At 61.9% G+C, this 230,686-nt stretch carries 193 protein-coding genes, 1 tRNA gene, 9 pseudogenes and 2 riboswitches (2 of these 205 cut by a window edge); of the genes and pseudogenes, 97 read left to right on the top strand and 106 right to left on the bottom strand.

Translation table 11 applies throughout. From position 1 onward, the window contains the following. From FO488_RS03765 to FO488_RS03785, 5 genes are all read right to left on the bottom strand, one after another. Positions 1 to 90, bottom strand: partial view of a peptidylprolyl isomerase gene (locus FO488_RS03765; protein WP_149212068.1) — the beginning only. It extends 891 nt beyond the left edge of the window; 90 of the gene's 981 nt are visible here — the first part of the coding sequence; its start codon is at positions 88 to 90; the stop codon falls past the left edge of the window. A 109-nt stretch (positions 91 to 199) separates the two neighbouring features. Then, positions 200 to 1,141, bottom strand: coding sequence for a peptidylprolyl isomerase (locus FO488_RS03770; RefSeq protein ID WP_149209324.1), 942 nt, complete (start codon positions 1,139 to 1,141; stop codon positions 200 to 202). A 106-nt stretch (positions 1,142 to 1,247) separates the two neighbouring features. Continuing rightward, positions 1,248 to 3,824, bottom strand: a complete 2,577-nt coding sequence (locus FO488_RS03775; RefSeq protein ID WP_149209325.1) for a bifunctional diguanylate cyclase/phosphodiesterase — start codon at positions 3,822 to 3,824, stop codon at positions 1,248 to 1,250. 107 nt (positions 3,825 to 3,931) lie between these two features. Then, positions 3,932 to 7,450 (bottom strand): transcription-repair coupling factor, encoded by a 3,519-nt coding sequence (gene mfd, locus FO488_RS03780; RefSeq protein ID WP_240732168.1) that lies wholly within the window; start codon positions 7,448 to 7,450, stop codon positions 3,932 to 3,934. Positions 7,451 to 7,562: 112 nt separating this feature from the next. Next, a complete protein-coding gene (locus FO488_RS03785) occupies positions 7,563 to 8,129 on the bottom strand; it encodes an MXAN_5187 C-terminal domain-containing protein (protein WP_149209326.1) in 567 nt (188 codons plus the stop codon). Between the two features lie 241 nt (positions 8,130 to 8,370). Between FO488_RS03785 and FO488_RS03790 the strand changes: the two genes are divergently transcribed. The 8 genes from FO488_RS03790 to FO488_RS03825 all read left to right on the top strand — a co-directional run bounded on the left by FO488_RS03790 (position 8,371) and on the right by FO488_RS03825 (position 16,891). After that, positions 8,371 to 9,180, top strand: a complete 810-nt coding sequence (locus tag FO488_RS03790) for a pyruvate, water dikinase regulatory protein (RefSeq protein ID WP_149209327.1) — start codon at positions 8,371 to 8,373, stop codon at positions 9,178 to 9,180. 64 nt (positions 9,181 to 9,244) lie between these two features. Further along, positions 9,245 to 9,916: a response regulator transcription factor gene (locus FO488_RS03795; protein WP_149209328.1), complete on the top strand. Its 672-nt coding sequence runs from the start codon at positions 9,245 to 9,247 to the stop codon at positions 9,914 to 9,916. A gap of 129 nt (positions 9,917 to 10,045) precedes the next feature. Beyond that, a complete protein-coding gene (locus FO488_RS03800; RefSeq protein WP_149209329.1) occupies positions 10,046 to 11,464 on the top strand; it encodes a DegQ family serine endoprotease in 1,419 nt (472 codons plus the stop codon). A gap of 61 nt (positions 11,465 to 11,525) precedes the next feature. After that, positions 11,526 to 12,500: a 4Fe-4S binding protein gene (locus FO488_RS03805; protein WP_149209330.1), complete on the top strand. Its 975-nt coding sequence runs from the start codon at positions 11,526 to 11,528 to the stop codon at positions 12,498 to 12,500. A 159-nt stretch (positions 12,501 to 12,659) separates the two neighbouring features. Further along, positions 12,660 to 13,829 carry a recombination-associated protein RdgC gene (gene rdgC, locus FO488_RS03810; RefSeq protein ID WP_149209331.1) on the top strand — a complete coding sequence of 390 codons (1,170 nt, stop codon included), beginning with the start codon at positions 12,660 to 12,662 and terminating at the stop codon, positions 13,827 to 13,829. Positions 13,830 to 13,832: 3 nt separating this feature from the next. After that, positions 13,833 to 14,840 carry a GTPase ObgE gene (gene obgE / locus FO488_RS03815; RefSeq protein WP_149209332.1) on the top strand — a complete coding sequence of 336 codons (1,008 nt, stop codon included), beginning with the start codon at positions 13,833 to 13,835 and terminating at the stop codon, positions 14,838 to 14,840. A gap of 288 nt (positions 14,841 to 15,128) precedes the next feature. Continuing rightward, positions 15,129 to 16,250, top strand: a complete 1,122-nt coding sequence (gene proB, locus FO488_RS03820; RefSeq protein ID WP_149212070.1) for a glutamate 5-kinase — start codon at positions 15,129 to 15,131, stop codon at positions 16,248 to 16,250. 53 nt (positions 16,251 to 16,303) lie between these two features. Then, complete coding sequence (locus FO488_RS03825) at positions 16,304 to 16,891, top strand: hypothetical protein (protein ID WP_205743346.1); 588 nt, start codon at positions 16,304 to 16,306, stop codon at positions 16,889 to 16,891. 83 nt (positions 16,892 to 16,974) lie between these two features. Here FO488_RS03825 and bamD read toward each other — a convergent pair whose 3' ends face one another. The 13 genes and pseudogenes from bamD to glyQ form a co-directional block, all read right to left on the bottom strand. Then, entirely contained in the window at positions 16,975 to 18,273 is a 1,299-nt protein-coding gene (gene bamD / locus FO488_RS03830) for an outer membrane protein assembly factor BamD (RefSeq protein ID WP_149209333.1), read from the bottom strand. 6 nt (positions 18,274 to 18,279) lie between these two features. Beyond that, on the bottom strand, positions 18,280 to 20,028 hold the full coding sequence (rpoD, locus tag FO488_RS03835) for an RNA polymerase sigma factor RpoD (protein ID WP_149209334.1): 1,749 nt from the start codon (positions 20,026 to 20,028) through the stop codon (positions 18,280 to 18,282). Positions 20,029 to 20,054: 26 nt separating this feature from the next. After that, a complete protein-coding gene (gene dnaG / locus FO488_RS03840; RefSeq protein WP_149209335.1) occupies positions 20,055 to 21,806 on the bottom strand; it encodes a DNA primase in 1,752 nt (583 codons plus the stop codon). Further along, the gene (locus FO488_RS03845) at positions 21,803 to 22,294 is read right to left on the bottom strand and encodes a CvpA family protein (protein ID WP_149209336.1); all 492 of its coding nucleotides are present in this window, start codon (positions 22,292 to 22,294) and stop codon (positions 21,803 to 21,805) included. Before FO488_RS03845 ends, dnaG begins: the two co-directional genes overlap by 4 nt. 211 nt (positions 22,295 to 22,505) lie before the next feature. After that, positions 22,506 to 22,949 carry a GatB/YqeY domain-containing protein gene (locus FO488_RS03850; RefSeq protein ID WP_149209337.1) on the bottom strand — a complete coding sequence of 148 codons (444 nt, stop codon included), beginning with the start codon at positions 22,947 to 22,949 and terminating at the stop codon, positions 22,506 to 22,508. 14 nt (positions 22,950 to 22,963) lie between these two features. Further along, positions 22,964 to 23,161, bottom strand: a complete 198-nt coding sequence (gene rpsU, locus FO488_RS03855) for a 30S ribosomal protein S21 (RefSeq protein WP_149209338.1) — start codon at positions 23,159 to 23,161, stop codon at positions 22,964 to 22,966. A 274-nt stretch (positions 23,162 to 23,435) separates the two neighbouring features. Beyond that, positions 23,436 to 23,761: pseudogene (locus tag FO488_RS03860) on the bottom strand (phosphoribosyl-ATP diphosphatase). Continuing rightward, positions 23,758 to 24,519 carry an imidazole glycerol phosphate synthase subunit HisF gene (hisF, locus tag FO488_RS03865; RefSeq protein WP_149209339.1) on the bottom strand — a complete coding sequence of 254 codons (762 nt, stop codon included), beginning with the start codon at positions 24,517 to 24,519 and terminating at the stop codon, positions 23,758 to 23,760. Before hisF ends, FO488_RS03860 begins: the two are co-directional and overlap by 4 nt. A gap of 1 nt (position 24,520) precedes the next feature. After that, complete coding sequence (hisA, locus tag FO488_RS03870) at positions 24,521 to 25,252, bottom strand: 1-(5-phosphoribosyl)-5-[(5-phosphoribosylamino)methylideneamino]imidazole-4-carboxamide isomerase (protein WP_149209340.1); 732 nt, start codon at positions 25,250 to 25,252, stop codon at positions 24,521 to 24,523. Positions 25,253 to 25,475: 223 nt separating this feature from the next. Further along, positions 25,476 to 26,102 (bottom strand): imidazole glycerol phosphate synthase subunit HisH, encoded by a 627-nt coding sequence (gene hisH, locus FO488_RS03875; RefSeq protein ID WP_149209341.1) that lies wholly within the window; start codon positions 26,100 to 26,102, stop codon positions 25,476 to 25,478. Continuing rightward, complete coding sequence (locus FO488_RS03880) at positions 26,103 to 27,659, bottom strand: bacteriohemerythrin (protein WP_149209342.1); 1,557 nt, start codon at positions 27,657 to 27,659, stop codon at positions 26,103 to 26,105. It lies immediately after the preceding gene. A gap of 147 nt (positions 27,660 to 27,806) precedes the next feature. Continuing rightward, the gene (gene glyS / locus FO488_RS03885) at positions 27,807 to 29,870 is read right to left on the bottom strand and encodes a glycine--tRNA ligase subunit beta (RefSeq protein WP_149209343.1); all 2,064 of its coding nucleotides are present in this window, start codon (positions 29,868 to 29,870) and stop codon (positions 27,807 to 27,809) included. Next, entirely contained in the window at positions 29,867 to 30,748 is an 882-nt protein-coding gene (glyQ, locus tag FO488_RS03890) for a glycine--tRNA ligase subunit alpha (RefSeq protein ID WP_149209344.1), read from the bottom strand. Before glyQ ends, glyS begins: the two co-directional genes overlap by 4 nt. 706 nt (positions 30,749 to 31,454) lie before the next feature. Here glyQ and rho point away from each other — a divergent pair. The 5 genes from rho to prfA all read left to right on the top strand — a co-directional run bounded on the left by rho (position 31,455) and on the right by prfA (position 36,349). After that, complete coding sequence (gene rho / locus FO488_RS03895; protein ID WP_149209345.1) at positions 31,455 to 32,702, top strand: transcription termination factor Rho; 1,248 nt, start codon at positions 31,455 to 31,457, stop codon at positions 32,700 to 32,702. 261 nt (positions 32,703 to 32,963) lie between these two features. Further along, positions 32,964 to 33,164 carry a 50S ribosomal protein L31 gene (gene rpmE, locus FO488_RS03900; protein ID WP_149209346.1) on the top strand — a complete coding sequence of 67 codons (201 nt, stop codon included), beginning with the start codon at positions 32,964 to 32,966 and terminating at the stop codon, positions 33,162 to 33,164. A gap of 96 nt (positions 33,165 to 33,260) precedes the next feature. Further along, the gene (gene thyX / locus FO488_RS03905) at positions 33,261 to 33,953 is read left to right on the top strand and encodes an FAD-dependent thymidylate synthase (RefSeq protein ID WP_149209347.1); all 693 of its coding nucleotides are present in this window, start codon (positions 33,261 to 33,263) and stop codon (positions 33,951 to 33,953) included. Positions 33,954 to 34,217: 264 nt separating this feature from the next. After that, entirely contained in the window at positions 34,218 to 35,144 is a 927-nt protein-coding gene (locus FO488_RS03910; protein ID WP_149209348.1) for a DUF1385 domain-containing protein, read from the top strand. Positions 35,145 to 35,281: 137 nt separating this feature from the next. Next, positions 35,282 to 36,349, top strand: coding sequence for a peptide chain release factor 1 (gene prfA, locus FO488_RS03915; RefSeq protein WP_149209349.1), 1,068 nt, complete (start codon positions 35,282 to 35,284; stop codon positions 36,347 to 36,349). Between the two features lie 127 nt (positions 36,350 to 36,476). Here prfA and FO488_RS03920 read toward each other — a convergent pair whose 3' ends face one another. From FO488_RS03920 to FO488_RS03930, 3 genes are all read right to left on the bottom strand, one after another. After that, entirely contained in the window at positions 36,477 to 37,091 is a 615-nt protein-coding gene (locus tag FO488_RS03920; protein WP_149209350.1) for a trimeric intracellular cation channel family protein, read from the bottom strand. 279 nt (positions 37,092 to 37,370) lie between these two features. Then, positions 37,371 to 39,509, bottom strand: a complete 2,139-nt coding sequence (ldhH, locus tag FO488_RS03925; protein ID WP_149209351.1) for an L-lactate dehydrogenase (quinone) large subunit LdhH — start codon at positions 39,507 to 39,509, stop codon at positions 37,371 to 37,373. After that, entirely contained in the window at positions 39,506 to 40,057 is a 552-nt protein-coding gene (locus tag FO488_RS03930) for a lactate utilization protein (RefSeq protein WP_149209352.1), read from the bottom strand. Before FO488_RS03930 ends, ldhH begins: the two co-directional genes overlap by 4 nt. 317 nt (positions 40,058 to 40,374) lie before the next feature. Here FO488_RS03930 and FO488_RS03935 point away from each other — a divergent pair. The 4 genes and pseudogenes from FO488_RS03935 (at position 40,375) to FO488_RS03950 (ending at position 46,197) form a co-directional block, all read left to right on the top strand. Beyond that, a pseudogene (locus tag FO488_RS03935) lies at positions 40,375 to 42,323 on the top strand (L-lactate permease). A 154-nt stretch (positions 42,324 to 42,477) separates the two neighbouring features. Continuing rightward, positions 42,478 to 43,848, top strand: coding sequence for an FAD-binding oxidoreductase (locus tag FO488_RS03940; protein ID WP_149209353.1), 1,371 nt, complete (start codon positions 42,478 to 42,480; stop codon positions 43,846 to 43,848). A 137-nt stretch (positions 43,849 to 43,985) separates the two neighbouring features. After that, positions 43,986 to 45,233, top strand: a complete 1,248-nt coding sequence (locus FO488_RS03945; RefSeq protein ID WP_149209354.1) for a (Fe-S)-binding protein — start codon at positions 43,986 to 43,988, stop codon at positions 45,231 to 45,233. 245 nt (positions 45,234 to 45,478) lie between these two features. Continuing rightward, positions 45,479 to 46,197 (top strand): annotated as a pseudogene (locus FO488_RS03950) (FadR/GntR family transcriptional regulator). Here the strand turns inward: FO488_RS03950 and FO488_RS03955 are convergent. The 8 genes from FO488_RS03955 to FO488_RS04005 form a co-directional block, all read right to left on the bottom strand. Next, positions 46,178 to 48,394, bottom strand: a complete 2,217-nt coding sequence (locus tag FO488_RS03955; RefSeq protein ID WP_149209355.1) for a hypothetical protein — start codon at positions 48,392 to 48,394, stop codon at positions 46,178 to 46,180. The pseudogene FO488_RS03950 and the gene FO488_RS03955 overlap by 20 nt on opposite strands. A gap of 286 nt (positions 48,395 to 48,680) precedes the next feature. Next, positions 48,681 to 49,967, bottom strand: a complete 1,287-nt coding sequence (thiC, locus tag FO488_RS03960) for a phosphomethylpyrimidine synthase ThiC (protein ID WP_149209356.1) — start codon at positions 49,965 to 49,967, stop codon at positions 48,681 to 48,683. Between the two features lie 33 nt (positions 49,968 to 50,000). Further along, positions 50,001 to 51,476: a bifunctional hydroxymethylpyrimidine kinase/phosphomethylpyrimidine kinase gene (gene thiD, locus FO488_RS03965; RefSeq protein ID WP_149209357.1), complete on the bottom strand. Its 1,476-nt coding sequence runs from the start codon at positions 51,474 to 51,476 to the stop codon at positions 50,001 to 50,003. Positions 51,477 to 51,548: 72 nt separating this feature from the next. Further along, positions 51,549 to 51,655: riboswitch (TPP riboswitch) on the bottom strand. Positions 51,656 to 51,769: 114 nt separating this feature from the next. Continuing rightward, positions 51,770 to 54,889 carry a fibronectin type III domain-containing protein gene (locus FO488_RS20390; protein WP_168205867.1) on the bottom strand — a complete coding sequence of 1,040 codons (3,120 nt, stop codon included), beginning with the start codon at positions 54,887 to 54,889 and terminating at the stop codon, positions 51,770 to 51,772. 268 nt (positions 54,890 to 55,157) lie between these two features. Further along, entirely contained in the window at positions 55,158 to 57,356 is a 2,199-nt protein-coding gene (locus FO488_RS03990) for a S8 family serine peptidase (protein ID WP_149209358.1), read from the bottom strand. Between the two features lie 259 nt (positions 57,357 to 57,615). Continuing rightward, positions 57,616 to 58,170: a hypothetical protein gene (locus FO488_RS03995; RefSeq protein ID WP_149209359.1), complete on the bottom strand. Its 555-nt coding sequence runs from the start codon at positions 58,168 to 58,170 to the stop codon at positions 57,616 to 57,618. Between the two features lie 34 nt (positions 58,171 to 58,204). Beyond that, positions 58,205 to 61,072, bottom strand: coding sequence for an S-layer family protein (locus FO488_RS04000; RefSeq protein WP_168205868.1), 2,868 nt, complete (start codon positions 61,070 to 61,072; stop codon positions 58,205 to 58,207). 101 nt (positions 61,073 to 61,173) lie between these two features. Next, positions 61,174 to 63,906: a DUF4347 domain-containing protein gene (locus FO488_RS04005; protein WP_149209361.1), complete on the bottom strand. Its 2,733-nt coding sequence runs from the start codon at positions 63,904 to 63,906 to the stop codon at positions 61,174 to 61,176. Between the two features lie 400 nt (positions 63,907 to 64,306). Between FO488_RS04005 and alr the strand changes: the two genes are divergently transcribed. The 14 genes and pseudogenes from alr (at position 64,307) to FO488_RS04070 (ending at position 77,990) form a co-directional block, all read left to right on the top strand. Further along, entirely contained in the window at positions 64,307 to 65,446 is a 1,140-nt protein-coding gene (gene alr / locus FO488_RS04010; RefSeq protein ID WP_149209362.1) for an alanine racemase, read from the top strand. 219 nt (positions 65,447 to 65,665) lie between these two features. Further along, positions 65,666 to 66,694, top strand: coding sequence for a selenide, water dikinase SelD (gene selD / locus FO488_RS04015; RefSeq protein ID WP_149209363.1), 1,029 nt, complete (start codon positions 65,666 to 65,668; stop codon positions 66,692 to 66,694). Next, a complete protein-coding gene (locus FO488_RS04020; RefSeq protein WP_149209364.1) occupies positions 66,694 to 67,935 on the top strand; it encodes an ASKHA domain-containing protein in 1,242 nt (413 codons plus the stop codon). The genes selD and FO488_RS04020 overlap by 1 nt, the downstream gene beginning before the upstream one ends. Positions 67,936 to 68,116: 181 nt before the next feature. Beyond that, entirely contained in the window at positions 68,117 to 69,673 is a 1,557-nt protein-coding gene (gene purH / locus FO488_RS04025) for a bifunctional phosphoribosylaminoimidazolecarboxamide formyltransferase/IMP cyclohydrolase (protein ID WP_149209365.1), read from the top strand. Between the two features lie 187 nt (positions 69,674 to 69,860). Then, a pseudogene (gene purD, locus FO488_RS04030) lies at positions 69,861 to 71,134 on the top strand (phosphoribosylamine--glycine ligase). A gap of 143 nt (positions 71,135 to 71,277) precedes the next feature. Continuing rightward, on the top strand, positions 71,278 to 71,799 hold the full coding sequence (gene purE / locus FO488_RS04035) for a 5-(carboxyamino)imidazole ribonucleotide mutase (RefSeq protein WP_149209366.1): 522 nt from the start codon (positions 71,278 to 71,280) through the stop codon (positions 71,797 to 71,799). Positions 71,800 to 71,883: 84 nt separating this feature from the next. Beyond that, entirely contained in the window at positions 71,884 to 72,147 is a 264-nt protein-coding gene (locus FO488_RS04040) for a cytochrome c3 family protein (protein WP_149209367.1), read from the top strand. A 206-nt stretch (positions 72,148 to 72,353) separates the two neighbouring features. Next, a complete protein-coding gene (locus tag FO488_RS04045) occupies positions 72,354 to 73,718 on the top strand; it encodes a cytochrome c biogenesis protein ResB (RefSeq protein ID WP_149209368.1) in 1,365 nt (454 codons plus the stop codon). A 17-nt stretch (positions 73,719 to 73,735) separates the two neighbouring features. After that, positions 73,736 to 74,590: a c-type cytochrome biogenesis protein CcsB gene (ccsB, locus tag FO488_RS04050; protein WP_149209369.1), complete on the top strand. Its 855-nt coding sequence runs from the start codon at positions 73,736 to 73,738 to the stop codon at positions 74,588 to 74,590. Between the two features lie 90 nt (positions 74,591 to 74,680). Beyond that, entirely contained in the window at positions 74,681 to 75,073 is a 393-nt protein-coding gene (locus tag FO488_RS19825) for a glycosyltransferase family 2 protein (protein WP_240732170.1), read from the top strand. Continuing rightward, complete coding sequence (locus tag FO488_RS19830) at positions 75,034 to 75,663, top strand: hypothetical protein (RefSeq protein ID WP_240732171.1); 630 nt, start codon at positions 75,034 to 75,036, stop codon at positions 75,661 to 75,663. The genes FO488_RS19825 and FO488_RS19830 overlap by 40 nt, the downstream gene beginning before the upstream one ends. 40 nt (positions 75,664 to 75,703) lie before the next feature. Further along, positions 75,704 to 76,648 (top strand): glycosyltransferase family 2 protein, encoded by a 945-nt coding sequence (locus tag FO488_RS04060; protein WP_149209370.1) that lies wholly within the window; start codon positions 75,704 to 75,706, stop codon positions 76,646 to 76,648. Further along, positions 76,641 to 77,828, top strand: a complete 1,188-nt coding sequence (locus tag FO488_RS04065) for a glycosyltransferase (protein ID WP_240732172.1) — start codon at positions 76,641 to 76,643, stop codon at positions 77,826 to 77,828. Before FO488_RS04060 ends, FO488_RS04065 begins: the two co-directional genes overlap by 8 nt. Positions 77,829 to 77,915: 87 nt before the next feature. Further along, a tRNA-Gly gene (locus tag FO488_RS04070) sits at positions 77,916 to 77,990 on the top strand. A gap of 12 nt (positions 77,991 to 78,002) precedes the next feature. On the opposite strand, the gene FO488_RS04075 is transcribed toward FO488_RS04070, so the two are convergent. Both FO488_RS04075 and FO488_RS04080 read right to left on the bottom strand, forming a co-directional pair. Further along, positions 78,003 to 79,505, bottom strand: coding sequence for a tyrosine-type recombinase/integrase (locus FO488_RS04075; protein WP_149209371.1), 1,503 nt, complete (start codon positions 79,503 to 79,505; stop codon positions 78,003 to 78,005). Positions 79,506 to 80,192: 687 nt separating this feature from the next. Beyond that, on the bottom strand, positions 80,193 to 81,158 hold the full coding sequence (locus tag FO488_RS04080) for a phage integrase family protein (protein ID WP_149209372.1): 966 nt from the start codon (positions 81,156 to 81,158) through the stop codon (positions 80,193 to 80,195). 359 nt (positions 81,159 to 81,517) lie between these two features. Here FO488_RS04080 and FO488_RS04085 point away from each other — a divergent pair, with 359 nt between their 5' ends. Further along, positions 81,518 to 81,967 (top strand): hypothetical protein, encoded by a 450-nt coding sequence (locus tag FO488_RS04085; protein WP_149209373.1) that lies wholly within the window; start codon positions 81,518 to 81,520, stop codon positions 81,965 to 81,967. A 687-nt stretch (positions 81,968 to 82,654) separates the two neighbouring features. On the opposite strand, the gene FO488_RS04090 is transcribed toward FO488_RS04085, so the two are convergent. Beyond that, a complete protein-coding gene (locus tag FO488_RS04090; RefSeq protein ID WP_168205869.1) occupies positions 82,655 to 82,999 on the bottom strand; it encodes a helix-turn-helix domain-containing protein in 345 nt (114 codons plus the stop codon). 180 nt (positions 83,000 to 83,179) lie between these two features. On the opposite strand from FO488_RS04090, the gene FO488_RS04095 reads away from it, so the two are divergent. From FO488_RS04095 to FO488_RS04175, 18 genes are all read left to right on the top strand, one after another. Further along, entirely contained in the window at positions 83,180 to 83,584 is a 405-nt protein-coding gene (locus tag FO488_RS04095; RefSeq protein ID WP_149209375.1) for a hypothetical protein, read from the top strand. Positions 83,585 to 83,627: 43 nt separating this feature from the next. Next, positions 83,628 to 84,269: a hypothetical protein gene (locus tag FO488_RS04100; RefSeq protein ID WP_149209376.1), complete on the top strand. Its 642-nt coding sequence runs from the start codon at positions 83,628 to 83,630 to the stop codon at positions 84,267 to 84,269. A gap of 14 nt (positions 84,270 to 84,283) precedes the next feature. After that, entirely contained in the window at positions 84,284 to 84,568 is a 285-nt protein-coding gene (locus tag FO488_RS04105; protein WP_149209377.1) for a hypothetical protein, read from the top strand. A 232-nt stretch (positions 84,569 to 84,800) separates the two neighbouring features. After that, positions 84,801 to 85,412, top strand: a complete 612-nt coding sequence (locus FO488_RS04110; RefSeq protein ID WP_149209378.1) for a hypothetical protein — start codon at positions 84,801 to 84,803, stop codon at positions 85,410 to 85,412. A gap of 533 nt (positions 85,413 to 85,945) precedes the next feature. After that, positions 85,946 to 87,433, top strand: a complete 1,488-nt coding sequence (locus tag FO488_RS04115; protein WP_149209379.1) for a DNA cytosine methyltransferase — start codon at positions 85,946 to 85,948, stop codon at positions 87,431 to 87,433. Next, on the top strand, positions 87,430 to 89,409 hold the full coding sequence (locus FO488_RS04120) for an ATP-binding protein (RefSeq protein WP_205743347.1): 1,980 nt from the start codon (positions 87,430 to 87,432) through the stop codon (positions 89,407 to 89,409). Before FO488_RS04115 ends, FO488_RS04120 begins: the two co-directional genes overlap by 4 nt. A gap of 208 nt (positions 89,410 to 89,617) precedes the next feature. Then, complete coding sequence (locus FO488_RS04125) at positions 89,618 to 91,738, top strand: Z1 domain-containing protein (protein ID WP_205743348.1); 2,121 nt, start codon at positions 89,618 to 89,620, stop codon at positions 91,736 to 91,738. Then, the gene (locus tag FO488_RS04130; RefSeq protein ID WP_168205871.1) at positions 91,731 to 92,690 is read left to right on the top strand and encodes a PD-(D/E)XK motif protein; all 960 of its coding nucleotides are present in this window, start codon (positions 91,731 to 91,733) and stop codon (positions 92,688 to 92,690) included. The genes FO488_RS04125 and FO488_RS04130 overlap by 8 nt, the downstream gene beginning before the upstream one ends. Positions 92,691 to 92,722: 32 nt before the next feature. Next, complete coding sequence (locus FO488_RS04135; protein WP_149209381.1) at positions 92,723 to 93,232, top strand: hypothetical protein; 510 nt, start codon at positions 92,723 to 92,725, stop codon at positions 93,230 to 93,232. After that, positions 93,225 to 93,656, top strand: a complete 432-nt coding sequence (locus FO488_RS04140; protein ID WP_149209382.1) for a very short patch repair endonuclease — start codon at positions 93,225 to 93,227, stop codon at positions 93,654 to 93,656. The genes FO488_RS04135 and FO488_RS04140 overlap by 8 nt, the downstream gene beginning before the upstream one ends. A 940-nt stretch (positions 93,657 to 94,596) precedes the next feature. Further along, complete coding sequence (locus FO488_RS04145) at positions 94,597 to 94,848, top strand: hypothetical protein (protein WP_149209383.1); 252 nt, start codon at positions 94,597 to 94,599, stop codon at positions 94,846 to 94,848. 634 nt (positions 94,849 to 95,482) lie between these two features. Further along, positions 95,483 to 95,779: a hypothetical protein gene (locus FO488_RS19300; protein WP_168205872.1), complete on the top strand. Its 297-nt coding sequence runs from the start codon at positions 95,483 to 95,485 to the stop codon at positions 95,777 to 95,779. Positions 95,780 to 96,039: 260 nt separating this feature from the next. Next, positions 96,040 to 97,728, top strand: a complete 1,689-nt coding sequence (locus FO488_RS19305; protein ID WP_240732246.1) for an IPT/TIG domain-containing protein — start codon at positions 96,040 to 96,042, stop codon at positions 97,726 to 97,728. Continuing rightward, complete coding sequence (locus FO488_RS04155) at positions 97,725 to 98,303, top strand: hypothetical protein (protein WP_240732173.1); 579 nt, start codon at positions 97,725 to 97,727, stop codon at positions 98,301 to 98,303. Before FO488_RS19305 ends, FO488_RS04155 begins: the two co-directional genes overlap by 4 nt. A 508-nt stretch (positions 98,304 to 98,811) precedes the next feature. Continuing rightward, positions 98,812 to 99,549 carry a LytTR family DNA-binding domain-containing protein gene (locus FO488_RS04160; RefSeq protein WP_149209385.1) on the top strand — a complete coding sequence of 246 codons (738 nt, stop codon included), beginning with the start codon at positions 98,812 to 98,814 and terminating at the stop codon, positions 99,547 to 99,549. Next, entirely contained in the window at positions 99,546 to 100,832 is a 1,287-nt protein-coding gene (locus FO488_RS04165) for a sensor histidine kinase (protein WP_149209386.1), read from the top strand. The genes FO488_RS04160 and FO488_RS04165 overlap by 4 nt, the downstream gene beginning before the upstream one ends. Positions 100,833 to 101,014: 182 nt before the next feature. After that, a complete protein-coding gene (locus FO488_RS04170) occupies positions 101,015 to 102,310 on the top strand; it encodes a metallophosphoesterase (protein WP_149212077.1) in 1,296 nt (431 codons plus the stop codon). Between the two features lie 782 nt (positions 102,311 to 103,092). Further along, positions 103,093 to 105,039, top strand: a complete 1,947-nt coding sequence (locus FO488_RS04175; RefSeq protein ID WP_149209387.1) for a carbohydrate-binding domain-containing protein — start codon at positions 103,093 to 103,095, stop codon at positions 105,037 to 105,039. A gap of 203 nt (positions 105,040 to 105,242) precedes the next feature. On the opposite strand, the gene FO488_RS20315 is transcribed toward FO488_RS04175, so the two are convergent. Together FO488_RS20315 and FO488_RS04180 are read right to left on the bottom strand one after the other, a co-directional pair. Next, positions 105,243 to 105,374 (bottom strand): hypothetical protein, encoded by a 132-nt coding sequence (locus tag FO488_RS20315; RefSeq protein WP_255516543.1) that lies wholly within the window; start codon positions 105,372 to 105,374, stop codon positions 105,243 to 105,245. Positions 105,375 to 105,463: 89 nt separating this feature from the next. Beyond that, the gene (locus tag FO488_RS04180) at positions 105,464 to 105,835 is read right to left on the bottom strand and encodes a pyridoxamine 5'-phosphate oxidase family protein (RefSeq protein WP_149209388.1); all 372 of its coding nucleotides are present in this window, start codon (positions 105,833 to 105,835) and stop codon (positions 105,464 to 105,466) included. Between the two features lie 110 nt (positions 105,836 to 105,945). On the opposite strand from FO488_RS04180, the gene FO488_RS04185 reads away from it, so the two are divergent. The 5 genes from FO488_RS04185 to FO488_RS04205 all read left to right on the top strand — a co-directional run bounded on the left by FO488_RS04185 (position 105,946) and on the right by FO488_RS04205 (position 112,479). Next, positions 105,946 to 107,349 (top strand): PLP-dependent aminotransferase family protein, encoded by a 1,404-nt coding sequence (locus FO488_RS04185; RefSeq protein WP_149209389.1) that lies wholly within the window; start codon positions 105,946 to 105,948, stop codon positions 107,347 to 107,349. Between the two features lie 343 nt (positions 107,350 to 107,692). Continuing rightward, on the top strand, positions 107,693 to 108,334 hold the full coding sequence (locus FO488_RS04190) for a B3/4 domain-containing protein (protein ID WP_205743349.1): 642 nt from the start codon (positions 107,693 to 107,695) through the stop codon (positions 108,332 to 108,334). Positions 108,335 to 108,973: 639 nt separating this feature from the next. Then, complete coding sequence (locus tag FO488_RS04195; RefSeq protein WP_149209391.1) at positions 108,974 to 109,306, top strand: GrlR family regulatory protein; 333 nt, start codon at positions 108,974 to 108,976, stop codon at positions 109,304 to 109,306. A 606-nt stretch (positions 109,307 to 109,912) separates the two neighbouring features. Then, a complete protein-coding gene (locus tag FO488_RS04200) occupies positions 109,913 to 111,544 on the top strand; it encodes a sigma-54-dependent Fis family transcriptional regulator (protein WP_149212078.1) in 1,632 nt (543 codons plus the stop codon). Positions 111,545 to 111,741: 197 nt separating this feature from the next. Continuing rightward, entirely contained in the window at positions 111,742 to 112,479 is a 738-nt protein-coding gene (locus FO488_RS04205) for a Crp/Fnr family transcriptional regulator (protein ID WP_149209392.1), read from the top strand. Positions 112,480 to 112,645: 166 nt separating this feature from the next. Here the strand turns inward: FO488_RS04205 and FO488_RS04210 are convergent, their stop codons facing one another. Next, complete coding sequence (locus FO488_RS04210; protein ID WP_149209393.1) at positions 112,646 to 113,530, bottom strand: hypothetical protein; 885 nt, start codon at positions 113,528 to 113,530, stop codon at positions 112,646 to 112,648. A gap of 412 nt (positions 113,531 to 113,942) precedes the next feature. On the opposite strand from FO488_RS04210, the gene FO488_RS04215 reads away from it, so the two are divergent. Further along, positions 113,943 to 114,413, top strand: coding sequence for a DUF2844 domain-containing protein (locus FO488_RS04215; RefSeq protein WP_149209394.1), 471 nt, complete (start codon positions 113,943 to 113,945; stop codon positions 114,411 to 114,413). A 7-nt stretch (positions 114,414 to 114,420) separates the two neighbouring features. Continuing rightward, on the top strand, positions 114,421 to 115,632 hold the full coding sequence (locus FO488_RS04220; RefSeq protein ID WP_240732174.1) for a DUF3443 domain-containing protein: 1,212 nt from the start codon (positions 114,421 to 114,423) through the stop codon (positions 115,630 to 115,632). Between the two features lie 246 nt (positions 115,633 to 115,878). Here FO488_RS04220 and FO488_RS04225 read toward each other — a convergent pair whose 3' ends face one another. Together FO488_RS04225 and FO488_RS04230 are read right to left on the bottom strand one after the other, a co-directional pair. After that, positions 115,879 to 116,550: a response regulator gene (locus FO488_RS04225; RefSeq protein WP_149209396.1), complete on the bottom strand. Its 672-nt coding sequence runs from the start codon at positions 116,548 to 116,550 to the stop codon at positions 115,879 to 115,881. Continuing rightward, positions 116,550 to 117,995 (bottom strand): ATP-binding protein, encoded by a 1,446-nt coding sequence (locus tag FO488_RS04230; RefSeq protein WP_149209397.1) that lies wholly within the window; start codon positions 117,993 to 117,995, stop codon positions 116,550 to 116,552. Before FO488_RS04230 ends, FO488_RS04225 begins: the two co-directional genes overlap by 1 nt. Positions 117,996 to 118,230: 235 nt before the next feature. Here FO488_RS04230 and FO488_RS19310 point away from each other — a divergent pair, with 235 nt between their 5' ends. The 7 genes and pseudogenes from FO488_RS19310 to FO488_RS04260 form a co-directional block, all read left to right on the top strand. Then, entirely contained in the window at positions 118,231 to 118,392 is a 162-nt protein-coding gene (locus tag FO488_RS19310; RefSeq protein WP_168205875.1) for a hypothetical protein, read from the top strand. A 158-nt stretch (positions 118,393 to 118,550) separates the two neighbouring features. After that, positions 118,551 to 119,159: a Spy/CpxP family protein refolding chaperone gene (locus tag FO488_RS04235; protein ID WP_168205876.1), complete on the top strand. Its 609-nt coding sequence runs from the start codon at positions 118,551 to 118,553 to the stop codon at positions 119,157 to 119,159. Between the two features lie 85 nt (positions 119,160 to 119,244). After that, positions 119,245 to 119,619, top strand: coding sequence for a PDZ domain-containing protein (locus tag FO488_RS04240; protein WP_168205877.1), 375 nt, complete (start codon positions 119,245 to 119,247; stop codon positions 119,617 to 119,619). A 201-nt stretch (positions 119,620 to 119,820) separates the two neighbouring features. Next, entirely contained in the window at positions 119,821 to 120,444 is a 624-nt protein-coding gene (locus FO488_RS04245; RefSeq protein WP_149209400.1) for a CerR family C-terminal domain-containing protein, read from the top strand. A gap of 15 nt (positions 120,445 to 120,459) precedes the next feature. Further along, positions 120,460 to 121,683 carry an efflux RND transporter periplasmic adaptor subunit gene (locus FO488_RS04250; RefSeq protein ID WP_149209401.1) on the top strand — a complete coding sequence of 408 codons (1,224 nt, stop codon included), beginning with the start codon at positions 120,460 to 120,462 and terminating at the stop codon, positions 121,681 to 121,683. Positions 121,684 to 121,685: 2 nt separating this feature from the next. After that, positions 121,686 to 123,643, top strand: a pseudogene (locus FO488_RS04255) (MacB family efflux pump subunit). A 5-nt stretch (positions 123,644 to 123,648) separates the two neighbouring features. After that, positions 123,649 to 125,028 (top strand): annotated as a pseudogene (locus FO488_RS04260) (efflux transporter outer membrane subunit); the annotation flags it as partial. Between the two features lie 247 nt (positions 125,029 to 125,275). Here FO488_RS04260 and FO488_RS04265 read toward each other — a convergent pair. The 5 genes and pseudogenes from FO488_RS04265 to FO488_RS20585 form a co-directional block, all read right to left on the bottom strand. After that, entirely contained in the window at positions 125,276 to 126,082 is an 807-nt protein-coding gene (locus tag FO488_RS04265) for a hypothetical protein (protein ID WP_149209402.1), read from the bottom strand. A 95-nt stretch (positions 126,083 to 126,177) separates the two neighbouring features. Beyond that, complete coding sequence (locus FO488_RS04270) at positions 126,178 to 126,987, bottom strand: Sir2 family NAD-dependent protein deacetylase (protein ID WP_149209403.1); 810 nt, start codon at positions 126,985 to 126,987, stop codon at positions 126,178 to 126,180. Between the two features lie 10 nt (positions 126,988 to 126,997). Next, positions 126,998 to 128,239 (bottom strand): DUF1015 domain-containing protein, encoded by a 1,242-nt coding sequence (locus FO488_RS04275; RefSeq protein WP_149209404.1) that lies wholly within the window; start codon positions 128,237 to 128,239, stop codon positions 126,998 to 127,000. A gap of 226 nt (positions 128,240 to 128,465) precedes the next feature. Further along, positions 128,466 to 128,837, bottom strand: coding sequence for a C40 family peptidase (locus FO488_RS20580; protein ID WP_149209405.1), 372 nt, complete (start codon positions 128,835 to 128,837; stop codon positions 128,466 to 128,468). A 247-nt stretch (positions 128,838 to 129,084) separates the two neighbouring features. Continuing rightward, positions 129,085 to 129,393: pseudogene (locus tag FO488_RS20585) on the bottom strand (SPOR domain-containing protein); the annotation flags it as partial. A 246-nt stretch (positions 129,394 to 129,639) separates the two neighbouring features. Between FO488_RS20585 and FO488_RS04290 the strand changes: the two are divergent. Then, entirely contained in the window at positions 129,640 to 130,026 is a 387-nt protein-coding gene (locus tag FO488_RS04290; RefSeq protein WP_149209407.1) for a hypothetical protein, read from the top strand. Between the two features lie 96 nt (positions 130,027 to 130,122). Here FO488_RS04290 and prfB read toward each other — a convergent pair. The 9 genes and pseudogenes from prfB to FO488_RS04335 form a co-directional block, all read right to left on the bottom strand. Beyond that, positions 130,123 to 131,242 (bottom strand): peptide chain release factor 2 gene (gene prfB / locus FO488_RS04295; protein ID WP_149209408.1). Its coding sequence is split into 2 segments (ribosomal slippage): positions 130,123 to 131,172 and positions 131,174 to 131,242, totalling 1,119 coding nucleotides; the frame shifts between segments, so codons are not numbered across the junction. Between the two features lie 177 nt (positions 131,243 to 131,419). Further along, a pseudogene (gene lnt / locus FO488_RS04300) lies at positions 131,420 to 132,990 on the bottom strand (apolipoprotein N-acyltransferase). Continuing rightward, a pseudogene (locus FO488_RS04305) lies at positions 132,987 to 133,843 on the bottom strand (hemolysin family protein). Before FO488_RS04305 ends, lnt begins: the two co-directional pseudogenes overlap by 4 nt. Positions 133,844 to 134,030: 187 nt before the next feature. Next, complete coding sequence (locus FO488_RS04310) at positions 134,031 to 134,774, bottom strand: diacylglycerol kinase (protein WP_149209409.1); 744 nt, start codon at positions 134,772 to 134,774, stop codon at positions 134,031 to 134,033. Beyond that, on the bottom strand, positions 134,735 to 135,109 hold the full coding sequence (gene ybeY / locus FO488_RS04315; protein WP_240732179.1) for an rRNA maturation RNase YbeY: 375 nt from the start codon (positions 135,107 to 135,109) through the stop codon (positions 134,735 to 134,737). Before ybeY ends, FO488_RS04310 begins: the two co-directional genes overlap by 40 nt. Continuing rightward, positions 135,096 to 137,465 carry an HD family phosphohydrolase gene (locus FO488_RS04320; RefSeq protein ID WP_370514314.1) on the bottom strand — a complete coding sequence of 790 codons (2,370 nt, stop codon included), beginning with the start codon at positions 137,463 to 137,465 and terminating at the stop codon, positions 135,096 to 135,098. Before FO488_RS04320 ends, ybeY begins: the two co-directional genes overlap by 14 nt. Positions 137,466 to 137,676: 211 nt before the next feature. After that, positions 137,677 to 137,958 carry a DUF503 domain-containing protein gene (locus FO488_RS04325; protein ID WP_149209411.1) on the bottom strand — a complete coding sequence of 94 codons (282 nt, stop codon included), beginning with the start codon at positions 137,956 to 137,958 and terminating at the stop codon, positions 137,677 to 137,679. Positions 137,959 to 138,000: 42 nt separating this feature from the next. Beyond that, a complete protein-coding gene (locus FO488_RS04330) occupies positions 138,001 to 138,288 on the bottom strand; it encodes a hypothetical protein (protein WP_149209412.1) in 288 nt (95 codons plus the stop codon). A gap of 119 nt (positions 138,289 to 138,407) precedes the next feature. Beyond that, positions 138,408 to 138,806 (bottom strand): hypothetical protein, encoded by a 399-nt coding sequence (locus FO488_RS04335; RefSeq protein ID WP_149209413.1) that lies wholly within the window; start codon positions 138,804 to 138,806, stop codon positions 138,408 to 138,410. Between the two features lie 600 nt (positions 138,807 to 139,406). On the opposite strand from FO488_RS04335, the gene FO488_RS04340 reads away from it, so the two are divergent. Next, the gene (locus tag FO488_RS04340; protein WP_149209414.1) at positions 139,407 to 141,053 is read left to right on the top strand and encodes a methyl-accepting chemotaxis protein; all 1,647 of its coding nucleotides are present in this window, start codon (positions 139,407 to 139,409) and stop codon (positions 141,051 to 141,053) included. Positions 141,054 to 141,196: 143 nt separating this feature from the next. Then, a complete protein-coding gene (gene metH / locus FO488_RS04345; protein ID WP_149209415.1) occupies positions 141,197 to 144,658 on the top strand; it encodes a methionine synthase in 3,462 nt (1,153 codons plus the stop codon). A 176-nt stretch (positions 144,659 to 144,834) separates the two neighbouring features. Here metH and FO488_RS04350 read toward each other — a convergent pair whose 3' ends face one another. Then, positions 144,835 to 145,488: an outer membrane protein gene (locus tag FO488_RS04350; protein WP_168205879.1), complete on the bottom strand. Its 654-nt coding sequence runs from the start codon at positions 145,486 to 145,488 to the stop codon at positions 144,835 to 144,837. A 189-nt stretch (positions 145,489 to 145,677) separates the two neighbouring features. Beyond that, a complete protein-coding gene (locus FO488_RS04355) occupies positions 145,678 to 147,381 on the bottom strand; it encodes an Ig-like domain-containing protein (RefSeq protein WP_149209417.1) in 1,704 nt (567 codons plus the stop codon). A gap of 370 nt (positions 147,382 to 147,751) precedes the next feature. On the opposite strand from FO488_RS04355, the gene FO488_RS04360 reads away from it, so the two are divergent. Beyond that, positions 147,752 to 148,258 (top strand): chemotaxis protein CheX, encoded by a 507-nt coding sequence (locus FO488_RS04360; RefSeq protein WP_149209418.1) that lies wholly within the window; start codon positions 147,752 to 147,754, stop codon positions 148,256 to 148,258. A 92-nt stretch (positions 148,259 to 148,350) separates the two neighbouring features. Here FO488_RS04360 and FO488_RS04365 read toward each other — a convergent pair whose 3' ends face one another. The 11 genes from FO488_RS04365 to FO488_RS04415 form a co-directional block, all read right to left on the bottom strand. Further along, on the bottom strand, positions 148,351 to 149,838 hold the full coding sequence (locus tag FO488_RS04365) for an HDOD domain-containing protein (protein WP_370514337.1): 1,488 nt from the start codon (positions 149,836 to 149,838) through the stop codon (positions 148,351 to 148,353). Positions 149,839 to 149,875: 37 nt separating this feature from the next. Next, a complete protein-coding gene (locus tag FO488_RS04370) occupies positions 149,876 to 150,706 on the bottom strand; it encodes a bacteriohemerythrin (RefSeq protein ID WP_149209420.1) in 831 nt (276 codons plus the stop codon). Positions 150,707 to 150,933: 227 nt separating this feature from the next. Next, positions 150,934 to 151,293: a nitroreductase gene (locus FO488_RS04375; RefSeq protein ID WP_149209421.1), complete on the bottom strand. Its 360-nt coding sequence runs from the start codon at positions 151,291 to 151,293 to the stop codon at positions 150,934 to 150,936. A gap of 231 nt (positions 151,294 to 151,524) precedes the next feature. Beyond that, positions 151,525 to 151,950, bottom strand: a complete 426-nt coding sequence (locus FO488_RS04380) for a molybdopterin-binding protein (protein ID WP_149209422.1) — start codon at positions 151,948 to 151,950, stop codon at positions 151,525 to 151,527. A 293-nt stretch (positions 151,951 to 152,243) separates the two neighbouring features. Continuing rightward, positions 152,244 to 153,077, bottom strand: a complete 834-nt coding sequence (locus tag FO488_RS04385) for a molybdenum storage protein subunit alpha (RefSeq protein ID WP_149209423.1) — start codon at positions 153,075 to 153,077, stop codon at positions 152,244 to 152,246. 10 nt (positions 153,078 to 153,087) lie between these two features. Beyond that, positions 153,088 to 153,900, bottom strand: coding sequence for a uridine kinase (locus FO488_RS04390; RefSeq protein ID WP_149209424.1), 813 nt, complete (start codon positions 153,898 to 153,900; stop codon positions 153,088 to 153,090). 340 nt (positions 153,901 to 154,240) lie between these two features. Beyond that, on the bottom strand, positions 154,241 to 155,107 hold the full coding sequence (locus FO488_RS04395) for an MIP/aquaporin family protein (RefSeq protein WP_149209425.1): 867 nt from the start codon (positions 155,105 to 155,107) through the stop codon (positions 154,241 to 154,243). A gap of 44 nt (positions 155,108 to 155,151) precedes the next feature. Further along, entirely contained in the window at positions 155,152 to 156,210 is a 1,059-nt protein-coding gene (locus FO488_RS04400) for a methyltransferase domain-containing protein (RefSeq protein WP_149209426.1), read from the bottom strand. A 77-nt stretch (positions 156,211 to 156,287) separates the two neighbouring features. Continuing rightward, complete coding sequence (arsS, locus tag FO488_RS04405; RefSeq protein WP_149209427.1) at positions 156,288 to 157,250, bottom strand: arsenosugar biosynthesis radical SAM (seleno)protein ArsS; 963 nt, start codon at positions 157,248 to 157,250, stop codon at positions 156,288 to 156,290. A gap of 392 nt (positions 157,251 to 157,642) precedes the next feature. Then, positions 157,643 to 158,476: a replication initiation protein gene (locus FO488_RS04410; RefSeq protein WP_149209428.1), complete on the bottom strand. Its 834-nt coding sequence runs from the start codon at positions 158,474 to 158,476 to the stop codon at positions 157,643 to 157,645. Between the two features lie 336 nt (positions 158,477 to 158,812). Then, positions 158,813 to 159,277 (bottom strand): bacteriohemerythrin, encoded by a 465-nt coding sequence (locus FO488_RS04415; RefSeq protein ID WP_149209429.1) that lies wholly within the window; start codon positions 159,275 to 159,277, stop codon positions 158,813 to 158,815. Positions 159,278 to 159,572: 295 nt separating this feature from the next. On the opposite strand from FO488_RS04415, the gene FO488_RS04420 reads away from it, so the two are divergent. After that, complete coding sequence (locus FO488_RS04420; RefSeq protein WP_168205881.1) at positions 159,573 to 160,997, top strand: bifunctional diguanylate cyclase/phosphodiesterase; 1,425 nt, start codon at positions 159,573 to 159,575, stop codon at positions 160,995 to 160,997. Between the two features lie 77 nt (positions 160,998 to 161,074). On the opposite strand, the gene FO488_RS04425 is transcribed toward FO488_RS04420, so the two are convergent. The 3 genes from FO488_RS04425 to FO488_RS04435 form a co-directional block, all read right to left on the bottom strand. After that, positions 161,075 to 163,024 (bottom strand): diguanylate cyclase, encoded by a 1,950-nt coding sequence (locus tag FO488_RS04425; protein WP_149209431.1) that lies wholly within the window; start codon positions 163,022 to 163,024, stop codon positions 161,075 to 161,077. 270 nt (positions 163,025 to 163,294) lie between these two features. Then, positions 163,295 to 163,373, bottom strand: a riboswitch (cyclic di-GMP riboswitch). 138 nt (positions 163,374 to 163,511) lie between these two features. After that, positions 163,512 to 165,140, bottom strand: a complete 1,629-nt coding sequence (locus FO488_RS04430) for a methyl-accepting chemotaxis protein (protein ID WP_149209432.1) — start codon at positions 165,138 to 165,140, stop codon at positions 163,512 to 163,514. 576 nt (positions 165,141 to 165,716) lie between these two features. Beyond that, complete coding sequence (locus FO488_RS04435) at positions 165,717 to 166,553, bottom strand: SDR family NAD(P)-dependent oxidoreductase (protein ID WP_149209433.1); 837 nt, start codon at positions 166,551 to 166,553, stop codon at positions 165,717 to 165,719. A 504-nt stretch (positions 166,554 to 167,057) separates the two neighbouring features. Between FO488_RS04435 and FO488_RS04440 the strand changes: the two genes are divergently transcribed. Next, positions 167,058 to 167,432: a hypothetical protein gene (locus tag FO488_RS04440; RefSeq protein WP_149209434.1), complete on the top strand. Its 375-nt coding sequence runs from the start codon at positions 167,058 to 167,060 to the stop codon at positions 167,430 to 167,432. Between the two features lie 115 nt (positions 167,433 to 167,547). Here the strand turns inward: FO488_RS04440 and FO488_RS04445 are convergent, their stop codons facing one another. The 8 genes from FO488_RS04445 to FO488_RS04480 all read right to left on the bottom strand — a co-directional run bounded on the left by FO488_RS04445 (position 167,548) and on the right by FO488_RS04480 (position 173,796). Next, positions 167,548 to 167,862, bottom strand: a complete 315-nt coding sequence (locus tag FO488_RS04445; protein WP_149209435.1) for a hypothetical protein — start codon at positions 167,860 to 167,862, stop codon at positions 167,548 to 167,550. 270 nt (positions 167,863 to 168,132) lie between these two features. After that, on the bottom strand, positions 168,133 to 169,089 hold the full coding sequence (locus tag FO488_RS04450) for a TIM44-like domain-containing protein (RefSeq protein ID WP_149209436.1): 957 nt from the start codon (positions 169,087 to 169,089) through the stop codon (positions 168,133 to 168,135). 33 nt (positions 169,090 to 169,122) lie between these two features. Further along, on the bottom strand, positions 169,123 to 169,356 hold the full coding sequence (locus tag FO488_RS04455) for a ribbon-helix-helix protein, CopG family (RefSeq protein WP_149209437.1): 234 nt from the start codon (positions 169,354 to 169,356) through the stop codon (positions 169,123 to 169,125). Between the two features lie 565 nt (positions 169,357 to 169,921). Beyond that, positions 169,922 to 170,458, bottom strand: a complete 537-nt coding sequence (locus FO488_RS04460) for a cohesin domain-containing protein (protein WP_149209438.1) — start codon at positions 170,456 to 170,458, stop codon at positions 169,922 to 169,924. 300 nt (positions 170,459 to 170,758) lie between these two features. Continuing rightward, complete coding sequence (locus FO488_RS04465) at positions 170,759 to 171,247, bottom strand: cohesin domain-containing protein (protein WP_168205882.1); 489 nt, start codon at positions 171,245 to 171,247, stop codon at positions 170,759 to 170,761. A gap of 252 nt (positions 171,248 to 171,499) precedes the next feature. Further along, the gene (locus FO488_RS04470; protein WP_149209440.1) at positions 171,500 to 173,137 is read right to left on the bottom strand and encodes a sigma-54-dependent Fis family transcriptional regulator; all 1,638 of its coding nucleotides are present in this window, start codon (positions 173,135 to 173,137) and stop codon (positions 171,500 to 171,502) included. Between the two features lie 96 nt (positions 173,138 to 173,233). Further along, the gene (locus FO488_RS04475; protein WP_149209441.1) at positions 173,234 to 173,548 is read right to left on the bottom strand and encodes a CcdB family protein; all 315 of its coding nucleotides are present in this window, start codon (positions 173,546 to 173,548) and stop codon (positions 173,234 to 173,236) included. After that, positions 173,548 to 173,796 carry a type II toxin-antitoxin system CcdA family antitoxin gene (locus FO488_RS04480; protein WP_149209442.1) on the bottom strand — a complete coding sequence of 83 codons (249 nt, stop codon included), beginning with the start codon at positions 173,794 to 173,796 and terminating at the stop codon, positions 173,548 to 173,550. Before FO488_RS04480 ends, FO488_RS04475 begins: the two co-directional genes overlap by 1 nt. Before the next feature lie 517 nt (positions 173,797 to 174,313). Between FO488_RS04480 and FO488_RS04485 the strand changes: the two genes are divergently transcribed. From FO488_RS04485 to FO488_RS04505, 5 genes are all read left to right on the top strand, one after another. Next, a complete protein-coding gene (locus FO488_RS04485) occupies positions 174,314 to 175,720 on the top strand; it encodes a ParA family protein (RefSeq protein ID WP_149209443.1) in 1,407 nt (468 codons plus the stop codon). An 84-nt stretch (positions 175,721 to 175,804) separates the two neighbouring features. Next, positions 175,805 to 176,095 (top strand): helix-turn-helix transcriptional regulator, encoded by a 291-nt coding sequence (locus tag FO488_RS04490; RefSeq protein ID WP_149209444.1) that lies wholly within the window; start codon positions 175,805 to 175,807, stop codon positions 176,093 to 176,095. Between the two features lie 199 nt (positions 176,096 to 176,294). Beyond that, positions 176,295 to 177,155 (top strand): SDR family oxidoreductase, encoded by an 861-nt coding sequence (locus FO488_RS04495; RefSeq protein WP_149209445.1) that lies wholly within the window; start codon positions 176,295 to 176,297, stop codon positions 177,153 to 177,155. 62 nt (positions 177,156 to 177,217) lie between these two features. Further along, positions 177,218 to 177,559 (top strand): hypothetical protein, encoded by a 342-nt coding sequence (locus FO488_RS19620; protein WP_205743350.1) that lies wholly within the window; start codon positions 177,218 to 177,220, stop codon positions 177,557 to 177,559. Between the two features lie 25 nt (positions 177,560 to 177,584). After that, positions 177,585 to 178,250: an epimerase gene (locus FO488_RS04505; protein ID WP_149212081.1), complete on the top strand. Its 666-nt coding sequence runs from the start codon at positions 177,585 to 177,587 to the stop codon at positions 178,248 to 178,250. Here the strand turns inward: FO488_RS04505 and FO488_RS04510 are convergent. The 6 genes from FO488_RS04510 to FO488_RS04535 form a co-directional block, all read right to left on the bottom strand. Continuing rightward, on the bottom strand, positions 178,239 to 179,156 hold the full coding sequence (locus FO488_RS04510) for an NAD(P)-dependent oxidoreductase (protein WP_149209447.1): 918 nt from the start codon (positions 179,154 to 179,156) through the stop codon (positions 178,239 to 178,241). The genes FO488_RS04505 and FO488_RS04510 overlap by 12 nt on opposite strands. Positions 179,157 to 179,256: 100 nt before the next feature. Next, positions 179,257 to 181,584 (bottom strand): tetratricopeptide repeat protein, encoded by a 2,328-nt coding sequence (locus FO488_RS04515; RefSeq protein WP_149209448.1) that lies wholly within the window; start codon positions 181,582 to 181,584, stop codon positions 179,257 to 179,259. After that, positions 181,581 to 183,449, bottom strand: coding sequence for a serine protease (locus FO488_RS04520; protein ID WP_149209449.1), 1,869 nt, complete (start codon positions 183,447 to 183,449; stop codon positions 181,581 to 181,583). Before FO488_RS04520 ends, FO488_RS04515 begins: the two co-directional genes overlap by 4 nt. A gap of 10 nt (positions 183,450 to 183,459) precedes the next feature. Then, positions 183,460 to 183,966 carry a hypothetical protein gene (locus FO488_RS04525; protein WP_149209450.1) on the bottom strand — a complete coding sequence of 169 codons (507 nt, stop codon included), beginning with the start codon at positions 183,964 to 183,966 and terminating at the stop codon, positions 183,460 to 183,462. A gap of 233 nt (positions 183,967 to 184,199) precedes the next feature. Beyond that, a complete protein-coding gene (locus FO488_RS04530; RefSeq protein ID WP_149209451.1) occupies positions 184,200 to 184,391 on the bottom strand; it encodes a hypothetical protein in 192 nt (63 codons plus the stop codon). Between the two features lie 207 nt (positions 184,392 to 184,598). Next, on the bottom strand, positions 184,599 to 185,237 hold the full coding sequence (locus FO488_RS04535) for a LysE family translocator (protein WP_149209452.1): 639 nt from the start codon (positions 185,235 to 185,237) through the stop codon (positions 184,599 to 184,601). Positions 185,238 to 185,504: 267 nt separating this feature from the next. On the opposite strand from FO488_RS04535, the gene FO488_RS04540 reads away from it, so the two are divergent. The 3 genes from FO488_RS04540 to FO488_RS04550 all read left to right on the top strand — a co-directional run bounded on the left by FO488_RS04540 (position 185,505) and on the right by FO488_RS04550 (position 189,645). Beyond that, positions 185,505 to 187,013, top strand: coding sequence for a carboxypeptidase-like regulatory domain-containing protein (locus tag FO488_RS04540; RefSeq protein WP_149209453.1), 1,509 nt, complete (start codon positions 185,505 to 185,507; stop codon positions 187,011 to 187,013). A gap of 249 nt (positions 187,014 to 187,262) precedes the next feature. Next, a complete protein-coding gene (locus tag FO488_RS04545) occupies positions 187,263 to 189,131 on the top strand; it encodes a sensor histidine kinase (RefSeq protein WP_205743351.1) in 1,869 nt (622 codons plus the stop codon). Between the two features lie 82 nt (positions 189,132 to 189,213). Then, a complete protein-coding gene (locus FO488_RS04550) occupies positions 189,214 to 189,645 on the top strand; it encodes an FKBP-type peptidyl-prolyl cis-trans isomerase (RefSeq protein ID WP_149209454.1) in 432 nt (143 codons plus the stop codon). A gap of 66 nt (positions 189,646 to 189,711) precedes the next feature. On the opposite strand, the gene FO488_RS04555 is transcribed toward FO488_RS04550, so the two are convergent. From FO488_RS04555 to FO488_RS04565, 3 genes are all read right to left on the bottom strand, one after another. Continuing rightward, positions 189,712 to 190,464, bottom strand: coding sequence for an SDR family NAD(P)-dependent oxidoreductase (locus FO488_RS04555; protein WP_149209455.1), 753 nt, complete (start codon positions 190,462 to 190,464; stop codon positions 189,712 to 189,714). 124 nt (positions 190,465 to 190,588) lie between these two features. After that, the gene (locus FO488_RS04560) at positions 190,589 to 190,879 is read right to left on the bottom strand and encodes a putative quinol monooxygenase (protein ID WP_149209456.1); all 291 of its coding nucleotides are present in this window, start codon (positions 190,877 to 190,879) and stop codon (positions 190,589 to 190,591) included. 248 nt (positions 190,880 to 191,127) lie between these two features. Next, on the bottom strand, positions 191,128 to 191,403 hold the full coding sequence (locus FO488_RS04565) for a hypothetical protein (RefSeq protein WP_149209457.1): 276 nt from the start codon (positions 191,401 to 191,403) through the stop codon (positions 191,128 to 191,130). A 185-nt stretch (positions 191,404 to 191,588) separates the two neighbouring features. Between FO488_RS04565 and FO488_RS04570 the strand changes: the two genes are divergently transcribed. Further along, on the top strand, positions 191,589 to 193,157 hold the full coding sequence (locus tag FO488_RS04570; RefSeq protein WP_240732180.1) for a sigma 54-interacting transcriptional regulator: 1,569 nt from the start codon (positions 191,589 to 191,591) through the stop codon (positions 193,155 to 193,157). A gap of 32 nt (positions 193,158 to 193,189) precedes the next feature. On the opposite strand, the gene FO488_RS04575 is transcribed toward FO488_RS04570, so the two are convergent. The 9 genes from FO488_RS04575 to FO488_RS04615 form a co-directional block, all read right to left on the bottom strand. After that, a complete protein-coding gene (locus FO488_RS04575; protein ID WP_149209459.1) occupies positions 193,190 to 194,836 on the bottom strand; it encodes an ATP-binding protein in 1,647 nt (548 codons plus the stop codon). Beyond that, a complete protein-coding gene (locus FO488_RS04580) occupies positions 194,829 to 195,671 on the bottom strand; it encodes a substrate-binding domain-containing protein (RefSeq protein WP_168205884.1) in 843 nt (280 codons plus the stop codon). The genes FO488_RS04575 and FO488_RS04580 overlap by 8 nt, the downstream gene beginning before the upstream one ends. Before the next feature lie 154 nt (positions 195,672 to 195,825). Continuing rightward, positions 195,826 to 196,254: a hypothetical protein gene (locus FO488_RS04585; protein ID WP_149209461.1), complete on the bottom strand. Its 429-nt coding sequence runs from the start codon at positions 196,252 to 196,254 to the stop codon at positions 195,826 to 195,828. Positions 196,255 to 196,305: 51 nt separating this feature from the next. Next, positions 196,306 to 196,932, bottom strand: a complete 627-nt coding sequence (locus FO488_RS04590) for a LysE family translocator (RefSeq protein ID WP_149209462.1) — start codon at positions 196,930 to 196,932, stop codon at positions 196,306 to 196,308. Positions 196,933 to 197,026: 94 nt separating this feature from the next. After that, positions 197,027 to 197,845, bottom strand: coding sequence for an AraC family transcriptional regulator (locus FO488_RS04595; RefSeq protein WP_149209463.1), 819 nt, complete (start codon positions 197,843 to 197,845; stop codon positions 197,027 to 197,029). Positions 197,846 to 197,991: 146 nt separating this feature from the next. Then, a complete protein-coding gene (locus tag FO488_RS04600; protein WP_149209464.1) occupies positions 197,992 to 198,486 on the bottom strand; it encodes a cytochrome P460 family protein in 495 nt (164 codons plus the stop codon). After that, on the bottom strand, positions 198,480 to 199,511 hold the full coding sequence (locus FO488_RS04605) for a DUF6268 family outer membrane beta-barrel protein (RefSeq protein ID WP_149209465.1): 1,032 nt from the start codon (positions 199,509 to 199,511) through the stop codon (positions 198,480 to 198,482). Before FO488_RS04605 ends, FO488_RS04600 begins: the two co-directional genes overlap by 7 nt. Before the next feature lie 170 nt (positions 199,512 to 199,681). Next, on the bottom strand, positions 199,682 to 200,167 hold the full coding sequence (locus tag FO488_RS04610; protein ID WP_149209466.1) for a bacteriohemerythrin: 486 nt from the start codon (positions 200,165 to 200,167) through the stop codon (positions 199,682 to 199,684). Further along, positions 200,161 to 200,754, bottom strand: a complete 594-nt coding sequence (locus tag FO488_RS04615) for a nitroreductase family protein (protein ID WP_149209467.1) — start codon at positions 200,752 to 200,754, stop codon at positions 200,161 to 200,163. Before FO488_RS04615 ends, FO488_RS04610 begins: the two co-directional genes overlap by 7 nt. Positions 200,755 to 200,966: 212 nt before the next feature. Between FO488_RS04615 and FO488_RS19315 the strand changes: the two genes are divergently transcribed. After that, positions 200,967 to 201,290: a PilZ domain-containing protein gene (locus FO488_RS19315; RefSeq protein WP_168205887.1), complete on the top strand. Its 324-nt coding sequence runs from the start codon at positions 200,967 to 200,969 to the stop codon at positions 201,288 to 201,290. 81 nt (positions 201,291 to 201,371) lie between these two features. Here FO488_RS19315 and FO488_RS04625 read toward each other — a convergent pair whose 3' ends face one another. From FO488_RS04625 to FO488_RS04640, 4 genes are all read right to left on the bottom strand, one after another. Then, entirely contained in the window at positions 201,372 to 202,631 is a 1,260-nt protein-coding gene (locus tag FO488_RS04625; RefSeq protein WP_149209469.1) for a DUF5677 domain-containing protein, read from the bottom strand. 263 nt (positions 202,632 to 202,894) lie between these two features. Beyond that, positions 202,895 to 203,248, bottom strand: coding sequence for a PilZ domain-containing protein (locus tag FO488_RS04630; RefSeq protein ID WP_168205888.1), 354 nt, complete (start codon positions 203,246 to 203,248; stop codon positions 202,895 to 202,897). A gap of 222 nt (positions 203,249 to 203,470) precedes the next feature. Further along, positions 203,471 to 204,169: a cytochrome c3 family protein gene (locus FO488_RS19625; protein ID WP_205743352.1), complete on the bottom strand. Its 699-nt coding sequence runs from the start codon at positions 204,167 to 204,169 to the stop codon at positions 203,471 to 203,473. 58 nt (positions 204,170 to 204,227) lie between these two features. Then, positions 204,228 to 205,808 (bottom strand): flavocytochrome c, encoded by a 1,581-nt coding sequence (locus tag FO488_RS04640; RefSeq protein ID WP_205743353.1) that lies wholly within the window; start codon positions 205,806 to 205,808, stop codon positions 204,228 to 204,230. A 347-nt stretch (positions 205,809 to 206,155) separates the two neighbouring features. On the opposite strand from FO488_RS04640, the gene FO488_RS04645 reads away from it, so the two are divergent. From FO488_RS04645 to FO488_RS04705, 13 genes are all read left to right on the top strand, one after another. Beyond that, entirely contained in the window at positions 206,156 to 207,388 is a 1,233-nt protein-coding gene (locus FO488_RS04645) for a PAS domain S-box protein (RefSeq protein ID WP_168205889.1), read from the top strand. Positions 207,389 to 207,450: 62 nt separating this feature from the next. After that, entirely contained in the window at positions 207,451 to 208,287 is an 837-nt protein-coding gene (locus tag FO488_RS20320; protein WP_168205890.1) for an FAD-dependent oxidoreductase, read from the top strand. After that, a complete protein-coding gene (locus tag FO488_RS20325) occupies positions 208,248 to 208,865 on the top strand; it encodes an FAD-binding protein (protein WP_149209472.1) in 618 nt (205 codons plus the stop codon). The genes FO488_RS20320 and FO488_RS20325 overlap by 40 nt, the downstream gene beginning before the upstream one ends. A gap of 113 nt (positions 208,866 to 208,978) precedes the next feature. Next, positions 208,979 to 209,287: a hypothetical protein gene (locus FO488_RS04660; protein WP_149209473.1), complete on the top strand. Its 309-nt coding sequence runs from the start codon at positions 208,979 to 208,981 to the stop codon at positions 209,285 to 209,287. A 172-nt stretch (positions 209,288 to 209,459) separates the two neighbouring features. Continuing rightward, on the top strand, positions 209,460 to 209,792 hold the full coding sequence (locus FO488_RS04665) for a DUF3024 domain-containing protein (RefSeq protein WP_149209474.1): 333 nt from the start codon (positions 209,460 to 209,462) through the stop codon (positions 209,790 to 209,792). Positions 209,793 to 209,836: 44 nt separating this feature from the next. Next, complete coding sequence (locus FO488_RS04670; RefSeq protein WP_149209475.1) at positions 209,837 to 210,415, top strand: outer membrane protein; 579 nt, start codon at positions 209,837 to 209,839, stop codon at positions 210,413 to 210,415. 99 nt (positions 210,416 to 210,514) lie between these two features. Continuing rightward, positions 210,515 to 210,778, top strand: a complete 264-nt coding sequence (locus tag FO488_RS04675; protein WP_149209476.1) for a PilZ domain-containing protein — start codon at positions 210,515 to 210,517, stop codon at positions 210,776 to 210,778. A gap of 75 nt (positions 210,779 to 210,853) precedes the next feature. Next, a complete protein-coding gene (locus tag FO488_RS19630) occupies positions 210,854 to 211,054 on the top strand; it encodes a hypothetical protein (protein WP_149209477.1) in 201 nt (66 codons plus the stop codon). A gap of 57 nt (positions 211,055 to 211,111) precedes the next feature. Beyond that, the gene (locus FO488_RS04685) at positions 211,112 to 211,453 is read left to right on the top strand and encodes a PilZ domain-containing protein (RefSeq protein ID WP_149209478.1); all 342 of its coding nucleotides are present in this window, start codon (positions 211,112 to 211,114) and stop codon (positions 211,451 to 211,453) included. Positions 211,454 to 211,853: 400 nt separating this feature from the next. Beyond that, positions 211,854 to 212,609: a hypothetical protein gene (locus tag FO488_RS04690; protein ID WP_149209479.1), complete on the top strand. Its 756-nt coding sequence runs from the start codon at positions 211,854 to 211,856 to the stop codon at positions 212,607 to 212,609. Then, entirely contained in the window at positions 212,606 to 213,235 is a 630-nt protein-coding gene (locus FO488_RS04695; protein ID WP_149209480.1) for a hypothetical protein, read from the top strand. The genes FO488_RS04690 and FO488_RS04695 overlap by 4 nt, the downstream gene beginning before the upstream one ends. 31 nt (positions 213,236 to 213,266) lie before the next feature. After that, the gene (locus FO488_RS04700) at positions 213,267 to 213,962 is read left to right on the top strand and encodes a YafY family protein (protein WP_149209481.1); all 696 of its coding nucleotides are present in this window, start codon (positions 213,267 to 213,269) and stop codon (positions 213,960 to 213,962) included. Positions 213,963 to 214,056: 94 nt separating this feature from the next. Then, positions 214,057 to 214,491, top strand: coding sequence for a VOC family protein (locus tag FO488_RS04705; RefSeq protein ID WP_149209482.1), 435 nt, complete (start codon positions 214,057 to 214,059; stop codon positions 214,489 to 214,491). Positions 214,492 to 214,560: 69 nt separating this feature from the next. Here FO488_RS04705 and FO488_RS04710 read toward each other — a convergent pair whose 3' ends face one another. The 4 genes from FO488_RS04710 to FO488_RS04725 form a co-directional block, all read right to left on the bottom strand. Beyond that, positions 214,561 to 215,745 carry an MFS transporter gene (locus FO488_RS04710; protein WP_149209483.1) on the bottom strand — a complete coding sequence of 395 codons (1,185 nt, stop codon included), beginning with the start codon at positions 215,743 to 215,745 and terminating at the stop codon, positions 214,561 to 214,563. Positions 215,746 to 215,882: 137 nt separating this feature from the next. Further along, complete coding sequence (locus FO488_RS04715; protein WP_149209484.1) at positions 215,883 to 217,109, bottom strand: OprD family outer membrane porin; 1,227 nt, start codon at positions 217,107 to 217,109, stop codon at positions 215,883 to 215,885. An 89-nt stretch (positions 217,110 to 217,198) separates the two neighbouring features. Next, positions 217,199 to 217,585 (bottom strand): cytochrome c3 family protein, encoded by a 387-nt coding sequence (locus FO488_RS04720; RefSeq protein ID WP_149209485.1) that lies wholly within the window; start codon positions 217,583 to 217,585, stop codon positions 217,199 to 217,201. 71 nt (positions 217,586 to 217,656) lie between these two features. Further along, a complete protein-coding gene (locus FO488_RS04725; RefSeq protein WP_149209486.1) occupies positions 217,657 to 219,207 on the bottom strand; it encodes an FAD-dependent oxidoreductase in 1,551 nt (516 codons plus the stop codon). A 381-nt stretch (positions 219,208 to 219,588) separates the two neighbouring features. Between FO488_RS04725 and FO488_RS04730 the strand changes: the two genes are divergently transcribed. After that, entirely contained in the window at positions 219,589 to 220,179 is a 591-nt protein-coding gene (locus FO488_RS04730) for a TetR/AcrR family transcriptional regulator (protein ID WP_149209487.1), read from the top strand. Positions 220,180 to 220,351: 172 nt separating this feature from the next. Next, complete coding sequence (locus FO488_RS04735) at positions 220,352 to 220,558, top strand: hypothetical protein (protein WP_149209488.1); 207 nt, start codon at positions 220,352 to 220,354, stop codon at positions 220,556 to 220,558. Between the two features lie 105 nt (positions 220,559 to 220,663). On the opposite strand, the gene FO488_RS04740 is transcribed toward FO488_RS04735, so the two are convergent. The 4 genes from FO488_RS04740 to FO488_RS04755 form a co-directional block, all read right to left on the bottom strand. Then, positions 220,664 to 221,020: a helix-turn-helix domain-containing protein gene (locus FO488_RS04740; RefSeq protein ID WP_149209489.1), complete on the bottom strand. Its 357-nt coding sequence runs from the start codon at positions 221,018 to 221,020 to the stop codon at positions 220,664 to 220,666. Positions 221,021 to 221,104: 84 nt separating this feature from the next. Continuing rightward, entirely contained in the window at positions 221,105 to 221,305 is a 201-nt protein-coding gene (gene dmpI / locus FO488_RS04745; RefSeq protein WP_149209490.1) for a 4-oxalocrotonate tautomerase DmpI, read from the bottom strand. Between the two features lie 878 nt (positions 221,306 to 222,183). Next, positions 222,184 to 227,475, bottom strand: coding sequence for a DUF4011 domain-containing protein (locus FO488_RS04750; protein ID WP_168205891.1), 5,292 nt, complete (start codon positions 227,473 to 227,475; stop codon positions 222,184 to 222,186). Between the two features lie 468 nt (positions 227,476 to 227,943). Further along, positions 227,944 to 228,540, bottom strand: coding sequence for a TetR/AcrR family transcriptional regulator (locus tag FO488_RS04755; protein WP_149209492.1), 597 nt, complete (start codon positions 228,538 to 228,540; stop codon positions 227,944 to 227,946). A 236-nt stretch (positions 228,541 to 228,776) separates the two neighbouring features. Between FO488_RS04755 and FO488_RS04760 the strand changes: the two genes are divergently transcribed. Next, positions 228,777 to 230,339, top strand: a complete 1,563-nt coding sequence (locus tag FO488_RS04760) for an acetyl-CoA hydrolase/transferase C-terminal domain-containing protein (RefSeq protein ID WP_149209493.1) — start codon at positions 228,777 to 228,779, stop codon at positions 230,337 to 230,339. 129 nt (positions 230,340 to 230,468) lie between these two features. Then, the gene (locus FO488_RS04765) at positions 230,469 to 230,645 is read left to right on the top strand and encodes a ribbon-helix-helix protein, CopG family (RefSeq protein ID WP_149209494.1); all 177 of its coding nucleotides are present in this window, start codon (positions 230,469 to 230,471) and stop codon (positions 230,643 to 230,645) included. A gap of 24 nt (positions 230,646 to 230,669) precedes the next feature. Here the strand turns inward: FO488_RS04765 and FO488_RS04770 are convergent, their stop codons facing one another. Continuing rightward, positions 230,670 to 230,686: the 3' end of a DMT family transporter gene (locus FO488_RS04770; protein WP_149209495.1), read on the bottom strand. It continues 913 nt past the right edge of the window; the window shows 17 of its 930 coding nt (coding positions 914–930); the start codon falls outside the window, past its right edge; its stop codon occupies positions 230,670 to 230,672.

Genomic DNA, 230,686 nt, shown 5'->3' on the forward strand with positions numbered 1-230,686 from the left:
GGCGGCAATGGCGTTGATGACCTTGGCGTGGGCGCCTGCGGGCGCCAGAAACAGAGAGATGAGCAACAGGGCACAGGTGTATCGTCTCATGGGCATGGGTCGTCTTTCGTCAGGGAAAACGAGAAAGGGCGGGCAGAGCCCACCCTTTCCGTTACTGGAATAATGATACGGGGTAATGGTCCGGGCCGGTCACGGGTGGCTATTTGCCGGGGGCGGCCGGGGCAGCGGGGGCAGCCGGAGCAGCGGCGGGTTTGCCGTCGCCCTTGGCGCCGCCGATGGTGTTCAGGACGTCTTCCTTGATGTTGATCTTGGCGCTTTTCTTCAGCTCGTCCTTGATCTTCTGGAAGACCTCCTGCTGTTTGCTCGGCATGATGGCGGCCTTGATCTGGTCCTTGACCTCTTCGAAGGGGCGCACGCCGGCGGCGCGCTTGCCGGTCAGCTTGATGATGTGATAGCCGAAGTCGGATTTGACCACGTCGGAGACCTGGCCTTCTTTCAGCCCGAGGGCGGCCTTCTCGAATACCGGCACCATGGAGCCCTTGCCGAACCACCCCAGATCGCCGCCCTGTGCCGCGGACGAGTCAACGGAGTTTTTCTTGGCCAGTTCTTCAAACTTGCCGCCGGCCTTGATCTGGGCCAGGATGTCCTTGGCTTCCTTTTCGGTCTTGACCAGGATGTGGCTGGCCCTCATCTGGTCGCCGGTCTTGAATTTATCCTTGTTCTGCTCGTAGAATTTTTTCAGGTCTTCGTCGGAAACCTTGGCGTCGGTTTCGACCTTTTTCTTCAGGAACGCCTCCACAATCAGGCGCTTCTTCAGGTCGGCCAGCTTTTCGTCGATCTCCGGGCTCTTGTCCAGGCCGTCTTTGGCAGCCTGCTGCAGGATCAACTCGCGGATCACCATGGTGTCCATCATTTCCTTGCGCCCCTGGGGGGTGTCGGCCATGCTCTTGAGGTACTCGGGGAGGTTCTTCAACTCGCGGGTGAAGTCACCGGTGGTGATGGTGCTGCCGTTGACCTCGGCCACGACCGGCCCTTCCTTCTTGGTTTCCGACGGTGCTCCTGTTGACCCCTTCTGGCAGCCGAACAGGGCTGCCAGACAGAGGGCTGCGGCGATGGTTTTGGTGCTGGCGATAACTTTCACGGAATCTCCTTTATCTATTGGGGGGATGAAGTTAGTGAAAACTTCAAAAAAATACCATACACCAAGCGGGGTGTGCAACTCTTTTTGTGCCGCGCCAGGCGGCTTTTCACCCGATCCGGGGCGGCTCCACAAAGCCGGGCGTCGGCATGCCGGTATGGTACCCCTGGGCGAAGTCGATCCCCATTTCCCGCACCGCCTCGAACAGTTCCGGGTTCTCGATGTATTCCGCAACCGATTGGATGCCGAACTCCTGTGCCAGCACGGCAAGGGTCTTGACGAAGGCCATATCCTTGGGGTCGTGGAGCATGTTGCGCACAAAGACCCCCTCGATCTTGACGAAATCCACCGGCAGCCGTCGGATGTACTGGAATGATGAAAAACCTGACCCGAAGTCGTCGATGGCGAACTTGAAGCCTTCGAGTTTCAGATCCTCCACGAAGCGTTCCAGGAGGGTCATGTTCTTGACGGTTTCCCGTTCCGTCAGCTCGAAGACGATCTTTTCGTGGTCGATGCCGTAGGTGCGGGTCAGCCTGATGATGGTCGGGATGAATTCGTTGAGGATGAGCGACTTGGGGGAGAGGTTGATGAAGAGCATCCCCTCGTACCGTTCCGCCCGGGCCTTCTGAAAGACCTTTTCCATGAGGATGTAGTCCAGCTTGCTGATGATGCCGAGGGCTTCGGCCATCTCGATGAATTCCGCCGCAGGCAGGACCTCGTTCCCGATCTCGATCCTGCAGAGCACCTCGTGGCAGGTGGCGGTGCCATCGGATGTGGCGACGATGGGCTGGAAATAGGGGGTGACCCGTTTTTCGGCCACCGCCTTGATGAGCATCCGGGAGAGTTCGCCGCTCTTCTTGAAAGCCTCGATCACATCGTCTTCCGTCGGGACGATCAGCCGGTTTTTCCCCGCGTTCTTGGCCTTGTAGGTCATGTTGTCGGCGAAGATGAACAGGTCCTTTTCGTTTTTGGCGTGGATCGGAAAGATCGCCATGCCGATGGAGGCGGTGCCGTGGACCGTGGTGCCGTCCGCGGAGACCACGGCCATCTCCTCCAGGGCCTCCCTGATCCGGTTCGCCACCATGTAGACCTGCTCCTTGTCCGCCTCCACGACGGCGACGGTGAATTCGTCGCCGCCATAGCGCGCCAGGATGTCTCCCTTGCGCAGGCATTCGTGGATGGTGGCCCCGACCCTGGTGAGGAACTTGTCGCCGAAGAGGTGGCCGTGGGTGTCGTTGACGTACTTGAAGTTGTCCAGGTCGATCAGCAGCAGGCCGAAGCTGTAGCCGTGCCGCTCGGCGCGTCCCACCTCGTATCCGAGCAGTTCCCAGAAGACGCGCTGGTTGTAGAGGTTGGTCAGGGGATCGCGGGTGGCGTAGTACTCCAGGTCCTTGGTGTATTTGTAGATGGCCTTGATGGAGCCGACCACGTTGAGCATGGTGGTGAGGATGCTGTCGATGACCAGGGAGCGGATCGGGTCGGTGGCCAGTTTGGACTGGAAGCCGATGCCGACCACGCCGCCGATCTGGGGCGCCTTGAGGAGCAGGGATTTGGTTTGCAGTTCGATCTCGACCCGGTCCAGGTGGAGGGGGGAGTCCTGGCTGCCGACGATGTTGTGGACCACCTTGATGGAGGCCGGCATGTCGATCTGGACGCGTTCCTCCCTGATCCTGCCGCGGATGATCTCCTCCATGACGTCCCTGGTTTCGGCGGTGGGGGGATGTTTCCAGAAGATCTCGATATCGAAGATCTCGTCATCCACCTGGAAGATGCAGAACATGGTGTAGACCTGCATGACCTTGCCGACCTCGGTCAGAAGGTAACCGACCCGCTCCTTCCAGTCCTTGATGGACTCGGAGGTGATGATGAACCGTTCCAGGACCTGGATCTCGAACTCCAGCATCTCCTTGCCCACGGCGACGTTCCTGATCCGCTCCACGATCTTGCCGAACTCGCCGAAGATGTTGTCCAGCTCGGCAAAACCGGTGTGCTGGTTCTCCAGTTCCAGGGTGGTGAGGTCGGTGACCCGGTTGACGGTCCGCACCTTGTGGCTGAGCGCCTGGACCGCCGTGCCGATGCGGCGGTTGACATAGCCGGCGATCAGGAAGGACATCACCACGGGGAGGGGGGAGAACAGGGCGAAGATGACGAAGATGTCGTGCATCGCCTTCTGCCGGATGGCGCGGAAGTCCTCGGTGACCTTCACCACCCCCAGAACCTCCCCGGCGCGGGCGGTCAGGTGGCAGGTCCGGCATTTTTCTTCCGCCTTGAAGGGATAGTACTGGCTGACCAGGTCCCCGTCCCGCCGGGAGTGGCGCGCGCCCTCGGCAAATACCTGTTGGGCCTCGCCGTCCGTGATCTCGGTTGAAGCGGTGCCGTACTGGCGGTTGATCGCCTCGCTGCGGAATACCGCGGCCGTGAAGGTTTCGGGAAATGCCTGGCGGAACCGGGCGAGGAATTTTTCTATGTCGGCGCGGGTCCAGCCCTGTTCCATGCCCTGGTGGATGGAGGTGAAGATCTGCTGGGAGATGGAGTTGGAAAGGTGCCCCAGGGAGCTCTCGAGTTGTTTTTTGTAGATGTAGGTGCTGACGGCCAGGACGATCAGGAAGCTGATGCATGATACGGCCAGGCTGGCGATGACGATAAAACGTTTCAGGGTTATGGGGCTGGCTGGATCTTTTTTCATTGGCGGGGTCCTGCAAGGGTGCGGAATATGTGTGCGTTGGAAACGATAAGGGATAATGTATATCCTGTTTGTCCCGAGAATTCAACACGGGACGTCATTATTTTTCATTAAGGAGGCGGGGCGGGTGGCAGCAGGCGTAGCAGCAGCGTGCGGGCCGCGGCCAGGATGTCCTCGAAGGCGCTGCCGGTGATGGCCGCCACCAGGCGATAGTCGGGGGTGAACTGGTACCGCTTCGGTTCGTTTTTCATCATGGCGATGATGGTGTCCGGCGGGGCCGGGGTGCGGGGGTGGAAGGAAACGACGATGTTCTTGCCGTCGTAGTCGATCTGCCGAACCAGCAGGCGCTTCAGGAGGACCCGCAGCTTCATGATCTCGAACAGGTAGGACGTGGCCAGGGGATAGGTGCCGAAGCGGTCGCTGACCTCGTTCTGCACGTCCAGCACGTCTTCCTCGTTCTCGGCCTGGGTCAGCTTCTTGTAGATCACCAGGCGCTGGCCGGTATCCTTGATGTACGCCTCGGGGATGAAGGCCGGCACCTTGAGGTTGATCTCCGGCTCGACCCGTTCGGTCATCTCCTCGCCCCGCAGGCGGCAGATGGTCTCCTCCAGCATCTGGTTGTACAGTTCGAAGCCGATCTCCACCACGGTGCCGGACTGGCGGCTCCCCAGCATGTCGCCCGCCCCGCGGATCTCCATGTCGTGGGTGGCGATGCGGAAGCCGGCCCCCAGTTCGGAGATGTCCTGGAGGATGCGCAGGCGTTCCCGGGCGTCGCCGCTGATGGAGCCCTCGCCCGGTACGAGCAGGTAGGCGTAGCCCCGTTGGGTCGAGCGCCCCACCCGGCCCCGCAACTGGTAGAGCTGGGACAGGCCGAATTTGTCGGCGTGGTCCACGATCAGGGTATTGGCGTTGGGGATGTCCAGGCCCGATTCGATGATGGTGGTGCAGAGGAGCAGGTTGGTCTCCCCATGCATGAAGCCGAGCATGACCTTTTCCAGGTCGTGTTCGTTCATCTGGCCGTGCCCCACGCCGATCCGCGCCTCGGGCACGATGGCCGAGAGCTGTTCCAGGCGCTTGGCGATGGTCTGCACCCGGTTGTGGACGAAAAAGACCTGCCCTCCCCGGCGCAGCTCGCGCATGACCGCCTCCCGGATCAACTCCTCGGAGAAACGGGCTACGAAGGTCTTGACGGCCAGGCGGTCCACCGGCGGGGTGTCGATGATGGACAGGTCGCGGATGCCCATCATGGACATGTAGAGGGTGCGGGGGATCGGGGTGGCGGTCAGGGTCATGACGTCCACCACGGCCCGGAAGGCCTTGAGCCGCTCCTTGTCCTTCACCCCGAAACGCTGCTCCTCGTCGATGATCAGAAGCCCCAGGTCCTTGAAGGCCACATCCTTTTGCAACAGGCGGTGGGTGCCGATGATGATGTCGATGGCCCCTTTCTTGAGGCGCTCCAGGATCTCCTTCTGCTCCTTGGGGGTGCGGAAGCGGGAGATGACTTCCACCGTGACCGGGTACTCCTTGAGCCGCTCGTGAAAGGTCTCGTAGTGTTGTTGGGCCAGGATGGTGGTCGGCACCAGGATGCCCACCTGCTTGCCGTCCAGGGCGGCCTTGAAGGCGCCCCGCAGGGCCACCTCGGTCTTGCCGTACCCCACGTCGCCGCACACCAGCCGGTCCATGGGGCGGGAGTTCTGCATGTCGGCCAGCACGTCCTGGATGGCGGAGAGTTGGTCCGGGGTTTCCTCCCAGGCGAAGGAGGCCTCGAATTCCCGGTACATCCCGTCCGGGGGGGAAAAGGAAAACCCCTCGCAGATCTGGCGCTTGGCATAGATCTCCAGCAGTTCTCCGGCCAACTCCTCGATGTCCTTTTTGGCCTTGCCCTTGGCCTTTTCCCACGAACTCCCCCCCAGCTTGTCCAGGGTGGGCTGGCTCCCCTCGGGCCCTACGTAGCGCTGCACCAGCCCCAGGCGGTCCATGGGGAGGTAGAGCTTGTCGCCGCCGGCGTACTCCAGGAGCAGGAAATCGCCGCCGATGCCGGCGATGTTGACGTGTTGAAGCCCCCGGTACAGGCCGATGCCGTGGTCCACGTGCACCATGTAGTCGCCCGGCTTGAGCTCGGCCAGGGAGGCCAGGATCTGTTTCTTGCGTACCTCGGAGATGCCCCGTCGCTTGACCCGCTTGCCGAACAGCTCCTCCTCGGCCACCAGGGCCAGGCGGGAGGAGGGGAGGCGAAAGCCGCGGGAGATCTCCCCCAGGACCATGGTTACGGCGGCGGGGGCGGCGGCGACGGTCTCGGAAAAGGTCGCCTCGCTGATGATGCAGGGGATGGCGTAGGGGGCCAGCAGTTCCTTGAGCCGCTCCGCCTGGGGGCGCTGGTGGCAGGCGACCAGGACGCGGAAGCCCTGGTCGAGCCAGCCGCGCAGGGTCTGGGAGAGGGGGGCCAGGGCGTGGGTGGTCTCCTTGGAGACGGAGACCCGCAGGCCGGTATTGTCCTCGCAGGGGATGGCGATGGTCGTGGCTTCTCCCCCGTCGTCCAGGGCCAGCCCGGAAAGCTCCAGGCGGCTTTTGCCGGCTATGATGGCGTCCAGTTCCCCGGCGTCCAGGTACAGCTCCTGCGGCGGCGAATGGGGAACCCGGGCGGCGCGGGCCTTGTCCTCGCCCGCGGCGATCTCGTCGGCGAAGCGGGCCGCGGCCTCGCGCAGTGCCTCGGGGTCGAGCAGGACCACCGGAGCGTCCGGCGCATAGTCGAAGATCGTCTCCAGGCCGGGGTGCAGGAGCGGCTGGAGGTACTCGATGCCCTGGAAGTAGACGGCGTTGCGCAGATCCTCGAGGATCAGGCGCCGCCGGTCGGCCGGGATGTCCAGGTCGTCGCAGCATTGCTTCAGCCGGGGCGCGATTGCGTCCAGAACCTCGTCGGTGAGGAGCAGTTCCCGGGACGGCAGCAGCACCAGTTCCTCCACCGGCTGGAGCGAGCGCTGGGTCAGGGGATCGAAGGCGCGCATGGTCTCCACCGTGTCGCCGAAGAACTCGATCCTGACCGGCGTGCTGAAGTTGGGGGGGAAGATGTCCAGGATGCCGCCCCGGACGGCAAAGGTGCCGCGATCGTCCACCAGGGGGACGCTGGAGTAGCCGAGCCTGATCAGGTTGCCCAAAAGCTCGTCCCGCTCGAACTCCTCGCCGGCCACCAGGTAGCAGGCGACCTGGTTGAAGACGGCGCGGGGCAGGACCTTTTGCAGGGCCGCCGCCACCGGCAGCACCACCGCCCTGGCCTGGTTGCCGTGCATGCGGGAGAGGGCGTCGAGCCGCGCGCCCGAGATGTCGGGGTGGGGGGAAGCGGCGGCAAAGGGGGCGCTGTCCCAGGCCGGGAAGGAGAGGGAGGGCGTGTCGCTGCCGAAAAAGGCCAACTCCCGGCTGAACTCGTCGGCGGCCTCCTGGTCGGCGGCGATGACCAGCAGCCCCCGGGGGGATGCGCCGAGCAGGCCGGCAACCACATAGGCCGCTGCGGACCCCTTCAGGCCGGTCAGGACGATGCGGCGGTCGCCCCTGCGCAGGGCGGCCAGACAATCGACCAACTGGGACGGCAGGGAGTTTGTTTGGGGAGAGGTCATGGGGGTACCATCATGCATGGCGGTTTGCTGCGGTCATGCTGGCGTCGGCTCGTTGGAAACGTCGTGCGCGGGAGACGCTTCGCCGTGCCGCCGTGTCAGCATCCGCGTGTCGGCGCGCCTGTCCGCCGGGTCATTTTTTCAGACCGGCCTTGATCTTGGGTTTGCCGTTTTCCACCACCACCCGGAAAACCAGGTCGTCGGTCCCCAGTTTCCCTTTGATGGCCGGCTTCTGTTTCTCGATGGCCGCCCGGATCTGGTCGCGGCTGATGGTGTCCGTCGGCAGGTTGCAGCTTTTGCGGGCTTCGCAGTATTCCCGGTAGACCCGTTCCACCTGGCTGTCCGCCCCGGCCGGCCCCAGCCGGTCGGCCCCGGACCTTGCCGGCGAAGCGGAGCCCCGCTGTCTTTGATGCAGGTCGCTGATGAAGCGGTCGCGGGAATATTTCCCTTCCTCCATGAGCCGGAGGATGCGGTTCCAGTGTTCCCGGTAGGTGTTGAGGCGGGCGACCAGGGTGGCGAACTTGTGCTTGAGCATGGTGTTGCTGATGGGCGTGCCGGTATAGCGGCGCACGGCCTTTTCCACCTCGCCGCGCAGGGGGAGCGGCTCCCGTTTCTCCAGGCCGGAGAAATACTGCTCGTAGCGCAGGACGAGATCGGCCAGCATCTGTTCGAGGGTGGTGAAATCCTCGGCAATCCCCATGCAACACCCCTATCCCGTATCCCCATGGCCGTCCCGGGCCCGCCCGGCAAAAAGCGGGGCACGGACCATCCCTGCGGTCCATATACCGCAACTAGACAAAATATAATCAAACACCCCATATGTAAAGTGTTATTAAGATTATTTTCGTAAACAAAAACTCTTGACATATTACTGTGCTGGCTATATTTAATTAGAAAAATCGTCTTTAAACTAATGAGACTGGCAAGGTTGCGGCGAGATAATGAAAACGATCTACGTCCTTTCCGACTCAACCGGCGAGACGGCCGAACGGGTGATCAAGGCGGCTCTTTCTCAGTTCTACGAAGAGGATGTCAAGGTCAACCGCGTGTTCCAGATCCGTTCCCAGAACGATCTGCAACAGGCCTTGGCCATAGTGGTGCGCGAACCGGGGATGCTGGTCTATACCCTGGTGGACCCGCACCTCTCCGAGGCGGTCGAGCGGGTCGCGGAGGAGCACGGCCTTATCGCCGTGGACCTGCTGAGCAGCCTGATCTACAACCTGTCGCGCTATCTGGGGACCCCTTCTCGGGAGATTCCCGGCCTGTTGCACCGTATCGACACCGACTACCACAAGCGGATCGAGGCGGTGGATTTCACGGTCAAGCACGACGACGGCCAGGAGCCCCGGTACCTGTACAAGGCCGATCTGGTCCTGGTGGGGGTTTCCCGGTCGTCCAAGACCCCTCTTTCCATGTATCTGGCCCACAAGGGGTACAAGGTGGCCAACGTGCCGCTGGTGAAGGGGATCGAGCCGCCGGTGGAGCTGTTCCAGATCGACCAGACCAAGATCGTGGGTTTGATCATCGACGCCAAGCGCCTGGTGGAGATCCGCACCTCCCGCCTGCTCAACATGCGGCAGAGTCCCCGCGGGAGCTATGCCGATTATCAGCAGGTGGAGGACGAGGTGGCGTACTGCAGGAAACTGTACCGGCAGCACCCGGAATGGATGACCATCGATGTGACCAACAAATCGGTGGAGGAGTCGGCGTCCGAGATCATGCGGCGCCGGGATGAGCCGCCCCTCTATTGAAGGGGTCTCCTGCGCGTTTTTCCACGTTATATGTACCGGGTCGATACTATATGGGAGGTGCAACATGAACATTCTCGTGGTTGAAGACGAAAAAAAGGTCGCCAGCTTCATCAAGCGCGGCCTCGAGGACGACAACTACAAGGTTGCGGTGGCCTACGACGGCCTCGATGGCTTCAGGCAGGCCCGGGACGGCGACTACAATCTGGTCATCATGGATATGATGCTGCCCAAGAAGGACGGCATGACGGTGGTCAGGGAGCTGCGGGAGGCGGGAAACCGCGTGCCGGTGCTGATGCTGACCGCCCGGGACAACATGGAGGACATCGTCTCCGGCCTGGACGCCGGGTCCGACGACTACCTCACCAAGCCGTTCGCCTTTGCCGAACTGCTGGCCCGCGTCCGTGCCCTTCTGCGGAGGGGCGAGCAGGACCGGGGCGCCGAGATCCGTTTCGCCGACCTGCGGCTCGACCCGGTCAGCCACAAGGTGTGGCGCGGCAGCAAGGAGATCGACCTGACGTCCAAGGAGTACGGCCTCCTGGAGTACCTGATGCGCAACCCCAACACCGTCCTCTCCCGGGCCATGATCGCCGAGCACGTATGGGACTACGCCTTCGACAGCTTTACCAACATCATCGACGTGTATGTCAACTACCTGCGCAAGAAGATCGACAAGGATTATGCCAACAAGCTGATCCACACCGTGCGCGGGCAGGGATACATCCTGCGGGAGGGGTAGCAGGGGAGACTTGATTTTTGGCGGTCGATGGATTATTTTTCAGGAAAACGGATCAAGGGCGGCGTCGTGGCTGGTAAGACGATCCGCCCTTGTCAGTTGTCAACCCTGCAAAATATCGGAGGTCAGAACATGTCCACACCATTCGTGTCCACTGTCCGTCTTCTGGTCGCCGGCCTGATTGCCGCCCTGGCAATCCCGGCCATGTCCATCGCCAAGCCGATCGGTCCCGATTTTGTCGAGCTGGCGAAACGGCTCAAGCCGACCGTCGTCAACATCCGGACCACCAAGAACATCAAGCCGCGGCAACGCGCACGGCACCCCCAATTCCAGCAGAACCCCTTCAACAATTTCTTCGACGATTTCTTCGGCCGCTATTTCGACGAGACGCCCCAACAGCGGCCGCGCCGTGAACAGGCCCTGGGCACCGGTTTCATCATCAGCGCCGAAGGGTACATCCTGACCAACAACCACGTGGTCAGCGGCGCCGACGAGGTGATGGTCAAGCTTTCCGACGGCCGGGAAATCAAGGGAGAGCTCAAGGGGAGCGACGAAAAGCTCGACCTGGCCCTGATCAAGATCAGCGAGAAGGAGAAGCTGCCGGTTGCCGAACTGGGCAACAGCGACAACCTTGAGGTCGGGGAGTGGGTCATGGCCATCGGCAATCCCTTCGGCCTGGCCCAGACCGTCACGGCCGGGATCGTCAGCGCCAAGGGGCGCGTGATCGGCAGCGGCCCCTATGACGACTATATCCAGACCGACGCCTCCATCAACCCGGGCAACTCCGGCGGGCCGCTCTTCGATGTCAACGGCAAGGTCATCGGCATCAATACCGCCATCATCGCCGGGGGCCAGGGGATCGGCTTTGCCATCCCCATCAACATGGCAAAGGACATCGTGACCCAACTGCGCGACAAGGGGAAGGTCACCAGGGGCTATCTGGGGGTCCGCTTCCAGCCGCTGACCGCAGACCTGGCCAAGTCCTTCGGCCTGGATTCGGACAAGGGGGCCCTGATCGCCAACGTGGAGAAGGACACCCCGGCCGATAAGGCCGGCCTCAAGGCGGGCGACATCATCCTGGAGTACGACGGCAAGCCGATCACCGAAGGGAATGAGCTCCCCCGCTACGTGGCGGTCACCCCCATCGACAAGAAGGTCAAGCTGGTGATCTTCCGTGACGGCAAGAAGCAGGAGGTCGGGGTGACCATCGCCCGTCTGAAGGACGGCGAGGCCCAGGCCGCAGCCCCCGGCACCACCGAGAGCGCCTCCATCGGCATCGTGGTGCAGGAACTGACCAAGGAGTTAGCCTCCCGCCTGGGAATCAGGGACAGCAAGGGGCTGATCGTCAGCGAGGTCAAACCCGGTTCCCCCGCCGAGGAGGCGGGGATCTCCGCCGGCGACATGGTCGTCGAGATCAACGGTCAGCGGCCGGACACCCAGGAGAAATACACCGCCGCGGCGGCCGCCCTGAAAAAGGGCGACGTGGCCCGCCTGCTTCTGAAACGACCCGACGGCGCGATTTACTACGTTGCCGTAAGAATCGACCAATAAATAGCGACGGAGAGGGCGGGCCGAGGGCCCGCCCTTCTCGTTTCATCCCCCGGGAGTCATCATGTCCGCTCGTTACGTCCAGCCGCTCCGTATCCTGGTCCAGTTCTGCTTTCTCGGCTTCATGCTCTGGCTGGGGTTCAGGTTCTACCAGTTCGTCCACTATCTCCGCGTCGGCGGCGCCTCCGCCCCCGTGCCGCGTCCCGACGGCATCGAAGGTTTCCTCCCCATCTCCGGGCTGTTGGGCCTGGCCGGCTGGTTCAAGGGGTTGGGCATCAACCCGATCCACCCGGCAGCGGTGGTGATCTTCCTGACCATACTCGGCGTGTCCCTGCTGCTGCGGCGCTCCTTCTGCTCGTGGATCTGTCCGGTGGCCACCATCTCGGAATGTTCCTGGAAGGGAGGGTTCAAGGGGTTCAAGCGCAACCTCCGGCTGCCCCGCTGGCTGGATGTGACCCTGCGCGGCCTGAAATACCTGCTGATGGCCTTTTTCATCTACTCCATCGCCATCGCCATGCCGGCCGAGGCGTTGCGCGACTTCATCCTCTCCGACTACCACAAGGTTGCCGACGTGCGGCTGTTGGACTTCTTCCTGCACATCTCCTCCACGGCCCTGGTCATCATCCTGGTGCTGGTGGCGGCTTCCATCATCCTGCGCAACCCCTTTTGCCGCTACCTCTGCCCCTACGGCGCGCTCTTGGGGCTTGTGGCCCTGCTCTCACCGGTCAGGGTCACCCGCAACAGCAGCCGCTGCGTCTCCTGCGGGGTCTGCAACCAGGTCTGCCCCGCCGCTATCGACGTCATGCACAAGCAGAGCGTCAACTCCCCCGAGTGCATCGGCTGCTGGCGCTGCGTCAGCCACTGCCGGGTGGAGAGCGCGCTCTCCATGCGCGCCGCAGGACGGTTCGCCATCCCCGGCATCGTCTTTGCCCTGCTGGTGGTACTGCTTTTCTGGGGGGGAACCCTGGCGGGCAAGCTGACCGGCCACTGGCGCACGGTGCTGGATAGCGCCGAGTACGGCAGGCTGCTGGGGAGGTAGGGGGAGCCGTCCTCGGGGATGCGGGGCTTTCGGCCCCGCCGGCGCCTAGCCGCCCGGCGTTCCCGCTGCCCGATTACCCCATGGCATAACCGGCAAAAATATGGCATACTGATCGACCGTTTAAGTTATCGTCCGTCAAGGAAAGGATGCACCTGCACCATGGGAGTCTATGCCAACACCGTCAGCATCACCCAGTACACCATAACCGGCGACCTGCCGAAGAGCGACCAGTTCCAGTGGTTTTCCGAAAAGCTGTCCGCCCGCGGGTTCCAGTCCATCGAAAACTCCGCCGAGGAATCCTCCGAAGGATGGACCCTGGTGGATCATCCCGATAACGCCGCCTTCGAGGCGCCCTCCGATTTCTGGCGGGACAACTACTTGGTATTCTCCCTGCGCCGCGACCAGCGCAAGGTGCCGGCCGCCCTGCTCAAATCCCACACCGGCCGGGAGGAGGGAGCCTTCCTGGCCCAGCACCCCAACCTGCGCCGGGCGCCCAAAAAGAAACGGGAGGAGATCAAGGAACAGGTGCAACTGCACCTGTTGACCAAGTCGCTCCCGGTCCCCTCCAGCGTGGACGTGGTCTGGGACCTGAAAAGCGGCGTGCTGACCCTGTTCAGTCTGGGGACCAAGGTGCTGGAGCGCTTCGAGGATCTCTTCCGCAAGACCTTCGAGGGGTTCAGCCCGGTGATCGTCCACCCCATTGCCCGGGCCCGGATGCTGGTGGAGGGGCAGATGCTGGACAAGCTGGAAGCCGCCAACCTGGCCGGGTCGGATGCGGTGGCGGCCCAGATCCGCGACAACCAGTGGCTGGGGTGGGATTTCCTCCTCTGGCTCCTGCAGCGGGGGGTCAACGGCGAAGGGGATTTCTCCGTCAGCCGTCCGGGGCATTTCGGCACCGGCGAGCGGTTCTCCGCCTGGATCGACGACCGGATCCAGTTTCAGGGGGGAAGCGAGGAGGGGAGCATCCAGAAGGTCACCGTCTCCGGTTCCCAGGACAGCTACCTGGAGGCGATCTCGGCCCTCAAGGGGGGGAAAAGGATCACCAGCGCCACCATCTGCATGGAAAAGGACGAAAACCCCTGGAGATTGACCCTCAAGGGAGAGACCTTCGGTTTCGCCTCCCTCAAGTGCCCCCAGGTGCGCATCGAAAAGGACGCCACCGTGGACCAGATGAGCGAGCGGGAGGCGGTCTTCTACGAACGCATGTTCCTGCTGGAACAGGGCGTTCAGCTCTTCGACAGTCTCCTCAGTGCATTCCTGAACGAGCGCCTGGCCGACGCCTGGGGCGCGCGCCTTGCGGCGGTCCAGGCCTGGCTGGACGGAAAGTAGACCATGAAATTCATTGATGAAGTAACCCTGTTCACCGCCTCCGGGCATGGCGGCGCCGGCTGCGTCGCCTTCCGCCACGAAAAGTTCATCGAGTTCGGCGGCCCCAGCGGCGGCGACGGCGGCAAGGGGGGGGACGTGATCTTCGTGGCCACCTCCGGCCTCTCCACCCTGCTGGAACTACGCCACCGGCCGCATCAGAAGGCGGAAAAGGGGCACAACGGCATGGGCAAGAACCGCCACGGCGCCGGAGGGGAGGATCTGGTCATCCGGGTGCCGGTGGGCACGGTGGTCAAGGATGCCGAGACCGACGAACCGCTGGCGGACCTGACCGAGGACGGGCAACGGGTGGTCCTGCTCAAGGGGGGACGGGGAGGGCAGGGGAACGCCCGCTTTGCCACCGCCACCAACAAAGCGCCCAAATTCGCCCAGCCGGGGGAGGAGGGGGAGGAACGCAAGCTGCGCCTGGAGTTGAAGCTCATGGCCGACGTGGGGCTGTTGGGGCTCCCCAATGCGGGCAAGTCGTCCCTCATCAGCAAGATCTCCGCCGCCCGCCCCAAAATCGCCGATTATCCCTTCACCACCATGGTCCCCAGCCTGGGGGTGGTGGAGTACAAGAACTACCGTTCCTTCGTGGTGGCCGACATCCCGGGCATCATCGAGGGGGCCCACGCCGGCGCCGGCCTGGGGCACCGCTTCCTCAAGCACCTGGAGCGTTCCGGCATCCTCTTGCATCTGGTGGACATCTCCTGGATGCCGGAGCGGGACCCCCTGGCCGAGTACGAGGCGGTCTGCCGCGAACTGGCCCTGTTCAGCCCCGAACTGGCCGCCAAGGAACAGGTGGTGGTGATCACCAAGACCGACCTCCCCCAGACCCGGGAAGAGCTTGCCGGGATCAGGGGGTGGTTCGAGGAGCGGAAGATCAAGGTCTTCCCCATCTCCTCCGCCACCGGCGAGGGGGTCGAGGCGCTGCTGGACGAGATCGCCCGGCGGTTGTGGGCGGATAAGGGATAGATTCTCGACGGCGGTTTTGCCACGGAGCCACTGGGTAAAATCAAAATCCGCCACAGAGACGCAGAGACACAGAGGTTCACGGAGAAAAACAGATTTACATCGGATAAAGGGGATGAACAGGATAAATAACCTTCTATTTTACCCGCAATTGATTTCAGCTTTCATCCTGTTCATCCATGTAAAACAGGTTCTGATTTTGATTTCCTCTGTGTCTCTGTGTCTCTGTGGTAGATGTTGATTTTCTCCGCACCTCTGTGGCAAATTTCCTACTGATTCAGGACATTGATGATGCGTAAAGAGCTTTTGAAAACCGTGAAGCGGGTGGTGATCAAGATCGGCAGCCGGGTGCTGACCGATGCCGACGGCGCCCTGGACCTGGCGGTCATCGGGCGGATCTGCCGCGATCTCGCCACGTTGCACAACCGGCACCTGCAGGTGGTGGTGGTGTCGTCCGGCGCCATCGCCGCCGGCAGGAGCGAGTTGGGGCTGACGGAAAAGCCCCGGACCATCCCCCACAAGCAGGCGGCGGCGGCCATCGGCCAGTCGCTCCTCATGCGGGCCTACGAAGAGGCCCTGGAGCCCCACGGCCTCAAGGCGGCCCAGATCCTCCTGACCAGCGAGGACCTGGTCAACCGGCAGCGCTTCCTCAATGCCCGCGCCACCATGGACGCCCTGTTGGGCTTCGGCATCATCCCGGTGATCAACGAGAACGACACCGTGGTGGTGGACGAGATCAAGTTCGGGGACAACGACAACCTGTCGGCCCTGGTCACCAACGTGGCCGAGGCCCACCTGCTGCTGATCCTGACCGATATCGAGGGGTTCTACAGCGCCGATCCCCATCATGACCCGGAAGCCCGGCTGATACCCCTGGTGAAGGGGATCACCCGCGAGGTGGAACGGGCGGCCGGAGGTTCCGACTCCACCGTCGGCACCGGCGGCATGGCCACCAAGGTGGCGGCCGCCAAGAAGGCGGGCAAGAACGGCGTCCCCACCATCATGGTGGACGGCAAGCGCGACGGGATCATCGCCGCGGCCCTGCGGGGGGACGAGGTGGGCACCCTGTTCCTCCCCGCCGCCGTGGGGCTGAACCGGCGCAAGCACTGGATCGCCTACACCCTCAAACCGTCCGGCAGGGTGGTGGTGGACGAGGGGGCGCGGGAGGTCTTGCTGAAGCGGGGCAAGAGCCTGCTGCCGTCTGGCGTGGTGCGGGTCGAGGGGCGTTTCGAACGGGGGGGGTGCGTGCGGATCTGCGGGCCGGACGGGGTGGAGTTCGCACGGGGGCTGTCGGACTACTCCAGCGCCGAAGCGGCCCGGCTGGCGGGAAAGAAGAGCAGCCAGATCGACGCAATCCTGGGGTATCACTACGGTGATGTGATCATCCACCGGGACAATCTGGTGGTGCTGTAGCGGCATGAGCCCCCGCCACCGTCCCAGTGCCGGCATCGCCCCGTAAGGTTCCCATGGCCGCATTCCCTTTGTCCGCGCAGATCCCGTCCCCATCCGCCATGCTGCCGGTGCTGAAACTGTTCCTCCTCCCCGTGGGGGGCGGCATCCCTGCCGGCGTCATGCTCGCCAGCGCCAAGGGGATGGCCTGGCCCGTCACCGCGCTGCTCTACCTGGTTTCGGATCTGGTCCTGGCCCTTGCTTTCGAACCGCTCCTGCGGTTTCTCACCGCCGTGTGCGGGAAAATTCCCTTCCTGGCCCGGCTCGGCCAAGCACTCAAGGCCGCAACGGCCCGTAGCGTGGCACATTTCAGCGGCAGCGGCCCCATTGCGTTCGTCATGATCGCTTTTGGTGTCGATCCCATGACCGGGCGCGCCTCGGCGCTGGCCGCCGGCTACGGCTTCCTCGCCGGGTGGGCCTGTGCCATCGCCGGCGACCTGCTCTACTTCGCCGTCATCGCGCTCACGACCCTGCGTCTGAATGCGTACTTTCACGACCCGAACACCACCATGCTGATCGTCCTCGGCGCCATGTTCGGCGTGCCCATGCTCGTACGCCGTTTCCGAGCCACACGCTTGCCCCGGCAAAGGGCTGGAGTGGAGTGATTCGGTTCTGTAACGCGAACGGCCTCCGGGGATGCATATCCCGGAGGCCGTTCGCGTTACGTGCTCTTAAGTTTGTTGCGCGGTTAGTTGGCCTGCACCGTCGCGGAACTTGAGGCGAAGGTATCCCTGCGCTGCAACTGGCCGTTGAACACCTCCACCCGGCAGCGCACCTCCTGCCCGATGGCGCTGTCGCCGCGTACCTTGAGATTGAGATAATATTCCGTCATCTTGCCGGTTTCCAGAGGGTCGATCCTGAACGACAGGGTGTCGGCTGCTTCCCGGTGGAACTGGGGGTTCTCTGCATCCGGGAACTCGAACTGGGGCGGCAGGATCAGGCGTCCGGTCAGGTCTTGGGCCGTCCGGGAGCCGATGTTCAGCACCGTCATGCGGTAGCGGACCTGGCCGCCCGGGACGATGGACTGGCTGGCCGGGCGGGCGACCACACGCACCAGCGGCGCGGCGACGGTCACCTGGGTATCCCTGGTGAGGGCCACGTCGCCGAAGCGGGCGGAGACCGCCTTGAGCGCCATGTTTTTCCGTTCGCCGTCCACCCGGTCGGAGGGGACGTGGAACGAGATGACCCCCTTGAAGGATTGCCCCGCCCCGATGGTCACCCGGTCGGTTGCCGCGCCCGGCGCCGCCTCGGCCGACAGGTGCGCGCCGTATTCCGCGGGTGCGCTGGCCTCCAGGAGGTACTCCTCACTGTTTTTGGTGTTGTTGGCGATCTCGAAGGGGAGGGCCCCGTCCTGTCCCGCCAGGGCGATGCGGCTCTTCTCCACGGTGATGGCGGTGGCGGTGCGGATCGCCTCCTTGGCGGCCTTTTCAGCCGCAATCCGTTCCCGCTCGCGGCGCTCCAGTTCGGCCTTCTCCCGGGCGATGCGCTCCTGTTCGGCCCTGAGCCGGGCCAGGCGCTCCTGCTCCTGTTTCTCGGCGATGGCCCGCTCGACGGCGAGCTGCTCGTTGCGCACCTTGACGGCGGCCAGGTGCAGCGTCCTGTTCTCGGCGAGTTTTTCACCCTTGTGCAGGCGCGTTCCCAGGGCGAGCAGATCGTCCTCGATGCTCGACCGCAAGGGGTTGGCCGGAAATTCGCCGATGAACTGGTTGACGGTCCGGGCCGCCAGCGTATTGTCGCCGGATTTCAGGCCGGAACGGGCCAGAAGCAGCAGGGATACGTCCTTGAGCGGGGTGTCGGGGAAGACCTGGGTAAGCTGCTTGACCTTGTCGATGGCCAGGAGGTAATCCTTTTTCTGGTAGGCGGTGAAGGCCTCGACAAAGAGGTTTGAGTCGTCAAGCTCTGCCGCCGGGGCGCAGAACGCCCCGGCGAGCAGAAGGATAAGCGCCAGCGTCGGGATGATGGGGGAGGTGATCGCTGATCGACGCATGGGCAGTTACTCCACGAAGCTCTTGAGTTTTTTGCTGCGGCTGGGGTGGCGCAGCTTGCGCAGCGCCTTGGCCTCGATCTGGCGGATGCGCTCGCGGGTGACCTCGAAATCCTGGCCGACCTCTTCCAGGGTGTGGTCGCTCTTCTCGCCGATGCCGAAGCGCATGCGCAGGACCTTCTCCTCGCGGGGGGTCAGGGTGGAGAGCACCCGGGCCGTCTGCTCGGAAAGGTTGGCCTTGATGACCGCTTCGATGGGCGATATCACGGCCTTGTCCTCGATGAAATCCCCCAGGTGGGAATCCTCTTCCTCGCCGATGGGGGTCTCCAGGGAGATCGGCTCCTTGGCGATCTTGAGCACCTTGCGCACCTTGTCCAGGGGCAGCTGCATCCGTTCGGCGATCTCCTCCGGGGAGGGCTCGCGGCCGTTCTCCTGAACCAGTTGGCGGCTGGTGCGGATCAGCTTGTTGATGGTCTCGATCATGTGGACCGGGATGCGGATGGTGCGGGCCTGGTCCGCGATGGCGCGGGTGATGGCCTGGCGGATCCACCAGGTGGCGTAGGTGGAGAACTTGTAGCCCCGCTGGTACTCGAACTTGTCCACCGCTTTCATCAGGCCGATATTCCCCTCCTGGATCAGGTCCAGGAACTGGAGGCCGCGGTTGGTGTATTTCTTGGCGATGGAGACCACGAGGCGCAGGTTGGCCTCGATCAGCTCGGACTTGGCGATCCGGGCCTTGGCCTCCCCCTCTTCGATGGCCTTCAGGGCGGTGGAAAGGTCGCTGGCCTTGAAACCGGACTCCTGCTCCACCTTCTGCAGTTTGCGGGCCGCGCTGCGCAGGCGTTTTTCCAGTTTCTGGGTCTCTTCGGCCCCCAATTTGAGCTTCTTGAGTTCGGCGACGGCCTTCTCGTCCTCCTGGTGGAGCTTGTCCACCAGGGCTTTCAGCTTGTCCGCCGGGATGAGCGTCTCCAGGTCGGCCAGTTCCGTCCCCAGCCTCTCCACCTTGATGGAGAGTTCCTTGAGGCGTTCGGCGACCTTGTTGATGTGACGGTCCTTCAGGCGCAGGGACTTGAGCAGTTCGGCCTGCCGTTCCTTGGCCTCGCGCCCCTTCTTCTCCATTTCCTTCTTCTTGGCGGCGGACTTGGCCGCCTCCAACTGCTCGGCCAGTTCGGCCAGAAGCTGATCCTGGGCGGCGATCTCATCGATTATCGCCAAGATGCGCGTCTTCTGCACGTCCTCCTCGTCCTCCTCCAGCTCCTCTTCCTCCACCTCCTTGCTGATCTCGGAGGCGTTCATCTGGAATTTGCGCAGCTTGTCCCCCAACTGCAGGACCTCGCGCACGGTGATGGGGGTGTTGAGGATGATGCCGGCCACGTCCCGCTCGCCGTCCTCGATGCGTTTGGCGATCTCCACCTCCCCCTCGCGGGTGAGCAGGGAAACCGAACCCATCTCGCGCAGGTACATGCGCACCGGGTCGCTGGTCCTGCCGATGGAGCCGGGCTCGAACTCGACCTCTTCGGCTTCGCCCTCGATGTCCTCGTCCTCTTCCAGGTCGATCTTCATCTTGGGGATCTTGACCTTCTGGGCGGAATCCACGATCTCGATGTCCATATCCCCGAACATCCCCATGACGTCATCGATCTGCTCGGTGGCGATATCGGGCGGGAGTATGTCATTGACCTCGTCGAAGGTGAGGAACCCCTTTTCCTTGCCGAGATCGATCAGTTGTTTCACATCGTCCATGTTCTTCTTTGCCATTTTTCACCTCAAATGCAGCCCGTGGACTACAGCTTCGATTTTCTGGTACGCAGGGCGTCGGCCTGCTGCAAAAGCGCCCGGTATTCTTCGCTGTCCGGATCCAGAACCGCCAGCCGTGCGGCGATGTCGCGGATGGAGTGGAGCGCGCGCTTTTCTTTGGTGCGCTTGTAGTGAGCAAGGACCGTACGCCAGTCTATATCGGCCAGGTGGTCGTCGCTCACGAGCACCTGGGAGAGAATTCGCCTCTGGTCGGGATCGTCCAGCCGTTCCAGGATGTTCTGCACATCAACCGGATCGTCGCCGGTGTCGAGCGACAGGAGTACCGCTTCGGCCACCTGCCGGTGCGGCCCCTCGAAAAGGTTCTCCACCCCGAATTCCCGGATTTCGCCCCGCGCCTCGGGATATCTGATCACCAGGGCCAGCAGGGTCTCCTGGGAGCGGTCTCGCTGCTGGGCCGGGGGGTGCTGTCCGGCGGGCATGTCCCGCGCCGTGACCGCCATCCCTCCCTGGCGCTTGCGGAAGGCATGCACCGTGATGCCCAGCAGGCGGCAAATCTCCTTCTCGTACAGGTCCCGCTCCACCGGATCGGCGATCTTCCTGAAGCGGGGGATCACCTCGTCGATGACCCGTACCTTGTTGTCCACGCTGTCCGGCGGGATGCGGACCAGCAGGGAGCGGACGAAATAGTCGAATATGGGCCGCGCCTTGTCCCGGCAGGCCGTGAAGGCCTCCGGCGGGTTCCTGGCCAGGAAGCTGTCCGGGTCGTCCCCGCTGGGCAGGGTGATGACGTAGGCCGGCATGCGCTGGTCGAGAAAGAGCTCCATGGAACGAAAGGTCGCCTTGAGGCCGGCGGCGTCGCTGTCGAACAGGGTGTAGACCTTTGCCGCGTGGCGCTTGATCAGCCCCGCATGGGTCGTCGTCAGCGCGGTGCCGCAGGTGGCCACCACGTTGCGTATCCCGGCCCGGTACAGGGCCAGGTGATCGAAATACCCCTCGACAATGATGACGCTGTTCTCGGTTCTGATGGCCGGCAGGGCCATGTCCAGGCCGAACATCACCGCGCTTTTGTGATACAGCGGCGATTCCGGCGAGTTAATGTATTTGGGGAGCGAGGCATCCAGCACCCGCCCGGCAAAAGCGATGACGCGCCCCTTGTGGTCGCGGATCGGAAAGATCAGGCGATTGCGGAACAGGTCGTGCCAGCCGTTGTCCCCTTTACGTAGTATACCCAGCTTTCGGGCATTTTCCAGGTCCGCACCATGGGCCTTGAGATACTTGGCCAGACCGTCCCACCGGTCCGGGGCAAAGCCGAGCCGGTAATCGGCGGCCAGGGCCTCGTCCACGGCCCGTTCCTTCAGGTAATTCCTGGCGACCTGGCCCGCGGGGTCTTTGAGAAGCACCGACCGGAAATACTCTTCGGCAAGCTCGTTGATCCGCTGGAACTGCTGCCGCTCGTCCTGGGCGTGCCGTTCGGCCGGGGTCAACTGCCGCTCCTCGATTTCGACGCCGGCTTTCCGAGCCAGCAGTTTGACCGCTTCCGGGAACCCGATCCCCTCCATTTTCATGATGAAGGAGAAGGCGTTGCCCCCCTCGCCGCAGCCGAAACAGTGAAAGATCTCCCGAGCCGGGTTGACGTTGAACGACGGCGTCTTTTCCCCGTGAAACGGACACAGCCCCACATAATTAGCCCCGGCGCGTCTCAGTTGGACGTAATCCGAGACAACCTCAAGTATGGAGACGCGTTCCGCGACCTCCCGCACCTTTTCTTCGGGGATCATTGTTGTGTGGTGGCTCCACTCCGCCAGTGCGAGAGTATTTTGTCGCCCGTCTGTGCCAGCAGGTTGGCCGCTTCCGTATTCCTGATCCTGGTCTTCAGTTTTTCCGGCATGAAGCCCGCAGTGGCGGTGCTGAACAGCAGACTGAGCAGCAACACCCCTTCGGCCGTCCCGATCAGCAGGCCGCCCACCCGGTTGAGCCCCCCCAGCATGACGAGGCGCAGGGCGGTGGTGACGATGTTGCCGACGACGTGGACGATGATGCCCGTTATCAGCAGGATCAGGATGAAGGCCAGAAAGGAGCAAATCTGTGCCGGCAGATGCGTAACGGCCCGTATCGGCTGGGAAACGGCCGGATAGAAATGATACGCCAGCCAGGCGCCCAGGATCAGCCCGACCAGGGAGGACGCCTCGTTGACGAGTCCGCGAGCCAGTCCCTTGAGGGCAAAAAAGAGGAGAACCGCCAGGATAATGATGTTGAAAGCATTCATCGGGGAACCATGTGCCGGCTGTCGGGCAGAGATATCAGTCGGTGAGCGGCCTTCCGGCGCTTAATGCCTGCGGGGGGGGCGTCACCTTGCTCCTGATTGATACAGACGTCATTGCACAGGCAATTGTTACACGGAAGGGGCGATCAAAAGATAGCCCCTTCCGTGTAACAGAAAACAGAACTTCGATCACCGGAAACCACCGGCAGGCACATCAGGAGAGCAGTCGCCTGACCGTGTCGCTGACGGCCTTGCCGTCGGCCCGGCCCGCCGTCAGGGGGGTAAGGGCCTTCATGACCCTGCCCATGTCCTTCATGCCCTGAGCTGCTGTTTCCCGGATGACCCGCGCCACCAGTTCGGTGATCTCGTCGCCGGTCAGCTGGGCGGGAAGGAAGCCGAGCAGAACCGCCAGCTCCGCTTCCTCCTTCGCCACCAGATCGGGACGGTTGCCCTCGCCGTAGAGCCGGATCGACTCGCGGCGTTGTTTCGTCATGGACGAGATGACCTCGATGACCCCTTGGTCGTCCAACTCGCGCTGTTGTTCGATCTCGCGGTTCTTGATCGTGGAGCGGACCATGCGGACAGCCGAAAGGCGCAGGTCGTCCCGCGCCTTCATGGCCTCTTTCATCGCAGTGTCAAGTTGTTCCTTGAGTGTCATGTTCGTCGCTCGTCCTAATCTACCATCTTACGCTGTTTCTTGAGGGCGCGCTTACGTGCGGCGATCGCCTTTTTCTTCCGCTTGATGCTTGGCTTCTCGTAGTGCTCGCGTTTGCGAACCTCCGAAAGAATCCCCGCCTTTTCGCACTGCTTCTTGAATTTCTTCAGGGCGAGTTCAAATGGCTCGTTTTCCTTGATCTTTACTCCTGGCATCCATAATCCCCCCCCTCATTGTAAAGTGGTAAATCCTGATGCGTACGGCGCCGTTATGGAGAAATTTGCAAGAGTGTTATCTTAACAGCAAATATTCCATTGTCAATATAAAAGTCACTAATGAATCAGCGGCAAAAATCGACATCTGCCACGGAGACGCCGGGACACGGAGAAACGTCAAAGGTGCGACCTCATTTCAGGGAAACCTGCCGACACCTTTGGTTTTCCTCTGCGTCTCCGTAGCATCTGTGGCAGATGTGAGCTTTTATGGATTTCAGGCGGGGCGGGAGTTCTTTTCCGCGATCCCCGACGTGCCGAAGCGCCGGCGCAGTTCGGCGTAGACATCCTCGGGGGGATGTCGCAGTACCCCAGGAGGACCAGGAGATGGAAAACGAGATCGGCGGTTTCGTAGACGATTTCGTCGCGCTTGCCCCCCTTGGCGGCGATGACCACCTCGGTCGCCTCTTCCCCCACCTTCTTGAGGATCTTGTCGATCCCCTTGTGCATCAGGGATGCGGTATAGGAGTCCCCGGTCGGGTTGTTCCTGCGGTCCAGGATGACCTGGTACACCGCCTGGATGATGTCGTCGCGTTCGTTCATAAGCGTACCGCCACTCCTTTGTCGTGCAGATACTGTTTGGCTTCGCCGATGGTGTACTCCCGGTAGTGGAAGATGGAGGCGGCCAGGCAGGCCCCGGCCCCGGCCTTCACGAAGCCGTCGTACAGGTGCTCCAGGTTCCCCACGCCGCCGGAGGCGATGACCGGGATGGATACCGCATCCACGATGGCCCGTGTCAGTTCCAGATCATAGCCGTCCTTGGTGCCGTCCCGGTCCATGCTGGTGAGGAGAATCTCTCCCGAGCCGTACTGCTCCATTTTTACGGCCCATTCCACGGCATCGATGCCGGTGGGTGTGCGGCCGCCATGGGTATAGACCTCCCAGCGCCGCTCTCCCGGCACGCGGCGGGCATCGATGGCCACCACGGTGCATTGGGAGCCGAAGCGCTCGGCCGCCTCCTGGACGAATTCCGGCCGCTGCACGGCGGCGGTGTTGATGGAGGTCTTGTCGGCCCCGGCGTTCAACAGGCGGCGGATGTCGTCCACGGTGCGGATGCCCCCTCCCACGGTGAGCGGCATGAAGACCCGCTCGGCGGTCCGGCGCACCACGTCGATGATGATGGCACGTTCGTCGCTGGAGGCGGTGATGTCCAGAAAGGTCAACTCGTCGGCCCCCTGCTGGTCGTACATCTCGGCGATCTCCACCGGGTCCCCGGCGTCCCGCAGCTCCAGGAACTGCACCCCCTTGACGACCCGGCCCCCCTTGACGTCCAGGCAGGGGATGATGCGTTTGGTCAGCATGTCAGGCCTCTCCCTTGGTGACGGCGATCGCCTCGGCCAGCTTGATGGCGCCGGTGTACACCGCCTTGCCGGTGATGACGCCGGTGACGCCGCTCTTCTCGATGGCCATGAGGTTTCTGATGTCCTCCAGGCGGGAGACCCCGCCCGAAGCGATCACCGGGATGGCGACGGCTTCGGCCAGGGCCCTGGTCGCCTCCAGGTTGGGCCCCTGGAGCATGCCGTCGCGGCTGATGTCGGTATAGATGATGGCCGCGACCCCGAACCCCTCGAACTTCCGGGCCAGGTCGGCGGCGCTTATATCGGTCACTTCGGCCCACCCCTGCACCGCCACCATGCCGTTCTTGGCGTCAATGCCCACCACGATTTGACCGGGGAAGCGGGCGCAGGCCTCCTTCACCAGGTCAGGGTTGCGTTGGGCGGCCGTGCCGATGATTACCCGGGACAGCCCCAGGGCCAGGTAGGCTTCGATGGTGGCCAGGTCGCGGATGCCGCCTCCCAGTTGGGCCGGGATGGTGATCGCCCCGACAATGGCCTCGATGGCGGCCCGGTTTTTGGGCTCGCCGGCAAAGGCGCCGTCCAGGTCCACGATGTGGAGCAGTTCGGCCCCCTGGCGTTGCCAATCCAGGGCCTGGGCGGCCGGGTCGTCGTTGAAGACCGTATCCTTCTCCATCAGCCCCTGTTCGAGGCGGACGCATTTTCCTTCTTTCAGATCAATGGCGGGTATGACGATCATGGGTACCTTTCTCATAAACAAACATCTGCCACGGAGACACAGAGACACAGAGACACAGAGGAAACCGGGAAAAAGCAAACTTACGGGGGTGTACAGGATGAACAGGATAAAAGCTCTAAATTTTTGTCTTATCAGATTTTAGGTTGTTCCTGTAAATCCCTGTAAATTGTCTGTGACTTTGAAGTTCTCGGTGTCTCCGTGTCTCTGTGGCAGATTTTAGGCGTTAATCTTTCATCGCGGCAAAGTTCCGCAGGATCGTGAGCCCCACGTCCTGGGATTTCTCCGGATGGAACTGGGTGGCGACGATGTTGTCCTTCCAGACCGAGGAACAGAATTCCATGCCGTAGTCGGTAGTGGTGGCGATGACGCCGTTATCGTCCGGCTTCACGTAGTAGGAGTGCACGAAGTAGACGTTGGCGTTGTCGGCGATCCCCTCGAAGGCGGGGGGGCGCCGCTTGAACGAGATCTGGTTCCACCCCATCTGGGGCACCTTGAGTTCCTCGCCCCCGTCCCGCATCCCCTCGGGAAAGCGGAGCACGTGGCCGGGGATTACCCCCAGGCCGTTGTAGAGGCCGAATTCGGTGCTGTCGGTGAAGAGCAGTTGCATGCCGACGCAGATCCCCAGGAAGGGGCGCCCCTGGGCGATGACCGCGAGGATCGGCTCCACGAAGCCGGCGGCCTCCAGGTTGCGCATGCAGTCGCGGAAAGCACCCACCCCCGGCAGCACGATCTTTTCCGCCTCCAGCACCACGCGGGGGTCGGCGGTAACCACCGCCTCGAAGCCGACCTTCTCGAAACCCTTCTGGACGGAACGGAGGTTGCCCATGCCGTAGTCGATGATCGCTATCATTTATTTTATCCCGTTCGCCGAAAGGTGGGGACCGTACCGCCGGTCAACACCCTTGATGTGGTTGATCAGCCAGTCCTGGAGGAATTCGATGACGTTCTGGGTCAACAGCGTCTCCCCGGCGTTGAACTTCCGCTGCAGGTCCAGCACCTGGTCCACCAGCTTGGTGTGGTGCTGCTTGTGCTGGGCCTCTTCGGGGTAGCCGGATGTGCGGAACGCCTCTTCCTCGGCACCGAAATGGGAGGCGGTGTATTCGATCAGGCGGCCGAGGATCGAGCCGATGGCCTCCTTGCTCCGTTTCTGCTGCATGGCGTCGTGCAGGTCGTTGACCATGTCGAACAGCTTCTGGTGCTGCTGGTCGAAGAGGCTGATCCCGGTGGCGAAGCTTTGGTCCCACTCCAGGACCTTGGCGAGGCGGAAATGCCCCACCAGGGTGTGCAGTTCCTCCACCTGCTCCGCCAGCTTGCCCGTGGCTGCGGTGGTGCTCCGGGCGTTTTCCACGTTGCGGTTGACCACGTCGGTGATCATCTGGATGTTGTTGGTGATCTCCTGGGTGGTGGCGGTCTGCTCTTCGGCCGCGGTGGCGATCTGGCTGACCTGCATGGTCAGTTCGTTGATCCTGTTGAGGATGTCCTCCAGTGCCTCCCCGGAGCGGGCGGTTTCCGCGGTGCCCCGCTTCACCTCTCCGACCCCTTCCGACATGGAGCCGACGGCGGCCTGGGTTTCTTCCTGGATGGACTTGATCATGGCGCTGATCTCTTTGGTCGCCTTGGTGGTGCGTTCCGCCAGGGCCCGCACTTCGTCGGCCACCACGGCGAAGCCGCGTCCCTGTTCCCCGGCCCGGGCCGCCTCGATGGCGGCGTTCAACGCCAAGAGGTTGGTCTGGTCGGCGATGTCCTGGATGGTGTTGACGATGGCCCCGATCTGGTCGGAGCGCTGGCCCAACCCCTCGACGGTGCCGGACGACTCGTTGACCCGCTGGGCGATGTTGTCCATCAGCCGGGCGCTGTTCTGGACCAATTGGGCGCCGCTGTGGGTCTGATCCGTGGCCTTCTGGGCATTCTCGGCGGCAAACAGGCAGTTGCGGGCGATGTCCCCCGAGGTGGCGGACATCTCTTCGCTGGCGGTGGCAATGGTGCCGGCCTGCAGGGCCACGTCCTCGGCCGCCAGGACCATGGACTGGGTCGTGGAGCTGACCATCTCCACCGAGCCCCGGACCAGGTCCGCCACGGAGAAGAAGTGCCGCATGGCCTTGTTCATATCGGCCATCATACTGTTGAAGGCAACGGCAAGGCGGCCCAGTTCACCGTTGCCTGAGACCTCCACACGCACCGACAGGTCGCCGGCGGCGGCCTTTTCGAGTCCGGCCACCAGACCGGCCAGGGGGCTGAAGGTACGGCTGCTGATGATGCCGAGGAGTATCGACGTGGCGGCCACCATGGCCAGGCCGAAGAGAATGTCGAGCCAGAGCGCGTTCCCGGTATTGAGAGTGACCATGGCCGCTACGCCCAACAGGATGACGATGGTGTTGCCGATGATGACGCGTACAATAAATGACATGGTGCCAGGCTCCTTGAGGAATGGTTGCAGTATTCAAACGCGTTGTCACCGGCGCCGTTGCCAGTGATGCCAGTATGTTACAGGTGGTTGACTGCGATCTCCTTCCCTCCCGTCAAGGGAGGGAAGGTTGTTTGTGGTTGCCGGCAGCTATGCGATGCGGGAAAAGTCGGCGACCTGTCCGAACATGCGGGCGATGGCCGTTAAAAGGGCCAGGCGGTTGGCCCGCACCCGCTCGTCTTCGGCCATGACCATGACCTTGTCGAAAAAGGTATCGACGGGGCCGCGCAGGGTGGCGATCTCGGCCAGGGCCTCCTGCCAGCGGCCGTCGGCAATGCCCGCCGCCACCGAGTTCTTCACGGTCTGGAAGGCCGCGTACAGGCCGTTTTCCGCGCTGTCCTGGAACAGGGCCGGGTCCACCGGCGCATCCACCCCCTCCTTGATGATGTTGCCGACCCGTTTAAAAGCTCCGGTCAGCGGCTCGAAATCGGGATGGGACTTGAATCCCGCCAGGGCCGCGATGCGGTCCCGGACCTGGACCAGATCGTCGAAGCCCGCTGCCACCGCCGCCTCGATGACGTCGGGGGGGTAGTCGCCCGCCAGCAGGTTGACGAAGCGGCCACGGAAGAACTCTCCGACTTCGGCGGCGGCCTGCTCCTTGGGGCGGGTCAGCTTGGCGGCCAACAGGTCCAGCGCCTGGCCGATCAGGGCGGACAGGGAAAGGCGGTACCCCCTGTCCAGGATGGTGGCGATGATGCCGATGGTGGCGCGCCGCAGGGCGTAGGGGTCGGCGGCGCCGGTGGGGATGAGGCCCACGCTGAAGCAGCCGCAGACCGTGTCCAGTTTGTCGGCGATGGAGACGAAGGCGCCGATGTCCGAGGCGGGCAGTTCGCCGCCGGCCTGGATCGGCAGGTAATGCTCGGCAATGGCGCTGGCCACCGCCGGCTCCTCACCCTCCAGCAGGGCGTACTCCCGCCCCATGATCCCCTGCACCTCCGGGAATTCACCCACCATGCCGCTCACCAGGTCGGCCTTGCAGAGCCAGGCGGCCCGCGCCGTCTGCTCCAAGACCTTCGGGTTGAGCTGCTGTGCCAGTCCCTGGGCCAGGCTGCGGAAACGTTCCATCTTCTCGAAGGAGGTGCCGAGCTTCTGCTGGTAGACCACCTTCTTGAGCGCCTCAACCCGGTCGTCCAGCTTGACCTTCTGGTCTTCCTCGAAGAAGAAGCGGGCGTCGGAGAGCCGGGCGCGCAGGACCCGCTCGTTCCCCTTGACCACCACCGACGGGTCGTCGGTCAGGGTGTTGTTGATGGTGATGAAGCCGGGCAGCAGCCTGCCGTTGTCGTCCACGATGGAGAAGTAGCGCTGGTGGCTGCGCATGGAGGTGATCAACACCTCCTTGGGCACCTTGAGGAACTCGGGGGAGAAGGTGCCGTGCACGGCGCTGGGATACTCGGCCAGGTAGACGATCTGGTCCAGGAGCTCCTCGTCCGGCAGGAGGTGGCCGCCGGCGGCCTTGGCCACCCGGTGCGCCTCGCGGCGGATGATCTCCTTGCGCTTTTCCGGGTCAGGGATGACGAAGTGCCGCTCGCACTCCTCCAGGTAGTGGGTAAAGTTCTTCACCGGAAAGGTGGCGTTGGCCATGAAACGGTGACCGCGGGACAGGGTGCCGCTCTCCACGGTGCCGAAGGAAAACGGCACGACGATGCCGTCGAACAGGGCCACGATCCAGTGGATCGGCCGGGCGAAACGCACGTCCAGGTCGGCCCAGCGCATGGATTTCTTGAAGGGGATGTCGGCGATCAGCTTGGGCAGGATTTCGGCCAGAAGCTCATGGGTCGGCCGGCCGGTCACCTTTTTCGTCACCGCCAGGTATTCCCCTTTTTCGGTGACCACGGTGGCAAGCTCCGAGACATCCACCCCCTGTCCCCTGGCAAAGCCTTCGGCCGCCTTGGTCGGTGTGCCGGCGGCGTCGTAGGCCGCCTTTACGGAGGGGCCGGTGGCGGTGATCTCGGCGTCGGGCTGCAGGGAGGGAATCCCCTTGACCACCAGCGCCAGGCGGCGCGGCGTGGCCAGGGTCTGCACCATGTCGAAGGTAAGGCGGGCATTGGTCAACTCCCGGCTGATCATGGCCTCCATTTCGGCCAGGGCGCGGGGGATGAAGCCGGCCGGGATCTCCTCGGTGCCGATTTCGAGAAACAGTTCTTTGGCGCTCATCGTGCGGCACCTCCTTTCAGGAGCGGGAAGCCGAGACGCTCGCGCATCCGCAGGTATTCTTCCGCACAGGTGCGGGCCACGTTGCGTACCCGGCCGATGTAGGAGGCGCGCTCGGTGACCGAGATGGCACCGCGGGCATCCAGCAGGTTGAAGGTGTGGGAACATTTCATGACGAAGTCGTAGGCCGGCAGCACCAGTCCTTTTTCCGCCAGGCGGATGCACTCCTGCTCATACTTGGTGAACTGTTCCAGCAAAAGCGGCACATCGGCCTCCTCGAAGTTGTAGCGGGAGAACTCCACCTCGCTCTCATGGTGGATGTCGCCGTACTTCACCCCCTGGGTCCACTCCAGGTCGTAGACGTTGTCCACCCCCTGCAGATACATGGCGATCCGCTCGCAACCGTAGGTGATCTCGCCCGAAACCGGTTTGAGGTCGATGCCGCCCGCCTGCTGGAAGTAGGTGAACTGGGTGATCTCCATACCGTCCAGCCATACCTCCCATCCCAGGCCCCAGGCCCCCAGGGTCGGCGACTCCCAGTCGTCCTCCACGAAGCGGATGTCGTGCTTGGCGGGATCGAGGCCGATGGCCCGCAGGGAGTCCAGGTACAGGTCCAGGATGTTGATGGGGGAGGGCTTCTGGATCACCTGAAACTGGTAATAGTGTTGCAGGCGGTTGGGGTTTTCGCCGTAGCGGCCGTCGGTGGGCCGGCGGGAGGGTTCCACGTAGGCCGCTTTCCACGGCTCGGGTCCCAGCACCCGCAGGAAGGTGGCCGGGTTGAAGGTTCCGGCCCCTTTTTCCGTGTCGTAGGGCTGCTGGATGATGCACCCCTGCTTGGCCCAGTAACCTTGCAGGGAGAGGATAAGATCCTGGAATGTCACGATTATGCCTCCAAAAGGGGAAAAAATTAAAAAGAATCGTTAAAATAGCAGGTCTGGGGGCGCGGGTCAAGGATGAGCATCGGGGCACCGCAGGTAATTCACAGGGATAGACCCTGTGGCAGGGGGCAGTGGAGATATGGATAAGGACGGGGTGGCGATCGGCGCCACGGAGAATGTTCCGGCTCCACCAGGCCGGTGACGGTCCGGATCGAGGGCCACCGGAGGAACGGGGCCGGTTCAAGGGAGCTTTGTTGCAGGCACCAGTCTTTGCACAGGGGGCTTCTGTATGAATGGCTCTACTGTTGTTATGGTGCCTCCCCCGCGCCGGGGTCAAGACAATTAACGGAGAAATAAGCAGGTTTGCCGTTTATTTTCTTGTTGACAAGGCCGAGATTTTAAGGCTAACGTTTTTAAAACCTGCTAACATCGTTTCTTCGAGAAGAAAAGACTCGACCCCATATAAAAGCAAAATCCCGTTTACGTAACATTTTGTATGAATCTCCGAGTGAATCCTTAACCAATTTAGCTATTTTTCAATTTATGTAGGAAGTTTCCTGCCCCGGCACGTTCCTTCCAGAGCCGCATTTGAGGTCAATTTTTTCCGAATTGGCGCCAGTGTGATGATAGTGATAATCCCCGAGATCCCATTGCACCCCATTTTACCCCACAGCCGCACGCACGTGCCGCGTTGCACGCAGGAGAACCGATGAATTTACAAGAACTTAAAGGCAAAAAGATCAACGAGCTCAACACCATCGCCCGTGATCTCAACATTGAGGGCGCGTCCAGCCTGCGCAAGCAGGATCTGATCTTCGCCATCCTCAACGCCCAGACCGAGCAGAACGGCATGATCTTTGGCGAGGGGGTCCTGGAAACCCTGCAGGACGGTTTCGGCTTCCTGCGCGCCACGGACTACAACTACCTGCCGGGGCCGGACGACATCTACGTCTCTCCCAGTCAGATCCGGCGCTTCAACCTGCGCACCGGCGACACGGTCTCCGGCCAGATCCGCCCCCCCAAGGAGGGGGAACGCTATTTCGCCCTGCTCAAGGTGGAGTCGGTCAACTTCGAACCCCCCGAGGTCGCCCGGGACAAGATCCTGTTCGATAACCTGACCCCGCTCTATCCCCAGGAAAAACTCAAGCTGGAAACCGCCGGCGACAACCTCCCCATGCGGGTGGTGGAACTGGTGGCCCCCATCGGCAAGGGACAGCGCGGCCTGATCGTGGCCCCGCCCCGCACCGGCAAGACCATGCTGATCCAGAACATCGCCAACTCCATCGCCACCAACCACCCCGAGGTGTACCTGATCGTCCTGCTCATCGACGAGCGCCCGGAGGAGGTGACCGACATGCAGCGCTCGGTCAAGGGCGAGGTGGTTTCCTCCACCTTCGACGAGCCGGCCACGCGCCACGTCCAGGTGGCCGAGATGGTCATCGAGAAGGCCAAGCGCCTGGTGGAGCACAAACGCGACGTGGTGATCCTGCTGGATTCCATCACCCGTCTGGCCCGCGCCTACAACACCGTCATCCCCCCCTCGGGCAAGATCCTGTCCGGCGGCGTGGACTCCAACGCCCTGCACAAGCCCAAGCGCTTCTTCGGCGCGGCCCGCAACATCGAGGAGGGCGGCTCCCTGACCATCATCGCCACGGCCCTGGTGGATACCGGCAGCAAGATGGACGAGGTCATCTTCGAAGAGTTCAAGGGCACCGGCAACATGGAGCTGCACCTGGACCGCAAGCTGGTGGAGAAGCGCACCTTCCCGGCCATCGACATCAACAAGTCCGGCACCCGCAAGGAGGAGCTCCTCATCGAGAAGAGCGCGCTCCACCGCACCTGGATCCTGCGCAAGGTCCTGCATCCCATGAACGTGGTGGACAGCATGGAGTTCCTGCTGGACAAGCTCTCGGAAACCAAGAGCAATCAGGACTTCCTGGACTCCATGAGCAAATAGTTTCCGCCCGGAAAGGGCTTTTTTCCGCCCATGGGGCGTCAATCTTCGCGTGTGCCTTGTGACTTCGGCCGCTGGCCTCGCCAGGCGGTGCGCGGCCCGAGGGCGCGTCGGAAAAGCCTCCTTTCCTGAATCGGAATGGGGGTTGAAAAAAGTGTTGCAAAAATGAATTCGAATCATTACGATTATAATTTGCGACCGTGCCCGCCGACGACATCCATTTTTATACAGAGACTGAGAAGCATCCCCGAGGAGGAAGAGAAGATGAAAGAAGGTATCCACCCAATGTATTCCGAGGTGACCGTGAAATGCCTGTGCGGCAACACGTTCCTGACCCGCTCCACCAACAAGGAGATCAATACCGAGATCTGCTCCGCTTGCCACCCCTTCTTCACCGGCAAGCAGAAACTGGTGGACACTGCAGGTCGTGTCGAACGGTTCAAGAAGCGTTACGGCCAGCTTTAGTACACCATCGGTTCAATGCATTGAGGGGATCTTGTCGTCAGGCAAATCCCCTTTTTTGTATCCTGGCGACGTTACTCTCCAATCCGGCGGTACACTATGAACGTAACCCTGATCGAACATACCCCCAATCCCGAATTGACGGTGGCCCTGGCGGCCCGGCTCTGCTATTCGCCCACGTCCATCGGCGAACTGCGCAACAAGCTGGAATCGGCGGACATCGAGAAGTTCCTGAACAAGATCATGTCCCTGGGGCACTACTCGGTGTTGGAGCACATCTCCTTCACCTTCGGCATGGAGGGAATCTCCCGGGTGACCACCCATCAACTGGTGCGCCACCGGATCGCCTCCTTCTCCCAGCAATCCCAGCGCTACGTGTCCCACAAGGATGAGTTCACCTCCATCATGCCGGACAGCATCGCGGAGAATGCCGATGCGCGGCAGATCTTCGCCTTCATGTCCGAAACGGTGCACAAGGCGTACGCCCAACTGGTGGACCTGGGCATCCCTCCCGAGGATGCCCGCTACATCCTGCCCAACGCCACCGAGACTAAGATCATCATGACCATGAACGCCCGGGAGCTTTTGCACTTCTTCGCCCTGCGCTGCTGCCAGCGGGCCCAGTGGGAGATCCGGGAGATGAGCATCGAGATGCTCAGGCTGGTGAGAAAGGCCGCGCCGATCATCTTCCGCGACGCGGGACCGGGCTGCGTGGGAGGCCCCTGTCCGGAGGGGCAGTTCTGCTGCGGCCAGACCGCCGAGGTTCGGGAGTTCTTCGCTACACTTGAATAGAATTAACATCCGCCACAGAGACACGGAGACACAGAGAAAAGCAGGGGGCACAAACAAAGCTGTTCTTTACATCGGATGAACAGGATAAACAGGATAAAAATCTTTACGTTTTTACCCGTAACCGTTTTTTAAGGTTTTACCCCTTTCATCCTGTTCATCCGATGTAAAATTTGTTTTGCCTTTGATGTTCTCTGTGTCTCCGTGTCTCTGTGGCAGATTTTAAGATTTTCCCCATTGAGATTGGATCGTACAAAGAAAGGTACTATGGAAAAGATCAATGTAGGCGGCCAGGCGGTTATCGAAGGCGTCATGATGCGCGCGCCCCGCTCCATGGCCATCGCCGTACGCCGTCCCGACGGCGAGATCGTGGTCAAGCGTGAACTGGTGGTGCCGCTCTCCGAACGGTACCCGGTGGTCAAACTCCCCATCGTGCGCGGTGCGGTGGCCCTGTTCACCTCGCTGATCATCGGCATCAAGGCGCTCAACTTTTCGGCCAACGAGGCCATGACCGAAGAGGAGAAAGAGGGGGACAAGGACAAGGGGAAGGGGGAACTCTCCTCCTGGGCCATGGCCGGCACCATGACCGTGGCCTTCGGCTTCGGCATCTGCCTGTTCTTCCTGTTCCCGCTCTACCTGACCAAGCTGCTGACGCCGGTCATCGGCACCAACAACATCGTCTTCAACCTGGTGGACGGCGTGATCCGGGTGATCGTGTTTTTGCTCTACATCTGGGGCATCTCCCGCATGAACGACATCCAGCGGGTCTTCCAGTACCACGGGGCCGAGCACAAATCGATCTTCACCTTCGAGGCGGGCGAGGAACTGACGGTGGAAAACGTGCGCCGCTACAGCCGCCTCCACCCCCGCTGCGGCACCAGCTTCCTCCTCATCGTCATGCTGGTGAGCATCGCCGTGTTCTCCCTGATCCCCAAGCTCTGGCCCTTCTATCTCAAGGCCGGTTCGCGCATCGTGCTGCTGCCGCTCATCGCCGGCATCTCCTACGAGTTCCTCAAGTGGAGCGCCAAGAACGACAGCCACCCCCTGGTGCGGCTGGTCATCGCCCCCGGACTGGCCCTGCAGCGCCTCACCACCCGCGAGCCGGACGACCGGCAACTGGAAGTGGCCATCCGCTCCATCAACGAGGCGCTGGAAGTGAACGCCGGATACTCGGACGACCGTTTGGTCGTGTAGTTTAAAAATAATCCGCCACGGAGCCACAGAGGCCCAGAGAACGTCAAAGACACGGCATTAGGTTCATTTGTTTTTTCTTCTCCCGCTTTTCTCCGCATCTCTGCGGCTCCGTGGCACACCCGATTGAGGTTTTAAAAATGTTCGACAAGATAGAAGAACTTGAACGGCGCTACCAGGAAGTGGAGGCGCTGCTGTCCGACCCTGCGGTCATATCCAACCAGCCGGAATTCCGCAAGCTCTCCCGCGAGCACGCCGACCTGAGCGAACTGGTGGCGGCCTACCGTCGCTGGCGCAAGGTGCTGGCCGAAATCGAGGAGAACCGGGAGCTGTTGTCCGATGCGGACATGAAGGAGATGGCCGAGGAGGAGCTGAAGAACCTGGAGACGGAAAAGGAAACGCTGGAGGCCGATATCCAGTTGCTTCTGCTCCCCAAGGACCCCAACGACAACAAGAGCGTCATCCTGGAGATCCGGGCCGGCACCGGCGGCGATGAATCGGCCCTGTTCGCCGGGGATCTGTTCCGCATGTATTCCCGCTTTGCCGACACCAACCGCTGGAAGGTGGAGACCATCTCGGCCTCCGAGTCGGAGCGGGGCGGCTTCAAGGAGATCATCGCCTCCGTGGAGGGGGAGGGGGTCTTTGCCAAGCTCAAGTACGAATCCGGCACTCACCGGGTGCAGCGCGTGCCCGAGACCGAGGCCCAGGGGCGCATCCACACCAGCGCCTGCACCGTGGCGATCATGCCCGAGGCCGAGGACGTGGACATCGACATCAACCCGGCCGACCTGAAGATCGACGTCTACCGTTCCTCCGGCGCCGGCGGCCAGCACGTCAACACCACCGACTCGGCGGTGCGCATCACCCACCTTCCCACCGGCACGGTGGTGGCCTGCCAGGAGGAGCGCAGCCAGATCAAGAACCGGGCCAAGGCCATGAAGGTTTTGAAGACCCGTATCCTGGACACCATCCTCCAGGAACAGAACGCCAAGCTGGCCGCCGACCGCAAGCAGCAGGTCGGTTCCGGCGACCGTAGCGAGCGCATCCGCACCTACAACTTCCCCCAGGGGCGCATGACCGACCACCGCATCGGCCTGACCCTCTACCGCCTGGATTCCATTATGGCGGGGGATATGGCCGAGATCGCCGACGCCCTGCGCGCCCATTACCAGATGGAGGCGCTGAAAGCGCAGAGCGAAGGGAACTGACCGGGGTTTTGGTCCGGATGATTGAAAAGGGGCGCTGCCGGCAGGCAGCGCCCCTTTGTTGTCTGCGGAGTAACTCGGTTTTTAGGCCGACGTTTGAGAGCACGCCGGTGTTGCCCGTTGTGTGCATTCAGTGCGTCCTGTCTGCCGCCCGCGGCAGCGCCCAGTTGTATCTGACCGCCAGCAGGCGCAGGATAATCACGGTCGAGGCCGAAAAAAGCGCGGCCCCGTCCGGCGGCACTGCGCTCCGTTGCAGCACGTAAAGCAAGGCTCCCCCCGCCAGGCAGGCAGAGGCGTAGACCTCCTTATGCAGAATCATCGGCACTTTGGCGGAAAGCAGGTCGCGGAGCATGCCCCCGGCCGTGGCCGTCATCACCCCCATCATGACGGCACCGAAAAATCCCAGCCTGAATTCAATGGCCTTGTGGGTGCCGATCACTACAAACGTGCCCAGGCCGACGGCATCGAAGTAGGTCAGCGGGTGGGTGAGAAACGTGAGCCGGCGGTGAAAGAGAAATACCAACAGGGAAACCGCGACCGAAAGGTAGAGGTAGGTCTCGTCCTTGAAGATGAAAGGCGGGGTATCGCCCAGCAGCACGTCGCGTAGCGTACCGCCGCCGATGGCGGTGACAAGTCCCAGAACCAGCACGCCGAAGACATCCATATCCCGACGAATCCCGGCCAGCGCTCCCGAGGCGGCAAAAGCGGCGGTGCCCAGCAGGTCGAAGGTGTACAGCAGATTCATGTAAACGCGCTCCGTGGGCCTGTAAAAGATTTTGTGCGGCGGAAATCAGACTGATTCCTGCTGTCTGAAGAGTGCCGGCAGGCGCTGTGGCGCCTCGATCCGGAGCTGCCCGTTGCCTCGTGCCCTTGTGATGGAGAAGATGCTATCGATATATACGCAAATTTTGCGAAACTGCAAACTGAAATCCACCGGGAAAGGCCGTAATTGCAGAAGGCCCGCTTTCGTCACCAAACGAAAGCGGGCCTCTTGTTACCTGCGCAATATCCTGATAACTCCGCGCTAGCTTTCCACTACCTCCGCCAACAACTCCACCGTATGTTTCACCCGCACATCGGCCCGGTCCTGGTCGAACCCGCCCCTGATCTGCATGACGCAGCCGGGGCAGTCCATGGCTACGATCGGCGCGCCGGTCTCCCTGATGTTGTGCAGCTTGCGTTGCAGGATCGGCGCCGATATCTCCGGCAGCTTCATGGAGTAGGAACCGCCCATGCCGCAGCACATGTCGCACTCGAACATCTCCTTCAGCTCGTAGCCCGCTTTTTGCAACAGCTCCCGCGGCTGTTCCGTGGCCCGCAGGGTCCGTTTCAGGTGGCAGGAGTCGTGGTAGGTGATGGCACCGAGCCGTTGCCCCTCCTTCAAGGTGAGCCGCCCCGCGTCCACCAGCCGTTTCACCAGGGTGGAGAAATCCACGGTCCTCTCAGCCAGCTCTTTCGTCCGTGGTAGCCATTCTTTCCGGCCCAGGCTCTCCAGGGTGTCGCCGAACTCGTGGGCCAGGGCCACGGTGCAGGTGGGGCAGGCGGAGACCACGTAGTCCGCTTTGTTCGCCAGCAGGGCCTCGATGTTGTCCACGGCGTTGTCGGCCGCCACCTCGTAGGCCCCGCTGTACCGTGCCGGGGCGCCGCAGCAGGTCTGCCCTTCCGGGAACACGACCCGGATGCCGGCCTTGTTGAGGATTTTCACCAGCGCCTCTCCCATCTCCGGGTAGGCGAAGTCGATCAGGCAGCCGGCAAAAAAGACGGCCGTTTCCCGGCAGCCGTCGGGCTGCTCGATCTTGGGAAAACGGTCCCGGAACGGCTCCGCGGCGATGGCGGGGAGGCTGCGGCCATCGGTCAGATCCGACAGGAACAGGGGGAGGTGGCGGATGAAGCCGCCCGAGGTGAACGGCTTGCCGGCGATGGCGGCGGCCCGCAGCATGCCGTGGAAGAGCGAGCGGTTGTTGACGATGCCGAAGATCGCCTTCTGGGTAAAGGGCTGCCCTTTCTCCACCACCAGGCGCCGCCTGATTTCCATGATCATCTCCGGGATGTCCAGCTTGCCGGGGCAGATCTCCTTGCAGTTGCCGCACTGGATGCACAGCCCCTGGATATCCTCGGAGTTCTGCAACTCCTCGAACCAGGCGGTGAGGATGGTGCCGATGCCGCCGGTGTAGATGCTGCCGAACACGTGCCCCCCCACCAGGCGGAAGATGGGGCAGACGTTGAGACACGAGCCGCAGCGGATGCACTGGAGCGCCTGTTTGAACTTGGGGTCGCCGGCCATCTCGCTGCGGCGGTTGTCCATGAGGACGATGTGCAACTCCTTGGGGGAATCGTCGGTGGTGGGCGCGGGGCCACTGATGATGGAGACGTAGCTTGTCAGCAGCTGGGCCGTGGCGCTGCGGGGGAGCGCCGTCAGGATCGGCACGATGTCGTCGAACTTCTCCACCAGTTTTTCGATCCCCACCAGGGCCACGTGGACCCGGGGCAGGGTGGTGACCAGCCGGGCGTTCCCCTCGTTGGTGACCAGGACGATGCTGCCGGTCTCGGCCACGGCGATGTTGGCGCCCGAGATCCCCATGTCGGCGGCGAGGAACTTGGCGCGCAGCTCCTTGCGGGCCACCTTGACCAGCCGGGGGATGTCGCTCTCCAGCCGTTCGTCAACCTCCTTGCTGAAGAGGTCGGCCACCTCCTCCTTGGTCATGTGGATGGCGGGCATGACCATGTGGGACGGCTTCTGGCCGGCAAGCTGGATGATCCACTCCCCCAGGTCGGTCTCGCCCACCGCGATGCCCGCCTGTTCCAGGCAGGCGTTGAGGTGGATCTCCTCGGTGGCCATGGACTTGGACTTGACCACGCTTTTCACGCCGTTTGCGTGCGCCACCTTCAGGATGTATTTCTTCACCTTTTCCGGGTCAGTGGTCCGGAAGACCTTGGCGCCCAGGGCCTCGGCGTTTTTGGCGAAGGTCGCCGCCAATAGTTCCAGGTTGGCGGCAGCATGGGACTTGCGCTCGGCGATGGCGCCCCGCAGCGCCTCGAAATCGATCCCTTCGTAGGCCTTGGCCCGGTTGACCTTGTAGGCCTCGGAAAACTTCCCCAACGCGCCGGTGAGGGTGGCGTTCCCCACGGCCCTGCCGATGGATTCCCTGAATTCCTTGTTCATCGGGCCGCTCCTTCCATGTCATCCACGCAGACGATCACGAGCCGTTCCGGGCCATGGACGCCGATGGTCAGCACCCGCTCGATGTCGGCGGTCCGGCTCGGGCCGGTGATAAAGGCGATATAGCGGCTGGTCCTGGGATTGATCCTGGTTAGCAGGGCGGTTTTGTCGGGAAGGATATTGCCGGTGGGGACCAGGGCGATGTGGATGTCGGTCAGGGAGGATGCCAGCCGCTGTTCCACGGCGGTCTGGTCCTGTACCAGGGAGCCGGTATCGGCCAGGGCCCACTCGGCCTGGGTGATGCCGATGCGGGCGTCGGCCGCCGTTTCGCGGCCGAACTCGAACCTGATGCCGGCCACCTCCCGGAGCGGCTCCCGGTCCAGTCCTTCCAGGAACGGGCTCTCGGCCCAGACGGCGCAGGGGTGCGGGACGCCGGCGCATCCCTCCTTGTGCAGGAACGGCAGGATGAACTCCAGAGCCCCATCCCGGTCCTTGAAACGGTAGACCTCCGCACCAACCCCTTCGGCCCTGGCCTTGAATTGTTCGTACATGGTTACGGTCTCCTTATGTGCGGCCGTCCCTGGCGCCGTTGCCGTCGGGAAAACGCTCTGTGTCCCGGGATTAAAAATTTGTAAAACCAAATTATATCTAAAGCTAATTCATCTTAACCTCGCTTGTCAACAGGCTTTGTGCGCTGATACAAAAAACCGTTGACAGGAAGTTTCAAAAAATATAATTGGTAATACAAGTTTACAAAACCTGATTTTATTTTTGTTCGCTCCCGTCAAACATCCAGGACAGGCGGACAGATGATGCCATTCAGAGAACGTTTGCATACCATACTCGCGCAAGGAAGGAGTCGTTTGCCATGCCCTGGATTCAGACCTACACCCCCGTAGCAGGCAGCCTGGGGATGTCGGCCCTGGTGGCCGCCGTCCCGCTCGTCGTCATCTTCATCTGTCTGGCCGTGCTCAAGATGAAGGCCCACATCGCCGGCCCCTGGCCGTGGTCTCGGCCCTGGCCATCGCCGTCGTCGTCTGGGGGATGCCGGCCAAGCTGGCCGGGCTGGCCTTCGGCCAGGGCGTCGCCTTCGGCCTGTTCCCGGTGTTCTACATCGTCATCACCACCCTGTTTCTCTACAACCTCACCGTCAAGGGGGGGCAGTTCGAGATCATCCGGGCCTCCCTGGCCGGGGTGACCGCGGACCGCCGGCTCCAGGCGCTCCTGATCGCCTTCTGCTTCGGCGCGTTCATCGAAGGGGCGGCCGGTTTCGGCACGCCGGTGGCCATTGCCGGCGCCACCCTGGTGGGGCTCGGCTTCCGTCCGCTCTATGCCGCCGGCGTCTGCCTGGTGGCCAATACCGCGCCGGTGGCCTTCGGCGCCATCGGCATCCCGGTAGTGGCCCTGGCCGGGGTCATGGGGTACGACGATGCCGGCCTCATGAAACTCTCCACCATGGTCGGCCGCCAGTTGCCGTTCATCTCCCTGTTCATCCCCTTTTATGTGATCGTGATCATGGTCGGCCTGAAGAAGAGCCTGGAGGTCCTGCCGGCCATCATCGTCTGCGGCGCGACCTTCGCCCTGGCCCAGTGGGGCACCGCCAGCTACCTGGGACCGTACCTCCCGGACATCACCGCCTCCCTCCTCTCCATGGTGGCCCTGGTGCTCCTGCTGCAGGTCTGGCACCCCAAGGAGGTCTGGACCTTCGACCACGAGACCGGGGACGCCACCAGGGAACAGCACAACTACACCGCGGGCCAGGTCTTCCGGGCCTGGGCGCCGTATCTGGCGCTGACCGTCATGGTGCTTTTGTGGGGCATCCCCTCCATCAAGGCCGTGCTGGACAAGAGCGCCGTCCTGATCACGGTGGATGGGCTCCACAACCAGATCGTCAAGAAGGTCTCCAAACCGGAAGACGGGCTGAAGAAGATCGCCAAGGTCAATGAGGAGATTGACAAACAGGTGGCCCAGCTCTCCCCCGCCGACCCGAAGCAGATGGAACTGGCGGCCAAACTGAAGGAATTGAAGGGGCTTGAGGATGCCTTTGTGCCGGTGGAGCAGGGGTTGGCGGGGAAGGGGGCGGTCCTGAGCGACGAGCGGCTGAAGAGCTGCGACCTGGTTGCCAAGAAGATGACCGAGACCCAGAAACTGTGCAAGGAACTGGTGAAGGTCAACGCGGTGCCCAAAGACCGCTTCAAGCCGCTGGACAAGGCCGTGGCCGACCAGTTGCCCATCAAGCTGGCCGCCAAGTATAATTTCAATTTCCTGTCGGCCGCCGGCACCGCCATCCTGATCGCGGCGTTCCTCTCGGCCCTGATCTGCGGCGTGGGCATCGGCGATACCTTCCGCATCCTCGGCAAAACCCTCTACGACATGCGCTATCCGGCGGTTACCGTGGCGTCGGTGCTCGGCCTGGCCTATGTCATGAACACCTCGGGCATGACCAACTGCCTGGGCCTGGTGTTCACCAAGACCGGCCACTGGTTCCCCTTCATCGCCCCGCTCCTCGGCTGGCTGGGGGTTTTCCTGACCGGTTCCGACACCTCCAGCAACGTCCTGTTCGGAGGCCTGCAGAAGGCAACGGCCGAACAACTCGGTTTGAGCCCGATCCTGACCGGGGCGGCCAACACCAGCGGCGGGGTCATGGGCAAGATGATCTCCCCCCAATCCCTGGCCGTGGCTACGGCGGCCACCGGCATGGTGGGGGAAGAGGGGACCCTGTTCCGCTTTACCCTCAAGCACTCCCTGTTCCTGACGGTGGTGGTGGGGGTGATTGTGTACTTGCAAGCCTATGTGTTTTCGTGGATGATACCGTAGTGTCTATTGCTCTGTAGTTTTTGTAACGAGTAGCAATCCCCCTCATCCGCCCCTTTGGGGCACCTTCTCCCCTTGGGAGAAGGTAATCAGCCCTCTCCCTCCGGGAGAGGGTGGCCGAAGGCCGGGTGAGGGGATTGCTTCAAGAGAGGAACCAATGGAACAATCATTTATCAACGAACTCAAGGCCGTGGTCGGCGAGCAGTATGCCCTGACCGACCGCGAATCCCTGGCGGTGTACGGCTACGATTCCACGCCCGAACTGGAGAGCAGGCCGGGGGTGGTCCTGTTGCCCGGCACATCCGAAGAGGTGGCCCGCATTATGGCCCTCTGCCATGGGGCCGGGATCAGCGTGACCCCGCGCGGCTCCGGCACCAACCTGTCGGGCGGCTCCCTCTCGGGGGGCGGGGTGGTGGTGCAGACCAGCCGCATGAACCGCATCGTGGAGGTGGACGAAGAGAACCTGACCGCCACGGTGGAGCCGGGGGTGATCACCAGCACCCTGCACCGGGAGGTGGAGGGGCGCGGCCTCTTCTATCCCCCCGACCCGGGGAGCATGAACATCTCAACCATGGGAGGCAACGTGGCCGAGAACTCGGGCGGGCTGCGCGGCCTGAAATACGGGGTGACGGCGGATTACGTCATGGGGCTCACCACGGTCCTGGCGGACGGGGAGCTGCTGCGTACCGGGGGCAAGACGGTGAAGGACGTGGCCGGCTACAGCCTGAATCCGCTGTTGGTCTCCTCCGAAGGCACCCTGGGGTTCTTCACCGCCATCACGGTCAAGCTGATACCCAAGCCCCGGGCCAAGACCACCATGCTGGCCCACTTCCCCGAACTGCACCAGGCCGCCCTGGCGGTGTCGGCCATCATCGCCGCCAAGGTCATCCCGGCCACCCTGGAGTTCCTGGACAAGGTGACCATCAAGTGCGTGGAGGATTATTCCCACGTGGGGCTCCCTCTGGACGTGGATGCGGTCCTGCTGATCGAGGTGGACGGCCACCCGGCGGTGGTGGCCGAGGAGGCCGCCAGTGTGGAGGAGATCTGCAGGCGCCACGGCTGCTCCTTCTTCCAGACCGCTCGGGACGCCGACGAGGCGCTCAAGCTGGCCACGGCGCGGCGCACCGCCCTGTCGGCCCTGGCGCGGGTCAAGCCGACCACCATCCTGGAGGACGCCACCGTGCCGCGCAGCTGCGTCGCGCCCATGCTTGAGGTCATCCAGGCGGCGGCCCGCAAGCACCATCTCACCATCGGCACCTTCGGCCATGCCGGGGACGGCAACCTGCACCCCACCTGTCTGACCGACGAGCGGGACCAGGACGAGATTGCCCGGGCCCATGCCGCTTTCGACGAGATCTTCGACGCCGCCATCGCCATGGGTGGCACCATCACCGGCGAGCACGGGGTGGGGCTGGCCAAGAAGCGCTACCTGCCGCGGCTGGTGGGTGAATCGGGGATTCGTGTCATGCGGGGGATCAAGCAGGCATTCGACCCGAAGGGGATACTCAATCCGGGGAAGGTGTTTTAACATCGTAACGTCTGCCACAGAGACACGGAGACACAGAGGTTCACAGAGAAAACCGGAAGAAAATTGTTTTTTGTTTTGACGTTCTCTGAGTCTCTGTGTCTCTGTGGCAGGTGTAAAAGGTTTAAAGGTTCTTATCAATGGACTACGTAAAACTGATAAATTGTATGCGCTGCGGCATGTGCCTCCCCTCTTGTCCCACCTACAAGGAGACCTTCCTGGAGACCGCCTCCCCCCGGGGGAGGGTGGCGCTGATACGCAAGCTTCAGGAAGGGGAACTGGACCAGTCCGAGCGCCTTCTGGAATACCTCTCCCTCTGCCTGGACTGCCAGGCGTGCGCCTCGGCCTGCCCCTGCGGGGTCAATGCCGGCGAGCTGGTGGCGGAATTCACCTGCGAGCGCAAGGGAGGGGAGGGGCTCTCCTTCATGGAAGAGCTGATCCTGCGCCGGCTGGTCCCCCACCCCGACCGTCTGGAGGCGTCTCTGGTCCCCATGCGCCTCTACCAGCGCACCGGCCTGCAAAAACTGGTGCGCAAGCTGGGGGTCATGAAGCTGTTCCCGGAGCAGCTTGAGCGCATGGAGGGGCTGTTGCCGAACCTGCCCGCCCGGCCGTTGCGCCAAGTCATCGACGAGGTCACGCCGGCCCGGGGGGAGGAGCGTGGTACCGTCGCCTTCTTCCTGGGATGCGTCATGAGCCTGATCTTCAGCGAGGCGAGCCGGGCGACCGTCCGGCTGCTTTCCGAGCTCGGCTACCGGGTCGTCACCCCCCGCAACCAGGTCTGCTGCGGCGCGCCCAACATGCTGTCCGGGGACCTGGCGGGCCTCAAGGAGGCGGTGCGCAGCAATGTGGCCATCTTCGGCGGGATCGAGGCGGATTTCATTGTCACCGACTGCGGCGGCTGCGGGGCCGAACTGAAGCACTACGGCCATCACCTGGAGGGGGACCCGGAGGCGGCGGCCTTCAGCGCCAAGGTGCGGGATATTTCACAGGTCCTGGCGCTGCACCGGGAGGAGTTGCGCGCCAAGCTCAAGCCGCTCCCGTTGACGGTCACCTACCACGACCCGTGCCACATCGCCCACTGCCAGGGTATCCGCCGGGAACCGCGGGACCTGCTCCGGCTGATCCCGGGGCTGGACTATCGCGAGTTGGAAGCGGCCGACGCCTGCTGCGGCAGCGCCGGCACCTACAACATCGCCAAGCCGGAGATGGCCGACCGCATCCTCACGCGCAAGATCGACACCATCCGGGCCACCGGCGCGGAGCTGCTGGTGACCGGCAATCCGGGCTGTCTGCTGCAATTGAAGAAGGGGCTGGCGGAACATCTGCCCCAGGTGGGGATCGTGCATGTGACGGAGCTTCTGGCGCGCAGTCTGGACGGGGCTGTCTGAACCGGCAGGGTTGCAAAGCTGTGTCATCTGTAGTAGATAGAAGGGGGGCCGTATACGGCACCCCTTTTTACAAACGGAAAGAATCTCAACTTCACACCTGCCACAGAGACACGGAGACACAGAGGAAAACCAGAAGCAGAGGGATAAACAGTTCATGCTCATCCCTGCAAAATAGGCTGTGGCTTTGACGTTCTCCGTGTCTCCGTGTCTCTGTGGCGGATTTTGGTTTTTGTGATCGGACCCCCATGAAATTCCAGCCTATCAAACCCAAGAAGGTCTCGGCCCAGATCGCCGAGCAGATCCGCGCCTCGATCCTGGCGGGGGAATTCTCCCCCGGCGACAAGCTCCCCCCGAGCGCGAACTGGCCGAGATGTTCGGCGTATCCCGCCCGTCGGTGCGCGAGGCGCTCAATATTCTGGCTGCGGCCGGCCTGGTCATGTCCTATCAGGGAGGGGGGACGGTCGTGCTGTCCCTGGTGGAGATGCCGGGGGGAAATCCGCTCTCGGATCTGATCCGGTCGGAGCAGGAGCGGGCGCTGGACGTGATCGAGGTGCGCAAGGGGATGGAATCCTGGACCGCCTACTATGCGGCCCAGCGGGCGCTGCCCGAGGATATCCGGCGCATGGAGGAGATCATCGGCGGCATGGAGCGCAACCTGGACGGCCTGAAGCCCTCCGAGGACCTGGATGCCAACCTGCACATCGTGATCGCCCGCGCCACTCACAACATCGTCTGGCTCCACCTCATGCAGAGCCTGTTCGACGCCATGAAGGAGTTCCAGCAGACCGTCTGGCGTGCGGTCTACCTGACCAGCGACGACCATCACCTGCTCTTCGGCCACCACCGCCGCATCTTCGAGGCCATCAAGGCCAGGGACGCGGAAACCGCCCGGGAGGCGATGATCGCCCACCTCACCTTTGCCGAGCAGCGCAGCAGCGCCTACGTCACGCGGCAGCAGGTATAGCCCCCCCGTCCCCGTTTTCTTTTCCCGCGCCCTGTTCTCCGGCAACCGGTTCGTCCATCCTGCAGATGCCGATCTTCTCCAGCGCCCTGATCTGGCGGTGGGAATTGCGCGACAGCTCGAACCGGTCCATCATGAACCCCACGCTTTCGAAGTAAAAGATGGCGTCCTGGAGGGCGCGGGCGTAGTTTGCCGCACCTTCCGGCTGCTCTTCCGGCAGGCAGATCAGCACCTCGCCGCTGTCGATCAGGTGCCAGGCGAGGTTGATGGTCGTCTTCCCTTCCCGCTCCACCACGCAGACATAGGCGCCGCAGAGCTGGGAGCGCCTCCCCTCCGGGGCGGCCTGGACCACGTTGGCCGAACCGTAGAGTTCGACGATGTCGTCGGCCACATGGTAGGAAATGACCGTCACGTCCGGGGCATAGCGAAAGGTGGCCCCACCCCCTCCGACTGACGGGCCGCCGAAGCCGCCGAACCCGGAAAAACCGGGGCCGGCATCCACCAGTCCCAGGGCCGCAAATGGCGATTCCACGTGACGCTCCATGGCTATGGGCGCCTGGGACGCGGGGAGGGGGTACACGGACGGAGCCGGTGGCGGGGGAGGGGATACGGCAAGAGAAGGGGGGGCGTGCTCCAGTTCCTTCAGCTTTTCTTCCAGGGCCTGTTTCTCCCGCTTGAGGCGTTCCACCGCCTTGTGGGCCTTTTTCTTGAAATTGCCGGCAAGGGTGTCCCACACTTTCTTCTCGCCGGTCAACTGTTCCAGCTTGGCCGCAAGGGAGTTCAACTCGGCCTGGGTGCCCTTCAGTTCGAGCTCTTTGTCGGCCAGAAGCGTTTCGGAGCGCTGCCGTTCCTCCCGTTGGCCCTCTTCCAGGCGTTTGACGCTGGCATGCAACCCTGTCCGTTCCTGCTCCAGGGCCTCCCGCTCCTGCCGCCATGCAATCCCCGCGCTCTCCTTGATGACCGCCAGTTCGGCCTTGAGCGCCTCGCGCTCGTTGATCAGTACCTGCTGTTCCTTCATGACGTTCTTCAGGGTGCCCTGCATGACCCCGTTTTCGGTGCGGGCGGCCGCCAGTTCGTCCCGCAGGGCCTGCTCCCGCTCCGTTGCCGCAAGTTCCTCCGCGGCCCGGCCCGCAATCTCCCTGGAGAGCTGCTGTTCGGCGCTCGAGCGTTCGGCCGCCACGTCCTGATGGAGCCGGTCCAATTCCCGGCGCAGCTCGGCCGACTCCGTTTCGGCCTGTTCCAGGCGCCGGTCCAGTTCCTCCGCCCGGGCCTCCGCCTCCCGGCGTTGGGCGCTCTCCCGGGCAAGAATCCCCTCGAGGGCGCGCAGCGCCTCGGCCTTGCCCTGCAGCTCGTCACGAAGCCCGGCAACAGCGTCGTTCTCCGGCGACGCCCCCGTGTTCTTTTCGGCCAATTCCTCCCGAAGTGCCTCCTCCTGTTCCCGGTGCGAGGCGGTGGTCCGTTCCAACTCCAGCTTGATGGCCGTTATGGCCTGTTCGGCCATGCGTTCGGCTTCGGCCTTGGCCGCCTCCATGCCCGCCAACGCCTCCTTCAGGCCGGCAACCTCTGCGGCAAGGGCGGCAGCCTCAGGTGATGGGACCTTCCCGGTTTCAGCCTCGGCCGGTTCCTTATCCGCCAGGGCTTTCCTGAGATCGGCAATCTCGGCGGTCAGCGCGGCAACCGCCGGGGACGGGACATTGGGCACGGATGGTATGGCTGGGGTATGGTCGTGGGGGGCAGGGGCCGGGATCAGCTGGACGGCCGGTTGGGGCGCCATGGACGGTGCGGCGCCCCTGGCTTGCTGTCTGCCGGGGCGGGGCGGGGCGGGGGGACGCATGACGCTGATGCCGCGTATGATGACCTGGCGCATGGCGGCACTGTAGTCGAGCTTTACCTGCTCCATGTCGAAGCCCATGGATTTGGTGAACTTCAGGGCCTCGTTGACGAGACGTTTCTGGTCGGCGGGCTTGCGGGTATCGCTGGCGGCGGAAAAGACGACGGGGCGCTGGGTGACGGTATCGAAGAAGGCCACGTAGGCGGTGAAAGCATCCTCCTCCCGCGCGGTGCAGACATAGGCTTCGCACAGATGCCCCTGGCACTGCTCCTCGGAAGGGACGACGTTGTTGGAGGAACGATAGATCTCGGCGACATGGGGCTCTTTGACCTCGATGTGGCTCAAGGATTGATTCAGGGAAAACCCCATGCAGCACCCCCATTAGTGCCGTTTCCCCTGGGGAGAGAACGGCCGGAACCGACTTTGACCCCCCTTGACCACCACACTATATACGGGTGCCCAGGATCTGATCTTTCGGCACCCGGCTGTCTCCGTGAGACCCGTAGGCTATCCGTCCCGTCATCGCTGGCGGTTTAGTAGTATCGCTTATCAGATGGTCAGTAAATTGCTAATATATGTAGGAATTAATTCTAAGCGCGGCCGCCTGTTTGTCAAGTCATATTTGGCGGTTCAGTGAATACGGCATGCCGGGGAATCACCGCTTCATGGCATCGTCCATGACCTTGTAGGCGCAGAACTCGCCGCACATGGTGCAGGCCCCGTGGTCGGCAACCGGCGAGTTGGCGCGGAACTCCCGCGCCTTGTCTTCATCCAGCGCCAGGGCGAATTGCCCTTCCCAGTCCAGTTTTTTCCGGCATCTGGCCATCTGGATGTCCTTGTCCATGGCCCCCTTGACCCCCTTGGCGATGTCGGCCGCATGGGCGGCGATACGGGAGGCGATCACGCCGTCGCGCACGTCCTGCACGTCCGGCAGGCGCAGATGTTCGCTGGGGGTGACGTAGCAGAGGAAGTCGGCCCCGGCGGCCGCGGCGATGGCGCCGCCGATGGCGCAGGTGATGTGGTCGTAGCCCGGTGCGATATCGGTGACCAGGGGACCCAGGACGTAGAAGGGGGCGCCGTGGCACAGCCGCTTCTGCAACTGGATGTTGGCCTGGATCTGGTTCAGGGGCACGTGCCCCGGTCCTTCGATCATGACCTGCACCCCGGCGTCCTGGGCGCGCTGGGTCAACTCCCCCAGGATGATCAACTCGTGGATCTGGGCCCGGTCCGTGGCGTCGGCTAGGCAGCCGGGGCGGAAGCCGTCGCCCAGGGACAGGGTCATGTCGTATTCCCTGGTGATCTCCAGGAGTTTGTCGAAGTGCTCGAAGAGCGGGTTCTCCTGGCGGTTGTAGGCCATCCACTCGATGGTGAAGGCCCCCCCGCGGGAGACCACGTCCATGACGCGCCCCTCGTTCTTCATCCGCTCCACCGTGGAACGGGTCACGCCGCAGTGCACGGTGATGAAGTCCACCCCGTCCTCGGCATGCTTGACGATGCCGGCGAAGATATCGTCCACCGTCATGTCCACGATGGCCTTCTTCTTGACCCGTACGGCGTCTAGGGCGGCCTGGTAGAGCGGCACGCTGCCGATGCAGGCGGTGGTTTCCGCCACCACGGCCCGTCTGATTTCGTCCACCGGTCCGCCGGTGGAGAGGTCCATGATGGCGTCGGCCCCGTATTTCACGGCAATGCGGGCCTTTTCCAGTTCCTTCTGCATGTCCGTATCGTCGGAGGACGAGCCGATGTTGGCGTTGATCTTGGTGCGCAGGCCGGTCCCCACCGGCAGGGGGGTGCCATTGGCGTGCTTGACGTTGTGGCAGATGACGATGGTGCCGGCGGCCAGTCCGTCGCGGATGAACTCGGGCTCCACCCCTTCCGCTGCGGCTGCGATCCGCATCTGTTCGGTAATGAGGCCCCGACGGGCGTATTCAAGCTGGGTCATTGCGTGCTCCGTATCAATGGGTAATGGTAAGGTTCAGCGGTCGCTCTGCCGGGCGGCGGCAAAATGATTCACCGGGCTGTGCCCCCTGCCCAGGGGGTGGGCCAGGCGGATGGCGGCGGAGATGAACTCCTTGGCCTTTTCCACGGCGCATTTGAGCGGTTCCCCCTGGGCGAGGAAGGCGGCGATGGCTGAGGCGTAGGTGCAGCCGGTGCCGTGGGTGTTGCTGGTGAAGGCCCGCTCCGCCGCATATTCCCGGCATTCGTAGCCATCGAAGAGGATATCCGTGGATTGCCGGCCGGCGAGGTGCCCCCCCTTGAGCAGCACGTTGGCCGGGCCGAGGGCGTGCAGGTCGCGGGCCGCCTGCTCCATGTCCGCCTCGCAGCGGATGGCCCGTCCCAAGAGACGCTCGGCCTCGGGGATGTTGGGGGTCAAGAGGTAGGCCTGGGGCAGCAGATGCTCCTGCATGGCGCGGATCGCGTCCCGGTCCAGCAGGGCCGTGCCCCCCTTGGAGATCATGACCGGGTCGATGACCAGCGGGATGTAGGCGGAGCGCTCCGCCAGCAGTTCGGCCAGGGCCGAAACGATGGCCGCGGTGTGCAGCATGCCGGTCTTGATGACGTCCACCGGGATATCGGCCAGCACGGTCGTGATCTGGTCCATCACAAAGGAGGGGGGGAGGCCGTGGATGGCCGAAACCTCCTTGGTATTCTGGGCGGTCAGGGCGGTCAGGGCGCTGGCGGCGTAACTCCCCAGCAGGGTAATGGTCTTGATGTCGGCCTGGATGCCCGCCCCGCCGCCCGAGTCGCTACCGGCCACGGTCAGGACCGAGCCGCGGGGGTGGGGGCAGGTGCGGTTGAAGAGGAGTTTCAACTCGGCGGCCGCGATGTCCGGGCGGGGGCTCGACAGCACCGACGAGATCACCGCCACGGCGTCGGCGCCGGCATCGATCACCCGGCAGGCGTTGCTGGTGGTGATGCCGCCGATGGCCACCACCGGGAGCTTGATGCGGTCGCGGATGGCGCACAGGCCGCTGGTGCCCGGCATGTGGGTGATGACCTTGCTGTCCGTGGGGTACATGGCGCCGAAGCCGATGTAGTCGGCCCCTTCCTGCTCGGCCTGGAGGGCTTCCTCCAGGTTGTGGGTCGATTTGCCCACGATCTTGCCGGGGCCGAGCAGCATCCGCGCCTCGGCGATGGCACCGTCGTCCTGCCCCAGGTGAACGCCGTCCGCATCCAGTTCCTTGGCCAGGCGGGTATCGTCATTGACGATGAAGATCACGCCGAAGCGCCTGCAGAGCTGTTTCAGCTCGCTTCCTTCCGCCAGCAGGGTTTCGCGGCTTTTCTCCTTGGCGCGGTACTGCAGCACCGCCACGCCGCCCCGCAGGGCGGTCCGCACCCGCTCCACCAGGTTGTCTCCCTGGTCGGTGATCAGGTACACCCCCTCCACCGGCGGGAATACGTGCGTCGTATTGTTGATGACGAGCCGGAACCGTCTGCTGCAATCGCCCATGGCATATCCCTCGTGATAATAGAAAAGCCGCGCTGTTGTGATACAGGCGGCCGGGTTCATGGATTGGATGAACAGTCGTGCAAGCCGCTTTCCTACGCCGGGATTAACCGGATCAGGTTCAAAGGGTCTGATTCCAAAAGGAATCATCTCAGCTCTTTCGAACTCCCCCAGGGCCTTGTGATTGTGTCTACGGTACTGGATTTAACCGCTCCTGTCAATCCCAATGACTGTTGGGCAGGCGCGGATGCCGCAATACCGCCGTCGTCGGGGATGCCGGGAGGCGGCTTCCGCCGTTACAGCAGTCCGATCGTCCGGCGCAGGATGACGAGGACGTCCTCGACATTGATCTTGCCGTCCCCCACCGATACGCCGCCTACCAGCGGCGCCACATCCAGGTGCAGGAGCTGGCTGGCGGTCGGGGTGACGGTGCCCACCGCCGCCTTCAGAGCCAGCAGGGCGTCTGCGATGGCGAAGGTGGGGGTGGAGGTGCAGGCGGCGGTGGTAAAGGTGGCGTCGCTGCCGTTGGTGGTGCCGGCGCTGTTTGTCCCTTTCACCCGGAAGTGGTAGGTGGCGTTGCAGTTGAGCCCGGTGAGGGCGACGACGGCGGGGGTGCTCCCCGCCCCGGTGCCGACCGTGGCGCCGGTGGTGGCGGCCGTGGTGGTGCCGTAGCCGGTGGTGGTGCCGTAATCGAAGGTGACGGTGGTATCGTAGCCGTTGTCGGCGACGGTGCCGTTCAGGGTGGCGCCGCTGGCGGTGACGGCGGCGGCCGCGCCGGTGACGGCGGTGGGTGCCGAGCGGCTTGGGGTGGTGACGCTGTTGGAAGCCCCCGAGGCGGTCCCGGTGCCGGCGGAGTTGGTGGCGGCGACCGTGAAGGTGTAGGCGGTACCGTCGGCAAGGCCGGTTACCGTGATGGGACTGGCGGTGCCGGTGGCGGTGATGCTCCCCGGCGACGAGGTGACCGTATAGGCGGTAATGGTGGCGCCGCCGTCCGCGGCGGGCGGGGTGAAGCTCACCGTTGCCCGGCCGTAGCCGGCCGTGGCGGCGGTGCCGATGGCGGGGGCGCCGGGTACGCAGGCGGCGGTGGTAAAGGTAGCGTCGCTGCCGTTGGTGGTGCCGGCGCTGTTTGTCCCGCTGACCCGGAAGTGGTAGGTAGTGTTGCAGTTGAGCCCGGTGATGGCGACGGCGGCGGGGGTGCTCCCCGCCCCGGTGCCGACCGTGGCGCCGGTGGTGGCGGCCGTGGTGGTGCCGTAGCCGGTGGTGGTGCCGTAATCGAAGGTGACGGTGGTATCGTAGCCGTTGTCGGCGACGGTGCCGTTCAGGGTGGCGCCGCTGGCGGTGACGGCGGCGGCCGTGCCGGTGACGGCGGTGGGTGCCGAGCGGCTCGGGGTGGTGACGCTGTTGGAAGCCCCCGAGGCGGTCCCGGTGCCGGCGGAGTTGGTGGCGGCGACCGTGAAGGTGTAGGCGGTACCATCGGCAAGGCCGGTCACCGTGATGGGACTGGCGGTGCCGGTGGCGGTGATGCTCCCCGGCGACGAGGTGACCGTATAGGCGGTAATGGTGGCGCCGCCGTCCGAGGCGGGCGGTGTGAAGCCCACCGTTGCCCGGCCGTAGCCGGCCGTGGCGGCGGTGCCGATGACGGGGGCGCCGGGTACGCAGGCGGCGGTGGTGAAGCTTGCGTCGCTGCCGTTGGTGGTGCCGGCGCTGTTTGTCCCGCTGATCCGGAAGTGGTAGGTCGTGTTGCAGGTGAGCCCGGTGATGGCGACGGCGGCGGGGGTGTCCCCCGCTCCGGCGCTGACCGTGGCGCCGGTGGTGGCGGCCGTGGTGGTGCCGTAACCGGTGGCGGTGCCGTAGTCGAAGGTGACGGTGGTATCGTAGCCGTTGTCGGCGACGGTGCCGTTCAGGGTGGCGCCGCTGGCGGTAATGGCACTGGCCGCGCCGGTGACGGCGGTGGGCGTGGTGGAGACTCTCATCACCGTTGCCTGGTAGGTGGTGCTGCTGCCGTCCTGGTACGCCACGAAGGGGGCGCCGTCCGGGGCAAAGGCGAGCGAGGTGGAGAAGGCCGCCCCGAGGGAGAAGCCGGCATTCCCCATCGGAATCCAAGCGCTGCCGTCGAACTTCATCGCCGTGGCCCGGGAGGAGGTGCCGTCGTCCTGGTACGCCACGAAGGGGGTGCCGTCCGGGGCAAAGGCGAGGGAGGGGGTATAGGCCGCCCCGGCGGAGAAACCGGCACTCCCCACCGTAAGCCAACTGCTGCCGTCGAACTTCATCACCGTGGCCCTGGAGGAGGTGCTGCCGTCACGGTACGCCACAAAGGGGGTGCCGTCCGGGGCAAAGGCGAGCGATGTGTCTGCCGCCGCCCCGGTGGAGAAGCCGGCGCTGCCCACCGTAAGCCAGGCGCTGCCGTCGAACTTCATCACCGTGGCTTTGCCGGAGTTGCCGTCGTCTTCGTACGCCACGAAGGGGGTACCGTCCGGGGCAAAGGCGAGCGATGTGTCTGCCGCCGCCCCGGTGGAGAAGCCCGGGGCTCCCACCGCGAGCCAGCTGCCGCCGCTGTACTTCATGACCCTGATCTTGTAGTCGCTGTCGTCCTGGTAGGCCACATAGGGGGTGCCGTCCGGGGCAAAGGCGAGCGACATGGTATAGACGACCCCGGTGGAGAACCCCTGGGGCCCCACCAGGGCCCAGTTGCCGCCGATGTATGCCATCACCGTGGCCTTGCCGGAACTGGTGTAGTCCTGATAGGCCACATAGGGGGTGCCGTCCGGGGCGAAAGCGAGCGAGGTATACTGGACGGCCCCGGCGGAGAAGCCGAAGCCGCCCACCGCAAGCCAACTGCCGCCGCTGAATTTCATGACCGTGGCTCTGCCGGAACTGGCGTAGTCCTTGTACGCCACATGGGGGGTGCCGTCCGGGGAAAAGGCGAGTGTGGGGAACGATGCCATGCCGGTAGAAAACTTGATGTTCCCCACCGGCGTCCAGGCCGGGTTGACAAAGGCCAGCGCCCCCTTGGTGGTGAGGTTGGCCGTGGCGGGTACGGTTTGCAGGGTTGTGCCGTCATCGGCGGTGAAACAGACCGTATAAGGGGTTGCGGCCGCCAGGTTGCGCAGGGTGTAGCTGCCCGCACTGTTGGCGGTGAGCGCCAGGGAGCCGAAGCGCAGCGCGGCTGCGCCCGTGCCGTCCTTGCCGTTTTTTACCTGGGCGCCGGTGCCGCAGGCCGTATCGTTTCCGGCGAGCAGGGTGATGTAGCCGGTGCCGCTCGCGTCCGCTTGCAGCGACAGGGTAGCCGTGCCGACATTCACGCCGGTTGCGACCGGCGCGGCAAGGGTAGGGGCAGCCTGTGCCATTCGCAGCGGCAGGAACAGCGCCGATAAGGCGACCGCCAGGAAGGCCGCGACCGGTTTCGTAGGTGCCATGCTCGATTCTCCTTTGCCGGTTGTCTCATTACAAGCCGGGGGCGTCCGGCCGCGCTGCGGCGGCAGGGCTCCCCTGAACGATAAGGTGCAATTGTACCACAGCACACGCCCTGTGGGGCAAATCGCGAAAAAAAAGCCTGTTCCAGAGCCAGCTCTTCAGTATGCTGCCGGTAGCCCCATTCCCCCGCGGTACCCATGGCGGTCCCGAACCGCGTCCTGGGTCCGGGTTAACCTCATGAAGACACCCTTCGGTATATTCCGGTCATTATTACATCAATCCCACCGCCTTGCGCAGGATGACGACGGCATCCTCCATATCCACCGTACCGTCCCCTACGGAAACGCCGTTCAGCAGGGGAGCCACATCCAGCTTGAGGATCTGGCTCTGGGTCGGTATGACGTACCCCACAGTCATCTTCAGTGCCAGGAGGGCGTCCGCTGCGGTAAAGGTCGCGGGGGTCGGGGTTGCGCTGTTGGATGCCGCGGATGCCGCGCCATAGCCGGAGTTGTTGTGGGCGGCGACGGTGAAGGTATAGGTTGTACCGTTGGTGAGCCCGCTGATGATGATGGGGCTGGAGGTGCCGGTGGCGGTGACGCCGCCGGGGGATGACGTCACCTTGTACAGGTCGATGGCCGGGCTGCCGTTACTGGTCGGAGGGGTGAAGGCGACCATGGCCCGGGCGTCTCCGGCCGTGGCCGTTCCGATGGACGGCGCGCCCGGGACCGCGGCGGTGACCGTAATGGTGGTGCTGGCGGTGTCGGTTTTGCCCGCGTCGTCCGTCACCGCCAGGGACACCGTGGTTGTGCCGGCGCTGCCCGCCGTGAGGGTCGCGGTGGCCTGGTCGGCATTGGCCAGGGTACCGCCGGTGGTGGTCCAGAGGTGGCTGGCTATGGTCCGCCCGTCGGCCGCCACGGTGCCCGTGCTGCTCAGGGTGACGCTACCACCCGTTATGGTCGCTGTCGTGGATGACGAGATGGCTGCAATGGGGCGTAGCGCCTCGGAGACGGCACCCGCGGCATTGAGCATCCCCGCCCCGCAGGTGGCGGTCGTGCAGTTGCATTCCGCCGCAGGGCTTTTTCCCAAGCTCACGCTTGCCGGGTCCACGGCCGCGCAACTCGTCACCCCGGAGAGCGTGGGAAAGCCCGATGCGCCGGATTTGAGACGGCTTATGAGCGTCGAGGGGGGCAGCGAGGAATTGACCGAGCGCATCAGGGCCGCTACTCCCGCCGCCAGCGGGGAGGAGAAGCTCGTGCCGATCTCATTATCGCTCGCGACGGAATAGTTGTCGGTCTCGGGGGAGGTCGTGCCCGAATTTTTGGTGGAATAGAAGGGATACTGGCAGACCGTGGACGTGCCGCAATTCCCGCCGGGCGCGGCGATGCCCACCTCCGGCCCATAGTTGCTGTAACCGACCTTGCTCCCCACGTTGCGCAGCGCGGCCACCGCCAGGACCCCGGTACAATTGGCCGGCACGCCGACACTTCCCCCGTCGTTCCCGGCCGCGGCCACCACGATGGCCCCCGCGGCCCGCACCTGGCTGACCGCGTCCTGGTAGGCGGCCGTGCAACTGCCGGAGCCCCCCAGGCTCATGTTGATGATCCTGGCCGGGTAGCTGTTGATGGGCACGCCGGTGACCGACAGGCCGGCGGCCCAGCGCATGCCGTCGATGATATCGGAGTCGTAGCCGCCGCATTTCCCCATGACCCGCACCGGCAGGATCTTCGCCCCCCAGGAAACCCCCGCCACTCCCAGGCTGTTGTTGCTCTGGGCGGCGATGATGCCGGCCACCATGGAGCCGTGCCAACTGCTGTTGGTGGCTGTGCAGCCGTCGAAGACCGATGACGATGCCAGGTCTGCCGCCGTCACCCAGTCCCCCGGGTCGGAGGGGTCGCTGTCGCGGCCGTCGCCGTCATTGGCGATAGCGGTATCCGACACGAAATCGTACCCGTACAGGGTGCTGCCGTTGTAGGTCAGCTTGGTGGTCAGGTCCGGGTGGTTGGGGAGGATGCCCGTATCCAGCACCGCCACCACCACGCTGCTGCTGCCTGTGGTGGTGTCCCACGCCGCCGTGGCATTGATGGCCGAGGTCTCGGCCGCCTGCAGGTACCACTGCTGGGAATACATGGGGTCGTTGGCTACGGCGGCGATGAACCTGCGCTCATCCGGCACGGCGTATTCCACGTCGGCCCGCGCCGCCAGGCGTGCCGCCAGTTCCCGTGAGGTCACCCCCGCCGCGCGCACGGCATGCATGCGCCCGGACATGACGCGGCTGGCTACCACGTCCAGGCCGGTTTGCGCGCTCATGGTGCGCATCCGGGCCGCATCGCTCCCCAGAGCCTGGATATCGGATTCGCTCCGGTACTTGACGATGACGCGTCCCTCGTCGGCCCATGCCGTTCCCGTCAGCAGGAGACCGCCCACACAGAGCGCACAGATCAAACCCGCACCATTCCGTACTCTTTCCATATCATGCCCTCCGGCAGTGTCAGATTCCACAAGCGTCGGTTGCAGCCCGGCGACCGGCCCCCAAAAAAGGCCCGCCCTCAGCAAAGGCGAGCCTTGTCACACACAATCTTCCGTGTGTCCCCTAACCATCCGGGAGGGGCAGGCGGCTTTGCGTCCCCAGGTCACCTTGGCTTTGCCCGTTCGATGGGAAATTTCGGCTCAAATTACCTCAACGGGACAGCGAAAGCAACTCTCCGTTCCGCTCGCACCGGACCTGGAACTACCGCACCGCTCCGATGGTGACTTTGAGCTTGTCGGTGAGCACCACCGTGCTGGCGGTGGCGCTGTCGTACCCCACGGCCTTGATGATGGTCACCGGATCGTTGGCGGCCTTGAACTGCGCCAGGGTGATGGAAGTACCGGAAGCCACGGTGCAGGTCAGGCGCAGGAACTCGCCGGAGCGGTAGCTGTTGCTGGTGGTGGCCATGGAGAGGTGGGCCTTGCGCGTGGATACGGAATAGGTGCCGAAGGCCAGGTTGGTGCCGGTCAGGGCCGAGCCGGCGGTGATGGTCGTGCTGTCGATCTGCCCCGATGCGCCACCGGCGGTTGTGGGGGTCATGCCGGCGGGCAGGGTGACGGTGAAGTCGATGCCGCTGACCGGCGCGGCCAGCTGGGCCGTGCTCATGGCGGAGAAGGTAATGGTCGCCGTGCCGCTGGGAAAGACGTAGCTGTCGGCCACCGCTGTGGGGGTGCTGCTGCCGTTGCCGCCGCCTCCGCAGCCGTACAGGGCGGCGAGCGTGAGGGTGGCGAGGATGAGTTTCAGGGTGGTCTTCATGGAGCAATCCTCCTTGGGATAATTGTTGAATAGATTAGAGTAGTCCGACCGCTTTGCGCAAGACAATGATGACGTCTTCCATATCCACCATACCGTCACCAACGGAAACGCCACTCACCATGGGGGCCACATCCAGCCTGAGGATCTGGCTCTGGTCCGGAGTGACGAGGCCCACGGACGCTTTCAACGCCGTGAGGGCGTCCACGATGGTAAAGGCCGATCCGGCCCCGGCCACGGTGATGATGTTGCGGGGCACGGAAAGGGTGGCGCTGCCGTCGGTGGCGGTGACGCTCACCTGGTAGACCTTGCTGCCGCTGAAGGTCAGCTGCTGCTGGAAGGCCCCGGTGGTGCTGTCCACCGTGGGGGTGTAGGTCTGGCCATCCATGGTGATGGTGACGGTGACCGGTGCGCTGTTGTCCGCCACGATCCCTTGCAGCAGGTAGGAGGTCTGGGGGGTGCGGATGTCGCTGGCCGGGTCGCTGACCGTCAGGGAGAACGCGGGCTGGTAGGTGACCGTGCGCTTGGCCTGGGCGGTCTTGCCCGCCCCGTTCGCCGCCGATATCTGGATGGTGTTCATGCCGCTGGTGAGATCGACGGTGAAGGAATAGGTCCCGTCGGTCAGGGTGGCGGTGCCGGGCGTCCCGTCGTTGATGCTGTAGCTGACCACCATGGTTGGATCGGCGGCGGTGGCGGCCTCGGCTTTGGCCGCGATCTTGGCGGTGCCGCTGGCGAGCAGTTCCGCGATGGAGCCGGTGACGGTGACGGACTGCTGGATAAGCGCCTTGTTGTCCGGCGGATAGGCGACCGCCAGGTGGAGCGCGCTGCTGTCCAGGGTGATGGTGCGGCTGTCGGTGGCAATGGTGCCGCTGATGTCGGTGGCGACGACGGTGATGGCATTGGCCCCGGCCAGCAGTTGGACCGGGTAGCTGAAACTGCCGTCCGCCGCCACCGCCACGCTGGTGCCGTTGATGGTGAGGCTCTTGAGGTTGGCCGGGGTGCCCGCCGTGCCGCTGACGTTGAGGGTGGTGTCGGTGGTGACCGCCCCGTCGGGCAGGGTCGAGACCTTCAGGGCCGCACCCGTGGTAATGACGGCCTTGGCGACCGCAGCCGTGGCGTTGCCCGCTGCGTCTTCGGCCACCAGGTAGATGTCGTAGACGGTGCTGGGCGCTAAACCGTTCAGGGCGATGCTGCCGGCACTGCCCGCCGGCAGTGCCCCGGTGCCGTCGGCCACGACCGTGACGCCGCCGTAGGCGACGCCCGCCTTGACCTGGGCCACGGCGGGGGCCGTGGCGCCGCCGGCAACGGCGATCCAGTACCCCTTGGCCTTCTCGCTGGCAATAGCCGTCATGGTGCCGCCGGTGCTGGTGGCAGCGCCGATGCCGACACTGGCGAGGACCGGCGGGGTGGTGTCCAGGATATGGGCGGCACCGGATTCCGTGACCTGACCGGCGGCGTAGGTGTTGCCGACGCTGTCGGCCAGGGTTGCGGGCGGCGTGATCCTGAGGTGGGCGTTGGCGGCGCTGTCGGTGATGAAGGTGGCGGCAGTGGTGATGTCTACCGCAGCCAGGGTCAGGGTAACCTGATTGGCGGCGGTCAACGCCGCGCCGGCGATGGCGTAGATCGGGGCGCCGCCGTTGGCGGCTGCCGCCCAGGCAGAGGCGGCGCCGATGGTGGTGGCGTTGAGGGCCTTATTGAACGTCAGCACGATCTTGTGCGGATCGGACTGGTTGTTGACCACGATGTTCACTGCCGGCAGGGTCGGCGCCGTGGTATCGACCAATACACCGGACGTGTTTCCGACACCGGTGAGGGTCAGGGTGGCGTTGCTGTTGGCGCTGTTTCTGATGGTGCCGCCGTTGAGGGTCAAGGCGCCGACGGTGATGCCGTCGCTGTCGCTCTGGCCGGCGGTCACGGTGTAGCGGAACAGGGTGGCGGTGGTGCCCGAGCCGGACATATAGGTGGCGTAGACCGTGCTGCTGCCGATAACCAGCGCCATGCGCGGGGTGCCGGTAACGGTGGCGACGCTGTCCCAGATGATGGTGAAGTCCAGGTTGTCGCCGATCTTGTAGGTGCCGTTGGCGGGAACGGCGACGCTGGCCACGGCGGGGCCCGGATTGGGGGTGACGCTGCTGGAGGCTGCGGAGGCTGCCCCTGTTCCGACGTTGTTGGTGGCCGTCACCGTGAAGGTGTAGGCGGTGCCGTTGGTGAGCCCGGTGACGGTAATCGGGCTGGCGGTGCCGGTGGCCGTGAGGCCGCCGGGGTTGGTGGTAACGGTATAGGAGGTGACGGCAGAACCGCCGGTAAAGGCCGGGGCGGTGAAGGTTACCGAGGCCTGGGCGTCGCCCGCCGAGGCGCTGCCCATGATGGGCGCGCCGGGGACCACGGCATTGACGGAGAAGGAGCGGGACACCGTGGTGGCGGCGTTGTAGGCGGCGTTGCCCGCCTGGGCGGCATTGATGGTGCAGGTGCCGGTGGTGAGAAAGGTCAGTACCCCGACGGGGGTGATGGTGCACACCCCGGTGGTGGACGAGGTAAAGGTGGGCGCCAGGCCGGAGGAGACGGTGGCGGAGAGGGTCGGGGTGGTGCCGAAGTTCTGCGCGCCCGGGTTGGCGAAGGTGATGGTCTGGATCCCCTTGGGGGTGAAACTTGTGGAGGGGGCCGAGGCGGGGCCGGTGCCCGCGCTGTTGGTAGCTGTGACCGTGAAGGTGTAGGCGGTGCCGTTGGCGAGCCCGGTCACGGTGATGGGGCTGCCGAGCGCCGTTGCCGTCAGATTGCCCGGGTTGGAGGTGACGGTATAGCCGGTGATGGCCGCCCCGCCGGTGAAGGCGGGCCCGGTAAAGGCAATCGTGGCCTGGGTATTGCCGGCGGTGGCACTGCCGATGGCGGGCGCGCCGGGAACCACGGCATTGACGGCGAAGGAGCGGGTGACCGTGGTGGCCGCGTTGTAGGTGCCGTCACCCGTCTGGTTGGCGTTGATGGTGCAGGTGCCGGTGGCGGGAAAGGTCAGGGCCCCCCGGTAGTGACGGTGCAGACCCCGGTGGTGGAGGAGGAGAAGGTGACAGTCAGACCGGAGGAGGCGGTGGCGTTCAGGGGCGGGGTGGTGCCGAAGTTCTGGTCGCCCGGATTGTTGAAGGTGATGGTCTGGCTCGCCTTGTAGATGAACTGGTCGCTTGAGCTGGTGACGCTGGTGCCGCCCGCCGTGGTGACGGTGACATCCACGGTGCCGAGCGAGCCGGCCGGCGCGGTGGCCGTGATCTGGGTAGCCGAGTTGACGGTGATGCCGGTGGCGGCGGTGGTGCCGAACATGACGGAGGTGGCGCCGGTGAGGTTGGTGCCGGTGATGGTGACGCTGGTCCCCCCGGCAGTCGGGCCGCTCGTCGGCGAGACGGCGGTGACCGTGGGCACCGCCGCATAGGTGAACTGGTCGGCGCTGCTCGTGGCGCTGGTGCCGTTGGGGGTCGTTACCGTGATATGGACGGCGCCCGCCGACCCGGCCGGCGAGGTGGCGGTGATCTGCGTTGCCGAGTCCACGCTGAAGCTGCCGGCGGCGACGCCGCCGAATCTGACCGACGTGGCGCCGGTGAATTTGGTCCCGGTAATGGTGACGGCGGTCCCCCCGGATACCGGGCCGTTGGCGGGGGATATGGCGGTGACGGCCGGCAGGTTGGGCGGGGTGATGTTGTTGATCACGAGCGTGTTGATGTTGAAATCCAGGGTGCCGCTGGCCGCGGTGATAGTTACCCATTTCACGCCCGCGAAGATGTCGGACGCAAGCTCGTCGCCGATATTGTAGGTGTTGGAGAAATTGGGCTCGCTCATCATGTACGAACCGAGCGGCGAAGTTGCCGTCCATTGCCCCTTGTCGGTCGTGAAGGTGAGGGTGAGCGTCCCCCCGGAATAGGCGTTGTCGTTATTGCCGATGGTGATCGACTGGAAATCGAAGGTCGCCGAGTTTGCAAAGGCAAATTTGATCTCGGTGGGGGCCGTCGCGCTCGGATCGGCCGACAGCGCGTCACCGCCATCCCCCCAGACATCTCCAATCAGATTCTGGCTGGACCCCGCCTTGCTGTCCGATGGCGCCAGGGTGATCTGCAGGGGGGAAACATGCCCGTTCAGGGTGTAGATGATCGGGTTCCCGGTCGTACCGGTGTCGTATCCCGAGATCGTGCCGTCCGCGAAAGCGGTGCCGCTGGTATTGGTGTCAAAGGTGTAGAGGGCGCTGCCGATGGTGCCGGTGGAGACGGTGACCGTGGCAGCCAGGCTGACCGTCGTGCTGTTGCTGGTGCTGCCGCTGTCGGTGACATTGACCAGCGTGACGACACGGTCCCCGGTCGTTACCGCCGCGGCGGTGTTTTTGTACGCGGCCTCGTTGACCAGGGCCGCCATCCCGCTGTTGTCCCGCCCCAGATTCGTCAACGTCACGGTTGCCGTGCCGCCTGAAAGGGATACGGTGTAATTGCCTCCGCTCCCGATTGTTCCGCTGCCGGCGGTCAGGGGGATAGCGGTGCCGCCGATGGTCAGGTATTCGGTGGCATCGGCCACATTCGTCACGGTAAACGTAGCGCCGGTAAAGGTCTGGGCCTGCGGAACATTATTGGTGTTTGCCGCCACCGTACCATAAAGATCCGCGCCGGTGGTGCTCCCCTGCACAAAGGTGGGAGTGCCCCCCGTGGCGGAGAGGGACGGCGCGATGTCCGCCGCTGTAAAGACGATGGTGTCGGCCGTGAAGGTAACGGTGCCCGAACCGCCGGTACGGGCTACCTTGACGGAGGTCACCGGACCCCATCCGGACGGGGTGACCGTGTAGGTGGGGGCTCCGCCGCTATAAAGATCGCTATACCCGGGCGTGGCCGAGTAGGTGTACGTCGTTGCACCATTGGAACCCTGGATGGTGAACGCCGATACGGCACCGCTGTTGGACGCGAAACCGACGTTGAAACTGGATATATTGACCGGTTGGCTGAAGGTGAACCGGATATAGGTGCCCGAATTGGACGTATCCACGACATAGCCGCTGGAAGCGGATAGCGAGCCGCCGCTGTCCGTGGCAACGGTAACTGTCACGCCATCGACCGTTTGCTTGTTATCGCCACTGAAGGAGCTGAAATCGAAGGTGCTCAACACGTGCGGGTAGGCGGTCTGGGCCTTTGCCGTGAATGCGACCGGCGTATCGATGGCGCCGCTTTGCTGTTCCAGCACCCAGTTCCCGTGGTGGCCGGCCGAGCCGGTGGCATCCACCGAAGCAGCCACAGCCGCCCCGGTTGCCGTCGCCAGTTTTGCGATGAACCGTTGTCCAAGGGGGCCGCGCGCCACCGAGCAGCCGTACAGCAGGATGTTCCCACCTTTTTGCAACGACCTGCCGATTATCTTCATCTGCGGATCATAGCCTTCCAGGCGTTCCGTCGACAAAAGACCGGCCCCCAGGAAAACCATGCCCGGCTCGCCGTGGGAAACGATATGAATGGCCTTCAGGTCCCGCCTGTCTGCCAGCACTGCGCCGATCTGAGCCATTCCGTCGCCTCCGGCCTTAAGCCGGACAACCTCCAGTCCCGGCCGGACCCCGTCCGCCAGGACCCGTGCATCCTGAACGGCGGCATCGATGAAGACGATCTCCCGCAGGGCGGCCGTCTTGGGAGCGTTCACGGGATCGATGTCGGCGGCCGTTGCCGGAAGGGCGAGGCCTAACCCGATCCAGCCGATCAGGAACAGGCGAACCAAAGGTATCCACCAATTCATACAAAACCTCCTGGTACTGCATTAGTGTAATAGGGAACGTGATACCGCGTACCTGAATGCACTGCTGTAGATCGTCGTGATGCCGATTGTGCGCACCGAACGCTTCCATCATCTGTGAAATTATGGTGATATGACAGGACAGTGTGAATGGTAATAGCATTTTTTTCACATTTTGTCTGTCGAGAAAACCAACGTATTATGTGGGTAAAATTACGGACACTTGTGTCCGTAATTTCCCGGACATTGGTGTAGAATCGGCACCGGCCGCGGCCGTGCCGGCAGGGGACTGTCCCGCCGGCAACGGCGCCCCCTTTCCCTTTACAGCCAGGGCCGGACGTGGTAATAACCCCTTCCTGAGACACTGTCTCGCCTTTATTCCGAAACAAGGAGCATCACGGTCGTGTACGACAGCCGTCCCACATTCGCCGAGATCGATCTCGACGCCCTGCGCCACAATTTTGAGGTTATCCGGGCTGCCATTCCCCGCCGGACCGAGATCCTGGCGGTGGTCAAGGCCGACGCCTACGGCCACGGTTTCATGGACATCAGCCATGAACTGGAGGCCCTGGGGGTGAACGCCTTTGGCGTCGCTTTCCTGGCCGAGGGGATACAACTGCGTAAAAGCGGCATCGACAAGCCGATCCTGCTCTTGGGCGGGGTGTATCCGGGGCAGGAGCGCAAATGCATCGGCTACAATATCTCCACCGCGCTCTTCACCCTGGAACAGGCCCAGGCGCTCAACCAGGCGGCCGGCAAACTCTTTCGCAAGGCCCAGGTCCACCTCAAGATCGACACCGGCATGGGGCGCCTGGGGATCACCTACGCCGAGGCCCCGGCGTTCCTGGCTGAGCTGAAGAAGCTGCCCAACATCACCCTGGAGGGGATCGTCTCCCACTTCGCCAGCGCCGACGAACTGGACGAGTCGGGCCAGCACTTCACCCGCATCCAGGCCGAGCGTTTCTCCTGGGTGGTGGCCGCGGCCCGCAAGGCCGGCTTCTCCCCCCGTTACGTCCACATCGCCAACAGCGCCGCGGCCCTGCTCCGGGACAACGCCGGCTGCAATCTGGTCCGCCCCGGCATCGTGCTCTACGGAGCCATCCCCTCGCCCGATTTTCAGGGAAAACTGGACCTCCGGCCGGTCATGCGCCTCAAAAGCCGCATCGCCATGCTGAAATGGGTGGAGTCGGGCACCACCATCAGCTATGCCCGTCGCTTCACCGCCGCCGAACGGACCCTGATCGCCAGTGTGCCGGTGGGGTATGCCGACGGCTACCCCCGCACCCTCACCAACCGGGGCGAGGCGTTGATCCGCGGCCAACGGGCCCGGGTGGCCGGCACGGTCTGCATGGACTGGATCATGCTGGACGTGACCCATATCCCCGGCGTGGCCGTGGGGGACGAGGTGGTCCTCATCGGCCCGGACGGGGCGGGAAACTGCATCCACGCCGAGGAGCTGGCCACCCTGGCCGGCACCATCCCCTACGAGATCTTCTGCGGCATCAGCAAGCGGGTACCCCGGATTTATCTGAAATCGAGTTAAAGGACAAAAGCCTGTAGTTACCACGGAGGACCATCGGAGGAAAAACAAACAACGAGGCGATTAACCGTCGTTGAATAGAATTAGATTCGAATGTGCGGTCGCCTTGCTTTAAGAATCTTGTTTTCCTCCGTGCCCCTCCGTATCCTCCGTGGTGAGCTGTTGTTGTGGGCGGGATATTCTTTATGTTGTTACATGCATTACAAGGGAGCGATTGACCACATGATCAAGCTGACGCAACTGGTAAAAGCCGCCGGTTGAGCCGCGAAACTGGGCCCTGCGGGCCTGGCGAAAGCCCTGGACGGGCTTTGGGAGTACCGCGACGAAAACCTGCTTGTAGGCCCCGAGACCTCCGACGACGCCGGGGTCTACCGGATAGCGCCGGAGTGCGCCCTGGTGGAGACGGCCGATATCATCACCCCACCGGTGGACGATCCCTTCACCTTCGGCCGTGTCGCCGCCACCAATGCCATCTCCGATGTCTATGCCATGGGCGCCCGCCCGGTGACCGCCATGAACCTGGTGTTCTTCCCGGCCTGTTCCCTGCCGGGCGAGATCCTGGGCGAGATCCTGGCCGGGGGTAACAGCGTGCTGAAAGAGGCCGGGGTCTGTCTGGTGGGCGGGCATACGGTGGAGGACGACGAGTTGAAGTACGGCCTCTCCGTGACCGGCCTGGTGGACCCCGCCGCCATCATCCGCAACTCCACCGCCCGGCCGGGGGACCAACTGGTCCTGACCAAGCCCCTGGGCACCGGCATCATCTCCACCGCCGTCAAGGGGGAAATGGCCCCGGAGGTGGCGGTGGCCGCGGCCTCTGCCTGGATGACCACCTCCAACCGGGCGGGCGCCGAGCTGATGCGGGAATGCAACGCCTCCGCCGCCACCGACGTGACCGGTTTCGGCCTGATCGGCCATTGCAGCGAGATGGCCCGCGGGGCCGGGGTGACCATCCGCCTGCGGCTCGACGCCATCTCCCTCATGTCCGGCGTGACCGGGCTGGTGGGCGACGGCATGGTGCCGGCCGGCTGCTACCGCAACCGGGATCATTACGCCCCCCTGGTGAGCGGCCGGGACACCCGCGACGAGGCCTTGCTGCCGCTCTTCGATCCCCAGACCTCCGGCGGGCTCCTCATCGCCCTGAGCCATGAAGATGCGGCACGGTTCCTGGCCCAGGCCGGAGAACGCGGCATCTTTGCCCGCCAGGTAGGCGAGGTGCTTCCCCGGCAATCCCACCCCATCGAGATGAACTGATGGCCGGCTACGCCCTGGCCATGGATCTGGGGACCACCACCCTGGCCGTTTCGCTTGTTGATCGCGCCGTCGGCAAGCGGCTGGCCATGACCGGCGGCATGAACCCCCAGCGCCGCTTCGGGGCCGACGTGGTGTCGCGCCTGGACGCTGCCGTGCACTCCGACGGGGCGTTGCAGGAGATGGCCGCCCTGATCCGCGCCGAACTGCGGCGCCTGGCCCACGAGCTGTGCGCGGAGTGCGGCGTCCCGTGGAGTGGGGTCAGGCAGGTCGCCATCGCCGGGAACCCGGCCATGCAGCACCTGCTGTTGGGGCTGCCGGTGAAGACCCTGGCCTTTCCCCCCTACCGCCCCCTGTTCAGCGGCGGCAGGCAGGTGACGACGGCGGAGTTGGGGTGGGAGGGCGCGGCCCCGGTGTATCTCTTTCCCATGCCGGGCGGCTTCGTGGGGGGGGATACGATCGCCTTCCTCTACGGCGCCCAACCGGGAGAGGCCACCCTCTGTCTGGACCTGGGGACCAACGGCGAGATGGCCCTGACCGCGGGCGACACCATCTGGGCAACCTCGGCCGCCGCCGGGCCGGCTTTCGAGGGGGGCAACCTCTCCTGCGGCATGGCCGCCCTGCCGGGGGCCATCACTGCCATCCGCATCGAAGGGGAGCGGGTCAGGATCGCTACCCTGGGCAACCGGGAGCCGGTGGGCATCTGCGGTTCGGCCGCCATCGAATTGGTCACGGAACTGCTGGGCCACGGGATTCTGGAAGCGGGGGGGCGGCTGCGTACCAGCGTCGAGATCCCCTCGAACCTGGGGCAGCGGGTGGTCGAACAGGAGGGGGAGAGCGCCTTTGTCATCCACCGGGACGCCCGGGGAGCACTGTTCCTCACCCAGGGAGACGTCCGCCAGATCCAGTTGGCCAAGGGTGCCATCCGGGCCGGCATGGAGGTGCTGGCCGAGTGCGCCGGCATACCTTTGCCGGGCCTGCGCGAGGTGCTCCTGACCGGTTCCTTCGGTGCCGTTTTACGTCCCTCGTGGCTTAAAACCATTGGAATTTTCGACGAAGGCATGGTACAAAAATCGAGATTTACCCCCGAAGGGGCGCTGGTCGGCGTGGAACGGGCCCTGGCGGCGAGCGACGGTTTCGAATCCGTGGAACGGCTCGGCAAACGGTGCCGGGTGGTGCCGCTCTCGGGCACGCCGCTGTTCGAGAGCATGTTCATGCGGCATATAGATTTCCCGCAGCCGTAAGCACAAACAAGATAAAACCGTAAATTCTGCCACAGAGACACAGAGACTCAGAGAAAACCAAGATTTTTGTCCTAAACCGTTTTGGCTTTTGACGTTCTCCGTGTCTCTGTGTCTCTGTGGCAGGTGTAAGTTGTTGAGGTTTTCCGATTACCAATTTGAGATAGAGAAGGAGCAGTTACCAATGGCCAAGATCACCAGGGCGCTTATCAGCGTTTCCGACAAGACCGGCATCATCGAATTTTCCAGGCAACTGGCCGAGTACGGGGTGGAGATCCTCTCCACCGGCGGCACGGCCAAGCTGCTGCGCGAGGCGGGGCTGACCGTCAAGGACGTGTCCGAGTTCACCGGCTTCCCCGAGATGCTGGATGGCCGGGTCAAGACCCTGCATCCCAAGGTACACGGCGGCCTGCTCGGCATGCGCAGTAATCCGGCCCACGTGGCCAAGATGAAGGAACACGGCATCGAGAACATCGACATGGTGGTCGTCAACCTGTATCCCTTCGAGGCCACCGTGGCCAAACCGGGGTGCCTGCTGGAGGACGCCATCGAGAATATCGACATCGGCGGCCCCACCATGCTCCGCTCGGCCGCCAAGAACTACCCGGACGTGACCGTGATCGTGGACTGCACCGATTACGCCACGGTCCTGGAGGAGATGAAGGAGTCCAAGGGGGCCGTCTCCGCCGCCACCAACTACGGCCTGGCGGTGAAGGTCTTCCAGCACACCGCCGCCTACGACGGCGCCATCTCCAATTACCTGGGAGCGCGTCTCGGGGAGGAGCCCCAGGAGTATCCGGCCACCTTCACCATCCAGGTCAAGAAGGCCCAGGACCTGCGCTACGGCGAGAACCCCCAGCAGTCGGCCGCCTTCTACGTGGAGAAGGACATCGCCGAGCCGTGCGTCTCCAACGCCGTGCAGTTGCAGGGCAAGGAGCTTTCCTTCAACAACATCATCGACCTGGATGCCGCCATCGAGACGGTCAAGGAATTCGAGCAGAGCGCGGCGGTCATCATCAAACACACCAACCCCTGTGGCGTGGCCCTGTCCGCTACGCCGCTGAGCGCCTACCTCAAGGCACGGGAATGCGATCCGGTTTCGGCCTATGGCGGCATCGTCGGCTTCAACCGCCAGGTGGACGCGGACATCGCCCGGGAGCTGGCCTCCACCTTCCTGGAAGCGGTCATCGCCCCCGGCTACAGCGACGAAGCCCTGGAGATCTTCAAGGCCAAGAAGAACGTGCGGGTGATGCAGGTGCCGCTTCTGGGAGAGTACGAGCCCCGGGGGTACGACCTGAAGAAGGTTGTGGGGGGCCTGCTGGTCCAGGGACGCGACCGGGGCATGGTGCGGGCGGCCGACTGCCGCGTGGTGACCGAGCGCACCCCGACCGCCTCGGAATATGCTTCCCTCGATTTTGCCTGGCGGGTGTGCAAGCACGTCAAGTCCAACGCCATCGTCTTTACCAACCGGGACCAGACCGTGGGGATCGGGGCCGGCCAGATGTCCCGGGTAGATTCCTCCAAGATCGCCGTGCAGAAGGCCCTGCTGCCCACCCAAGGGACGGTGCTGGCGTCCGACGCCTTCTTCCCGTTCCGGGACGGGGTGGACGCCGCCGTCGAGGCCGGGGTCACGGCCGTCATCCAGCCGGGGGGGAGCGTGCGGGACGAAGAGGTCATCAAAGCAGCCAACGAGCATGGCATCGCCATGGTGTTCACCGGCATGCGGCACTTCAGGCATTAAAGCAAAAACGGGAAACCCGCCACAGAGACACGGAGACACAGAGAAAACCAAGGGGCAATTCAGGGGTAAAGCAGTTTAGCAGCATTTTGTCCGGTTATCCCTGCTGATTATTTTCTGTTTTTGAATTTCTCCGTGTCTCTGTGTCTCTGTGGCAGAATTTAATTTTTGGATTAAGAGGGACAACGATATGAAAGTTCTAGTAATCGGCGGCGGCGGCCGGGAACATGCGTTGGTGTGGAAGATCGCCCAGTCGCCCCTGGTGACGAAGGTCTTCTGCGCCCCCGGCAATCCGGGAATCAATGACCTGGCCGAGAACGTCCCCCTCCGGGTGGACGAACTGGACAAGCTGCTCGCCTTTGCCCGGGGCGAGGGGATCGATCTCACGGTGGTGGGACCGGAGCAGCCGCTCTCCCTGGGTATCGTGGACCTGTTCGAGGAACATGGCCTCAAGGTTTTCGGCCCTCGGAAGAATGCCGCCATCATCGAGGCCAGCAAGGCGTTCTCCAAGGACCTGATGCAGAAGTACGGCGTTCCCACCGCAGCCTACGGCGTCTTTACCGACGTGGAGGAGGCCGAGGCGTTCATCGACAAAACCGGGGTGCCGATCGTGGTCAAGGCCGACGGCCTGGCCGCCGGCAAGGGGGTCATCATCGCCCAGACCCGTGACGAGGCGGTGGCGGCCGTGAGGGACATGCTGAGCGGCAACGCCTTCGGCAGCGCCGGTTCCCGGGTGGTCATCGAGGAATTCCTCACCGGGGAGGAAGCCTCCTTCCTGGCGATCACCGACGGCAAAAACATCATCCCCCTGGCCAGCGCCCAAGACCACAAGGCGGTCTTCGACGGCGACCAGGGGCCCAATACCGGGGGTATGGGGGCCTATTCCCCGGCGCCGGTGGTAACCCCGGCGGTGCACGATGCAGCCATGGCCGAGGTGCTCCGCCGGACCGTGGACGGCATGGCGGCCGAGGGGAGGCCCTATCGCGGCGTGCTGTACGCGGGGCTGATGGTCAAGGACGGCCGGGTCAAGACCCTGGAGTTCAACGCCCGTTTCGGGGACCCGGAGTGCCAGCCGCTCCTGATGCGCATGAAGTCCGACATCGTGCCGGTTCTCATGGCCGTGGCCGAAGGGAACCTGGAGGGACGCACCATCGAATGGCACGACAAGGCGGCGGTCTGCGTGGTCATGGCCAGCGGGGGCTATCCGGGCGACTACCGCAAAGGGGATGTGATCAGCGGTCTGGACAAGGCGGCCGAATTGGAGGACGTGTTTGTCTTCCATGCCGGCACCGCCATCAAGGACGGCGCGTGCGTCACCAGCGGCGGCCGGGTCCTGGGCGTCACCGCCCTGGGGTCAACGGTGCAGCAGGCCATCGAACGGGCCTACCGGGGGTGGGGCGCATCACCTGGCAGGGGGTGCAGTACCGCACCGACATCGGCAAGAAGGCGCTCGACCGCGGGTAAGGTCAATACAGTCATTTGCCATGGAGCCACAGAGGCACGGAGAAAACCGAGAATGCATTTAGCTTTTGAAGTTCTCCGGGTCTCTGTGGCTCTGTGGCAGAAGTTTTATTTTTTTGTGGCAGAAATAAATAAGGAGTGAAGTTATGCAAGTAACGGAACATTCACCGAAAGTCCTGCTCATGATGGGAAGCGATTCCGACCTGCCGGTCATGCAGGAGGCCTGCGAGGTGCTCCGGAAATTCGGCATTCCCCATGAGATGCATATCGCCTCGGCCCACCGCTCCCCCGCCAAGGCCATGGCCCTGGCTTCGGAAGCGGCCGGCCGGGGCATCAGGGCGATCATCGCCGGAGCCGGGATGGCCGCCCACCTGGCCGGGGTGGTGGCAGCCAAGACCACCCTGCCGGTGATCGGGGTGCCCATGCCGGGTGGGGCGCTGAACGGCGTGGATGCCCTCTACTCCACGGTGCAGATGCCGGGGGGGATCCCGGTGGCCACCATGGCCATCGGCAAGGCCGGGGCCAAGAATGCCGGGCTGTTCGTCGTCCAGATGCTGGCCCTGAACGATGAAGGGCTCGCCGGGGCGTTGAAGGAGTACCGTCGCGAGATGGAGGACGAGGTGGAGCGCAAGGACGCCGCTCTGCAGACGGCCGGCCGCGAGGCCTGAGCCGGAGGGGTTTTTGCTTGACATCCATTTTCGCCCTGTAGTAGTTTTGTCCGGTTTTTTACCATTTCCCCAAGGAGGAATACGATGAAAAAAGCTGTTATTGCGCTGTTTGCCCTGGTTGCGTTCGCTGGCACCGCCTTTGCCGCTCCTGAAGTCATCGAGATGAAAAAAGGGGTGAAGTTCGGCCACAAGGCCCATGTTGCCGCTGTGGGCAACTGCAAGAAGTGCCACGAAACGAAACCGGGCAAGATCGAAGGCTTCGGCAAGGACTGGGCTCACAAGAACTGTAAAGGGTGCCACGCCGAAGGCAAAAAAGGCCCCACGAGCTGCAAAGAGTGCCACAAGTAATTATCGGGATTGTATAGTTTTAACGTAGCCTTGAGAGGGATAACACTAGCCTGTTGTTATCCCTCTTTTTTTGTGGCGAGTGGTGTAAATCGGAACGATTCCGAAAAAAAAGAGTACATTTTTTGTCGTTCTTGCGCTAAAGTTACCTGCATCAGAGCCTGCCGCCCGGGGCGGCGGGCCGTCGACACCATGATCGGGAGAGACCATTGGCAACCACCAACCGCAGCTTCGCTCAGGCACTTTGGGATTTTTTCTGTTCACTCAAACTCACCATCTTCCTCCTCATATCCCTGGCCCTCACCTCCATCATCGGCACCGTTCTGCCCCAGGGTAAGCTGCCGCCGGAGTACGTGGCCGAGATCAGCCCCGCAAAGCTCCAGATCTATTCCAAACTCGGATTTTTCGACATGTATCACAGCTGGTGGTTCATACTGCTGCTGTATGTCTTCAGCATCAACCTGATCTGCTGTTCCATCAAGCGCCTGCCGCATGTCTTCAAATTCATCAGCGAACCGGCCCTGGTATTGGGTGAAAGCCTGCGCAACGGCTTTTCCCTCAAGCAGGACCTCAAGATTACGGCGTCGCTCGACAAGGGGCGCGAGGCCCTGGTGGCGTTTCTCGGCAAGGAGTTCGGCTCCCCGGTCGTCACGGAGCAGGACGGGGAATATCACCTCTTTGCCCAGAAGAACGCCTGGTGCCGCTTGGGCGTGTATGTCGTCCATCTGAGCATTCTCGTCATCTTTGTCGGCGCCATCATCGGATCGCTGTTCGGATATAAAGGTTTCGCCGCCATCGTCGAGGGTACCGGGGTGTCGAGTATCCAGACCAACAGCGGTGCTGAGGTCCCCCTGGGGTTTGAGGTGCGCTGCGAGAAGTTCAACGTCACCTTCTACGACTCCGGCGCACCCAAGGAGTTCAAGAGCATTCTGACGGTCCTGGAGAATGGTCGCCCGGTCCCGGGGCTTACCAATGTCCGGGTCGTGGTGAACGAACCGCTCTCCTACAAGGGGTTCACCTTTTACCAGTCCAGTTACGGCCAGGCCACCGAGAGCAGCGACCACACCTTTTCGATACAGGCGCGTTCGGGTGGGGCTGCCGACCATCTCACTCTGCGGGAGGGGCAGGGGACCATCCTGAAGGACGGCACCGCTTTCAAACTGCTGGAAACGACCCAGGATATCCGCCAGTTCATGCCCAATTTCTCCGGGCCGGCCGCCAGGATCGAGGTGACCCCCAAGGGTGGGGCTCCCCAGACCTACATCGTGTTCAAGGACTTTCCCGATGCCAATGCCCAGCGGGGCGACGCGTTGCAGGTCGTGTACGAAGGCTCCAACGCCAAGATGTACACCGGGCTCCAGGTGGCCAAAGACCCGGGCGTCTGGGTGGTCTGGCTGGGATGCACCCTGATGGTGTGCGGTCTGTTCATCGCTTTCTTCATGTCTCACAAACGGGTCTGGATCGTCGTTGCCAAGGGGTATGCCCGCATGTACGGCAATGCCAGCAAAAACCAGGCTCAATTCCAGATGCAGTTCGAAGAGCTGTCCGACAAGTTTAAAAACCTGAAAATCTAGCGGAGGTTACCTAGTTTATGACAAGTTCACTGCTCTTCAACGTGACAACGCTCGCCTACATGGCGTCCATGGTTGTCTTCTTCGCATTCCTCGCCAGCAAGAACAAGGCCATCGGCCTGACCGGCAGCCTGCTGGCCTATGCCGGCTTCGCCGTCCAGACCCTGGCCATTGCCATGCGCTGGAAGGAGTCCTACGACATGGGGTACGGCCACGCCCCCCTGTCCAACCTGTACGAGTCGGTGGTCTTCTTCTCCTGGACCATCATCCTCATCTACATGTTCATCGAGATGAAGTACAAATACCGCATCGTCGGCGCTTTCGTGGTTCCCTTTGCCCTGCTGGGCATGGCCTGGGCCCAGCTCGGCATGCGCAGCGGCATCGAGCCGCTGGTGCCGGCGCTCCAGAGCAACTGGCTGCTGTACCACGTGGTCACCTGCTTCCTCGGCTATGCGGCCTTTGCCGTGGCCTGCGGCATCTCCATCATGTACCTGGTCAAGGCCAAGAGCGAAGAGAGCGGGGGGGGCGCCGCCGGCGGCCTCATGGGCATGTTTCCGCCCATCCGGGTGCTGGACGACCTGAATTATCGCGCCATCATGATCGGTTTCCCCCTGCTCACCCTGGGCATCATCACCGGCGCGGCCTGGGCCAACTACGCCTGGGGCACCTACTGGAGCTGGGACCCCAAGGAAACCTGGTCCCTCATCGTCTGGTTCGTGTACGCCGCGTTTCTCCACGCCCGCTTCACCCGCGGCTGGGTCGGCAAGCGCGCCGCCTGGCTCTCCATCATCGGTTTCGCGGCCACCATCTTCTGCTACCTGGGGGTCAACCTGTTCCTGTCCGGCCTCCACAGCTACGGCAGCTCGAAGATGTAGCAGGCTATTGTGTTGTTTCGGCAACATTTTAGGTGATTTTGTCCAGCGACTATGGTTATATGAGCCGGGAATGCTATTCCCGGCTTTTTTATGAACAAACCAACCATTTCCATCATCATTCCGGTCAAACCCGGTTTCAGCGTGACGGCCGCCCAGCGGCTGGCGGCGGTGGAGTACCCGCGTGACCGGTACGAGATCATTGTCGCCGAGGGATACAGTCCGAGCCGCCAGAGGAACAGGGCGGCGGCGCAGGCCCGGGGGGAGATCGTCTGCTTTCTGGACGACGACTCCCTCACCGCCCCCGATTTTCTGACCACCGTCGCCAAACATTACGAGAACCCGCAGGTGACGGCCGTGGGCGGCCCGTCCCTCACCCCGGCCAGCGATTCCATCCTGCAACGGAGCATCGGCGCGGCCCTGGCCTCGGCCCTGGGGGGGGCGGGATGCGCAACCGCTACCGGGCCTGGGGCGAGGCGCGCCTGACCGACGACAGCGAGCTGATCTTGTGCAACCTGAGTTTCCGCAGGGAGCGTTTTTTGGCTTTCGGCGGCCTGGATGAGCGGCTCTACCCCAACGAAGAGAACGAACTCCTGGACCGGATGCTGCATGCCGGGGAGGGGCTGGTCCACGACCCGCATCTGGCGGTCTTCCGCAGCCAACGTCCCACCTGGCGTCTGCTTTGCCGCCAGTTTCTGAACTACGGCCGGGGCCGGGCCGAACAGACCGTCATCAGCAGGCGTCTCCGGCCGGTAAGCCTGCTGCCGGCCCTGTTCATGGCCTACGTGCTGCTGGTGCCGTTTTTCCCGGTGTCACCACTCTGGCTGCCCCTGGCCTGTTACGGGCTCCTGTTGCTGGCCGTTTCCGCCGGGGAGGCGGGCCGGGCTCGCAGCCTGGGGATGTTCGTGCGCCTGCCGTTCATCTACGCCATCATCCACCTGGCTTATGGGGCCGGGCTCTGGTGGGGGGCACTGGGCGCCCTCCCGGGCAGGCGGCCCAAACCGGGGGGCGAGGTGACCCTGCGCCAGGTGAAGGGGCTGACCGGCCCGCCGGCAGCGCCAGCAGCCGCAAAATAATGCATATCAAGTGTTTGGATACAAGGGGGACACGGTGAGTATGGAGTTGAGCATTGTCGTGCCGATCTACAACGAGGAGGAGAACGTGGCGGCGCTCTACGGGAGCATTCGTGACGCCCTGGCCCGGACCTCCCTCGACTACGAAACCATCTTTGTGGACGACGGTTCGAGCGACGGCTCGTTCAAACTGTTGAAGGAGATCGCCGCCCAGGACCAACGGGTGAAGCTCCTGCGCTTCCGCCGCAATTTCGGCCAGACCGCAGCCATGGCCGCAGGATTCGACGCGGCCAAAGGGGCGGTTATCATCCCCATGGATGGCGATCTCCAGAACGACCCGGCCGACATCCCCCGCCTTCTGGAAAAGCTCCACGAGGGGTATGACGTGGTCTCAGGATGGCGCAAGGAGCGCAAGGATACTTTTGTAACCCGCAAGATCCCCTCCCTGCTGGCCAACTCTCTCATCTCCGCCCTGACCGGCGTGCACCTACATGACTACGGCTGCACCCTCAAGGCCTACCGCCGCGAGGTGCTGGACGGCATCAACCTCTACGGCGAGATGCACCGCTTCGTGCCGGCCCTGGCCTCCCAGGTGGGGGCAAAGGTCACGGAGTTGCCGGTCAACCACCGCCCGCGCCTGTACGGCAAGAGCAAGTACGGCATCTCCCGGACCCTGCGGGTGGTGCTGGACCTGATGACGGTCAAGTTCCTGCTGGCCTACTCCACCAAGCCGATCCAGCTCTTCGGCAAGTGGGGGATCTATACCCTGCTGGCCGGCTGCCTTTCCGGCGGTACCACGCTGTACATGAAGCTCTTCGAGAACGTGAGCATGAACCGCAACCCGCTGCTGATCCTCACCGCCTTCCTGCTGTTCATGGGGGTGCAGTTCATCGTCCTGGGGCTCTTGGGGGAACTGAACGCCCGGACCTACTTCGAGTCCCAGGGCAAGCCGATCTACGTGATCAGGGATAGGGTCAACCTTGGCTGATGGCGGGCTGAGAATCCTCATGGTGGCGCCGACCCCCTACTTCGCGGACCGGGGGTGCCATGTGCGCATCTTTGAGGAGGCCCGCGCCCTGCGCACCCTGGGGCACGACGTGCGCATCGCCACCTACCACATCGGCCGGGACCTGCCCGGCATCCCGGTGCTGCGCATCCCCCGCATACCGTGGTACAACCGGCTGGAAGCCGGTCCTTCCTGGCACAAGCTCTACCTCGACTTTTTGCTGCTCTGCAAGGCCGCCGCTTATAGCCTGCGTTTCCGCCCCCAGGTCATCCACGCCCACCTGCACGAAGGAGCCGCCATCGGCTGGCTGCTCAAGCTCATGACCCGCGTTCCCCTGGTCTTCGACTACCAGGGGAGCCTCAGCGGCGAATGCATCGACCACGGCTTCTTCAGGGCCGACTCCCGGGTGGCCCGCATTTTCCGCTGGGTGGAGCGGTTCATCAACAACCGTGCCGACCGGATCGTCACCAGTTCCACTGCCGGGTACACCGACCTGAGAGCAAACTGGGGGGTGGTGCCCGAACGCCTCGTCTCCGTCATTGACGGCGTGGATACGGACCAGTTCCGTCCCCACGACCGGCAGGAGGCGCGCAGCCGCCTGGGAATCGCCCCGGATGAGCCGGTGGTGGCCTACCTGGGCCTCATGAGCGCCTACCAGGGCACGGACCTGCTCCTGGACGCCATAGCGCTCCTGAAAGCGCAGGGGGTGCATGCCCGGTTCCTCATCATGGGCTTCCCCGTGGAGCGCTACCGGGCCATGGCCGAGGCCAAGGGGATCAACGACATGATCACCTTCACCGGCAAGGTGGATTACCGGGAGGCGCCACTCTTTCTTTCGGCGGCGGACCTGGCCGTCTCACCCAAGCTGTCGTTGACCGAGGCCAACGGCAAGCTCTTCAACTACATGGCCTGCGCCCTGCCGGTGGTGGTCTTTGACACCCCGGTCAACCGGGAGATCCTGGGGGATACGGGCATCTATGCGCCCCTGGGCGATACCGCCGCCTTTGCGGCCCGCGTCGCGGCCCTGCTGGCAGACCAGGAGGGCCTGAAAGGGAGGGGTGAGAGGGTGCGGTCCAAGGCGGTCCACGATCACGCCTGGCAGGCCCGGGGGGCTCTTTTAGCCGAGGTTTACCGGACGGTTACAGCCGTCGACCGCCACTAAATGGCCATAAACAGGGGGCCGTTGAAAAAAAGTAACAAAAAATATTGACACGCGAGCCTGATTTTGGTAGAAATCAAAGCTCACCACGCGGGAATAACTCAGTGGTAGAGTGCAACCTTGCCAAGGTTGAAGTCGCGGGTTCGAATCCCGTTTCCCGCTCCATAAGATAGCCAACTACCTCAGGTAGTTATCAGGATACAGCCCCTGACTTTGACCAAAACTTTGACCAAAAGCGATGGCCATGGCAGGGGCTTCTGCTATTTGCAGCGGTATGGCAGGCAACGCCATTTTCTGCCGGTATCGCTCTGGAAACGCAGTCCGCAACTCCTCCAGCGCCAGGAAATCATCCCCTAAGTAGTCCAGAATCTCCTGCCGTTCCTCGACCAACCCCTTGCGATACCTGCCGTACACTTCGTCAATCATCTTTTTGGTCGAGTGTCCCATCAGGTCCACCAGCCGGTTCTTGTTCACCCCGATCAAGAGCGCCCACTGTACGAAGGTATGCCGTGATGCATAGGGAACCCTGTTTTCGATGCCAGCCTGCCTGATCGCCTTGTCCCAGACCGTTTTGCGGAAAGAATCGTAATTGAACGGTCCCCCATCCTTCATGGTCAACAGAAAGGCTTGGGCCGGGAGTTCAAGGTCATCCTCGAATCTGATGATCCGGTTGGAAGTCGATGAAGCGGCTGCCTGTTCCGCCAATCTCTTCAGCTTGGCGGACAGGGGAATCTCGCGCTTGCGGTACCAGTTCTTGGGCTTGAACTTCAGGTGGCTCTTACCGTCCTTGTCACGGACCACCGCGCACCTCACCTGAATGGTCACGTCCTTAACATGCCGTTTCTGCAGTCCCTCCAACTCGCTGCCAATCATCCCCATCAGCAATAGTTCCATCACCACATGGTAGTGGGGATCAACACAGGCCAGCAGCTTGAGCCATTCCGGCAGCAGGAACACGTCCCTCGTGGAGCACGCCTCATCACCATCATCTGCCAAGGCCGCCTTTCGCTCCTTCTCCTGAACGGCCTTATCCTTAATCTCATCATACTTGGCTGAGATGCCTTCGAACGGATTGTGCAGGAACCAGTTGTGATCGTTGACAGCCGCACTCCATACCTTGGACATGGGAATCAGGAGATTCTTGATGCGCTTCACGGATAGGTTGCCCTGAGAACCCTTGCTCCTCTTCAAATTGTCAATGAACAGTTCGATTTCCGTAGCCGTGATTTTGGAGAAGGGCATCTCACCAAAATACGGCAGGATTCTCGAATTCAGCGCTTCCCGGTAATCCCGCTGCTTGGTGATCGAGGCAAAGGTCGGGATCTTACGAGCCATCCAGCCCTCTGCATAATCACGGAACAGGACGTGTTCCGCTTCCGGCTGGTAATCATTCCCTTCCAACTGGGTGAAGTGTTCTTTGGTCCGAGCGTCAAGCCAGTAAAACGATTTGGAGAAAGAGAACGTCCGGCGCTTGATTTTTTCGCCCACCTTGTCCATAAACTCGCAGAGTTCTTCCCAGTTTTCCGGGGTATCCTCCCGGTCGGTCGGGAACCGCAGGCGCTGCTTGAAATAGTTCATCGAAATATAGATGAACCGCGACCCTTTCATGGTGTACAGGCTACCGAACTCGGGCTTTCTGTGCCATGGTTTCTTCATTTCCGTTGCAACTGTCTTCTTCATCCTATGATCCTTTCATATTCAGGTACCCCCTCTCGGCTGATTTCGTTTGCCGGACAAGAATACTCTTGCATATGTGGGCCATCAAGCTCGAAATTTCAAACGCGCCCGATTTGGTTTTTTCGTTGATAGGAGTGGCCTTTCCGGGACCGGTTTTGGCGCCAGTGCCCGCATCAAGTTCGCAACGTACTCAGGCCCCCACGGAAAACGGTATATGCGGCCATCGTGAAGGTAATGCTCTCCTTCCACAAGCTTCCCATCTCTCAGCCAATTGCGAACGGTGTTTAGGCAAATACCCATCCTTTGCGCAAAGGTGCCTAAATCTAGCATTTCGAGGCTATCCACGTTATTCGGTTTTTCGGCCAAGCCATTTCTCAAATTTCTGAACCCCTGGAGCAGATGGGGGTGGTAAAAAAACTCCCTACCATCTATATCAGTAGGGTGTCCATTTTTTTGGGGGGGCTTAAACGCAAAAACCCCCGCAAGGCTTGTGCCCTGCGGGGGTTCGATGTGAAACATTATAGACAAGTACAGCAGCTACTGATAACCTCGAAGTGGGAGTTTGCCGCCGAACGCCAATAAACGATCAACTCAATCTCGCCTTACGGGCATGATTTACTGCTGTATGAATCTCTTGTCATCCTGCCTCAGCCAGCTCTAAGCCGGTGACGCTATAATACGATCATATTCCTATTTTCCGAAAACATAGTGTTCGGTGATCGAAATTCGATGGTGCCCCATTTCCGCCGAGACCACCCCCAAGGCTTTTTCGTAGGAAACGCCACGCCCCAAGAGATCGGAAAAACGCTCCTGCGCAAAATTCCACCTCAGTCCGTGGGACGAATTAAAGGTTTGGCTCGTGGCGGCGGCAGCTGCTTTGAGCTCTGTACGATAAGCCTTGTGCCCTATTGCGAACTCTCCATTTTTCAAGATATGGCTTTGCAGTGCGGAGTAGGCGTGTTGCGACACCGTGGTGGTCAATACGGCGCCACCCTTACATATGTACTCTATCTGTCCGCGCAGTTCTCCCGTGTATTTATCTATTACCAGTCCTTTCAGCTGATCCGGCGAAATGCGGCTGGCAGCGGTAATGCGCAGGCCCCCCTCGCGTTGTATCTCCGCAGCCAACCGCCCGATGTCTGTTCTCAGGGCCGCAATCAAAGACGTCGGGTCAGAATAGTTCCTCGTCCCCTCGAACCTATGCAATTCTGCTCGCGCCTCTGGCCGGAGCGCCGCTACCGCGGCGCGATAACTAAAATCTTTTTCAACCCCCCGTACTGCCTGGGAGAATTTTACCTGGGCTTGCTCAAGCTTGCTGAAGGCCGCGGAATAACCATTCCAGTGGCTCAGAGAAACCCCGAGATCAATTTTTTCGGCCAAAAAAGCGGCAACATGGGCGCTGGTTATCTTTTCAACGTCCTTGATTCCATCAACTTCGCGCGCCCATTTGGCAAGTTCCACGCATTTGTCGAAATACCCTTCATTGGTGCCGTTGTTGTGGATGCTTGTTAGGGTTGCTACGGCACTCGAAGTTGCGGATTCCCCACGATCCATCAGGTATGAACGGGCTTCTTGTTTGTCGGCAAATTTTGATGTTCCAACACCATTAATTTCTTGAAATAATCTACCAACTTGAGAATTAAAGTTTCCACGCATGTGCACCCCCTTTCTGCCTGTAATTTATAGACCCGACAGGCGGCGGAAGACGGGTTAAGAACCAGCCTGTTCTGTCCCTTGTGGGACGAGGAAGGCTTCACCTCTGCTGCTCTGCCGGCAAACCGCCACGGCCCGGTAGTCAGCCGGGCCGGCAACCTCGCCGGCGAGGTTGCGAATTCGACACATGGGAGGACGCGATTTCTGCGAATTGAAGTGACTTGTTAGCCGTTTTGTCTGACGACAAAACGGCTAACTTGACATGGCGCAACTCCGCGCCTATTGTGAATTCACAACACCCAACGACCTATTGTCCAGTGAGAGTGTTGGACACTCTCACTGGACAAAAAAAGGACAAAAAAATGATACTGTCAGATGAAGTGACGAAAAAGGGATTGGCATGGCTTTCCCGGCAAACGGCCGCCATGCGTATTGAGGTTTTCAGGTTGGCGATGAATCTACGAAGGGAAACCTTGAACAGGCTGCGGGCTACGGCGAATGTCGATGCGAAGAATTCACCCGAGATAGAAGAACAGTCGTTGTTGACTGCCATCCAGAAGATGAGGCAACCAAGACTGAAGTCAAGCGATGCGCTTGAAGAGATTGCCGCCAGAAGGGCGGCATCTGCCAAAAGCAGCAAAAACAAAAAAAGTCCCAAAACGGACTTGCTCATAACCCTCATGCCCGAGATCATAAAGCTGCGGGAAACAGGGATGAGTTATGCGGAAATCGCCAAAGCGCTCAAACGGAAAACCAGGAAAGGTATATCAAAATCCCTTATCCAATCGGTATGCGTTAACTATAACAAGTGAGCCTCCGTCGGTAGCAACCAGGCTCTAACTGATAAGCAATAAACTCAGGGCAATATGTCCTAAGTTGCTTAGTGAAAACCCTGGAATTTATGAATTGGCAAATCTGAAATCGTCGGAATATCCGACGGTCAGTACCAATGCGTATTTTGTTCGATAGCTTTTTAAAGTGGACTGAACGAAGTCAATTTTGGGTGGGCTTGAGGTGCTGTAGGCGCACTACTCCCTTTGATGATTCTGAATTGAGATCCCTGGCGCGATATGCCGAGACATATAATGGCCGGGAACGACTCTCCAAGAGGAGATAATCTGCGGGGTCAAGAACCCAGAAAGTTTCGCAGACGAAAGGTATCTTCACTATACGGGTTTTTCGCAGAATTTCAACCTCAAAATCCCCTCTACCAGCCCGTAAAAGTACGTAATGTCAACAATAATCGAGTAGGCTCAAGGCTTACAGAGCAGAAAAAAATCGATTCATAGGGGTGCGCCTCAGTGAAAAGGTCAGCCCGGACGCCGATGTCGGGTTAACTTGTAGCCGATTCACACTGACCAGACAGGCAAATGTCCTGAGCTTGGTTGAGGCAAGCCGTGAATTGATTGTACTCACGCAGTTTCTGTATGCCCGCCTTGTCTCCAGGCCATAGATTGTCGGCATGTCGCTGAAATGAATCAGGATGGAAGGTGGGGAGTTTACTTTTTGATTCCAGTCAGAAGACCTTTTATTGTTGCAAGGAATATTTTTTGTTCTTTCTCGCTGAGACTCCTGATTTTCATTAATGCCATCATAAGGTCATCTCGTTCTACCTTTGCTTGATTAATATCAATTAGCTGAGGTAGCGGCACATCCAGACTGATTGCCATGCGGCGAAAAATGCCGATTGAGGCATTAGCCTTGGCATTCTCGATGTTTGAAATGTATGTGGGATGGACTCCGGCTAATTCGGCAAGTCGTTCTTGTGAGATTCCGTGAGCTTTTCGGAAGTCGCGTACTCGATACCCCAACAATTTTAAAAACTCTTTTTCTTCATTTCCCATGTCTTCCATGGGTTAGAGAATAGTCTAAGCCAGCTTCAATATTAACAGATAAAAGTAGAAAATTATTTTGTAAAAAAGTTAGACAATAGTACATATTATATTTGCTCATTAACAACATACATGATACAAAGATGACTGAGATCAGGAAGGAATCACCGCCAGGGCGGCAAGATAAACGAAATGAAAACATGCTGCAGTTCATCAAACAGACTGAGAACAACCGGCCTGGACGGCATCCACAATAAGACTCTGATCCGGGATGAGGGAAGTGATATGGGACCTTCAAAGTTGGCAAAATTTTTCGGATACTTCATCATTTGGCTTTTTGCACTGGTGCTTATCGGTGGGCTTTTTGGTGCTGGTGGTTTTGCACTAGTTATCCTGGGAACTATAATAATCGGCCCCATTGCTCTGATCAGGGCGTTTAATGCTAAGCCATACCCCAAGTATGAATTTGATGACAGTTCCATTAAGGTCGTTAATGAAGAGATTGAACCGGAACCGATGATGGCTACTAACGAAAGATCTATTTGGGCAGGAGATTTCAATACAAGCGTTACCCAAAGGATGTTCTTCGAAGATTAATAAGCACATTGAACGGTACAACTCGGAGCAATTGGAGAATTCATTGAAAAAGAGCATATTTGCATGCATCGCCCTAGCAATTGTGGCAATTGCAGGCTGCGCAACCGGCTCAAGAGATACCATCCCTGCGTTGGTTATCAATAACGAATCGTTCGCTACCATCCCGGTGTCCACTCCGATTCTGTTCATTGACAACAAAAAAGTGAACCTGCCTCCGAAATACAAGGAAAACTGGCCACCAGACATCCCAGGGGTAAAAATTGCCTCTGAGATACCTTACAGCTACAGCGGGTTCGAGAGCCACCGTCCCGAATATGATTTCGTCACCTACCCAGCCCTTCAAGTCGCTCAGGTGAAGGACTCTGGCGCTGTATTTGCGGTCAGGGAATCATTCTTCACTGTGCAGTCTACGTCTGGTATAGGTGCTGTCGGCGACACCGTCCTCGTTGGCGGGGTAATAACGGTAGCTCAGTTTGTCCCTGGCGTTGGCAGCGTAGTAACCAGCATGCTCCAAGGCATGGGAACAACAAACTCCGCTTCGGTCACAAACAGCTCGTTCGACATTAAGCATGCGCTTTACGACGTTCTGTACCCAGATGGTAAGAAAGCTGTTTATCATTGCGGGAACGTTGAAGTGTTTGACTGTCGTGCGCGATTGATTGCAGCATTGAAGAACCGTCACTGATAAGGGCACAGTACATGCTCGTTACCTACCCCCAACTTCATGTTGACCAACTGATCAAATCGGGCGCGGCAGCAGGTATCTATGAATACTTCTACACCAAGGATGCGCCCAGCAGCGGCACCAGCAATCTTGCCGTAGCCACCGTGCTGGAAGGCGGGGGCATGGCAGCAGCCAAAGTAGGCGCACTCGCCAGTAGCGCTGCCACCGGCATGCTGGTAGGCATTAGCTCCGGATTCACCAGCGGTAGCACCGGTGCTTCGATAAAGTCAGCCGTAGCGGACATCCGATCTATTGGGTGACACACGCCGACGGCACGAGAGTCATCTACCATTGCGACCTAGAGATCAAATCTCTTGACTGTCGCAACCTGCTGCTGGTCGCCCTCAAAAACAGGCATTGAAAACAAACACCATCGAGAGTTCCTTCTGTCGCAAGCCAGCAAATAGATGCGCCATTGGGTTCGCAACACTATGAACATATCGAAAATAAAGAAGTTTTGAAACCATTTACTGAGCAAGACTAGGAGGATACGTGGCTCAAGAATACGGATTTGATGCCTCTGGTGCTCAACCAAAAGGCGCTGCTAAGGTGCTAGGTGCCATCTTCTTGTGGATTGTATTAGCTGTCTTTGCTGGTGGGCTGTTTGGGCCGAGCGGTTTAGTTTTTGTAATCATTGCAATTGCAATTTCGATCTTCATCGGAAATAAAAAATGCGCTCTTTGCGGCTGTGGGGTTAATAAAGATACTTCACGCGATATCCCTGACTTTGAAGGTCTCACTTGGTCTCTGAGGCCGTATCCCACTTCTGTCGGAAGAATTTGTGAGAAGTGCGATCCTGAGGTCAAGAAGCATGAACAGGCATATGACGAGGCCATGAAGCGTGCTGCGGAATATGAAACATGGCCAGAGACATACAAGGGGAGAATCCCCGTCTCCAATGGTTCGGAGAAGGAACCGCTAAAGTCAGACTGGATCAAAGGGAAGGAAAACGCAAAAAATCAGTTAATCATAACAGCAGCTTATATGCATTCCGACTGCAACGCGATTATAAAGTTAAGGTTTACTCAACAACAGGAATCAAGTGGCAATTACAACTATACGGCATGGCAAGCTATTGGTATTCCATGCAAATTAGCATTATAAACCAGCACCATGAGGCGTATGCCAAACTAAGCAGAGGACACATGAAGAAAATCGTGTTGGCTCCTCTTGCAACCGTCCGCCTGTGTATTCCTTAGATGTTTCTTTGGTTGTACATCCCCTGCCTGTAATCTCATCAGATCAAATCCTCCTCCCTGATTCCCAAACTTTCCCGCGCCACTTCAACTATCTGAGCAGTTCCGAAAAGCGCATTGCGTTGAGACCGCGCGTTTGTCCTCTATAGGGATTATCAGCAATCTTTATCCCAGCAGGTTGGTACTATGAATCTTCATGTCATGAAAATTAATCATAAAAATTGATTCAGGTGGATATTTGGCCAAAAATCTGGTATGTGTGGCTAATTGCAACATGCTAATAATGCTGATAAAATTTGCCGAGACCGGAGCCGTTGAATTGAGTTTGACGTGAAGAATACCGGAGCGGTTATCCTTGTCTCTGACAAAACAATGAGTTAACAAATGTCGATAATCATAGAAAAGTTGGCTAGGATTCGTGCAGGAGGGGCAATTCGCTACATGGATCTTTTCGCAGGGTGTGGAGGTATCTCCCTCGGTTTCCTAACAGCGGGCTTTTCACCTGTATCCTTTGTAGAAATTGATGAGTGGGCCGCAGCTTCACATCGGACGAATATTGCTGATAGCAATAGCGCATTAGCTGGACAGCATCATGTCGCGCGAGATATTACAACTGAAGATCCTGAAACCATTTTTGCCGACCTAGAGCTTACTGGGGCCGTTGACCAACAGATAGACGTTCTTGTAGGTGGCCCCCCATGCCAAGCTTTTGCGCGAGTTGGGCGTGCAAAATTGCGTGAACAAGCATACCGTCGCGCCGAAGAAACAGCTGATTTTGCTTTTCTCGTTGATGGGCGAGTAAGTCTTTGGCGGCGATACGTGGAGTATGTGCGAGCTACAAGGCCTATAGCGCTTCTAATGGAAAATGTGCCTGATATCCTTAATCACGGTCACATAAATGTTGCCGAACTTATTGCCAGATCGTTATCCGATGAAGGTTATGAAGTTCGTTATACCCTGTTAAACGCATCTTGGTACGGGACCCCCCAGACTCGGGAACGAATGATCCTTGTTGGGTATCACAGAGAAACGGGCTTAATTCCACAATTTCCCGTTCCGACACATCATGTTGTTCTCCCCAGAGGGTACGAGGGCACAAAAAACACCGCCAGAAAGGTATTAATCCGCCATGGTTCAGATCACCACGTTTATATATCTGATCCATCCCCGACACTTCCCGCGGCAACAACTGCACGCGAAGCTCTTGCTGATTTGCCCTCGATATATGCTCTGAATCTCTTTCAGAAGGGGCACTTGAAACGCGGACGAAAAGATCCTGCTGAACCGTGCATTTACACTTCTCAGGAGCCGACGACGAAATGGTCACGCCTCATGAGACATTGGGATGGTTTTGGTACAACTGACCACACAACGGGGCATGTAATACGATTTCTACCCCGCGACTATAAGATTTTTGCTGAGTTGGAAAATGGGTGGGAATATCCGGAGATATGGCAGCACGTTGAAAATAAGATTTCAGCTTGGCTCCAGGACCGAAGCAGACGTGGTCTTTCGACAGATTACCGGAACCCGGATGTCAAAGACTTTATGGAGAGTTGGCGCATTCCGTATGACAAAGACAAATTCCCGAACAAATGGTGGGTCCTTGAAGCTGAGAAACCAGTACGCACGCTGTTAGCACATTTAGGTAAAGATTCGTACTCCCATATCCATTTTGACCCGGCACAAGCAAGAACAATATCTATCCGTGAAGCAGCAAGACTCCAAGGGTTCCCAGACGGCTTTAAATTCTGCGGATCAATGAATCCCGCCTTCAAACAGATTGGAAATGCTGTGCCTCCACTATTCGCCTATGCGTTGGCTGTTGCAATGAAATCTACGATAGGTGCTCCTGTGGATGATGACATCAGGGTTCGTTTGTTGGAATTGGAACAATCTCTAATACAAATAACGGAGGGAACCACGTGATTTTCACCGTCTTGAGAAGGTTACAACATTCTGAGCTGGGTATGTTCCATGCCTACCGGAAATTAGGAAAAGAAGGATCAAAACAACGTGCCGTGAACTTTGACGGTGATGTCGTTGATCGCGTTTTTCCATCTGCAAAAGATACGGATAAGATTCTCATTGATTGTACGTACCAGCAGGACGCGTCCACCATTGATACAGTTCAACAATGGTTGAAAAGGCAGGATAAAAACTGGCGCTTCGAAGGTAACTGCCCGAAGAGCGACTATTACAACTTTGTCGAGCCTGGGTGTTTGTTCGCGATGACTGTTGATGCAGGCGTGACTCCTGCCAAGGCCTCATGGGTGGTCATTCCGAATACCGCGCCATCGTATAGGATTATACTTGATCACGCTGAAAGTGGCGGATTGGCGTCAGCCAGCATGATAGCGTTGTATGGTGACGAGTGTGCCCATGTTCGCAGAGTACTTGGTTCTCATTACCCCGATCTTTTCGAGGAGGCCCCTGGTATGTTCCTGAAAAAAGATGATAATGAAAATGACATGGCACCGGATCCGGTGGGCACATTTCATATGCTTGCCAACGCAGGACATGACCTCCAGTCTGCTATTGCTGATCTTGTGGATAATGCCATTTCTGAAGGTGCCACATCTATTGATATTACTTTCCCAAATCCGAACAATGGTGGTCGATGGATGTGCATTCGTGACAATGGCGATGGGATGTCACCGGAGGAACTTCGGAAAGCAATGATTGTAGGCAAACGACGGGCCTATGACCCCCGTAATCTGGGACGGTATGGCTTCGGACTGAAGGGAGCTTCTTGGTCTCAGGCGGACACTTTGACAGTTATGAGTAAGAAGAATGGAGTGGTGAGCAATCTCACATGGGATAAGGAACACTTGGAACGCACGGGGCGATGGGCGGTACTTGACGATCCTATCCCGGAACAATATATGTATGCCGCCACACTGAGTGGTGTTGCAGGTACATCTGTATTACTAACTAACATGCGTCCCCCTGCCAAAACTCCAGCTGTCAGAGGTGTTGATCCATATAATGTTGAAGTCGCTGAAGTCCACAAGCACCTGGGACTGGTTTTCCACCGATTCCTGACGGGGGATGCACGTGGACATAATCCAGTCGCCATCATGATTAATGGTGTGCATGTGACGCCAAACAACCCCCTGCTGCATCCACTGACAAAGCAACATGCCCAAAAACAGATAGAGTGTCAAACAGGTGATAAGACCCCACCTGCAAAAATCACCTTGCAAGCGCACGTTCTCCCGACCGAGGAGCAAATAAAGCAGCATCATGCCCAGGAGGGCGAGGTTGCAGTGAGGTCAGAGCTGGAAAGGCTATCTCTCGGGGGAAGAATGAACGAGAACCAAGGCCTATACTTTTATCGATTAGATCGGCTCATCAAGTGGGGAGGCTGGTGTGGCGTATTTGCTGAAGACGAGCACACAAAACTACTGAGGGTGGCGGTTGATTTTGAACGGGATGCAGATGATGCAATGAAGGTCAATATATCGAAACGTGAAGTTCAGTTATCGGTAAGACTACGAGAGGCGATAAAGGAGGCAGTAAAAGAGGGACGCGCCGATGCCAGAAGCCGTTATGACAAAAAGCCTGCCAAACCACAGAAGCCAACTCCCAATGACAAGAATAATGCTCCTACACCGTCGCCGAATGGAGGAACAGGTGGCCCACAACCGCCGACACCTGCAAATGTGACAACAGGTGGATCCAGGCGTCCGACTCCTGCCCCTGCAGATCAAGTTATTTTCCGTATAGTTGCAATGGAAGGAAAATGGCAAAAAAGCCAGGGGTTCCTGAAAGAAACGATGATCCAGGTAAACGAGAACTTCTTACCACTGGTGTCTTTGGTTCAAACCATAGAGAACAACTCGGAAGCGAAAAAAGCACTCGCCGAGTTCCTTGACACGCTGGATGTTCAAGCTAATGCCTGATGTCTTTAACATAATCAGAATCCGCCCCCCAGTCCCTTCATGGACCGATGGGGCAGAATGGCGGAACTGGTCGCGTCATGAGGAGTACTTGCGATCACTTCCAGCATGGAAACCACATCAAGTGGACAGTGTCGCGGCTGAGTCCATGAGGATTCTGAGCAAGACGGTCCCTGTGTCACGCTCGGAGTTCCAGTGCCGTGGCTTGGTCGTGGGCTACGTCCAAAGTGGAAAGACCGCAAATTTCACTGCATTGGCAGCACGAGCTTCAGATGTTGGATACAGGCTGATTATCGTCCTTTCAGGCATCCACGACTCCTTACGTGAACAAACTCAGAAACGGCTGAACAAAGAACTGGTGCAGATCGGGGAGAACTGGACCACCCTGACAGATCACGACAATGACTTCTTGATACCACCTAATCCTGATGGATTCGGCACTGGTGGGACTGTCTTAGTTGTTGCCAAGAAGATCGTACCAGTTCTGAACAGAATCAGCAGTTGGCTCTCTATTGTCGGTGAGAGGATGAAAGATATTCCTCTCCTCCTTGTAGATGATGAAGCCGATCAGGGCTCCATCAACACGAAGGGCAATCGTCGCGACGTAACCGTCAGTAGTGTCCGGCTTACTGATGAGAAACTTGATCCAGACACAGCCCCAACCCGGACTAACGCGCTTATACGTTCCATTCTGAACAAATGCCCCCGTGCGACATACGTGGCCTACACAGCAACCCCATTTGCCAACCTTTTCATCAATCCAGAAGCGTTTGATCGTGAGGTAGGACATGACCTGTTCCCTCGCGACTTTGTTGTTCAACTTCCTCGACCAGAAGGATACACGGGGACTGAAGAATTATTTGGACCTGCTGCTGCTGAAATGGATGTCTTACGTTCTGTTGCTGACGAGGACGTGCTTAATTTGCGTCCAAAGCGGAGGAGGAAAGGTACTCCGATTGTAGTCCGGAACCAGGAGCAGTTACCCCAGAGCCTTTGCGATGCCCTTCTGGCATTCTGCATCGCCGGCGCGATAAGAACTTTCAGGGGGATCACAGACAAGCCGCACACGATGCTTGTCCACGTGTCACATGAACAGAAAGACCAAATGCGTATTGGAGAGGCCATAAGGGCTCAATTACGCGCTTGGCGCATGAGCGAGGAAGTCCAGTCGGGATCAATGCTGAATCCCATTCGGTCAGTACTGAAGGATTTTGGCAGGTTTGCGCTTCCCGATGGCATAACTGAGGAAAATATAATCAAGAAAGCGATTCATATCCTCAAAATCATCGAAGATGTTGCGATTCTGAATTCAACTACAGGTGAGAATCTGCGTTATGAAGACCGCCCATCCTGTCATCTCATAGCTGTCGGTGGAAATCGTTTGTCACGCGGATTGACACTGGAAGGATTGACAATAGCCTATTTCATACGCACCACAACTACCGTTGATGCCCTGCTACAGATGTGCCGCTGGTATGGATTCCGGTCCGGGTATGGTGACCTCATTCGCATCTGGACGACTCAAGGCATCGCGGACTGGTTTGTTGAACTTGCGGTAGTCGAACAAAGTCTTCGGGACAGCATTCTACGACTGGAAAAAGCTGGAAAACGACCAGACCAGATGCAGGTAGCTGTAAGAGCTCATAGCCACTTATTGCTCACCAGTAACGTAAAAAGTCGCATGGCTGATCATTCGGGGCGGACATGGTCTGCACAATGCCCGCAGACAATTTTATTACCCCTGTCAAATCTTTCCATCCTACGCAGAAATATTGATGCAACGTCAAGACTTCTGTCAGAACACCCTCCAACAGTAAATCGTCATGGTGGTGCCATCGCCTTTGATATCGACGCTACAGCGATAACTACTTATCTTCGGACATTTCAGGGGCATCCTGATGCAATAGCATTCAACAGCGAGGACCTTGCCGAATGGATTGAAGAGCGCGTTGCAGTTGGCGAGCTTGAAAAATGGACTATTTTCGTGGCCTCACCCGACCGGCAAAATCAAACGGTCATTGGAGACAGGTCATACGGTTTAGTAAAACGTAAACCAACTGGCAATTCAGGTATTGGAATTCTCGTTGATCCTCGTCACGAGGGAGTTGACCTGCCAGGTGGGCCAGAACTGTACCGGAAGGGTAACTCATATAACGCCAATGCAATGCGGGCTAACCGCTCCTCATCAAACGGATTACTTTTGATATATCCTCTGGATCCGATCCCTTTGGGTGTCACGGCCGAAACTGTAATAGCTCTTGCAGCATCATTGCCTAAGACCGGAGATGACGGTGAAACATACTTCGTCAATAGCGGGGTGCCACGTGGCTGAATGGGTCACTGCTGACGCCTGGGCTAACCTCCGGGAAGGGCTTTCCAGCAACCAGATCATTCGCGAATACATCACCAATAATGGCCAACAGACTTCGTGTGCTCTCGCTGTAGATGATAACGCAAAGCTGCATCTGATGATTCACGTCCCGGATGAGTCAATCCCACTTCCTCCTGATCTTAACAACATAACCATACGTTACGTGGACATTGATTGTCTTGTTGTAGATGTAGCCGCCGATGCTTCATTGGAAGCAGTCATCAATCCAGTTTTTGATGCGATCATATCCGGATGTGTGGACGGACGCCATCCTGTCCAGGTTGTTGCGGATCATCTGGAAAGAATTCGTAAGGCATTTGCTCGTGCTGGATCGGCAATAAGCGAAAACAAGCAGATCGGTCTTGTCGGGGAACTGATAGTAATGCACCGAATCATTATCCCAGGGATCGGTTATAAAGCTGCTTTCCAATGGAGCGGCCCGCTGGCGGAACGACATGACTTTGTTGGAGAGCAGTTACATCTCGAAGTTAAGAGCACCACGAGATCGATGGACCAACATGAAATTTCCCGGTTGGATCAGTTGAGGGTTCCAGACGGCAAACGACTTCTTCTCGCAAGCATTCAGCTGGAACGTTCAGTAGCAGGTGAATTTACCATTGCAACTTTGCGCGAGGATATCATAGCAGCCTTGGCTGAAAGTCTATCAGCTGTTGATGATTTCGAGAGGAAAATGGTAGATCTAGGCTGGCATGATGGCCTTGTACAGTCAGGTACGCTGCTGAAATTTAACCTGAGAGCTTTGAATGTTTTTGCTGTGGAGGGTCAGTTTCCTCGGTTACCAGATGACTACACTCCACCACGAGGAGTCGTGGCAGTAAACTACACCATAAATGTAGCAGCGTGCCCCATTATGGAACCCGATGCAGTTATGACCCTGGTCGCGACAATGTGAGTTCAAACCTCCCAGTAATCAGGAAGGACACGATGTTTACAAATAACACCGGCTCAGCTTTTACACTCAGTGGTATGGCAGATGAAGACCTCCTACTGCTGCGTGCAAATCTCGATGCAGAGATGCGGACACGCAAGATAGCCTTTTCTGTTGGAGAAGTTGGAGAAGTACTTACTATCGAGTATTTCAAGACGACTACAGGGCTCCCCAAACTTCAGAAAGCTCCAACTGGGACAAAGAATGTTGACGCTCTATCACGTAACGGTGACCGCTACTCGATCAAAACCATCTGCAAGGGTAAGAAAACTGGAACCGTATACCCTGACTCAGAAAATCCAGACAAGCAGCTATTTGAGTATTTGCTCATTACGCATCTGACAGATGCTTGGCATCTAAAAACCATTCATCAATTGCCGTGGGATGTCTTTAGAGAAGTACGCTCCTGGGATAGGCGGATGAATGCTTGGTATGTTCCAATATCTGGGAGATCACTTTCCGCAGCGACCGCCATATTTGACGGTTCAGTCCTCAGGTATGACTGATATATTCACGTCAGCGAAACGCTCTGAAATCATGTCCCGTATCAAAGGGCGTGATACTAAACCTGAACGTGCTGTCCGCTCTCTGCTTCACCACATGGGCTATCGATTTCGCCTTAACCGAACCGACCTGCCTGGCAGGCCGGATATCGTTTTGTCTCGTTACAAATCAGTTGTCTTAGTTCACGGCTGTTTCTGGCACAGACACGAAGGCTGTCGCTTTGCCTATATTCCAAAGTCCAGAATTGATTTCTGGCATGTTAAGTTCGAATCGAACATTAATCGGGACAATAAGGTCAAGGCCGATTTGGAGCAGCTTGGTTGGCGAGTAATCATTGTTTGGGAGTGTGAGCTTCGCCAAACAGATGAGCTATGCAGTCGCCTTGATGCCACTTTGAGAGGGTTGGTACGACTAGCGGAAGAATGAGGCAAATCAGGACCCTCGATGAGTTCCTTCGAAGGGTATTCGAACTCAATGTTAGCGGGTATAACTGATTACCCCATCATGGGTGCTATTGTTGACCCATGCAAACATTATAGCTTGTTAAAATTACAACGTAGGTGGGTCATGTTTAGACGCCCATCCGGGTCAATATTGTAAGCCCGCTAACAGATATTGGGCATCAACCCGAATACCCTGAGGACGCGGATGGAAAAACTCGGGATTGAGTTTGGCCGGAAAAAAAGGCACTGGATATAGGGAGCAACGACATGCTGGGACCTCTGACAGAACATCACCCCTGCTAATGTCGGCTTGCATGCGAGTAAGTTGTTTGATCGAAGACTTTGACAATGCTTTGACTAAAAGCTTAGTATTTAATGCATTCTGCTGAACGTTTGCAAACGAAAATCAGCCGACGAAGAAGATATAACTATTTAATATATTGTTGTTTTAGTAAAATAGGCACGGTTTCGACTGACCTCTGAAAATGGCTTCGAATCCCGTTTCCCGCTCCATTTAGAGCGCACGAGCCAGGCCAAAAGCCTGGCTTTTTTGCGTCCTGCGCCGGACTCCCCCCGCATTCCGCTGCCTTTCTTTTCAAAGCTGTTGCCATGCCGATGTCTGCGTCACAATCAAAAAAATATATCGAAATGATATGCTTAATTTATGCACTTTATTGCGTAAAAATAGCAGGATGGAAAGAATTCTTGTTGAATGTCAATTTTTTAACACTACGAAATTACATTGAAAAGTGCGTTTTTGTGATGTAGGACAGTGGGAGGGTGTGTTTTGGTGTTCGTTATGTTTGCACAAGACGGGGCCGAGATTGAAGGGCGGAATAATTACGTATCATATCCTTGGAATTCGGTCCATAAGACAATAAAACTAGGGGCCCGAACCTCACTTTTCAAAGAAAAGATAACGCGTGAATAACGTACTACTGACCTTAGCTTTTCCTCTCATTGCATCGACAAGTTTTGCAGAGTCAATTGATCCGCCAATATATAAGCATGGCGACACTTGGTTATACCAAGATACTGTTGAAAAAGGCGCAACCGGTTGGAACCAAAGCCGGACAGAGATTACTATTTTACGAACATCCGGCACAAGCATTTACTACACATCCAAACCAAGCGGGTCAACACAACCGCCGCTTGGCAAAAGCTTATTTTATTAAATTAAATGTTGGGCCGCTAGTGACATCTAATCGTTGTTGTGACTTGACATGTTTACGTCTGAGATAATTTTATCATGACAGAACGGGGGGCTATAGATGAAATTTTGTGTCCGTTTAATTATCATGATGTTCATGCTGGCTAATGTTTGTGCTACTGCATACGCAGGCAACTATGTCGTTAATGTGTTTGCCGACACAAACGCCGGCACTCCGGCAGGAAGCGGCGGGGGGACCCCAGGAGATTTGCGTGATGCCATTAATTCTGCCAACACAGCTGGTGGTAGCAATACCATTACCTTTAGCGGCGGACCTGCGACCATCCTTTTGAATGGTCCTTTGCCTGCAATAACGAGCGATCTGACTATCGATGGTGGCACAGCAGGCAATATTACCATCGATGGCAATAACCTTTACCGCGTCTTTTTTGTAGATTCAGGCACCGTGGTGCTGAAATACCTGAAGCTCCAAAACGCCAAGGCCAAGGGAGGCAACGGCGGTACCGGTGACGGCGGCGGCGGTGGTGGCGCAGGTCTTGGCGCAGGTCTGTTCGTCAACAAAGCAACGGCCAACGTCACGATTACCAATGTCGATTTCATCAACATGAGCGCAGTTGGCGGTAACGGTGGAAACTTTTTTGGCTCGAGCCCGCCTGGTGGTGGCGGCGGTGGCCTCGGCGGGGACGGCGGAAGCAGCACTGGCAACTTTGGCGCGCCTGGTGGTGGCGGCGTGCTGGGCGCTGGAACAAATACTACCAGTGGCACCAATGGCGCCAATGGTGGTCTGGGTGGCGGCGGCGGTGGTGGACTTCTTGGTGGGGGAACAGCCGGCACTGGTGGTGCAGCCTATGCTGGCAATACTGCCGGGGGCAGCCCTGCAAGCACGGCTGGCGGCGCTGGAGGCTTTGGTGGTGGCGGCGGCGGTGCACCTTTAGGAATTGGTGGCGCAGGTGGTTTTGGTGGCGGCGGTGGCGGGACCGGTACCAGTACACGTGGCGGAGCAGGCGGTCCTGGCGGTGGCGCTGGCGGAAGCGGTGGGGTTAATACGAGTACTCCGGGCGGTTCCCTCGGTTCCGGCATAAGCGGCGGCGGAAGTGGTTACGGCGGTAATGGGCCCAGTGGTGGTGGCGGCGGCGCTGCCGCCGGTCCGGTGATTTTTATTAATTTGGGGACAGTGGTTGTAGATTTGGCGACAGTGACTTCCAGCGGGCACACCGCAACCGGTGGCGCTGGCGGCACATCATATGGTACCGCCGTCAGAGGTTATGACGGGACCGCCTCATCAGCACCGATATTTAACTATGGCGGTACCTACAATACTCTCACAACCACCGGCTCTATCTTCCTGGGACCAGTCGTTACCGGCATAGCTCCTTCCGGCGGTTTTACAACAGGCGGCACAAGTGTTGTCATTACCGGCGCCGGTTTCACCGGGGCTACGGCCGTTACCTTTGGCGGTACTGCAGCAACATCGTTCACGGTGGACTCAAATACGCAGATCACCGCCACCGCGCCTGCTTCATCGGTGAGCACGGTTGACATCACTGTAACGACACCGGAGGGAACCAGCGCTACCGGCGTAGCGGATCAATTTACCTACGCCAGAGCCGGCCAAAGCATCGGCGCCATTAGTTTCAGCCCAGCCACCCTGGCCGTGGGTGGCGTCACTACCGTGAGTGCCACGGCCACCTCCGGCCTGGCGGTCACCTTCAGTTCCACCACCTTGGCCGTCTGCACCATCAGCGGCACGACGGTCACGGGGGTTAGCGCCGGCGCCTGCATCATCGCCGCCAACCAAACGGGCAACGCCAACTACGGCGCGGCGGTCCAGACGACACAAGAGATCGCCGTCGCCATACCGCTGGCCCTGACCGTGTCGGCTCTCTCCAATGGCGCCACCACCACCGAAGCCACCCAGAATATCAGCGGCATGATCACCAATCCGGCCAACCTCAAGACACTTACGGTCAACGGCACCACCGTCACCGTCAACTCCGACGGCAGCTTCAGCTACCCGGTACAACTGAAGGCCGGGGTCAATACCGTCACGGTCATCGCCACCAGCATCTCCGGGAATACGATCACCGACAGCCGCACCATCACCTTGGACAGCACGGCACCGATACTGACGGTCACCTATCCGCCGGACAACGGCATCGTCATCCAACAGACCATTACCGTGACCGGCACCATTGCGGAACTGCTCAACAGTGCGACCAAGACAACGGCCAAAGAGGTTGCCCAGGACACCACAACGCCGACAGTCACCTACTCGGTCAACGGCTCCACCCCGCAAACAGCCAGCCAGACCGATACTACCTACTCCTTTGCCGCAACTCTGGGTACCGGCATGAACACCATCAAGGTATTCGCCACCACCAGCGCCGGGCAGACGGTGGAGGCCAAGCGGACCGTCAGCTACCAGCCCGCCTTCTCCCTGGCCGTCACCGACCCGGCCACGGACATCCGCACTCCCCTGGGTTCGTACACCCTGGTCGGCAGTGTCACGGACAACACCACGGCGGTCGGCATCACCATCACCATGGACGGCCAAAGCTACACACCCACGGTGACGAACGGAGTCTTCCGGCAACTGCTGGCCTTGAGCAGCGACAAGGTCTACCAGGTGTCGGTTACCGGCGCCGATCAGAACAACAACAGTCTGACGGTACAGCGCAACATCATCCGGGCGGTCCCGAATTTCACCATCGTGGACGCCTTGCAGGCGTTGCAGATGTCCGTGGGTATCATCGCCCCCACCGCTGACCAGACCCTGCGCCTGGATGTGGCACCCATGGTGAACGGCGTATCGGTGGGCGACAGCAAGGTCGATATCGAAGACGCAATCGTGATCCTGCGCATGGCCGTGGGGCTGATACAATGAAACCTGAAACTATCAAGGAGGATAATTCCATGAAGAAGTACCTGAAACCGATATGCGTGGGGCTTGCGCTGCTGGCCCTGTACGGCTGCGGCGGAGATGGTGACGGCGGCCCGGCCCCGATCACGGATAGCTACCTGTTCCCGGCGGGCAAGGCGACCATTACCTTCACCGCCATGAGCACGGCAAAACTGGCCGCTCCCCTCAGCGGCATCGACCTGAGTCTTACTCTGCCCCAGGGGATGAGCGTAACCACCGCGTCCGGCGCCTCCGGCCCGATCGCGACCGACTCGGTCACCCCCGGCTCGGCTCTGACCGGAACAAACCTGGCCTTCGGCACGTATTCGGCAACGACGCGCAAGGTTATCCTGGGCATGGTGACCACGAGCAACAGCTACCGTTCGGGCGAGTTTCTCCGCCTGACCTGCACCGTTGCCGCCAACACGAGTATCACCCTGGGCGGCCTGAAGACCGGGGCGCCGGTAACGGTGGTAAAGGCCGTGGGGTACGATCCGGTGAGCAAGAGCACGGTAACGTTGACCGGTAACATCAAGGTGAACCTGGGGGCGGTGAGGTAAGCCAGATTTCCTGCCACTGCTTCCATACAACAAAATGACGGGACCGGTGATTGCCAATGTAGTACGGTGATTAGAATTTGACACATTTGCTGGGGTATGATAACTCGGCGTTCCGGGAATAGTATACGCATTAACCAGTAGTTTTATATACTGTCTCTGGAACTTTCCTCTAACACTGTTGACCTGTTTACTGTCCCCGCTATGCCCCTGAGCAGGTCAGAATGGGTTGAAATTGATTGGACTAAACTGGACTGGTAACTGATGGAAGGTGGGTTTAATTGTATGAAATTAATGTTATATTTGGAACTGAATCAATTCTTCTGATATTTTCGAATCCCGTTTCCCGCTCCAAACAAAAATAAAGGACTTAGCTGCTAGCGGCTAGGTCCTTTATTTTTGTTGTTTTGTTGCAGCAATCCGCTGAAATATGCCTGATAAAAGTTATACGTCCGCTGGCCGTTTTGGGGTATGACTTGATTTTTGTCATACAAGGTGGTGAAATGAGTCGATGATTCGTATTGCGATTTGCGACGATATACCGGGCGACCTTCAAGGTCTTGTCTCGCTGACCAATCAGTACCTGTCCACAAACGGTCTTGACGCCGAAGTGACAGGGTTTTCCCATCCGGATGCGCTGCTGACAGCCATTGAGGCAGAGAGCTTTCATCTTTACATACTGGACATCGTTATGCCCATGGTCAGTGGTTTGGAATTAGGCAAAGAAATCCGCCGTTTCGACCGTGAGGCGCAGATCATCTATGCCACCACCGAGCCGCAGTTTGCCTTGCAGGCATACGCCGCAAGCCCCATCAATTATCTCATTAAACCAATCGACAAGCAGCAGTTGTTTGATACTCTGCCCCTCGCCCTCTCTAAAGCGGACCTCGCCGATGAGCAACCTTTTACCGTAAAAACTGCCGACGGTCTGCGGGTGATCAAGCTGTCGAACATCTCGTGCTGTGAGTACCACCGTCACGCCGTCATTTTTAGCATCATGAGTGGCGAGGAGGTGTACAGCCGCAGCTTTAGGGAGAATTTTTCGGAATACTGCGCGCCTCTTTTGCAGAACAGGCATTTTCTGCAATGCCACACCTCGTTTGTAATCAACATGCGTCGAGTGGAGCGTTTCGCCAAGGACAGCTTCACTCTTTACGGAGGCAAACTCGTTCCTATTGCGGCAAAGCGATACCCGGCTGTGCGGGATGCCTATATGGATTACCTGACGGCAAAAGGGGGGAACAGATGATACGGCATTTTCCCGACTTGCTGCGGGCGGTAATCACCGATGTTATGCTGATACTTCTGCTTTGCACCATGGCAATGCCAAAATATAAAAACAAAGGTGCGTATGTTTTTGCAACGGCTGTTATTCTGGTTGGAAATCTTAGTGCCAACTATTACTTCTATCTTTCCGGAAACTACACCGCCGTATTTTACGTTGACCTTGCGATGCTGATTGTAATTGGAATTACCCTGAAGCCTCTTTTTACCGATAAAATCATGCAGTGGTGCTTCAGCTATATTACCATGCTTAACATTTATGCTGCGGTGGTGTTTTTAAGCTACTCCTTCAGAGGCATTTTCCCAAATCCGAAGTACGGCAATGTTTTTTTACGCCTCATTTTATTTTCGGTTATTATTTTTGTATTCCACAAGTGGGTGTCCAAGCTGTATCGCAACGTGCTGGATTATTGGCACATCTACATATTGCCCATTGCTGCGCTCTTTGTTTGCTTTTTAGGGTATTTTTTCGGCGGTGACATTGAAGAAATGCTGACCAATAACTACTTGCCCCTTTTTTTTCTCATCCTTCTGGGCTTGTCGGTATATGTTGCCATTATCCACTCTCTTAAAACTATAACAAAGCAATACGCAATGCGCGAAGAAAACCGAACTGCACAGTCAGAACGGGAATATCTCCAATTGGCGGCGGACGGCATGTCGGAACGGCTTAAATTGATGGAGGAGGTGTCGGCACAAAACAGCCGCACCGCCCACGACCGCCGCCACTTCAACAATGTGATTCTGGAGCTTTTAGAGCAAGGACAAACCGGAGAGGCCGCCGCGCTGCTGCAAAGTCAAAATCAAGCTGCACCGAAGATCAGCAGGGTTTACTGTGAGAACCACGCTGTCAACGCTGCTGTCTGCCACTATGCGGGCATTGCGGAATTGGCGGGCATACCGGCGGAAATTACTTTGGATGTCCCCGGCAACCTGGCTGTGGACGCGCTGGAACTTTCCATGGTGGTTTCAAACCTTATGGAAAACGCCATTCAGTCCTGTGAACGCCTGCCGCACAATAGAGCCCCTTCGATCCGCTTCACCTGCCGAAGTGTGGGACGGCTGCTGCTGGAAATCGAAAACCCCTGTGAGGGGGATACCGCACTTGACGAAAGCGGCCATCCCATCGCCTGCCGCGAAGGCCACGGCATCGGCAGCAGGAGTGTCGCCGCCTTTGCAAAAAAATACGACGGCGAACTGCTGTATGACATCGAAAACGGCCTGTTCCGGGTGCGTCTTTTGGTGTGAAAGCCCGGAAGATGCTGGTCGTCGGGAGTTGAATCACGGCGCTAACGTTTTGGGGTGTAAAAATGAGTCTTTTAAGTGTAAAGACTCATTTTTTCCTTTTTTCGCGATATTCATGGGATCAAATTTACATGACGGCATTGGCTTGTCGGAGGTCCAGCATGAATTATTCCCGAAGAAAATTTATGAAAACGCTCAGCGCCGGCGCAGGCGCATGCTTTGTGGCGCTGCACACTGCCGGATGCGCATCTATCGCTCCGTCGGTGTCTGGTGCCGCACCCTTGTGGAATGCCGGTGGTTCAAGGAACAAGATCGTCGTCATAAGCGACCTCCACCTCGGCATCTCCGACGGGTATAGTGAAACCGTGCAAAACCGCCCGCTGCTCATCAATTTCCTGCAGCGCCTGCAAAAAACTACGGACGTGCGAGAACTGGTGATAGCCGGCGATTTCCTGGACGAGTGGTTTTTGCCCGTCTATTATCCCGTATATACTGACCAGGCCCAGTTTTACCGGCAGGTGGTTGCAAACAATCAGGGCGTGTTCGACGAATTGAACAAGGTGATCGACAGCGGAGTAAAGCTGGTCTATGTGCCCGGAAACCATGACCTGACGCTGAAGGCGGGCATTTTACAGAAAGCGCTTCCCCGCTTGTTTCAGGCCAGTGACGGTGTTCAGGGGCTTGGCGCCTATTATACCGGCGACAGAAACGAGATCGTGATCGAGCATGGGCACCGGTACGATATGTTTTCCGCTCCGGACACGATCAGCAACGCACAGTTGTGCGGCAATGGGAATACCATACTGCCTGCCGGCTATTTTTACGCCCGTTATGCCGCCACATGGGTGTTGGAAGGGCGTCCGACGGTTGCAAAGAATCTGCCGGAGGTGAAGAACGTACCCGCCCAAAGCGACACGGACCAGTACGGTGCATATTTGTATTATTCGACTCTCGAAAAGATCTCCATGCAGATGACGCCCAAGGAAAGCCTCGACGCAAAGATATTCGACATGCGCATCTCCGGGTTCAACGATGCCTATACGTATCTGGATTTCTATCCGGCGCAGCAGAACGACGGAACGATTTCAGCGCCCGTGCTGTTTAAGAACATTCAACGTACCTGGACCGAGCGTCAGAAGCTCAACAAGGTCAAGGTTCCCAACAGCTTCGTTGAGGCGGTATCCGGAGCCGTCGAGCCCGAGTCCTTTTTCGGGCAGGCAAAGGCGCAGTATCTGGAAAATTCGGCTGAAAAGGTGGATGTGGTTGTGTTCGGACATACCCATGTGCCTTCATATCGGAACGTGGGCAGCAGTAAATGCTACCTGAACTCCGGGACATGGATAGACCATAACACCGACTATCCTGATGCCGAACGTACTTTTGCCGTTATAACCACCAGCGATAAGGATGCTGCCGCACTGTACAGCTTTATGAAGGATGGCTCTGTTATCGATATAACCGTAAGCGTCAGCGATTTGTAGTAATCTTTTGGCTGGGAAACCGTATTCAGCCAAACTGTTGTTAGATGAAGCGCAATTGCAGATATTGAGGGGAAAATTGGGAGCCAAACTTGAAACGTGGTGGCAAGAAGACCTTGGTCGCGCCTTCGACTGCCTTACCCAATCAGAAGCTCGGCATCTCGCCAACTCGCCGGATGGTGACACCATCAGAAAAGATTTGTTGCGGAGCAGCAAAATGGAAAGGACCGAGGCGTATCGGGCAAGAAAGGCGGCATGACGAAATTTTTGAGAATAAAGTCACCCCATCGTTCTTTTGCTGAGTTTTTTCAGGTTGGCTTGTAATCGTAACGAAATCTCTGCAAATATTTTGACGGCAACCGCAGGGGTGACAATTGTTAACAGTATAATATTACTGCGTATTGTTGAGACTCGACCTGAAACAAATCATTTATCTGGCTAACTTCGAATCCTGTTTCCCGCACCATTGGTTCGTGCCGGCAGTTTGGATCTTTTGATCGCTGCCGGCGTTCCTGTTCCTCGAATTCGGTCTTGCTGCGCCTGCACCGCCGTGCTGAAAAACGGCGTGGCAGCCTCGGACAGAGGACGAGGAACCGCAGCAAGGGCCCCCGATCACCTGGCCATTCCGCATTTTTTCCACAGTTGTTACATGTTTTTCAGGGATACTATTTCCGCTAGGTTTAGCCGAGCCATGAGGGGCTCGGCGTGCATCCTCGTTCCTGGATGCGAATCGGGGGAATGCCCAGTAGGAAAACACGGTGTGCAAATGAGGTCAGGGGGTGATCATGGCAAAACGGCAGCTACCGGTTATCGGGACGTACGCGGCTACCATCACAACGCTCATACTGGCCTTATTCGGCCTGTCGGGCTGCGGAGGTGGGACTAACGCCTCCGGCGGTACGACCTCCACCACGACCACGCTGACGGCATCTGCGGCCACGGTAGCCTCCGGCGCCAGCGTCACTCTCACCGCGGCCATTTCACCCACTGACGCCACCGGCACGGTGACCTTCTACGATGGCACCTCATCCCTGGGAACGGCAACCATCAGTTCCGGTACGGCCAGTTTGGCCACAAGCGCCCTCAGTGTGGGAACCCACACCCTGACCGCCGCCTACGGCGGCTCGGCGGTCTATGCGTCCAGCACCGCAAGTACTGTGACCGTGACCGTAACGGCAGCCGCCTCGACCGCCATCGACACTTCGACATACGCCGTCTCGGTCGCGGCAACGGCAAGCACTTACAGCGCGGCTGACCTCGTCACGAATACCACGTTCGATACCACCGTCATCATCGATTTTACGGCAAATACTGCCCGTCTCTCTTCCGGTACTGCCCAAGCCATTACCACCGACGGAGTGACGCTGCTCTCCTCGGGCGGAACGAGTATTGCCGTTACCAAAACCACCTACGGCATAACCATCAGTTCAACGGTGGCCACCAACGTCATGTATGTCCTTTCGGGGCAGTTGAACGGCACCCTTACGGTGTCCAGCAGCAGCGCCTACCAACTTTACCTCAACGGCGTCGCCATCGCCGGCACCGCCGGTCCCGCCCTCGACCTGGAATCGACTCAGAAGGTTTTCATCGTCTCGGCAGCGGGGACGACCAATACCCTGGCGGATTCGGCCACCCGCAGCATGACCATGAAGGCGGCGCTTTACGGCAAGGGGCCGATGGTCTTCGGCGGCAGCGGCATCCTGGGGGTCACCGGGAGCTACAAGCACGGTATCTTCAGCAACGACTATGTCCGGGTGTGCAGCGGCACGCTCACGGTGGCGGTGAGTGCAAAGGACGCCATCCGCTCGGTGAACGGCTTTATCTTCGATGACGGTATCCTGACCGTTTCCGCCACCGGCACCACGACGGGGGACGAGAGCAAGGGCATCAAGGTGGAAGGCTCGGAAAGCACCGGGGCCGGCAAGGGCTATGTGGTGATCAACGGCGGCTACCTCACCGTGACCTCCGTCGGCAAGGGAATCTCAGCCGGGTGGGACATCGACGAGGATGCGACCACGACCGATACCTCGGATGACCCGTCCCCCTATGTGGAGATCAACAACGGCGTCATCACGGTGACCACTACCGGCACCCCTTATGAATACACCAGCGGCGGCACGACCGTCAGTTGCAGCCCCGAGGGAATCGAGGGGAAAACAAACCTCACCGTCAACAACGGCTATCTGACCATCAGCACCACCGACGATGCCCTGAACGCCGGAAAAGCCATCGTCATCAACGGCGGCTATCTTTACTGCGCCAGTTCGGCCAATGACGCGATTGACTCCAACGGCACCCTGACCATCACCGGCGGCGTCATCGTAGCCATCGGTTCGTCCGCCCCGGAAGCGGCGTTCGACTGCGACCAGAATACCTTTACCATTACCGGCGGCACCTTTGTGGGTATCGGCGGTACGACGAGCACGCCGACCGCAAGCACCAGCAAGCAGTACTCCGTGATCCTCGGCAGCGGGACCAAAGGGACGACCATGGCGCTCAAGGCCGCAGACGGCACGGTCGTCTTCGCCTTCACGATACCCCAGTCGTATGAGACGATGCTCCTTTCTTCTCCCAACATCACAGCCGGAACAACGTACACGCGCTATACGGGGGGGACCGCTTCGGCGGGCACCGTCTTCAACGGGCTGTATGTCAACAGTTTGAGCTACTCCGGCGGCACCGCCGGAAAGAGCTTCACCGTTTCGTCGTACGTGACAAATGCTGGCTCTTGATTGTATCTATGGGGATATTCGAACGGTGGGTGGGCACGTAATGGACAACCGCGTTCTCCGGGAAGCCCTTCCCTGAAAAGAGGGTGAAGGGGCTTGCCTCCAGCCCCATGAAATGAAAGAAAGGGGTGGCTCTTCTCTCGGCCTTGCTGACAGCCGAGAGTCACAGCGCATACCCCTTTCTCTCGAATCCGGCCATCTCCCACTCACCACAAACGGCTTACCAGAACCATGAGCAGTGGTCCGGCTAGGCAGCAGGCGGTGAGGAGGAGCAGGCCGATGAAAGCGATGGTGATGCCGTGCAGTTCGTGCGGCTGTCTTTGGCGGCAGGTCGTCATTGCTGCGTACCTCCTGCTGCCATTATAGCGCAAATGGCACAACACCGGGGATAGGCAAAAAGTCCCCTCCCCAAGGGGCCAGGCCGTGCCTACAGGGTCTGGTCCGCCGCTGCGATGGTGACCGCCAGGGTGGCCCGAGCCCAGGGAAAACGGGCCTTGATCACGTCGAAATCCGGGCCGGAGGTGACGAAATTCGCCGTTCCCTTGATCAGAAAGCCGGTACCCGGCCCCTGTTTTCCCGCCACCCGGGAACTGCCCAGGGTGATCAGCACCTGGTTGTTGTAGGCCACGTTGGCCTCCGTACGCTGCATGTAGCCGGCCGGAATCAAGAGCCGCCCCTCCGGGGATACCATCAGATAGCTGTTCCATGTGTTGACCATGTGCGGGCCGTCCGGGCCCAGGGTGGCGATAGCCACTACTCCGTCCTGTTTCATCACTTCCGCTAATTTTTCCGGAATCATTGCTGCATCCTCCTTACGTTTGGTATGAGATTCCCTTTGCCGCCTCCGAAAGGGATGGGGTATACTGCTGTCCCTATGGTGCAACTCATCCTTGATCCGCGCGGGGTGTCATGTTCATCCTGAACCTCCATGACCAGGTTCCCCTGTACCGGCAATTGTACCACCAGATCAGAGAACAGGTCCTGTCGGGGGAGTTGCCGGCCGGCAGCCGTCTCCCTTCGGTCCGGAATCTTGCCGTCGAGCTTGCCGTCAGCCGCGCTACGGTGGAGAACGCCTACCTGGAGCTGTACGGTGAGGGGTACCTCTACAGCAGGCCGCGCAGCGGCTACTTTGTCTCGACCCTGGACAGCGAGCTTGCGCCCCGCTCCCTCGCTCCCGTCTTCCCCCGGCGTACCCCGCTCCCGGAATCGTCACAATCCTGCGCCTTTGACTTCCACCCCGCCCGGCTCGATCCGGCGAGTTTTCCGGTCGCGCTCTGGCGCCGGCTGTTTCTGGAAACGCTGAGGAGCTGCGCCCGCGAACTGACCCACTATGGCGACCCCCAAGGGGATTGGGGACTGCGCGTCGCCATCCGCGCCTATTTGGAGCGTTCCCGGGGCGTGATGTGCGACCCGGAGCAGATCGTGATCTGCGCCGGCCTGCAGCAAAGCCTGGAGATCGTGGCCGTTCTGCTGAAGGGTGACCACTCCGCCGTAGCGGTGGAGGACCCGGGTTACCCGTTGCCCCGCTCCCTTTTCTGCAATCATGGCTACCAGGTCCTCCCCCTATCGGTCGGACCGGGGGGGCTCGATCTGGACGCCCTCCAGTCCGGTGACGGTACGGTCGCCTATGTCACCCCGTCCCACCAACTCCCCATGGGATATGTCATGCCGGTGGCCAACCGGCTGCGACTGATCGAATGGGCTGCGGTGGGCAACAGAATGATCATCGAGGACGACTACGACAGCGAGTTGCGCTACCACGGCAGGCCGATCCCGTCGTTGCAGGGGCTCCGCCCGTCCGGGAACATCGTCTATATGGGGACCTTTTCCAAGATCCTTTCTCCGGCTCTGCGGGTGAGCTACCTGGTGTTGCCCCGGACCCTGCTCGCCTCATACCGCCAACGCTTCGGCCATTACTTTTCCACCGTTTCGCTGCTGGAGCAGAAGACCCTGGCCTCGTTCATGGAACAGGGGCACTGGGAGCGGCACATCCGGCGGATGCGCATCATCTGCAAGCGGAAACACGATGCCCTGCTCCACGCCCTGGAACGGCACTTCGACGCCCAGGCCGCCATTATCGGTCAGGGGGCCGGCCTCCACGTGGCCGTACAGCTCCTGGGGCACGGCCCGGACGAAGCGGAGTTGATCGACCGGGCCCGCCGCAAGGGGGTACGGCTGTTTCCCTTTTCTGCGACCTGCGCGAAGCCCCCAAGCGGTCCACCCATGGTGTTGCTCGGCTTCGGCGGCATGACCGGCGACGAGATCGAGCAGGGGATCCGGCTCCTGCTTCAGGCATGGCAGGGCAGTCCCTGATTCCCCTTGTGTCCCGCGCGATGGGGGAGTCGTCGCATTTCCGGCTCATGTGACCGCTGGCGTTTGCGAATCCTTGCTGTAGAACCAGCATAGGGGAAAACTGCCCCTGACAACAGGTGCAGTTGTGATTAATTTTACCGGGGCAGACAGGCGCGGTTGCGGGAGGTGGTGATGTATACGAGGAGGGACGGCACCGGGTATGGTGCGGGGGGTAAAGTCGTGTATAATAACAATCCGACCCCTGCGGGGTCCAGATCATGTCTTGAGGTTGGAGATGCCCGAACTGTTCAATACGGTTTCAGATGAAATATTCGCCCGATTCCCCGATTATGTCCGTGGGGTTGTGGTTGCCCACAACGTTGTCAACGGCGTTTCGCCCGCCCCGCTGGTCGAACTGCTCAGGGAGGCTGAGGGTTCCGTGCGTGAACAGATCGGCACGGCGGAAATAACGGCCCATCCCCGGATCGCCGCTTGGCGGGACGCTTTCAAAAAAGTGGGGATCAAGGCCAGCGAGTATCGTCCTTCGACGGAGGCCATGGCCCGGCGCGCCTTGCGCAACCAGGAGCTGCCGTGCATCAACGCTCTGGTGGACATCGGCAACGTCCTCTCCCTCCGCCACCTGGTCTCCATGGGGGGGCATGCCATTGATGTGGTCACCCGGGATATGGTCCTGCGCACGGCCAGCGGCGAAGAGGAGTTCATCGCTTTCGGCTCGGATCAGGTGGAACATCCGGTCCCGGGTGAGATCATTTTTGCCGAAGGGGCTGCCGTTCTCACGAGGCGCTGGTGCTGGCGGCAGGCCAACCACACCCTGACCCTGCCGGAAACCACGGCCATCGAATTCAATATCGACGGGCTCCCCCCCGTTTCCCCCGGAGAGGTGGAACAGATCTGCCGCGAAACCATGGAGCTGGTCCAACGATTCTGCGGCGGGACGTGCCGTTACGGCGTAATCACCCGCCACAACCCAAAGGTGCACCTCTGATAGGGGGAGGGGCGAAGGGACGTGCCAGGGGGATGACGTCGCCGACAGGGGACGTCCTTGCTTTGTCGGCTAAAATCGTGCCGCACCGCACGGCCTTTCGGGGAGTCGTCCCCGTGTCGGGGAAAACCATGCAGGTTGAATGAAAGCCGCCTTTGTCTGCCGAGTGCCGACGGGCGGCTTTTGTCGTAATGGCCCATGGGATCGCTATTTGATAGATTGATCAATTTGATAATGATTTTATCAAAATAAAAGTTCCGACGCTGAGCCTTACGGCTATTCTCCTGTATAATCACAGGGGGTTATTCGGTTTTTTGCAATGGCACATTCACTGCATCCTTCTTAAGGGGGCTTTCCCGGGCCACCGGTTCCGTTTGGCAGGGACGGGATGTCAGTCGCGGCGCGGAAACGCCCGGCCGCCGTCATCCAGCCGTGCTATTTCCCGTGGTTTCCGTCGCTCTGATCAGGTATATATCTGTTTTGCCCGTAAGACATCGGCACGGCGGGGAGGTGCTCAATGATTCTACGCCGTCCTTTGATGCGTGGCACCAGCAGAATCATGTACGGAACAGCTTGAAAAGACCGGAACCGCTCCGGGACTCTAGTCGCATCCCGTGCGATTACATATATGGAGGCTTGAAGATGATTGATGGATTGTGGACCGTTGAGGTTATTTCCAATATTAACCTCTCCGGGAAAGGGGTACTGGTATTCAGCAATGGGCGGCTCCTGGGAGGGGATGAGGCCTATTACTACACCGGGACCTACGAACTTGAGGGAGAGCAGATACAGGGAAACGTCAATATCATTCGTTTTGACCCGGAGAGCATCTCGGTATTCGGCGATATCGACAAATTTTCCCTGATATTCTATGGAGATATTGAAAATGATAGCTTTGTGGCCACCACGACGGTCATCAACAACCCCAGCTATCAGTTCAAGATAATCGCAAACAAGCGGGAAGATCTGCCGTAACGGCATCCCGGCGTTCGCGGTCCGTCCCGCGGCCCGGCCGCCGGGGTGAGCCGCGCGCCCCGCAGAGGTGTCCCCGGCGCGGCGCCGGTGCGCTGCCGCATGCTCAAGCGGGGCGCATGGTGCCGCCATAAACTCGTTGTCACTCGGAAACAGGCATCCGTCGTCAGGAGTCTCCGGATTGAAACCGACTAGCCGCAATTTCAGTGTGAGAGCCATCCAGCCCCCCCATCCTCCATGTATCATGATGTATACACAACGGCCACGCATCGTTCCACCCCTCCCGGCTCCTGTCGGCGCCCCCGCCGAGGTTGACAATCCTATGGCACTTTGCAAGTAATAAACGTACATACTTTTCATCGAATATGACGGGGAAGGGGAGCACCATCACGGAGTCATCGGCGACACAGTACGGCGCGGAACTATTCGGCCGATCCAGGCGCGTATCGCCCCGTTTTCCCGCGGGCCCCGCGCCGGTACCGGCGGCCCGCCGTGGTGAAGGAGGAAGGAAAGGCGGATCTTTGCGGCGCCCCGGCAGGTAAGGGGACATAAGCCGGTCGGCGGCCGGCTGCGGTGTGGCGTTGAGCGGAAACGACAAGGGGAGGCATGATGAAACTTGGCGATTTGGACTTGCGGGAGTTGCTTTCCTTCAATCCCGAGGGGGGCGTGATCGAGCTGTTGGGCGAGAGAGCGCTGTTGTTCAACGCGTTCGCCATGGGGCAGTTGCGCAAGGAGCTTATCGATACCCTGGGGATGTTCGCCGCGCGGAGCATCCTCACCCGCTTCGGCTATGCCAACGGCTGGCGCACGGCCATGAACATCCGCCTCAACATGCCGGAGGTGTGGAAGGATTCGAAGGACTCGGCCGGTTCGAGGCTCCACTCGCTGACCGGCCTGACCGGGGTCCATCACAATACGCGTACCGACGGGGCGGGGGGCAGGCCGCTCATCGAATCCGTCTGGGACGACTGCTACGAGGCGGAGCAGCACCTGCTGCACATCGGCCGGGCCGAAGAGCCGGTCTGCTGGTCGGAGGTCGGGTTTGCCAGCGGTTTTTCGTCCTACGTGGAAGGGAAAGAGGTCGTCTTCATCGAGGACCAGTGCCGCGGCAAGGGGGACGCCACCTGCCACGTCACGGCCCGCTACAAGGAGAATTGGGGGCCGGAGGTCGAGCCCCACCTGGTCTACTACCGGATGGAGTCGTCTGCCGCACTGCTGAAGGAGTTGAGCGACAAACTCCGCTGCACGGAAAACAAGCTGAAAAAACGGCAGAAGCAGTTGGCCTTCCTGGAAGGGGTCGATACCCCGCCCCTCATCATGACCCGCAGCCAGGCCATGCGCAATGCCGTTGATATCGCCTGGCGCGTGGCCAAGGTCGATTCCGCGGTGATGATCACCGGGGAGAGCGGCGTGGGCAAGGAGCTCATGGCCCACTTCATCCACGACCAGTCCGCCCGGGCCGCCCGCCCCTTCGTGGCCGTCAACTGCGGCGCCCTCACCGAGACCCTCCTGGAGAGCGAGCTGTTCGGCCACGCCAAGGGCTCCTTCACCGGCGCGGACAAGGACCGGGTCGGGCTCTTCGAGGCGGCCGCCGGGGGGACCCTGTTCCTGGACGAGATCGGCGAGGTGTCCCCCGGCATGCAGGTCAAGCTGCTGCGCGCCCTGCAGGAGCACGAGGTGCGGCGCGTGGGCGAGAACAAGTCCCGCCCCGTCAACGTGCGGGTGGTGGCGGCCACCAACCGCAACCTGGCGGACGAGATCACCGCCGGCCGCTTCCGCCAGGACCTGTACTACCGCCTGCGGGTGATCGAGCTGCAGGTCCCCCCCCTGCGGGAGCGCAACGAGGACATCCTCCCCCTGGCCCGTTTCTTCCTTACCAAGATCGCCCACGGCCAGGGGCGGCCCATCACCGGGTTCACCCCCAACGCCGCCGACCAACTGCTCCGCTACGACTGGCCGGGCAATGTGCGGGAGTTGCAGAACGCCGTGGAGTACGCCGTGGCCATGTGCCAGGACAGCCAGATCGACATCAGCGACCTGCCGTGCGAGTTGCGGGCCATGCTGCTGAAGCCGGTGGTGTCGGGCTGCATCCGTCCCCTGGAGGAGATCGAGCGGGACTACATCCTGGGGGTGCTCCACGCGGTGGGGGACAACAAGGCCCAGGCCGCCAGCGAGCTGAACATCGGCCTGGCCACGCTCTACCGCAAACTCAAGGAATACGAGGCCCAGGATATGACCTGACCGGCGCCTCGGCGAAAAGATTTCCCCTCCTGCGGGGCCCCCCGGAATCGCCGGGGAGCGCCCCGCGCGGCATTCCCTCCGCTGTCACCCGCCCCGCCAACCGGCAAAAATTTGCTATACTGGTATCGTGAGTACGATGTCACGCAAACGGCACCCCAGGGCTCCCTCCCGAGGCGGGAGGCCCGGATAAGGAGCGTATGATGATCAGAAGAGCGTTTGACCCGGAACTGGCAACCAGGATCGTCAAGGAGGTCCCGCTGTTTGGCAGCTTCTCCGACCGGGAGATCGCCGCACTGCTGGAAAAGACCGCAATCTACAGCTATCACAAGGATGAGATCATCATCCATGCCGACGAACGTCTGGAGCAGATGTACATCATTCTGAAGGGGCGGGCCAGGGTCGTCGAGCTGTCGAGCAGCGGCGAGGAGCGGGTCATGGCGTTCCGCCACCGGGCCGATTATTTCGGCGATATGGGGCTTCTGGACGGCAAAACCGATTTTGCCACGGTGATTGCCGTGGAGCCGTGCAAGGTCCTGTTGATCACGAAGGCCACGTTCGACGAGTTTTTCCTGAACAACAACGAGGCGCTGCGCCAGGTCATCACCGTGCTGTGCCGCCGCCTGCGGGAAAGCTGGCTCTTCCACAACGTCATCGGGATCAACGATGCCGAGTCGAAGATCAGGGCCACCCTGGCGCACTACAGCGCGACGCTGGGGACCCGCAACAGCCACGGCATCATCATAAACTCCGTATTCTCCCAGCAGAGCATCGCCGACCGGGTTCAGATCACCCGGGAAACGGTAACCAGGGTGCTGCGCAAGATGCGGGAGCAGCACGAGATCGAGATGGTGGGGCGGCACTTCAAGCTGATGCCCCCGTTTTTCGACAAGTACCGCCAATCCCAACTGTACAGGAACCTCTCCTCCAATTTTTAGGCCGTTGACGCGCCAGGGGGCCGGATCGCTGGATCCGGCCCCCTGGTTTCCTTTGTTACCCGCCTCTTCTGTCTGCCATCTCGTATTCAGAATTGCAAATGCCTCGGTCGGTCGGCATTCCTGTCAGGCTTCCTCAATGAGGGCCAGCCGGTTGATGACGCTCTGCCTACACGGTTGCGGACGAGATCTGGGAGGTGTTTTCCGCGCGGAAGGCATCGCTGTTGGAACTGAGCTGCAGGTAGTTTTTCAGCGCCGAACCGAGGAGCGCCTGCAGGCTGGAGACGGAGCTGTCGCTGCCGGTGTCCGTCGTGGTGGACGACGAGGAAGCGCTGTTCAGGGCATCCAGCAGCGCCTGGAGCGTCTGGGCCACGGTATCCCGGGTATCGGTCGAGGATAGGGAGGCCTGGGCCCCGCCCGGCGGTGGCGGCGGAGACGACAGCTTGTCCTGAATCTGGGAGAACACCTGCTGGGCATCGGTGAGGCTGCCTGATTGCAGGGCATCGCCCAGGCTCTGGAGGTCCTGGCTGAACGGGTCGTCGCTCTGGCCGCCGTTCTGCGCCGACACGTCCTTCTGGAGCGCCGTCAGGGCCGTCTGGGCGTCGGAGAGGCTGCCCGACGCCAGCGCCGCGCTCAGGGCCTGGAAATCCTGCGCCAGGGGATTGGTGTCCGCGGAACCCGTGTCGCCGGTCGAATCTGCGGAACCGGCCGAGTCGGTGGAGAACAGCGAGGCAAGGTCCATCTGCTGCCGGGCGAACTCCCCCTGGCCCTTCATGTGCTGCTGGATCTTGTCGAGCACCTCCCGGGCATCGGTGAGGCTGCCGGACTGGAGCGCCGTGCCGAGGCTCTGGATGTCCTGGGCCATGGGGTTGTTGCTGTCGCTGCCTGCGCTGCTTGCGCTGGATTGCGCGGCCTTGTCCGAGGCGAGGGCGGCGTATGCCTTCTGGGCATCGGACAGGTTGCCCGATTGGAGGGCGGTGCTGATGTCCTGGAAATCCTGGGCAATCTTGGCCAGGTAGCTGGAACTGCTGGAAGAGATACCTGAAATCGACATGTGAAGACCTCCTGCGTGGTGGGATGGGCCGGCCCGGAAACTCCGGCCTGGAACAACTGGCGACGCGCTGTGGTTGCACTATCCGTCCATGGGGACTCCTTTCACGGTCGGGGCGACATGTTCGTCACAATCGGCCTTTTTTGGTCTCCCGTTCCCGATTATGGGGCGCCCGGCCCGCACCCTTCCCGGAAGCGGCGCCGGCGTCTTTTGCTCACGATACATATCGTGTGTACGCGCGAAATATGGATGAATTGTGAAAGAAAAAAGAAACTTTTTTGTGCAATGTGGCGTCGCCGCGTCCAGTTTTCCCTGATTGCTGCATATTTCGTCCATACTTCTCCTCTATCCTTCCGGTAAAGACCCAGAGCACGGCACCGGCATCCGTGACGGCACGGGAGAAGGGATGGTTCCCATGAAACGCAGTATCCGAGGCCGATTGGCCTTGCTTGGCTTTGCCGTCGGCATCCTCGTTCTCCCCCGGCAGGGGGCGGCGGCCCTCGGCGGCAGCGCCGCCTCGGTCGCGTCGGACCGCGCGGCCCTTGCGGCGGTGCATCGCGCCACCACGACCCGCAGCGCCTACACGGTCCAGGAGTTCCAGTCCGATTCGAGCACCGTGCGGGAATACGTGTCCGCATCCGGCGTGGTGTTCGCCGTTGTCTGGAACGGCCGGGCGCACCCCGATCTCGCCACGCTTCTCGGCGCCTATTCCGGCGAATATGAGGCCGCCGCGCAGCAAACCGCGCGCAAGCGGGGGCTCCGGCGCCAGCAGGTGCAGTCGGAGGGGGTCGTTGTGGAGAAATGGGGGCACATGCGGAATCTGCAGGGGAGGGCCTATGCCCCGGCATTGCTGCCGACGGGGGTAACCATCGATGAAATCAAGTAACGCATGCATGACGCTCCTCGTTGCCATGGCCCTCGTTGCCGGCTGCGGCTCGGGCAATGGCGCCTCCGGCACCGCCAGCACCACGACCGGCACCACCGATACGACCACCAGCACCACCGCCAGCGCGAGCAATGTGCTCGCCATCACCGTGAACGGCTCCCTCTGCTCCAGCAGCACATCAGGCTCCTATGTGAACAAGCCGTGCGTCAGCGTGACCATCTGCACCCCCGGCACCTCCACTTGCCAGACCATCAGCGACATCCTGCTGGATACGGGCAGCTACGGGCTGCGCATCTTCGGCAGCGTCCTGACCGGGGTGAGCCTCACCCAGGTCGCCAGCGCCAGCGGCGGGTCGCTGGCCGAATGCGTCCAGTTCGGCGACGGCTCGGCGTTGTGGGGGCCGGTCATGACGGCGGATGTGGTCATGGGGGGGGAGTCCGGCGTCCAGATGCCGATCCAGGTGATCAACGCCAGCTTCGGCTCCGCTCCCGCGGCCTGCCGGAGCGCCGACGCCAGCCCGACGGCGGCGGGCTTCAACGGCATCCTGGGGGTGGGGCTGTTCGCGCGGGATTGCGGCACCGACTGCGTCGGTACGGCCAACAACGGCATGTACTACTCCTGCAGCGGCACGAGTTGCACCGCCACCGCGGCGGAGCTCGTCAAGCAGGTGCCCAACCCGGTGGCGCTGCTCCCGGTGGACAACAACGGTGTGATCGTGCAGCTCCCCACGGTGGCCACGGCCGGAGCCGCCTCGGCCACCGGCTCGCTCATCCTGGGGATCGGCACCCAGACCAACAACGTCCCCTCGTCGGTGACCACGTACCCTGCCGACTCGTCTGCCGAGTTCCGCACGACCTACAACGGCACGACCTATTACAGCTTTCTGGACACCGGCTCCAACGGCCTGTTCTTCCCGGCCACGAGCCTCCTGTCCGCCTGTGCCGTCTCCGGCTATTCCGGCTGGTTCTGCCCCTCCACGAACACGAGCCTGAGCGCCGTCAATGCCGGGTATGACGGCTCGTCCACCGGCACCGTTTCCTTCACGATCGGCAACGCCGTCACCATGTTCAACTCCTCCAACATGGTGTTCCCCGCCCTTGGGGGGAGCATGAGCGGCGGTTTCGACTGGGGCTTGCCCTTCTTTCTGGGGAGGAGCGTCTACGTGGGGATCGAGGGGACGGGTTCCACCCTGGGGACCGGGCCGTACTGGGCCTACTGAAGGGCTCTTCCCGCGACCTTGAAACGGCACTCTGGCCACGGAGCCGCAGAGGCTCGGAGAACATCGCACACAGAGAAAAACATGTATATCCCTCTGCTTTCGACGTTCCTCCGAGTCTCCGTGGCTCCGTGGCACATGTTTTTTCGGTTTGCCCGATCATCGCCGGCGCCGCTGACGCAAAACCCCACCGCGGCTCTCCGTCACGGTGGGGTTTTTGTTGTTGTCTGATCCGGCCGGCCTGGTCGGTTACAGTACCTCGAATTTGTAGCCCACGCCGTACACCGAATGGATCAGCTCCACATCGGGGGCCACGTTGGCGATCTTTTTCCGCAGCTTTTTGATGTGGCTGTCGATGGTGCGGTCACTCACGGTGCGCTGGTCGTGGTAGATCTGGTCCATGAGCTGCTGCCGGCTGTAGATGCGTCCCGGGCTGGCGACCAGGAACTGCAGCAGCTTGAATTCCACCGCCGTAAGCTCCAGGTCGCTGCCGGTGAGGGTGGCCCGGTAACGCGACTCGTCCAGGATGAGTCCTTCCGCCTGGATCGTCTGTTCGCTCCCGGCCCGGCGCAGCACCGACTTGACCCGCGCCACCACCTCCCGGGGGCTGAACGGCTTGCAGATATAGTCGTCGGCCCCCAGTTCGAGGCCGAGCAGGCGGTCGATCTCCTCGACGCGGGCGGTGACCATGATGATCGGCACGCTGGAGAAGGTGCGGACGTCCTTGCAGATTTCGATGCCGTCGCGGCCCGGCAGCATCAGGTCCAGGAGAATGAGGGTGGGTGCGTGCTCCCGCACCCAGGCGACCACATCCAGGCCATTGCCCAGGCGGTGGGCCTCGAAGCCGTTCTGCTGCAGGTAGTCGTGCAGCAGGGCCGCCAGTTTGTCTTCATCTTCGACGATCAGTATCTTTCCATTCATCAGCATCTCCCCGTCAACGGTAGTTCTATTCTGAGCCAGACCCCTCCCAGTGGTGAGGGGTGGGCGGTAATGGTCCCTGCATGGGCTTCGACGATATTGCGGCAGATGGCCAGGCCGAGTCCGGCGCCGCCGGCGGCCCGGTTGCGGGAGGCCTCCACCCGGTAGAGCCGCTCGAACAGCCGCTCCAGGTCGCTGGGGGGCACGCCGGGGGCCGAATCCTCGATGTCGATGACGGCCTGTTCCGTCCCGCAGGTCAGGCGGACGGCGATCGTGCCGCCCGGATCGGTATATTTCAGGGCGTTTTCAAAGATATTGGCGAAAAGCTGGCGCATGCGCTCGGGGTCGCCGAACACCACGTCCTTTTCCTGCCGGGGGATGGCGGCGGTCACGGTGATCTCCCGGGCGGCGAACTGGGGGCGGTAGGTGGCGAGCACCGCCGTCAGGAGGGCATCCAGTTCCAGTTCCTCCTTGCGGTAGGTCAGCGCGCCCACGTCCGAGAGGGAGAGCTGGTAGAGGTCGTTCACCAGGTGTTCCAGGCGCAGGACCTCCCCGTGGAGGGAGTCGATGGCCTCCGGGGTCGCCGGGCGGATGCCGTCCTGAACCGCCTCGATTTCGCCCCGCAGGATGGCCAGGGGGGTGCGCAGTTCGTGGGAGATGTCGGCCACCCACTGGCGCCGCGTCTGCTCGTTCTTTTCCAGGGTCAGGGCCAGGGAGTTGAAGCCCCGGGCAAGCTGGCCCAGTTCATCCGCCGACGCTATGGGCACCCGGGTGGCGTACTCCCCGGACGCAAGCCGCTCCGTGGCCGCGGCCAGGGCCTTGATCGGCCGGACCAGGCGGGTTGCCAGGGGAAGGGCGAGCCCCGCGGCCAAGAGTACGATGGTGCCGGCTATGAGGCTCAAGGCCGATTGCACGTCCTTGAGAAAGCGGCGCTGGAAGTCGTCGGGAAGCCGCTTGTGGGGCAGGAACCCCAGGTAGCCCACGGTCTTGTTGTTGTATTGCAGCGGTTTGAGGGTCGCGTCGGCCGGGGTCTCCGGCGGGGCGAAGATGGGGTGCTTGTTCGCGTCCAGCAGGAGGAACAGCCGGCCGATCTCCCGGGGGAGGTGGTCCGGGGGGAATTGCCGCGGTTCCCGGCCTCCCTCGCCCAGGTGGGGGCCGCCCTTCGGCCTCTCCTCGGGGGGGCGGGGGTGCCCCTGCTGAAAGGTCTCCATGAGGAGCCGGAACCACTGCTCCGGGTCGTTCTTCAGGTAATCCCAGCTCCCCTGGGCAGCATAGCCCGCCTCCAGGCGCACCGCCAGCCGGGCGAACTGGGTCTGCTCCACGCTGTGCAGGTAGCGCCGGAACCCCTGCTCCACGGTCCACTGCATGATGAAGAACGTGCTGAGCACGGTCAGGATGGCGGCCGCCAGGATCACCAGGAAGAGGCGGTAGGCGATGCGGATCTTCATGAACCTCGGAATCCCCTTGTCTGATACGTCGTTTTGCCGGACAAACGGCGTCGGCACTAAACCGGTTGGCCTGATTATTACCACAAACCGCGGGCAAGGACCACCTTCAGAATTGTATGCCCGCTTTTTTCATAATTGTTACATATTTCGACCATATTGGCTTGTTAGCTTTTTTCCATGGTTACGGGCGGATTTTATTCCGTGCAGGACAACGGGTCGCGGAAAGGAGCGAAGGATGGGAATACGTGGTATGAAACGGGCGGGCGCCCTGCTCGTGGCGGGGATCGTGGTTTCGGCCCCGGCGTGGGCCAGTGTGGGGCCCAGTTCCGGCGAGCGCCGGGACCCCCCCGGGAGGCGTTCGACGCCTGCAAGGGGAAGAGTGAAGGGGACGCCGTGACGATAGTCACCCCCCGCGGGGACACGATCAAGGCAACCTGCAAGAAGTTCAAGGATACCCTGGCGGCGGCCCCCGAAGGGGCGCCGCCGCCCCCGAAGAATTGAAACGGCAGTCCATAACAGCCAAGAATGGTAGGAAGGAACGAGAGGAGAATCCTTATGAAACGGCAGATCATGGTAGGTGTTTTGCTGGCGGCGACGGCGATCGGCGCCAATGGCGTCTGGGCCGGAGCGGCCGGCGAAGGCGGACCGAGGGGCATGGACGAGCGGGGCATGGGGGGGCCGGGGATGATGCCGCCGCCTCCGTCCGAGGAGATGGTCGCCCACATGGCCCAACGGCTCAAGCTGACCGCTGAGCAGCAGACGAAGATCAAGGCGCTGTTTGCGGCCGAGCGGGAAAAGAATGCGCCCCTGCAGCAGAAGATGGCTGAATACCACAAGCAGCTCCGCGATGCGGCCCATGCCGCGACCTTCGACGAGGCGGCCGTCCGCGCCGTTGCAACGAAGAAGGCCCAGACCGAGGTGGAGCTGGTCGTCGCCTTCGAGCGGACGCGCAGCCAGGTCAACGCCCTGTTGACCCCGGAGCAGCGCGCCCTTGCCGACAAATGCCCGCCCCCGCCTCCCCAGCGCGGCCAGGGGCCCGAAGGCCGGTGCCACTGCGGGCACGGACCGGGCCATATGCCGCCGCCCCCCTGCGATGACGGCCCTGGGAAAGACGGCGATCGGATGCCGGGCCCCGGTCCCGGTCCCGCCGAGGAACGGAAATAGGGTGACCCAAGGCGTGCCGCCTCCGCCGGGCAGGGGAGGCGGCACGCCCCGATTCTGCGGGTACACGGCGGCACGGGAGGCTGCGATGGCATTGTTCGGTCAGAGGGAATACGTGCGGGAAACAGACCCGGCCCGGCTCGATATCATGGGCATGGCCGTCACGGAAATAGACCAGGTCTCTGCCCTGCGAAGCGGGATGGAGCTGGTGACGGGGATCATCGTCATGGCGGTCAGGTGGGGCGGCCCGGCCGACTTGGCCGGGGTGACCACCGGCGACATCATCTCCGAGGTGGACGGCAGGCCCACCAGGACCATCAGGGAGTTGACGGAGACCCTGGCCGCCCACGAGGCCCGGACGCCGATCCGACTGCTGTTCCGGCGCGTCGGCACCTGGCGGTATCTCGCCCTGCCGTACGAAGAGGAGAGCCCGGGCGGCAGCGAAGGCTCCTATTGTTACTGATCCATACACCACGGCAGGGCGCCCGCTTCGTTGGCTCATAACGGAGCGGGCGCCCTGTTTCTCAGTCTGTGTGCGCGCCGTTCTCCCCGCGAGGGCCCCCACGCCTTTTCACCGCCGGCGCAATAATCCCTTGACAGTTTTAAATGATCATTTTAAATTAATGTTTAAATCATTTGTTTAAAACATGTGTCGAGGCGCGCCATGACTAAAAAAGACAGCGTCACGACCCGGGAAAGACTCCTGGATGCCGCAACCGCGGTGTTCACGGAAGTGGGGTACCGGGGTGCGACCGTGGCCGAGATCTGCAAGAGGGGCGGGGCCAATATCTCCGCCGTCAACTACTATTTCGGCAGCAAGAAGGCCCTGTACCGGGAGGCGTGGCTCCACGCCTTCGGCGAGGCCATGAAGGCGCATCCCCCCGATGGGGGGGTGACCGCGGCCGCGCCGGCCGAGGAGCGGCTGCGGGGGCAGGTCGCGGCGATCATGGCGCGGATCGCCGACGGGAACTGCCGGGATTTCGCCATCGCCCAGATGGAGCTCACCAATCCCACCGGCCTTCTGGAGGACATCATGCGCTCGGAGCTCGTCCCCCTGCGGGACAAGACCCTGGCCGTGGTGCGGGAACTGCTCGGGCCCCGCGCTTCCGACGTCCAGGTGCAGTTCTGCGAGGTGTGCATCGTCGGCATGTGCGTCAACCCGCTGCTGATGGAAAAGAACAGGCGCGGGGGCGGCAAGGGCGGCCCCCTGGACGACCTGGAAGCGTTTGCAGACCATGTGGTGAAATTTTCCCTGGCCGGGATGGCAGCCATTCGCGGCCGGGCATAGAAACGGATCGGTTCAATGACAAAGACAGCGCGTAATCGGATTATCATCACCCTGGGCATCGTCGTGCTCCTTGCGGGCACGGTGCTTTTGGTCAGGCATTTCTTCTTCGCCACGCCCAAGGTTACCTATGTCACCGCCGGCGCCGCCCGCATGGACATCGAGGAGAGCGTGCTGGCCAGCGGCATCCTCAAGGCCTTCAAGACGGTCGAGGTGGGCGCCCAGGTGTCCGGGCAGCTGAAGACGCTGCACGTGGCCCTGGGGGACAAGGTCAAGAAGGGGCAGCTGCTGGCCGAGATCGACTCGGTGACCCAGTTGAACTCCCTCAAAGACGCGGAGGCCCAGGTGGAGAACCTGCGCGCCCAGAAGCGCTCCTCCCAGGCGCTCCTGAAACAGTATACCCTGGCCTGGCAGCGCCAGAGCCAGATGGCGGCCAAGGATGCCGGTTCCCAGGCGGACCTGGAGAGCGCCCAGGCGTCGCTGGACAGTACGCGCCACACCATCGCCTCCCTGGATGCCCAGATCAAGAAGGCGGTGATCGCCGTGGACACGGCCAAGGCCAACGTGGGGTACACCCAGATCAGCGCGCCCATCGACGGGGTCGTCATCTCCATCGATACGGAGGAGGGGCAGACCGTGGTCTCCACCCAGACGGCCACCACCATCATCACCCTGGCCACCCTGGACACCATCACCGTGAAGGCCAAGATCTCCGAGGCGGACGTCATGCGGGTCAAGCCCGGCCTGACCACCTATTTCACCCTGCTGGGGGATGCGGATACCCGCTATTACAGCAAGCTGCGGGCCATAGAGCCGGGACCGGTTTCCAGCAGCACCAGCAGTAGCAGCAGCTCCAGCAGCAGTTCCAGCAGCTCCAGCAGCACCAGTTCGTCGGCGATCTATTACTACGGTCTGTTCGAGGTCCCCAACCCGGACAACAAGCTGCGGGTCTCCATGACCGCCCAGGTGTCCATCGTGCTGAACCAGGCGAAGAACGCCCTGTGCATCCCCGCCTCGGCCCTGGGGGACAAGCTCAAGGACGGCCGCTACACGGTGCGGCTCCTGCGCAACGATGTGCCGGAAACCCGCACCATCCGGGTCGGCATCAACAACAGCGTCTACGCCCAGGTGCTGGAAGGGTTGCAGGAGCGGGACAAGGTCGTGGTGGGGGACAGCACCTCCGTGCCGGCGACCACCACCAGCCAGCATCCCGGCGGGCCGCCGCCGGGGGGGAGGCGCTGACCATGCCACGGCCATTGCTCGAACTCTCCCGGCTGGGGCGCAGCTTCGTCACCGGCGGGCAGGAGATCCCGGTGCTCAAGGGGATCAACCTGGCCATCCATGCGGGGGAGATGGTCGCCATCGTGGGGGCCTCCGGCTCGGGGAAGTCCACCCTGATGAATATCCTGGGATGCCTGGACCGCCCCAGCGAGGGGAGCTACACGGTCAACGGCCAGGAGACCGGCGCCCTGTCCGGGGATGAGCTGGCCCGGCTGCGGCGGGAATATTTCGGCTTCATCTTCCAGCGCTACCACCTCATGCCGCACCTGAGCGCGACCCAGAACGCCGAGATCCCCGCGGTCTATTCCGGGGTCGCCAAGGCCCCGCGCCGGGAGCGGGCCCATGAACTGCTGGTGCGCCTCGGCCTGGGGGACCGGGTGGACCATCGTCCCAACCAGCTTTCGGGCGGCCAGCAGCAGCGGGTGAGCATCGCCCGGGCGCTCATGAACGGCGGCGACGTCATCCTGGCCGACGAGCCCACCGGCGCCCTGGACAGCAAAAGCGGCCAGGAGATGATGAACATCCTCCACGAACTGCACGGACGGGGCCACACCATCATCCTGGTCACCCACGACATGCAGGTGGCGGGCAACGCCGAACGCATCATCGAGATCAGCGACGGCGAGATCATCCGGGACCAGCCCAACCCGAAGGCGCCGGCCAAGGAGAAGACCTCCCTGCCGGAGAAAGAGCGCGCCGAGGGGGAGGGCAACCCGCTCCAGGCCCATTGGGGGCGGTTCGCCGAGGCGTTCAAGATGGCCCTCATCGCCATGGCCTCCCACCGGATGCGGACGCTCCTCACCATGCTGGGCATCATCATCGGCATCACCTCGGTGGTCTCGGTGGTGGCGCTGGGGCAGGGGGCGCGCCAGAAGGTGATCAACGACATCAGCTCCATGGGCACCAACGTCATCGACATCTATCCCGGCAACGACTGGGGGGACGAGGACGCCGGCAGCATCTACACCCTGGTGCCGGCGGACATGGAGGCGCTCAGGTCCCAGGTCTACGTGGACAGCGCCACCCCGGGCACCAGCGGCAGCCAGCTGGTGCGCTACCGCAACATCAAGGCCAGCGCCTCCATCAGCGGCGTCGGCGAACAGTACTTCCGCGTGCGCGGCTACGAGATCGCCAAGGGGGCGGCCTTCGACGCCGAGGATGTGAAGCGGCAGGCCCAGGTGGTGGTGATCGACCAGAACACCAGCAAAAAATTCTTCCCCCGGGAAGAGCCCATCGGCAAGATCCTCTTCCTCGGCACGCTCCCCTGCCAGGTCATCGGGGTGACCAAGGAGAAGGAGAGCGCCTTCGGCAACAACCAGAACCTGGAGATCTGGATGCCCTACAGCGCCGCCATGAGCAGGCTTCTGGGACAGACCTACTTCAGCTCCATCACGGTCCGGGTGCGGGAGGGGGTCTCCAACCAGATCGCCGAGCAGAGCATCATCAAGCTGCTCAAGCAGCGTCACGGCATCAAGGACTTCTACACCAACAGCAGCGACAGCATCCTCAAGACCGTGAAGAAGACCACCGCCACCCTCACCCTGATGATCTCGGCCATTGCCGTGATCTCGCTCATCGTGGGGGGATCGGGGTCATGAACATCATGCTGGTCTCGGTCACGGAGCGCACCCACGAGATCGGCATCCGCATGGCGGTGGGCGCCCGGCAGAACGACATCATGCAACAGTTCCTCATCGAATCGGTGCTGGTCTGCCTCATCGGCGGCTCCATCGGCATCGTGCTCTCCTATGGCGTGGGGGTGGTCTTCCATATGTTCGTCACGAGCTTCACCATGAAATTTTCCATTTTTTCCATCGTTTCGGCATTTCTCTGCTCATCCATGATCGGGGTCATGTTCGGCTTCCTGCCGGCGCGCAACGCCGCCCGGCTCGACCCGATCGAAGCGCTGGCACGGGAGTAACGACCATGATGATCCGATACCGCGCGCCGCACTGCCGGGCGCTGGCCCTGCTGCTCGCCGCCGCCCTGATGACGGGGGGGTGCAGCCTGCTGCCCCGCAGCGATTATGCGCCCCCCCAGGTCAATCTGCCCCGCCAGTGGCAGGGAGCGACCACCACCGGCACGGCGGTGGCCGCCGGGAAGCAGTGGTGGCAGGGGTTCAACGACCCGCTGCTGGACGAGTTGATCGAGCGGGCGCTCACCACCAACAACGACCTGGCCGTGGCCGCCATCAAGGTCCGCCGGGCCCAACTCACCGCCCGGCTGACCAACACCAACCTGACCCCCTCCGTGAGCGTCGAGGGGAGCAGCAGCATCAGCCGGGACCTGAAGAACCACGCCGATACCCAGTCCCACAGCATCACCGGGTCGCTGAGCTACGAGGTGGACCTGTGGGGCAAGCTTGCCGCCGCGCGGGACGCCAGCCGCTGGGAGGCCGAGGCCACGGAGGTGGACCGCCAGAGCACGGCGTTGTCGCTCATCGGCACCACGGCGGCGGATTACTGGCAGGTCGCCTACCTGAACCAGCTCATCACCCTCGGCGAGGCGAGCATCGCCTATGCGGAAAAGACCCTGGAGCTGGTGGAGGTGAAATACCGGGCCGGCGCCGTCTCCAGCCTGGACCTGATCCAGGCCCGACAGACCGTGGCCACCCAGAAGGCCGACCTGGCCTCGCTCCTGCGCCAGCGGGCCGAGGCGCGCAACGCCCTGGCGATCCTGTTTGACCAGGCGCCGCAGAACAGCGTGCCGGAACGGCAGCGGCTCCCGGACGGCCCGCTGCCCGCCGTGGAGGCCGGCCTGCCCGCCAGCCTGCTGGGGCAGCGGCCCGACGTGCACGCCGCCGAACTGCGCCTCAAGGAATACCTGGCAAATGTGGACAATACGCGGGCCAGCTACTATCCGGCCCTCACCCTGACCGGCAGCCTGGGGAGCAGCAGCACCAGCCTGGCGAACGTGCTGCAGAACCCGGTCGCCGCCCTGGGCGCCGGCCTGACCCTGCCGTTTTTGCAGTGGAACACCATGCGGTTGAACGTGAAGATCTCGGAGTCCCAGTACGAGCAGGCGGTGGTCTCGTTCCGGCAGACCCTGTACGCGGCCCTGAGCGACGTGGAGAACGCCCTGGCGGGACGCACCCAGTATGAAGCGGAGGGGAAACGGTTGGAAGAGGCGCTGGCGCTGGCGCAGCGGTCCGAGGAGTTGGCCGGGATCCGCTACCGCGCCGGCTATACCGCGGTGCAACTCTGGCTGGACGCCCAGGAGAGCCGGCGCAGCGCCGAAAAGAGCCTGGCGGCGAACCGCCTGAACCGGCTCAAGAACCTCATGACGCTCTACCAGGCGTTGGGGGGGAGATGGGGAAGGCTGCACCAGCCCCGGAATGACAAGTACGAACAGCACATTCAACATCCGCCACAGAGACACGGAGACACAGAGGTTCACAGAGAAAAGCTGAGAAACATAGAGAAAAGCAGGACATCATCGGGGAAGAGCAACGTTGGAATTCGCTGTTTTTGTGTGCCGTGCTCCTGGTCTTCTCTGTGTCTCTGCGTCTCTGTGGCAGATGTGTCTTTTGCTTTTTACCGGTTAAGCCCCCGCATCAATGCTGGACGAACGCGAAGCTCCCCCCCAGGGTGGCGTAGGCGTTCATCATCCTGTCCAGCCCTTTCTTTTCCTGCTCCGTAATGGTCCGTACCCGCTCGCTCGATTTCCCGATGCAGGTGAGGGTCGCCGTGCGCGCCTTGATCAGGGCGCGCATGATGTCGTAGGTGCGTTGGTCCACCGGGGTGTCGAAATACTCGCCCACCTTGCCGGGGGATTTCTCCTGCTTGACGGCCGTGGCCGGCAGGGTGAAGGTCCTGGCGTCCGCCTTGATCCTGAAGCCGGTGATGTCCAGGGGGCGCTTGCCCACGGACTGGATGCAGAACTTGGGCCAGACGGTCCCGGACACCTCCACCAGGTAGAGGAAAAGCCCGTCGCTGAACCGGTCCCGGGGGGTGGATTCGTCCAGGTAGCGCAGGGGGCTCTGGCGCGTGTCCGCCTCCTTCCTGATGCCGGGCAGCTTGCGGGCCTGGGGCATGGCGGCCAGTTGCTTGCGCAGCTCCTCGTATTCCGGCGAGTTTTTGGGCGCCTTGCTCAGCTGCATATGGGCCGTGGAGTAGTCCCCCTGGCTTACCGCCTCGCGGACGGCATCCGCGGCCGGCTTGGCGGTGGCCTTGGCGATGATGTCCGCCTTGTCGGTTTCGGAGACCACCACGGTCGTCTGCGTATCCCTGGGGGAGCGGGGCGTTGTTTCGTTCTGTTTGAAGTACTGGTTGAGGGCGAAGAAGACGAGCGGCAGCAGGAAGGCGATGCAGACAAAGATGATGGCGTAACGGGTGTCTTCGGACAGCTTTGTTTTGAACATCGGCGGTTCCTTCGCTGGGGACGATGGTTGCTGCTTCAGGTCGTTTTATACCCTTAATGAGAGAAAATAGCCAGAGTGAATGGGGCGGGGGGGCGTCAGAGGCAGGCCCCGATCCTGCGGAGCGCTTCCAGGGCCCCGCAGGGGATGGACAGGTGGGGGGCGTCGATCTCCGCCTCCCGCGGGTTGATGCGGATGACCGTGGTGCCGGGCAGGGCGCCGAGCCGTTCCGACAGGCGCCGGATGGTGGGGAGCGCCCGCCCGGCACCCAGCTCGATCACCACGGTGCGCCGGCCGCGGCTCTCTTCCCGGAACCGGTCGAAGCGCCGTTCCTGTTCCGCGGTGCGTTCGGACAGCCAGGCATCGTCCCCGAACATGAGGATATTGGGGCGGCTCACGGCGTTGCAGGCGATGCAGCGGGGGATGGCGCGGGCCCGCATGGTCTCGGGGTTGACCGGAATCTCCCCGGTATTGGCCCAGATGCGCCGGCTGCACGGGATGGTGCACTGCAGCCAGTGGATCGAGCCGTGCACCTCCAGGATGCGCTCCTCCGGGTAGCCCCCCTTCTGGAACTGGCCGTCCACGTTGGAGGTCACCACGAAGGAGGCGGCCCGGTTCCGTTCGATCCACCCCCGCATGAGGGCGAAACCCTCGTGGGGGACGGTGGCGCGGTACAGGGTGGTGCGGTGGCCGTAAAAGCCCCAGCCGAAGGCCGGGTCCCGGTGGAAATGTTCGGGGTTGGCCGCCTCCTCGAAGGAGAGGCCGAGACGGGCGTAGGGGGGATAGGCGCGCCAGAACCCCTGGTCGCCGCGGAAGTCGGGCAGGCCGGAATCGACCCCCATGCCGGCGCCGGCGGTGATGATGATCGCCTCCGCCTCCCCGATCGCTGCCGCCGCCCGTCGGAACATGGCCGTCCCGTCAGGAGAGGAGGTGCACGAAGAGGCCGCTGCGCAGCTTGGGCTCGAACCAGGTGGATTTGGGGGGCATGATGCGGTCCTGGTCGGCCAGCTCGATCAGTTCGCGGATCGACGTGGGAAAGAGGGAGAAGGCCACGGCATGCTCGCCCGAATCCACCAGCTTCGCCAACTCCTCGTTCCCCCTGATGCCGCCCACGAAATGGATGCGTTTGTCGGTGCGGGGGTTGCCGATGCCCAGGACCGGGTCCAGCAGGTGGTTCTGGAGGATCGATACGTCCAGGCGGCCGACCGTGTCCGACTCGTCCACGACGGCGTCGCGGGCATGGAGCTGGTACCAGTGCCCCTCCAGGTACATGCCGAACTGGTGCCGCTCGCACGGCACGACCGGGACCGGGGAGGGGAGGATGGTGAAGTCCCGCTCCACCCGGGCCATGAATTCGGCCGCGGTGCGGCCGTTCAGGTCCTTGACGGCCCGGTTGTAGGGCATGATGTTGAGCTGGGTCTCGGGGAAGATGACGGTCAGGAAGACGTTGTACTCCTCCCGGCCGGTGTGTCCCGGGTTCTTTTCCCGGCGCAGTTCGCGCACCCGGCCGGCGGCGGCGCTGCGGTGGTGGCCGTCGGCCACGTACAGGCGGGGGATGGCGGCGAACAGGCCGGTCAGCCGGCCGATGAGCGCCGGGTCGGCGACGATCCAGAGGGTATGGCTCACCCCGTCGTCGGTGGTGAAGTCGTATTCGGGAGGGGCGGCCGCGATCCCCGCGATGAGCGCCTCGATCTCCGCGCTGGAGCGGGAGAGGTAGAAGACCGGCTCGTCGTTGGCGTCCAGGCAGTCGATGTGCCTGACCCGGTCGTCCTCCTTGTCGGCCCTGGTGAGCTCGTGCTTCTTGATCACGCCGGACTGGTAGTCGTCCACGCTGGTGCAGGCCACCAGGCCGGTCTGGGTGATCTCTCCCATGCGCTGGCGGTAGACGTAGAAGCATTCCCGGTCGTCCTGGACCAGGACGCCGCGCCGGACGAAGTCGGCCAGGTTCTGCCTCCCCTGCGCATAGACCGGCTCGTCGTGGGGATCGGTGCCGGCGGCCAGGTCGATCTCCGGCCGGGAGATGTGGAGGAAGCTGTTGGGGTTGCCGGCCGCCATGCGCCGGGCCTCTTCCACGTTCATCACGTCGTAGGGGAGGGCCGCAACCTTGTCGGCCAGTTCTTTGGGAGGGCGCAGGGCCCGGAACGGTTTGATGAATGCCATGGTAAAACCTCGTGGTCGTATAACGTTATGCGCGCATAACCCCGGAGAAAGGCTGACACCTGCCACAGAGACACAGAGACGCAGAGGTACACAGAGAAAGGCAAAAAGTTTTATTGCGGTAAACCGTCATCAAGAGTCTTTGTTTATGCTTGCCTTGCTCCTGGTTTTCTCTGTGTCTCCGTGTCTCTGTGGCGGATGTCAGTCTTTCCGAATTATCGCTTGAGAATCATTGGAAATACCTGCGCGCCCCGATGAAGCGCCGCTCGAAATAGCTCTCGTCCACCGCCGACACCTTGATGTCCTCGCCGCGGCGGGGGGCGTGCACGAACTTGCCGCTCCCCACGTAGATGCCCACGTGGCTGATGCTGTCGGTGGAGGAGCCGAAAAAGAGCAGGTCCCCGTCCCGCAGGTCATCCTTGGCCACCTGGTCGCCGGCCTTGAACTGGTCCCGGGAGGTCCGGGGGATGCTGAGGCCGCACAGGTTGTAGACCGCCCGCACGAAACCGCTGCAGTCCATGCCGTCCACCACGTTCTCCCCGCCCCAGCGGTAGGGGATGCCCACGAAGCGTTCGGCGGTGCGGGCGGCGATGGCGCCCATGTCCCGGTCGCCCCGCGCCGGTTTCTGGCGCCCCCCCTCCGCGACCTTGCCGGTCCGGGCCGTGCCCTTGTCCCGCGCCGTTTTGGCGCCCGTGGTCGCACGGGGGCGGTGATCTCTTCACCGGCCGGTTTCTGCCACTCCGGGTCCCGGGGGCGGGCAAAGACGATCTCGTTGGGGGGGCGATGTAGTAGCCGCCGATGAGCCGGTCCGCCACCAGCCGTTTCGCCGCGGCGCGGGCCTTGTCCCTGGTGGCGAAATCGCCGAAGCGCACGGCGTAGATGCCGTTGTCCTTGCGGAAGTAAAACGCCTCGATCCCCTTTTTCTGGAGGGTGTCGGTAAAGCGCTCCGCGTTTTTGACGTCGGCGAAGGCGCCCATCTGGATGGCGTACCCCAGGCGGTTGAGCCCCGCTGGGGCGGCGTGCCCGCAACCCGGGCTGGAAAGGAGGAAGATGGCGAACAGGACGGCGATGGCTGGTTTGCAGGTAGAGAACATGGCTCGAAGACGGTCTTTTTGTTTGTGACGTGATGAAAAGGGTTGAATGGCACCAGTATCCATAATTGGCCGCCGGGAGTAAAGAACTTTTTGTCCCGGCGGCGTCGCGGCGCCGCTTTGCCGCGGACGGCCCGGGGAGCGGCCCCCCGGTGAACGGCCGCGTGTCGCCGGCGGCGCAGCTCTGCGGCAACGGTTCTTCCCGAAGCCGAAAAATAAATCATTTGCGTAAACGCTGTTTTAGGGGTAATATAACAAAAGGAAATTATTGTGTAATATGGCTAATGCGCCCTTGTGGAGAAGGGGGATATCATGACGACAGACCCGGTAACGCTGGGCGGGGCGGTGACGGTGGCCGATACGGCCATGGTCGTCGGTTCGGCCTCGGGCGGGGGCGATGCCGCCGCCACGGCTGGGGAAAGCCGCACGGCCGGTACGGAGGCGAAGGGCTCGACCGCCACGCTGGTCGGCGATACGGTGACCCTCCAGGGCAAGACCCGAAAAGACACGACCAACGACGGCGCCAAGGAGATCGGCCGGATCGGCGCGGTGGTGTTCTCCTACAACGACAAGGGAGACCTGCGCATCCGGTTCATGGACAGCGCCAACGCGCTGGTGTACCAGACGCCGCCGGTCATGCTGGCCCGCATGGCGGACATCATGATGCGTCCCGATTCCTCGGTGAGCGCCCGGGTGTAGCACGCGGCCCCCATACCACCACCCGCAGGAAGAACAAAGCCGTTCTCCGGTTGCCCCGGAAGAACGGCTTTGTTTTGTCGGACCTCCCCGCCGTGGCTACTCCGCGTCGGCGGTCTGGCGGCGCACCCCCATGAGGTAGGCCACCACGAAATCCTCCAGGGCCCCGTCCAGCACCGCGTCCGGGTTGCCCGATTCCACCCCGGTCCGCAGGTCCTTGACCATCTTGTAGGGGTGGAGCACGTAGGAGCGGATCTGGCTCCCCCAGCCGATCTCCTTCTTCTCCGCGGCGATCTCCGAGGCCTTGGCGGTGCGCTCCTCCACCTCCCGCTCGTAGAGCTTGGCCCGCAGCACCTTCATGGCCGTGGCCCGGTTGAGGATCTGGCTCCGCTCGCTCTGGCAGGCCACCACGATGCCGGTGGGCAGGTGGGTGATGCGCACGGCCGAGTCGGTGGTGTTGACGTGCTGGCCGCCGGCGCCGCTGGAACGGTAGGTGTCCACCCGCAGGTCCGAATCGGCGATCTTGATGCTGATGTCCTCCTCCTCGATCTCGGGAAAGGCGAATACCGAGGCAAAGGAGGTGTGGCGGCGGGCGTTGCTGTCGAAGGGGGAGATGCGCACCAGGCGGTGGATGCCCGCCTCGGCCTTGAGATGGCCGTAGGCGTACTCGCCGGCGACGCTGAAGGTGGCCGACTTGATGCCCGCCTCGTCCCCGGCCTGGTAGTCGGTGATGGCGGTTTTCCACCCCTTCTTCTCGCAGTAGCGCAGGTACATGCGCAGCAGCATTTCGGCCCAGTCCTGGGATTCCGTCCCCCCTGCCCCCGGGTTGATGGAGATGAAGCAGGAGTTGCGGTCATGGGTGCCGGAGAGCATGCGCTGGAATTCCGCCGCCTCCACACCCTGTCGGAGGCGCTCGTTCATCTCCCGCACCTCGGCCAGGGTCTCCTCGTCCTGGGCCTCTTCGCCCAACTCGATCATCACCCGCACGTCGTCCAGTTGCCGGACGAGGGTGTCCCAGCTCTGGAGGAGCTTTTCCAGGGCGGTGCGCTTGCGCAGGACCTCCTGGGACCTGTCCACGGCATCCCAGAATCCGGGTGCCGCGATCAGCGATTCGATCTCCTGGAGCGCTTCCCGTTTGGCATCTATGTCAAAGAGACCCCCGAAGTTTGGCGATCCGTTCCTCAAAGTCCTGCATTCTTGCCACTTCTTCACGAAACATGTTCTCGTACTCCTTGATGATTATTATAAGCACACCTGCCACGGAGACACAGAGACACAGAGAAAACCAGGAGTAAGACAAGCAAAAAAACAACGATTCCCGACGATGGTTTTACCCTGAAGACGCCTTTTGCTTTTCTCTGTGAACCTCTGTGTCTCCGTGTCTCTGTGGCAGATGTCAGTCTTTCCGCTCTAACCGCTTCTCTCGCCTGAACCGGGCGAACAGCACCACGCCCAAGGACAGGATAGCACAGAACCAGGCCGGCGCGTCGCCTATTTTCAGGTACAGGGAATCGCCGCTGCCCGGCTGGACCTCGCCGGTGCACACCGCTTCCTGGAAGATGCCGCTCATGGCGCTGATGTGGCCGTTCTGATCGACGATGGCGCTGATGCCGGTGTTGGCGGCCCGGACCAGCGGCGTGCGGGTCTCCACGGCGCGGAACACCGCGATGGAAAAGTGCTGGTAGGGGGCCGAGGAGCGGCCGTACCAGGCGTCGTTGGTGATGTTCACCAGGAGGCGGGCGCCGTTGTTCACGTACTCACGGGCCAGCTCGGGAAACACCCCCTCGTAGCAGACCAACAGGCCCGCCCGGCTCTTGCCCACGTCCAGCGGTGTAGCCCGCTCGCCGGGCGAGAAGTCGCCGATGCCCACCACCAGCTTGTTGACGAAGGGGAGCAGGCGTTTGAGCGGCACGTATTCCCCGAAGGGCACCAGGTGCAGTTTGTCACCCCGGGCGCGGGTCTCGCCGCTGGGGGCGACGACAAAGGCGCTGTTGAGAAAGGTGCGGGTGCCGCCACGCAGTTCGTGGGCCGGGCTGCCGAAGAGCACATAGGCGTTGATCTCCCGCGCCAGGGACCGGATGCGCTCCGCCTGGCGGAATTCGTCCTGGAAGAAGAACGGCGCGGCGCTCTCCGGCCAGACCACCAGATCGGCCCCGCCACGGGCGGCCTCGCGGGTGAGCCGTTCGTAGATATCCATGGTCCGCCCCTGAAAGGCCGGGCTCCACTTCACGTCCTGATCGATGTTCCCCTGGATCAGGGCCACCCTGAGGGGCGGGGCGGCGCTTTTGTCCAGCCCGTTCAGGCGGCTGAAGCCATAGAAGAGGGTGGCGGCGAACAGGATCAGGAGCAGCAGGGCGCTCTTGGCGGGATAGGGGACGCTGGCCCCGGAAACCGCCCGCAGCACCCGGTACAGGACCACGTTGGCCAGCACGATCAGCAGGGTGATGCCGTACACGCCGCTCAAGTCGGCAATCTGGATCAGCGGCAGGACGCGGTACTGGGAGTGCCCCAGCATGGCCCAGGGAAAGCCGGTGAGCAGGAAGGAGCGGAGGAAGTCCAGGGCCACCCAGGCCACCGGCAGGGTGAAGACCGGCTTGATCCCCCCAGTTCCCCATAGCGGGCGATCAGGGTGGCCAGTCCGTAAAACAGGGCCAGCCAGGCCGCCAGGGCGAGGTAGAGCGGGATGCTGACCGCCCAGGGGAGGTGGCCGAAGTGGGTGACGACGATATTGATCCAGTACAGGATGAGGACGTAGGCGGCCAGGCCGCAGGTAAGGCCCAGGCGGAAGGCTGTGCGCGGGGACGTCCCTTCCAGGGAGATCATGAGCGGTATCAGGGCGACCCAGGCCAGGAAGGAAAACCCGGCCGTGGGAAAGGAGAGGGCGATCAGGACGCCGGAGGCCAGGGCAAAGAGCCCGGGCCGGTCGAAGCACGCCGCCAGTCGGGTCCGCAGGGAGGAAGAGGTCACTCGTCACCCTGCTCTCTGCCGTCTGCCGGGCTCAGACGTGCGATGCGGACCTGTTTCACCTTGCGCTCGTCGGCGTCCAGGATGGTCAGGTGCAGGCCGGCCCCCGCCATGGTGTCGCCGATGGCGGGGATCTTGCCGGTCAGGTGGAAGATCAGGCCTCCCACGGTGTCGAACTTGTCCCGTTCGATCGCCACGTCGAAGTGGTCCTCCAGGTCCTCCACCGGCATGCGGGCATCGGCGGTGATGGAACCGTCGCTATTGACGGCGAAGAGTTCATCTTCCCGGTCGTACTCGTCCTGGATGTCCCCCACGATCTGTTCCAGCAGGTCTTCGATGGTGATCAGCCCCGAGGTGCCGCCGTACTCGTCGATGACGATGGCCAGGTGGACCCGTTTGCGCCGGAACTCCTGGAGCAGTTGTTCCAGGTCCTTGGTTTCGGGGATGAAATAGGGGGGCGGATGATGGTGCGCACCTGGAGCTGCTCCTGGCCGTTGCCCCAGAATTTGAGCAGGTCCTTGGCGTAGAGCAGACCGATGATGTTGTCGGTGGTGTTCTCGTACACCGGGATGCGGGAGTGGCCGCAGGCGATGATGGTTTCCAGCATCTCGGGGATGCCGGCCTCCACATTGACGCAGGCCATGTCGGTGCGGGGGACCATGATCTCGCGCACCACCGTGGTGCGCAGCGAGAAGATGGAGCGGATCATCTCGCTCTCCTCCTCGTTGACCAGCCCTTCCTCCTCGGTGGCCTCGATGAAGTCGTGGATCTCCTCTTCGGTGATCTTTTTGCGTCCGGTCACGAACCGGGTTACCAGGTCGATGAAACCGGACTTCTTACTGCCGCCTTCTTCCACTTCTTTCCCCTCCTTCGGCAGGTTGGTGAAAAACAGCCATCTCGCCGCCTTCCTCGAAAACCCTTTCGTGCGGCGTAGCGCCCGGCCTTCGCAGCCAAAGCTGCTTCGGCGGAGTAGGCCTGCTACGCCTCCTCAGGGTTCTCTCCGGGTGAGACGATCTGACTATTTTTGACCAACCTTTGTATAGTTATCCGAGCAGTTTGAATAAAAATAACACAATCAGGGTGAGCCCCGCCCCGAGGCACGAGCCCGCCACCACCTCGCCCGTGGTGTGGATGCGCATGAACAGCCGGGAGTGGCTGACCATGAGCGCCAGGGCGATGGACAAGAGCGAGATCAGCGGGTCCCGGGAGTTGAGCGAGGCCGCCGTGGCGATGGAGAAGGCCACGGCGGCATGGCCGCTGGGGGCGCCGCCGTGCAGGGGGGTCCCCTTGCCGATCAGCCCCTTGAGCATGATTACGACGATGATGACGATCAGGATCGAGACCATGGTCCCGATGTCCGAGGGTGCGCCGAACATGGCGAGAACCTCCCCGTATGGCGGCAGGATGTACTTGGCCAGGATCAGGTAGCCCATGATGGCGGCCCCGCAGGCGGCCACCAGGACCGCGCCGGCCGCCGTGTCCTTGGCTATCTTGGCCAGGTGGTTGTAGCCGGGGGACACCAGGTCCACCACCGCCTCCACCGCCGTGTTGATCAGTTCGGCGAAGAGCACGAACAGGATCGAGAGCGCCAGCAGGGCGAATTCCAGGGGGGTCACCCGCAGGAAGAGGGCCGCAAGGAGCACCACGCCGGCGGCGATGAAATGGTTGCGCATGTGTTTTTCTGCGCGAGCCGCGTGGATGATCCCTTCGATGGCGCAGTTGACCGAATCGATGAACCGGTCGGGCTTTACGGGTTCAGGAACCCTTCCTTCTTCAGAAGATTGAATAACTCCCTCTCCTTCTTTTCCATTCGCGCCGCTTCGGCCTCGCCGCTCCGTTCGTGGTCGTAGCCGCGCAGGTGCAGGATGCCGTGCAGCAGCAGGAAACAGAGCCGGTCGAAGGTCTCCATCCCTCCCTCGGCCGCCTCGCGGGCCGCGGTGTCCGCCGAGATGACCACGTCCCCCAGGGCGTGGGGCGCGATGCCGGCGAATTCCCCCTCCTGGAGGGAGAAGGAAATGACGTTGGTGGGGCGGTCCTTGGCCAGGTACTCCCGGTTGATGACGCGGATGGCGCGGTCGCCGACGATGGAGACGGACAGCTCGGTCTCGTCAGGACATGCCAAGGCGCTTAAGATCCTCTCCGCCGCCTTTCTTAGGCGGGGCGCCATGATCCGGTGCCGTCTCTGGCGGTTGTTCAGCTGTATCTGCACTCGCGTGGTCTCCGTTTCCCGGCTTGCCGTGCTCGCCGGTTTTATGCTCGGCCTTCTTCTGGCCGCTGCTCCGCTTGTAGGCCGGCTCGGGGTAGTCGATCCGGTGGTGGAAGATGCCGTTTAAGATGCGGTTGAAGCTCTTGGCGATCTCATGGAGGTTCTTGAGGGTCAGTTCGCACTCCTCCAACTGGCCGTCCATGAAGATGTTGTTGATGATCTTCTGCACCATCCCCTGGATGCGGTCCGGGGTGGGGTTGACCAGGGTGCGGGACGCCGCCTCGACGCAGTCGGCCAGCATGACGATGCCGGCCTCCCGGGTCTGGGGTTTGGGGCCGGGATAGCGGAAGTCCTTCTCCTCCACCGTCTGGCCGTTGGCCTCGGCCTGGGTCTTGGCCCGGTCGTAGAAGAACTTGATCAGCCCGGTGCCGTGGTGCTGACGGATGATGTCGGTGATCGGCTGCCCCAGGTGCCGCTCCCGGGCCAGCTCCGACCCCTCCTTGATGTGGGAGATCAGGATCAGGGCGCTCATGCTGGGGGTCAGTTTGTCGTGGCGGTTCTCCTCCCCCCCCAGGTTTTCGACGAAATAGAGCGGCTTGGAGATCTTGCCGATGTCGTGGTAATAGGCGGCCACCCGCGCCAGGAGCGGATTGGCGTTGATGGACTCGGCGGCCGACTCCACCAGGTTGCCCACCACCACGCTGTGGTGATAGGTGCCGGGCGCGCGCACCATCAGGTCCCGCAGGAGCGGGGAGTTGAGGTTGGCCAGTTCCAGGAGCTTGATGTCGGTGGTGTAGTGGAACAGCGTCTCGATGAGCGGGATGAAGCCGGACACGAGCCCGGCGCTCAACACGCCGCTCACCAGGGCGAAAAAGACCACGTAGAGCGTCTGCATGCCGAACAGGGTGGCGCTGGAGGTCTGAAAGGCGAGGGCCATGGCCAGGTTGACCACCGACACCTTGAGGCCGGCGGTGTAGATGGTGCTCCGGTCGGAACACTGGCGCACCCCGTGGGCCCCCACGATGCTTCCCAGGAGGGTGTAGATCACCACCGTCATGTTGCTGTCGAACATGATCCCCAAAAGCGGGGCCAGGATGGCGCAATAGACCAGGGCCACCTCGGAGTTGATGAAGATGCGCACGATCATGGGGCCGGCGGCAAAGGGGAACAGGTAGAAGAAGGAGGCGGTGTCGATGTCCGGGAAGACCGGGCCGAGGCCGTGGGTGATGAGGATGGCGATCTTGAAGAGCAGGAAGCTGCCGATGATCAACAGCGATATGATCAGGATGTCCTTGTTGGTCGGATTGAACTTGCGGATGTTCTTCAGGGCGAAACGGTAGGGGAAATAGAACAGCACCACGATCAGGGCGAAGATGCCGACGGCCGAAGAGAGGCGGCTGCCGCCCCGGTTCTCCTGGAAGATGGTTTGCAGTTTGTGGGCCTGTTCGGGACTGATCCGCTCCCCGATCCGGACGATCATCTCGCCCTTCTGGACCTTGAAGAGCACCGGCCTGACCGTCTCCATGGCCGTCTTGGCCCGGGCCTCCGACGCCTCGCGGTTGTAGAACAGGTTGGGCAGGAGGATGCGGGCGAGCACGTGGGCGATGGCGCTCCCGTCGGTGCGGTCGTTCTGGCCGGAAAACTGCCAGGAGAGCACCAGCCTGCGGGCTTCACGGATCTCGGTGAACTCCAGGGCCACGTCGCTGTCCTCCACGAGCTGGCCGTTGTCGTTGATCAGTTCCACACCCCTTCTGGTGTCGGTCTGAAAGGCCTTGCCGTCCAGGACGATCCGGCGGCGGTACAGGTCGTTCACCATGCGGCCGGCGTCGGCCAGAAACACCTTGTCCGCGGCGATGTGGGTGAAGGCGTGGACCTCCGCCTCGTTCAGCTCCGTATCCAGAAGCGGCACCAGGAGGGCGCGCCACGCGTCGGTGCTCTTCTGGCTTTTGGCCGCCCGTTCCTTGCGGACCGCGCCGACCACCTGCTCGAGCTTGCCGATGATGTAGGAGGGGACGCGGTCGCTCACGTTGTAGACCACCGGCGCGCTGTTGCCCGCCTCCTTGCGGCGCTGCTCGGTCAGGGCGTGGTCCTCCACCAGGTAGTCCTGGGGGGCGCGGATGTCGGAGGTGGCGATGTCCCCCGGCTTGAATTCGGCCGAGTGGAACCGCTGCCCCGGGAGCAGGATGAGGGTCAGGAGGAGGGCGGTCGTCACGAGGAGGATAAACCTGTTCCGACGGGCCGTCAGGGGGTTGGAGAACCTTCTCACGATCACGTCCAGGAGGTTCGATCCCAGTTTGCTCAGGTATGTCAGCGTATGTTGGCCCTGATTATCGGCAGGTTGATGGGGCATAGGGGGTCGTTGGTCCGGCTGGCCCCGCTGTGGGGTCCATGCAATATAAGTATTTGAAATAAGATTTAAATATACCTTGCATGAACCGCAGTGTCAATACAGCTCTTTATGTGGCGGGGGGAGGGGGCGGTTTTTACACCAGGCTTATGTCCGCGGCCGTGATCTCCACGTCGGGCCATCCCTCGTAGAGCCACTCCTCGATCCGCTCCAGCACCTGCCGGGCAATGAGCTTGTCCGGGCCGACCGTGACGAAGGCCAGCACCGCCGCGCCCGGCGCGTCCTGGCGGCCGACCTCGGCGCAGGCGGCGTTGAAGCGGTTGCGGCAGCGCCCCAGGATGCTCTTGACGATGCCGCGTTTTTCCTTGAGGGAGCGGGAGGGCAGGTCCAGGTGGAGTTCGAGACAGAAGATGAACATGGGCAGGCCTCTGGGTGTCCCCTGCGCCCGGGAGGAGGTCCCTCACTCCTCCCGCAGCAGCGCCCGGCATGTGGGACAGCGGCGCGGTTTGCACAGGGATGAATAGAATACCTGGGCCAGGGGCGCCTCGCAGTTCGGACAGCGGAAGACGTTCCGGGCGACGAGGATGATCACGGCCAGGGAGGCGAACTTGAGCAGGTTGGTGCGATTGGCGCCATGGTCGCCCGGCGCGGCGGTCAGGCGGAAGACGACGGCGAGGACGACCATGGCGGCCATCATGGCGAGGTAGATGTTTCTTCTCTTCCGGTACGTGCTTTGGATCTCATCCATGGCGGGTCTCCGTCGGGAGGGGGAGGATGTCCCCTGGGTACGACGCCATTCTCCCACACGGAGCCTGTTCCGTCAATGCGGAAGCGCACGGGGCCACGATGGCTGACCGCCGGGCGCCGTCACCTCTTGTAGACGATGATCTCGTGCCAGTTGTCCCTGCCCGGCTCGACCAGGATGGTCTTGCCGCCCACGTATTCGGGGGAATCGATCTCGATGCTGTAGTCGCCGCGGTCGAACGGCTCCGTCACGCTGAAATTGCCGATATGGTCCGTGTAGGCGCTCGACGGCGGCGCTTCGTGCGTCTTTTTCCTGAGCACGACATGCACGTCGCTTACGGGGGTCACGCGGTCCTCCCGCAGGACCGTGCCGCTGATGATGGTGGGCGCGGCCGCCGTCGGTCCCGCGGCAGTGCCGGCGGCCCCGGCCGGCCCGGGAGCGACGTTGCCCCGGTGGAGGCAGCCGCTCAACGATGCACAGGAGATACCCAACAGTATGGCGATGATGATTTTTCCGAACATGGCGCTCTCTCTTGTCCTCCGACTGATCGTCTCTTCCCGGCCGGCGCGCCACATGCCACTGCAACGCGGCGTGCAGAGGGGAGTGACCGGCCGGACCCGTGTCCTCATTAGAACGAGTATACACCCTTCTACCCCAGGAAAAGGTATATTTCAACAGCAATTTCAGTATGTTAAAAATTTTAACACTTTTGGGCGGTGTTAAAAAAAGTAACACTTTTTGATGCGGCCCTATAACATGTTGTTATTGTAAGGTAAAAATAGTATGGTGCAACCTCCCGTCCCTCCTGTTTGTGGCATTTTGATACGCCGTCAGACGGACGGGTCCCGTCCGGGCCGGGCAGGATGGGCAACCCCTGCGACATTTTTTGCAGGGAGGGACATTGGTTGCCTCTAATAATACGCGCAATTTCCATATGTTTTGCGGTTTTCCTGGGCCGGCCAGGCAATTTCAGTCGCACATGTATACAGCATGTACACTTTGCAAATTACTAAAATATTTAGATAAAATTGTCTTGCATCTTTGGCGCGCGAATTGCTGACCATAATGGGCAGGAACGGTTCGGGAACGTGCGTGATGATCATAAAACCGTGGAGGTTGAGATGAGCGTGTGGACGGATATGAAGGTGAAAGCGAAGATCATGACGCTGGTGCTGGCGAGTTGTGCCGCGCTGGTGCTGGTGGGTGGCTTCGGCGTGGTGAACATGTCGCGCATGAACGGCGACGAGGCGGAGCTCAAGGACGGCATGCAGCAGACCGCGCTCTTGCAGGACTTGAAGAACGGCTTCCTGGCCATGCGCCTGGACGTGGTCTACATGCTGGCGCTCAAGGATGCGGCCCAGATCGGCGAAAAGGGCAAGGACTTTACCCTCCAGATCGAGAACGTCCGCAAAAAGCTGACCGAGGTGGAAAAGACCGATCTGGATGCCAAGGAGAAGGAAGAAATCGGGGCCTTCCGCCAGGGGTTCGAGGCCTATGCGGTCGAGGGCACCAAGCTGGCCGACATGGCCAAGGCCGCCCACGCCTCGGGCGACGCGGCAGCCATAGAGGCGGCCCTGACCTTCGCCACCGGCAAGGTGGCCCCCCTGTACGCCAAGCCGGCCCAGGTCGTCGCCGATATGGTGACGGACAACATCAAGGGCGGCGAAGACACCTACCGGCACAGCAGCGATAATTTCCGGCGCATCCGGCTGGTGCTGCTGGCGGTGGTGGCCCTGGTGGCGGCGGTCTCCCTCTTGGGGGGCAACCTGATCGCCAACTCCGTATCCCGCCCGCTCCAGGCGGTGCTGGATACCCTCCGCGAGGTGGCGGGCGGCAACCTGGCCATCCGGTCCGCCATCGTCAGCAAGGACGAGATGGGGATGCTGGCCCGCGAGGTGAACGGCACCGCCGAGAAACTGCACGGGATCATCTCCATGGTGGCGGGTAACAGCGCCCAGGTCGCTTCGGCGGCGTCCGAGCTGCACGCCACCGCCGCCGAGATGGCCACCGGGGCCGAGCAGATGGCGGCCCAGGCCGGTACCGTGGCCACGGCCAGCGAGGAGATGTCGGCCACCAGCGGCGACATCGCCCAGAATTGCCACCACGCGGCATCGGGGGCGCACCAGTCCAGCCAGGCCGCCGAGAGCGGCGCGGGCGTGGTGGAGAACACCGTCCAGGTCATGGGGCGCATCGCCAGCCGGGTGATGAGCACGGCCAAGACCGTGGAGAGCCTGGGGGCGCGCAGCGACCAGATCGGCGAGATCGTGGGGACCATCGAGGACATCGCGGACCAGACCAACCTGTTGGCGCTCAACGCGGCCATCGAGGCGGCCCGTGCCGGCGAGCAGGGGCGCGGCTTCGCCGTGGTGGCCGACGAGGTGCGGGCGCTGGCGGAGCGGACCACCAAGGCGACCCGCGAGATCGGCGAGATGATCAAGGCGATCCAGGGCGAGACCCGGGGCGCGGTAGGGGCCATGGAAGAGGGGGTCAGGGAGGTGGAGAGCGGCACCAGCGAAGCGGCCAAATCGGGGGCGGCGCTCCAGTCGATCCTGGAGCAGATCAACGCGGTGAACATGCAGGTGAGCCAGATCGCCACGGCCGCCGAGGAGCAGACCGCCACGACCAGCGAGATCAGCAGTAACATCCAGCAGATCAACGAGGTGGTGCAGCATACGGCGCGCGGCGCCAGCGAGTCGGTCATCGCCGCCAACCAGCTTTCCACCCTGGCCGAGGAGTTGCAGCGCCTGGTGGGGCAGTTCAAACTGTAAAAAGGCCGTAGGGCAGGGGCACTAAATGGGACGTATGGGTCTGATAAAGACTTATAGGTCCCATTTGTGTTATAACGTCTTCTTCCCGCAGGGGCGTATTGCATCGCCCCCTGCGGCCATACCTCCGCGTAAAGGAGCCCCGCATGTCCCCTTCGATCATTACCGCCCTTGGCGAACGCATCCTGGTCATGGACGGCGCCATGGGCACCCAGATCCAGGAACACAGCCTCACGGCCGACGATTTCGGCGGCCCCGCCTTTGATGGATGCAACGAGCATCTGACCCTGACCCGCCCCGACGTGATCAGCGCCATCCACCGGGATTACCTGGCGGCCGGGGCCGACATCGTGGAGACCAATACCTTCGGCGCCACCGACATCGTCCTGGCCGAGTACGGCCTGGAGGGGCAGGTCTTCGAGCTCAACCGCCAGGCCGCCCGGCTCGCCCGGGCCGCCTGCGACGCCGTGGCCACGGCCGCGAAGCCGCGCTGGGTGGCCGGCTCCATGGGGCCCACCACCCGCACCATCTCCGTCACCGGCGGGGTGACCTTCCCGCAGTTGGTGGATGCCTTCCGGCTCCAGGCCCTGGGGCTTCTGGCCGGCGGCGTCGATCTCCTGCTCCTGGAGACCGCCCAGGACACCCTCAATATCAAGGCCGGCGCCGAGGGGATCCGCCTGGCGTTCGGGGAACACGGCAGCCGGGTGCCGCTCATGATCTCCGGCACCATCGAGGCCAGCGGGACCACCCTGGCCGGCCAGGGGGCCGAGGCGCTCTACGCCAGCCTGGCCCACCTGGAGGACCACCTGGGCATGATCAGCATCGGGCTGAACTGCGCCACCGGCCCGGAGTTCATGACCGACCACCTGCGGGCCCTGGCGGGGCTGGCCGCCTGCCACGTGTCGGTCTACCCCAATGCCGGGCTGCCGGACGAGCACGGCCGGTACGCCGAAACCCCCGCGTCCCTGGCCCACAAGCTGGCCCGGTTCGTGGACGAGGGGTGGCTCAACATCGTCGGCGGCTGCTGCGGCACCACCCCGGCCCACATCGCGGCCATCGCCCGGATGGTGGCGGGCAAGGCGCCCCGTCGCCCCGGCACGGGACGCAGCCGGGTCGTGGCCGGGATCGAGCCGTTGTTCGTGGAGGAGGACGTGCGGCCGGTGCTGGTGGGGGAGCGGACCAACGTCATCGGTTCGCGCCGTTTCAAGAACCTGATCGTCGCCGAACAGTTCGAGGAGGGGAGCGAGATCGCCCGGGCCCAGGTGCGGGGCGGCGCCCAGGTGATCGACGTCTGCGTGGCCAACCCGGACCGGGACGAGGCGGCCGACCTGGAGCGCCTGCTCCGCTTCCTCCCCCGCAAGGTGCGGGTGCCGGTCATGATCGACAGCACCGACGCCCGGGTGATGGAACTGGCCCTGCAACGCCTCCAGGGGAAATCCATCCTCAACTCCATCAATCTGGAGGAGGGGGAGGAACGCTTCGCCCGGGTGGCGCCCCTGCTGCAGCGCTACGGCGGCGCCGTGGTGGTGGGGTGCATCGACGAGGACCCGCAGCACGGCATGGCGGTCACGAGCAAACGCAAGCTGGAGATCGCCCGGCGCTCCCACGACCTCCTGGTGGAACGCTACGGCCTGCGCCCCGAGGACCTGATCTTCGACCCCCTGGTCTTCCCGGTGGGGACCGGCGACGAGAACTACATCGGTTCGGCCGGCGAGACCATCGAGGGGGTGCGCCTGATCACCGAGGCCTTTCCCCGGTGCAGCACCATCCTGGGCATCTCCAACGTCTCCTTCGGCCTCCCCCAGGCGGGGCGCGAGGTGCTGAACTCGGTCTTCCTGCACCACTGCGTCAAGGCCGGCCTGACCTACGCCATCGTCAACACCGAGAAGCTGGAACGCTACGCCGCCATCCCCCCCGAGGAGCTGGCACTGGCGGAAGACCTGCTCTTCTGGCGCGGCAGCGACCCGGTGGCCGCCTTTGCCGCCCATTTCCGCGAGCGGGTTGCCGCGCCCCGCATACCGGCCGCGGCCCTCTCCCTGGACGAGCGTCTCCCCCGCTACATCGTGGAGGGGAGCAAGGACGGCCTGGCGGCGGACCTGGATGAGGCCCTGGCCCGGGGCGACAAACCGCTGGACATCATCAACGGGCCGCTCATGGCCGGCATGGCCGAGGTGGGGCGGCTGTTCAACGACAACCAGCTGATCGTGGCCGAGGTGCTCCAGTCGGCGGAATCCATGAAGAGCGCGGTGTCGCACCTGGAACCGCACCTGGAGAAGGCGGACAGCGCCGCCAAGGGGAAATTGCTCCTGGCCACGGTCAAGGGGGACGTGCACGACATCGGCAAGAACCTGGTGGAGATCATCCTGGGCAACAACGGCTTCCAGGTGGTCAACCTGGGGATCAAGGTGCCGCCCGAGGAGCTGATCGCCGCGGCGCGGCGGGAAAACCCCGATTTCATCGGCCTCTCCGGGCTTCTGGTCAAGAGCGCCCAGCAGATGGCCGTCACCGCCGCCGACCTGAAGGCTGCCGGGGTCGAGGCGCCCCTTCTGGTGGGTGGGGCGGCCCTGTCCCGCCGCTTTGCCGACAACCGCATCGCCGCGGAGTACGGCGGCCCGGTGCTCTACGCCAAGGACGCCATGCAGGGGCTGGACATCGCCAACCGGCTGAGCGACCCGGCCCAGCGCCCCGTGCTGTTCCAGGAGCTGGCGCAGCGCCAGGAGGAGTCGCGCCGCGAGGCCGCCGCCCGGCCCGTCGCCGCACCGGCGGCCCCTGCCACCGCCCGCTCGGCCACGGCCGCGGATTGCCCGCTCCCGGCCGTCCCGGATTTCCAGGAACACATCCTGCGGGAGATCCCCCTGGACCACGTGCTCCCCTACATCAACCGCCAGATGCTCTACAGCAAGCACCTGGGGCTGACCGGCGCGCTGGAGAAACTCCTGGCCGCCCGGGACGAGAAGGCGCTCAAGCTGCACGGCGAGGTGCAGGAGGCCATCGACCTGGTGCGGGAACAGGGGCTGATCCGCCCCCACGCCCTCTACCGCTTCTACCCGGCCGCCGGGGAGGGGAACGACCTGATCCTCTACGACCCGGACGGCTCCGGGACCGAGGTCATGCGCTTCACCTTCCCCCGCCAGCCGGGGGAGGAGCACCTCTGTCTGGCCGACTACGTGCGCCCCGTGGCCAGCGGCGAGCGGGACAGCGTGGCCCTGTTCGTCACCACCGCCGGCGACGGGGTCCGCCGCCAGGCCGAGGCCTGGAAGGGGGAGGGGCTCTACCTCAAGTCCCACCTGCTCCAGGCCCTGGCGCTGGAGATGGCCGAATGCACGGCCGAGTTCGTCCACCGGCGCATCCGGGACGCCTGGGGGATCCCCGACGACCCGGCCCTGTCCGTGGCCGCCATCATGGACGGCGGGTACCGCGGCATCCGGGTGTCCCCCGGCTACGCCTCCTGTCCCGAGATGGCCGATCAGGAGAAGATCTTCGCCCTGCTCCGCCCCGAACAGATCGGCATGCAGTTGACCGAGGGGCACATGATGGACCCGGAGGCGAGCGTCTCGGCCCTGGTGTTCCACCATCCCCAGGCGCGGTATTTTACTATTGGACGGTGAATTTTTTGGGGGGAGGGGGCTTGTCATGCCGCGTTGCAAGTGACAATTGGGATGGCGCTATTATCAACCACCCCCAGCCCCCCCTTATCAAGGAGGGGAGACCAGAGTGAACCACCCCCAGCCCTTTAAGACCTTAAAGGGTTGGGGGTGGTCAGGCAGCAGCAATTTCTACGTCATCAAAACCCCACCCGCAGGCCGAGCACCACGCTGTGGTTGTAATAATCCATCCGGAAATCCGTCCCGTCGGCCTCCCTGAGGTTGGGGCGGACCGCGCCGAAAAAGCGGTACCCCAGGTCCAGGTTCAGGTGGTCCGACAGGGCGTAATCGACCCCCAGCCCCGCCTGGTAGGCAAAGGTGAAGGCCGAGTCGCCGCTCAAGGGCTGGCCGGTCACCCGCAGGTCCGAGGCCTCGATGCGGGCGGCCCCCAGGCCGAGCCCCAGGTAGGGGGACCAGGACCGGTCGCCGAACAGGATGCCGTAGAAGTTGAGCAGCAGGCTGTCCGCCGTCACGTTGCCGCTCGCGGCCACGCTCCCCTCGGCAAACGTGGCCTTGTCGAGCCGGTTGCTCCGGTGGCTGTATTCCAGCTCGATGCGTCCCTCGCCCGCCGTATTGCCCGGCTCGAAGTCCCACCCCAGGACGGCGCTGCCCATGAGGCCCGGGTCGAATTTGAGGCTGAAATCCCCCTGGCTGTCGGAGCCCTTGGCGGACATGAGGGCGTTGCCCCCCAGGAATACCCCCCCATAGGGGCCCGCGTGCTGTGCCCGGGCCGGGCCGCACAGCACGAGCGGCAGGCCGAGGGCGATGATCATCAGGCCGATTCGTTTCATCATATTCCTTCCCTCATCCATAAAAAGAAAATTAAGTATGTGTCTCCGCGCCGTTGACGTAACGAAACGAACGGGCTGCACCAGCGGGGCCTCGCAGGGGCGGGGTGCCCCCGCCCGATGGCGATTTTTCCCGGTGCCGCTGCGGCTCTGCGGCAGGGTTTCCGCGCAAAGGTGCCGGCCCGGACCCCACGGCTAGGGCGCCTTGACCGTCACGGTCACGGTCTCGGTCTTGTTGCCGAAGGTGGCGGTCAGGGTCGTGGAGCCGCTGTTGACCCCCATGATCTGCCCCTGCAGTTGCTGGCTGTCCGCCGGGATGGCCACGTTGGCGTCGGCGGTCGTCCAGACCGTGTCCCCGGTCACGTCCGCGGTGGTGGCGTCGGTATAGGTGGCCGTGGCGGTGAAGGCGGTGGCGGAGCCGATGGTCAGGTTCGTGGTGGTGCTCGGACTGATGGCCAGGCTCTTGAGGGTTTTCGCCTTGACCGTGACGGTCGCCGTTTTGCTCGTACCGTCATATTCGGCGGTGATGGTGGCGGTGCCGGCGGCCGCGGCGCTGACCTGGCCGCTGGCCAGCCCGGTGGTGCCGATCGTGGCGACGGTGTCGGTGCCGGAACTCCAGGCGGTGGTGTCGGTCACGTCCTGGCTCGTCCCGTCGTTGAAAACGGCGGTCAGGGTGAAGCGGCCCGTGGTCCCGCCGGTCAGGCTCAGGCTGGTGGGGGAGATGGCCAGGCTGTTGAGGGACGGGGCGGTGACCGTCAGGGTGGCCGTGGCGCTCTTGGAGACCGATTCGGCGGTGATGGTCACGGAACCGCTCGCCAGGGCGCTGGCCCACATCACATTGCCCGACGGCGTGGTCAGCGAGGCGCGGCTCGCGTTGTCCACCGTCCAGGTGAGCGCCCCGGTGATGTCGCGCGTGCTGCCGTTGCTGAAGACGCCGGTGGCGCTGATGCGTCCGCTGGTCCCCTTGACCAGGGTCTGGCTGGCGAGGGAGATGCTGATGCCCGTCAGGGTGCCGCCCGTCACCGTGAGGGTGGTGGTGCCGCTGATGCCGCCCAGGGTGGCGCTGATGGAGGTCGTCCCAGGGGCGGAGGTCACGGTGCTGCCGCTGGTGGGGACGGGCGCCACGCTGGGGGTGGACGAGCCCCAGGTGACCTGGCTCGTGATGTTGCCGGTGGTGGCGTCCGAATAGGTGCCGGTGGCCGTAAAGGTGGTCTTGGACAGGGACAGGACCGAGGGGGCGGCCGGCGTGACCGCAATCGACTGGAGCACCGGCGCCGTGGCGGTGAGGAGCGTGGTGCCGCTCATGCCGCCGAAGGTGGCGCTGATGGTCGTGGTGCCGGCGGCCAGGGCGGTGGCCAAGCCCCTGGTGTCGTCAGCGGTGTCGCTGATGCTCGCCACGGCCGTATCGCTGGAACTCCAGGCGGCATCGAAGGTCAGGTCCTGGGTGGTGGCGTCGGAGAAGGTGCCGGTGGCCGTAAACTGTTTGGTCAAGCCCTTGGCGAGGGTCGGGGCGGCGGGGGTGACGGTTATGGTGGTGACGGTGGCCGAACTTACGGTCATGGTGCTGGTGGCCGACACGCCTCCCAGGGTCGCGGTGAGCACGGCGGTGCCCGCTCCCGTGCCGGTCACCCGGCTCGGGGTGGCCGCGGTCGCGAAGGCGGCCACGGCGGTGTTGCCGCTGGTCCAGGTCACTTTGTCGCTGATGTCGCGGGTGAACAGGCCCGAGTAATTGCCGGTGGCCTTGAGTCTGGTGGAGGTGTTCAGGGCGATGGTGGAGTAATCCGCCGTGATGGTGATGGCGGTGAGGGGGGTGAAGTCGTTCTCCCGGGACGCGGTCCCGTCCCAGCCGCAGCCGGAGAGCAGTGCCATGAGAAGAACCGGCCAGAGCAGGTTGCGCATATGCTTCCTCCAAAAAGGGGTGTGAACCGTGTGGTCGCCGGAGATCGTCTCCCGGCCTGCCGGGACGGAGGGACCAGAGTAAGCCGAAATCGTCGATTTGGCAATGGCTCCGTGTGCGGGGCTCCCACAATTTCATATTTCCGGGAAAGGTGAACGGGGGCGGCCGCTCAGGGGCGAAGGTCTCCCGCGCCGGCCGCTTCACCTGCCGTGGCGGTCATTTTCGCGGTTGCCGTGGTGTCCTTCCTTGCTTTATTGATGGATTCTCATATAATGGGAGCGGAAGCGGGGGGCGGGAAAGCGCTCCTGCCCCCGTTGCCAAATCCGCACTACCGAATGCGCCGCGAGCGCATTGTCCGGCGAGGAGGCCACCATGTCGTTGAATGCGGCGATCTATGAGCAGTTGGGCACGGATGAGGGGACGCTGGTGGCGAAGTTCCACCAGGATATCGAGGGGATCTTCACGACCATGGTGGGGATCGAGGACCTGTCAGCGGCACCGGTCCTGGCGGACCCCACGACCCACTTCAGCCATTCCGTCACCGCCATGGTGGGGTTCGCGGGGCTGTTCAACGGCCTTTTGAGCCTGCACGTCCCCCAGACCCTGGCGCTCAGGTTCACCTCCGGCATGCTCGGCATGGAGGTCACCGAACTGGATGACGATGTCAACGACGCCCTGGGCGAGATCGCCAACATGGTGGCCGGCTCCTTCAAGCACCACCTCTCCCGGGAGGGGCACGAGGTGCGGTTGTCCACCCCCTCCGTGGTCACCGGCGGGGAATACGAGATCGCCTCCGGTTCCCTGGCCGATACCCTGGCCCTGCGGTACCACTGCGGTGGCGAACCGTTCATGATCAGCCTGGTGGTGGAGATGGAATAGCCGCGCCGGGATGGGACGGGCAGTAAAAAGGGGCGCTCCGTGCACGGGCCGCCCCTTTTCTTTTTCCCTGTCCGGTCGTCCGCCCGGCGCGGCTACGCCACGTGGACGCGGTTCTTGCCGGTTTTCTTGGCCGTGTAGAGGGCCTCGTCCGCCTTGTTGAAGATGACCCTTTTGTCCCAATCCCCGTGGTCGGAGCGGTAGCAGGTCACGCCGACGCTGATGGTGGCGGCCATGCTTCCGGCCGAAGCCTCGATGGAGCGCCGGATCTGTTCGGCGACGACGCCTGCCCTCGATGCGTCCGTTTCCGGCAGGATGATGCCGAATTCGTCCCCCCCCAGGCGCGCGAAGATGTCGGTGGTGCGCACCTTCTTCTGCACCAGCCTGCTGACGTTGACCAGCACCTGGCTCCCCACGAGATGTCCGTGGGTGTCGTTGATCTCCTTGAGCTGGTCCAGGTCGAACAGGACGAGGGAGAATTCCCGGCCGTAGCGCTGGGACCTGCTGATCTCGCGCCCCAGGGCCTCCTGGAAGTAACGGTAGTTGTACGTCTGGGTCAGGTCGTCCTTGTAGGCCATCTCCCGGTGCCGCTCGTTGCACTCGTGGAGCTCCCGGGCCAGGGCCTCGGCCTTGGCCCGCGCCTGTTTCAATTCCAGCATCATCATCTCGTAGGAATGGTACATGGCGCCCAGTTCTTCGTTGGCTTCCTGCAGGATCTGGGAAAGGGGCTTCATGGCCGCGCCGCCGATGCCGAAGGCGGAGAGCATCTCCCCGCTCTTGTGGGCCACCCCCTCGATCAGCCTGTCGGCGGCATGCTCCTCGAGGCCCAGGTCCGCGGTGAGCAGGTGTTTGGCCCGGGCGATCCCGGCCACGTCGTGGCTGTCGCTGTAAAAGGACGAGATGGCGTTGGCGGCCTCCAGCATGCCGATGTGCAGGCGGCAGGCGGGCGGGGCGTCGTCGCCGCTGTGGTGGTGCCCGATGGGGAGGTAGATGGCCTCGGGGAAGCTCCAGCTCTTGAACAGCTCCGCGCCCGCCGTCTGGTGGTCGAACCCGAAGAGGTCGCGTTCCAGGTGGTGCTGCGGGGTGTGCCCGTCCAGGGCGATCCGGCAGAGCCGGTGGTACTCCTGGGGGCGCCAGTTGCGCATGAGCAGGGCGCCGATGTCCTGGAGCAGGGCGATGAGGAAGAGGTCCCCGCCCGAACCGGTCAGGGCAGTGGCTATCTGTTCGGCGGCCACGGCCGAGGTCAGGGAGCGGCGCCAGAAGAGGTCGATGTCGAAGAAGCCGTCCTCCTCCACCTGGAACTCGTCGTACACCACGAAGGAGAGGGCGATGATCTTGACGATGTTCACCCCCAGGATGGCAACCGCCTTCTCGACGCTGGTGACCGTGCCGGAGAGGTTGTAGTAGGGGGTGTTGGCGACCTTCAGGAGCTTTGCGGTCAGGGAGGGGTCCGCGCCGATGACCCGGGCCAGGTCCTGGAAGGTGAAATCGTCCTTGCGCACCAGCTCAAGGATATTGAGGCAAATCAGGGGGGCGAAGGCAGCCTGGTCTTTCCCGTGATCATGGTCTGAATCGAATCCAATCTCGTATTCCTCGTTTTCTGCAAGGGGTGAATGCTCTTCAGTCCGCCGGAGAGCCGCCGTGGTTTATTTTCAGGAGCCCGCGCTGGATGGCGAACGCCTCGACCATATCTTCCGCCGTCACCGCGCCCATGTCCGTCAGCACCTCCCCCAGCGTGCGGCCCCCCTCCTGCTGCCGGGCCAGCGCGGCCTTCAGGGTGTCGCGGCTGATGAACGCCGCGTCCACCAGGATTTCGCCGATCTGCGCCGTGGGGGGCACGTCCGGGCCGCTCGCCGCCTGCCCGGTCAGCAGGTGCCGGCACAAGAGCAGGTCGTCGCGCCTCGTATGGTTGATGAGCAGCCGGATCAGGTGGCGCTTGATGGACAGGAGCAGTTCCCGGGTCACGCCCGCCGAGTCCATGGCCGCCTTGTACTGTTTCAGCACCTCGTTGCTTTGGGTATGCTCCTGGAGGTGTTCCTCCCTCTGGGGGTAGCCGCTTTTCACCATCAGGCGCTCTTCGCACCTGAAATGGTAGGCCGCAAACCCCTCGAGGCGGTCAAACAGCAGGGAAAGCCCTTCCGGGCCGCGGCCCTTGTCCACGGCATCGGAAAATTCGTTATACATATCAAAAAGATCGCGGTGTTGTCCATCTATTTCGGGGATTCCGAACAGTAATTCTTCGGGAAAGTGCATTGCCATAATTGCGCTGCTCCTTTGGCGAGCGGGGTGATGTGGCGGCCCGGGGGGCGGCGGCACGCCCCGGCCGGCCGCTGCCGGGCTTTGGGGCGGGTTGCGCCGCGTGCGGGGCATGGGCCCCGCGCCGGTCGGCTCCGTTGCAGGCTGCAAGCAAATATCTGCACGATGCATGCCACGACATGGCATTCGTTTCATGAGCCGTGGCTTAGATAGTGCCCGTGCCGCCTCCCCGTCCCTATCGTTATATATTTTTATATATATCGATGGCCGCCAAACAAACCTGCCGCCGGTTGCCTGGTCGCACCGGAGTGCCCTGATCCCCAAGGCGGCAATATCACTTTGATACGGCCGTTATCGAAGTGATAAAGATGGCGGCGGGTGGTCCGCGGGGTGCCGTGTGCGGCGCCGTTGCCGGCGGTGTCCTATCCCCGGCGCCCGGGTTCCATCATCTCTCTGGCGCGGCGTTTGGCTTCGTCCAGTTCCGCCTGGGTGAGCATGGCGTTGCGCATGGCGCCGAAGCGCGGGCCGATGCGGTCGTTGAGGAAGCGGAAAGTGGGCGATTTCTCCTCCAGCTCCGCCTTCATGAAGCGGACGCAGCCGTGGCATTCGGGATTGCTCACCACGTGCCTGCGGGCGTCGATCCCGTGGCAGAGGGACAAAAGGCGCATGCCCCACACCAGGGGTTCGCGGATCAGGCGGAACCACCAATGTTTTCCATAACAGCGCCGCACGAGGAGCAGCGCGCAGTTCTTGCAGACAACGGGGGAGAGTTCCTGGGGCATGGTTGTTTCTTCCTTCTCGGTCGGGCCGGCGGCGCGCCGTCGCGTGAGCGGTGTTCCCGGGCCGATTGATGCTCGTCGCGCGGGGCGAAGGGGACATCATACCCCCCGCACCGTGTTCGCGCAAGGCGCAATGACGGCCGGACGGCATGCGCCTTCGGGCGTGGGCAGGTTTCGGGCATGAAAAAGGGCAGCCCCCGTGGAGGCTGCCCCTGAAGCATGTCGTCCCGGCGGTCAGTCCACCGCGAGGATGACGTTGGACGCCTTGATGATGGCGGTTGCGGTACCTCCCACGGCCAATCCCAGGCTCTTGACGCTGCCGTGGGTGATGACGGCGCTGACGGCGGTGCCGTCGGCGATTTCGATATCCACCTCGGCGCTGACCGGGCCGTCGACGATGCGGGCGACCTTGCCGGTGAGGGTGTTGCGGGCACTGATCTTGTCGGCCTTGACATCGGTGGCGATAATGACGGAGCTGGCCTTGACGATGGCATAGGCGTTCTTGCCCGCGGCCAGGCCCAGGTTGGCCACGGCGCCGTTGGTGACCACGGAGACCACCTGGGCGCCCCCCGCGAGGGTCAGGACGACCTCGGAATTGACCGCCCCTGTGGTGATGGCGGCGACTGTGCCGGCAAATACGTTGCGTGCGCTTACTTTCATGATGGCACCTCCTGTGCTGCTGTCCCATGGTTGAATAGCATATAGGTAAGGACCCCGGGAGCCGTAGGCCCGAGCGTGGGGAGCCCGGGGCCGTGCCACGTCGGTTGGCCAGGATTTGGGTTTAGTATACCACAAGGCGGATCACGCTTCCGCTTTTTCCGGAAAATTTTTGCCCCGCGCCCGCAGGCGTCGCGCCGGCCCCAGCCACGGCCATGCCGGCCGCCGGGACAAAAAAAGGCGTCACGGCGGTTTCCCGCGGTGACGCCTTGGTCGGTCCCTTGTCCGCCACCCCGTCAGGGGCGCGGCGCGGCGGTACGGATGATGGTGCCCACGTGCTGCCCGCGCAGCGCTGCCGTGAGCCGGCCCGGCACCAGGCCGTTGACGACCTGCACGCTGTGGATGTGGCGCGCGTTGGCCATGATCTCCAGCATCGCGCGGTCCACGGGCAGGGTGCCCGGCTGCTTCGCCAGATCGGCGTAGCTCACCTCTCCGATCAACTGCGCGTCCTTGCCCTCGGGGCCGTTGGGGTCGGCGCTGTACACGCCGTCCACGTCCTCCACGATGGTGAGACTGGCCGCCCCCAACGCATCCGCCAGCAGGAACGCACCCGTGTCGGCCCGGTGGACCGGGATGCGGGAGGTCGGGAACTCATGGTGGTGGTACGGCGGGTAGGCGCTGCCCACAACGGCCCGGGCGGCGGCCAGGTGGATCGCCAGCTGGCTGGAGATGGTTGGTTTCTCCACGTAGGAAACGAAATCCTGGGCGAGCAGTTCCGCCAGGATCTGGCCGTTCTGCCCCGCGTCGCTCGCGGCCAGGGGGGCCAGGGAGCCGACCGGCAGCCCCAGGTCGAGGCCGACCCTCATGAGGTGGCGGGCGCGGATGCCGGCGCCGGTCAGGATGAGCAGGCGGTGTTCCGGCAGGAGTTTGCGGATCTCCTCCACCATGGGCAGGATCGCATCCCGGCCCCGGTCCATGATGGAGCGGCCGCCGATCTTCACGACGTGCAGCCAGGGGAGGAGCTGCATCGGGCGCACGCCGGCCACGGGATTCGTGATCGCCCCGTTGAGGAGGGTCTGGTGGGCGAGTGCGGAGGCAACGTGTTTGATGGTATCAGGCGTAGTGTTCATGATAGTACCCTCAGTCTGCAGTTATTATGGTGCCGACATGCTCGCCTGCGAGCGCGCGTGTCAGGTTGCCGGGGACGAGGCCGTTCACCACCTGGACCTGGCGGACATGGCGGGCCGCCTTGAGGAGGTCGAGCATGGGAAATTCCAGGATCGAATCGTGCAGCCCCTTGGCCTTCATCTCATCCACCGAGATCTTGGGGATGAAGGACGCGTGCTTCGCCGTCTTGGGGTTGTCGGTGTACAGGCCGTTCTCGTCCTTCACATAGACCATGGCCTTGCAGCCGAACTGTTCCGCCACCAGGAAGCAGCCCGCATCGGTGCGGTAGGGGGGGATGACGTTGTCCACGGAGGGCCGTATCCAGAGCCCGTAGGGGGGCATGCCGCTGAAGACCACCGCGTGCACCTCGGCCAGGTAGAGCGGCACCGCCGACAGTGCGGCGTTGTCCACCGACGAGATGCCGTGTTTGGCGAGCAACTGCCCCAGCATGGCGGCGTTCTGGTTCGCCACCGAGGCACCCAACTGGGAGAGGACGCCGGCCGGCAGGTTGAGCCCCGCCGCAATGGAGTAGAGATGCCGGGCCCGGGTCCCTGCGCCGGTGCCGATGAGCATCTTGTGGTCCTTGCGGGCCGCCACGATCTCGTCCACCAGGGGGTAGACGGCCGCCCGTCCCCGGTCGATCAAGCTCTGGCCGCCGATTTTGACTACCGTTGCGTCCGGCAGAATCCGGAAGTCTTCCGCACGCTCCGCCGCTTCCAGGAGTTCCGGATCGGTCAGATGCTTCTGTTTCAGAAGCTCTTCGAGTTCCGTCGTCGTCTGGTCCATAGAACCCTCCTTACGTTGTTATTCGGCAAATTCACCTGTTGATATGGTCCGTTGCGGGAAAACTATAGATGCTGACGTTATCGGGTGCAAGTGAAATTAACGTTGTGTAATCTGTATTATATCGTCTGTTTTCAATAGGTTGCGTTGTGTCGGCGCAGTTATTGCCCGTGGCGTATCCCCCTGTTCCGGCAGGGGTTTGCCGTTGTGGTGATGTATCGTTTGCCATGTAAAAAGAGGAAGCCGGCGGCCGTGGAGCGCCGTCGGGTTTTTCGTGTATACGCCGCGGGGTTATAACCCTTCGGAGGGCGCTGCGTTCCGGGAAGAGAGCGTGCCTTAGGGCCTACTCGGCCGCCGGCTGCGCGCCGTCCGCCGCGGCGTCGTCGCCGGCGCAGCAGCAGGTGTCGCCGGCGGCACGCTTCGCCTTCATGAACGGCTCGATGGTGTAGCTCAGGGCCGATGCCGCAACGCCCCCCGCGATCGGTCCCAGCACGTAGACCGTGATGAAGCCGAACCCTGCGTCGGGGAACGCCGCCGCGCCCCAGCCGGTCATCCAGGCGAAGATGCGGGGGGCGAGGTCGCGGGCGGGGTTGAACCCGGCCTGGGTGAGGGGGGCGAGGATGGAGATGAGCGCCGTTACCGTGAGGCCGATGAAGAGGGGGCTGACGGTGTCGGACGGCCTGCCCAGGTTGCACCCCTCGGTGAGGGCGAAGATCATGGATACCAGGATGAAGGTGCCCACCGCTTCGGCGAGGAAGGCGGCGTGGGGGGACACCGCCGCCGCCGGGCCGGCGCCGGGGCTGGGATAGAACTCGCCGAACATCTGGGCGGTCTTGACCGATTGCGGGGTGCCGCGCACGATGCCGTTGATGCTCTCGAAATGGGCGATGGAATCGGCGAAGAGCAGGTAGAGCAGGCCGGCGGCGATGAACGCACCCAGGAACTGGGCGCAGAGGTACACCGGCAGCCGGTCCCAGGACATGCGGCGCCTGACCGCCATGGCGATGCTGACCGCCGGGTTGAGGTGGGCGCAGGAGAGGTGCCGGGTGGCGTAGATGGCGAGGGTCACCCCCAGCCCCCACACCATGGCGACCTGGAACAGGCCCGCATGGGCCGAGAAGAGCACCGATACGGCGACGGAGGAGCAGCCGATCAGCACCAGCAGAAAGGTGCCGAAGAGCTCGCCGATAAACTCGTGGGTATATTTCACGGTCCAATCCTTTCGGGGACGTTCGTTCCGGTTGGGGGCGGCGTTCAGCAGCAGCCGCCGCCGGAGCAGGCGTCTGCCGGCGCCGCCGCCGGTGCGGGGCCGCAGGGGAAGGCGCCGTAGTGGACGGAGCGGTCGCCGCGTACCGTGAAATGCTTGCCGAAGCGGGTATCCTGCACCATGGCGGAGGTATTGCCGCACACCAGCAGCGGCTTGCCGGTGAAGAAGGTGTGGTGGTCGTCCAGGTCGAAGGAGTGGGGGCAGCCGGGGATGGTGCCGTTGTAGTAGGCCACCTGGCCGAAATCCTCGCAGATGTCCTCCAGGCAGGCCAGTTTGAAGGCCCGCACCGTGACGGAGCTGAAAATGGCCTGGCCGATCCTGGCGGCGATCTCCGGGTTGTCGATGGCGATGCCCCGCTTGGACACGGTGCGGTAGTCCTGACACCCCAGGGAACGGAGCAGGCGGCGGAAGTCCTCGATGTAGAGCGCCCCGCTCAGGCATTCGCCGTACAGGGTCGGGTCGTTTCTCAGCTCCTCCGGCAGGCGGCGGTCGGCGAACACGTCGGAGAAGTACAGCTCCCCCCCCGGTTTGAGGACCCGGAAGATCTCGGAGAAGACCCGCTCCTTGTCCGGGGAGAGGTTGATGACGCAGTTGGAGATGACCAGGTCGATGGAATTGTCGGCGATGCCGCAGCCGGCCAGGTCCTCGATGTAGCCCTGCCGGAAGTCCACGTTCGGTGCGGCGAAGCCGAAGCGTTCGGTCTGACCCGCCACATGCCTGCGGGCCACGGCCAACTGCTCGTCGGTCATGTCCACGCCGATGACGCGGCCCTCCGGGCCGACCAGCTTGGAGGCCAGGTAGACGTCCCTGCCGGAGCCGCACCCCAGATCCAGCACCGTGCACCCCTCGATGGCCGGGGGAATCGGCGAGCCGCAACCGTAGAACTTGTCCAGGATCTCCTCGTCGATCTCGGCCAGCACCGCCCGGTGCGCCGCCGGAAACGATTCGGTCGAGCAGCAGGCGCTCGTTTGCAGGTCCTTGGTTCCGGTCAGAACCTTGCCGTAGTACTCTTTTACCGCTGTCAGGGCATCAAGCTTTGCTTTCATGGTTTCCTTCCCGGAATTTCAGGTCTGTTGGTCTGCTTTCATAGAATAAGAATAACGGATCGGTGCGGCGCCTCGGTTTATGTACTCAGGCTTCCTCCACAACTGCTCCCCGTCCCGGCGGTGCAGGCAAAGCAGTGTTCCCCGGTGATCACCCTCCTGCCGATCAGCCCGGCGCCGGTCGCGGTTCCGATGTGGCTGACGGCCGCGTCGAGCGGCAGTTGCAGGGCGTGGTTGAAGTCGCAGTCGTACACCTGCCCCTGCCAATCCACGCTGATCATGTTCCGGCACATGACCCTGTTCAGGTTGTCGGGGTTGAAGTGGCCCACCAGCAGTTTCCGGTAGGCGGCCAGGCGCCCCTGGTTTTCCAGGTCCAGGCTGAACCGCCCGATGGGGATATTGGTGATGGTGTAGAGGCTGTTGAAGGTGATGCCGAACATTTTTTCCAGATTTTCCTTGTAGGCGGCCTCCAGGGCCGGCTGCGGGCCGGGCAGGAACGCGCCGCCCGGGTTGTAGACCAGGTGCAGCTTCGGACCGCTTGCGCCGCCGAAGCCGAGCCGGTTCAGGCGTTGCAGGATGCGGACGTTCGCCTCGTAGACGCCGCCGCCCCGCTGAGCCGTGACGTTTTCCTCCAGATAGCAGGGCATGGAGGCGACGATGTCCACGTTGTGCTCCAGCAGGAAATCCGGCAGGGAGACGTATTCGGGGTCGTCGAGCACGGACAGGTTGCTGCGGAGCAGGATGGTTTCCACCGAGGCGATCTTTGCCAACTCCCCGATCAGGTAGCGCAGGTGAGGGTTCATTTCCGGCGCGCCCCCCGTAAGGTCCACCACCGTGACCCCCTCCCGCCTCACGAAGCGCAGGCAGTCGTCCATGACCTCCCGCCCCATCTGTTCCTTGCGGTGCGGCCCCGCCTCCACATGGCAGTGGCGGCAGCTCAGGTTGCACACGTACCCCAGGTTCATCTGCAGACAATTCACGGAATCCCGCGTCAACGCCTGCCCGCTCTTCTCCACGTAGTCGTCGAACTCTCTCGTTTCCATGCGATGCGGCTTCCTTCCGGTTGATGGCCCGCCTGGTGCGGCCCTGGTATGTGACGGCCTACGGTACCATGGTGACGATTGCGAATGCAAATACAATTGCAATCGACAGGCCAAGGGGGAATGACGGAGGTATGATTTATAACTTGTTGAAATAAAAGTAATCTGCTGTGGCGGGGGAGCGGAAGGGGTTCTTGTTTTGAGAATTTGCTCTCAATTTGAAAAAATGACGAGAGGGGAACCGGTGCGAGTGCAGGCGGGATAGGTTGGATAAAAATGCAGTAAAGAAAGGGCGTTGCGTTCGGTTGTGCCGTGTCGTGCGGTGGAGTGCTCCAGGATTGCACGCCGGCCCCGGCTTGTTACCGTCCCGGGGGCGGCAGAGAGGTGGTCCGCTCTCAGGGCGGTGGGGCGGGCCTTTCCTCCGGGAGGGCCATCTTGAATGCCGGCTCCTTCTCCCGCAGTTGCCGGGCCTCGTCCCCCGCCGTTACCTCGAACCAGACGCTTTCCACCCGGCGCCCGGAAAAGGTCGGCCCGAAGCGGATGAAGATGGCGTCGTCCCAGGCATAGATCTCCTCGAAAGAGGGCTCCAGGACCCGGAGCTTCAACTGGCCGTAGGAGTAGCGGGTATGTTCGAGGGCGAGCTGTTGCATCAGGTGGGAGATGGAGTATTCGGTCACCCCCTTGCCCCGCCAGGGCCAGATCACGTTGAACACGGCAAGGGTATGCCGCCCCTTGTACTGGATCCCCTTGACCAGGTTGCCGTCGGCGGCGCCGGGGACAAACCTGAGCACCAGGGGGAGGATCTTGTCGGCAAACTGGAACACGATCTTGCCGCCGGCATACTCGATGGACTGGAACCAGGCGGTCCTCGTCAGGCTCTTGCGGCTTTTGTCCACGAGCCAGACCCCCTTTTTGAGGATCTTCTCGATCTCGTCGGCCGCCGAGGCGTACGGTGCTTCCCGGTCTGCGGCGCAGGCCTCCATGAAGCTGCCGATCTCCATGGCGTACGAGGTCTGCCGGGGGTCGGCATCCCCGGTGGCGTGCATGAGCGAGATCGCCGCCGTAATGATTTTTTGCTGAACCTCCGTAAGAGGGTCCGGGTGCCCGGTCACGCCTTCGACGGCGATCACCCGGTTCGGTTTGGCGGCCGCGCCTTCCGGATGGAGGAAACAGGCCATGAACCGGTCGAAATCCGGATCGGGTGCGGTCCTTTTCAGATATATGCCCATAGTAGCCAGCCCTGGTGTCCCGTGGAGATGGTCGAGGAGTCAATAGTATTGATTCTGCCCGGTATTGCAAGCGGATATTTTTCCCGATCCGGGCAGGTTGTGGTCGCCGGCGGTGCGGCAGGGGGGGAGGATGAAAAAAGGGGCCAGGATATGGAGGTGAACCTGGCCCCAAACGCTTGAAGTGAGAACCGGCGCGCCGGGGGCCCCAAGCAAAAACGTGATGTGTCGTACCTGATGATGATTTTTCGCACGTTATATGACAAAAGCCTGTCGATTGCAATCTTGTTTACATTTGCAATTGATTGGCCCTGACCCGTGGGGAAGGAAGCGGGTCGGTCAGGGGGCGTCGTGGGAGGAGGGGAAATCGGAGCGCCGGCCCGGCGGCGTGCCGCCCTGGGCAGGCGGGATGTCGCCCGCAAGGTGGGCGGCCAGTTCCCGGTCGGTCACGAGGATGTGCTGCATCAGCCATTCCTTCAGGAAAATCACGATCTCCAGGTTGTGCAGCGGCTCGCGGGCGTGGAGCCGGCTCTGCAGGTCGCTGATATGGCGGAAGAAATAGCTGTGCTGCTCCTGGTGGGCCTCTTGCGATGGGTAGGCGCACTGCCGCATCAGGCCGGTTTCGGTGCCGAAATGGTAGCTGGCATATTCGAGGAGCTCGGCGACGATACGCGCCATGCCGTGGGTGTCGTTCAACTGGATGGCGTCATAGGCCGCGTTGAGAAGTTCCACCAGGCGCCGGTGGTGTTCGTCCATGATCCCCACGTCGAGGTTGTAGCTGCTGTTCCAGGTGCAAAGCGGCATAGGCTGGTATCCGATGGTCGTGCGTCCGTTTGGTGAGATGAAGGGATTATACTATCAGGTTTCCGGCCATTTCAACCAAATTCCCGACGGAAAAGGTTGTCGCGGGGCGCCGGCCGTTTCGGGGCCTGCCACATTCTTTCCTTCTCTTACACCTTGTAGTTATCGCGAAAATGGTATAAAGAGTACACGGTTCCTGCCAGGACGCGCCGTTCGCCGGATCGGTGCGCCTGCGGCACCTTACCGGCGTTGGCTGCTCGGTTTTTGTTCACCACCAATGACGACACGGGACCCTTTAATGCACGATGCGAGCAGGACGCGGCGGCAGCTTCAAAAAGAGATAGACGCCTTGCGCGGCCGGGTTGTTCTCCTGGAGGAAACGGTAACGAAGATGCGGCACCGGGGCGAAAGCCACGGCGCAGCCTTCACGGACCGCCTGACCGGTCTGCCGAACCGCTCCATGTTCTACGACACCCTGAATACCGCCCTTTTCTCGGCAAAATCCAACGGCGGCAAGCTTGCCGTCATCTTCTTCGCCCTCGATCGTTTCAAACTCATCAACGATACCCTTGGCCAGTTCGTGGGGGACGCGCTCCTGCGGGAGGCCGCCGTGCGCCTGGACGCCTGCCTTGCGCCCCGCGACACCCTCTGCCGGCCGGGGCGGAACGAGTTTCTGCTGCTCCTGCCCGGCATCGGCGGCCGGGACGACGTCATGCGGGTGGTGGAGAGCGTTTTCGCCGCCATGGCGGATTCCTTCCTGCTGGCGGACCAGGAACTGGTCATCAACGCCAACATGGGGAGCTGCCTCTACCCGGAAGGGGGCGACAGCGCCGACGCCCTGATCAGAAACGCCTATGCCGCCCTGCTCAAGTCGAAGGATTTCGGGAAGAACACCCACCGCTTCTTTTCCCCCCAGAGCTACGAATCGGAATTCGGCCGGCTCCTGCTGGAAAACGACCTGCGCCGCGCCGTCAGCCGCCGGGACTTTGCCCTGCACTACCAGCCCCAGGTGGACCTGCAGGGGGGAAGGGTCGTGGGGGTGGAGGCCCTGGCGCGCTGGCAGCACCAGACCCTGGGGAACATCTCTCCCGACCAGTTCATTCCGCTGGCCGAGGACATCGGCGTCATGGCGCCCCTGGGGGAATGGGTGCTCAGGACCGCCTGTGAGCACCACCTGGCCTGCAGCAGTTCCGGCTGCCGGCCGGTCAGGTATGCGGTCAACCTCTCGCCCACCCAGCTCTACTCCGACAATCTGGTGCCCTGGATCTTCTCGGTCCTGGAGGAGACCGGCCTGGAGCCGGGCTATCTGGAACTGGAGATAACGGAGGGCGCCCTGCTGCAGAACAGCACGGCTACGGTGGCTGCCCTCAACACCCTGCATGCCGAGGGGGTGCAGATCGCCATCGACGATTTCGGCACCGGCTACTCCAGCCTCGCCTACCTGAACCAGTTCCCCATCAGCAAGCTGAAGATCGACAAGACCTTCACCGGCGCGGTCACCACGGACGAGAAGTCCGCCGCCATCTCCCAGGCGATCATCTCCCTGGCCCACAGCCTCGATATGCGGGTCATGGCCGAGGGGGTCGAGACCCCGGAGCAGTTGGACTACCTGCGGGACCTGGGATGCGACGAGATCCAGGGGTACCTGGTGTCGTGCCCGCTCCCCGCCGACGAAACCATGGAGTTCCTGGCCCGCCATTCCCACTCCCCGTTCTCCCGGTAGCGGCCGGTTCCGGCCTCCCCGCCCGAAAGCCCCCGGTTCTTCCGCCATTCTCCGCAGCGCCGCGGCGGCCGCCGGCGCTACTCCGGCGGCGCGTACACCACCCGGTTCCTGCCGCTCTCCTTGGCCCGGTACAGGGCGTTGTCGGCGCGCTTGATGAAGGCCTCGATGCCGTCGTTCTCCCCGAGCTGTGCCACCCCGGCGCTGATGGTTACCTGCGCCACCTCTTCGAAGGAATGCCCCGCCACGGCGCCGCGGATCTTTTCCGCGAGCACGGCGGCGCCTTCCCCGTCCGTTTCGGGGCAGGCGACGATGAATTCCTCGCCGCCGTACCGGACGAAGATGTCCGTGGCCCGGAGCATGGCGGCAACAACCTGTGCGATGGTCACCAGGACGGCATCGCCCCGGTGGTGTCCGTGGGTGTCGTTGATGGCCTTGAAGAAATCGATGTCGAACAGGATGAGGGAGAGCGGCCGCGCGTGGCGTTTGGCCCTGCCGGACTCGAAGGTGAGAAACTCGTAGAGTTTCCGCCGGTTGTACAGTGCGGTCAGCGGGTCCCGGTCCGAAAGCTCCCGGAGTTCATCCTGCAGCACCCTCTGCTGCGTGATGTCGGTGAACTCCACGGCGATGGCCATGACCCCGATCCGGTAGACCCGTACCGCGTAGTAGCTGGTTTTTCCCTGGTCCTGGACGCGCTGCTCGAAGGATTGGGGCCCCCATTGGCCGTCGGCGACCTTGCGGTGGATCTCCAGAAGCTCCTCTCCGATATGGAGCGGGAAGATGTCCTCCGCCCGCCTGTTGAGCAGCGGCACGTGGGAGATGCCGAGGATGCGGTCCGCCGCCGGGTTCGCGCCCGTGAGCACCAGGTCGCCGTTGGCTTCGAGGGTGAAGAAGTGCATCCCGGTCAGCGTGCACTCCACGACGCTGCGGAATTTCTCCTCGGAGCGGGCAAGGGCCTCTTCGAACCGTTTCCGTTCGGTGATGTCGTGGAAGACGACGATGATCCCCTCGCCGCTCTGGTCCACCTTCAGGGGGACCCAATGGGTCAGAAGGGTGGTCGCGGATTCCGGGACGTGGATCTCCCGCACGAGCTCCGTGCCGTAGCGGCTGATCTCGTTGAAGGTCTGGAGCAGGTCCCCGTTGCCGGCCAGCTCGGAGATGTTCTTCCCCTCTTCGTCGCCCTGGAAGGAGAAGAGATTCCTGAATGCCGGGTTCACCAGGATGATGGTCCCGTTGGTGAGAAGCACCATCAAGCCTTCCCCCATGCCCCTGAGGATGATGTCCAGACGCTCCTTTTCAAACTCCAACTGGGACATCTGGGCGTCGATGCGATCCCCCAGCGTATTCAGCACCCGCGCCAGGGCGCCGATTTCATCGTTGGCGGTGACGTCGAAGCGCCGGGAGATGCCGCTGTCGGCAACGCCGACCGCAACCGCGGTCATTTCCACGAGGGGGCGGGACAGCACCCGGGCCATGACCAGGCTCAGGCCGAGGGCGATGGTTACGGACAGCAGCATGTCCCGGAGGTACATGCTGCGCATTTTTGCGCCGTTTTGGTCCAGGATGCTTTGGGGCCGCGCCAGCCTGATGACCCCGCTGTGGCTGGCGGTCTTGTACGCCAGGGCGGTGTAGATCATCTTCGTCTGCGCGGTGTCGGAATAGCGGGCGGCGCTGCCCACGCCACGGCGCAACGCATCCTGTATCTCCGGCAGCCGCGCGAGGCTCCTGCGCCGATCGGCGCTTGAGCCCTGTCGCGACGAGTCCGCTATGGGACTGCCGTTCGCGTCGACGATGGTCACCCGCGCCCTGATCTCGTTACTCAACATGACCGCCAGTTTTTCCATATCCACGGCGTTCATGTTCGTGGTGTCCACGATGTTTTTTATCAGCCTCGCTTCGCCCAGGAGGCTTTTCTCGCTTTCAAGCCGGTAGATGACCTCGGAGTTCATCTGGAAGGCCACATGGTAGAACCCGAAGGTGATGATCACCAGCAGCACGAAGCCGCACATCAGTTTGGACCTGAATTTCATGGTTGTCCCGTGCTCCTTGGCACAATGATTTTGTCAGGGCGTCAGCAGCCGTGCCGTCATGAGTATATCAGTATGTTTAGTAATTTCCAATAATCGGCGTACACACCCGGGACCGGGACGAGAAAAGCCCGCCAGACTGGTCTGGCGGGCTGGGGGGCAGAGGTGGTGCGCTCCGGGGGAGCGGGAACGGGGCCGCACCCGGGAGGCCGGGCGAAAAAAAGCCCGTCAGGGGACCTGAAGGGCTATGCCGCCTGAGATCGGCAGGTGCCATTCGGCGGCCCCTCTATCCAGCAGTGCTGGACAGGTAGCTTTGCGTCGCCCGGTTACCCGGGGTTTGCCGTTTCGTAGAGGTCGCCCCCGTCCGGAGGAGGGGAGCGGATTGCAGACGAATCAGGTGAATTTTTCCTGAACATACCCGCCCCGTGCCGGTATGTCAATGGAATACCGGCAATGAATCCGCATAAATGCGTAGTTCATACCCGATTCCCTATGCCAGCCGGAAATGCCTGACCAGGGTTTCCAGCTCCCGGGCGTCGCCGGACAGGGCCGAGGCCGCGCCGGCGGTTTCCTCGGCGCCCCGGGCGGTCTGGCCGATGACCTCGGTGATCTGCTGCACGTTCACCGTGGCCTCGTTGGTCGTGGCGGTCTGCTCCTCGGCCGCGGTGGCGATCTGGCTGACCTGCATGGAAACGACGCCGATGCGGTCGAGGATGTCCTGGAGTGCCGCGCCGGAGCGCTCCGACGAGGAGGCGCCCCGCTCCACCTCGCGCACCCCTTCGTCCATGGCCTTGATCGCCTCGCGGGTCTCGCCCTGGATCGCCTTGATCATCTCGCCGATCTCCCGGGTCGCCGTGGTGGTCCGCTCGGCCAGGGCCCGCACCTCGTCGGCCACCACGGCGAAGCCGCGCCCCTGGTCCCCGGCCCGGGCCGCCTCGATGGCCGCGTTGAGCGCCAAGAGGTTGGTCTGGTCCGCGATGTCCTCAATGGTGCCGATGATGGCGCCGATCTGTTCCGAACGCCCCCCCAGGGCCTCGATGGTCCGGGAGGTGGTCCGGACCTGGTCGGCGATCACGTGCATGCCGTTGATGGTCTCCTGGACGATGGCGGCGCCGCCGGTGGCCGCTTCCGCGGACTGGCGGGAGGCGTCGGCGGCCATGCCGCAACTGCGGGCGATGTCGTTGCTGGTGGCGGCCATCTCTTCGCTGGCGGTGGCCACGGTTTCCGCCTGGGCCGCCACCTCCTCGGCGCCGGTTGCGATCTGGGTCGAGGCGGAATGGAGCTGGTGGGAGGCGGATGCCAGGTTGGAGGAGATGGCCGCGATCCGGGCGACCATGGCCCGCAATTCCTCCACCATGTTCCCCATGGCGGCCATCAGTTGGCCGGTCTCGTCCCGCGACGAGGCGGCGATGGTGACGGTCAGGTCGCCGCCGGCAATCCGGTTGGCGGCGTCAACCGCCCGGCCCAGGGGGCGGGTGATGGAGCGGGCGATGTACAGGCCGAGGCCGATGGACAAAAGGACACTGGCCAGGATCATGGCCAGCATGTAGCGGGTGCTGGCCGTGGCGTCCGCCCGGTCCGCCGCGGTGGAAGCCCGGGCCTGCCGCTGTTTGGCCTCGATCATCCGGTCGATGGCGTTTTGCAGGCCGGCGGCCGCCTTCTTGGTGTCGTCGGAATAGAACGCGGCCGTGGCCCCAGCTTTGTCGCCGCTCTTTTCCAGTGCGAGCACTTTCCCGATGCAGTCGCCGTAGGCCCTGTTCGCCTCCTTGAATTCGGCGAACAGTTTCCGGGTCTCCTCGTTGGTGATGCGTTTTTCAAAGCTGTCCATCCACTGGGTTATGCCGGTGCGCAGCCGGGCGCGCTCCTCGATCAGGGCCTGCTGCTGCCGGGGGTCGGTCGCCTCCATGGCCTCGCGCATGATCAGCCGCGCCTGCTGGAACTTGACGGCCGTCGCCGAGAGTTCCCCCAGGGGCACCAGCATGTTGTCGTACATCTGGTCGGCGCTCGCGGACATGCGGCGCATGTTCTTGATGCCGATGAAACCCAATGTGGCGGCGATCAGCGCCCCGACCATGAATGCGGCTATCAGCCTCGTGCCGATGCGAAGGTTGTCGAACATCTGTTTTTCTCCTTTTTTCGTGTGGGCGGTGTGCGTATCACGTTATTGTGCGGCCGGGCCCTTCCGTGAGGCGGCACCGGGACGCCGCAGCGCGTCGGGAACGGTTGTGGCGTTCACCGGAGCGCCGGTGCCCAGAGGGGGGCGCCCATGTGCGGTTTTGGGGCTCACAACCGGTCTCTGCGGCATCCCGGCAGGCTCTGGGATGGATAATCAATATTCATACCAAAAATAAAGTGTGATTAATGTGCATATGTTATGAAATCTTGCGTAGTTGCACCGGTGCGGCGGGGCGGGGAGAACGACGGTTTTGCGGGACGAAAGTGGTAGTTTTTTTAACACTTTCCGATATTGTAGCGATAAATCAGTTGTTTGGGATTGCCTCCGGAAATGGTGATTTTTTTAACACTTTTTGTTATTGCCAGCAAATACAGATAGTTGGCTTTGGGTGCGCAATGTTACTTTTTTTAACGCACCTTTGGGGAAGATTGTCCATGGCGGTGGGCCGGATGCGCCTGCGGCATTGCAGCGGCCGGCCCATTCCCCGCCAATGCTTGTGGTGTCATCCCCGCTCGTTCCTTAGACCGCCGCCTCGTTCCGGGCAGGAACGCGCTTCCGGGAGGTGGTGCGGGCGCCTCTGGCCGTGGCCGCCGCACCGTCCCTGCCGGCTCCCCCGCCGTCCGCGCCCACCAGGTAGCGCAAGCGCTGCGTGCCGTCGGTCGCGGCCTCGAAGAGGGCCAGGGCAACGTCGGCGGCGCTGACCGCCCGCGCCGCGGACATGGCGGCGAAAGCGGCGTTCGTGCGCCTGACGAAGTCGTCGTAGTCCCTGCGCGGCAGCTCCCCATCGCCCCGGCGGGCCGGATTCTCAACCCCGGCCGCGCCGCCGTGGGGCAGGACCATCTTGACCGCGATGTTCTGGGGGGCCAGTTCCCGGGCCAGCGCCTCGGAAAATCCCTCCAGGGCGAGCCGGCTGGCGCAGTAGAGGGAGGTCATGGGCAGGGTGAAGATGCCGGCCCCCGAGCTGGTGTTGATGATCAACCCCTGCCCGTTGGCCCGGAAATGGGGCAACAGGGCCCGGGTGACCCCCATGACGCCGAAGAGGGTGACGTCGAACTGCTCATGGATCTTCTCCCGGGGGATCGCCTCGAACATGCCGTAGCGGCCGTGCCCCGGATTGTTGATCAGGGCGTCGATCCTGCCGAACCGCCCGATCCCGGCCTCGATGGCCTGGTCGATGCTGTCCCGGTCCAGGGCGTCCAGGTGGGCCACCAGCACATTGTCCAGCCGCTTCAGGCCCGCTCCCCCCTCCGGCTGGCCCACGGCCGCGACCACATTCCACCCCCTGCTGGCGAACAGCCGCGCGGCGGCCTTGCCGATGCCCGACGAACATCCGGTGATGAGCGTTGTCTTCTTCATTCCCGTGCCTTCCTTTCGCCCCGGCGGTGGTGCCGGGTCAGCTCGCTGCGCCACGGCGCCACCCCGGGGGATGAAGCGGCCAGTGCCCCGTGCCGCCGTCTCCGCCCGCCCGCGGCAATCTTCCGCTGCCGGTGGCCGGGCGCGCCGTTTTTCTGAGAACCTGGTACGGTTGTACTCCGGAAGAACATAAATTTCAACAATAATTCCAATATGTTAATAAAATGCAATCTTTTCGGGGGGTGGGGGTGCGACCGGTTGCCGCGCACCACGAGCGGGGTGGACCGCGCCGGGCAATCGTCCCGGCCGCAGGGGGAGGTGGAGGCGCCACGGCTCGGCCAACGTGAAAAAATGTGCGCGCTCTCACATTTTTTTCCAGCCGCAGGGCCTATGATGGACCTATCGTAATGTTGTAAAGCACCGTTCCTTCGGGGTTGGAACAACCTGCCCGCCTCTGCCGCGCCGTCCCCGTACAAACAAAAACGGAAAACCCCATGGAGGTATCCCGTGAAGAAGCTCCTTTTCGTCCTCACCCTCATCGCGTCCCTGTACGTATCCGCCCAACCCGCAGCGGTTGACGCCGCCACCGGCCAGGCGGTATCCGTCGTGCTGACGATCAACAGCTCGGGCGCCCGGGGGGCCCAGTTCGTGCTCCAGGGGCTGCAGACCCCGTCTACCCCCTCCTACAGTTGCAGCAAGACCTCGGCCGCGGCCGGCGACGGCACGAGCGTCCATTTCGCCGTCGTGGACCTGAGCGGTATCAACCAGACCAAGGTCACCGTGCAGGGCACCCTCGTCGGCACCCTGGCGGTGACGGACGCCACCTATGTGGATCAGACGGGCAAAGCCATTTCCGGGAAGATCGCCATCAAGCAGTACTGACGGGCGGGCCGGTACAACGGGCCGGCGTCACCCGGTGAATTGCAGGGAAAAATGCGGGGCGTGCTGGGTGGGACCCGGCAGTCGTGAGGGGCGCTACGGCTGCCGGCGGGGAATGCTAGAATTTGAAATGAACGGCATACTTCCAGACGGTGCTGTTTTCGGGGTCCCTCACCGTATTGGCGGCGAATTTCTCGGCGACGATGCCGTGGTCGGTTTCGGCATGTCCCGCTCCCGGCCGCACATCCGTCCGTTCCGGTCCATGCTTGGGCGACAGCGTCCACCAGAGAAGCCCGATGAAGACGCCGATGGCGGCACCATACGCCGCAGCCTGACCGATCCTCCGGTCATCGTCGTTGGCTGCGGCTTTTCGCGGACCGACCGCGGCGGTGCAAAAAGCGACCAACATCGCGACAACAATCACCTTCTTCATGTTTTGACCCCTCCCGTTCCGGTTCATGAGGCGCCATAACCTTAGTGTAATAACAGGGCGCGTGCAAGATGGGGTGGTCGATTTCCCCGGTCTTTGCATACTGTGTATGAAATGAGCATGCCGGGCGGGACGTCGTGTGCTGCGGCGGGGCAGGGCGCAGGGGAGGAAAACCGGCCGGGGGAGGGCTGTGCCGGGAAAGCCGGCCGGCGTCTCTGTTGGGGCACGCCCCCTCCCGTGGCGGCGGGGGCGTGCCCGGTTGTCGCAGGCCGGCTATGCCTGGTTGATGGCCGCCAGGCGCCACGGATTGGCGCCCACCGGCCGGGTGAAGGTCCAGAACTCCTCGAATTTGACCGGCTCCACCTTGCTGCCGGACAGCACCGCGCCGGTGGTTTCGTCGGTGGTGTAGTCCAGCAGGTTCGCATAGATGGAAGCGGTGATATAGTCCTGTCCCGCCTCCTGCCACGCCTCGGCGATCCGCACCTCCCTGACGGCGATATTCTCCAGCCGGTTGATCTGCTTGTCCCGCAGCAGCCGGTCCAGATCGGTCTGGAAGATCCCCTTCATCTCATCGGTCAAAAGACCGGCCACCGGCGACAGGCCGCGATTCATCCACGCCCCCTGGATCTTGAAGAAGGTATCCATGGCCGCATCGGCGAAGCGGTTCTCGTCGAACGCGGGGTCCATCCGACGGATATGGGACAGGCCGGTCCCCGGATCGTCCGTTGCCGGCTGGCCGTCCTGCTGCGCGCCGGGCAGGGGGATTACCGTCCCCTGCCCGTACCCGTCCTGCCGGGAGAACGGGACTGCGCTACCGGACCGTTTTTTTTTGATAAAGCGGTAGATGAGATAGCCGACCCCCGCCAAAAGGGCGATCTGCACCAGACCGATGCCTCCGCCCCCCATGCCGCCGACCCCCGATCCCGCCCCGGCAAAGCTGCTGAACAGCATGCTTCCCAGCATGCCGCCGGCGAGGCCGCCGGCCATGCTCCTGAGGAAGCCGCCTCCCTGCTGTTGCTGGAAAGGCCCGGGCGCCGGCGCGGCCTGTTGCCGCGTCTGGCCGTAGCTGGACGATGGAGAGGGGCTGGCGGACCGGGAATAGCTGCGCGAGCCGCCGCCGTAGGAACGGCCCCCGCCGGCCCGGGCATCGGCGTTGAATTCGAATGCGGTGATGCTCAGGAACAGTATGGCCGCCGTAATGGCGCCCGCCTTGACAAGATGTTTCTTCATTCTGCTCTCCTTATTGGGTTGCTGTTTCCGTGGTCAGTCCAGGCACAGTTTGCGCCGGTTCTGGCTCCACAGGGCAATCGCCTCTCTCATGATCTCGGAAATGTTCTTGGACGTGGACTTTGTCAGCTTTTCCAGCGCCCTCTTCTCGTCGTCGTTGATGCGCAGTGAAATGATATTCTGCAGTTGCTCGGTCTTCTCCTTTTTCTTTCTCAGGCTCCTTTTGGACGGCTTCGGGTCCCTGGTGACCGCATTCCTTGGGTATGACATGATTTTCTCCTTTGCAGGGTAGTCTCCGCCGGGGAAACTCCGGAGGAAAACGGGGGTGAACGTGCCGGCGGCTGCGGGCCGCCGACGACTCGGGCCGTGCGTTACGCGCCTCCTTGGCGTGGCGGCCGGCATGGGACGGCACCGGGCCGCCGGCCGCTGGGGGACGAACGAAGAGATCCCCGGCGGAAGGGCGGCAGGGGGCGCGGTCCATGGCGGCCAGCGGCATGATGCGGCGGGAAGGGTGGGGGGTGATTGCGGGCAGATCGTGCGTACATGATACCTCCGGCGTTTCAGGCTGCGCCGGGGTAAATAAAAAAAGACCTTTACCCACGGCATAGGAATACGGTGGATAAAGGTCTTGCTTGCGATGGATATCGTTCCCGGTCCGAGCCTTGCGGCTGTGTTGACGAACACGGGATCAACCATGTCTCCGGTTGATAGCTACTCCCCTTTACGAGGCCCGAAGTGTAAGGGCACTGCCGGTTTCATGTCAAGCTATTTTTGTGCGCCGCTGTTTTTTCGGGACGGATTGCCTGCTGCCGGTGGCGGCCCCGTGGCGGGCCTTTCAGCTTGGTGGCACCGGCGTACTGGTGCTGCCGGTGCCGCCGCTGTCGCTGGGAATGGGGGTGCCGGTGCTAGGGGGGGAACTGGGAACGGGGGTGCCGGGGCCGGTGCCGCTGCTGTTGATCATGCTGTAGGAGGATATGGCGATGCCCCCCGCTCCCGTGACCGTGGCAAAGGATACGGTGGCGACGGGGCCGCTGCCGGATACCGCCCTGTTACTGACCATGGCGATCCTGATGGTGCCGGCGGTGAGCGTGTTGGTCGCCAACATCGCCCCGGAGGCCAAAGAGCCCAAGGCCACGGTGGGGGACGACATGCTTGCCGTGTCGTAGCGGAGGGTCAGCTCAATAGCGGCAACGCTGCTCAGGTTCGTGCCCTGGATGACATAGACGCCGTTTCCCGAAGCGGCGATGGACAGGTGGCTGGTCGCCGGGGCGCCGGCCGTGGAACCGCCATCCCCGCTGCCGCACGCGGCAAGCAGGCATGCCGTGCCCGCGGCCATGAGAACGGCCCGTATCCTCGTAACGATCTTTCCCATCCTCACCCTCCCTGATGGTGCCATAGCACAAAGAGCGCCAGTTCGCCGTCGCGCCCGACGGCAAATGTGCAGCAAAGGTGCATTTCATGAAAGTGCGGTACCTGTTGTATCCCAGGCAAACATATTTTTCAATCGTAATTTCAGTATGTTAAAAAAATTAACACTATTGTGGGGTGGTAAAAAAAGTAACACAAACCGCTCGTTTCATTAAATAGCGTGGTGTGGCACGAAAAAAGGCACCCGGATCGCTTCCGGGTGCCTCTGGACCGCTCGTTTTGCTGCCGGGGGTGTCCCGCCGGCTCAGGGCATGGGCGCGCCGGTGCTGTCGATCAACTCGACCGAGGCCAGGGAGGCGTTTCCCGCCCCGGCGACCGTTGCAAAGGAGACGGCGGCGATCTCGCCGTTGCCCGATAATGCCGTATTGCTGACGATGGCCAGCTTTATGGTCCCGGGGTAGAGCGTATTGGACGCCATGACCGCTCCCGCAACGAGCCCTCCCTGGGTGATGGTGGGCGCCGCCAGCACCGAACTGTCGTAGGTGATGGTCAGGGCTATGCCGGCAACCCCGGTCATGTTGTTGCCCTGGATGACCAGCCCGCCGTCGCCGGATGGGGCAAGGGATACGAATGCGCCCTTGCTGACGACGGTGTTGGATTGGGGGGTGCTGCTCACGGTCGATGACGCCGTATCCCCGCCGTTTCCGCACCCCCACAGCATCACCGCCATGCCCAGCACCACCACGACCTGAAACCATTTTCCCGCCCTGTTGCCGTTACCTCTCACGTCCATTGTACCGACTTTCCTTTCCATATCCCGTTGATTGGCGGGTGCGATGCTCCCTGGATGCCGTACCCGCTGCGTTTGAGACTATAGCGAATTGTGCAAAAAGATGTAAAGGAGTTTATTTGTCTTGTTTAGTGATGCGAATCACAGAAAGGCGGTCGGGGGAAGGGGGTGCGGGCATGGGCGGCCGGCCCGGCACGAAAAAAGGCACCCGAAACGTTCCGGGTGCCCCTGGCGGGTGCAGTGGCAGGCGTCTGCTCAGGCCACGTCCTGCTCCTCGTACTCCTTGAGTTTGCGGTAGAGCGTGGCCAGGCCGATGTTCAGCTCGCTGGCGGCCTGGGCCTTGTTGTCTCCCACCACCCGCAGGACGCCCAGGATATAGTCACGCTGGATCTCCTCCAGGGGGCGGATGGTTTTCCCGGTCAGCACCGGTTTCAGCGACATGGCCCGCAACTCGCACGGCAGGTCGTCCGTGTCGATCTGGCTGTCCTGGCACATGACCACGGCGTACTCCACGGCGTTCTGCAACTCCCGCACGTTGCCCGGCCAGTCGTAGCGGAGCAACTGGTCGGCGGCGTTGGGGGTGAACCCGGTGATGGTGCGCCCCTGGCCGTGGGTGGTCTTGTTGAGAAAGAAGCGGGCCAGGGGGAGGATGTCCTCGTGGCGTTCCCGCAGGGGGGGGACCTGCAACTCGATCACCCGCAGGCGGTAGTACAGGTCCTGGCGGAAGCGGCCGGCGGTGATCTCGTCCGTCAGGTTGCGGTTGGTGGCCGCCACGATCCGCACGTTGACGGGGCGGGACTTGTTCTCGCCCACCCGCCGCACCTCGCGCTCCTGCAGGGCGCGCAGCAGCTTGACCTGCATGGCCGGCGACACCTCGCCGATCTCGTCCAGGAAGAGGGTCCCCCCGGCGGCCGCCTCGAAGAGCCCCTGCCGGTCCCGGTCCGCGCCGGTGAAGGAGCCCTTGGCGTGGCCGAACAGTTCGCTCTCCAGGAGGGTCTCGGTGAGGGCGCCGCAGTTTACGGCCACGAAGGGGCGGGTGGCGCGGCCGGACTGGTCGTGGATGGCGCGGGCCATGCGCTCCTTGCCCACGCCGCTCTCGCCGGTCACCAGCACCGAGGAATCCACCCGGGCGGCCCGCCGGGCGATCTCCACCGTGGTGCGCATGGTCTCGCTGCGGGCCATGACCAGTTGCGAGGAGTCGTCGGACCCCTCCAGGAAGGCCAACTGCTTCTGCCGCTTTTTCAGTTTGTTTTCCGTGCAGCGGAGCTTGTCGCTCAACTCCTTCAGCAGCGCCGGGGTGGCGCCGGTCCGGTAATAGATCAGATAGGGCTCGATCTCCGGCCCCCAACTCTCCTTGAAGCGCGCCGTGACGTGGCAGGTGGCGTCCCCCCTGGCGCGGCATTTGTCCTCGACGAAGATAACCTCCCGCCCCTCGGCGTACGAGAGAAAACCGCTGGCAAAGGCCGCCTCGGTCCAGCAGACCGGTTCGTCGGACTGGCCGATGTGCAGCAGGTGCTGCTCCGCCTCGTAGCACTCGCTCCAGGTGGAGTCGATGAGCGGCTTGCCGTCCTTCCCGTCACTGCGCAGGTTGTGCACGACCTTGTTCATGCCGGTCAGGGAATGGAACTTGGCCGCGGCGTAGCCCTTCGACTCCGCCCAGGTCTCGGGCATGGTCGCCTGGATGTTCATGGCCGTGCGCCAGCCGTTGGCATAGCCGAAGCGGGTGAGGATGCCGCGTGCGGCGAACATACCCACGCTTTCGATCAGTTCCTTGCGGAGCAGCCCCAGGGCAAAGGCACTGAAAAACAGCGCCCGCTCTCCCAAAAGCTCGATGGCCCCACCTTCGGGATTGAAGGAGAGCAGTTCGCGCAAGTCTAATTCTTCAAGTTTCATCGTACCTCCTGTCGCTCGCCGAACGCCGGCCCGTTGCCGGCGGCAGAAGCCACAACACGTTACCAGTAACAGGGCAAACCGCCCACGCGGGCGGCATCACAATCCGGCAATCAAAAAAATGAGGGCGGCGACTATCTCGTTTCGATGCTCGCTGAGGGAGCAGACCTTCTCGCCCAGGCGGTCGGCCATGATGCCGACCAACTCGGCGCTCGACATGATCACATCGGTTCGTTGGATGGAGAACTGGGGGTTCAGATGTTCGGCGGCCTTGCCCATGGAGGTAAGGGAGATGAGGGGGGCAACCACCCGTGTTGCCAGGTTGTCCAGCAGGTCGGTCTGCACGTCGAGCAGATAGGGGACCGTACGCTTGGTTTCGGGATCGGGATTCATGTACACATCGAACTGGGCCATCAGAATTGCCGCAATCCGTCGTTGAACACGCCGCCGGTCGCGACGCGGCGATTATATTCGTCCAGCGCCTCCCGGTTCTCCTCCTGCCAGTCCCGCCGTTTCTCGTCGCGCAATATCTCCACCAAGCGCAGCTCCAATGCTCGGGAGAGGTTGATGTGGCGTTCTTTGGCCTGTTGGAGAAGGTCTGCGTTGATGCTGACGTTGGTGGGTTTTTTGGGTGCGCTGGCGTCAAAAAAATCAGGTTGCATGACCTTCTCCCCTACGCATGGTCTATGCGCATAAGGTATAACTTCCGGGCGGATATTGCAAGATGTTTCAGATCATTTTGATAAAGACGACAAATAGTTACCGACTATCGTCGCAACTTTGGCCGGTTGGCTGCTTTTGTATTTACCTATTAATGAATATGAGGCATGTGTACTTATCCTGTTTACATTATGACGATGCGTACTGATTCCTGCTACTTGTTTGCCGGTAAAACAGCGGGTTATCTGAAATATATTTCTGTAAACAGAATAGTATAACAACTCGCCGCCATGCTAATGAGTATTGTCCTTTTAAAATGGGGAAATAGTATGAAATTGGTTCGGGGTGCGGTCCGGCAGGGATGGAGCGCCCGTAAAATGTGAAAATAATATGGATTTACAGCGGGATTGAAAACGGGCATAGTATTCAATTCGCCCGCTGCGGTATAATGCCGGTACGCGGCACCGGAGATTACGCTGGGAACGCCGTACACGTACGCAAGGACCCCGGACACGCACCATGCAGCCCTATCCCTACATCATAACCATCTCCTCGGAAAAGGGAGGGGTCGGCAAGACCACCCTGGCCTGCAACCTGGCCGTGTACCTGCGGGCCCTGCGGGAGAGTCTGCCGGTCACCGTCCTCTCCTTCGACAACCACTTCACCATCGACCGCATGTTCGGGCTTGAAGGGCAGAAGGTGCGCGGCACGGTCCGCGAGATGCTGGAGGGGGAGCCGGCCGGCGCCCTGGCCCACACCGGCCAGTACGGGATCGACTATATCCCGTCCTCCACCGCCGAACGGCTCAGCCCCCTGCTGGAGCGCTTCCAGGACCCCTGGACCCTGGCCGGCCTCCTGGGCGAATCCGTGCTGCCCGGGGTCGTGATCATCGACACGCGCCCCGACCTGAACGCCCTGACCCGCAACGCCCTCTTCGCTGCCGATCAGGTGCTGGTGCCGGTCAAGGACATGGCCAGCCTGGAAAACTGCAAGAACATCATCGCCCTGGCCGAGCAGCGGGGCCTGGAGCGGAACGCCCTGGCCCTGATCCCCTGCCTGGTGGACGAGCGCATCAAGTACGACGGGGAGTTCCGGGACCAGAAGACCCTGCTGCGGACCTTTGCCGCCGAACGGGGGTACCGCTGCCTGGATACCTTCATCTCCAAGAGCCCCAAGGTGGAAAGCCTCACCACCAACCCGGACGGCAAGATCTACCCGATCCTGACCCACGCCCGGGGCACGGAGGTGTACGGCCAGTTCCGGGAGATCGCCCAGGATATGCTCCGGGTTCTGGACGCCGTTCCCGAGCCCCGCGCCTCCTTCCTCTACCGATCCCGGGCGGAGGATGACGAACCTCGGCAGATGGAGGAGTACCCGGCGCGCCGGGAGGGGCTGGCGGACCATTGCCTGATCTGCGGCGCGCTCCTGGCCGAGCATGCCGAGGGCTGCGGTTTCTACTACGAAACCTCGGACCGGGCCCGGCGCGGCTTTTTGCACACCGCCTGTTTCGTGGACCTGCTCTGCGCCGCCTTGTACGGCATGACCAGGGATTCCCAGGGGTACGGCATTGCCCGCCTGGTGGTGAGCGACAAGGCGCGCAAGCTGGTCACCGTCATCAGCCCGGCCGTGAGCAGCGGTTCCTACCGGGTGGACTTCCGCCAGTTCGACGCCGGGGGGGAGCAGTTGTTCCACAAGGAGGTGATCCTGGATACGGGCGCGGAGGACGAAGGGGAGGGGATCAACGACCGCCTGTTCCTGCTTTTGAACGAAGCCCTGACGGGACAGGGGGCGAAGCCCGGCAAGGGACCCTGGCTGGCCGTGCACCCGGTGGACCCCAAGCACCCCGAAGCGGTCCTGGGGGAGGAGCACTACCGCGCCGTGCATCACGTGCAGACCCTTATCCACGGCATGGCCGGGCTGTTCTGAGCGTCGGCGGCGTGTGAAAAAATCCTTGACCCGGGACGGTATCCGGTCTAACATTTCGACAGTTATCGAATTTGTGGAGCAGATATGGACATCAGGCAGGCGGCAAAGATATTCAAGGCCCTTTCCCACCCCAACCGGCTGGAGATCTATCTCAGCATTGCCCGGGGGGAGCAGGGGAGTTTCGAGACGGCGGCGTGCGAATGCTGCGTGGCCGAGCTGATCGCATCGCTGAAGATCGGCGCACCCACGGTGTCCCACCACCTGAAGGAGCTGGCCAATGCCGGGCTCATCGTCACCGAGCGCCAGGGGAAGTTCCTGGTGGCCCGCCCGCTGCCCGAGACCTGGGCGGAGGTGAAGCGGCTCCTGCCGGAATAGGGGCGGGCGGAGGACGAGGGGCCTGGCGACAGGCTTTTTATTTATCCGGGTAGTTCGATAGATGTAAAATTATACAACTATTGAACGTATGCGGCACAGGTCGCCCGCCGGAGCGCGGCCTGTGCCATGGCGCAGAGAAAACCGATGGGGCGGGCCGGGGAAATCCGGCTCCCCGTCGCCTTATGCGAGGAGGGCTGACATGAAGAAAACCGTTGTGATCACCGGCTGTTCGTCCGGTTTCGGCAGGGCCGCCGCCCGCCTGTTCGCCTGGGAGGGGTGGAACGTGGTCGCCACCATGCGCCGGCCGGAAGAGGAGCGGGACCTGAACACGCTCCCCAACGTGCTGGTCACGCGGCTGGACGTGCAGGACCACGGGAGCATCGCCTCGGCCGTCGAGGCCGGGATCGCCCGCTTCGGCCGCATCGACGTGCTGGTGAACAACGCCGGCTTCGGCCTCTTCGGTCTGTTCGAGGCGACGCCCCCGGAAAAGGTCGCCGAGCAGTTCGACGTGAACGTCTTCGGGGTCATGGCGGTCACCCGCGCCATCCTCCCCCATTTCCGGGAGAACAAAGAGGGGGTGATCCTCAACGTCAGTTCGGGCGCCGGCGTGTTCGCCCTCCCCATGCTTTCTCTGTACTGCGCCAGCAAATTCGCCCTGGAGGGGTTCAGCGAGGCGCTTTCCTATGAGCTGGCCTCCCAGTGCATCGTGGTGAAGATCGTCGAGCCGGGAGGCGTCCTCGGCACCGGCTTCGGCCGGCGCAGCGATGCGGAGGCGGCCCGCACCGCCGTGCTGCCCGACTACGCGTCCTTCGTGGCCCGCACCCGCGAGGTCTTCGCCGGCTTGCGCGCCGCGCGGCTGGCCACGGAGGACCACGTGGCCCAGGTCATCTTCGATGCGGCCACCGACGGCACGGACCAACTGCGCTACGTGGCCACCGAGGACATCAAACCGCTGGTCATGGCCCGGCGGGAAACCGGCGAGCAGGGGTACATGGCCCTCATGCGGTCCCGCTTCGGGGCTGGGGAGGTGCCGTGCGGGAAGGTTCTGGAGGATGGCTGAACCGGTTTTGCCACGGAGCCACAGAGGCGCGGAGAACGTCAAAATCACCGGCTGTTCTTTTCATGGATGAACAGGATGAAAATACCGCAACCAGACAAAAGGGCAACAGGATAACCAGATTGCTGATGAGCGCTGATCCATCCCCTCTCCCTGAGGGAGAGGGCCAGGGTGAGGGGGAACGGCCTATGACCATTGCACTGCTACCCCCCCTCATCCGGCCTTCGGCCACCTTCTCCCTCTGGGAGAAGGTTTCGGCGAAAGATTGGCGCTCATCAGAAACAGATGCAGGTTGTTATCCCTGGCCTGGTTTCAGGCTTTATCCCCTGTATCCTGTTCATCCCGGTAAAATTGTTGCTTTGTTTTTGACGTTCTCCGTGTCCCTGTGGCGGGTGTTTTTATCATGACGAGGAGGAAACTACGATGAGCGGTATGAGGGTGTTGCTATTCGGCGCCACCGGCATGGTGGGGCAGGGGGTACTGCGGGAATGCCTCCTGGATGGGGAGGTGGCCTTCGTGCAGACCGTGGGGCGAACCGCCACCGGGGTGGCGCAGCCCAAGCTGCGGGAACTGCTGCACCCGGACCTGTGGCACTACGGGGCGATCGAGGGGGATCTGACCGGCTTCGACGCCTGTTTCTTCTGTCTGGGCACGTCGTCGGCCGGCAAGGGGGAGGCAGAGTATACCCGCATCACCTACGACCTCGCCATGGCCGCCGCCCAGACCCTGGTGCGGCTCAACCCGCACATGACCTTCGTCTATGTCTCCGGCGTCGGGGCAGACAGTTCGGAACAGGGGCGGGTCATGTGGGCCCGGGTGCGGGGGAGGCTCGAAAATGCGCTCATGCGCCTCCCCTTCCGCGGGGTCTACATCTTCCGCCCCGGCGCGATCCAGCCGTTGCACGGCATCGAGTCAAAGACGAAATCCTACCGCCTGCTCTACCGCCTGCTGGGACCGGTGCTGCCGCTGCTGCGCCGGGCCTTTCCCGGCCGCATCACCACCACCGAGCGGATCGGACGCGCCATGCTCCGGGTGGCGCGCTACGGGGCTGACAGGCAGATCCTGGAATCCCGGGACCTGGAGACGTTAGCGGTCTGAGGGAATTTGCTCCGGGGCAGAGGAGAGGGGACGACGCTTCCCGTATGCCTCCGCTTCCAGCACCCGGACCACGCCGATGACGTCCTCTTCCCCCAGGCCGCATTCCACGGCCCGGGTGAAAAGGGAATGGCTCACCTTGGCCGCGGGGGTGTTCACGCCCAGGCGCTCCGCCTCCCGGCAGATGAGATCGATATCCTTCACCACGTGCTTGAGGCCGGCCTGGGGCGCAAAATCCCGGGCCAGCAGCTTGGGTGCCTTGGCCCGGAAGATGTCGTTCGCCATCTGCCCCTCCAGGACGAGATCCAGGAAGCGCTCCGGGTCGAGCCCTCCGGCGGCGGCGAAATGACAGGCCTCCGCGAACGCCTCCAGCATGGCCGTGAGGAGCAGGTTGTTGGCCAGTTTCATCCGCATGGCGTTGGGCGGGGCGCCGCAGAGCACCGTTTTTTTGCCGATGGCGTCAAAGAGCGGCGCCAGCCGGTCCGTATCGGCCCCGTCCCCCGCGGCAAGCACCACGAGGGCCCCCGCCTCGGCCGGTTTGCGCGAGCCGGACACCGGGGCCTCCACATAGCGTCCCCCCGCCGCCGTCACCGCCCCGGCCAGCCGTTCGGAATACTCGGGGGCCACGGTCGCCATGTTCACGACGATCCTGCCCGATATCTCCGCCGTGATGCGCCCCCCGTCACGCCCCAGGACCTGATCGATCTCCCGGTCGCCCGGCAGGAGCAGCAGGGCCGCATCGGCGGCCAGAAACGCCTCCCGGGCCGACGGGGCGATGGCCGCCGCCCCCCGGAACGGCTCACACCGGGCGCTCGTCCGGTTGTACACGGTAAGGGGAAAGCCCGCCTTCAGCAGATTGCGGGCAATCGGCTCGCCCATGGCCCCCAGCCCGATAACGCTGATCTTCATTGTGGCATCTCCCTAGTTGATGGGCTTGCACCGTCCAATGGCTTGTACCGTTCTGGCCGCTGCGTGATCTGCCCACCTTTGACAATTGACTTCGCCACTTTTATTCCGGTAAATCGTACTGTTGCCTGCCGCGTCTGAATTGTTCGCGCAACTCTTTGGCCATGCTTGGATTAAGCTCCTTTAGCTTGCCATATGCGAAAAGCGCCTCAAGCCTCTTGTTCTGCTGTATGAAAAGGGCAGTTTGCATTACCCATGCGGCCGGAAGTTTTGGCTCCTGCTGCAAGAGTTTTTCAATAGAGGTCTGCGCCTTGGCATGCTGGCCGGTGCCCGCATAGGCCTGGGTGATGAAAAGCTGCGCATCCGGGGCGCCTGGAGCTAACTGGAGCCCCTTCTCCAAGGTGACGATGGCTTTGCCCGCCTCATTTTTGCGCAAATAGGTTTCCCCGAGATTGATCCAGGCATTGGCGAAATCGGGTTGCAGCCTGATAGCGGTCCCCAAAGCCCGTTCAGCCTCGGCATAACGCTTGAGCTTTAGAAGCGAGTAACCTTTGTTGCTCCAGGAACTGGCGGAGGCCGGATTGATCTCCAACGCGCGATCTGCATAATGTATGGCCCTGTCATAATCTCCCTGTCTGCTGAAGTACATGGTGAGGCCCTGAAGTGCGGCCTCATTTTTGGGATTGATTCTTTCAGCCTCCCGCAATGATTTTAATCCCTCTTCATCACGCCTCAGGCGAATTTGCATCTCGCCTAATTGGGCCCAGAGCTCGCCTCTTGATGGATCAAGCTCGGCTGCCTTCTGGAGTGCCGTAACAGCTTGCGGGAGCTTTTTCACGTCGCGGAGCAGCAAACCGAGGGAATACCAGGCATCAAATAGTGCTGGCTCGGTAATGGTCGCCTTTTCGTACGCCTCGATCGCCTCCTCTTTGGCGCCGCGGTCCCTCAGGATAATGCCCAGGTTGTGCCAGGCAATTCCGAAGTCGCCTTTGAGCTTGACCGCCTGACGGAATGCGTTTTCTGCCTCCTTGCTGCGGTTGCTCCTTTGGAGAATGCCTCCAAGGCTGTTCCAGGCCTCCGGCATGGATGGATTAAGCTCCAGTGCCTTTCGATATGCCTTCTCTGCCTCGAAATAGCGTTGTTTCTTTCCTTCGGTCACTCCAATGTTGTACCACGTCTGGTAGTCATTTGACTGCCTGCCCGAATTGCCGTCCAGTGCCTGGCGCGCGGCATCCGATTCGCCAAGAAAGGCCAGTGCCGAAGCCATATTGCTCAAGGTGGTGGGGTCGTTTGGTTTTAATCGTAATGCAGCGCGATAGGCTTCTACCGCTTCACGATACTGGCGTTTTCCTTGACGCAATTCCCCCAGGTACTCCCAAGAGCTCCAATCTCCCGGCGCAAGGCGCAAGGCCGCATCAATGGAGGTAAAGGCTCCATCCACGTTGCCGTCGATCTTTTGCCACTCGGCCAAGATGCGGTATGCGTATCCGAGCGACGGGTTCAACGCCTGGGCATGCCGCAGATCGTCGTATGCCGCGCTTTTGTCCCCAAGAGTGCGCTGCACGATGGAAAGATAGCTGACTGCACCCACATTTCGCGGGTTCTTTTTCAGGGCCGAATGGAGCGCCTCCTTCGCCAGTCGTGTTTGATTCGTTTTATACAAGGCGACGGCAAGATAGTAATCAGCCATGGATGAGGTCGGCCATGCCTTCTCCCAACTGCGGGCCCATTCCACGAGTTTGGCCCACTCCTCCGAGTTCCTTAGTGATTCCGCTGTAGCGAGCCATGGAGGGTCTGGAGCCGGATTCGCTGTTTTGGGAGGTAGAGGATCTTTTTGCCGCAGATCGGCAATCCACTCGGCCGGTACGGCCATATTGAAATTCTGAGCTCCGAAATACGTCTCGGTTGTGATGCCGATTAACTGCCCTTGGACGTCGAATAGACCGCCGCCGCTGGAACCGGGAGAGACCGGGGCGCTTGTAAAAATTTTTGTTTCACTCTGAGTACGTTTTATGTTCGAAATGAGCCCTGAGCTTTCTGAAAGGCCGAAACCGAGGGGGTTGCCGACTGCATAGACCGGTTCGCCTTTGGCTAAGTCTGCGCTCGATCTGATCTTTATGGCAGGCGCTTGCAATTCAGCCACCTGCAATAAACAGAGATCACGTTTCAAATCCTCCGTAACCAGGGCTGCCGGGAGCTTTTTCCCTGCTGCGTACACAATAATGGCATTTGCCTCATTCACCACATGGCAGTTGGTAACAACCTGTCCGGGGCTAACGACGACGCCGCTTCCCTCCCCGTTGATCTGCTTTCGTTCGTCCAGAGTGGAGATCGTGACAACCGAACCACGCACGCGCTCAAAGACTTGTTCGGCCTCACCGGCGTGGGCGGCAAGGCCGCAGAGGAATATAGAAAGAAACAGCGCTTTCATGGGGTATCACCGTAAGGCAACAGCAAGTCTTTGTAGGCCCGCTCTCCCCACGACCTGTCGAGTGCCTGAAGTTTCCGATAGGCGTGCTTCACGTCGTCCTTTCTCCCCGCCATGTGGTAAGCACGCATCAGCGCCAGCCAAACCTTGGCCTGGCCGGCTTCGATGCCCAGCGACTGTTCATATGCCGGGATAGCCTTTTCCGGTTGGGCCTGATAGGCGTGGATGTAGCCAATTTGCCGCCACGGGAACGGGTCTTTGGGGTTTTCCTTTCTTAACTGTTCGAACAGGGGCAGGGCCTCTTCAAACTCGAGATTGTCCTTCAGGGCGACTCCCAGGCGTCCCCGAAGCGAGGAGTCGTCCGGGATAATTTTTAACGCATCGCGATAAGCCTGAATCGCCTCGGGATAAAGACCCATGCCGTAGTAGAGGTCTCCTAGCCACCCCAATCCCAGGGATGGGCGCGACGGCTGCCGACCAAGCCCGCTTTTCAGGGCCTCTGCCGCATCGCGAAAACGCTTGAGCGCATAGAGCGCGCCCCCCTTCATAATCAGGGCGTCTCCGTTAGATGGAGCGATTTCGAGCGCCTTTTCGGCGCTGTTAAGAGCCAGTTCATTGCTGCCGGCAGCACGGTATAGTTCGGAAAGGAAAAGCCAGGATTCGATTTCTTCCGGCGCTAGCCGGACGATGTGCCGTTGGGCGGCTAGCGCTGCATTCAAATCGTTACGGGCTTTCGCCAGATTTATGAGGCCGATATAGGCATTCCGGTTCCACGGTTCGAGCCGGACAGCATCCTCAAAAGCGGACTTTGCTTCATCAAAGTGGCCGAGCGCCATTTCCGCATATGCAATGACACGCCAGACCCGCCCGTCTTCCCGGCGGAACTCCAGCATCGAGCGGCCCGCATCAAGGCTTTCCTGCTTTTTGTTCTGCCGCAGGAGTGCAGCGGCAAGTCCGATACCTGCCTGAAGGCTTGCAGGCCCACGTTTCAAGGCTTCACGGTAAGCCTTTTCCACTGATGGCCAATCCTTGAGTTGTTCCCGCGCATAGGCGAGGCAGAGCCAGGCTTCGATACTGTCCGTTAACGCTTCGCTCCATCTTGAAGCAACCTCTGCGAGTTCCTGCCATTTTTTTTCGTTTTCAAGCTTATTGGTCCTGGCCCGCCAGGATTCAACGGCGTCGGTGGATAGGGATCGCCCCTCTATTTCCGCGATCCATCGGGCCGGGAGAGCGAAATTAACATTCTGCCCGTCTCTCGGCAGATAGTTGATAAGCCCCACCAGTCTGCCATCTTCATCGAACAAACCGCCCCCTTCCGAGCCCGGTGCAATCGGGGCGGTGAATTGTATAAACGTGTCGCCTTTAGCCTCCCGAATCCCTGAAACCACTCCTTCGCTGATGCTGATGCCGAGGCCAAGAGTATTGCCGATGGCATAGACTCTGGAACCGGTTTGCGGATTGGTTGCCCGTTGTTGTGGCGGGGTGGATATCGGTAGCCCCGACACCTGCAAAAAACAGAGATTACGGGCAACATCCTTCTGCATGGGGCGGGCGGAAAACGTTTTGTCGCCTTGGCGTAGCCGCAAAGTTGCAGCACCATCCAACAAGTTGCACTGGGATACTGCCTTTTCATTGTCCACCAGCAGCGCCGTGTGGGCTGAAAGCAGTTTTCCCTTGTCGTCCAGTCTCTCCAGGACGAGCACACGTCCTTCCGAACTACGGAAGATCTCTTGCGGCGTAAGGGCAAACGATGTTAACGGGGGATATGCGGCTAAAAAGCAGATGAAGGCCAGGATAGAAAGAAGATTCATATGGTGTTTCCCTTGGCTTTGAGGAATTGATGCTGTCAATGCAAGGAATGTTCCCATACTCTGGGAGTTATATCTTCCTGCTGTCGTAGGCCCAGTGGAGCAGGGCCTGGCGCTGCTTTCTCCGGCAGGCCAGGTGCCCCTCCGGGCAGTTCTTGCGCAGTTGGGCCACGTGCCGCGCCATGGCCCGCCACCGCTTGATCTGCCGCGCGTCGTCGTCGCAGCGCCGCCCCAGGTAGTAGCGGCAGTACCACTGGAACCAGCCCCGGGGGTCGTCGCTGTGAATCCACCCTTTTTCCCGCCAGTAGGAAAGCGGTTTCGAGGCGTTGACGCCGAAGAAGTTCAACTCGGGCACGTGGCGCTCGTGGCAGAGCCGGGCGTTGGCGAACCACTCCCTGGGGAATTCGTCGGTGCAGTCGGTCAGGTACTTCCCCCCGAACACGCCCAGTTCCAGCATTTCCTGCGGGGTCAGCTCGGGCCGGAAGTCGGGATGGAAGTTCTCCCCCGCCGGTTCCGTCAGGTAATAGGCGTAATCCGTCTGCATCAGGTCGTTGACGCATATGCGCATCTTTTTCATACCGGGCTCCGGGGTGTTGCCTCCGCCGAACGTGGGTGTCGGCATCCTGTCATTTCTACTCCAGCGAAGGGGGCATTTCAATCTCAAAACCGGCAACGGCAGCCAGGCCAAACCCATGCCATTGTCTCCCCCGGCAGCCGGTTATCGCACGGAAAAGGGCACCCGGATCGTCTCCGGATGCCCCTGCCTTCGTTCTGCGTCATATGGTTGCTGCGCAGCCAGCCGCAATCCCGCTACGCCTCCCCGCGGGGAGGGCTGCACAGGATCCGTTCCGCGGCCTCCAGGTCCTCCGCGGCCACCATGATCTCCTTCTGGCGCGACCACTCCGGTGGAATCCCCTGGGGATAGGCGATGCCCCGTTCCTTCAGAAGGTCCACCATCCGGTTTGCCCCTGCATTGCCCTTGGAGTCAAAAAAGCGTGCCATATGCTACCCCCGTTTCCCATGATCCCTCATGAACGTTACCTGCACGCCTCGTGTCCGCACCTCTTTCCTTTTCTGGGGCTGCCCAGCGCCCCGGAAGACACCCCCTTCCGCCGTATGGTGTGAATTATAGAATTTGTTAATAAAAACGCATGTATACTTTTTACCTCAGAAAGGCCGTTTTGGCAATCGCAATTCTTTTTTTCCGGTTCACTGCCGCTGCTCGAAAAACGCCAGGCGGAGGCCGAGGGTCATGAGGACCGTGCCGAGCATCCGGTCCAGCCAGACGGAGGTCCGGGGATGCTCCCGGAAAAAGCAGGATGTCCGCGCGGCGGCGACGACAAACAGGGCTTCGATCGGCATGGCCACCAGGATCACCAGCGCGCCGAGCCCGACCAGCTGCAGGGAAGGGGTGCCGTGGCCGGGGCGCACGAACTGGGGGAGAAAGGCCATGAAGAAGATGGCGACCTTGGGGTTGAGCAGGTCCACCAGAATCCCCTGGCGAAACGCCTGACCGGGGGTGGCCCGGGGGAGCCCGGCCGCGGGAAGGTCGAATTTGCTCCCCGGCGAGCGGAGCGCCTGTATCCCCAGGTAGACGAGATAGGCGCCGCCCACGTACTTCACCGCCGCGAACGCCTCGGCGGAAGCCATCAGGATGGCGGAAAGGCCGAAGGCCGCCGCAAAGACATGGATGAAGGCGCCGACCCACAGCCCGGCGGCCGATGCCAGCCCCACCCTGGTGCCCTGGGCGATGGTCCGGGAAATGATGTAGATCAGGTCTGGGCCGGGAGAGAGGCATATGGCCAGGGCCGCGCCCATAAATATCAGCCAGAAGGTCAGGTCGTTCATCTGTTGCTCCGGATATGGTTGTGATGGGTGGAGCGTAACGGCGTCCCGCAAAGCGGCACCCAAGGCGGAGAAATATACACGCTTCCGCTTCGTGAAGCCACAACATTCCGGCCGCCCGGTTCCCGGGGGCCGCTTGCAGACGCCGACCCCCTCCCTGTGCAAGGTGCCTCCCGCCATCGGCGTTTTCCCCTCCCGTTTGACACCCTCCGGGCTGGTGCTAGACTTGCGACATAGTGTAAACAAAATTGTGTGCGGGGAGGCCGGATCATGGAAAAGCGCATTGCAAAAGCAGCCGTGAGGATGGTGCTCGTCCTCGGTTTCGTTGTGCTGGCGGCCTGTAGCGACGGGGGCGGGACGGCGGCAACCGGCACCGTCACGGGAACGGTGAAGGACAGCGTTACCGGGGCTCCTCTGGCGGGCGTCACCGTCAGCAACGGCGGCGCCTCCGCCGTCACCGACGCCGCCGGCGTCTTCACCCTGGCCCGGCCGGGTGGCAGCCATACCTTCACCGTCACGGCGACCGGCTACGAGAGCGCCTCGCGGGTCTGTACGGTGACCGCCGGCGCAACCACCACCCTCGATTGGCCCCTTGTCCCGGCTCACGCGCAGTACGTGGACTACACCGCCGTCGCGCCGTCGGCACAGATTCCGGCCGCCAGCATGAACTACGTCATCCTGGCCTGGAACGACCTGGGGATGCACTGCGCCCAGGACGACTACTCCTATTTTCTGATCCTGCCGCCGTTCAACACCCTGCACGCCCAGGTGTTCCAGCGGGGCGCCGGCGTGGTGACGGACGGCATCACGGTGAACTATGCCTTTCCCGGGAAGAGCAATTCCGCACTCCATACCAACTTCTGGAATTATTCCAGCAAGTACCAGTACCGCACCCGGTATGGCTGGAACGTCGCCACCAACGTAGGCATCACCGGCACCCCCCTGGCGGGGGCCATGGCCCTTGACGCCAAAGGCGTCGGTTTTGTGGCCACCGGCATACCCCTCACCCCCTATGACGACGATGGCACCTGGGACCCCTACGGCGTGGCCACGATCACGGTCACCGATACCGCGACCGGGGCCGTCCTCGCCACCACCAGCGTCGTGGCGCCCGTTTCCACCGAGCTGAACTGCAGCAACTGCCACGGTACGGCGGACACCTTCCTCAATATCCTCCAGGCCCACGACAAGAACAGCGGCACGACCCTGGTCGCCGACCGGGCGAACGGCATCCTCCACCTTTGTGCCGAATGTCACGCCGACAACGCCTTGGGACTTGCCGGCAAGGCAGGAGTGAAGAACCTGTCCCTGGCCATGCACGGCTTCCACCGGGGCAAGGTCAATGTGAGTGCCGATCCCAGGAACCCCGACTGTTACAACTGTCACCCCGGTCCCCGGACCAACTGCCTGCGGGGCCAGATGTTCCATGTCGGCCAGGAGTGCAAGGATTGCCACGGCGATATGAACGGCATGACGAAAGACCTCCTCGCCGGGCGCAATCCCTGGCTCCAGGAACCCCGTTGCGGCGATTGCCACAGCGCCAAATACCAGGAAAACCCCGGCGTCCTGTACCGCAACTCGGTGCTTTCCAACGCCCCGGACCCGAAGATGAACGGCGTGATCTACTGCGAAGGGTGCCATAACAGCACCCATGCGGAATACAGCTCCGCCAATCCGGCGGACAACACGATCCCGCAGCAGCTTCAGGGGGACAATTACTGGGTCTGGAACTGCTACGTCTGCCACACCGATTACATGCCGATGACGGCCCACCAATAGCCTCGGGACGCCGGGAAGGGGGAGGGCGTCGGCCATCTCCCTTCCCGGGCGGTCCTTTTGCTCTCCTCGATGGCACCGCCGCGGCTCCGCGGATGTCTTCGGTGCTCACGATCATAATCCCTTGACAGGAAGCGATTATTAGGTAGATTTAAGAAGGTCGCCTTGGTCCGGGGGGACGTCCGTTCTCCCCGGCGGCGCGCCCGGAAACAAGCTCCCCCGGCATGGGCCGGTCAGCCATAAGGACACTTGATGCCTCCCCGACCGCACCCCACAATCCGCTACCAGTTGACGCGCCTGGTGGCCACCTGCGTCGTGCCGGTCTGGCTGGTTGCCGGTCTGTTGGTGTATTACGCCTATACGGCGAAGCGCGACCACCTGAACGGCACCATGCTGGAAACCGCACGGGCCATGACCATGGTGGTCGATCGGGAGCTGTCCAGCGTCGTGGCCGCCCTCAGGGGGCTGGCCACGTCCCCCGCCTTTGACTCGGGGGATTTTGCCACGGTCCATGGCCAGACCCTGGAGCTGGTGGAGGCCTATCCCGGCGCCGACATCATCGTGGCCGACGCCACCGGGCAACAGGTGGCCAACTCCTATCGCCCCTACGGCACCCCCTTGCCCAAGCGCAAGAACGCCGAAGCCGTGGCCAGCATCTTCCAGCACGGCAAGCCGCTGGTGAGCGACCTGTTCTACGGCGCCGTCACCCGGCGGCCGCTCATCGGCATCGATGTGCCGGTGTTCCGGGACGGCCGGGTCGCCTACGATCTGGCCATGACCTTCCCCTCGGACCGCCTGGCGTCGATCCTCACGACCCTGAAGCTCCCCTCCGAATGGTACGGATCGATTCTGGACAGCAAGCAGGTGGTGGTCACCCGGACGCAGAATCCGGCGCGGGCCGTGGGCGCCCGCGCGACCCCGGCCCTGAGCCGGGCCATGGCGAAGGCCATGGAAGGCACCGCGGAGATCGTCAACCTGGACGGGCAGCCGGTGTTCGCCACCTTCTGCCGTTCGGCCATGTCCAACTGGACCGTGGTGATAGCGGTGCCCCGGGCGGCCGTCATGGCGGAGCTCTACCGCTGGGCCGCCTGGGCGGCGGGGGGCGCCACCGCCATCTCGCTCGTGGGCATCGCCTTCGGCCTGGTCATGGCCCGGAGGATCGCCCGGAATATCCAGGCCCTGGTACCCCCCGCCCTGAGCATCGGCCGCGGCGAGTTCGTGGCCGCCATCGACGGCCTCTCCGTCAAGGAAACCGGGGACGTGGCGGCGGCCCTGGTGCAGGCGTCCGAACTGCTCCGGCACCGGGCGCGGGAGCGGGACGAAGCGGAACGGCTCCTGTCCCGGACCATGGAACTGCTGCAGCAGGAAACCGCGGAACGCCTGCGGGCCACGGAGGACCTTCTGGAGAAGGAGCGGCTGCTCATCCAGCAGAGCCGCCAGGCGGCCATGGGCGAGATGATCGGCAACATTGCCCACCAGTGGCGCCAGCCGCTCAACACCCTCGGGCTCACGGTCCAGCAACTGCTTTTGTCCTTCGACATGGGGGAGTTCTCGCGGGAGCTGTTGAGCAGCAACGTCAAAAGCTCCATGGAGCTGATCCAGCACATGTCCCGGACCATCGACGATTTCAGGGACTACTTCAAGCCGGAGAAGGAAAAGGCCGTCTTCAACGTGCGCGGGGCGATCGACACCACCCTGTCGCTTCTGGAGGGGAGCCTGCTCTACCCCCACATCGACATCCGGATCGTCCAGCAGGCGGATGCCGTCATCTACGGCTACCGGAACGAGTTCGCCCAGGTGCTCCTCAATATCCTGACCAACGCCCGGGACGTCATGATCGAGCGGAAGATCGACGCCCCCCGGGTGACCATCGCCATCGGCAGCGAGAGCGGCGCCGCGGTGGTCACCATTGCCGACAACGGGGGAGGCGTGCCCGAGGAGATCATGGACAGGATCTTCGACCCCTACTTCACCACCAAGGGGGAGCGGCAGGGGACCGGGGTCGGCCTGTTCATGTCCAAGGCCATCATCGAGAAGAACATGGGGGGGACGCTGACCGTGAGCAACACGTCCGAAGGCGCGGAGTTCCGGATCGTGGTGGACGGCGGGGCACGGGCCTGAACCGCCCGGCGTTGACGGCAGGGGTGGGGGGTGGTAGGATGGCGGCCAGTGCAACCCCATCACACCAGCGTAAGGAGCAGAGATGAAACGACTGATCAGCGCGGCGCTTGCCGCCATGCTAGCGGTTCCGGCCTGTGCCGGGGCCAACGATGCCATCGACAAGGCCGCCCGGGAGAAGGGCGCCGTCAAGACCGCCTCCGGCATGGTCTACCACTCCCTCAGGGAGGGCAAGGGCGCGTCGCCCCACGCCACCAGCGTCGTGGAGGTCAACTACCGCGGCACCCTGACCAGCGGCAAGGAGTTCGACAGTTCCTACAAGCGCAACCAGTCCATCAGCTTCCCGCTCAACGGGGTGATTCCCTGCTGGACCGAAGGGGTGCAGAAGATGAAGGTGGGGGGCAAGGCCCGCCTGGTGTGCCCCCCCGAGCTGGCCTACGGCTCCCGCGGGGCCGGCAGTGCCGTCCCCCCCAACGCCACCCTGATCTTCGAGGTGGAACTGCTCAACATCAGGTAGACCGTCCCCCGGGGGTCCCAAGACGCATGGGACCCCCGGAACCTGTCATAATTCTCGTTCCTTCCCTCAGAGATAGATCCCCCCCGAAACCTCAACCCGCTGGCCGTTGAGCCAGCGGCAGCCGTCGGACAACAGCGCGGCCACCGCGCCGCCGATGTCGTCGGGCAGGCCGACCCGCCCCAGGGCGGTCTGGGAGGCGATCATCCGGTTGGCGTCGGCGTTGTCCCGCACCATGCCGCCGCCGAAATCGGTTTCGATGGCGCCGGGGGCCACCGTGTTCACCGCGATGCGGCGCGGCCCCAACTCCTGGGCCTGGTAGCGGGTCAGCACCTCCACGGCCCCCTTCATGGCGGCATAGGCGGCAAAGCCGGGGAGCGAGAAGCGGGCCAGGCCCGAGGAGACGTTCACGATCCGGCCGCCGTCCTTGATGAGCGGCAAAAGCCGCTGGGTCAGGAAGAAGACCCCCTTGAAATGGATGTTCAGCAGCAGGTCGAACTGCTCCTCCGTGGTCTCCGCGAAGGGGGCGTTGATGCCGATGCCGGCGTTGTTCACCAGGAAGTCGAAATCGCCGCGGCCCCAAGTCTCCGCCAGGGCCGCCCTGACCCGTTCCCCGAAATCGGGGAAGCTTTTGTGGTCCGCCACGTCAAGGGAGAGGGCCACGGCCTTGCGGCCGCTGCCCTCGATGCGGGCGACCACCTCTGCGGCCTCCGTTTTCCTGCTGTTGTAGGTGAGGATGACGTCATGCCCCGCGGCGGCCAGGTGCAGGGCGATGCTCCTGCCGAGGCCGCGGCTGGCGCCGGTTATCAGTGCGATGCTCATGGTCGGTTCCTTTCTGCGGCACAGGTCCCGGGGGCCTGTGGCTTTGGGATTCATGGCGCGGAAGGGTCGCAGGGAACCCGTCCGCCCTCGTCGATCTTCCCATTATACCATAGGCCGCCGCACCTTATGCCAAGGGGGTTAATTTGCTGACGGTCAACTCCTCCGTCAGGTCGTCGATGGCCGTAATGAGGGCATTGAAGTGGGGCGAGTCCATGTGCCGCTCCAGGTGGGCGCCATCCTTCCAGCTTTCGTACATGATGAATTCCGCAGGATTCTCGTTGTCCCGGTGCAGATCATAGCCAAGGCACCCCTCCTCCCTGCGCGTCGGCCCCCGCACCTTGAGCAGTTCGTTCTTCACTTCTTCGGCGGCTTCTTTCTTGGCGACGATCCGTGCCACCACGGTTATGCTCGGCATTGCCTCTTCCTCCCCTTGTCCGGCAGCGGTTCCCGCCCCTGCCGTAGCGGGCGGCGCGGGAAAACAGCTTCATTTCATACTGCGTTTCGGGCCGGGCCGCAAGACACATTACCGGCCAATTTCTTGCCTGATCCTGTCAAAATACAAAAATCGGATCAGGGCGCACCATGGATGTGTCCTGATCCGATCTTTCCGTTACGGCAACGGCACGTCGTTTCGGGCGGGGAGGCGCGCCCGCGCCCCGGGGCCTAGAAGCCGAAGGTGTTCAGCACGGTCCGGCAGGCGTCCACCTTGGCCTCAAGCTGCCTGACTTCGTCGTTGGTGTAGGTTGCGGGCTTTTTCGCCAGCTCCTTTTGCAGTGCAGCGATCCGTTCGTAGACGTTGTCGTTCTTGATGGCGTCATCGCATCCTGTGGTGTTCAACAGGGCGAGGTTCTTGCCGGTGCCGCCCCCGGTTTCGTCTGCTGCCGCCGTCAGGGGGATTGCCAGGGTCAGGGCCACGAGGGCCACGATGATATTTTTCATGGTTGTTCTCCTTGCAGGTTGTGTGAAGTGTTGCTCTGCTTTTCCCCAGTGCCACAACCGTGCCAATGAATACCAGTAATAATATCAATTAGATGCATATCCAGCTTTGTGGCATTTGCAATATGTTGTCAAATTGTTTGCAGTATGTTGCCAATAAAGGATAAAGTGGCAAGATATTGTGGTTGATGGCGCCGGTGTCGGAGCCGGAACGGAAGGGGGAGCGGATGATCAACAAGGATGAGTTTTTTCGGGAGGTGACCATCAGGATTTGCAGCAGCCTCGAAATCACGACCGCCCTGGGAAGCGCGTTCGACTACCTGCGGGAGATCATCCCCCTGGATACGATCAACCTGAGCATTCGGGACGAAACCGTCCCGGCGATCAGGATCCTGGCCCGCATCGGGGAGGAGGACGGCAATTACCCGGACAACGTCATCCCGGTGAGCCAGGAATTCTGGAAGCAGATGCTGTCGTGGCGGCCGGTCCCTTCCGTCATGGGGGCCGAAGAGGACGAGCATTTCCGGCTGATGGCCCCTTTCGTGGATATGCGGGGCAATTCCAAGATCTTCCTGCCGCTCCGGATCGATGGGAGATCCCTGGGGGCCTTGATCCTCTGCGCGTGCGGCGAGGGGAGGTATACCCCGGCCCACGTGGACCTGCTCGCCACGGTGGCGGTTCCCTTTGCCATCGCCATGGCCAATGCCCTTTCCTTTGAGACGCTCACGAAGTGCCGGGACCGGCTGCTGGACGACAACCTCTTCCTGAACCGGGAACTGGTGGCCAGGGCGGGGGACGAGATCGTCGGCAGCGAGGTGGGGCTGCGGCACGTCATGGAGATGGTCCGGCAGGTGGCGCCCCTGAATAACACGGTCCTGCTCCTGGGGGAGACCGGCACCGGCAAGGAGATGGTGGCCAACGCGATCCATGCCGCATCCCCGCGCAAGGACGGGCCGTTCATCAAGGTCAACTGCGGCGCGATCCCGGAGAGCCTCGTGGACAGCGAACTGTTCGGCCATGAAAAGGGGGCCTACACCGGGGCGGTGGGCGAGGTGCGCGGCCGCTTCGAGCGGGCCGACGGCGGGACCATCTTCCTGGACGAGGTGGGGGAGTTGCCCCTTCCGGCCCAGGTGCGCCTGCTCAGGGTGCTCCAGAACCGGGAGATCGAACGGGTAGGGGGCACCAGGCCGATCCCGGTGGATCTCAGGGTCATCGCGGCGACCCACCGGAACCTGGAGGGGATGATCGCCGAGAACAGGTTCCGGGAGGATCTCTGGTTCCGCCTCAACGTCTTCCCGATCGTCCTGCCGCCCCTCCGGCAGCGGGTGGAGGATATCCCCGCCCTGACCCGCTATTTCATCTCGAAAAAGAGCCTCGAACTGGGGCTGCCCGCGATTCCCGACATCGTCCCGGGGGCCGTGGACCGCCTGCTGCACTACGGCTGGCCGGGCAATGTCCGCGAACTGGAGAACCTGGTGGAGCGGGAGTTGATCCTGCGGCAGGGGGGGCGGCTGCGCTTCGATGGGCTGCCCCGCTCGCCGGAGCGTGAGGAGCGCCCCGCCTCCGGGAAGGGGGGCGCCCCCCTCACGCTGGAAGAGGCCATGGCCGTGCATTTGGGCAACGTCCTGGAGATGGCCGGCGGGAAGATCTACGGACCGGGGGGGGCGGCGGAACTGCTCGGCGTCAAGGCGAGCACGCTGCGCTGGCGGCTGGACAAGCTGGGGATCAAGTACCGGCGCGGGGAGCGGATGGCTTGAGTTCCGGGGGCCTACGGGTTTGTCGTCCCCGTTCAGCAGGCGGCCAGCGGCGGTTCACCGCCCACGCCGCGCTTTTCCAGCACGGCGGTGAACCAGAAGGTGGAGCCCTGGCCCTCGACGCTTTCGACCCCCATGGTGCCGCCCATCATCTCGGCGAACTGCCGGGAGAGGGTCAGCCCGAGCCCGGTGCCGCCGTATTTGCGGGTGGTGGAACTGTCCACCTGAGTGAAGGGCTCGAAGATGGCGTTCAGCTTGTCGGCCGGTATGCCGATGCCGCTGTCGCGCACCAGGGAGCGCAGGGTGACGCTGCCCCGGTCTTCCGTATCCTTGAAGATGTGCAGGGATACGGAGCCGTGGGGGGTGAACTTGATGGCGTTGCCCACCAGGTTGGTGATGATCTGGCGCAGGCGCCCCGGGTCCCCCTTCAGCAGTAACGGGACATCCGGGTCGATCTTTGCGGCGAGTTGCAATCCCTTGCTGCGCGCCTCCACGGAGAGCAGGTCGATGGTCCCGGCCACGGTGGCCTCAAGGTCGAATTCTTCGTGTTCCAGGTCGATCTTGCGGGCCTCGATCTTGGAGAGGTCGAGCACGTCGTTGACCAGGTTGAGCAGGCAGGTGCCCGACTCCCTGAGCACCTCGGCATACTCCCGCTGCTCCGGGTCGAGTTTCGTCTCCAGCAACATGCCGGTCACGCCGATGATGCCGTTCATGGGGGTGCGGATCTCGTGGCTCATGTTGGCGAGGAACTGGCTCTTGGCCAGGCTTGCCGCCTCGGCGGCCTTTTTGGCCTGTTGCAGGAACTCCTCCGCCTTCCTGCGCTCGGTGATGTCCCGGATCCTCATGATGGACCTGACCACCCCGGCCGAATCGCTGAAACGGCTCACGGAAACGTCGCCGGGGAAACTGCTGCCGTCCTTCCTGGTGAAGTTCAGCTCACCGTTGAACTGCCCGGTATGGTTCTTGATGGCCAGGGCCTTCCGGTTGGCCTCGTCCGCGGGGTCCATGACGGCATCCCTGCCGGCGGTCAGGAATTCCTCCCGGGTCATGCCGAAAAGGGCGCACGCCGCAGGGTTCGCGGCGATGATGGCCCCGTTGGGCATGGCCACCACCAGGGCGTCCCGGCTCTGCTCGAACAGAAGGCGGTGGCGCTCCTCGCTTTCGGCCAGGGCGAGGCCGGCCTTGCGCACGGTTTGCAGGGGATAGGTGCGCAGCAGGTAGAACACCAGCAGGGCGAAGACCGTGGAACCGGCGGCCAGGAAGAGGGTGTCGCACAGGAGGGGGACCAGGGAGCGGGAGGTGGTGAGGCGGGCTACGACCGTTCCGGCATCGTAGATGTTATGGACGCCGGAGAGGCGAGGCTGGGGCACGGTCACGCCGTTGTGGGCGATGAGCTCACCCCGGGTGTCGGTGATGAACCGTTCCTCGTCGATGCCGGGGTCCAGGCGCCGGTCCAGCATCTCCGAGAGTCTGAGCTCCTCGAACCGCCACATGGTCGGGTTCTTCTTCACGATGTCCGTCACCACGTTGGCGTTGAGTTCGTTCCGGGCGTCGATGGCGCCGCGCATGTACTGGTAGGCGATGGCGAAATAGGCGGCCGGCACCAGCACCGCGATGAGGAACGAAACGGTCGCAGCCGCCACGAAGGAGATGTGCCGTATGGAGAGTTCGATCCTATTCATGCGGCGCGTGCCGGGCCGCGACCAGGACGCCGGCCTTCTCGGCGATGGCCCGCCCCTGGGGCGAATGGACGAAATCCAGGAACTTCCGCACGGCGGGCGGCGGGGCGGGGCGGGTGACGAAAACGATCTCCTTGGCCAGGGGGTAGGCGCCGCTGGCTACTGCCCGGGGCAGTGGTCTGACTCCGTTCAGGGTGAGGGTGACGAGGGGGAGCCGGTTCACCAGGACACTGGTCAGGCCGACCGCCCCCAGGCTGCCCGGGGTTTTCACGATGGTCTGGTACGCATCCGTATCGGTGACCGCGACGATCATCCCCGGCCGCGCCAGGGCCGCGCTCACGGCGCCGTCCATGCCGGGGGAGAGGGAGCGCATGATCCGGGTGTCGATATCCTCCCGGGGGCGGAGCACCAGCCGGATGATCTCGCCGTTGCGCCACCGGGTGGTGGTGCCGTTATAGATCGCTTCCAGTTCCCGGGTGGTGATGTTGGTCACGGGGCAGCCGTTTCCGGCGACGATGGCCAGGGGGGTCCTGCCGTAGGGCTGCTGGTGCGCCCCTTTCGCCGCCTCCTCCGGCCTGAGCGGCCTGCCGTTCACCGCCAGGTCCAGGGAACCGGCCACAAGCGCCTTGACGGCGCCGGAACTCCCCAGGGGGGGCTCCATCTCCACCCGGACGTCGCGGTTGATCTTCTCGTAGGCCTGGATGAGCGGCTTCATCAGGTCGAGGCAGCTGCCGGAGCCGTTGATGCGCAGGGTGTCGGCGGCCAGGCCGGCGCCTGCCGCGGCCCCGGAGGCCATGAAAAAGCAGATACATGAAATGAGCGCTTTGATCCTCTGCATCGGCGACCTCCCCGGCTCGCAGGGGGCAGACGACTGCTGCGCGGGTCCCCTTGCGGCTTCACTGGGCGTAGCGTCAATTTTCATTAAGCATACCATGACATCCCGCCGTCTGCAACACCACCCATCGGGGGCGACTCGCGCTCCGGACGGGCGGTCACTTCCGCATGATCAGGGCCAGGCCGGCGAGGGTCAGGAGGATACCCAGGAGGCGCGCGACCGAGAAGGTCTCCCGGTAGACGAGGATGGCCACGGGGATGAGCATGAGCGCCGCCAGGCCGTTGACCGCGATGCCGGACCACTGGAGGGAGCCGCCGCTGCGGTAGAGGAACAGAAAGCCGATCTCGATCAGGAACGCCCCGGCGCCCAGGGCGGCCACCGGCCAGTTGAACACCTGCGCCGTGCCGGGGACATTCGCCGCGCCCTGGAAAAAAGGGGCCGCCGCAGCCGACAGCAGGAACGCGAAGCCGTAGGCGCCCATGAGGATCACCATGGGATTGGTGGTTGCCGCCAGGGTTTTCTGCCCGACATGGTAGACGGCGTTGCCGCCTGCGGCGATGAACAAGAAGCAGACCCACGGTTTCATGACAGTACTCCGATACGTTTTTTTACGGCGCGCCCCGCAGCATGCCCGCCATCACCGGATGAGCATGACGATCCCCAGGATGAACAGGACGATTCCCGAGCCCTTTTCCAGCAGGCGCGCAGAGCCATTCACATAGCGTGTAACACGCCCGTTGCCGATTGTCCAGACGATGAACAGATCCCAGCACAACACCGCGCAGAACATCCAGATGCCGTACAGGGCCTGCACCAGGGCCGGGGTGGTGGGCGGAACGATCAGGGCGAAGAGGCTGAGGTAGAATACGGCGTTCTTGGGATTGAGCGCCGCCGAGAGGAAGCCGGCCCCAAAGGTGCGGAGGCGGGAGCCGGCCGGCACCCGCTCCGGCGCGGCGGCAGCGCCGCCCGCGGTGTGCCGGGGCGCCCGCAGCAGCATGACGGCCAGGACGAGCAGGTACAGGGCGCCGGCCGTCTTCATGCCATCCCGGAGCAGGGGATGGTCCCGGACCATGGCGCAGCCGGTCAGGGCGAGCAGGATATACAGGCCGTTGGCCGCCGCGATGCCGCAGCAGACGGCGGCGCCCCTCCCGGGCCCCTGCCGCGCGGAGGTCCCCACGATAAGGAAAAAATCGGGCCCCGGGCTGATCAGGGCCAGGAAATGGGCCACGGCAAGCGCGCCGAACTCCAGGAGATAGTGGGACACGGCAATCCCCCCTGTGCATGGTCTCGCCATGCGGGATCATGGCGGCAGGGGATGATGCCCCGATCCCGGCCCGGGAATATTGTACGAAATTGACTTATTTCCCGAAGCCGTGCCGGTACTGGCGGGGGGTTGCGGCGAGGGTGCGGCGGAAAACCCGGTGGAAATGGCTCTGATCGGCAAAGCCGGTCTCCTGGGCGACCCGGGCCACGGGGACGCCGTCCCGGAGGAGCTGCTTGGCCCGCTCGATGCGCGCGTTCAGCAGAAAGGCGTGGGGCGGCAGGCCGACGATCTTCTTGAAGCTGCGCAGCAGGTGGCAGGGGGTGCAGCGAAAGGCGGCGGCCAACTCGTCCAGGGTGATGTTCCGCTCCGGGTGCCTCGCCAAGTAGCTCTTGACCTCGGGGATAATGCCGTCGGCCGTCGTATGGTCCGGCACTGCCGCCGGGTCACCGGCCGCGGCAAAGAGGTCGCCGCAAAACCGGGTCATCCTCGCGCCCTTTTCCCGGGTGGGGGCGTCGCTGGCCAACAATTGCGCCAGTTCGACAAAGGCAGAGAACAGGGGCTCGTTTTCCAGCAGGACCGGGGCGGGGGGCGTGAATCGCTCCCGCGGGCCGAACAGCGCCTCCTGGATGGAGCGGCACCACGGCACGTCCAGATACGCCATGAGGTAGGAGCGGGGGACGCCCGCCCGCGGGTTGCAGCTATGCACCTCCTCCGGGGCGATGAGCACCAGGGAGCCGGGGAAGAGGGCATGGGTCGTCCCCCGGACCGTCGTCAGGGTGACCCCCTCGGTGACCGCGCCGACGCAGAACTCCGGGTGGCTGTGGGCCGTGTACGCTTCGACGCTCCCCAGGGTGCGGCGCATGTTCACGAAGGGGAGGGCGGGGTCGCTCCAGAAGGTATGGGTGGCGTTCATCTGCGTGGTCCCTGCGGGTGGTGGAATAGGTGCGGCGCGCGGTGCGGGACAAGCCTACTCCCGATTTCCTGCCGGCGTCAACCGCCATGAAACGAGGCGCCCGGAATGCCTCCGGACGCCCGGCGTTTCCTGCGGCCGTTCACCGCCTAGGGGACCGTGACGATCCTGGTGAAGAGGTAATCGTTGTCGGCCACCGGCGTATGGCAGCCGAAGCACTCCTGGACAAATCCCGCGTCCTTGCCGTAAGGCTTCAGCTCATTCCCCACGAAGCGGGCATAGCCCCATCCCCCGGTCACCCGGTATTTCACGGCGTCCTTCACCATGAACTCCACTTGGGCGAAGGCCCCGGGCACGGTGGCTACCGGGAAGGAGGGGTGCTTATCCGCCTTCCAGGCCACCTTGGCCAGCACGCTGCCGTCCGGGAGCGGCCTGGTGCCGGCGCGCAGCGCCGCAACGGCGATCTCGTTGCCGGTGACGACGCGGATATGCCCCTTGTCCTCCCGGTAGGACGGGGCCACGACTTTCCAGGTCATGTAGCCGGGATACAGGGCGATGCCGTTGGGAGCCACCGGTCTGTCCGTGGCGCCGCCCGAGCCTGCAACCGCGAGCAGGACTGCACAAGCCGCAACGATTTTCAGCATATTCTCCCCCTTTGGGCGAAGGCGCGCGGCGCCTCCGCCGGTAATGGAACGGCTGTGCCAAGCATAGCAGGGAATCGGCTCTTGGCAACGGGAGAGGCCGGGGCGCTATCCCCGGGGGGGCACCAGGCGAACTTGAGGGCCACGCGGCCGAAGGGGGCCGCGTCCAGGTTCAGGTCGCCCCGTTTGCTGTTGTAGAAGACGAACTCCCTGGCGAAGGCATAGCCTCCGGCGACGCCGAGCCTGGCGAAGGAACAGACCTGGATGTCGGCCCCGACCACTGCCCGGTAATCCCGATAGCTGAGGGCGCCGGCGCCCAGGGCGGCGTCGTGCAGTTGGTATTCGCCCCCGGAAAACTCGGCCCCCGCGTACAGCTCGGTCTCCTTGTCCGGCCGGTAGACGACGCCGGTGCGGGGGAAGCCCAAGGCAAAGGTCCACTGCGGCGCCGGGGTGTACACGAGCCCGAGCACCGGGAGGACCGGGTAGGAATGGTTCATGCCGGTGTAGGCGAGCCCCCCCAGGAGGAACAGGCTCGGGGAAACCTGGAGGCCGGCATGGGTGGCCACCGGTACCCGGATGTCGCCCCCGGTGAAGGCCTTGAAGTCGCTGCCCACCGCCGGTGAGACCCGGAAGCCCAGGGTGAGCGCCTCATTGATACGGTACTCCGCCCCCAGGTTCAGGGAGAGCGTATGGAGCGCGTCGGGGAGGCCGGCGACGGCCGGGGCGTCGATCTCCCGGAGCGAATAGCCCACGCCTGCGGAGAGGTTGAGGTTTGGGGCGACGGCGAAGCGCCGGACGACGTCGGCCTTCACCTCACCCATGGTGACGTCGCCGCCGGTGCTGCGGACCCTGCTGGCAGGGAGCCAGGCCGCATCCACCTTGGCCTCCATGGAGGGGAGCGGCCGGTCCATGGTGAGGGCGAGGGCTTCCTTGCCCGCCTCGGTCACCGTCTTCGTCTCCTGGGCCAGGGCGCAGGACCATGGGGCAAGCGCCATCATGCAGCAGAGGGTGGACAACGTAGCCTTCATGTTCATTGCGTCGATCTCTCTTTCCGTGAAATCAGGTGGGGGAACAGGCCCACGGGTACCGCGCCCCACGGGCGGCTCCGGTGGCTCATGCCGCCCGCCTCCATGAAACCGCACCGATAGTAGGGGAGATCGCGGAAGCCGTCAAGCCGGTTGGCCGCGGCCGTCCGTCGTCAGACCTGTCCGTCGCGGGGGCTCCTGTGCGCCGGCCGTTTCGGCCCGAGCGCATACTTTTTGTCTTCCGTCATGACATGGTCGATGAGCCATTTCCAGAGATGCAGGACGATCTCCTTCGACACCACCACCTCATTGGTCCCGTGGGCGTGGCGGTACTTGTCCATCCTGGCGGCGAACGTCCGGTGCTCGGCGATGTGCTGCTCCATGCCGCCGTAGCCCAGCTCTTTCATATGCTGCTCCTCGGCATGGAAGTGATAGGTGCTGTAGGACGCCAGCTCTTCGATGATCGCAGCCAACGGGGCGGTTTCATTCCTTTTCAGGCAGGTGTCGTAGAGTTTGTTGAATATGCCGAACAGCTTCTTGTGATGATTGTCCAGCTCTTCGTCGGCTACGGAATAGGTGTTGTTCCAGGTGAAATGCTCCATGTTGCTTCTGCTCCCCTGATGCTGCCGGACGGTCGGCCATGCCGGTGATATTACCATGTGCCCCAGTGAATCTTGTCCTTTTGGTACTTGTCCTTCGGCTTGTCCTCGCCGGTCGGGACGCCGACCAGTATGACGTTCAGCGGGATGACCGCGGCCGGTATGCCGAGCACGGCGCGCACATGCTTCATCTTGTCCTCATAGGGATATGAGGCGGTCCAATGCCCGCCAAGCCCCAGGGCCTCGGTGGCCAACAGGATGTTTTCGCTTGCGAGGGAGGCGTCGATGATCGCGAACTCCCTGCTCTTCATGTGGGCCTTTTCAGGCTCCGCGCAGACGATGATGACCGCCCCGGCCTTGTCGATGCCCCGCGCGTTGGGCAGGCCGGCGGCCAGGGCCGCCCGTGTCGCAGGGTCGGTTATCACTACGAACGACCACGGCTGCTGGTTGACCGCCGTCGGCGCGGCCATTCCGGCCCGTATGATCTTGTCCAGGTCCGCCGTGCTGACGGCCGCTCCGGTAAAGGATTTCACGCTCTTCCTGGAATGGATGACGGAAAAGGTGTCTTTCGCCGCTGCCGTTTCCTTGGCTGCAACGGACCCTGCCAACAGCAAGCCGGCCATCAGGCAAACAAAGGTGATTCTCATGCCTCGAACCTCCACTGATGATGTCGTTTCCCCCCTCAAAAAAACGCCCATGGCGGAAACAGTGGGCGATTGTGCTCTGGTCCGGACAGCTTGTCAACGGATTAACTGGCCGGCTGGCGGGATTGGCCGGCCGCTCTTCCCAGCGCCGGTTTCATAGTGGTGGTACAATTGGGAAACCGGCGTGGCAGTTTTCGGGGGGAAAGGGTGCGGCAATGAGGAGAGCGGCGCGGCGATACCGGATCGAACGGGGTTCCAGATGCGTCCTGCACCATGGGGGCACGGATTACCCGGGGACGGTGGCAAACATCTCCCTGGGCGGCGCCTTGCTGCGCCTGAGCGGCGGAAGCCCCGCTCCCCTGCGCCCGGGGGCCGTGTGCGTCCTGCTGCTGTGCAGCAAGCCGCACCTCTGCCCGGTAAAGTACACCTGCCAGGTGGTCCGATGCGACGACGCCGCAATGGCGGTGCAATTCCACGAGCTCGACTACGGGAGCTACCGGGTGAAGTGCCGGAAACTGCTGCTCGCCTTGACCGCATAATGACGGCAGGGGAGCCGCCCGGGCGGCTCCGCGTTTCAGGGCTCCGTTGCCCGGCGCCCCCGGCCCCGGCCGAAACGACCGCTACGCCGCACCCGCCTCCTCCACCGCCTCGTACGCCTTGTGGAACGCCTCGCCTATCTTCCCTTCCAGGCTCGACAGCACATTGCAGATCACCAGCCGGTCCAGGTTGGCTTCCACGGTCAGCAGGGACGAGGTGATGTGCAGGAGGGAGATTGCCGTGCCGTGCCCCGGATCGGCCAGGCCGGGGTTGCCGGGGCCGGAGAGGGAAATCTCCGATGTCTGCGGGAGCAGGCCGACCCGGGAGAAGAGCGCCCTGGGGCCGTCGGCTGCGCCGTGGCCGGCCATGGTGTAATAGGGGCGCAGGTAGTCCGGGTCCACGCCCGCCTCCAGGTCGGCAAGGGCCGGGTCTTCCGTGCCCAGCGCCGCGGCGGCCCAGCCGTACCGGTTTTCATAGCTTCTGCCGTATTTGGCGGCCAGGGCGAGGTAATTGTCCCGGAGGGCGGCGTATTCCCCCTCCTCCAGTTCCCGGCCACCCAGTTCCCGGCACCGCGCCCGATACCTCCGGGCCGCGCCATACTCCTCCATGTCGCCGTGGTACAGATACCGCTCGGCGACGTCGTTGCCGTGGCCGCGCACGAACGCGGCGATGACCGCCATCTCGTGCAGGGTGCGCCACCGTGCGTGGGCGCCGTCGGCATAGCCGTTCTTGAGCAGGCAGATGATCTCCGCGCAGATGCGGCAGCCGTTGGCGTGGAGCCCCGCGAGGACGTCATAGACCGGATTGCCCTCTTTGGCCGCCTTGGGCCAATAGTAATCGTTGAAGCTGTTCCCCGACTCCAGGGCGATATCGTAGAACATCTCCAGCAGGTCGAAGGCCGTGCCCCAGGTGTGCTCCAGGTCGGCGCAGAACTGCCGGTTTTCCTTCCGGGCGTGCTTCTGGTACTGCTTGAAGTTCTTCTTCAAGGTGTCGAAGATGATGGCCGAAACCTCCACCGCGATCTCGGGCAGGGAGTTCGACAGGTTCCCGGCGATTTCCTCGAACGCCTCGGCCAGGTCCTTGTTGTGGTCGATTTCGATGCGCACGCCACCGTTGCGGAATGCCGTCAGGTCCTCCGGGGTCTCCAGGGCCTCGTCCTCGTCGAACTTGTAGGCGCTGATATCCGCCGTTTGGGATATGGCCTGTTCCAGTTCCTTTATCTGCCCGCTGCTGAGCACGAACCCCTGCTCCCGGAATTTCTTCAGCAGGATATGGACGATAACCCGCTCCTCGGAAAGGGTCTTTGTCAGGGTCGTTTCAAACAGTTGCTGCAGTGTGTCCATTGGTTCTCACCGATGTGTCGAGCTGGGGTTGCGGGTACGCCCCTGGGGGCACCCTGGAAAGCGGAAAGCTCCTCCGTTCGTACCCTTCTACGCCCTTAATGTGCCTATTTCAACAGCAAAAACAATATGTTGAAAATATTACCACCCGGTCCGGAATGTTAAAAAAATTACCACACAACGGCCGTTTCCCCGAACGCCCCGTTTTCGCACGAAAAAAAGGCGCCCGGACAACGACCGGACGCCTCTGATTGTATCATTATGACCTAGCCGGTTATGATGTCGGCCATGATGAAGGTTTCCTGGATGACGGCATCGGGATCGTCGATCTTGGAAGCGATGAGCTCCCGCAGGTGGAAAAAGGAAGGGAGGTTGATCTCGTCGATCTTCAGTCCCACCCCCTGCTCCTGCTCGTAGATCACGGTGGCGGGAAACTGGAACTCTTTCCGCAGGTAGCGCGCCTTCACGTACACCTGCCGGCCGAGGGGGATCTTTTCCCCGGTCTTGACGAACAGGCCCCGCAGGCTGATCTCCATAATCTCGCCGGCTATGACCCGATCGTCGTACTCGATCTCGGCCAGTACCGAGATTTCCACCCTGGTGAACCTTCGCGTGCTCATTGGTCGTCCCGCCTCGCCCAAAGCGTCTCTTCGCTTTGTTTTTTTATAGGATAGCATACCATTTCAAATAGAAGTTTCCAATAGTTAATGGCGCCAGTGGGGCGGTGGCGGGGTGGTGCGCGGGCGGGGGATACGGCGAGTCCCCGCCGCCGGGCGTGCGGCGGCGGGGCTGTGTATGGATGCTTCGTTTGCCGGGGGAGCAGCCGGCCGTTTTCCCTCCGGTCACTCGCCGAAGGGTATCTTCATGATGAATTTGGGATGGCAATCCTTGCAGTAGATCTCCGCCTTCCGGTGGCCGTAGTGGCAGGCTGTGCAGGCGATGGCCCCCAGGTGGGACGCGTGGGGGTTGGGGCCGTGGGGCTCCTTGGGTTTGGTCTTTTCCGCCAGGGTGTCGTAGGAACCGTGGCACGCCAGGCAACGGTCGTTCTCCACCGCAGCCCCCTTGACCGGCAGAGAGGCGCCGTGGCAGCCGGAGCAGGCCACCTGATGCTTGCCGTGGGCGGCCGCCAGCAATGCGCCCGCATCCAGGGAGGCCATGATCTCCCGGACCAGGGCCGCATCGTCGGCCGTGGGCTTGCCCAGGCTCCGGTCGCTCCCCCGGACGGTAAACCGTTTGCCCGGCGCGATGACGTGGCAGAGCTCGCACGACACGCCGCTTTTCGCCGTGACATGGGGGGCGTGGATGCGCGTGCCGAAGGGATCGGGGGCCGCCTTGCCCGCTGCGGCGGCCTTGGCGTGGCACGGCAGGCATGCGGCGATGGTGTCCTTTGCCACCGCCGGATGTTTGGGGCCGAGGTGCCCCTTCAGGTCCGCATGGCAGGGGCGGCAACTGCCGGCCGGTTTTTTGGGCGCGCCCTGGGCGCAGACGGCAAGGGTAAGGATACAACCGAGAGTGACGCTGATCCGCAAGACGTTTTTCATCGCGTACGCTCCTTGAACCGGGCTCCCATTCTCATGGAAGCCCGGTCGGCTCATGTGGTTACGCTTTCTCCGCCGCGGCGTTGAGCCCGGCGATCCTCCCGAAGACCGTGGCGTCGGGGATGGCGTTGCCCCCCAGACGGTTGGCGCCGTGGAGCCCGCCGGTCACCTCGCCCGCCGCATAGAGGTGCGGGATGGCCTTGCCCCAGATGTCCAGGACCCGGGTCTCCTTATCGACCCGGAGGCCGCCCATGGTATGGTGGACCGCTGGCCATTGGGCGATGGCGTAGTACGGCCCCTGCTCCAGGGAGATCATCTGCGGGGTGAAGTTCTTGCCGAATTCCGGGTCCTTCTTGTCGGCCAGGTAGCCGTTGTGCTTTCTGATGGTCTCGGTCAGCACGGCCGGGTCGAGGCCGATCCTGCCGGCCAGTTCGGCCAGGGAGCCGGCCCGCACGAAGCGGCCCCGGGCGAGCCCTTTTTCCACCTCTTCCCGGGTCCCCATCTTGCCGATCATCTGTTCGTTGAAGATGGAGAAGGTTTTTTTGCCGCCGGTGTTCAGTTCGGCGCGGGATACCACGTCGCGCCGCTCCAGTTCGTTGACGAAGCGTTTACCCTTCTCATCCACGTAGACGATGCCGTAGCCCGGCCCGCGGAAGGGGTACACCGCCGGGGCGTCCAGGATGCCGGTCTCCGGGTCGGCGTAGGGGTAGAGCTGGATGAACGCCATCTGGATGGCCTCGGCCCCCACCGCCTGGGCGTAGCGGATCATCTCGCCCGTGGCCCCCTTGTGGTTGGTGCAGTTGTACCCCTTGTCCAGGGAGGGGTTGTAGACCTGGCGCATGGCCACGTCGCGGCTGAACCCGCCCGAGGCGAGAATAAGGGCCTTCTTCGCCCTGATGTTGACCGGCCCGCGGCCGGAGGCGACCTCCACCCCCAGGACCGGGCCGTCCACGTCCTTGCGCCAGATCCAGGACACCGTGCTTTTCAGGCGGATTTTGGCGCCGCGGTGTTCGGCGATCTTGCGCAGCGCTTCGGTGTAGCCCCGGCCGACCCCTTCCACGCAGGTATGGGTGCGGTATTTGCTGTGGCCGCCGGTGCGGTTCAGCACGTCCCGCAGCTTCAAGCCCCCTTCGTCGATCATCCAGTCCAGGGCCTTGGGGGCACCGGCGGTGAGGATCTCCACCAGTTCCGGGCTGCCGTAGTAATCCCCACCCTTCAGAGTATCCTTGGTGTGGGTCTCGGCGCTGTCGTCCCCCAGGTTATGTTTTTCCCGCAGGTGCAGTTCGTCGGTCCAGGCGTTGTACTCGCCGCCGTTGATGATGGAGTTGCCCCCGTACACCGGCATTTTTTCCAGGATGATCACGGACGCGCCCTTGCCTGCGGCCTCGGCGGCGGCCGCAAGGCCGGCGAAGCCGGAGCCGATCACGACCACGTCATAGGTCTCGTGCCATTTCTTGGGGAGTTGCCGTTTACCGGCCGCCTCTGCGGACGATGCGGCCAGATCCAGGGCAAAAGCCCCGGAAGCCGTAGCCAGCCCGACGGCGAGGGAGGTCTTGAGAAAATCCCGCCTGCCGTTGTCCTTCGCGCCGTTCATGGTGTCATCCTGCCGCTGCTTGAACCCTGCATCACTGAGATCGTTCATCTGCTGCTCCTTTCCCGTTTGATGGTGTTCGCCACGCGTTGCCGGATCATGGCATCGTCTATCGCCTCTGGGGGGCAGGCGACTGCTACCCGATTGCTTGCTGAATGCACACTAGGCCCTGCAAGGGAAAGAGGAAAGGTGAGAAACCGGGGCAAAATCGGGTATATCTTGGTACCTGTCTGGAAATAAACATAACGAATACAATATTTTATAAGCACATTTTTTGGGGTGTGCGGGCGGCGGCGTGTTGACATCGTCCCGGTTTTGGCGGAAAATGGCGGCGTTCAACCGGCGAAATGGGCAGATTCGTTTATCGCAGTGCCAGGTCAGCAGAAATCGGGGATACCATGCTACCGCACGATGCGCCATTCGACAGTTCCATCTATGAAGAGGTCTTCGAATCCACCTCCGATCTGATCCTGATTACGGACCGCCAGGGCGTCATCGTGCGCGCAAACCGCCGGGCCCTCCAGCTCTTTCCCGCCGAAGCCACCCTCGGCACGCCGTTCTGGGTCAGGCTGGGGCTTGACGTCAGCAGCCTGACGGAGGCCGTGGACCGGCTCTCCGCCCTCCGGGATGCGCCGGGCGCCGCCGGAAGAACCTATGCCTGCCACACCACCCGCAACGTGTACGACATCAACCTCGTCCCCCTCGGGGGCGACAGCGCCACCCCTCGGGGCTTCCTGCTGATCCTCAACGACATCACCTGCCTGGTCACCAGCCGCGCGGCCCTGGAGCGCCGGGTCGGCGAGCGCACCGCCTGCCTCGCCCGTTCCCAGAAGATGCTGCGCTCGGTCTTCCAGGGGGTCGGCAAGGGGATCATCCTGGTGGACGAGGACCGGGAGGTGGTGGAGTCCAACCAGAAGGCGTGCGAGATCTTCGGCCTCCATCCCGCCAACATCCTGGGGGTGGATATCCGCTCCCTCTGCAGCGACGGCGGCAGGGAGACCATCCTCGCCATGATGGACGGCATCATCGAGAACCAAGTCAAAAGCGCGGAACTCACGGCGCTCTATTTCGACAAGCGCGCCTTCCCGGCCGTGTTCACCGTCAGCGTCATCATCATCGACGGCTACCGGCTCTGGATCGTCATCGTGGACGACGTCTCCGAGCAGAAGAGTATGGAGCGGCAGCTCAAGAACGAGAAGATCCTCACGGAGGAGGTGAACATCACCCTGCGCACCGTGCTGAGGAATATCGAGAACGAGCAGCGGGAGCTCACCGGCAGGCTTTCCCGGGCCATCGCCAACGACATCCTGCCCATGCTGCGCAGGATCAAGGCCGCATCCACGGACGACGTGCACAACGGCTACATCGATTTTGTCGGGGAGCTTTTGGTTTCCCTGACCAAGGGGTCGGAGGAGGAGCTGGATTCCGGGCTGCTGCGCCTGAGCAAGACGGAGATGAAGATCTGCAAGTTCATCCAGGCGGGGTTCGGCAGCAAGGAGATCTGCACCATGATGAACCTGGCCTTCGACACGATCCAGACGCACCGCAAGAATATCCGCAGGAAGCTCGGGCTGGCGGGGTCCGGCGACATCAGCCTGTACGGCTACCTGATGAACCGGAAACTGGCGTAGGGGGGAACACCGGGTATCGTCCGTCTTCGAACGATGATGCCCCGGAGGAAGGAACGGTCGTGGTGGACAAGGTCTATGACGTGGTCGTTGTCGGGTCGGGGTTCGCCGGGCTTGCGGCGGCCATCGAAGCCCGGAATGCGGGATGCTCGGTGCTGATCATCGAAAAGATGCGGGTGCCGGGGGGCAATTCGGCCCTGAGCGGCGGCCTGTTTGCCGTGGCCGATTCCCCCCTCCAGGCGGCGGCCGGGATCGTCGATTCCCCAGCTCGGCTCGTGAGCGACATGCTGCGGGCCGGCAAGGGGCTGAACCATCCCGATCTGGTCCGGACCGTGGCGGGACACTCCCTGGAGGCCTATTTCTGGGCGCGGGACTATCTGGGCGTCACCTTCGACGATGCCCTCATCCATGGCGGCGGGCATTCCGTGCCCCGCATCTACAACACCCCGGCCTGTTCCGGGGCCGCCATCGTCCAGGCCCTTCTGGTGAAATGCCGGGAGCTGGGCCTCACCATACGCATGCAGTGCGCCCTGAAGGATCTCATCCAGGACGAAAGCGGCCGGGTGACCGGCGTCGCCGTGGCCGACGGCCACATCTTCCCGCGCCGGGACAGCGGCACCACCCGGAGGATCACGGCCCGCAGGGGCGTGGTGCTGGCCAGCGGCGGCTTCTGTCAGGATGTGGCGTTCCGCATGGTGCAGAATCCCCGGCTGGACGGCAGCCTGGAAACGACCAACCACCCGGGGGCGACCGCCGAGGGGCTGGTGAGCGCCCTGAAGGTCGGGGCCACGCCGGTCCACCTTTCGTGGATTCAACTGGGGCCCTGGACCTCCCGGGATGAAAAGGGGTGGGGGTGGGGGCCATGTTCACGCTGCTGGTGGGCTTCCCCCACGGGGTCATGATCGACGCCGCCACGGGAAAGCGGTTCGTGAACGAGCTGACCGACCGCCTGTCCCGCTCCCGGGATATGTGCCTGGAAGGGCGCGACCCCATGGTGATCGTGGGGGAGGAGGCGGCGCGGGAGTTCCCGAACCTGGCCCAGTGCCTGAAACGGCGGGTCGTGCGGCGCTACGACACCATTGAGGCCCTGGCCCTGGATCAGGCCATCAACGGGACGGCGCTGGCCGCTACCCTGGCGGCCTACAACCAGGCGGTTGACAACGGCGTTGACGCGGAATTCGGCAAGCCGCTGGGCTACGATAAGCGCTACCGGATCACCCCCCCCTACTACCTGGCCCGGCTCAAGCCCAAGATCCACTACTGCAACGGCGGCATCCAGATCAATCCCCGCGCCCAGGTGCTGGATGCGGGGCGCCACGAGCCGATCCCCGGCCTCTACGCCGCCGGCGAGGTGACCGGCGGCCTGAACGGCGCCTGCCGGATCGGCGGCATGGCAACCTGCGAGTGCCTGGTCTTCGGCAGGATCGCCGGGGTGAACGCCGCCCGGGAACCGGTGCCCGAGGCCGAGGGGGGCGCCTGAACCGTGGCGGCGCGGTCCCCGCACTTCCCGCGGCAAAAAAACGATACCCTGTGCCCCGAATGGGAGTATACTATAATTTTGCAGTAAATACCGGATTTCAGAAGGAAACCATCATGACCAGGATTACCGTAAACGGCGGCAAAGCGCATCAGGAACAACCGGACAGCATCGACAAACTCATGGAGGCGCTGGACGCCCACACCCTCGATCCGCGTTTCGAACGCTACGCCGACAAGTTCATCTCAAAGGACCAGGAAAGCGGTACGACGCGCTTCTTCGGCAGCTTCGTGGATGCGCAGCGCATGTTCGACCTGCGGACCGACGAGCGGGGTTTGATCGAGCAGTTGTCCAGCGCCATTCAGAAGAACCGGTCCACGGAACAGTACAAACAGGCGCGGGCGGCGTCCGCACGGCACCACTAGGCGGAGCGGCGCCCCGCAGCCAACCGCATGGGGCGCGAGCCCATCAGCCCATTTCCCCGATCTCCCCGTAATTTCCACAATTGACCAGGCAGTTTTTCGTTGAAAAACAGAGCGGTTTCGGGCCATAACAGGCTGTTGGCGAGATTGATGCGCGGGGAAAGGTGCACGAAAGATGGCGTTGCCCGACAGGGAAGCGGCACGGGTGGAGGAATTGCTGGGGGCGTTCTGCCGGGCGCGGTGCGGCGAGGGGGTGACCCTTGCCTACCAGGTGCGGGGGAACCGGGTGGCCCTGGTGGAGACCCGGCCCCTGTTCATCGACCCGGACATCCTGAACAGCGTGAACGTGGCCCAGTTCGAATTCGACCCGGGATCGCAGATCTGGACCCTGTACTGGTACGACCGGAAGAACCGGCGCCAGCCGTACCCCACGGGGCGCAACCGGGATGCCCTGGAACGGCTGGTCGCCGAGGTGGGGGCCGACCCCACCGGCATCTTCTGGGAGTAGCCCCCGGCCATCCCCAAACCTGCCCGGAAAGAGGGACTATCCCCATGAGAGCGATCCTTGTGCTGGCCGTCGGCCTGCTCCTGGCGGCCCGGCCCGCCTGTGCCGAAAAATACCTTTCCCTTGCCGCTGGCGGCTGGCTGCCGGAGCGCACCTCGGGCCTCAATTACGGCCAGGGGCGGACCGACGTCGCCTACGATACGGGGTGGGGCGTGTCCGGGGCCTTCGGGGGCGCCTTCGACAACGGCCTGCGCCTGGAGACCGAGCTCGCCTACCGTCAGGCCGCCGCCCGGGGGGCGGCGGACAACTCCTGGGCCGCCGCCTGGCTGCTCAACCTCTGGTGGGGCATGCGCACCGACTCCCCCCTGACCCCGTACCTGGGCGGGGGCGCAGGCCTGGGCCGGGGGCATCGGGCCTCGCCGGGCGCGGGCTACTTCCTGGGAACGGGGGTGGCCTACCAGGCCGGGGGCGGGGTGGATGTGCGCCTCGCCGAGGCGCTTTCCCTGGATGTGGGCTATCGCTACTTCGGCGTCGCCGGCATCGGCGACCTGTCCAACTACAGCGTCGGCACCTTCGACCTCTCCGGATCGTCAGTGATGGCGGCGGTGCGGTTCAGCTTCCGGTAGGCGGCTTCCCGCGGCCGGAGATCTCTCTGCCGGAGCGGCATGGACGTGCCGGGGCAAAGGTAGTAGAATTACAGAAAAAGGGATGACGGGTGCCTGCACATGGAACGAACGGAGCGCAGCGACAAACGGTTCGCCATCAGGACAAAGTGCTGCCTGACCATCAACGGCGGAGAATACCCCTGTCTGATCGACAATCTCTCCACCACCGGCGCGTCGATCGAAATGGACGGCCCGCTCCGGGAGGGGATCGAGGTCGGGGCAACCGGTTCCCTGACGGTTCTCCTGCTGACCACGGTGGAATACCGCTGCAGGATCGTCCGGGTGGACGCGCCCCATCTCGGGGTGCAGTTCATCGACGCGTAAGCCGCGAAAACGGCGGAGGGGCCACGGCCCCGCCCGGCGGAAAACCGCCACCGGCCTCCCCTCCGATGCCGTGGCGTGATCCTGTCGCTTTCGGGCCATCTCCCCTCTCCACACGTAGGCCGCCCCGCTTCCCGGGCGGTCTTTTTTTTCGCGCGGCCCGGGGAGCGGGAACGGGATAAAAAGGGAATTATTTTAATGGCGTTCTGGCGCCGCCGTCTCGGCTCCGGAAAGAAATTTCGACCCGAAATCAACTATTTCCTGCAAAAAAAGTTTTGACTGCTATACTTTCCCCAAGAACGTTCCAGGCGGTTTTTGGGGAAAGAGACCGATCCCATGGGCAGAATGGGCGAAAGGTTCAGGATCGAGGGCCATGCGAAATGCACCCTGCATTTTGCCGGCCTCGCCTATGTGGGCGAGATCGACAACATCTCCCTGAGCGGCGCCCTGGTCAAGCTGGGCAACAGCATCCCGGAGTGCGTGCGTCCCGGCTGTGCCTGCGGCCTGACCCTGGGCAGGACGGATGTCTACCCCGTGAGGTACGCCTGCCGGGTGGCCCGGCTCGCTCCGGACCTGGTGGGGGTGCAGATCCTCGAACTCATCTATGGGGGCCGCTGCGCCGCGGCCGGCCCGCACTGGCTCCCCCCCGCCGCGCGGAATGCCATTAGCGATCAATAATATTAATGTCAATTTATCTTACCCACAGGTGTTGATAACCATGTGGAAAAACCGGCGGTTTTCCCATGCCATCCGCCCCTGTCGCCTCCCGTCTCCGCAGCCGGAGAAGGGCGCAAAACGAGAGCCCCTCCCGGCATCCCCGACCACTTCGGCCGTATCGCCGCACCCCTTCCCCCTTGCCGCATCCCGCCCCGGGCCATCGCGGCGGCGAGGGGGGCTTCCCCCTAAAATGCAAGTAATTCAGTAGGGTATATGTCGTATACAGTTTTGATTTTACGCTTTCCCCGGCCTATGGTATGACTCCAGGCGGTCGTCCGCCACGGAGAAAACGGCTGCCGTCCGGCTCTGCCGTTTTTGCCCGGGGCGGCATCCTCCCCGGCCTTTCTGGAAGGAAGACACCATGTTACCCCTTTTGTGCAAGATCTCCATGCTGGCCCTGGGTGCGCTGCACCTGTTGGCGCCGTTCGTGTCCCCGGATCTGTCCTATGCCGCTTTTGGGGCCACCATCGCGGTGCTCGGCCTCAGCCTGCCGCTCATGGGCAAGGGCTTCAAGAAGATCACCATCGTCTTTCTTCTCTCGGGCGTCGCCCTGCTGCTCGTCTGCCGGCAGCCGCTGCCGGTCTGGATGAAGGCCCTGGCCTCCATGACCAACCTCATCGCCATCCTCATCGTCATGCAGCTCTTCGCCATCCCCATCAAGCTGGGCAACTACCAGCAGGTGGTGCAGCACTGGCTCGGCCGGTCGTTCAAAAGCGAGAAGTCGCTCTTTCTCTTCACCATGGCGGTCACCCACATCCTGGCCAGCATCCTCAGTTTCGGGGTCATACCGGTCATGGTCTCCCTCTATGGCGATACCCTGAAGGGGCGGCTCACCCACTACGAGCGCTTCCTCTCCGTGGCCCTCTCCCGGGGGTTCGGGCTCGTGGTCCTGTGGGCCCCCGGCGCCATCAACGTCATGCTGGTCATCCAGGCCACCGGGGTCAAATGGAGCGGGCTCTTCCTCCCCAGCATGATCTTCAGCATGATCGGCCTCGCCACCGCCTATGCCGTGGAGTCCCGGCTCTACCTGGCCGACGCCGTGGGCCCGGGGGCGGGGCGGGAGAGGTCGGTGCCGGCATCACCGACAGGGCCGCCCGCAGCAAGGCGGCCCAGGTGATCGGGGTGGTGGTGGGGCTGCTGCTCTTCATCATGTTCCTGGAGTGGCGGAATTTCGGCACCTCGGCCGCCAACCGGATCACGGTGGCCGGGGCGGTCGTGGTGCTGCTCTGGATGGCCGCCTATGCGCGGCAGCCGGTGTTCCGGGGGACGCTTGCGGGGTATTGGGAGAAGGACCTCCTCAAGATCGTGGACCTGGCCCCCCTGTTCATCTCCATGGGGATCTTTTCCACCGCCATCCAGCAGTCGGGCGTCCTGGCCCTGATCCAGCCCCATCTCCAGGCCGTGGTGGATGCTCTCGGGCCGTTTGCCATCGTGGCGCTGCCCATCCTGATGGTGGCCTGCGCCCTGGTGGGCATCCACCCCTTCATCTCCATCGTGGTGTTCGGCCAGATCATCTCCGCGCTGCACATGCCGGTACCCCCCATCTCCCTGGCCCTCTGCCTGGCGCTGGGCGGGACGGTCTCCTACATCGTCTCACCCTTTGCCGGCATGATCCTCACCCTGGCCCGCTTCCTGAACTGCCGGACCGTGGACGTGTCCCTCCGCTGGAACTGGGTCTTCTGCGCGGCGCTCTTTGTGGAGGGCACCCTGTTCGCCTACCTGTGGGGGCGCCTGTGGGGATGATGCGGCCCGCCTGCCGGGATCGGAGAATGACATGAACAAGGCCGAACGGTTGTTTCAGCTGGTGCTGCTGCTCCGCTCCCGGCGCACCGCCATGACCGGCGAGGCCATCGCGGAGGCCATGGGGGTTTCGCTGCGCACCGTGTACCGTGACGTGCAGGCCCTGGTCCTTTCCGGCGTGCCGGTGGAGGGGGAACCGGGGGTGGGATACCTGATCCGCCCCGCCAACCACTTGCCGCCCCTCATCTTCACCCCTGACGAATTGCAGGCGCTCATGGTGGGCAGCCGCATGGCCCAGGCGTTCACCGACCAGGATCTGGCCCAGGCGGCGCGGAGCGCCGAGCTCAAGATCCGCTCCATCCTGACGGAACCGTTGCAGCGCCATGCGGAGCGGCAGCCCTACCGCATCCCCATCCTGGAGAGCGGCGACGGGCTGCGCCGGGTGCACGGCACGCTGCGCCGGGCCTGCGAAGAACGGCAGAAGATCCGGGTGGCATACCGGGATGAACGGGAAAGGAAGAGTGAGCGGATCATATGGCCCTTGGGGCTGGTCGGCTGGAGCAGCTGCTGGACCCTGCTCGCCTGGTGCGAACTGCGCCGTGATTACCGGAATTTCCGCTTCGACCGCATCGAGGCGCTCGACCTTCTGGAGGAACGTTTCACGCCCACGGACACCATCAGCATCGCCCACTATCTCAAGAGCGTGGTCGGCATCCGCGATCCCGGGTAGCCATGGAGACTCCTGACAGGTTCTGACAGCGGCGCGGGGTAGGGTGGGGGTGAGCAGATATGCTCAAACCATCGACCGCGAAGGAGAACCTGAGATGAACGTGAAACCGATTCCGGAAGGATACCACAGCGTAACCCCCTACCTGGCCGTCCCCCGCGCGGCGGAGTTGCTGGAATTCATGAAGCGGGCCTTCCAGGCCCGGGAAAAGGAGCGGATCGAGCGGCCCGACGGTTCCGTGGGCCATGCCGAGGTGATCGTCGGCGACTCGGTCGTCATGCTGGGCGAGCCGAAGGAGTGCGGGGCCATGCCCGCGGCCCTCTATCTGTACGTGCCCGACGTGCATGCCGTATACCTGCGCGCCCTGGAGGCGGGGGCGACGGCGATGCTGGCCCCGGTGGACCAGTTCTGGGGGGACCGCATGGCCACCGTGGAGGACCCGTTCGGCAATATCTGGCACCTGGCGACCCGGGTGGAGGAGGTGGCGCCGGAGGAGCTGCAACGGCGGATGGCGGAGTTTTCGGCCTCTTAGGGGGCCGGGTCCCGATCCGGTGCCCTGACCGGCGCCGTCCCGTCCTCAAACTTGCCGCCGAGCCGGTTCTTAGCCGCGCTTCGGCGGCCTCGCCCCCTCCTGCAACAACACATTGCCCACGAACAGCGCCACGGCCCCGAGCCCCAGAACCCCGGCGGCGTAGAACACCGCCGTCAGCCCCAGGGCGCTCTGCAATCCCGCACCCAACAGCGGGCCAGAGACGAAACCAAGGTTCAGCACCGCGTTGCAGGTGCCCACCGTCGCACCCATGCCGTGACGGCTCCCCTCCTCCACCAGCAGCGCCGTGCTCGCAGGCTGGGACAACACGCTGAACAGGCCGATACCCACCCCCAGCGCCAGGATCTGGCTAAAACCCGCCGCCACCGGGATCAGGAAGTAGAGCAGCGAGACCACGGTGCCCCCGGCAACCACCAGGGACTTGCGCGGCGCCCGGTCCGAGAGCATGCCCATGGGGCGGAGCAAGAGGGTCATCACCAGGGTGGAGGAGGCCATGACCAGCCCGGCACGGGTGCCGCTCAGCCCCAGCCGGGCGGTGAGCATGATGGGGAGAAAGGCCCCCAACAGCGAGATGCCGCAGGCCCGGCCGAAGACGAAGGCCAAAAGCCCCCGCAGGGAGCTGTGGCGGGTGGCGCCCAGGAGGTCACCGAGGCGTTCGCTGTGGCTGGCTTGGCGTGGCGGGGGGTTGTGGCCGGGGATGCAGATGAGGGCCACGGCCAGGGCGACGACGCACAGGAGGGCCAGGGTGGCAAAGATCCCCTGAAAGCCCCACAGGTCCTTGAGCATCCCTCCCACGACCGGCCCCAGGCTCAGGGCGCCGTAGAAGGAGATGTCGAAGGTGCCCATGACCGTGGCCCGTTTGTGGTCCGGGGAGGCTTCGCCCACCAGGGAGAGCACCACGGGGCGGAACATGGCGCAGCCGATGCCCTGGAGCAGGCGCAGGAGGGTGATGAGGGGGAGACTGGCGGTGAAGAGGTAGGAGAGGGAGACGAAGAGGTAGAGGCCGAGGCTGGCGGCTGCGACCTTCTTGCGGCCGATGCGGTCGGCCCAGGCGCCCATGAAGGGGCTGAGGACGATCTTGGAGAGGGAGTAGAGGACGAGGGGGAGGCCGAGGAGTGCTCCCCTGGCGCCCAGGCTGAAGACGTAGAGCGAGAAGAAGGCGTCGGCGATGCCGAAGCCCAGGGTGATGGCGAAGTTGATCAGGAACAGCCCCCGGAACAGGGTGCGGGTTTCCATGGTTTCTCCCTTGGCGTGCCGAAGATGCCCCATGCCGGTAGGCTGCGGAAAAGAGGCCCGTGGAGGAAGGAGGGAGAACTCCACGGGCCCGTCACCCGGGCCGGGGTTCGGCGGCCCCGGCCCGGATGTGCCGCTGCTTAGTTCTTGCCGCCTCCGCCGATGGAGAACGGATAGGTCATGCGCACCCTGAGCTCGTTCTGGTCGGCCGTAGAGGCGTTGTCGACCATGGCGTATCCCACCTCGAACTTGAGGCCGTCGAGGGCGCTGTTGAAGGTTTTCCTGAATTCATACTGGACGTTGTAGTCGATCTCGCTGGAGCGTGAGCCGGGAGCGTCGTAGCGGTTGTACCAGACATAGGTGGAGAGCCCGGGAACGCCGATCTGGCCCAGGTCGTAGCCGACCAGCGCGCCGTAGGCGTCCTGCTTGCCGTGCCAGCCCGAAACCAGGAACTGCTGCATGACGATCTTGCCGAAGCCCCAGGGGGTGAACTGGGCGTCGGGGCCGGTCTTGGCGTAGAAAGCCTGCAACTTGGCGCCGTAGGCGTCCACGCCGGTCTCGAAGCCGTACTCGTAGGTGTCGAATTTTCCCCCCAGGTTCTCGCCGTTGGATTTCTGCACCATGACGGAGGGCATGAAGTAGAGGTGGTAGTCGCCGATGTTCTTGCCGAATCTGGTCCTCAGGTAGCCGGTGTCCACCACGTCGTCCATGTGATAGACCCACCCCTCGGCGCCCAGGTTGACCGACCCCACCTGGGTGTTGTAGCGGGCGCCCCCCACCAGGAGCGGCTTGTCCTTGGCCGAGGAATCCACCGACTTGACGATGTCGTAGAAGCTGCTGTCGTTCCAGCCCGAGAAGCCGTCGATGTAATAGGCGTGGAGTTCCAGGTCCTTGATGCTCTTGTTCACCAGGGTGAGGCCGCTGTAGGTCTTAGGCAGGATGCGGCAGTAGTCCATGTTCATCAGGGGGGTGTAGATCTGCTGGGCCCCGTACCTGATCGTCGTATCGAACCATTCCCCCTGGACGTAGTACTCCATCAGCTTGGTGAAGCTCTTGTGCTGGTTACTGCCCGATGCCTGCAGCATCATGTAGTTGTCCCACGTATTGCTGGTGGCCACGTCGTTGGCCGAGGCAAAGGTGCCGGCCAGGCTTACGCCCTTCAGGGGGGCGGTCTTGTACCCCACGATGGCCGCGAACACCGAATCGCCCGCGTCTTTTGCGTCTTTGGTTTTCAGGTCGTACAGGTAGTAGCGCAGGGAGCCGTCGATGGTCCCCTGGGAAAACATTTCCTTGATGGTGTCGGCCGCAAAGGCCTGGGTCGCGAACACGCTGGCGGCCAAGAGAAGAAGCGAGATTGTGGATCTCATAGACACTCCTGAATAAATGTAATTTTTCTGCCGGATTCATGACTCCCCCTCCCGTCGCGGGAGGGGGAACGCTGGGCTGCGGCCCGTCGCTACATATCGAAGGTAAAGGTGTGGCACCGGTCGCAGATGCTCTTGTGCGGCGCGTTGTGGGCCACGTGGCATTCGGTGCATTCCACGTCGCCGAAGTGCGATTCGTGGGGGTTGATATTGCTCAGGTAGCCGCCGTTCGTATCCTTCTTGGCGGTCCGCTTGGCCATGCCCGCATACCCGCCGTGACAGTTGAGGCATGCCGCCACTTCGGCGGGGGCCGCCAGCTTGTCGATGGCGTGGCAGTCCTGGCATTTGACGCCCTGGGCCAGGTGTTTTTTGGCCAGCGGTTCGCGGTCCTTTGCGTCGGCGGTGGCCGACGTCAGCGCCGCTACCGCCAGGAACAGCATGCAGAGTAGATAACCGGTATGTTGTGCTTCCTTGTTCATTGCGTATCTCCTTAAAGTGCGATCCTGATCGATCGATACGTTTTTCGTAATGGGATGCAACTGCGCAGGCGCTATTTGCGGGCCTTGACGTATTCCGCGCTGTTCAGGCCGGCCAGGCGGCCGGAGACGGCGGCAAAGCCCATGGTCAGGCCTTCCACGGTCATGTAGCTGTCGGAGTAGAGGCCGCCGGCCACATTGCCCACCGCGTAGAGCCCCTTGACCGGGTTGAAGTTCTCGTCCACCGCCTCCAGGTGCTCGTTCACCTTGACCCCGCCGATGGTGGTGAGGTTGTAGGTCATGACCTCAAGGGCGTAGAACGGCCCCTGGGCAACGGGGTACATCAGGTGTTCCTTGGCCTTGCCGAACTGCTCGTCTTCGCCCTTTTTCACGTAGCCGTTGTAAGCGCCGATCTGTTTCAGGAACGGTGCCTTCTGAAAGCCCGCATTGGCGGCCAGCTCTTCCAGGGTGCGCCCCTTGTGGACCACGCCGTCCTTGACGCCGGCTTCCAGGTAGGCGTCAAGCTCGGGGATCGGGCCGGACTGTTTCCCCGGGATGTTCCTGATATTGGCGAAGGAGTCGGTCATGCCGGTCTTCGCCTTCTTGAACTTGTCCACCGTGGCCTGGTCGAACACCACGAAGCCCTGGCCGCCGATGGAAACGAGGGCGTGGGACACGAGGGCGTTGTCGTACACGTAGTCCTCGTTGTAGTAACGCTGGCCGGTCTTATCGACCCACAGGATGGGGATATGGATGAAGGGCTCCAGCTTGGTCATCAGGATGGATTCCTTGTTGTTGCCCTTGGTGACGATGCCCTGGCCGTGGTACTCGGTGACGTTCTCCTTGTACTTGGCGGCCCCCGCCTCCCAGGCCATCTTCATGCCCACGCCGTCGTTGGCGAGCCAGCCCATGGGGTGCCCCACGATGCCCGCCTTCTTCATCATCTCGTCGTTGCCCATGAAACCGCCCGTGGCGATGATGACCGCTTTGGCGTTGACGGTTTTCACGGTGCCGTCCTGGGCGCGCACCTGCACGCCGCTTACGGAGCCGTCGGCGTTTTTGTTGATCCTGGTGGCCTCGGTCCGGTACATGATGGTCCCGCCGGCCTTCTCGATGGCCGTGGTCAGGGCCGCCAGCCCCTGCTGGCCGTCCCACATGTGGTAGATGATCGGCTTGACCGCATCGTGGGCGAACTGCTGCGGCTCGACGGGCAGCCACAGCTTCACGCCGTTATCCATCAGCCACTCGATGGTCTCGCCCGAGTGCTCGACCGTGGCGCGGGCCAGGCGGGCATTGAAAAGCAGGTGCGTGTAGCTCTCCATCTGCTTGAAGACCTCCATGGGGGTGATCTTCATGTTGTGCTTCCGCTGCAGGGACGTGTTCACTCCCATCATCCCCTTGGTGAGGCCGGAGGAGCCGCTCAGCTTGCGCTCCTTCTCCACCACCAGGACCTTCACCCCGGACTGGGCGGCGGCCAGGGCGGCACAGGCGCCGGAGCCTCCGCCACCCACAACGACAACGTCATAATCCGTGACCGCGGCCTTGTCGGCGGCAGAGCATACGGTGCCCGCCGTCAGCAACGCCACGGCAACCAACAACCCCTTAACCACACTTCTGCTTTTCATACGACCTCCATTGGAAATATTGGGTGTGAACGTTCATTCCCAATAAAAAACATAGAATGTTGGCAATAAAACGTCAACAAAATTAATTACTAACAAATATTTATGCGTAAAGTATGCTTGCGTATTAAACATGGCAGTGAACGTTCATTACCAGTAATTACGGTTCTTTGTAAACGGGACCTGATCGGTCGTTTTGGCTTTTCGGGGTAAAATTTTTTTTGCGGGGGTGGCGCTTGGCAAAAACTGACCGGGGGGAGGAGGGGGGGATTGCGGCAGGGGCAACCGTGAGGAATGAATTGACAAAAGTGCCTGATATGGCTATTTTTAAAGGCGTTTTGGGCCGTTTGGCCCGGCATTCAGAGCATAAAGGCGAATCGTGAAATGACAACCCAGCGCTTGACCAAGAAGGACAGGGATGAACTGCGTCGGGCCGAGATCGTTGCGGCGGCGCGCAAATGCGTCGCATACAGCGGGTTCCATGCCGCCAGCATGGCGGAGATAGCCCGGACGGCACGCATGAGTGTCGGGCACCTGTACCGCTATTTCGAGAACAAGGAATCCATCATCCGGGCGATCGTGGAGATGATCACCGAGGAGCAGTTGAACTGGATCGCCAGCACGGCCCTCAACAAGAACGTCGCCGAGTTCCAGATCGAGCGTTTCACGGAGCGGTTCGTGGACAACCGGGAGGAGCGGGCGCTGCTGCTGGAGATGCACGCCGAGGCGGCGCGCAATCCGGATATCGCCGCCATTTTGGAGAACGCGGACCAGCAGTACCGGAAGATGGCGGCGCTTACCATCCGCAAGATCTACACCGACCTGGAAGAGGAAGAGATCATCGCCCGCGTGGAACTGATGGCGACCATATCGGAGAGTTTCCTGCTGCGGAGCATCAAGGCGCCCGAGGCGGAATCCGCCAGGATCAACAAGCTGCTGGAAGGGGTCATTGGGCATATCTGGCCCAAGATCTGAACGCCGTCCCGCCGATTCATCCCACCCCGCATCCCGCCCCGTGGGCGGGGCCGAAAGCTACGTTTATTCCCCGCCCCGTGCTATACTGAAATCAGGGCTCCATGCGGTCAGTCGCGCCGGAAGCGCGTCTGCGGGCCGGCCGCACGGGGCGCGCGGGAAGGGGGTGCACACCATGACAACGGAGAGGACGAACCTGACGACAGCTCCCGGGGAGCGGTGCGACATCAAGATATGGAGCGGGGATTGCGAACGGAGCGGCCACCCGGCCGAGGGTGAAAAGTATCTGTGCGTGTCCTGCGGGACGATCGTGGGCCTCGACCATGAGGTGACCCACGACATTTTTCCCTCTGTCAGCGGCGATTACGACAAGCTGATTTAAGCGATACGGATAGTGCGGCGGCAGGGAAGGGGAGGGGCACCGGCTTGGCGTTTGGCTGGTGTCCCTCGATTTATACGGGGCTCCGGGAATTCGCGGATCTTACCCTTATGAGCTCTCCGTACCCGGCTTGATGTAGTCGAAGACCTCTTTCGACCACGCCGCGGACCATGCCCCCAACGGTACTATGATGTCGCGCAGTTCCTTGCCCCGCCGGGTCAGCGCGTAGCCGTCGAGGGTCTTTGCCACCAGGTCCGCCTCGCGCAGGTCCTTGATGCGGCTGTTGAGGATGGAGGGGGAGATGTCGCCGCACCGCTCCTGCAACGCGCGGAACGTGCAGGGGCCTTGTTCCAGGTTCCACAGGACGCCGAGCGCCCAGCGGCGGCCCAAAAGGTCGAACAGGGCGTTGATCGGCGTACCGGAGAGAGAACCGCGTACCTTTTTTCCCGGGCTTGGAATGGACATGGGGCGCGCTTGTCTCCTTTGGAGTGCGGATGAACAGGCGGTGATCCGACCGCCGCGGACAACCGGATCACCGCCCGGGGTAGCCTAACGGGCCTGGGCCGCCTTGATTTCGGCGAGCGTCAGGCCGCCGATCCCGATGTTGGTGCTGTCGAGTTCGTTGATCAGGATGGTGAACTTTTCAGCGGGGATATTTGTGACCTCTACGGCGGTCTTTGTCAAGTTTTTGATCAGGGCCTTTTTTTGTTCCGTAGCGATGCTGTGCAGATCAACGGTGATAACCGGCATGACAGTCTCCTTGCTATTTATTTTGTATCGCGCTATGTATTTAATAGCATGCTACTAAAAGAGAAGCAAGGTTTTTCTGTTTCGGGGAGGGGGCGGTTTCGTCGGCGCGCTTTGTGCGGGGGAAATGGGGGGGCGGCCGCTGATGTGATGTCGCCAAGGGATCGGTGGAGAGGCCCCGGGGCGGGCTGCCCGGATGACAGGTCATGCCTTGGGGAGGTGGTGCGGGATTTGCCGAAATGCCGGGGAACGGGGCGGTTGCGGATGTGTCTCTGCCGCCTGCTTGATGTGGCGGGGGTGCATGGCCGGGGTGCTAATAAGAGGGCAGGCTACTTATTGGCACCCGGAGGATGGCCCGGTGCACCGGTCGCAATTAGTGAAGACCGCAGTTGCCGTCGAAGGGGCAGGCCGAACATTCTTTCATCGCATCGATGCATTGGCCATTCACGGCACCAAACCGTCGATGGATCTTTGCGCTTGAGCATTGCGGGCAAACATGGCTGGATTCGTCGCCACTGCTCACGGGTACGGAAAATTCGTAGTCGCAATCGCCGCATATCAGATTGTAATTCGACATAAAAACAACTCCTTGACCGAATAATAGTTCTATTTCACTATGGAAATTATAAGACGTTAACATCCGGAATGAACATCTGTCAATGCAATTTGAGGCAGGGGGGAGGCCTCCTCAATTTCGCCTCTTGTCAATATTCGGACCTGGCACTTTTTCTTTTCTGCTCAAATTCAGAGAATGCCATAAAGTTTAGTGCCACCTCGGGGCCAACGCGCGAAACGGAAATTATGGTCGTGCTGGAAAGGGATGGCTATAAATTTCAAGATCTGAAGATTGGAGAGCCGGCCCTTGCGACTTGCTCTTTTAACTAGTAAGCATAACCATCAATAATTTCCAGGATGTCATCAATGTACTGCATCTGTCGGCTGTCTGTCTTTTGTCGCATTTTCATTGGAACAGCTTTATAAAAATCTTCACGGGTTGTCGGTAGGTGTACAATCAGTCGGCTCAGGACTTCATCACGCAGTATCCCTCTACTGTCATCATTAAAAGAAGGAAGGATGTTTGTAAGACGGTATTCAAGAAGTTCATCCCTAAGGCTTAGCGAGGCTTTTTGAGGAGCTAGTTCCAGGGCTGGCTGTGCAACTGTAGCTTTTTCGGTCTTTGTCTTTATGGATTCAGTTGCCTCAAAAACGGCTTGACATGAAGGTTTGATTGAAGCAATAGCAGCAGAAACCGCATCTTGGAATCCTGAATCAGTTGTCACTACGGACGATTGTTCTTGTAATGCTTTCCGTACCACATTCACAAGCCGCTGGACTTCAATATCGCGGTTTTTAAACCAATCAGTTGACCAGATTCGGTGAATACGCCAGCCTTTCCTCTTTAGGATCTCTTGACGCAGTCGATCCCTGTCACGTACGGATTTTGCGGAATGATACGTAGCACCGTCGCATTCTACACCCAGAATAAATTCTCCTTCGCGTTCAGGATGCTGTACACCGATATCAATAAAGAAGCCGGCTACGCCTACCTGTGCGACTGTCTTGAAGCCATGAAGGTGCAGGTGGTGTGCGACTGAAACTTCGAAGTCGCTGTCCGGCTCTTTGCCGCCAATAATACCGTAATCCGGAAGGCGGCCTGTCTCAGCGTAATCAAGATATTCCTTGAGTGCTATTGAACCCTTTGACGGACTGTCGCCAAGTTTGATATCAGCTGACCGAAGCGACGTGAAAAGTTCAAGTTGTTTTTTGGCCCGTGTAAATATGACGTTCAACCTTCTCCATCCAGTTTCGCCAGCAATAGGTCCAAAGCGCTGGTAGACCTTTCCCGTTTCCTTATCGGGACCATATGTTGTCGAAACAAAAATGACATCTCGTTCATCACCTTGGACGTTCTCAAGGTTTTTGATGAAGAACGGTTCTTCGGTCCCCTCGGTATTTTTGATAGCCTGCTCCAACCATGGCTGCTCTTTCTGGATTCTGTCCAATATGTCTGAAACAAGCTCGGCCTGTTCCCTGTTGAATGTTGCAACACCAAGAGTGTTTACGGGATTATTCCTGAAGTGTTCCACTACTGCTAAGGCAACAGCTTCAGCTTCATTCCTGTTGCGTCCCTTTTGATAAGTCGCCCCATCAATGTAATGGCGATGAACGCCATAATTGCTGTTATTCCCAAACGGGGAAGGAAAAATTATCAGGTCATCATCGTAAAAGCGGTTGTTTGAGAATGCAATAAGGCTTTCGTGAACTGACCGATAGTGCCACCGTAGCCTGCGTTTGTTATATGTTGTCATGCAGATATCGAGAATGGATTCGGTATCTTGAATTGCCATGGCCTCCTCGTCATCATCAGCCCCACTATCGGTACGATCGAAAAAACTGGTAGGTGGTAGTTGTTTGGGGTCGCCAACAACAATCAGCTGTGTAGCTCTGGCGATTGCGCCTAGTGCGTCTTCAGGTTTAAGTTGCGATGCCTCGTCCATGATTACCAGATCGAAACTGATATTGTTAGGATCGAGGTATTGTGCAACAGACAGAGGGCTCATCATGAAGCAGGGTTTGAGTCCCTGAAGTGCCCCACCGGCTCGGCGAACCAGTTGCCGGATTGGAATGTGACGTTTTTGTTTAGTTAGTTCTCGCTTGAGTAAAGCAAAGTCGGTGTGATCTTTAACAGGCCCATATCCAATGCCATTAGGGATTTTTCTATTCGAAGCGATATAGGCAACTCGCTCTCGTGCGGTTGCCATGATCATCCTGTCAGTACTTGCATAACGCTCTCGGATCCCCTCGTATTTGGCCCTAGTAAATGATGCTAGATCAGGATACTGCCGCATAACTTCTCGGGCCATCCCTTCGTAAACCGCATACCTATAAATGGCAGCACTTTCATCAGGACTAATTTTTTCTCTACCTATTGCAGTATTTATAGGTGTAAGGCCATAGCTGTCAGCGCTTTCAGTCAAAACACAATAATCATTCCAGCTAGTTATGCTTCCAATGTGTTCAATACATTTGAGTACAAATTTAGAAAGACTGACAAAATTATCAAAATAATACTCATAATTTAAAGGGTTATTAGGTGATATTTTTACATAATTTAAAATGTTCTCAAAATTTATTAAATAATTATTCCAAAATTGCTTGTTAGAATCAAAAAAAGTAGTAAATATATTTATTTTATCAGCAGTTTTACCTGATAGGAGCCATTTTTGTAAATCTTTTGTTAATTCTCCATGAATTACAAGTCTTTCCAGCCAAGTGGCACTTCGCAGTAGACTCTCTGTGTTGGTGGACATACCACTGTATTCGGTTCCTAATAAATCGCAGTAGAGCTTATTGTCCAAATTAGCCTGAAGTTCTATGGTAAAAAGATATGCATTTGCTGATACCGCTAAATCTTTCATCGATGTAGAATCTAATTTTTTGTTTGACTTCAGGAGTTTCAGCGTCGCGTTGAATATATCTTTTTGTGTAGTCATGGTTGACAATGTGTCGGTGATGCGGGCTCCACAATCTAAAAGGTCAGATGCGCCTAGAGATTCAAGCCCGGCATGTATGGTATTTATCAAGCCGGCCGCAGAAAATAGTTTTGTCACAATCTCCTGAATGCGTGGAGCTAGCTGGTACGCATGACCTGATGATCCCACAAGTGTTGAGAATATCTGGCACCAGTTTATGTGGCTTTCTAGGCGATCCCAATCTGTATCGATCCCGACATAAGACGTGCCGAGTTTTAACTTGTAGCTTTGATTTGAACTAACAGAATCAATTTCTTTGATTGTATCAACCACGCTCTCGATTCGTTCGATCAGGTCTTTAGCACCTAGTTGTTTGGGGTCGACCAACAAAGTCTTAGCTGTGCGCCTTAGTGAACGGTATTGCGACGAGAAAATGGCGAAAAAAGATCCCCTGAATTTTCTTAGATCCCGCGCTAAGGAAACAAGGTCGTCTGTTTTCGGGAGATATCGCAGCAGAAAGAAGCGTCCGTGATTCAGGAACGTTTCTCCAAGACTTTCACATTTGTTACGTGCCTCGCGAAAAATAGATACAGTTGATTCCATGCAGTGTTCGGCATGGCAATGCACCGGGGGGGCAAACGGCATGTTTGATAGTACATGATGTAAGTTCAGTGCTTGTTTACTGTCTACCACACTAACCAGTGGTGTTGAAAAGAATTCTTGTAAATCTTCAAGAACTCGAGCCAATTGATCAAGGAGGTCGCAGAGTTGCTCCTGCTTATCGAACAGGTCGGCAATCTCCTTGTACGTCAGGTTATCAAAACCTACTGACTCCAATGCTGATACACAATCGATAATAGCTTTGGCATCCTCCGGAGTAAGATCGCCAATACAATTTAACGCGAGTTCCGCGTTTTGGGCTTGTTGATGATGTTTTCTTATGGTGGCATCCAATTTTTTGATTGCATCCATGGTATTAGGTAACGCAAGTATTGGGGCGAGAGCTTGGTGAAAATCATAAGGCAGGTCACATAATAGATAAAGATTATTGAGTTTGGAGAGCAACCATAACCCTTTAACTGTAGTTGGCAGCGGACAATCATAGTGCGTTAGATAGTCGCAAAGGTTTGAATGATGCGCCTCAATTAGTTTGTTAAGTTCGGAAAAATTCTCGGCCAAAATCATTTCGTCGCCAGGCAGGATGTTGACTGGTGTGAAGTCTTTCCAGACATCCATTGCTTCATCCGGTAAATCTATTCTCAGTCTAGCGATGTCTTTAAGCAGGTTTGACCGGTCGTTCAACTGATTTCGAGTTAATGACAGCGGATTGCTGACAGTAAACCTAACTTCGCACCCTCCGACTTCGGTTCGGCACCTTTCAGCTGTCCAGAAAATGTCGTAAACAGTCTCTCCGTTCGGGCCGACTACACTGTTTACCAAATTCGAGTAGGACAAGAGGCGATCCCGCTCTATTGCGAGGTCTTCCATCTCCCTATCCAGTGTGGTGGTATCTCTGTACTTTTTTAGAATTCTTTTAGCTATGTCATTGTGCAACTGGCCTTTTTGAGTTTTATGGCTATGCAACTCTAGGCAGAAATCGCCAAGGCCTGCTTGGTCAAGTCGTGACCGAACAACTTCCAAAGCGGCTTTCTTTTCGGCAACAAATAGGACAGATAGTCCTTCATGCAGAGCTGCTGCAATGATATTGGTGATGGTTTGGCTCTTCCCCGTTCCCGGTGGGCCCTCAACAACAAGATTTTCTCTGTGATGCACTGCATCAATAATGACCGACGTTTGTGAGCTGTCGGCATCGGTTATTAATGGCAGTGATATAGCCTTGCTATCTCTATCGAGATCATATTCCTCACCGTATGGCCGATCTTCATTACTCTCATATTCATTACGGCCAGCCAGTATAGCCCTGACATTTTGATGGCCGGTTAATGCCGGCCAGCGAGACGGGTCGAGGTCACGGTACATGAGAAGTTTTGAAAAACTGAATAAACCAAGGACCATTTCCCGCGCAACCCGCCACCGTTTACGATGTCCCACGGTATTTACTACGGCTTCCAGATAATTTTCTGTGGTATTGCATTCACCAAGCTCTGGCAGAATCAAGTCGAAGTCTGTTTTAAGTTTTTCGGCCAGCGACAGGTTGGTTTCGATATCCTCACCGGTGTACGAAAGAATGTAGGAATAACAGTTTGATTTCTTATCAAGGCGGGATTTCTCTATCTTAACCGGCACCAGTATAAGAGGGGCACGGTTTTTTTCGGCAGAATCATCAGCTTCATACCATTCTAAAAAACCAATTGCTAAATGCAGTAGATTGCTGCCGGTTTCTTCAATAGCAGTTCGAGATTCCTGATGAAGTTTTTTGCAACGCCGCTCCAGTACTGTGTCACTAAAAGGTGTCTGAAGGCAGGTGTCAGTGTATTTTTCAACGGACTGGCCGTTAGCAACCGGTAATTCAATGTTAGTTTCAGTCAGCGTTACCTGCAGGCCATCTTCCATAACCAGCGGTAAAAACTGCATTGACTTTTCACCGTCGACCAATATCCGAAATACTTCGTTTGGTAATTCGTCAACGATCCGTATACTTTTAACGCTTTCTTTAAAATTAAGTAGCCGATTTCGACGTGTTAAATCAAGCAACTTACCGCGGACATCTGTCAGTACCCGTTCCACCAGTTCAGACATACCACTAATCCTCCATTGAATAAAAAAGTCCGGCGATGGTTTGAGTCTATGTGGACAAGATAAAATTGTTGCTATCATGTCAATATTTTTTATGGACATGAACGGCAGGTCATTGAAGAAATAACTAATCGTTTCCCTTTTCAATGACAGTCATTCTTTCTGATCTCGATCAAACTTACGCATCAGGACGTTTTGCGTAGCTTTTTAGAAACTCGTATCTTTTGCCGTCGACGGTCCTTTTTACGAATTGTTTTATTAAAGCGTGCTCCATCTTACATCTGTGTGCGTAATTTTCAATCGTAAAATCAGCATGTTAAAATAATTACCACTCCCTGCAAAATGTTAAAAAAATTAACACGAACCATCCAATCCTTCTTACCTCCCCAATATCAAACGAAAAAGAGGCCCCTGGATCGTCTCCGGGAGCCCCTTCTTGTGTCATTATGATACACCCCGCCGCCGCAACGGTCACACGGCGGCGCCGATCCCCCGGGTGAAGATGGCCGCGTACTGGCTGACCAGGTGTTCGTCCCGGTCGGGCGAATGGCTCACCAGCGACTCGGTGGCCAGGGTGCTGAGGACGTAGTAATTGACCATGCCGGCCAGGGCCAGGGCCGCGTTCACGGCATCCACGTCCTGGCGGAACTGCCCCTGCCGTATCCCCGCCCGGACCACCTCGGCGAGGATGCGGATCACCTTGCCGATGGCGGGGGCGACGATGGCGGCGAAACAATCCGTGGGGTTGGTGAGCTCGCTGGTGTAGAAACGCAGCAGATGGGGGTTGTCCCGGTGCCGCCGGATGGTCCAGCGCAGGTATCCCTCGATCACGGCCAAGGGTTCGTCGCCGTGCCGCCGGATCTCCTCGATCTGGTCGAAGCAGGCGAATTGCTCGCGCAGGACCGCGGTATACAACCCCTCCTTGCTGCCGAAGTAGTACGAGATCATGGAGATGCTCGCCCCGGCGGCCCGGGCCAGCTCCCGGACGCTGACGCCGTGCAGGCCGCGCTCGGCAAAGAGCCGCGTCCCTTCCTCCAGCAACTTTTTGCGGCACTCCGCTTTCGTCATGTGGGCTCCGATCCGTTCCGATATGCGCCAAGAGTAGCAAAATCACGCGCAAAATCAAATGGCGGAGCCATTCTGCCAAAATAATCCTTGCAGGTCAAACGCCGTATTGTTATTCTGTATTCAAACGAACGTTCGTTTTGTTCCCCGAATCATGCCGGTCTGCACCGTTGATCGCAGCGCAAACCCTCGAAAAAACGTCGGGAAAACATTCACTACTGATGGAGGAGCATGCCCAGATGTCGGAACTACTCAAGAGGATCAGGAAACCCAATCTCCACTCCCGGATCAAAAAAGCCGAAGACGTCATCCCCCTGTTCAAAAACGGGATGAACGTGGGCTGGTCGGGCTTTACCCCCGCCGGCTACCCCAAGATGGTGCCCATCGCCCTTGCCGATTACGTGGAGAATAACGGGCTTCAGGGGAAACTGAAATTCAACCTGTTCATCGGCGCGTCGGTGGGCGTGGAGACCGAGGACCGGTGGGCCTCCCTGGACATGATCGACCGTCGCTGGCCCTACCAGACCGGCAAGAATATCCAGGCGGGCATCAACGAGGGGCGCATCCGCATGGGGGACAAGCACCTCTCCATGTTTGCCCAGGACCTGGGGTACGGCTTCTACACCAAGGAGGAGAGCGGGCGCCTGGACATCGCCATCATCGAGTGCTCCGCCATCACGGAAAACGGCGAACTGGTCCTGACCGCCTCCTGCGGCGCCGTGCCGGAGATCGTGCAGGTCGCCGACCAGCTCATCATCGAGATCAACACCTCCATACCCAGCTTCGAGGGGCTGCACGACATCGTCGAGCCGGTGAGCCCGCCCAACCGGCTGCCCTATCTCATCAGCCGGGTGGATGACCGGGCCGGTTCCCCCTACGTGCGGGTCGATCCGGACCGGATCGTGGCCATCATCGAATCGAACCGCCCCGACAACGGCCGTTCCTTCAGCGAGCAGGACGCCACCTCGGAGGCCATCGCCGGCCACATCATCGACTTCTTCTCCCAGGAGGTCAAGGCGGGCCGGCTGCCCAAGAGCCTGCTGCCGCTCCAGTCCGGCGTCGGCTCCATCGCCAATGCGGTCATCGGCGGGCTGGCCAAGGGGCCGTTCACGGGACTCAAGGTCTGGACCGAGGTGTTGCAGGACACCATGCTCGATCTCTTCGATTCCGGGAAGCTGGATTTCGCCTCCACGGTTTCCCTCTCCTATTCGGTGGACGGCTTCAAGCGCTTTTACGACAACTGGGACAAGTACAGCGGCAAGGTGCTCATGCGCCCCCTCTCCATCGCCAACCACCCGGAGCCGATCCGCCGTCTGGGGTGCATCGCCATGAATACCCCGGTGGAGTTCGACATCTACGCCCACGCCAACTCCACCCTGGTGGGGGGCACCAGGATGATCAACGGTATCGGCGGGTCCGGCGACTTCCTGCGCAACGCCTATCTCTCCATCATGCACACGCCGTCGGCCCGGCCGAGCAAGACCGACCCCACCGGCATCACCTGCGTGGTGCCCCACGTGCCCCACGTGGACCATACGGAGCACGACCTGGATGTGCTGGTGACGGAGCAGGGGCTGGCCGACCTGCGCGGCCTGGACCCCAAGAGCAGGGCGCAGGTGATCATCGACAAGTGCGCCCACCCGGATTACAAGCCGCTGTTGCAGGAGTATTTCGACATGGCGAAGAAGGAGTGCCTGGCGCGCAAGGCGGGGCATGAGCCCCAGTTGCTCGACCGGGTCTTCAAGATGCAGGTCAACCTGGCCAAGAACGGCACCATGAAGATCGCAAACTGGGACATCTAGACCGGCGGCAGGCCGGCGGCACGAACAGAAGCGCCGCCGGCCCCCCCAGGGGAGGGGCCGGCGGCGTTGTCGTGCGCCCGGCACCCGATGCGGCACGCAGTCATTCCCGGTATTGAACGAGGTCCCGGCATGAAACCGCAAATCATCTCCACCCGCATATCCGATGAACTCTTGGGGAAGATCGACAGGATGGCCTGGCAGATGGGGCTGACCCGAAAAGAGGTTGTGGAGCTGTCGTTTCGGGAGTGGCTGAAAGACAATCTGCACGCCGGCAACCACTCCCCCGCCCGTGTTCTGAAATTCTAATGCCTGACCCGGGGCTTCCCCGGGTCAGGCTTTCTCCCCGC

Source organism: Geobacter sp. FeAm09, assembly GCF_008330225.1.
In the GTDB taxonomy this organism is placed as follows: domain Bacteria; phylum Desulfobacterota; class Desulfuromonadia; order Geobacterales; family Pseudopelobacteraceae; genus Oryzomonas.

Coding starts and splice junctions, on each gene's coding strand:
- FO488_RS04180 (WP_149209388.1), bottom strand. CDS start 105,835: ATGATTCCGGAAAAATTAGCGGAAGTGATGAAACAGGACGGAGTAGTG.
- FO488_RS04450 (WP_149209436.1), bottom strand. CDS start 169,089: ATGAAGAAACATCTTGTCAAGGCGGGCGCCATTACGGCGGCCATACTG.
- FO488_RS04480 (WP_149209442.1), bottom strand. CDS start 173,796: ATGCAACCTGATTTTTTTGACGCCAGCGCACCCAAAAAACCCACCAAC.
- FO488_RS04175 (WP_149209387.1), top strand. CDS start 103,093: ATGGCAAAACGGCAGCTACCGGTTATCGGGACGTACGCGGCTACCATC.
- FO488_RS04690 (WP_149209479.1), top strand. CDS start 211,854: ATGTTACCCCTTTTGTGCAAGATCTCCATGCTGGCCCTGGGTGCGCTG.
- FO488_RS04475 (WP_149209441.1), bottom strand. CDS start 173,548: ATGGCCCAGTTCGATGTGTACATGAATCCCGATCCCGAAACCAAGCGT.
- FO488_RS04210 (WP_149209393.1), bottom strand. CDS start 113,530: ATGTCGATTTCAGGTATCTCTTCCAGCAGTTCCAGCTACCTGGCCAAG.
- FO488_RS04390 (WP_149209424.1), bottom strand. CDS start 153,900: ATGGACCAGACGACGACGGAACTCGAAGAGCTTCTGAAACAGAAGCAT.
- dnaG (WP_149209335.1), bottom strand. CDS start 21,806: ATGATCCCCGAAGAAAAGGTGCGGGAGGTCGCGGAACGCGTCTCCATA.
- FO488_RS04545 (WP_205743351.1), top strand. CDS start 187,263: ATGCCTCCCCGACCGCACCCCACAATCCGCTACCAGTTGACGCGCCTG.
- rpsU (WP_149209338.1), bottom strand. CDS start 23,161: ATGCCAGGAGTAAAGATCAAGGAAAACGAGCCATTTGAACTCGCCCTG.
- thiD (WP_149209357.1), bottom strand. CDS start 51,476: ATGGGCGATTGCAGCAGACGGTTCCGGCTCGTCATCAACAATACGACG.
- FO488_RS04080 (WP_149209372.1), bottom strand. CDS start 81,158: ATGCGTGGAAACTTTAATTCTCAAGTTGGTAGATTATTTCAAGAAATT.
- FO488_RS04755 (WP_149209492.1), bottom strand. CDS start 228,540: ATGACGAAAGCGGAGTGCCGCAAAAAGTTGCTGGAGGAAGGGACGCGG.
- FO488_RS04640 (WP_205743353.1), bottom strand. CDS start 205,808: ATGAACGATCTCAGTGATGCAGGGTTCAAGCAGCGGCAGGATGACACC.
- FO488_RS04020 (WP_149209364.1), top strand. CDS start 66,694: ATGGCCGGCTACGCCCTGGCCATGGATCTGGGGACCACCACCCTGGCC.
- FO488_RS04220 (WP_240732174.1), top strand. CDS start 114,421: ATGACGCTCCTCGTTGCCATGGCCCTCGTTGCCGGCTGCGGCTCGGGC.
- FO488_RS19825 (WP_240732170.1), top strand. CDS start 74,681: ATGAACAAACCAACCATTTCCATCATCATTCCGGTCAAACCCGGTTTC.
- FO488_RS03790 (WP_149209327.1), top strand. CDS start 8,371: ATGAAAACGATCTACGTCCTTTCCGACTCAACCGGCGAGACGGCCGAA.
- FO488_RS04215 (WP_149209394.1), top strand. CDS start 113,943: ATGAAACGCAGTATCCGAGGCCGATTGGCCTTGCTTGGCTTTGCCGTC.
- prfA (WP_149209349.1), top strand. CDS start 35,282: ATGTTCGACAAGATAGAAGAACTTGAACGGCGCTACCAGGAAGTGGAG.
- FO488_RS19625 (WP_205743352.1), bottom strand. CDS start 204,169: ATGAAAAACGTCTTGCGGATCAGCGTCACTCTCGGTTGTATCCTTACC.
- FO488_RS04700 (WP_149209481.1), top strand. CDS start 213,267: ATGAACAAGGCCGAACGGTTGTTTCAGCTGGTGCTGCTGCTCCGCTCC.
- FO488_RS04725 (WP_149209486.1), bottom strand. CDS start 219,207: ATGAAAAGCAGAAGTGTGGTTAAGGGGTTGTTGGTTGCCGTGGCGTTG.
- FO488_RS03940 (WP_149209353.1), top strand. CDS start 42,478: ATGGAACAATCATTTATCAACGAACTCAAGGCCGTGGTCGGCGAGCAG.
- FO488_RS04615 (WP_149209467.1), bottom strand. CDS start 200,754: ATGAGAATCACCTTTGTTTGCCTGATGGCCGGCTTGCTGTTGGCAGGG.
- FO488_RS04665 (WP_149209474.1), top strand. CDS start 209,460: ATGGCGTTGCCCGACAGGGAAGCGGCACGGGTGGAGGAATTGCTGGGG.
- purH (WP_149209365.1), top strand. CDS start 68,117: ATGGCCAAGATCACCAGGGCGCTTATCAGCGTTTCCGACAAGACCGGC.
- FO488_RS04400 (WP_149209426.1), bottom strand. CDS start 156,210: ATGAAAGCAAAGCTTGATGCCCTGACAGCGGTAAAAGAGTACTACGGC.
- FO488_RS04570 (WP_240732180.1), top strand. CDS start 191,589: ATGGCGCCGGTGTCGGAGCCGGAACGGAAGGGGGAGCGGATGATCAAC.
- FO488_RS04630 (WP_168205888.1), bottom strand. CDS start 203,248: ATGAGCACGCGAAGGTTCACCAGGGTGGAAATCTCGGTACTGGCCGAG.
- FO488_RS04720 (WP_149209485.1), bottom strand. CDS start 217,585: ATGAACAAGGAAGCACAACATACCGGTTATCTACTCTGCATGCTGTTC.
- FO488_RS04250 (WP_149209401.1), top strand. CDS start 120,460: ATGACAAAGACAGCGCGTAATCGGATTATCATCACCCTGGGCATCGTC.
- obgE (WP_149209332.1), top strand. CDS start 13,833: ATGAAATTCATTGATGAAGTAACCCTGTTCACCGCCTCCGGGCATGGC.
- FO488_RS03880 (WP_149209342.1), bottom strand. CDS start 27,659: ATGTCATTTATTGTACGCGTCATCATCGGCAACACCATCGTCATCCTG.
- FO488_RS04160 (WP_149209385.1), top strand. CDS start 98,812: ATGATTCGTATTGCGATTTGCGACGATATACCGGGCGACCTTCAAGGT.
- hisF (WP_149209339.1), bottom strand. CDS start 24,519: ATGCTGACCAAACGCATCATCCCCTGCCTGGACGTCAAGGGGGGCCGG.
- FO488_RS04550 (WP_149209454.1), top strand. CDS start 189,214: ATGAAACGACTGATCAGCGCGGCGCTTGCCGCCATGCTAGCGGTTCCG.
- FO488_RS04740 (WP_149209489.1), bottom strand. CDS start 221,020: ATGTCCATTCCAAGCCCGGGAAAAAAGGTACGCGGTTCTCTCTCCGGT.
- FO488_RS03825 (WP_205743346.1), top strand. CDS start 16,304: ATGGCCGCATTCCCTTTGTCCGCGCAGATCCCGTCCCCATCCGCCATG.
- FO488_RS04290 (WP_149209407.1), top strand. CDS start 129,640: ATGACGACAGACCCGGTAACGCTGGGCGGGGCGGTGACGGTGGCCGAT.
- FO488_RS20390 (WP_168205867.1), bottom strand. CDS start 54,889: ATGGCACCTACGAAACCGGTCGCGGCCTTCCTGGCGGTCGCCTTATCG.
- rpoD (WP_149209334.1), bottom strand. CDS start 20,028: ATGGCAAAGAAGAACATGGACGATGTGAAACAACTGATCGATCTCGGC.
- FO488_RS04730 (WP_149209487.1), top strand. CDS start 219,589: ATGACAACCCAGCGCTTGACCAAGAAGGACAGGGATGAACTGCGTCGG.
- FO488_RS04135 (WP_149209381.1), top strand. CDS start 92,723: ATGTTTACAAATAACACCGGCTCAGCTTTTACACTCAGTGGTATGGCA.
- FO488_RS04350 (WP_168205879.1), bottom strand. CDS start 145,488: ATGATGAAACGAATCGGCCTGATGATCATCGCCCTCGGCCTGCCGCTC.
- FO488_RS04705 (WP_149209482.1), top strand. CDS start 214,057: ATGAACGTGAAACCGATTCCGGAAGGATACCACAGCGTAACCCCCTAC.
- FO488_RS03910 (WP_149209348.1), top strand. CDS start 34,218: ATGGAAAAGATCAATGTAGGCGGCCAGGCGGTTATCGAAGGCGTCATG.
- FO488_RS04270 (WP_149209403.1), bottom strand. CDS start 126,987: ATGTTCCGACGGGCGGCGGCAGCGATCGGGGAGGCGGAGGCGATCATC.
- dmpI (WP_149209490.1), bottom strand. CDS start 221,305: ATGCCGGTTATCACCGTTGATCTGCACAGCATCGCTACGGAACAAAAA.
- FO488_RS04465 (WP_168205882.1), bottom strand. CDS start 171,247: ATGGACGTGAGAGGTAACGGCAACAGGGCGGGAAAATGGTTTCAGGTC.
- FO488_RS03945 (WP_149209354.1), top strand. CDS start 43,986: ATGGACTACGTAAAACTGATAAATTGTATGCGCTGCGGCATGTGCCTC.
- FO488_RS04040 (WP_149209367.1), top strand. CDS start 71,884: ATGAAAAAAGCTGTTATTGCGCTGTTTGCCCTGGTTGCGTTCGCTGGC.
- FO488_RS04230 (WP_149209397.1), bottom strand. CDS start 117,995: ATGAAGATCCGCATCGCCTACCGCCTCTTCCTGGTGATCCTGGCGGCC.
- FO488_RS04520 (WP_149209449.1), bottom strand. CDS start 183,449: ATGGGAACATTCCTTGCATTGACAGCATCAATTCCTCAAAGCCAAGGG.
- hisA (WP_149209340.1), bottom strand. CDS start 25,252: ATGATCGTCATACCCGCCATTGATCTGAAAGAAGGAAAATGCGTCCGC.
- FO488_RS04735 (WP_149209488.1), top strand. CDS start 220,352: ATGACAACGGAGAGGACGAACCTGACGACAGCTCCCGGGGAGCGGTGC.
- FO488_RS04205 (WP_149209392.1), top strand. CDS start 111,742: ATGATGATCAGAAGAGCGTTTGACCCGGAACTGGCAACCAGGATCGTC.
- FO488_RS04370 (WP_149209420.1), bottom strand. CDS start 150,706: ATGAAACGAATGCCATGTCGTGGCATGCATCGTGCAGATATTTGCTTG.
- FO488_RS04115 (WP_149209379.1), top strand. CDS start 85,946: ATGGATCTTTTCGCAGGGTGTGGAGGTATCTCCCTCGGTTTCCTAACA.
- FO488_RS04140 (WP_149209382.1), top strand. CDS start 93,225: ATGACTGATATATTCACGTCAGCGAAACGCTCTGAAATCATGTCCCGT.
- FO488_RS04200 (WP_149212078.1), top strand. CDS start 109,913: ATGAAACTTGGCGATTTGGACTTGCGGGAGTTGCTTTCCTTCAATCCC.
- FO488_RS20580 (WP_149209405.1), bottom strand. CDS start 128,837: ATGGGCGCCATCGCCGCCCGCACCGCCGAACGCTTCGTGGGCATCCCC.
- FO488_RS04245 (WP_149209400.1), top strand. CDS start 119,821: ATGACTAAAAAAGACAGCGTCACGACCCGGGAAAGACTCCTGGATGCC.
- FO488_RS04575 (WP_149209459.1), bottom strand. CDS start 194,836: ATGAATAGGATCGAACTCTCCATACGGCACATCTCCTTCGTGGCGGCT.
- FO488_RS04510 (WP_149209447.1), bottom strand. CDS start 179,156: ATGAAGATCAGCGTTATCGGGCTGGGGGCCATGGGCGAGCCGATTGCC.
- FO488_RS03805 (WP_149209330.1), top strand. CDS start 11,526: ATGTCCGCTCGTTACGTCCAGCCGCTCCGTATCCTGGTCCAGTTCTGC.
- proB (WP_149212070.1), top strand. CDS start 15,129: ATGCGTAAAGAGCTTTTGAAAACCGTGAAGCGGGTGGTGATCAAGATC.
- FO488_RS04710 (WP_149209483.1), bottom strand. CDS start 215,745: ATGGAAACCCGCACCCTGTTCCGGGGGCTGTTCCTGATCAACTTCGCC.
- FO488_RS04325 (WP_149209411.1), bottom strand. CDS start 137,958: ATGTTCATCTTCTGTCTCGAACTCCACCTGGACCTGCCCTCCCGCTCC.
- FO488_RS04225 (WP_149209396.1), bottom strand. CDS start 116,550: ATGAATGGAAAGATACTGATCGTCGAAGATGAAGACAAACTGGCGGCC.
- ldhH (WP_149209351.1), bottom strand. CDS start 39,509: ATGAACAAGGAATTCAGGGAATCCATCGGCAGGGCCGTGGGGAACGCC.
- hisH (WP_149209341.1), bottom strand. CDS start 26,102: ATGATAGCGATCATCGACTACGGCATGGGCAACCTCCGTTCCGTCCAG.
- FO488_RS03845 (WP_149209336.1), bottom strand. CDS start 22,294: ATGAATGCTTTCAACATCATTATCCTGGCGGTTCTCCTCTTTTTTGCC.
- FO488_RS03995 (WP_149209359.1), bottom strand. CDS start 58,170: ATGAAGACCACCCTGAAACTCATCCTCGCCACCCTCACGCTCGCCGCC.
- FO488_RS04565 (WP_149209457.1), bottom strand. CDS start 191,403: ATGAAAAATATCATCGTGGCCCTCGTGGCCCTGACCCTGGCAATCCCC.
- FO488_RS04355 (WP_149209417.1), bottom strand. CDS start 147,381: ATGCGCAACCTGCTCTGGCCGGTTCTTCTCATGGCACTGCTCTCCGGC.
- glyS (WP_149209343.1), bottom strand. CDS start 29,870: ATGAGCGCCAAAGAACTGTTTCTCGAAATCGGCACCGAGGAGATCCCG.
- FO488_RS04340 (WP_149209414.1), top strand. CDS start 139,407: ATGAGCGTGTGGACGGATATGAAGGTGAAAGCGAAGATCATGACGCTG.
- rpmE (WP_149209346.1), top strand. CDS start 32,964: ATGAAAGAAGGTATCCACCCAATGTATTCCGAGGTGACCGTGAAATGC.
- FO488_RS03775 (WP_149209325.1), bottom strand. CDS start 3,824: ATGAAAAAAGATCCAGCCAGCCCCATAACCCTGAAACGTTTTATCGTC.
- FO488_RS04415 (WP_149209429.1), bottom strand. CDS start 159,277: ATGCCGCTTTGCACCTGGAACAGCAGCTACAACCTCGACGTGGGGATC.
- FO488_RS04490 (WP_149209444.1), top strand. CDS start 175,805: ATGGACATCAGGCAGGCGGCAAAGATATTCAAGGCCCTTTCCCACCCC.
- FO488_RS04460 (WP_149209438.1), bottom strand. CDS start 170,458: ATGGGAAAGATCGTTACGAGGATACGGGCCGTTCTCATGGCCGCGGGC.
- FO488_RS04380 (WP_149209422.1), bottom strand. CDS start 151,950: ATGAAAGTAAGCGCACGCAACGTATTTGCCGGCACAGTCGCCGCCATC.
- FO488_RS04445 (WP_149209435.1), bottom strand. CDS start 167,862: ATGAAGAAGGTGATTGTTGTCGCGATGTTGGTCGCTTTTTGCACCGCC.
- FO488_RS04075 (WP_149209371.1), bottom strand. CDS start 79,505: ATGAAGAAGACAGTTGCAACGGAAATGAAGAAACCATGGCACAGAAAG.
- FO488_RS04495 (WP_149209445.1), top strand. CDS start 176,295: ATGAAGAAAACCGTTGTGATCACCGGCTGTTCGTCCGGTTTCGGCAGG.
- FO488_RS04670 (WP_149209475.1), top strand. CDS start 209,837: ATGAGAGCGATCCTTGTGCTGGCCGTCGGCCTGCTCCTGGCGGCCCGG.
- FO488_RS04765 (WP_149209494.1), top strand. CDS start 230,469: ATGAAACCGCAAATCATCTCCACCCGCATATCCGATGAACTCTTGGGG.
- FO488_RS04330 (WP_149209412.1), bottom strand. CDS start 138,288: ATGGATGAGATCCAAAGCACGTACCGGAAGAGAAGAAACATCTACCTC.
- FO488_RS04165 (WP_149209386.1), top strand. CDS start 99,546: ATGATACGGCATTTTCCCGACTTGCTGCGGGCGGTAATCACCGATGTT.
- FO488_RS04675 (WP_149209476.1), top strand. CDS start 210,515: ATGGAACGAACGGAGCGCAGCGACAAACGGTTCGCCATCAGGACAAAG.
- mfd (WP_240732168.1), bottom strand. CDS start 7,450: ATGCATGATGGTACCCCCATGACCTCTCCCCAAACAAACTCCCTGCCG.
- FO488_RS03800 (WP_149209329.1), top strand. CDS start 10,046: ATGTCCACACCATTCGTGTCCACTGTCCGTCTTCTGGTCGCCGGCCTG.
- FO488_RS19310 (WP_168205875.1), top strand. CDS start 118,231: ATGGGAATACGTGGTATGAAACGGGCGGGCGCCCTGCTCGTGGCGGGG.
- FO488_RS04560 (WP_149209456.1), bottom strand. CDS start 190,879: ATGCCGAGCATAACCGTGGTGGCACGGATCGTCGCCAAGAAAGAAGCC.
- FO488_RS04375 (WP_149209421.1), bottom strand. CDS start 151,293: ATGCCCCAGGAACTCTCCCCCGTTGTCTGCAAGAACTGCGCGCTGCTC.
- FO488_RS04535 (WP_149209452.1), bottom strand. CDS start 185,237: ATGAACGACCTGACCTTCTGGCTGATATTTATGGGCGCGGCCCTGGCC.
- FO488_RS03990 (WP_149209358.1), bottom strand. CDS start 57,356: ATGGAAAGAGTACGGAATGGTGCGGGTTTGATCTGTGCGCTCTGTGTG.
- FO488_RS19620 (WP_205743350.1), top strand. CDS start 177,218: ATGGATGAACAGGATGAAAATACCGCAACCAGACAAAAGGGCAACAGG.
- arsS (WP_149209427.1), bottom strand. CDS start 157,250: ATGGAAACGAGAGAGTTCGACGACTACGTGGAGAAGAGCGGGCAGGCG.
- FO488_RS04515 (WP_149209448.1), bottom strand. CDS start 181,584: ATGAAAGCGCTGTTTCTTTCTATATTCCTCTGCGGCCTTGCCGCCCAC.
- FO488_RS04485 (WP_149209443.1), top strand. CDS start 174,314: ATGCAGCCCTATCCCTACATCATAACCATCTCCTCGGAAAAGGGAGGG.
- FO488_RS04600 (WP_149209464.1), bottom strand. CDS start 198,486: ATGCTGAAAATCGTTGCGGCTTGTGCAGTCCTGCTCGCGGTTGCAGGC.
- FO488_RS04645 (WP_168205889.1), top strand. CDS start 206,156: ATGCTACCGCACGATGCGCCATTCGACAGTTCCATCTATGAAGAGGTC.
- FO488_RS19315 (WP_168205887.1), top strand. CDS start 200,967: ATGAGGAGAGCGGCGCGGCGATACCGGATCGAACGGGGTTCCAGATGC.
- rho (WP_149209345.1), top strand. CDS start 31,455: ATGAATTTACAAGAACTTAAAGGCAAAAAGATCAACGAGCTCAACACC.
- FO488_RS19830 (WP_240732171.1), top strand. CDS start 75,034: ATGCGCAACCGCTACCGGGCCTGGGGCGAGGCGCGCCTGACCGACGAC.
- FO488_RS04505 (WP_149212081.1), top strand. CDS start 177,585: ATGAGGGTGTTGCTATTCGGCGCCACCGGCATGGTGGGGCAGGGGGTA.
- FO488_RS04580 (WP_168205884.1), bottom strand. CDS start 195,671: ATGCAGAGGATCAAAGCGCTCATTTCATGTATCTGCTTTTTCATGGCC.
- FO488_RS04435 (WP_149209433.1), bottom strand. CDS start 166,553: ATGAAGAAGACAACGCTCATCACCGGATGTTCGTCGGGCATCGGCAAG.
- bamD (WP_149209333.1), bottom strand. CDS start 18,273: ATGCGTCGATCAGCGATCACCTCCCCCATCATCCCGACGCTGGCGCTT.
- thiC (WP_149209356.1), bottom strand. CDS start 49,967: ATGACCCAGCTTGAATACGCCCGTCGGGGCCTCATTACCGAACAGATG.
- metH (WP_149209415.1), top strand. CDS start 141,197: ATGTCCCCTTCGATCATTACCGCCCTTGGCGAACGCATCCTGGTCATG.
- FO488_RS04585 (WP_149209461.1), bottom strand. CDS start 196,254: ATGAAACCGTGGGTCTGCTTCTTGTTCATCGCCGCAGGCGGCAACGCC.
- FO488_RS04155 (WP_240732173.1), top strand. CDS start 97,725: ATGAAACCTGAAACTATCAAGGAGGATAATTCCATGAAGAAGTACCTG.
- FO488_RS04195 (WP_149209391.1), top strand. CDS start 108,974: ATGATTGATGGATTGTGGACCGTTGAGGTTATTTCCAATATTAACCTC.
- FO488_RS04410 (WP_149209428.1), bottom strand. CDS start 158,476: ATGGGCATATATCTGAAAAGGACCGCACCCGATCCGGATTTCGACCGG.
- FO488_RS04750 (WP_168205891.1), bottom strand. CDS start 227,475: ATGTCTGAACTGGTGGAACGGGTACTGACAGATGTCCGCGGTAAGTTG.
- FO488_RS04760 (WP_149209493.1), top strand. CDS start 228,777: ATGTCGGAACTACTCAAGAGGATCAGGAAACCCAATCTCCACTCCCGG.
- FO488_RS03955 (WP_149209355.1), bottom strand. CDS start 48,394: ATGGGGTTTTCCCTGAATCAATCCTTGAGCCACATCGAGGTCAAAGAG.
- FO488_RS04335 (WP_149209413.1), bottom strand. CDS start 138,806: ATGTTCGGAAAAATCATCATCGCCATACTGTTGGGTATCTCCTGTGCA.
- FO488_RS04265 (WP_149209402.1), bottom strand. CDS start 126,082: ATGTTCAAAACAAAGCTGTCCGAAGACACCCGTTACGCCATCATCTTT.
- FO488_RS04095 (WP_149209375.1), top strand. CDS start 83,180: ATGAAAACATGCTGCAGTTCATCAAACAGACTGAGAACAACCGGCCTG.
- FO488_RS04525 (WP_149209450.1), bottom strand. CDS start 183,966: ATGAAAAAGATGCGCATATGCGTCAACGACCTGATGCAGACGGATTAC.
- rdgC (WP_149209331.1), top strand. CDS start 12,660: ATGGGAGTCTATGCCAACACCGTCAGCATCACCCAGTACACCATAACC.
- FO488_RS04555 (WP_149209455.1), bottom strand. CDS start 190,464: ATGAGCATCGCACTGATAACCGGCGCCAGCCGCGGCCTCGGCAGGAGC.
- FO488_RS20325 (WP_149209472.1), top strand. CDS start 208,248: ATGTTCACGCTGCTGGTGGGCTTCCCCCACGGGGTCATGATCGACGCC.
- FO488_RS04005 (WP_149209361.1), bottom strand. CDS start 63,906: ATGAATTGGTGGATACCTTTGGTTCGCCTGTTCCTGATCGGCTGGATC.
- FO488_RS04105 (WP_149209377.1), top strand. CDS start 84,284: ATGCTCGTTACCTACCCCCAACTTCATGTTGACCAACTGATCAAATCG.
- FO488_RS03795 (WP_149209328.1), top strand. CDS start 9,245: ATGAACATTCTCGTGGTTGAAGACGAAAAAAAGGTCGCCAGCTTCATC.
- FO488_RS04170 (WP_149212077.1), top strand. CDS start 101,015: ATGAAAACGCTCAGCGCCGGCGCAGGCGCATGCTTTGTGGCGCTGCAC.
- thyX (WP_149209347.1), top strand. CDS start 33,261: ATGAACGTAACCCTGATCGAACATACCCCCAATCCCGAATTGACGGTG.
- FO488_RS04715 (WP_149209484.1), bottom strand. CDS start 217,109: ATGAGATCCACAATCTCGCTTCTTCTCTTGGCCGCCAGCGTGTTCGCG.
- FO488_RS03785 (WP_149209326.1), bottom strand. CDS start 8,129: ATGGGGATTGCCGAGGATTTCACCACCCTCGAACAGATGCTGGCCGAT.
- FO488_RS04610 (WP_149209466.1), bottom strand. CDS start 200,167: ATGGTAATATCACCGGCATGGCCGACCGTCCGGCAGCATCAGGGGAGC.
- FO488_RS04420 (WP_168205881.1), top strand. CDS start 159,573: ATGCACGATGCGAGCAGGACGCGGCGGCAGCTTCAAAAAGAGATAGAC.
- purE (WP_149209366.1), top strand. CDS start 71,278: ATGCAAGTAACGGAACATTCACCGAAAGTCCTGCTCATGATGGGAAGC.
- FO488_RS04540 (WP_149209453.1), top strand. CDS start 185,505: ATGGAAAAGCGCATTGCAAAAGCAGCCGTGAGGATGGTGCTCGTCCTC.
- FO488_RS04455 (WP_149209437.1), bottom strand. CDS start 169,356: ATGTCATACCCAAGGAATGCGGTCACCAGGGACCCGAAGCCGTCCAAA.
- FO488_RS04385 (WP_149209423.1), bottom strand. CDS start 153,077: ATGAACACTACGCCTGATACCATCAAACACGTTGCCTCCGCACTCGCC.
- FO488_RS04235 (WP_168205876.1), top strand. CDS start 118,551: ATGAAACGGCAGATCATGGTAGGTGTTTTGCTGGCGGCGACGGCGATC.
- FO488_RS04085 (WP_149209373.1), top strand. CDS start 81,518: ATGATACTGTCAGATGAAGTGACGAAAAAGGGATTGGCATGGCTTTCC.
- FO488_RS04430 (WP_149209432.1), bottom strand. CDS start 165,140: ATGTTCGACAACCTTCGCATCGGCACGAGGCTGATAGCCGCATTCATG.
- FO488_RS04060 (WP_149209370.1), top strand. CDS start 75,704: ATGGAGTTGAGCATTGTCGTGCCGATCTACAACGAGGAGGAGAACGTG.
- FO488_RS04185 (WP_149209389.1), top strand. CDS start 105,946: ATGTTCATCCTGAACCTCCATGACCAGGTTCCCCTGTACCGGCAATTG.
- FO488_RS04360 (WP_149209418.1), top strand. CDS start 147,752: ATGTCGTTGAATGCGGCGATCTATGAGCAGTTGGGCACGGATGAGGGG.
- FO488_RS04685 (WP_149209478.1), top strand. CDS start 211,112: ATGGGCAGAATGGGCGAAAGGTTCAGGATCGAGGGCCATGCGAAATGC.
- FO488_RS03920 (WP_149209350.1), bottom strand. CDS start 37,091: ATGAATCTGCTGTACACCTTCGACCTGCTGGGCACCGCCGCTTTTGCC.
- ccsB (WP_149209369.1), top strand. CDS start 73,736: ATGACAAGTTCACTGCTCTTCAACGTGACAACGCTCGCCTACATGGCG.
- FO488_RS04240 (WP_168205877.1), top strand. CDS start 119,245: ATGGCATTGTTCGGTCAGAGGGAATACGTGCGGGAAACAGACCCGGCC.
- FO488_RS20315 (WP_255516543.1), bottom strand. CDS start 105,374: ATGACGACCTGCCGCCAAAGACAGCCGCACGAACTGCACGGCATCACC.
- FO488_RS04275 (WP_149209404.1), bottom strand. CDS start 128,239: ATGGCATTCATCAAACCGTTCCGGGCCCTGCGCCCTCCCAAAGAACTG.
- FO488_RS03850 (WP_149209337.1), bottom strand. CDS start 22,949: ATGACACTCAAGGAACAACTTGACACTGCGATGAAAGAGGCCATGAAG.
- FO488_RS04530 (WP_149209451.1), bottom strand. CDS start 184,391: ATGGCACGCTTTTTTGACTCCAAGGGCAATGCAGGGGCAAACCGGATG.
- FO488_RS04660 (WP_149209473.1), top strand. CDS start 208,979: ATGACCAGGATTACCGTAAACGGCGGCAAAGCGCATCAGGAACAACCG.
- FO488_RS04470 (WP_149209440.1), bottom strand. CDS start 173,137: ATGAAACTTGAAGAATTAGACTTGCGCGAACTGCTCTCCTTCAATCCC.
- FO488_RS04605 (WP_149209465.1), bottom strand. CDS start 199,511: ATGAAGGCTACGTTGTCCACCCTCTGCTGCATGATGGCGCTTGCCCCA.
- FO488_RS03930 (WP_149209352.1), bottom strand. CDS start 40,057: ATGTACGAACAATTCAAGGCCAGGGCCGAAGGGGTTGGTGCGGAGGTC.
- FO488_RS04090 (WP_168205869.1), bottom strand. CDS start 82,999: ATGGGAAATGAAGAAAAAGAGTTTTTAAAATTGTTGGGGTATCGAGTA.
- FO488_RS04595 (WP_149209463.1), bottom strand. CDS start 197,845: ATGAACGCCACCCATACCTTCTGGAGCGACCCCGCCCTCCCCTTCGTG.
- FO488_RS04625 (WP_149209469.1), bottom strand. CDS start 202,631: ATGGACACACTGCAGCAACTGTTTGAAACGACCCTGACAAAGACCCTT.
- FO488_RS04425 (WP_149209431.1), bottom strand. CDS start 163,024: ATGAAATTCAGGTCCAAACTGATGTGCGGCTTCGTGCTGCTGGTGATC.